This is a genomic window from Chitinophaga cymbidii, assembly GCF_007992715.1.
In the GTDB taxonomy this organism is placed as follows: Bacteria; Bacteroidota; Bacteroidia; order Chitinophagales; family Chitinophagaceae; genus Chitinophaga; species Chitinophaga cymbidii.
In genome coordinates, this window is sequence record NZ_BKAU01000001.1 from 1,153,053 (window position 1) to 1,383,738 (window position 230,686).

Annotated in this window: 187 protein-coding genes, 2 tRNA genes and 1 riboswitch (2 of these 190 only partly in view); of the genes, 98 read left to right on the forward strand and 91 right to left on the reverse strand. The window is 51.9% G+C overall.

Translation table 11 applies throughout. The annotated features are described in order from the left end of the window. Positions 1-451, forward strand: the 3' portion of a protein-coding gene (locus tag CCY01nite_RS04495) for an SAM-dependent methyltransferase (RefSeq protein WP_146858201.1). The gene continues 263 nt to the left of window position 1, outside the view; the window shows 451 of its 714 coding nt (coding positions 264-714); the start codon falls outside the window, past its left edge; its stop codon occupies positions 449-451. 5 nt (positions 452-456) lie between these two features. Here the strand turns inward: CCY01nite_RS04495 and CCY01nite_RS04500 are convergent, their stop codons facing one another. After that, entirely contained in the window at positions 457-852 is a 396-nt protein-coding gene (locus CCY01nite_RS04500) for a hypothetical protein (protein WP_146858203.1), read from the reverse strand. Positions 853-860: 8 nt separating this feature from the next. Beyond that, entirely contained in the window at positions 861-2,234 is a 1,374-nt protein-coding gene (locus CCY01nite_RS04505) for a M20/M25/M40 family metallo-hydrolase (protein WP_146858205.1), read from the reverse strand. Between the two features lie 132 nt (positions 2,235-2,366). Between CCY01nite_RS04505 and bshA the strand changes: the two genes are divergently transcribed. Further along, on the forward strand, positions 2,367-3,512 hold the full coding sequence (gene bshA / locus CCY01nite_RS04510) for an N-acetyl-alpha-D-glucosaminyl L-malate synthase BshA (protein WP_146858207.1): 1,146 nt from the start codon (positions 2,367-2,369) through the stop codon (positions 3,510-3,512). A gap of 52 nt (positions 3,513-3,564) precedes the next feature. Here the strand turns inward: bshA and CCY01nite_RS04515 are convergent, their stop codons facing one another. The 7 genes from CCY01nite_RS04515 to porU all read right to left on the reverse strand — a co-directional run bounded on the left by CCY01nite_RS04515 (position 3,565) and on the right by porU (position 13,298). After that, positions 3,565-4,959 (reverse strand): murein hydrolase activator EnvC family protein, encoded by a 1,395-nt coding sequence (locus tag CCY01nite_RS04515; RefSeq protein ID WP_186830898.1) that lies wholly within the window; start codon positions 4,957-4,959, stop codon positions 3,565-3,567. 58 nt (positions 4,960-5,017) lie between these two features. After that, a complete protein-coding gene (lolB1, locus tag CCY01nite_RS04520) occupies positions 5,018-5,848 on the reverse strand; it encodes a lipoprotein insertase outer membrane protein LolB1 (RefSeq protein WP_146858212.1) in 831 nt (276 codons plus the stop codon). Positions 5,849-5,872: 24 nt separating this feature from the next. After that, a complete protein-coding gene (locus CCY01nite_RS04525; protein WP_146858214.1) occupies positions 5,873-7,612 on the reverse strand; it encodes a tetratricopeptide repeat protein in 1,740 nt (579 codons plus the stop codon). A gap of 2 nt (positions 7,613-7,614) precedes the next feature. Further along, positions 7,615-8,058 (reverse strand): dUTP diphosphatase, encoded by a 444-nt coding sequence (dut, locus tag CCY01nite_RS04530; RefSeq protein ID WP_186830899.1) that lies wholly within the window; start codon positions 8,056-8,058, stop codon positions 7,615-7,617. Positions 8,059-8,089: 31 nt separating this feature from the next. After that, positions 8,090-8,572, reverse strand: coding sequence for a 2-C-methyl-D-erythritol 2,4-cyclodiphosphate synthase (gene ispF, locus CCY01nite_RS04535; protein WP_146858216.1), 483 nt, complete (start codon positions 8,570-8,572; stop codon positions 8,090-8,092). 103 nt (positions 8,573-8,675) lie between these two features. Next, positions 8,676-9,827, reverse strand: a complete 1,152-nt coding sequence (porV, locus tag CCY01nite_RS04540) for a type IX secretion system outer membrane channel protein PorV (protein WP_146858218.1) — start codon at positions 9,825-9,827, stop codon at positions 8,676-8,678. A 120-nt stretch (positions 9,828-9,947) separates the two neighbouring features. Then, on the reverse strand, positions 9,948-13,298 hold the full coding sequence (gene porU / locus CCY01nite_RS04545) for a type IX secretion system sortase PorU (RefSeq protein ID WP_146858219.1): 3,351 nt from the start codon (positions 13,296-13,298) through the stop codon (positions 9,948-9,950). 185 nt (positions 13,299-13,483) lie between these two features. Between porU and CCY01nite_RS04550 the strand changes: the two genes are divergently transcribed. Continuing rightward, positions 13,484-15,031, forward strand: coding sequence for an SUMF1/EgtB/PvdO family nonheme iron enzyme (locus CCY01nite_RS04550; RefSeq protein WP_146858221.1), 1,548 nt, complete (start codon positions 13,484-13,486; stop codon positions 15,029-15,031). Positions 15,032-15,102: 71 nt separating this feature from the next. Here CCY01nite_RS04550 and bcp read toward each other — a convergent pair whose 3' ends face one another. Both bcp and CCY01nite_RS04565 read right to left on the reverse strand, forming a co-directional pair. Continuing rightward, positions 15,103-16,572 (reverse strand): thioredoxin-dependent thiol peroxidase, encoded by a 1,470-nt coding sequence (gene bcp / locus CCY01nite_RS26555; protein ID WP_186830900.1) that lies wholly within the window; start codon positions 16,570-16,572, stop codon positions 15,103-15,105. Between the two features lie 5 nt (positions 16,573-16,577). Next, on the reverse strand, positions 16,578-18,236 hold the full coding sequence (locus CCY01nite_RS04565) for a M23 family metallopeptidase (protein WP_186830901.1): 1,659 nt from the start codon (positions 18,234-18,236) through the stop codon (positions 16,578-16,580). Between the two features lie 297 nt (positions 18,237-18,533). On the opposite strand from CCY01nite_RS04565, the gene gldA reads away from it, so the two are divergent. From gldA to CCY01nite_RS04595, 7 genes are all read left to right on the forward strand, one after another. After that, positions 18,534-19,433: a gliding motility-associated ABC transporter ATP-binding subunit GldA gene (gene gldA, locus CCY01nite_RS04570; RefSeq protein ID WP_146858225.1), complete on the forward strand. Its 900-nt coding sequence runs from the start codon at positions 18,534-18,536 to the stop codon at positions 19,431-19,433. Positions 19,434-19,455: 22 nt separating this feature from the next. Beyond that, positions 19,456-20,748, forward strand: a complete 1,293-nt coding sequence (eno, locus tag CCY01nite_RS04575) for a phosphopyruvate hydratase (RefSeq protein ID WP_146858227.1) — start codon at positions 19,456-19,458, stop codon at positions 20,746-20,748. Between the two features lie 87 nt (positions 20,749-20,835). Next, complete coding sequence (locus tag CCY01nite_RS04580) at positions 20,836-21,144, forward strand: FtsB family cell division protein (protein ID WP_146858229.1); 309 nt, start codon at positions 20,836-20,838, stop codon at positions 21,142-21,144. Between the two features lie 229 nt (positions 21,145-21,373). Beyond that, positions 21,374-21,520: a hypothetical protein gene (locus tag CCY01nite_RS26560; protein ID WP_186830902.1), complete on the forward strand. Its 147-nt coding sequence runs from the start codon at positions 21,374-21,376 to the stop codon at positions 21,518-21,520. A gap of 18 nt (positions 21,521-21,538) precedes the next feature. Further along, positions 21,539-22,183, forward strand: coding sequence for an endonuclease III (nth, locus tag CCY01nite_RS04585; protein WP_146858231.1), 645 nt, complete (start codon positions 21,539-21,541; stop codon positions 22,181-22,183). 40 nt (positions 22,184-22,223) lie between these two features. Then, the gene (locus CCY01nite_RS04590; protein ID WP_146858233.1) at positions 22,224-23,399 is read left to right on the forward strand and encodes a nucleoside permease; all 1,176 of its coding nucleotides are present in this window, start codon (positions 22,224-22,226) and stop codon (positions 23,397-23,399) included. An 18-nt stretch (positions 23,400-23,417) separates the two neighbouring features. Next, the gene (locus CCY01nite_RS04595; protein WP_146858235.1) at positions 23,418-24,608 is read left to right on the forward strand and encodes a Gfo/Idh/MocA family protein; all 1,191 of its coding nucleotides are present in this window, start codon (positions 23,418-23,420) and stop codon (positions 24,606-24,608) included. 118 nt (positions 24,609-24,726) lie between these two features. Here the strand turns inward: CCY01nite_RS04595 and CCY01nite_RS04600 are convergent, their stop codons facing one another. Both CCY01nite_RS04600 and CCY01nite_RS04605 read right to left on the reverse strand, forming a co-directional pair. Continuing rightward, entirely contained in the window at positions 24,727-25,356 is a 630-nt protein-coding gene (locus CCY01nite_RS04600) for a DUF6134 family protein (RefSeq protein ID WP_146858237.1), read from the reverse strand. 83 nt (positions 25,357-25,439) lie between these two features. After that, positions 25,440-27,290, reverse strand: a complete 1,851-nt coding sequence (locus CCY01nite_RS04605) for a 2-oxoacid:acceptor oxidoreductase subunit alpha (protein WP_146858239.1) — start codon at positions 27,288-27,290, stop codon at positions 25,440-25,442. A 499-nt stretch (positions 27,291-27,789) separates the two neighbouring features. On the opposite strand from CCY01nite_RS04605, the gene CCY01nite_RS04610 reads away from it, so the two are divergent. From CCY01nite_RS04610 to CCY01nite_RS04645, 8 genes are all read left to right on the forward strand, one after another. Beyond that, complete coding sequence (locus CCY01nite_RS04610; RefSeq protein ID WP_146858241.1) at positions 27,790-28,107, forward strand: carboxypeptidase-like regulatory domain-containing protein; 318 nt, start codon at positions 27,790-27,792, stop codon at positions 28,105-28,107. A gap of 344 nt (positions 28,108-28,451) precedes the next feature. Beyond that, positions 28,452-29,213, forward strand: a complete 762-nt coding sequence (locus tag CCY01nite_RS04615) for a head GIN domain-containing protein (RefSeq protein WP_146858243.1) — start codon at positions 28,452-28,454, stop codon at positions 29,211-29,213. An 83-nt stretch (positions 29,214-29,296) separates the two neighbouring features. Beyond that, positions 29,297-29,833 carry an RNA polymerase sigma factor gene (locus CCY01nite_RS04620; RefSeq protein WP_186830903.1) on the forward strand — a complete coding sequence of 179 codons (537 nt, stop codon included), beginning with the start codon at positions 29,297-29,299 and terminating at the stop codon, positions 29,831-29,833. Positions 29,834-29,858: 25 nt separating this feature from the next. Then, entirely contained in the window at positions 29,859-30,833 is a 975-nt protein-coding gene (locus tag CCY01nite_RS04625) for a FecR domain-containing protein (RefSeq protein WP_146858247.1), read from the forward strand. A gap of 305 nt (positions 30,834-31,138) precedes the next feature. Next, positions 31,139-32,284, forward strand: a complete 1,146-nt coding sequence (locus CCY01nite_RS04630) for a FecR family protein (RefSeq protein WP_146858249.1) — start codon at positions 31,139-31,141, stop codon at positions 32,282-32,284. Between the two features lie 288 nt (positions 32,285-32,572). Beyond that, positions 32,573-35,959: a TonB-dependent receptor gene (locus CCY01nite_RS04635; RefSeq protein ID WP_186830904.1), complete on the forward strand. Its 3,387-nt coding sequence runs from the start codon at positions 32,573-32,575 to the stop codon at positions 35,957-35,959. A gap of 9 nt (positions 35,960-35,968) precedes the next feature. Next, positions 35,969-37,666 carry a RagB/SusD family nutrient uptake outer membrane protein gene (locus CCY01nite_RS04640; RefSeq protein ID WP_146858253.1) on the forward strand — a complete coding sequence of 566 codons (1,698 nt, stop codon included), beginning with the start codon at positions 35,969-35,971 and terminating at the stop codon, positions 37,664-37,666. Between the two features lie 32 nt (positions 37,667-37,698). Then, positions 37,699-39,405, forward strand: coding sequence for a DUF3863 domain-containing protein (locus CCY01nite_RS04645; RefSeq protein WP_146858255.1), 1,707 nt, complete (start codon positions 37,699-37,701; stop codon positions 39,403-39,405). Positions 39,406-39,504: 99 nt separating this feature from the next. On the opposite strand, the gene CCY01nite_RS04650 is transcribed toward CCY01nite_RS04645, so the two are convergent. The 8 genes from CCY01nite_RS04650 to CCY01nite_RS04685 form a co-directional block, all read right to left on the reverse strand. Beyond that, positions 39,505-40,092 carry an RNA polymerase sigma factor gene (locus tag CCY01nite_RS04650; protein WP_146858257.1) on the reverse strand — a complete coding sequence of 196 codons (588 nt, stop codon included), beginning with the start codon at positions 40,090-40,092 and terminating at the stop codon, positions 39,505-39,507. Between the two features lie 127 nt (positions 40,093-40,219). Next, positions 40,220-41,569 carry a 2'-5' RNA ligase family protein gene (locus CCY01nite_RS26835; RefSeq protein WP_246129845.1) on the reverse strand — a complete coding sequence of 450 codons (1,350 nt, stop codon included), beginning with the start codon at positions 41,567-41,569 and terminating at the stop codon, positions 40,220-40,222. 740 nt (positions 41,570-42,309) lie between these two features. Continuing rightward, complete coding sequence (locus tag CCY01nite_RS04660; RefSeq protein ID WP_146858261.1) at positions 42,310-43,101, reverse strand: TIGR00266 family protein; 792 nt, start codon at positions 43,099-43,101, stop codon at positions 42,310-42,312. 35 nt (positions 43,102-43,136) lie between these two features. Next, positions 43,137-44,216, reverse strand: a complete 1,080-nt coding sequence (locus CCY01nite_RS04665) for an SGNH/GDSL hydrolase family protein (protein WP_186830905.1) — start codon at positions 44,214-44,216, stop codon at positions 43,137-43,139. A 113-nt stretch (positions 44,217-44,329) separates the two neighbouring features. After that, positions 44,330-47,884, reverse strand: coding sequence for an efflux RND transporter permease subunit (locus tag CCY01nite_RS04670; protein ID WP_146858265.1), 3,555 nt, complete (start codon positions 47,882-47,884; stop codon positions 44,330-44,332). Positions 47,885-47,917: 33 nt separating this feature from the next. Then, positions 47,918-49,030, reverse strand: coding sequence for an efflux RND transporter periplasmic adaptor subunit (locus CCY01nite_RS04675; protein WP_146858267.1), 1,113 nt, complete (start codon positions 49,028-49,030; stop codon positions 47,918-47,920). 37 nt (positions 49,031-49,067) lie between these two features. Next, a complete protein-coding gene (locus CCY01nite_RS04680; protein WP_146858269.1) occupies positions 49,068-50,429 on the reverse strand; it encodes a TolC family protein in 1,362 nt (453 codons plus the stop codon). 12 nt (positions 50,430-50,441) lie between these two features. Beyond that, positions 50,442-51,056: a TetR/AcrR family transcriptional regulator gene (locus tag CCY01nite_RS04685; RefSeq protein WP_186830906.1), complete on the reverse strand. Its 615-nt coding sequence runs from the start codon at positions 51,054-51,056 to the stop codon at positions 50,442-50,444. A 170-nt stretch (positions 51,057-51,226) separates the two neighbouring features. On the opposite strand from CCY01nite_RS04685, the gene CCY01nite_RS04690 reads away from it, so the two are divergent. The 11 genes from CCY01nite_RS04690 to CCY01nite_RS04745 all read left to right on the forward strand — a co-directional run bounded on the left by CCY01nite_RS04690 (position 51,227) and on the right by CCY01nite_RS04745 (position 62,568). After that, positions 51,227-51,871 carry a DUF502 domain-containing protein gene (locus CCY01nite_RS04690; RefSeq protein WP_146858273.1) on the forward strand — a complete coding sequence of 215 codons (645 nt, stop codon included), beginning with the start codon at positions 51,227-51,229 and terminating at the stop codon, positions 51,869-51,871. Positions 51,872-51,944: 73 nt separating this feature from the next. Beyond that, positions 51,945-52,913: a zinc dependent phospholipase C family protein gene (locus CCY01nite_RS04695; RefSeq protein WP_186830907.1), complete on the forward strand. Its 969-nt coding sequence runs from the start codon at positions 51,945-51,947 to the stop codon at positions 52,911-52,913. 130 nt (positions 52,914-53,043) lie between these two features. Further along, positions 53,044-54,150 carry a 3-phosphoserine/phosphohydroxythreonine transaminase gene (gene serC, locus CCY01nite_RS04700; RefSeq protein WP_246129846.1) on the forward strand — a complete coding sequence of 369 codons (1,107 nt, stop codon included), beginning with the start codon at positions 53,044-53,046 and terminating at the stop codon, positions 54,148-54,150. A 110-nt stretch (positions 54,151-54,260) separates the two neighbouring features. Further along, positions 54,261-55,496 carry a DUF1015 domain-containing protein gene (locus tag CCY01nite_RS04705; protein WP_146858274.1) on the forward strand — a complete coding sequence of 412 codons (1,236 nt, stop codon included), beginning with the start codon at positions 54,261-54,263 and terminating at the stop codon, positions 55,494-55,496. 74 nt (positions 55,497-55,570) lie between these two features. Further along, a complete protein-coding gene (locus CCY01nite_RS04710) occupies positions 55,571-56,650 on the forward strand; it encodes a tetratricopeptide repeat protein (protein ID WP_146858276.1) in 1,080 nt (359 codons plus the stop codon). A 27-nt stretch (positions 56,651-56,677) separates the two neighbouring features. After that, entirely contained in the window at positions 56,678-58,339 is a 1,662-nt protein-coding gene (paaN, locus tag CCY01nite_RS04715; protein ID WP_146858278.1) for a phenylacetic acid degradation protein PaaN, read from the forward strand. 11 nt (positions 58,340-58,350) lie between these two features. Then, entirely contained in the window at positions 58,351-59,016 is a 666-nt protein-coding gene (locus tag CCY01nite_RS04720; RefSeq protein ID WP_146858280.1) for a YceI family protein, read from the forward strand. Positions 59,017-59,059: 43 nt separating this feature from the next. Then, entirely contained in the window at positions 59,060-59,344 is a 285-nt protein-coding gene (locus CCY01nite_RS04725; protein WP_146858282.1) for a 2TM domain-containing protein, read from the forward strand. A 25-nt stretch (positions 59,345-59,369) separates the two neighbouring features. Then, a complete protein-coding gene (locus CCY01nite_RS04730; protein WP_146858284.1) occupies positions 59,370-61,121 on the forward strand; it encodes an AMP-dependent synthetase/ligase in 1,752 nt (583 codons plus the stop codon). Between the two features lie 55 nt (positions 61,122-61,176). Further along, positions 61,177-61,248 (forward strand) — tRNA-Arg (locus CCY01nite_RS04735). A gap of 408 nt (positions 61,249-61,656) precedes the next feature. Next, entirely contained in the window at positions 61,657-62,568 is a 912-nt protein-coding gene (locus CCY01nite_RS04745; protein WP_146858288.1) for a DUF5677 domain-containing protein, read from the forward strand. On the opposite strand, the gene CCY01nite_RS04750 is transcribed toward CCY01nite_RS04745, so the two are convergent. Continuing rightward, positions 62,565-63,146 carry a hypothetical protein gene (locus CCY01nite_RS04750; RefSeq protein ID WP_146858290.1) on the reverse strand — a complete coding sequence of 194 codons (582 nt, stop codon included), beginning with the start codon at positions 63,144-63,146 and terminating at the stop codon, positions 62,565-62,567. The two genes, CCY01nite_RS04745 and CCY01nite_RS04750, sit on opposite strands and share 4 nt — an antisense overlap. A gap of 268 nt (positions 63,147-63,414) precedes the next feature. Next, entirely contained in the window at positions 63,415-64,851 is a 1,437-nt protein-coding gene (locus tag CCY01nite_RS04755; protein ID WP_146858292.1) for an AAA family ATPase, read from the reverse strand. Between the two features lie 154 nt (positions 64,852-65,005). Between CCY01nite_RS04755 and CCY01nite_RS04760 the strand changes: the two genes are divergently transcribed. Further along, complete coding sequence (locus CCY01nite_RS04760; RefSeq protein ID WP_146858295.1) at positions 65,006-65,812, forward strand: hypothetical protein; 807 nt, start codon at positions 65,006-65,008, stop codon at positions 65,810-65,812. Between the two features lie 302 nt (positions 65,813-66,114). Here CCY01nite_RS04760 and CCY01nite_RS04765 read toward each other — a convergent pair whose 3' ends face one another. From CCY01nite_RS04765 to CCY01nite_RS04780, 4 genes are all read right to left on the reverse strand, one after another. Further along, entirely contained in the window at positions 66,115-67,725 is a 1,611-nt protein-coding gene (locus CCY01nite_RS04765; RefSeq protein WP_146858297.1) for a RagB/SusD family nutrient uptake outer membrane protein, read from the reverse strand. Positions 67,726-67,749: 24 nt separating this feature from the next. Further along, positions 67,750-71,091 carry a TonB-dependent receptor gene (locus CCY01nite_RS04770; RefSeq protein WP_186830908.1) on the reverse strand — a complete coding sequence of 1,114 codons (3,342 nt, stop codon included), beginning with the start codon at positions 71,089-71,091 and terminating at the stop codon, positions 67,750-67,752. Positions 71,092-71,296: 205 nt separating this feature from the next. After that, positions 71,297-72,427, reverse strand: coding sequence for a FecR family protein (locus tag CCY01nite_RS04775; protein WP_146858299.1), 1,131 nt, complete (start codon positions 72,425-72,427; stop codon positions 71,297-71,299). A 65-nt stretch (positions 72,428-72,492) separates the two neighbouring features. Further along, complete coding sequence (locus CCY01nite_RS04780) at positions 72,493-73,077, reverse strand: RNA polymerase sigma-70 factor (protein ID WP_146858301.1); 585 nt, start codon at positions 73,075-73,077, stop codon at positions 72,493-72,495. Between the two features lie 229 nt (positions 73,078-73,306). On the opposite strand from CCY01nite_RS04780, the gene CCY01nite_RS04785 reads away from it, so the two are divergent. The 7 genes from CCY01nite_RS04785 (at position 73,307) to CCY01nite_RS04815 (ending at position 83,740) form a co-directional block, all read left to right on the forward strand. Further along, complete coding sequence (locus tag CCY01nite_RS04785) at positions 73,307-73,924, forward strand: RNA polymerase sigma factor (RefSeq protein ID WP_146858303.1); 618 nt, start codon at positions 73,307-73,309, stop codon at positions 73,922-73,924. Positions 73,925-74,030: 106 nt separating this feature from the next. Further along, the gene (locus CCY01nite_RS04790; protein WP_146858305.1) at positions 74,031-75,254 is read left to right on the forward strand and encodes a FecR family protein; all 1,224 of its coding nucleotides are present in this window, start codon (positions 74,031-74,033) and stop codon (positions 75,252-75,254) included. A 306-nt stretch (positions 75,255-75,560) separates the two neighbouring features. Further along, complete coding sequence (locus tag CCY01nite_RS04795) at positions 75,561-79,007, forward strand: SusC/RagA family TonB-linked outer membrane protein (RefSeq protein WP_186830909.1); 3,447 nt, start codon at positions 75,561-75,563, stop codon at positions 79,005-79,007. 15 nt (positions 79,008-79,022) lie between these two features. Further along, entirely contained in the window at positions 79,023-80,522 is a 1,500-nt protein-coding gene (locus CCY01nite_RS04800; protein ID WP_146858309.1) for a RagB/SusD family nutrient uptake outer membrane protein, read from the forward strand. An 11-nt stretch (positions 80,523-80,533) separates the two neighbouring features. Next, positions 80,534-81,679 carry a TlpA disulfide reductase family protein gene (locus CCY01nite_RS04805; RefSeq protein WP_146858311.1) on the forward strand — a complete coding sequence of 382 codons (1,146 nt, stop codon included), beginning with the start codon at positions 80,534-80,536 and terminating at the stop codon, positions 81,677-81,679. A gap of 26 nt (positions 81,680-81,705) precedes the next feature. Then, complete coding sequence (locus tag CCY01nite_RS04810) at positions 81,706-82,890, forward strand: TlpA disulfide reductase family protein (RefSeq protein WP_146858313.1); 1,185 nt, start codon at positions 81,706-81,708, stop codon at positions 82,888-82,890. Positions 82,891-82,978: 88 nt separating this feature from the next. Beyond that, positions 82,979-83,740: a hypothetical protein gene (locus CCY01nite_RS04815; protein ID WP_146858315.1), complete on the forward strand. Its 762-nt coding sequence runs from the start codon at positions 82,979-82,981 to the stop codon at positions 83,738-83,740. Positions 83,741-83,753: 13 nt separating this feature from the next. Here CCY01nite_RS04815 and CCY01nite_RS04820 read toward each other — a convergent pair whose 3' ends face one another. The 5 genes from CCY01nite_RS04820 to CCY01nite_RS04840 form a co-directional block, all read right to left on the reverse strand. After that, positions 83,754-84,122: a VOC family protein gene (locus tag CCY01nite_RS04820; RefSeq protein ID WP_146858317.1), complete on the reverse strand. Its 369-nt coding sequence runs from the start codon at positions 84,120-84,122 to the stop codon at positions 83,754-83,756. Positions 84,123-84,191: 69 nt separating this feature from the next. Further along, complete coding sequence (locus tag CCY01nite_RS04825; protein ID WP_146858319.1) at positions 84,192-85,013, reverse strand: AraC family transcriptional regulator; 822 nt, start codon at positions 85,011-85,013, stop codon at positions 84,192-84,194. Positions 85,014-85,021: 8 nt separating this feature from the next. Then, positions 85,022-85,501: a putative immunity protein gene (locus CCY01nite_RS04830; protein WP_146858321.1), complete on the reverse strand. Its 480-nt coding sequence runs from the start codon at positions 85,499-85,501 to the stop codon at positions 85,022-85,024. Beyond that, the gene (locus CCY01nite_RS04835; protein WP_146858323.1) at positions 85,491-85,808 is read right to left on the reverse strand and encodes a DUF1129 domain-containing protein; all 318 of its coding nucleotides are present in this window, start codon (positions 85,806-85,808) and stop codon (positions 85,491-85,493) included. Before CCY01nite_RS04835 ends, CCY01nite_RS04830 begins: the two co-directional genes overlap by 11 nt. Next, positions 85,805-86,368, reverse strand: coding sequence for an RNA polymerase sigma factor (locus CCY01nite_RS04840; RefSeq protein ID WP_146858325.1), 564 nt, complete (start codon positions 86,366-86,368; stop codon positions 85,805-85,807). The genes CCY01nite_RS04835 and CCY01nite_RS04840 overlap by 4 nt, the downstream gene beginning before the upstream one ends. A 111-nt stretch (positions 86,369-86,479) precedes the next feature. Between CCY01nite_RS04840 and CCY01nite_RS04845 the strand changes: the two genes are divergently transcribed. After that, positions 86,480-86,818 carry a DUF6249 domain-containing protein gene (locus CCY01nite_RS04845; RefSeq protein ID WP_146858327.1) on the forward strand — a complete coding sequence of 113 codons (339 nt, stop codon included), beginning with the start codon at positions 86,480-86,482 and terminating at the stop codon, positions 86,816-86,818. 27 nt (positions 86,819-86,845) lie between these two features. Then, positions 86,846-88,477, forward strand: coding sequence for a serine hydrolase (locus CCY01nite_RS04850; RefSeq protein WP_146858330.1), 1,632 nt, complete (start codon positions 86,846-86,848; stop codon positions 88,475-88,477). Positions 88,478-88,610: 133 nt separating this feature from the next. Here the strand turns inward: CCY01nite_RS04850 and CCY01nite_RS04855 are convergent, their stop codons facing one another. From CCY01nite_RS04855 to CCY01nite_RS04895, 9 genes are all read right to left on the reverse strand, one after another. Continuing rightward, complete coding sequence (locus CCY01nite_RS04855) at positions 88,611-89,162, reverse strand: YdeI/OmpD-associated family protein (protein WP_146858332.1); 552 nt, start codon at positions 89,160-89,162, stop codon at positions 88,611-88,613. Positions 89,163-89,275: 113 nt separating this feature from the next. Continuing rightward, positions 89,276-90,559: an SGNH/GDSL hydrolase family protein gene (locus CCY01nite_RS04860; protein WP_186830910.1), complete on the reverse strand. Its 1,284-nt coding sequence runs from the start codon at positions 90,557-90,559 to the stop codon at positions 89,276-89,278. A gap of 10 nt (positions 90,560-90,569) precedes the next feature. Continuing rightward, positions 90,570-92,330 carry a carbohydrate-binding protein gene (locus CCY01nite_RS04865; protein WP_186830911.1) on the reverse strand — a complete coding sequence of 587 codons (1,761 nt, stop codon included), beginning with the start codon at positions 92,328-92,330 and terminating at the stop codon, positions 90,570-90,572. A 34-nt stretch (positions 92,331-92,364) separates the two neighbouring features. Further along, the gene (locus CCY01nite_RS04870; protein WP_186830912.1) at positions 92,365-94,194 is read right to left on the reverse strand and encodes a carbohydrate-binding protein; all 1,830 of its coding nucleotides are present in this window, start codon (positions 94,192-94,194) and stop codon (positions 92,365-92,367) included. A gap of 18 nt (positions 94,195-94,212) precedes the next feature. Then, entirely contained in the window at positions 94,213-97,293 is a 3,081-nt protein-coding gene (locus CCY01nite_RS04875) for a glycoside hydrolase family 2 protein (RefSeq protein WP_146858340.1), read from the reverse strand. A 36-nt stretch (positions 97,294-97,329) separates the two neighbouring features. After that, positions 97,330-98,895: a RagB/SusD family nutrient uptake outer membrane protein gene (locus CCY01nite_RS04880; RefSeq protein WP_146858342.1), complete on the reverse strand. Its 1,566-nt coding sequence runs from the start codon at positions 98,893-98,895 to the stop codon at positions 97,330-97,332. 18 nt (positions 98,896-98,913) lie between these two features. After that, positions 98,914-102,303, reverse strand: coding sequence for a TonB-dependent receptor (locus CCY01nite_RS04885; RefSeq protein ID WP_186830913.1), 3,390 nt, complete (start codon positions 102,301-102,303; stop codon positions 98,914-98,916). 75 nt (positions 102,304-102,378) lie between these two features. Then, positions 102,379-103,554 carry a FecR family protein gene (locus tag CCY01nite_RS04890; RefSeq protein ID WP_146858344.1) on the reverse strand — a complete coding sequence of 392 codons (1,176 nt, stop codon included), beginning with the start codon at positions 103,552-103,554 and terminating at the stop codon, positions 102,379-102,381. Positions 103,555-103,627: 73 nt separating this feature from the next. Next, entirely contained in the window at positions 103,628-104,233 is a 606-nt protein-coding gene (locus CCY01nite_RS04895) for an RNA polymerase sigma factor (protein ID WP_146858346.1), read from the reverse strand. Between the two features lie 99 nt (positions 104,234-104,332). Here CCY01nite_RS04895 and CCY01nite_RS04900 point away from each other — a divergent pair, with 99 nt between their 5' ends. From CCY01nite_RS04900 to CCY01nite_RS04935, 8 genes are all read left to right on the forward strand, one after another. Continuing rightward, positions 104,333-108,406 carry a two-component regulator propeller domain-containing protein gene (locus tag CCY01nite_RS04900; protein ID WP_246129848.1) on the forward strand — a complete coding sequence of 1,358 codons (4,074 nt, stop codon included), beginning with the start codon at positions 104,333-104,335 and terminating at the stop codon, positions 108,404-108,406. Between the two features lie 220 nt (positions 108,407-108,626). Next, a complete protein-coding gene (locus tag CCY01nite_RS04905; protein ID WP_146858348.1) occupies positions 108,627-111,824 on the forward strand; it encodes a SusC/RagA family TonB-linked outer membrane protein in 3,198 nt (1,065 codons plus the stop codon). Positions 111,825-111,842: 18 nt separating this feature from the next. Continuing rightward, positions 111,843-113,483, forward strand: a complete 1,641-nt coding sequence (locus CCY01nite_RS04910) for a RagB/SusD family nutrient uptake outer membrane protein (protein ID WP_146858350.1) — start codon at positions 111,843-111,845, stop codon at positions 113,481-113,483. Positions 113,484-113,519: 36 nt separating this feature from the next. Beyond that, a complete protein-coding gene (locus tag CCY01nite_RS04915; protein ID WP_146858352.1) occupies positions 113,520-114,776 on the forward strand; it encodes a glycan-binding surface protein in 1,257 nt (418 codons plus the stop codon). A gap of 5 nt (positions 114,777-114,781) precedes the next feature. Further along, complete coding sequence (locus tag CCY01nite_RS04920) at positions 114,782-116,536, forward strand: alpha-L-arabinofuranosidase family protein (RefSeq protein WP_186830914.1); 1,755 nt, start codon at positions 114,782-114,784, stop codon at positions 116,534-116,536. 363 nt (positions 116,537-116,899) lie between these two features. Beyond that, positions 116,900-117,244 carry a hypothetical protein gene (locus CCY01nite_RS04925; RefSeq protein ID WP_186830915.1) on the forward strand — a complete coding sequence of 115 codons (345 nt, stop codon included), beginning with the start codon at positions 116,900-116,902 and terminating at the stop codon, positions 117,242-117,244. 100 nt (positions 117,245-117,344) lie between these two features. Further along, on the forward strand, positions 117,345-118,112 hold the full coding sequence (locus tag CCY01nite_RS04930; protein ID WP_186830916.1) for a helix-turn-helix domain-containing protein: 768 nt from the start codon (positions 117,345-117,347) through the stop codon (positions 118,110-118,112). Positions 118,113-118,199: 87 nt separating this feature from the next. Beyond that, positions 118,200-118,982 carry an ester cyclase gene (locus CCY01nite_RS04935; protein ID WP_146858358.1) on the forward strand — a complete coding sequence of 261 codons (783 nt, stop codon included), beginning with the start codon at positions 118,200-118,202 and terminating at the stop codon, positions 118,980-118,982. On the opposite strand, the gene CCY01nite_RS04940 is transcribed toward CCY01nite_RS04935, so the two are convergent. Then, positions 118,961-119,383: a VOC family protein gene (locus tag CCY01nite_RS04940; protein WP_146858360.1), complete on the reverse strand. Its 423-nt coding sequence runs from the start codon at positions 119,381-119,383 to the stop codon at positions 118,961-118,963. The genes CCY01nite_RS04935 and CCY01nite_RS04940 overlap by 22 nt on opposite strands. Positions 119,384-119,631: 248 nt before the next feature. Here CCY01nite_RS04940 and CCY01nite_RS04945 point away from each other — a divergent pair, with 248 nt between their 5' ends. Next, a complete protein-coding gene (locus tag CCY01nite_RS04945) occupies positions 119,632-120,603 on the forward strand; it encodes a GlxA family transcriptional regulator (RefSeq protein ID WP_146858362.1) in 972 nt (323 codons plus the stop codon). Positions 120,604-120,608: 5 nt separating this feature from the next. Here the strand turns inward: CCY01nite_RS04945 and CCY01nite_RS04950 are convergent, their stop codons facing one another. After that, positions 120,609-121,286: an NAD-dependent epimerase/dehydratase family protein gene (locus CCY01nite_RS04950; RefSeq protein WP_146858364.1), complete on the reverse strand. Its 678-nt coding sequence runs from the start codon at positions 121,284-121,286 to the stop codon at positions 120,609-120,611. Positions 121,287-121,337: 51 nt separating this feature from the next. Continuing rightward, a complete protein-coding gene (locus CCY01nite_RS04955) occupies positions 121,338-121,562 on the reverse strand; it encodes a helix-hairpin-helix domain-containing protein (RefSeq protein ID WP_146858366.1) in 225 nt (74 codons plus the stop codon). Positions 121,563-121,674: 112 nt separating this feature from the next. Here CCY01nite_RS04955 and CCY01nite_RS04960 point away from each other — a divergent pair, with 112 nt between their 5' ends. After that, a complete protein-coding gene (locus CCY01nite_RS04960) occupies positions 121,675-122,253 on the forward strand; it encodes a 2'-5' RNA ligase family protein (RefSeq protein WP_146858368.1) in 579 nt (192 codons plus the stop codon). Here CCY01nite_RS04960 and CCY01nite_RS04965 read toward each other — a convergent pair. From CCY01nite_RS04965 to CCY01nite_RS05000, 8 genes are all read right to left on the reverse strand, one after another. Further along, on the reverse strand, positions 122,244-123,605 hold the full coding sequence (locus tag CCY01nite_RS04965; RefSeq protein ID WP_146858369.1) for a Gfo/Idh/MocA family protein: 1,362 nt from the start codon (positions 123,603-123,605) through the stop codon (positions 122,244-122,246). The genes CCY01nite_RS04960 and CCY01nite_RS04965 overlap by 10 nt on opposite strands. 9 nt (positions 123,606-123,614) lie before the next feature. Next, positions 123,615-124,721, reverse strand: a complete 1,107-nt coding sequence (locus CCY01nite_RS04970) for an acyltransferase family protein (protein ID WP_146858371.1) — start codon at positions 124,719-124,721, stop codon at positions 123,615-123,617. Positions 124,722-124,751: 30 nt separating this feature from the next. Further along, complete coding sequence (locus CCY01nite_RS04975; RefSeq protein ID WP_146858373.1) at positions 124,752-125,609, reverse strand: PKD domain-containing protein; 858 nt, start codon at positions 125,607-125,609, stop codon at positions 124,752-124,754. 19 nt (positions 125,610-125,628) lie between these two features. After that, the gene (locus CCY01nite_RS04980; RefSeq protein ID WP_146858375.1) at positions 125,629-127,143 is read right to left on the reverse strand and encodes a RagB/SusD family nutrient uptake outer membrane protein; all 1,515 of its coding nucleotides are present in this window, start codon (positions 127,141-127,143) and stop codon (positions 125,629-125,631) included. Positions 127,144-127,161: 18 nt separating this feature from the next. After that, positions 127,162-130,512, reverse strand: coding sequence for a TonB-dependent receptor (locus CCY01nite_RS04985; RefSeq protein ID WP_246129849.1), 3,351 nt, complete (start codon positions 130,510-130,512; stop codon positions 127,162-127,164). Between the two features lie 122 nt (positions 130,513-130,634). Beyond that, on the reverse strand, positions 130,635-131,843 hold the full coding sequence (locus CCY01nite_RS04990) for a FecR family protein (protein ID WP_146858377.1): 1,209 nt from the start codon (positions 131,841-131,843) through the stop codon (positions 130,635-130,637). 57 nt (positions 131,844-131,900) lie between these two features. Continuing rightward, positions 131,901-132,491 carry an RNA polymerase sigma factor gene (locus tag CCY01nite_RS04995; protein WP_146858378.1) on the reverse strand — a complete coding sequence of 197 codons (591 nt, stop codon included), beginning with the start codon at positions 132,489-132,491 and terminating at the stop codon, positions 131,901-131,903. An 86-nt stretch (positions 132,492-132,577) separates the two neighbouring features. Then, the gene (locus CCY01nite_RS05000; RefSeq protein WP_146858380.1) at positions 132,578-133,858 is read right to left on the reverse strand and encodes an MFS transporter; all 1,281 of its coding nucleotides are present in this window, start codon (positions 133,856-133,858) and stop codon (positions 132,578-132,580) included. A 201-nt stretch (positions 133,859-134,059) separates the two neighbouring features. Between CCY01nite_RS05000 and CCY01nite_RS05005 the strand changes: the two genes are divergently transcribed. Both CCY01nite_RS05005 and CCY01nite_RS05010 read left to right on the forward strand, forming a co-directional pair. After that, entirely contained in the window at positions 134,060-135,025 is a 966-nt protein-coding gene (locus tag CCY01nite_RS05005) for an EamA family transporter (protein WP_222614309.1), read from the forward strand. A 124-nt stretch (positions 135,026-135,149) separates the two neighbouring features. Beyond that, positions 135,150-135,608 (forward strand): PA2169 family four-helix-bundle protein, encoded by a 459-nt coding sequence (locus CCY01nite_RS05010; RefSeq protein ID WP_146858384.1) that lies wholly within the window; start codon positions 135,150-135,152, stop codon positions 135,606-135,608. On the opposite strand, the gene CCY01nite_RS05015 is transcribed toward CCY01nite_RS05010, so the two are convergent. Further along, the gene (locus CCY01nite_RS05015) at positions 135,609-136,442 is read right to left on the reverse strand and encodes an ion transporter (protein WP_146858386.1); all 834 of its coding nucleotides are present in this window, start codon (positions 136,440-136,442) and stop codon (positions 135,609-135,611) included. Positions 136,443-136,583: 141 nt separating this feature from the next. Between CCY01nite_RS05015 and CCY01nite_RS05020 the strand changes: the two genes are divergently transcribed. The 4 genes from CCY01nite_RS05020 (at position 136,584) to CCY01nite_RS05035 (ending at position 141,004) form a co-directional block, all read left to right on the forward strand. Continuing rightward, complete coding sequence (locus CCY01nite_RS05020) at positions 136,584-137,915, forward strand: cytochrome ubiquinol oxidase subunit I (RefSeq protein WP_146858388.1); 1,332 nt, start codon at positions 136,584-136,586, stop codon at positions 137,913-137,915. Positions 137,916-137,917: 2 nt separating this feature from the next. Continuing rightward, complete coding sequence (locus tag CCY01nite_RS05025; protein WP_146858390.1) at positions 137,918-138,931, forward strand: cytochrome d ubiquinol oxidase subunit II; 1,014 nt, start codon at positions 137,918-137,920, stop codon at positions 138,929-138,931. A 108-nt stretch (positions 138,932-139,039) separates the two neighbouring features. Next, positions 139,040-139,297 carry a hypothetical protein gene (locus CCY01nite_RS05030; protein WP_146858392.1) on the forward strand — a complete coding sequence of 86 codons (258 nt, stop codon included), beginning with the start codon at positions 139,040-139,042 and terminating at the stop codon, positions 139,295-139,297. Positions 139,298-139,570: 273 nt separating this feature from the next. Beyond that, positions 139,571-141,004 carry a BNR-4 repeat-containing protein gene (locus tag CCY01nite_RS05035; RefSeq protein ID WP_146858394.1) on the forward strand — a complete coding sequence of 478 codons (1,434 nt, stop codon included), beginning with the start codon at positions 139,571-139,573 and terminating at the stop codon, positions 141,002-141,004. 8 nt (positions 141,005-141,012) lie between these two features. On the opposite strand, the gene CCY01nite_RS05040 is transcribed toward CCY01nite_RS05035, so the two are convergent. After that, positions 141,013-141,285 carry a hypothetical protein gene (locus tag CCY01nite_RS05040; protein WP_146858396.1) on the reverse strand — a complete coding sequence of 91 codons (273 nt, stop codon included), beginning with the start codon at positions 141,283-141,285 and terminating at the stop codon, positions 141,013-141,015. Positions 141,286-141,411: 126 nt separating this feature from the next. Between CCY01nite_RS05040 and CCY01nite_RS05045 the strand changes: the two genes are divergently transcribed. Continuing rightward, a complete protein-coding gene (locus CCY01nite_RS05045) occupies positions 141,412-142,086 on the forward strand; it encodes a FadR/GntR family transcriptional regulator (RefSeq protein ID WP_246129850.1) in 675 nt (224 codons plus the stop codon). Between the two features lie 36 nt (positions 142,087-142,122). Next, positions 142,123-143,361, forward strand: coding sequence for an MFS transporter (locus tag CCY01nite_RS05050; protein WP_146858398.1), 1,239 nt, complete (start codon positions 142,123-142,125; stop codon positions 143,359-143,361). A gap of 67 nt (positions 143,362-143,428) precedes the next feature. On the opposite strand, the gene CCY01nite_RS05055 is transcribed toward CCY01nite_RS05050, so the two are convergent. After that, on the reverse strand, positions 143,429-144,154 hold the full coding sequence (locus tag CCY01nite_RS05055) for a DUF2490 domain-containing protein (protein WP_146858400.1): 726 nt from the start codon (positions 144,152-144,154) through the stop codon (positions 143,429-143,431). 120 nt (positions 144,155-144,274) lie between these two features. Between CCY01nite_RS05055 and CCY01nite_RS05060 the strand changes: the two genes are divergently transcribed. Further along, positions 144,275-145,240 carry a YheT family hydrolase gene (locus CCY01nite_RS05060; RefSeq protein ID WP_146858402.1) on the forward strand — a complete coding sequence of 322 codons (966 nt, stop codon included), beginning with the start codon at positions 144,275-144,277 and terminating at the stop codon, positions 145,238-145,240. Positions 145,241-145,445: 205 nt separating this feature from the next. Then, entirely contained in the window at positions 145,446-146,687 is a 1,242-nt protein-coding gene (locus tag CCY01nite_RS05065; RefSeq protein ID WP_246129851.1) for a DEAD/DEAH box helicase, read from the forward strand. Positions 146,688-146,734: 47 nt separating this feature from the next. Here CCY01nite_RS05065 and CCY01nite_RS05070 read toward each other — a convergent pair whose 3' ends face one another. Genes CCY01nite_RS05070 through CCY01nite_RS05085 form a run of 4 tightly spaced genes read right to left on the reverse strand, consistent with a single transcriptional unit; the run spans position 146,735 to position 153,286 of the window. Beyond that, positions 146,735-148,147 carry a c-type cytochrome domain-containing protein gene (locus CCY01nite_RS05070; RefSeq protein WP_146858406.1) on the reverse strand — a complete coding sequence of 471 codons (1,413 nt, stop codon included), beginning with the start codon at positions 148,145-148,147 and terminating at the stop codon, positions 146,735-146,737. Next, complete coding sequence (locus tag CCY01nite_RS05075; protein ID WP_146858408.1) at positions 148,144-149,043, reverse strand: sugar phosphate isomerase/epimerase family protein; 900 nt, start codon at positions 149,041-149,043, stop codon at positions 148,144-148,146. The genes CCY01nite_RS05070 and CCY01nite_RS05075 overlap by 4 nt, the downstream gene beginning before the upstream one ends. A 2-nt stretch (positions 149,044-149,045) precedes the next feature. After that, complete coding sequence (locus CCY01nite_RS05080) at positions 149,046-150,539, reverse strand: DUF1501 domain-containing protein (protein WP_146858410.1); 1,494 nt, start codon at positions 150,537-150,539, stop codon at positions 149,046-149,048. Between the two features lie 5 nt (positions 150,540-150,544). After that, complete coding sequence (locus CCY01nite_RS05085) at positions 150,545-153,286, reverse strand: DUF1553 domain-containing protein (protein WP_246129852.1); 2,742 nt, start codon at positions 153,284-153,286, stop codon at positions 150,545-150,547. Between the two features lie 551 nt (positions 153,287-153,837). On the opposite strand from CCY01nite_RS05085, the gene CCY01nite_RS05090 reads away from it, so the two are divergent. Further along, positions 153,838-154,188, forward strand: coding sequence for a hypothetical protein (locus CCY01nite_RS05090; protein ID WP_146858412.1), 351 nt, complete (start codon positions 153,838-153,840; stop codon positions 154,186-154,188). A gap of 95 nt (positions 154,189-154,283) precedes the next feature. Here the strand turns inward: CCY01nite_RS05090 and CCY01nite_RS05095 are convergent, their stop codons facing one another. The 4 genes from CCY01nite_RS05095 to CCY01nite_RS05110 all read right to left on the reverse strand — a co-directional run bounded on the left by CCY01nite_RS05095 (position 154,284) and on the right by CCY01nite_RS05110 (position 161,086). Further along, positions 154,284-155,810, reverse strand: coding sequence for a RagB/SusD family nutrient uptake outer membrane protein (locus CCY01nite_RS05095; protein WP_146858414.1), 1,527 nt, complete (start codon positions 155,808-155,810; stop codon positions 154,284-154,286). Between the two features lie 17 nt (positions 155,811-155,827). Further along, entirely contained in the window at positions 155,828-159,349 is a 3,522-nt protein-coding gene (locus tag CCY01nite_RS05100) for a SusC/RagA family TonB-linked outer membrane protein (RefSeq protein ID WP_222614310.1), read from the reverse strand. 125 nt (positions 159,350-159,474) lie between these two features. After that, entirely contained in the window at positions 159,475-160,368 is an 894-nt protein-coding gene (locus tag CCY01nite_RS05105; RefSeq protein ID WP_146858416.1) for a FecR family protein, read from the reverse strand. A gap of 127 nt (positions 160,369-160,495) precedes the next feature. Then, positions 160,496-161,086, reverse strand: coding sequence for an RNA polymerase sigma factor (locus CCY01nite_RS05110; protein ID WP_146858418.1), 591 nt, complete (start codon positions 161,084-161,086; stop codon positions 160,496-160,498). Between the two features lie 131 nt (positions 161,087-161,217). Between CCY01nite_RS05110 and CCY01nite_RS05115 the strand changes: the two genes are divergently transcribed. Both CCY01nite_RS05115 and CCY01nite_RS05120 read left to right on the forward strand, forming a co-directional pair. Further along, on the forward strand, positions 161,218-161,718 hold the full coding sequence (locus CCY01nite_RS05115) for a hypothetical protein (protein WP_146858420.1): 501 nt from the start codon (positions 161,218-161,220) through the stop codon (positions 161,716-161,718). Between the two features lie 80 nt (positions 161,719-161,798). Further along, positions 161,799-162,449 carry a tetratricopeptide repeat protein gene (locus tag CCY01nite_RS05120; protein ID WP_146858422.1) on the forward strand — a complete coding sequence of 217 codons (651 nt, stop codon included), beginning with the start codon at positions 161,799-161,801 and terminating at the stop codon, positions 162,447-162,449. Positions 162,450-162,507: 58 nt separating this feature from the next. On the opposite strand, the gene CCY01nite_RS05125 is transcribed toward CCY01nite_RS05120, so the two are convergent. Next, a complete protein-coding gene (locus tag CCY01nite_RS05125) occupies positions 162,508-163,671 on the reverse strand; it encodes a trans-sulfuration enzyme family protein (RefSeq protein WP_146858424.1) in 1,164 nt (387 codons plus the stop codon). A 9-nt stretch (positions 163,672-163,680) separates the two neighbouring features. Then, positions 163,681-164,994: an APC family permease gene (locus CCY01nite_RS05130; RefSeq protein WP_146858426.1), complete on the reverse strand. Its 1,314-nt coding sequence runs from the start codon at positions 164,992-164,994 to the stop codon at positions 163,681-163,683. Positions 164,995-165,040: 46 nt separating this feature from the next. Beyond that, positions 165,041-165,243, forward strand: a riboswitch (cobalamin riboswitch). Between the two features lie 107 nt (positions 165,244-165,350). Between CCY01nite_RS05130 and CCY01nite_RS05135 the strand changes: the two genes are divergently transcribed. Together CCY01nite_RS05135 and cobC are read left to right on the forward strand one after the other, a co-directional pair. Beyond that, positions 165,351-167,255: a TonB-dependent receptor plug domain-containing protein gene (locus CCY01nite_RS05135; RefSeq protein WP_146858428.1), complete on the forward strand. Its 1,905-nt coding sequence runs from the start codon at positions 165,351-165,353 to the stop codon at positions 167,253-167,255. A gap of 116 nt (positions 167,256-167,371) precedes the next feature. Then, positions 167,372-167,932: an alpha-ribazole phosphatase gene (gene cobC, locus CCY01nite_RS05140; RefSeq protein ID WP_146858429.1), complete on the forward strand. Its 561-nt coding sequence runs from the start codon at positions 167,372-167,374 to the stop codon at positions 167,930-167,932. Here the strand turns inward: cobC and CCY01nite_RS05145 are convergent. Continuing rightward, positions 167,929-168,507, reverse strand: coding sequence for a helix-turn-helix domain-containing protein (locus CCY01nite_RS05145; RefSeq protein WP_146858431.1), 579 nt, complete (start codon positions 168,505-168,507; stop codon positions 167,929-167,931). The two genes, cobC and CCY01nite_RS05145, sit on opposite strands and share 4 nt — an antisense overlap. Positions 168,508-168,589: 82 nt before the next feature. Here CCY01nite_RS05145 and CCY01nite_RS05150 point away from each other — a divergent pair, with 82 nt between their 5' ends. Both CCY01nite_RS05150 and CCY01nite_RS05155 read left to right on the forward strand, forming a co-directional pair. Continuing rightward, positions 168,590-169,159, forward strand: coding sequence for a MarC family protein (locus tag CCY01nite_RS05150; RefSeq protein ID WP_146858433.1), 570 nt, complete (start codon positions 168,590-168,592; stop codon positions 169,157-169,159). A 56-nt stretch (positions 169,160-169,215) separates the two neighbouring features. Then, positions 169,216-169,287, forward strand: a tRNA-Arg gene (locus tag CCY01nite_RS05155). A gap of 56 nt (positions 169,288-169,343) precedes the next feature. On the opposite strand, the gene CCY01nite_RS05160 is transcribed toward CCY01nite_RS05155, so the two are convergent. Continuing rightward, a complete protein-coding gene (locus tag CCY01nite_RS05160; protein WP_146858435.1) occupies positions 169,344-169,760 on the reverse strand; it encodes a hypothetical protein in 417 nt (138 codons plus the stop codon). A 175-nt stretch (positions 169,761-169,935) separates the two neighbouring features. Further along, positions 169,936-170,439, reverse strand: coding sequence for an ATP-binding protein (locus CCY01nite_RS05165; protein WP_146858437.1), 504 nt, complete (start codon positions 170,437-170,439; stop codon positions 169,936-169,938). 131 nt (positions 170,440-170,570) lie between these two features. Between CCY01nite_RS05165 and CCY01nite_RS05170 the strand changes: the two genes are divergently transcribed. Then, a complete protein-coding gene (locus CCY01nite_RS05170) occupies positions 170,571-171,368 on the forward strand; it encodes a hypothetical protein (RefSeq protein ID WP_186830917.1) in 798 nt (265 codons plus the stop codon). A gap of 222 nt (positions 171,369-171,590) precedes the next feature. Here CCY01nite_RS05170 and CCY01nite_RS05175 read toward each other — a convergent pair whose 3' ends face one another. The 3 genes from CCY01nite_RS05175 to CCY01nite_RS05185 form a co-directional block, all read right to left on the reverse strand. Beyond that, entirely contained in the window at positions 171,591-173,198 is a 1,608-nt protein-coding gene (locus tag CCY01nite_RS05175; protein ID WP_146858440.1) for a trypsin-like peptidase domain-containing protein, read from the reverse strand. Positions 173,199-173,277: 79 nt separating this feature from the next. After that, complete coding sequence (locus CCY01nite_RS05180) at positions 173,278-174,420, reverse strand: TlpA disulfide reductase family protein (RefSeq protein ID WP_146858442.1); 1,143 nt, start codon at positions 174,418-174,420, stop codon at positions 173,278-173,280. 105 nt (positions 174,421-174,525) lie between these two features. Then, positions 174,526-176,316, reverse strand: a complete 1,791-nt coding sequence (locus CCY01nite_RS05185) for a glycoside hydrolase family 71/99 protein (RefSeq protein WP_146858444.1) — start codon at positions 176,314-176,316, stop codon at positions 174,526-174,528. Between the two features lie 160 nt (positions 176,317-176,476). On the opposite strand from CCY01nite_RS05185, the gene CCY01nite_RS05190 reads away from it, so the two are divergent. Together CCY01nite_RS05190 and CCY01nite_RS05195 are read left to right on the forward strand one after the other, a co-directional pair. Beyond that, positions 176,477-176,827, forward strand: a complete 351-nt coding sequence (locus CCY01nite_RS05190; RefSeq protein ID WP_146858446.1) for a YciI family protein — start codon at positions 176,477-176,479, stop codon at positions 176,825-176,827. A 20-nt stretch (positions 176,828-176,847) separates the two neighbouring features. Continuing rightward, the gene (locus CCY01nite_RS05195; protein WP_146858448.1) at positions 176,848-178,080 is read left to right on the forward strand and encodes an RNA polymerase sigma factor; all 1,233 of its coding nucleotides are present in this window, start codon (positions 176,848-176,850) and stop codon (positions 178,078-178,080) included. Here the strand turns inward: CCY01nite_RS05195 and CCY01nite_RS05200 are convergent. The 3 genes from CCY01nite_RS05200 to CCY01nite_RS26565 all read right to left on the reverse strand — a co-directional run bounded on the left by CCY01nite_RS05200 (position 178,077) and on the right by CCY01nite_RS26565 (position 180,798). Then, positions 178,077-180,101 carry a family 10 glycosylhydrolase gene (locus tag CCY01nite_RS05200; protein ID WP_146858450.1) on the reverse strand — a complete coding sequence of 675 codons (2,025 nt, stop codon included), beginning with the start codon at positions 180,099-180,101 and terminating at the stop codon, positions 178,077-178,079. The genes CCY01nite_RS05195 and CCY01nite_RS05200 overlap by 4 nt on opposite strands. Positions 180,102-180,213: 112 nt before the next feature. Continuing rightward, positions 180,214-180,630 (reverse strand): DUF2141 domain-containing protein, encoded by a 417-nt coding sequence (locus tag CCY01nite_RS05205; RefSeq protein WP_146858452.1) that lies wholly within the window; start codon positions 180,628-180,630, stop codon positions 180,214-180,216. A gap of 15 nt (positions 180,631-180,645) precedes the next feature. Beyond that, complete coding sequence (locus CCY01nite_RS26565) at positions 180,646-180,798, reverse strand: hypothetical protein (RefSeq protein ID WP_186830918.1); 153 nt, start codon at positions 180,796-180,798, stop codon at positions 180,646-180,648. A gap of 108 nt (positions 180,799-180,906) precedes the next feature. On the opposite strand from CCY01nite_RS26565, the gene CCY01nite_RS26840 reads away from it, so the two are divergent. The 5 genes from CCY01nite_RS26840 (at position 180,907) to CCY01nite_RS05230 (ending at position 183,532) form a co-directional block, all read left to right on the forward strand. Next, the gene (locus tag CCY01nite_RS26840) at positions 180,907-181,425 is read left to right on the forward strand and encodes a DUF6496 domain-containing protein (RefSeq protein WP_246129853.1); all 519 of its coding nucleotides are present in this window, start codon (positions 180,907-180,909) and stop codon (positions 181,423-181,425) included. Positions 181,426-181,546: 121 nt separating this feature from the next. Continuing rightward, entirely contained in the window at positions 181,547-182,068 is a 522-nt protein-coding gene (locus CCY01nite_RS05215) for a YdeI/OmpD-associated family protein (protein WP_146858454.1), read from the forward strand. 41 nt (positions 182,069-182,109) lie between these two features. Then, positions 182,110-182,424, forward strand: coding sequence for a type II toxin-antitoxin system RelE/ParE family toxin (locus tag CCY01nite_RS05220; protein WP_222614311.1), 315 nt, complete (start codon positions 182,110-182,112; stop codon positions 182,422-182,424). Positions 182,425-182,435: 11 nt separating this feature from the next. Then, positions 182,436-182,762 carry a helix-turn-helix domain-containing protein gene (locus CCY01nite_RS05225; protein WP_146858456.1) on the forward strand — a complete coding sequence of 109 codons (327 nt, stop codon included), beginning with the start codon at positions 182,436-182,438 and terminating at the stop codon, positions 182,760-182,762. A gap of 53 nt (positions 182,763-182,815) precedes the next feature. Next, positions 182,816-183,532 carry a peptidase associated/transthyretin-like domain-containing protein gene (locus CCY01nite_RS05230; protein ID WP_146858458.1) on the forward strand — a complete coding sequence of 239 codons (717 nt, stop codon included), beginning with the start codon at positions 182,816-182,818 and terminating at the stop codon, positions 183,530-183,532. Here the strand turns inward: CCY01nite_RS05230 and idi are convergent. Together idi and CCY01nite_RS05240 are read right to left on the reverse strand one after the other, a co-directional pair. Then, positions 183,519-184,037: an isopentenyl-diphosphate Delta-isomerase gene (idi, locus tag CCY01nite_RS05235; protein WP_146858460.1), complete on the reverse strand. Its 519-nt coding sequence runs from the start codon at positions 184,035-184,037 to the stop codon at positions 183,519-183,521. The two genes, CCY01nite_RS05230 and idi, sit on opposite strands and share 14 nt — an antisense overlap. A gap of 159 nt (positions 184,038-184,196) precedes the next feature. Continuing rightward, positions 184,197-184,697: an RNA polymerase sigma factor gene (locus CCY01nite_RS05240; protein WP_146858462.1), complete on the reverse strand. Its 501-nt coding sequence runs from the start codon at positions 184,695-184,697 to the stop codon at positions 184,197-184,199. A 442-nt stretch (positions 184,698-185,139) separates the two neighbouring features. On the opposite strand from CCY01nite_RS05240, the gene CCY01nite_RS05245 reads away from it, so the two are divergent. The 20 genes from CCY01nite_RS05245 to CCY01nite_RS05340 all read left to right on the forward strand — a co-directional run bounded on the left by CCY01nite_RS05245 (position 185,140) and on the right by CCY01nite_RS05340 (position 209,578). Beyond that, positions 185,140-186,405 (forward strand): nucleotide sugar dehydrogenase, encoded by a 1,266-nt coding sequence (locus tag CCY01nite_RS05245; protein WP_146858464.1) that lies wholly within the window; start codon positions 185,140-185,142, stop codon positions 186,403-186,405. Between the two features lie 149 nt (positions 186,406-186,554). After that, positions 186,555-189,005, forward strand: a complete 2,451-nt coding sequence (locus tag CCY01nite_RS05250; RefSeq protein WP_146858466.1) for an SLBB domain-containing protein — start codon at positions 186,555-186,557, stop codon at positions 189,003-189,005. 30 nt (positions 189,006-189,035) lie between these two features. Next, on the forward strand, positions 189,036-190,112 hold the full coding sequence (locus CCY01nite_RS05255) for a lipopolysaccharide biosynthesis protein (RefSeq protein WP_146858468.1): 1,077 nt from the start codon (positions 189,036-189,038) through the stop codon (positions 190,110-190,112). Between the two features lie 65 nt (positions 190,113-190,177). Next, complete coding sequence (locus CCY01nite_RS05260; RefSeq protein WP_146858470.1) at positions 190,178-191,443, forward strand: lipopolysaccharide biosynthesis protein; 1,266 nt, start codon at positions 190,178-190,180, stop codon at positions 191,441-191,443. Then, positions 191,440-192,168: a methyltransferase domain-containing protein gene (locus CCY01nite_RS05265; RefSeq protein ID WP_146858472.1), complete on the forward strand. Its 729-nt coding sequence runs from the start codon at positions 191,440-191,442 to the stop codon at positions 192,166-192,168. The genes CCY01nite_RS05260 and CCY01nite_RS05265 overlap by 4 nt, the downstream gene beginning before the upstream one ends. After that, a complete protein-coding gene (locus CCY01nite_RS05270) occupies positions 192,161-193,408 on the forward strand; it encodes a glycosyltransferase (protein WP_146858474.1) in 1,248 nt (415 codons plus the stop codon). The genes CCY01nite_RS05265 and CCY01nite_RS05270 overlap by 8 nt, the downstream gene beginning before the upstream one ends. A gap of 11 nt (positions 193,409-193,419) precedes the next feature. Then, complete coding sequence (locus tag CCY01nite_RS05275; RefSeq protein WP_146858476.1) at positions 193,420-194,649, forward strand: glycosyltransferase; 1,230 nt, start codon at positions 193,420-193,422, stop codon at positions 194,647-194,649. Next, the gene (locus tag CCY01nite_RS05280; protein WP_146858478.1) at positions 194,646-195,902 is read left to right on the forward strand and encodes a hypothetical protein; all 1,257 of its coding nucleotides are present in this window, start codon (positions 194,646-194,648) and stop codon (positions 195,900-195,902) included. The genes CCY01nite_RS05275 and CCY01nite_RS05280 overlap by 4 nt, the downstream gene beginning before the upstream one ends. A 77-nt stretch (positions 195,903-195,979) precedes the next feature. After that, on the forward strand, positions 195,980-196,993 hold the full coding sequence (locus CCY01nite_RS05285) for a Gfo/Idh/MocA family protein (RefSeq protein WP_146858481.1): 1,014 nt from the start codon (positions 195,980-195,982) through the stop codon (positions 196,991-196,993). Then, entirely contained in the window at positions 196,993-197,454 is a 462-nt protein-coding gene (locus CCY01nite_RS05290; RefSeq protein ID WP_146858483.1) for an acyltransferase, read from the forward strand. Before CCY01nite_RS05285 ends, CCY01nite_RS05290 begins: the two co-directional genes overlap by 1 nt. 2 nt (positions 197,455-197,456) lie before the next feature. Continuing rightward, a complete protein-coding gene (locus CCY01nite_RS05295) occupies positions 197,457-198,560 on the forward strand; it encodes a DegT/DnrJ/EryC1/StrS family aminotransferase (RefSeq protein ID WP_146858486.1) in 1,104 nt (367 codons plus the stop codon). Between the two features lie 66 nt (positions 198,561-198,626). After that, the gene (locus CCY01nite_RS05300; protein ID WP_146858488.1) at positions 198,627-199,577 is read left to right on the forward strand and encodes a glycosyltransferase family 2 protein; all 951 of its coding nucleotides are present in this window, start codon (positions 198,627-198,629) and stop codon (positions 199,575-199,577) included. Between the two features lie 69 nt (positions 199,578-199,646). Further along, the gene (locus CCY01nite_RS05305; protein WP_222614312.1) at positions 199,647-200,432 is read left to right on the forward strand and encodes a glycosyltransferase family 2 protein; all 786 of its coding nucleotides are present in this window, start codon (positions 199,647-199,649) and stop codon (positions 200,430-200,432) included. A gap of 5 nt (positions 200,433-200,437) precedes the next feature. Continuing rightward, positions 200,438-201,373: an NAD-dependent epimerase/dehydratase family protein gene (locus CCY01nite_RS05310; RefSeq protein ID WP_146858490.1), complete on the forward strand. Its 936-nt coding sequence runs from the start codon at positions 200,438-200,440 to the stop codon at positions 201,371-201,373. A 2-nt stretch (positions 201,374-201,375) separates the two neighbouring features. Next, positions 201,376-202,593 carry a polysaccharide biosynthesis protein gene (locus tag CCY01nite_RS05315; protein WP_146858492.1) on the forward strand — a complete coding sequence of 406 codons (1,218 nt, stop codon included), beginning with the start codon at positions 201,376-201,378 and terminating at the stop codon, positions 202,591-202,593. A gap of 3 nt (positions 202,594-202,596) precedes the next feature. Continuing rightward, positions 202,597-203,259: a sugar transferase gene (locus tag CCY01nite_RS05320; RefSeq protein ID WP_146858494.1), complete on the forward strand. Its 663-nt coding sequence runs from the start codon at positions 202,597-202,599 to the stop codon at positions 203,257-203,259. A 144-nt stretch (positions 203,260-203,403) separates the two neighbouring features. Beyond that, positions 203,404-204,513, forward strand: a complete 1,110-nt coding sequence (gene gmd / locus CCY01nite_RS05325) for a GDP-mannose 4,6-dehydratase (RefSeq protein WP_146858496.1) — start codon at positions 203,404-203,406, stop codon at positions 204,511-204,513. A 5-nt stretch (positions 204,514-204,518) separates the two neighbouring features. Beyond that, complete coding sequence (gene fcl, locus CCY01nite_RS05330) at positions 204,519-205,439, forward strand: GDP-L-fucose synthase (RefSeq protein WP_146858498.1); 921 nt, start codon at positions 204,519-204,521, stop codon at positions 205,437-205,439. A 247-nt stretch (positions 205,440-205,686) separates the two neighbouring features. Continuing rightward, entirely contained in the window at positions 205,687-207,120 is a 1,434-nt protein-coding gene (locus CCY01nite_RS05335) for a capsule assembly Wzi family protein (RefSeq protein ID WP_146858500.1), read from the forward strand. Between the two features lie 577 nt (positions 207,121-207,697). Further along, positions 207,698-209,578: an ABC-F family ATP-binding cassette domain-containing protein gene (locus tag CCY01nite_RS05340; protein WP_146858502.1), complete on the forward strand. Its 1,881-nt coding sequence runs from the start codon at positions 207,698-207,700 to the stop codon at positions 209,576-209,578. Here the strand turns inward: CCY01nite_RS05340 and CCY01nite_RS05345 are convergent. Beyond that, positions 209,575-209,994, reverse strand: a complete 420-nt coding sequence (locus CCY01nite_RS05345) for a hypothetical protein (RefSeq protein WP_146858504.1) — start codon at positions 209,992-209,994, stop codon at positions 209,575-209,577. The genes CCY01nite_RS05340 and CCY01nite_RS05345 overlap by 4 nt on opposite strands. Positions 209,995-210,160: 166 nt before the next feature. Between CCY01nite_RS05345 and CCY01nite_RS05350 the strand changes: the two genes are divergently transcribed. After that, the gene (locus CCY01nite_RS05350; protein WP_146858506.1) at positions 210,161-211,282 is read left to right on the forward strand and encodes an acyltransferase family protein; all 1,122 of its coding nucleotides are present in this window, start codon (positions 210,161-210,163) and stop codon (positions 211,280-211,282) included. A 7-nt stretch (positions 211,283-211,289) separates the two neighbouring features. Here CCY01nite_RS05350 and CCY01nite_RS05355 read toward each other — a convergent pair whose 3' ends face one another. From CCY01nite_RS05355 to CCY01nite_RS05395, 9 genes are all read right to left on the reverse strand, one after another. Next, complete coding sequence (locus CCY01nite_RS05355; RefSeq protein ID WP_146858508.1) at positions 211,290-212,699, reverse strand: RtcB family protein; 1,410 nt, start codon at positions 212,697-212,699, stop codon at positions 211,290-211,292. Positions 212,700-212,726: 27 nt separating this feature from the next. Continuing rightward, positions 212,727-212,930, reverse strand: coding sequence for a hypothetical protein (locus CCY01nite_RS05360; protein ID WP_146858510.1), 204 nt, complete (start codon positions 212,928-212,930; stop codon positions 212,727-212,729). A gap of 109 nt (positions 212,931-213,039) precedes the next feature. Beyond that, positions 213,040-213,606 (reverse strand): DinB family protein, encoded by a 567-nt coding sequence (locus tag CCY01nite_RS05365; RefSeq protein ID WP_186830919.1) that lies wholly within the window; start codon positions 213,604-213,606, stop codon positions 213,040-213,042. Positions 213,607-214,204: 598 nt separating this feature from the next. Then, the gene (locus CCY01nite_RS05370) at positions 214,205-215,287 is read right to left on the reverse strand and encodes a PA0069 family radical SAM protein (protein WP_146858514.1); all 1,083 of its coding nucleotides are present in this window, start codon (positions 215,285-215,287) and stop codon (positions 214,205-214,207) included. Positions 215,288-215,337: 50 nt separating this feature from the next. Continuing rightward, on the reverse strand, positions 215,338-217,116 hold the full coding sequence (locus tag CCY01nite_RS05375) for a MutS-related protein (protein WP_146858516.1): 1,779 nt from the start codon (positions 217,114-217,116) through the stop codon (positions 215,338-215,340). A 12-nt stretch (positions 217,117-217,128) separates the two neighbouring features. Next, positions 217,129-220,470: a methylmalonyl-CoA mutase family protein gene (locus tag CCY01nite_RS05380; RefSeq protein WP_146858518.1), complete on the reverse strand. Its 3,342-nt coding sequence runs from the start codon at positions 220,468-220,470 to the stop codon at positions 217,129-217,131. 357 nt (positions 220,471-220,827) lie between these two features. Continuing rightward, positions 220,828-221,070, reverse strand: coding sequence for a hypothetical protein (locus CCY01nite_RS05385; RefSeq protein WP_146858520.1), 243 nt, complete (start codon positions 221,068-221,070; stop codon positions 220,828-220,830). A gap of 18 nt (positions 221,071-221,088) precedes the next feature. Beyond that, complete coding sequence (locus tag CCY01nite_RS05390; RefSeq protein ID WP_146858522.1) at positions 221,089-221,793, reverse strand: NUDIX hydrolase; 705 nt, start codon at positions 221,791-221,793, stop codon at positions 221,089-221,091. Between the two features lie 52 nt (positions 221,794-221,845). After that, positions 221,846-223,483 (reverse strand): amidohydrolase, encoded by a 1,638-nt coding sequence (locus CCY01nite_RS05395; protein ID WP_146858524.1) that lies wholly within the window; start codon positions 223,481-223,483, stop codon positions 221,846-221,848. Between the two features lie 55 nt (positions 223,484-223,538). Between CCY01nite_RS05395 and ligA the strand changes: the two genes are divergently transcribed. Both ligA and CCY01nite_RS05405 read left to right on the forward strand, forming a co-directional pair. Beyond that, positions 223,539-225,635, forward strand: coding sequence for an NAD-dependent DNA ligase LigA (gene ligA, locus CCY01nite_RS05400; protein ID WP_246129854.1), 2,097 nt, complete (start codon positions 223,539-223,541; stop codon positions 225,633-225,635). Further along, positions 225,632-226,084 (forward strand): nucleoside deaminase, encoded by a 453-nt coding sequence (locus tag CCY01nite_RS05405; RefSeq protein WP_146858526.1) that lies wholly within the window; start codon positions 225,632-225,634, stop codon positions 226,082-226,084. Before ligA ends, CCY01nite_RS05405 begins: the two co-directional genes overlap by 4 nt. A 125-nt stretch (positions 226,085-226,209) precedes the next feature. Here CCY01nite_RS05405 and CCY01nite_RS05410 read toward each other — a convergent pair whose 3' ends face one another. Together CCY01nite_RS05410 and CCY01nite_RS05415 are read right to left on the reverse strand one after the other, a co-directional pair. After that, complete coding sequence (locus CCY01nite_RS05410; RefSeq protein ID WP_146858528.1) at positions 226,210-226,419, reverse strand: hypothetical protein; 210 nt, start codon at positions 226,417-226,419, stop codon at positions 226,210-226,212. Between the two features lie 238 nt (positions 226,420-226,657). Continuing rightward, on the reverse strand, positions 226,658-227,350 hold the full coding sequence (locus CCY01nite_RS05415; protein WP_186830920.1) for a LuxR C-terminal-related transcriptional regulator: 693 nt from the start codon (positions 227,348-227,350) through the stop codon (positions 226,658-226,660). A 256-nt stretch (positions 227,351-227,606) separates the two neighbouring features. On the opposite strand from CCY01nite_RS05415, the gene CCY01nite_RS05420 reads away from it, so the two are divergent. Further along, positions 227,607-228,200 (forward strand): superoxide dismutase, encoded by a 594-nt coding sequence (locus CCY01nite_RS05420; protein ID WP_146858532.1) that lies wholly within the window; start codon positions 227,607-227,609, stop codon positions 228,198-228,200. A gap of 68 nt (positions 228,201-228,268) precedes the next feature. Here the strand turns inward: CCY01nite_RS05420 and CCY01nite_RS05425 are convergent, their stop codons facing one another. The 3 genes from CCY01nite_RS05425 to CCY01nite_RS05435 all read right to left on the reverse strand — a co-directional run. Further along, a complete protein-coding gene (locus CCY01nite_RS05425) occupies positions 228,269-229,042 on the reverse strand; it encodes a 3-keto-disaccharide hydrolase (RefSeq protein WP_146858534.1) in 774 nt (257 codons plus the stop codon). A 12-nt stretch (positions 229,043-229,054) separates the two neighbouring features. Further along, positions 229,055-230,443 (reverse strand): Gfo/Idh/MocA family protein, encoded by a 1,389-nt coding sequence (locus CCY01nite_RS05430; protein WP_146858536.1) that lies wholly within the window; start codon positions 230,441-230,443, stop codon positions 229,055-229,057. A 119-nt stretch (positions 230,444-230,562) separates the two neighbouring features. Then, a protein-coding gene (locus CCY01nite_RS05435) for a S41 family peptidase (protein WP_146858538.1) crosses the window boundary here: on the reverse strand, positions 230,563-230,686 show its 3' portion. 1,535 nt of this gene lie beyond the right edge of the window; 124 of the gene's 1,659 nt are visible here — the last part of the coding sequence; the start codon falls outside the window, past its right edge; it ends in the stop codon at positions 230,563-230,565.

Sequence of the window (230,686 nt, forward strand, 5' to 3'; positions counted from 1 at the left end):
GATCAGCGAAGCGGGATGCCCCGCCATTGCGGACCCCGGGCAGCTGGTGGTGCAAACCGCCCATAGCGTGGGCGCCACCGTTATCCCGCTTGTAGGTCCCAACTCCATGCTCCTGGCGCTGATGGCATCGGGTATGAACGGACAGCACTTTCAGTTTTCGGGGTATCTGCCGGTGAAGCCGCATGAAAGGGCGCAGGCGATAAGGGAGCTGGAGAGCACCTCCGCCCGCAAATCGCAAACACAACTATTCATTGAAGCGCCTTACCGCAACAACCAGTTGCTGAAAGATATTCTTGCGAATTGTAAAGACCGCACCCTGCTGTGCGTAGCGGCAGACCTGACGGCGCCCACGGAATATATCCGCACGCAAAGCGTAGGGCAATGGAAAAAGCAGGCGGGGCCGGACTTCCACAAGCGTCCGGCGATATTTTTGTTGTATGCAGGTGCGTGATCTTTTTAGAACGTTACCTTTCTTCCGGTAGCGGGATCTGTCACAGAAATAACGCTGTCCACAATATATTTACTCATTCCGCGCCACGGTAATGTGCCCAGGTATTCCTTGTAATGCAGCTCCAGCAGTTTTCCGCTGCTGCCCATCAGCTGCTGCGCCACCTTTTCATCGGTAACGGAAAACTCGAATTCATTGGATTGCACGCCACCGAGGTTCTGTGGCTTGAAACCGCTCTGGATCAGCCTTCCTTCGTAGGTCTTCCAGACATATCCTTTCTGCACAAAGAAGTTCAGCTCGCCGGCCTTTGCGCCGCGGCCAAAAACAAAGTAGTAGCGGTACAGGAAAAATATAGCCAGCACGGCTACGATAACGGCTACAATAATGAATACAAATCTTCTCATAAAAGTTGTTATAAACCGTATTTGTCAACGAGGTAGATCAGCGCGCTCATGGCCACGGCCCCCATTTCCAGCTCCCGTTTGTTCACGGCCTCGAATACGTCGGACGCGGCATGATGGATATCAAAATAACGTTGCGAGTCGGGAGAAAGTTCAGACACCGGTATGCCCAGCTCGCGGTGCAGGGGCATCACGTCCACGCCGCCGCCTACTTCATCAAAATCATAGATGCCGTATGGCAGGAGCAGTGAGGCCCAGCTTTTTACTTTATCCCGCCGCGCGGTTTCCATCTCGAACATGAAGCCCCGTGGCGTGAAGCCGCCGGCGTCGCTTTCCAGCGCAAAGAGATGCTTTTCGTTGTTTGCTTTGGCCAGCTCCGCATATTTTCTGCCGCCGCGGGTGCCGTTCTCCTCATTGGCGAACAATACCACGCGGACCGTGCGTTTGGGGCGGATGCCGAGCTTTTTGTAGGCCCGCAGCAGCTCGATGGACTGCACGCAGCCGGCGCCATCGTCATGCGCGCCTTCACAATTATCCCAGGAATCGAGGTGGCCGCCAACGGTGATGTATTCATCCGGGAACTCGCTGCCACGCAGCTCGCCGATGATGTTATGCCCGATGGTGTCCGGCCGCATTTCGCAGGTGGTGCGGAGGAAAACCTTTGCGCTCCGGTCGCCCGCGATGCGCTTGCTGAGGCGTTCGGCGTCCTGCAGGCCGATGGCTACCGCGGCGATCTTCGGGAAGGAGTCGTTATAATGCGTGCCGCCGGTATGCGGATGATTGTCTGTACTATGGCTCATGGAACGTACGATCACGGCCACGGCGCCGTATTTCGACGCGCGGCTGGGGCCCTGCCCGCGGTACTTCACCGCGTCGCCGTAAGCGTTGAAGGTTTTCACGAACCGCGGGTTGAAGGGATAATTGTAAAACACGATCTTCCCTTTTATCTCGTCTTTCCGGCTTTCCAGCTCGTCAAAAGACTTTACTTCGATAACAGAAGCCGTGACGCCTTTGGGGCCGGTACCCACGGAATTGCCGAGAGCGGTGACGTTCAGCGGCGGCACAAAGTCCCGGCGGTTGCTGATGATGCGGGCCTGTTCCTTATCGCCGCGCACCCAGTGCGGCACCATGCATTCCTGCGTATATACCTTGTCCGCCCCCGCATCGCGCAAAGCCGCCTCTCCCCACTTTTCCGCTTTCACCATTTGCGGCGATCCCGCCAGGCGTCCGCCGATGGTTTTGGTCAGCACCCGGAGGTTGTCATAAGCTTTACTATTTGTTAATATTTCGTCTGCGATACGGCGGATGGCAAGGGAATCGTCCTGCTGCGCATAGCTGGTCAGGGCCATGCAGCAGGCGGTCCATAATAGAAGCGGTTTTCTCATGTAGCGAAATAGATTTGAGGCTAAAACTAATCAATCTGCCACTCAACCCCAAATGAAGATGGGATGACAGAGGGCGATTCCGACATGCGCGTAAATTACTTACCTTAGCGTCTCACAAAATCCACTTTACGGATGCGCATAGGAATCGTTTGCTACCCTACATACGGGGGTAGTGGTGTGCTGGCTACGGAACTGGGAAAAGCACTGGCAGATAAGGGACATATGGTACATTTCATCACCTATCAGCAACCCGTTCGGCTGAATGCGTTTCACGCCAATATTTATTATCACGAAGTACAGGTGCCTACCTACCCGCTGTTCGATTTTCCGCCTTACGAAAGCGCGTTGAGCAGCACGATGGTAGACGTTATCCTGAACCAGAAGCTGGACCTGCTGCATGTGCATTACGCCATCCCGCATGCGTCCACCGCTTACCTGGCGCAGCAGATCGTTGCCAAGCAGGGCAGGCACATACCGTTCATCACAACATTGCACGGCACAGATATTACGCTGGTGGGGAAAGACAAAACGTACGCCCCTGTGGTGGCCTTTTCGATCAACGAGTCGGACGCCATCACCGCTGTGTCCAACAACCTGCGGGAAGAAACCTACAAGTCGTTCGACATTGAGAAGGAGATTTCAGTGATCTACAACTTCGTGGATACCAGCCGTTTCCGGCGACGCGAGCTGCCGCACTTCCGGCAGGCCATCGCGCCGAATAACGAAAAAATATTGCTGCACGTGTCGAACTTCCGAAAGGTAAAACGTGTGCCGGATGTTGTAAAAGTGTTCGCGAAGGTACGGGAGGCGCTGCCCGCCAAACTGCTGCTGGTGGGCGACGGGCCGGACCGGCCGGCCATCGAATGCATGTGCCGGGAACTGGGGCTGTGCGATGATATCCGCTTTGTGGGCAAACAGGAGCAGCTGGAAGACGTGATGTCTATCAGCGATCTTTTCCTGCTGCCTTCGGAGTATGAAAGCTTCGGCCTTGCCGCCCTGGAAGCCATGGCTTCGCAGGTGCCGGTGCTGTCTTCCAACGCGGGCGGTTTGCCGGAGATCAATATCGATGGGCAGACCGGCTATAGCAGCGCGGTGGGGGACGTGGAGAACATGGCGGCCAACGCCATCCGCGTGCTGAAGGATGAAAAGCTGCTGGCGCACCTGCGGCAGGGCGCGCTGGACCAGGCGTTGCGCTTTCACATCGACAATATTATTCCACAGTATGAGGCGTTGTATGACAGTGTGCTGTTCGGGGAGAAACTTAGCCAGCCGAAATGAAAAAAGGATGCACTTCATGGTGCATCCTTTTTTTTATCTTTTAACGGAATGATTACCGCTTGATCCAACCGTTCGTATTCTGCAACGCCGTGCCTTTATAGATCTGCAGCTCCACTACGCCTGCGCTCTCATCTTCGTTAGATCTTGCAGTACCGATCACCTGCCCTGTTCTCACTTTGTCGCCGGACTTCACATTGATATTCTGCAGACCGATGTAGTTGGTAAAAAACTGGCCATGCCGGATCATCACTACATATCCCGCGCCGGGCACAGTAAACACCCTGCGGATCTCGCCTTCGAACACGGCCTTTACATTTCCGCCACGCCGGGTGCCGAAGCGGATGCCGTCGTTCTCTTCGGTGATCCTTTCCATGTCCGCATTCTTCTGCTTGCCGAAGAAGCTGAGGATAATGCCGGATTCGATGGGCCAGGGGAGCTTTCCTTTGTTGGCTTCGAAGTTATCTGACAAGGCCACTGCTTCCGGTGTGGCTTCGAGCACGTTGAGCACACGTGAAGGTTTTTCAGCGGGGGATTCAGCCGGAGCCGGTGTTTCGACAACGGGCGGCGGCACATTTGCCGCGGTGTTATTGTTCGCTCTGGCGGCTTCGTTCGCTGCGAGGGCGCGTTTCCGTTCTTCTTCCCTGCGCTTGCGCTCCGCTTCCGCGGCTTTCTTGCGGGCCAGCTCTTCGGCGGCCGCTTTCCTGCGCGCATCTTCAATTTCCTTGCGGATCACCGCGCGGATAGCGTCCTGCACTTTCTTCTGATCTTTCTTTTTCTGATTGATGTCCGCCAGCAGCTCCTTCTCCCTTCCCTTCAGCTTGGTCACCACTTCATCCTTCTCCTTCCTGTCCTTTTCTATGATCTCGCGCTGCTCCTGCTCGGTTTTCAGCGTGGCGGAACGCTTCTGGCGCTGCTCTTCCAGGTTCTTCACTTTCAGCCGCAGCTGCTCCTGCGTTTCCAGGATGTTGGAAGCCTGGCGGCTGCGGAACTCGCGGTATTGTTTGAGGTACTGGTACCGCTTGATCGCCTCATTGAAGCTGTCCGCCGAAAAGATGAAGTTGAGCATGGTATACGAGCTGCGGTTCTTGTAGGCGGATACGATCAGCTGCGCATATTGCTGCTTCAGCGTATCCAGGTCCCGCTCCAGCGTTTTTACATCGCGGTGCGCGGCGTTGATGTCGCTGTTGATGAACTTGATCTCGTCATTGATATTGCGGATCATGCGGCTGCGCAGATCTATCTTGGCGCGGATCGCGCGCAGCTGTGCGAGGCTTTCCTTACTTGATTTCTTGGTCTCATTCAGCATGGCCTGAGCAGCATCCATCTCCTTCTGCAGTTCCCGCTTCCGCTGCTCCAGTTCTTCCCGCGAAGGTTGGTTGTTCTGTGCTTTCAGAACAGCAGGCATCAGCGCCAGCGCCAACAGTAAGACAGGGATAAACTTTTTCAATTGCACCATTTTGATGATTAGTGATGTTTAATAACGTTAAATATACTACGAAATTGCGTTACTGACGTGTATAGCGGCTAGGAACGGGGAACGGAAAGGTCAGCGTATGATCGAACTCCACCTTCTTGAAATCCAGCGCTACCTTCACCACACTTTTATCTTCCGCGTAGATCCTGCGCTGGAAGGAGAATTTACGCCCGTCCACCGTTTTGTGATCGCCATAGGTCAGCTCCCCCGTCCGCGGCGTGGCGCTGTTGTTGTCTTTTTCCGTGATCTTGCATTGCTGCAATACATAATCATCGGCAAAAACATTAAAAAGACTGGTCAGCCCCTCCTGCACGGAGGCAAATGATATCACGGACTGGGTGGTAACGATGTTGGTAATGGAATCCGACAGGAAAACAGGATTGCCGATGATCAGGTCCTGCAGGGTGGCGAAGTCCATGCTGAGCTTCAGCAGTTCCTGCGCTTCGTCCGCATCCCGCAGCGTTACGGTGCCTTCCATGCGGTTCACGATCTTGATGCTGTCTTTCGTGATGAGCACGCGGGCGCCTTCCACGTTCAGCGGGCCGGAGATCCTTACCCAGATCACGCTGTCGTGCTGCATGCGGATGTTCACGCCGAGGTTGTTCATTTTCTTTCCCTTGTCGTCCTCATAATCCATTTTCAGCTCGGCCGTGAATGTTTTGAAGGTGATGCGGTTGGCATTGACTTTTTCAACGATGGATTTTGCCAGCGCGCTTTCCTTTTCCCGGCTGAGGGAATCGGTGCTTCTGGCGGTTGTATCCGAGGGGAAAGTTGCGCGCGTGATGGTGCGGGTAGATCGGCAGGAGAACAATGCCAGGCTGACCAAACATGCAACAATCGGTAGTACTCTTTTCTGCTTCATTGTAGGAATCGTGATTTAGGCCGCTCAGCGGTCCACACTTTTGATATAACGTTTCTCCGCTATTTTCCGGGCGAGCCCTTTGGAATTAGCGCCTTTTGCTTTTGCCAGCTGCCAGTACTCAACGGCCCTATCTTTTTCATTCAGGTTGAAAAGGATATCACCGTAATGTTCCAGCACATCCGGGTCCTGCTGTGCTTCCGGATGTTGCAGGGCTTTTTCTATCCATTCCTTCGCCTCTTTGTATTTTCCGAGCCGGAAAAGTATCCAGGCGTAGGTATCCATGTAAGTAGGGCTTTCCGGCTGCAGTTCCAGGGAACGGCGGCTGAGCTGTTCCGCTTTGTCGAGCTTTTCCCCGCGCATGGAGAGGTAATAGCTGTAGTTATTCATGACGATGTGGTCCTTCGGACGAAGGGTCAGCACCATGTCGTAACTGCTGTCGCTGCGGCTGTGCAGGCCGGTGGCGTGGTAAGTATCGCCCAGCAGCGCATACACGTCCGCCATAAAACGTTTTTCCCCGCCGATGGACAGCGCGGTATTCAGCGCGTTGATCGCCGCGTCCGGCCGTTGTTTGAAATAATTGGCGAGGCCATTGAAATAATATCCCATGAACTCCTTCGGAAAGCGGTCTATAACGTGTTCGCTTACACGCAGCAGGGAGTCCTGCTGATCCGTGCGGGAGTAGAGCCACATCATCTGGTACCATACGCTGAAACGGGAGGAGTCCAGGCTGAGCGCCTTCCGGTAATTCACCAGCGCGCTGTCCGGCATATCGCCTTGCGAGAACATGTCTGCCCGGAGGGCATATGCTTTTGCGTCGTTGGGATGCGCTTCCACGATAAGGTCCGTGAGCAGCAGCCCTTCGGTGCGTTTGGTGGTGTCTGTTTCGAGCATTTGCAGGTACGGATATACGAAAGATATCTTTTCATCGATACTGTAATCCGGGTTACTGAATGCTTTTACAAGGTATGCGCGGTACTTGGGTTCGTTGCCGTTCTTTTTTTCCATGTTGGCGACGGCGATGAGCGCGCGGGGATGATAGGGGTCCATCTGGAGGATGGTATCATATATCGCTTTCGCTTCCGCCGTGCGGTCCGCCGCTTCATATATCTCCGCGAGCATGCCGCGGTAGCGGACTTCCGCGGGGTCCTGGTCAATAAGCTTCCTCACTTCCGCCGCCGCATTGTCGATCATCCCCAGCCGCATGAAGATGCGCTGCCGGTGATAGGAAAGGTCTTCCACCACGCCTACTCTTTTTTCGAGCGTGTCGAACACGGTCAGCGCTTCCGCATAGTGCTTGCCTTTGGAAAGGGCCATGCCTTTGTTGAAAAGCAGGTCGTCGTCCAGCGGGCTGAGGCGGATGAGTTTGTCGTACACCCCCGCGGCGCTGTCGAACATTTCGTTCATGGTGAAAGCGTCCGCGAGCGCCAGCTGGAACCATTTGTTGGAGGTGTCCATCGAAGCGGCCCTGCGGGCGAAGCCCAGCGCGTAGTTCGGGTTGCGTACTTCTGTAAAAAGACGGCTCAGCTCGTAGAAAACGGTGGCATTCTTTTTATTGAGGCGGATATAATCGGAGTATTGGGTGATGGCCGTTTTGTAATCGCCGAGCATTTTGGAGCGCTGTGCTGCAAAGAAGAGGCTGTCCGCCCGCTGCTCCAGGATTTCCTGTTGCAGGGGGGCCGGTACGGATGCAATTTTTTTACTGCTTCCGCATGCCGCCGCCAGGAGCGCGGTACCTGCTGCTATGGCGATAATGATCGGGCGCATGGTCAGGATTTTCCGGTATGGCCAAAGCCTCCGATTCCTCTTTCTGTTTCGCTCAGTTCTTTTACTTCATCCAGCACTACCTGTACAAAAGGCGCTACCACCATCTGCGCGATGCGGTCGCCATGCTGAATGGTCTGTGGCTCACCGGAGAGATTGATCATAATGATCTTGATCTCCCCCCTGTAGTCTGCATCAATCGTGCCGGGCGTATTCAGCAATGTGAGCCCCTGTTTGATGGCGAGCCCGCTGCGTGGCCTGATCTGCGCTTCAAAACCGGAAGGCAGTTCCATAAAAAGGCCGGTGGGCACCAGCGTACGTTCCAGCGATTGCAGCGTCAGCGGCGCGTCCAGGTTGGCGCGGAGGTCCATCCCGGCGGCATCAGCCGTAGCATATGCGGGCATCGGATTATCTGAACGATTGATGATCTTAACTTGAATATCAGCCATTGGGCAAAGGTAAAGAGTTATAAATTAACGGTTATTGCTTTTCGAGCAATACGGTGGCGTAGGCTACGACCCCTTCTTCCCGGCCTACGAAGCCGAGTTTTTCGGTGGTGGTGGCCTTGATGGATACTTCTTCCGTGGTCACGCCGATGTGCTGCGCAATAACTTCCTGCATTTGGGGCACATAGGGCTTGATCTTGGGCGCCTGCAGGCAGAGGGAGGCATCCACATTCACCACACTGTAGCCTTTTTCCGCTATCAGCTCGCGGCAGCGGGCCAGCAATATCTTGCTGTCGATATTCTTGTACGCCTGGTCCGTATCCGGGAAATGCAGGCCGATATCGCCGAGGCTGGCGGCCCCCAGCATGGCGTCGCAAATGGCGTGCAGCAATACGTCCGCATCGCTGTGCCCCAGGGCGCCCTTGTGATGCGGCACCAGCACGCCGCCGAGCCAGAAATCCCTGTCCGGCACCAGTTGGTGGAAATCCACCCCTAATCCTATCCTTAGTTTACTCATAATCTATCAATTGCGCCTTCCGGCAGCTGGCTAAAATAATAAATCCTCCTTAGGTACGGAGGATTTATTGACTGTATATTTCATTATGGCAAAAGAAACAGTGCTATTCATCCCCGCGCGACAGATCGAAAGAGAGGGTAAAGCGCAGGGTGTTGGACAGCGGGTTCCTCTGTATACCGGCCCCGGAGGGCACCAGGTAAGAGAAGTTCAGACCAAAAATATCATATTTGATGCCCACGCCGGCCGTGAAGAACTTGCGGTTGCCCTTGGTAGCATGCTCGTTGTAATAGCCCGCGCGCACGGCAAACTGGTTGTTGTACCAGTATTCGGCGCCGAGGGAGTACATCAGCTCGTGCAGCTCTTCCTTAAAGCCGCCCGGCGCATCGCCGAAAGAGGAAAAGATGCCTTCCAGCACGCTTTTATCGGGATAAGTACTATCGCTTTGCGGAGTGGGCACCAGCAGCTTGTTGATGTCCAGCGCGAACGTCACCTTGTTATAATCGTCTATGCCGATGGTGTAAGCCGTACCCAGACCGAGGTTGGTGGGCAGGAAGTCTTTCTGGGCGGACTGGGTATAGGATATTTTGGTGCCGATATTGGTCACCGCAAAACCCACGCTCAGGGTGTTGACGCCGTTGTCCGTTTCAAAATCCTTGGTGTAAAAAGAGGTCAGGTCCGCTGCCATGGCGCGGCCGGGACGAATGGTCTGCTGATCAACGGTGAGGCCGGAAGCAAGGCTGGAGTGGATGTACCGCAGCGCCAGGCCAATAGACCAGTTCTGGCTCAGCCGGCGGGCATATCCCGCGTCGATGGCGAACTCACGTGGACGGAACGTGCCGTTGTCCGCCTGGTTCATATCTGTAAACTGGATGTCGCCCAAAGAAAAATAACGCATGGAAGCGCCGATGGACTGATCTTCATCGATCTGCGTATACCCCGCTACCTGCGCCAGGAATACGTCGTTCACCAGCTCTTTCAGCCAGGGCGTATAGGTCACCGCTATTGCGGCTTTTTTTTCTGCGAAAGGAAGCTTGGAAAGGTTCCAGTAAACCGAGTTGGCGTCAGGGGAAAGCGCGAGGCCAACGTCTCCCATGGCTCCGCTCCTGGCGTCAGGGGAAATGCGGAGAAAGGGAACAGCGGTGTTAATGGCATTCACTTTTCCATCCGTTTGGTCGGAGCTGATCTGTGCAAAAGTATTTTGACATAGGGACAGGGAAAATGTGCATACCAAAGCTATTGTTATCCTGGAAAACATGCAGTACTTGTTTATTTAGTTAGCTTAAATGTAAAATTAATGTGTAATTTATAAATTTCAAGTTAAGGTCAAAAGGCATACATTATTTGTATCAGATTTATATAAAAAATAATATGTAATCTACAATAATATGACCTTTCCGCCAAACACTTTTTCTTTGCTCATGCTGTTACTCTTCACCACTATCTGATAAAAATAGATGCCAGGGGTCAATCTTACTCCCGAGTCGGCAGTTCCGTTCCACGGAATGCCATCATAACGGCCGTTCTGGTTATTTATTGTGCTCCTGATCGTACGTACCTGCAGGCCCGAGGCAGCAAAGATACGTATAACAATATCAAGATCAGCCCCTTGTTGGTTATGGGTAAATACGAAACGGGTAGCGGAGCGGAACGGGTTGGGATAATTGAACACGTTTTCCACTGCCAGCGCGCCTTTGGGCACTACTTTGAACCGGAGGCGGATGGTGGAAGAATTATTATGGGTATCCCAGGCGCGGATGGTGAGGGTGTGCTCGCCGGGTGTGAGACCGGCCAGCGGGAACCGGACCTGCCCCTGCCGGTAATCGTCCCACGCTGCTTCAAACCAGGCGTTCATGTTATAATAGCGGGCACTGTCGTCGAGGATGGCGATGATATCGTGACCGATGCCGTTCCCTGTGGCATTGATCCCGTTCTCATCCGCGAGGTGCACCAGCAGCAGAGGTTCTTCATTCGTCAGCCCGCCGTCCCGGAAAGCCTGATCGTTCATCCAGGCTTTGATCTCCGGCCCTTCATTGTCCACCGGCGCCACAGCGGTGCCGTTCACTGCCAGTTGATCGTAAAAACCGCCACCATCGCTGGTTTCATTTTGCGTATAATAACTGATCTTCCCGTTCCCCGCTTCCTGCAGAATGTCTTTCGGCACCACGAACGTGCAGCTGAACCGGCCGTTCCGCACCTGCTGCGTGCCTTTGAAAAGGATGCGGTCCTGCTGCGTGTATACGACGGCGGTGCTGCCGGGGTCGTTGCCCCGGGTGCTTTTGCCGCCGGGCTTGTCGAACACCGTGGTGGTCATAATGCCGTTGTAATCCTCCTGTATGGTGCCGTTGGCATCCCGCACGCTGCCCTGCAGAGTATAGCGGCCGAGGGCTTTCAGTGTATCGGTGCCCGTTAGGGGCTGACCATTGATGGAATCCGTATACACGCGCCATTGCGGGTAAGCCAGTGGCAGCGCGGGGTCCCCCAGCAGCTGGAACTTCCGGTTATTGATCACATCTCCCAGCCCGGCGTAAGTTTCGTTCTTCGCCCGCCGCGCGCCCTCGCCCAGCGTGGTGCCCGGCTGAAAGGCAAGCCGGAAATAGTTGGCGTTCATCACAAGGTTGGAATAGGCGAACACCGCGCGGGTAGTGGTCATCAGCGCAATGGCGCCACCGTTTTCCATCAGCACCAGCTTTTCGCCGAGCGACTGGAAAGCGGGGTTGTCGAACGGCGCGAAATCGCACGTGGCGGTAACCATCAGTGGCAGGCGGTGGCCGTTCTTCCAGCCCGCCAGCGATGCTTCTTCCAGAACCGCTTCTTCCGCCAGCCTTGAAAAACCGCCATGGCCAGTGTAATTCCAGACGAGCGTGCCGCTGTTGATACGGTTCGTGATCGCTTCATTGACGGCAGGATAGCGGCTTCCGCCGGATGCGGAGACTTGCGGGAAAGCATCGAGATAGATCTTGCCGACGTTGTACTGCGGCTGTTCCGTTTCGATGATCCGGCTTACCTTTTCGGCATCTTCCAGGTGAAGGTTGCCGTCTTCATCGTCCGCCACAAAGGTCATTTCGTTTTTCCAGGGGCCGAAGCTCTGCGGGGTGTGGTATTGCATGATCTTGTCCACCACCGCCTTTGCTTCCGCCGCGTTCTTCACGGGCAGGCGGCCGATGGCTGCGTCCAGGAGGTTGACCTGGCCGTTGTTGCCGATGTTATCGCCATCGTCGAGAAATCCAAAATAGTCGTCCGACATATAAGAGGTGATGCCGTGCCAGGAGGATTCGCTTTGCCAGGTGGGAACGATGTTGTGATCGCTTTTATAGTTATAGGACGGGCGGCCGAAGAGCAGCAGGTAGCGGGCGCCGCCGCGGTCGTAATGCATTTTTACGAAATCGCGGAGGGCGGTGGGGTCCGGGCTCCCGGAGGCGAACTCGTTATAGATGTCGTTCACTTTCACCGCAATAACGTTCAGCTCGTTGCTGTGGAAAGCAGCGAGGCGGGCGGCTTCCGCTTCCAGTCCGTCTGCGGTGATGATGATCATGTCCGCGGGACTGCCGCCGTGGAGGTTTTGGCTCGCCACCGGCCCGACATATAACGGCTGCGGTAAATCTGCGGGGGTGAAGGCCGCATATTCCTTCAGGGTGGCGCAGCTGGCGGAAAATTGCAGGCTGTTGCCGGTGAGGTTCACCGGAATGCTGCGTGGCCGGGCGGGCTCGGTAACGTCCCATACCTGCGTTTGTGCGTTGGCGTTCGTGATGGTGAACCTTCCGGTGCGGCCCGGCCCCACGCCGGAAGCATCGCGGAAAAGAAGCACACCCTCTGCGGGCATGGTCAGCGGGGCGCGGCCCTGTACTTCCAGGAAATCCAGCCAGCCGGTAGCGGACGCGTTGCCCTGGTACCGCACGGTGATGGGGGAAGCCGCCGGCGCGGGGAACCATCCGTTCACCACACTGGCATATTCCTCAAAAATATTGCCGTTGACCGGCGCCGGATAAAGACTTTGCGCTACGGTGCCGTTCACCAGCACGTCAAAACGGGAGCTTCCGGTGCTGCGCGCCGCCGCCCTGAACCGGATGAACACGTCCGTCAACCCCGCCGGCAACGCGAACGGGTAACTGCGCTCGGCAGCACTGCCGGGCTCATTCCCGAACGCATCCCCGAGCCAGTTTTTTCCGCTGGACAAAATATTATGGACATCCTTTTCATAAAAAGCGCGAAAATCGTAGGCCGTAACGGAGAAATTGGGGGTAAGCACATCATTATCAGCCTGTATGCGCAAACCACCGGGAGCAATATGCAGGAAATAACACGCGGAATCCGCATACAGATGATAAGCATGCCGGTAGCCTTCGGCATCTTTTTGCCAGGTATGGGGGCCGGGCGCGTAAAATAAAATATAATCGCTCCCGTTAAATATGCCGTCGCCCCCGTCTACTACGGCAATGGCGTTTTCGCGAAGGTCATCCGGACGGGGAACGGCATTGTCTTCCGGCAGCATGCCGCCGCCATTGCCGAAGAGGCGGATGTTGGAAGAAGGGAGGCTGGTGGTGGAAATACCCATCGCGGCGAGCTGCGCAACGTCTATCTTATAGATGCCGGCCTCTTTGACGGCCAGTTTGTACCAGTTGCCCTCCGCCAGCACGGATTTATCGGCATAACTGCGTTGCGCCCGGACGTTTTCCGTCCGGCAAAGCAGGAAAATGATGCCGGCAATGACAAAACTGGAGCGGAACATAAGGGCGGCAGGAGGTTTTATATTTCTTACAAACCTAATGTATATCCGGCAGTTATCAAACCGGAACGGTACAGCATTAAACGCATTTCGTTATAGATTAATTATTTTTGCTATAAAATAAAAAATATTACATTTGCGTTTACTTATTTGAAAGTCTAAATTGTATCGATAAAAGCTGTTTTAGCATGCGCAGATTAACCTCCTTATCCTTGATCCTGGGCGCCGGCGTCTTAATGTCGTCGATGTCCGCCTGTAAGAACGGTGGTCTTTTTGGAAAGAAGAAAGAGACTTCTTCCGCCACCGGTTGGGCGTATAACGACCCTAAAATGGGTGGTTTTTCCGTTGCCAAGAGTAAGGACCAGTTCACTGGTCCGGGCCTGGTATTTGTTCAGGGCGGTACTTTCGCCATGGGCGCTACCGAGCAGGACGTGATGGGCGACTGGAATAACATTCCCCGCCGTATCACGGTATCGTCTTTTTATATTGACGAAAGCGAAGTTTCCAACATCAACTACCGCGAATACCTTTACTGGCTGAGCCGTATGTACGGCGAATCCTTCCCGGAAGTTTACCGCGGCGCGCTGCCGGACACCCTGGTTTGGCGTAGCGAGCTGGCTTACAATGAGCCTTTGGTGGAATATTACTTCCGTCACCCCGCTTATAACAACTACCCGGTGGTGGGCGTAACCTGGAAGCAGGCTACGGACTATGCCAAATGGCGTTCCAACCGTGTAAACGAAAAGCTGTTGATGGACGCGGGCCTGCTGTCCCAGGCGGACATCATGAACCAGGCGGACGACAACACCTTTGATTCCAAATCATACATGGCCGGCCTGTACGAAGGTACCCCCGGCAAAATGAATAAAAGCGCCCGCAAGCAGTTCAGCAATGCGGACGGCTCTCCCCGCGGCGCGCAGTTTGAAGATGGTATCATGCTGCCCAACTACCGCCTGCCCACAGAAGCAGAATGGGAATATGCAGCGCTGGGATATATCGGCCAGAACCCGAATCCTTCCAAAAAAGAAGGCAAACGCGGCGAAGAGCTGATCATGAACAAGCAGATCTACTCCTGGGGCACCAATAACAGCGGCCTCCGCGATATCCGCCGCGGCAACTGGCAGGGCCAGTTCCTGGCGAACTTCAAGCGTGGCTCCGGTGACAACATGGGTATGGCCGGCGGCCTGAATGACCGTGCGTCTATCCCCGCTCCTGTTCAGTCTTATTTCCCGAACACTTTCGGTGTCTACAATATGTCCGGCAACGTGAGCGAATGGGTGCAGGACGTGTACAGGCCGTTGACCACTATTGATGGTGACGACTTCAACTACTTCCGTGGTAACAAATTCCAGACAGTTTATCAGAACGCCGAGAAAGAGTTCGAGAAAGACAGCCTGGGCGCGCTGAAAATGCGCGATGTAACGGACGAAGAGTCCGCCAGCCGCCTGAACTATCAGAAAGGTGATGTGATCAACTACCTCGATGGTGACTCTCTCTCCCTCGTGGAATATGGCTACGGCATCACTTCCCTGGTGAACGACAAATCCCGCGTGATCAAAGGCGGTAGCTGGAACGACCGTGCTTACTGGCTTTCACCGGGTACGCGCCGCTTCATGCAGGAAGATATGGCCACCAACACAGTAGGGTTCCGTTGCGCAATGGACCGTGTGGGCAGCCCTGAAGGTAACAAGTTCAAAACTGGTCAGATCTTCAAGAAACAGCGTCAAAAGAGATAATTCAATTGATGATAATAGAAAACGGGAAAGAGGCTTGACTTCTTTCCCGTTTTTGTTTGGTGGTGGTGTGATTATTTTCTTCCGGAGGATCTTTTCTTCGGAGTTGCTTTTTTAGCGGCGGGTTTCTTGGCTGCTGCTTTCTTGGGAGCGACTGCTTTTTTAGTAGCAGATTTCTTTGCTGCGGATTTCTTCGGAGCTACTGCTTTTTTAGCTGCGGATTTCTTCGCCGCTGCCTTCTTAGGAGTTGCTGCTTTTTTAGTAGTCGATTTCTTCGCCGCCGCCTTCTTCGGGGCTACTGCCTTTTTAGCTGCAGATTTCTTTGCTGCCGCCTTCTTCGGAGTTGCTGCTTTCTTAGTAGCCGATTTCTTCGCTGCCGCCTTCTTCGGAGTTGCTGCTTTCTTAGCTGCAGATTTTTTTGCCGCTGCTTTCTTCGGAGTTACTGCCTTTTTAGCTGCCGATTTCTTCGCTGCTGCTTTCTTCGGAGTTGCTGCTTTCTTAGTAGCGGATTTCTTTGCCGCTGCTTTCTTCGGAGCTACTGCCTTTTTAGCTGCGGATTTCTTCGCCGCTGCTTTCTTCGGAGCTACTGCCTTTTTAGCTGCGGATTTCTTCGCCGCTGCTTTCTTCGGAGTTGCTGCTTTCTTAGCTGCAGATTTTTTTGCTGCAGATTTTTTTGGAGTCGCGGACTTCTTAGACGCAGCCGCTTCCCCGGACGCGGCTTTTCCCGAAGCAGCCGGTTTCGGTTTCCTGGTTGCCTGGCCTGAAGATATAGATTCCTTCAGCGCAACCGCTTTCGCATCATCCGCCGCCTTCGCCACAGCCGGCGCTTTCCGCTTGCGGGCCTTAACAGACGAATGCGTCGCTACTTCCTTCAACTCCTGCACAACAGCTTTGGCCTTTTCAACCGGATCAGATGAAATTTCTTCCCTGGTAGCCTTTTCATCATCTTCATCATCGCCGTCTTCTACCTCATCTTCATCATCTTCCATATCATCATCGTCGCCAAAATTCCCCCTGCTGCTCACCACATCCGCATCATCCGCAGCTTCCACTTCTTCCTCCTCCTCATCTTCCGGTTGTGCATCGTCCCACAGCTCCAGGATCTCCTGCGCGTGGTAATCCGAATCCGGCCTCGTGATAATGTGCGCGATGTTCCCTTCTTCATCGATCAGGAAAGTAGTGCGAATGGTGCCGTCATACGTGCGGCCCATAAAGGTTTTCTCGCCCCAAACCCCGTATGCGTTCAGTATCGTATGGTCAACGTCCACCAGCAGCGGGAAGGGCAGGTCGTATTTTTCAGTGAATTTCTGGTGGCTTTTTTCATCATCCTCGCTTACGCCCACTACCGCATACCCTTTTTCAAGCAGCCGGCTGTAGTTGTCTCGCAGATTGCAGGCCTGAATGGTGCAGGTCTCTGTCATGTCGTGGGGATAGAAATAGAGGATGGTTTTCTGCCCCCTGAAATCAGCCAGGGATAAGGTATTCCCGTGCTGATCCTTTGCGGTAAAATCAGGCGCTGCGTCGCCCTGTTTTAGATGCGTCATGGTTACTATCGTTTAAAGGTCAATGTATAAGTGGTTTCGTTATTTGCGATGTCGGTCACTTTGAGGACCAGCTTGTGATTGCCCGGGGGACAATGCTCGTCGAAGGAGTACGACAGCACGTTGCCCCGCCGCGAGAACATCAGCCATTTGCCGTCCAGTTCCGCGCGGTAAGACTGGATGCCGCTGGCATCGCTCATGGAAAACGCGATGCGCCGGGCTTTGGAAAGGTTTGCGCCAGGCTTGAGGCCGCCCAGCACCGTCACCCTCGGCCGGATCGTATCCGCCGTGAGGTAGAAGTCCCCCAGGTCCCGGAAAGTACCTTCATACCAGCCATCCACAAATGTGGCGGCGGAAATGCTCTCGCCCGCGCCTTTTCGCACGATCACCATTTTATCCTGCAGATGCGGCGGCACGGTACGTTTGGGCCGGATGCGGAGGCCGAAGCTGTAATGTACCGGCACCAGCGCCGTATGCAGCCGGAAGGTACTGGAATAAGCCTTGCTGTTGGGGATTTCCAGGTACCGGAAGCAAACCTCGTCATACAACGAGCCTTCCTGCAGGAAAAACTCCACGTCGTCGTTCTCGAATATGTTGCGGGAATCCGGGTACATGGCATTGTTGCAGGCCGGCGCCGGCTTAACGTCCCCGTTCATCTGCAGGGTGAGCTTCACATTGGATGCATTGCCGTAGGCGTCTATGACCCGCAGCGTTACGGGGTGCGGCTGTTTGTCAGACAGGTCAACGGTGCCGTCGCCGATCACTTCGTGATATACGCCAAGGTGGTTGCCCGGCAGCGAGAAAAGCAGCTGTACGTAGGGGCCGCCGCCTTTTTTCATTTTATAATCGATATGCGCGTTCAGGTAGCGCGTTTCGTCGTACCCGATATTATCCAGCTGAAATCCGCAGTTGATCTCCCCGTTTTCGATCAGCATGGCTTCGTAGATGCCGTTGGGATTGGGGGAATTGCTTTGCCGGTCGATGGCGCTCAGGCCCAGGCTCACTTTGTCCGTCGCCATTTTCACCACCGGCGTGGTGGCCACATATTCTCCTTTCACGAGTTTCACCGGCACCACCTTCGGGGTCTGCTCATACAGGCTTTTATTCCGGTCATACACCACCACGCGGGAGATTTCCGGGCGGCGGGTATCGGGGATGTTAAAGCCGAACAGCATAGGATTTACGGGCTTTTCGGTTTTCGTATCCCGTATTTCCAGGTGTACGTGCGGGCCGCCGGAACCGCCGGTATTGCCGCTCCAGGCAATGAACTCCCCTTTTTTTACCGGGAACTGGCCCGGAGGCAGGGTGATGTTCGTGGCCCAGCTTTCCTGCTCGTATTGTTTGCTTTTGATAAATGCTTCCAGCTCCGGGTAAAACCGGTTCAGGTGAGCATATACGGTCGTGTATCCGTTAGGGTGATCGATGTACAGCACATTACCGAAACCGAGGTGCGAAATGCCCACTCTGCTTACAAAGCCCTCCGCCGCGGCATGCACCGGCAGGTTCTCGCGCTGCTGCGTTTTGATATCTATTCCCGAGTGAAAATGATTCGGCCGCAGCTCGCCGAAATTACCGGCCAGCTCTATCGGTATATTCAAGGGGTTCCTGAAATATCCTTTCGGGTAGTGCTTTTCCGGCAATTGCTGTGCCTTTATGAGGTGAGGCATCAAAAGCAAAAAAACGATCGATCTTTTCATCTTACAAATGTAACGGTAAAAATTATCGGCGCACAAGAAAGCGTGTTAGCGGATCAAAAAACATGCCTTTCAGGTTAACATATATTTTAAATTGAAAGCTCCGCTGTTTTCTGTAATTTCCGGGCTGTAAATTTTATGTTCTTACTAATCATAACAACCTACAACTGTTCTTTTAATTTCAACCTACCCTGAAACTGGCGGGACCGGCCAAAACCCCGGTCCCGTTTTCACAATTTTCGCTTACTTTAGCCTCCGCAAAACCGATCCATGTCTATTCACGTTTCACATCTCACAAAGCACTATGGTCAGCAGAAAGCAGTGGACGACATCTCCTTTGAACTGGAGAAAGGCGGGATTGTGGGCTTTTTAGGTCCCAATGGCGCCGGCAAATCCACTACCATGAAGATCATCACCGGTTACCTGCCGCCAAGCGGGGGACAGGCCAGCGTTTGCGGATTTGATGTGGTGAAAGAGCCGATGGAAGTCAGGAAGCGCGTAGGATACCTCCCGGAGGCCAATCCGCTGTACCCGGACATGTACGTGCGGGAGTTCCTGGAATTCATGGCCGGCATGCATAAAATTAAGGCTCCGCAAAAGCGGATCAGTGAAATGATCGGGTTAACGGGACTCACCCCCGAGCAGCACAAGAAGATCGGGGCGCTCTCCAAAGGCTACAAACAGCGGGTGGGCCTGGCCCAGGCGCTGCTGCACGACCCCGAGGTGCTGATACTGGACGAGCCCACTTCCGGGCTTGACCCCAACCAGCTGGCCGAGATCAGGGCGCTGATCAAAAGCCTGGGGGAAAACAAGACCGTGATGCTGTCCACCCACATCATGCAGGAAGTAGAGGCGGTTTGCAGCCGGGTGATCATCATCAATAAAGGGACGATCATCGCGGACGATGCCATCAGCGCCCTGCAGAAGGGCTCCGGCGGCTACATCCAGGTGAGCTTCGGGGAAGCGGTCAGCCCCGCCGAGCTGGAAGCGCTGCCCGGCGTAACCCGTGCGGTGGCGGCGGAAGGCCATCAATGGCGGCTATATACGGCTGATGCGGAAACCGTAAGGAAAAACCTCCTGCAATTCGCTTTGATAAATAACCGGAACATCCTTTCTTTGCAGAGCAATTCCCATTCGCTCGAAGACGTGTTCAGGGAGCTGACAAACTAAAAAAACAAAAAAAATTTTACCCATGAGTATCATTTCAGAGATCCATGCCAGACAGATTTTAGACAGCCGTGGCAATCCGACGGTGGAAGTAGACGTAACCACGGAAGATGGCCACGTAGGCCGGGCCGCAGTGCCCTCAGGCGCTTCCACAGGCAAGCACGAAGCCGTTGAGCTGCGTGATGGCGACAAAGGCGCATACCTCGGAAAAGGCGTGATCAAAGCAGTAACCAATGTAAACGAAGTTATTGCTGATGAGCTGATCGGCTGGGATATCAGCGACCAGGCGGGCGTAGACAAGCTCCTGATCGATCTGGATGGTACTGAAAATAAAGGCAAACTGGGCGCCAACGCCACCCTCGCCGTGAGCATGGCAGTAGCCAAAGCAGCAGCAGAAGCCTTCGGCCTGCCCCTGTTCCGCTACCTCGGCGGCGTAAACGCCACCACGCTCCCCATTCCCCTGATGAACATCGTGAACGGCGGTGCGCATGCGGATAATAAAATCGACTTCCAGGAGTTCATGATCGTTCCGAACGGCGCTACCTCCTTCTCCGAAGGGCTCCGCTGGGGTGTGGAAGTGTTCCACCACCTGAAATCCGTTCTCAAAAAGAAAGGATACAGCACCAACGTAGGTGACGAAGGCGGTTTCGCTCCGGAGATCCAGAGCAATGAAGAAGCCATCGAAACCGTGCTGCAGGCCATCGAAGCAGCGGGATACAAAGCCGGCTCCCAGATCAATATCGCCCTGGATGCCGCCAGCAGCGAGATGTACGACGAAAAGACCAACTCCTACAAATTCTATAAAAGCTCCCAGAAGATCATCACTAGCGATGAAATGGTAGCTTACTGGACGGAGTGGGTGAACAAATATCCCATCGTTTCCATCGAGGACGGCATGGCTGAAGACGACTGGAACGGCTGGAAAAAACTGACAGACGCCATCGGCGCCAAAGTACAGCTCGTGGGTGACGACCTGTTCGTGACGAACGTAAAACGCCTGAAACAGGGCATCGACCAGAACATTGCCAACAGCATCCTGGTGAAAGTAAACCAGATCGGTACGGTGACCGAAACCATCAATGCCGTAAGCATGGCCCACAAAGCCGGTTATACTTCCATCATGAGCCACCGCTCTGGTGAAACAGAAGATACCACCATCGCGGACCTCGCGGTAGCGTTGAACTGCGGCCAGATCAAAACCGGCTCCGCCAGCCGTACAGACCGCATGGCGAAATACAACCAGCTGATCCGTATCGAAGAACTGCTGGACAGCAGCGCATATTATCCGGGAAATTCCGTTAAATTTGGTAAGAAGTAACAAGGTTATTTTTTACAGTGGTCAATATTCAAATCATTCCGGGTGCTGAACCTCCGTTCAGTACCCGGATCTTTAAAAAGCCATCGCATGAAGAAATTCAGAATACCCGCCATCCTGCGCAACAAATATGTAGTGAGCGGCGCTGCCTTCGTGATATGGCTGCTGTTCCTGGACCGCAATAATGTTTTCACCCAATACCAGCTGTACTCCGAAGTAAAGGAACAGGAAGCACAGAAAACCTTCTACAAAAAAGAAATAGCACGCACCCGCCAGGACCAGTACGAACTGCTGTCCAGCCCCGAAAAGCTGGAAAAATTCGCCCGGGAAAAATACCGCATGAAGAAAGACGATGAAGACCTGTTCATCATCCCCGACCCTACTCCCAATAAAGACTAATCAACTGATTATCAACAATATAACCCCGTCAACATTTTGTTAAAAAATTGCGCTTTCTAAAAAAAAGCTTTAAATTAACAATACCGTTCCGTCATTCTCCGTTATGTATGTGTTGATCTTGATAAACAAATTCCATTAAAAAACTAACAATCGCATGAGCAATTCTACACTCCCTTTTTCTACTGTTAACTGTACTGTGACGAACCCGGAAGGCAAAAAGACGACGACTATGCAAGAGAACACTGAATTGGCCAGGGAAGAACGCCAGCAAAACCTTTTTACCCTGCAGGCACTGGATACCGTGCAGTACGCCCCCCGCACCAGCACACTCATCGCTATTTTTGATTATGCCCAAAGCGTAAAAGAAGAGCACTAGTTTTACTATTTTGCAGGCATGACCAGGAAAGAGCGATTCCAGTACGTGATCGATTATTTCGAGCAGCACGCCCCCAATGCAGAAACCGAACTTCTTTACGACAATCCTTACCAGCTGCTGGTAGCCGTGATCCTGTCCGCCCAATGCACGGACAAACGGGTGAACATGACCACGCCCGCCATCTTTGCGCAGTACCCGGACGTGGAGGCGCTCAGCAAAGCCACGTTTGACGACCTTTTCCCGCTGATCCGCAGCATCAGCTATCCCAACAACAAAACAAAGCACCTCATTGGCATGGCCAACATGGTGATGGACGACTTCAACGGCGAAATACCCTCCAGCGTACCGGAGCTGATCAAGCTGCCCGGCGTCGGCCGCAAGACCGCCAATGTGATCACCAGCGTTATCTACCAGCAACCCAATATGGCGGTAGACACGCATGTGTTCCGTGTATCCGCGCGGCTGGGGCTCACCGTCAACGCCAAAACGCCGCTGCAAACAGAGCAGCAGCTCCTCAAATACATTCCCGAAGAAAAGGTGCATATCGCCCACCACTGGCTGATCCTGCACGGACGCTATATCTGCCTGGCGCGGAACCCCAAATGCGGGGAATGCGGCCTCCGGCCCATCTGCAAATACTATAAACAACTGGTGAAAGCCTGATCGTTTTTCATTATCTTGGAAAGCAGTAAACCCTTTCCACGTGAATAGCAACACCCGTCTTCATCTGTCTTTCATGATGTTCCTCGAGTATTTTATCTGGGGAGCATGGTATGTGACCATGAACACCTATATGGTCACCAATCTGAACGCATCCGGCAAGGAAGTGGGCTACGCCTACATGGCGCTGGCCATTGCCACGATGATATCGCCCTTTTTTGTAGGCATGATCGCGGACCGCTATTTTTCCGCGCAGAAGGTCATGGGCGTGCTGCACCTCGTGGGCGCCGCCACGCTGTACCTCGCCACGCAAACGTCGGACATCTACGTTTTCATTGCGCTGGTGCTGTTCTATTCCCTGCTTTATATGCCCACCATCGCGCTGAGCAACAGCGTGGCCTTCGGGCAGATGAGCGACCCCGGCAAGCAGTTCCCCCTGGTGCGGATGTTCGGAACGGTGGGCTGGATCGTGTCCGGCCTGCTGATCGGCTACCTGCTCATCGAAAAAACCGCCAACACCTTTTACATCGCCGCCGCGGCATCCGTGGCGCTTGGCATATACAGCTTCATGTTGCCGGACACGCCGCCGAAAGGAAAGAGCGAAACGTCCGCCATGGGCACCGAAGCATTCGTGCTGTTCCGGAACCGCTCTTATCTCGTTTTCTTTATTTCAGCAATACTGATCTGCATCCCCCTCAGCTTCTACTACGGGCTCGCCAACCTCTTCCTGAACGAGGCCGGCATGGAGAACGCGGCGGGAAAAATGATATACGGACAAGCCTCCGAAGCCATCTTCATCCTCGCCATTCCCCTGCTGCTGCGCCGCATTGGCGTGAAGAACATGCTGCTGCTGGGGATGACGGCCTGGGTGCTGCGGTATATCCTTTTTGCGTATGGGGACAGCGGCGCCAACATCTGGATGCTCTATGCCGGCATCATCCTGCATGGCGTCTGCTACGATTTCTTTTTTGTAACGGGATACATGTATACGGAAAACAGGGCGGGCGAAAAGATCAAAAGCGCCGCGCAGGGCCTGTTCACCTTCGCCACCTACGGCGTGGGCATGGTGATCGGCACACTGTTTTCGGGTTATGTGGCCGATTTTTATACCGAGAACGGCATCCGGCAATGGCAGCCCATCTGGATGGTGCCGGTATACATCGCCGCCGCCGTGATGCTGTACTTCGTGCTGGCCTTCCGCGATAAAAAACCTGTCTGAAAAAAAACATCAATCTATATGGCAAAAATTGCAATGCTTGGCTCCGGGTTCATCGGGCGATTTTATGCAGATTCCCTTCAGGGGCAAAGAAGCCGGGACAAGATCGTGAGCATCTACTCCCGCCGGGAGGAAAGCGCGAAAAAATTTGCGCAGGATTATAAATGCGATCACTGGACCACCAATATGGAAGAAGCGGTCAATCATCCGGATGTGGACATGGTTTGCATCTCCCTGCCCAACAATCTCCATGAAGCCGCTGTGCTGGCCTGCTGCAAGGCGGGTAAAGCCGTGATGTGCACCAAGCCGCTCGGCAGGAACGCGGAGGAAGCCAAACGTATGATGGAAGCCGTGGAGCAGGCCGGTATCTTCAACGGGTACCTGGAAGACCTGGTGTATACGCCCAAATTCCTCAAAGCCCTGCAGAGCGTGAAAAGCGGCGCGCTCGGCCGCATCCTCTGGGCCAAATCCCGGGAAACGCATCCTGGTCCGCATAGCGAATGGTTCTGGGACAAGGAACAGGCCGGCGGCGGTTGCATCCTGGACCTCGGCTGTCATTGCGTGGAGATCGCGCGGAACTTCATCGGGAAAGATATCCGGCCGGTGGAAGTGATGTGCTGGGCCGACACACAGGTAAAACCGATCGATGCGGAAGATCATGCCATTGGTCTTGTTAAATATGAGAATGGCGCCATCGGGCAGTTTGAAGTGAGCTGGACCTTCCGCGGCGGTCTCGATCTGCGGGACGAGGTGATGGGCTCCGAAGGCACCATCTGGCTCAACAGCTTCCTGCGCACGGGTTTCGACATGTTCACCACCGGCAAGGGCGCGGATTATGTGGCCGAGAAAGCGGAAACCACCACCGGCTGGCTGTTCCCTGTAGGCGACGAGCTGAACGAACTGGGCTACAATCACATGTTCGCGGATATGTTCAACGCCATGGAAGAAGGCCGCGAGGCCGCCGAAACCTTTTATGACGGCTACGTGGTGAACGCCGTGCTGGACGCTGCGTACAGGTCCGCCAAATCCAAACTCTGGGAGCCGGTGGAATTGCCCATCTGGCGCGGACAGGAAGGCGTCAGCAATGAAAAGGCATTGACCAGTTATGATGATCAACATTATCTCATCAAGGAGGAAACGACGCATTACGGCGCTACCAAGCTGATCCTGAAGGATAAAAAGACGGGGCAGATCATTGAGAAGGAATTATAATACAAATGGCGCTGTGATCCGGCGCCATTTTTTTTTTGCGCCCGCGGCAAACCGCGTAAGGAAGCTGGCATTACCATTATTTTTGCGGGCGCGGGCGAGCCGCCGCTGCAGAAAAATATTACGCCCCCTCGCGGGCCGTGAAGAACGCTTTGCCGAGGGCATGGGATATCTCCACCTCCTTCAGCTTCCCCTTTTCATACCGGTAATAGCTCCTTTTCCCGTCGGGCATCGTCAGCTCGTAACGTTTGTCCGCCGCCAGCTTCAGGGGAAGGAGAACGCCCAGCGTTTCTGAATACACCTGTCTGATCTCCCGCGGTTCGGTAAAGTAAAGGTCGCTGACGCAATAGGTGATCCGGGCATGGTGCAGGATGCTGCGTTCGCCCTTGCGGATAACGGTGTAGCCGTTCGCTGATTTTTCGGTGGAGGTTTCTTTACTGTCAGCGGAAGATTTTCCCTGGAGGCGCGTGGCTTTGGCGGCGTGCAGCACGTTGTGGCGGTATTCCGCAAAGATGTCCACTTCCATGCGGGACAGCAGCTTCATCTGCACGCGGCTTTTCAGGGTGATCCGGCGGGTGCTGCCGGTGGTTTCCTGCTTCGTTTCCAGCGTGCCGATGGCATTGTTCCCATAGCGGATGTCGTAAATACGGGTTTGTCCCGCCGCCCCGAGGGCTGTCAAGAGAGGGACCCATCCGCATAAAAGCAGCAGGAAGGTCCGTATGGCCGCGTATGGTTTGCAGATGCGGGACATGGCTTACGTATATCAATATACGAAAAACAAATGACGGAAATGCGGACAGCCACATTCCGTCATTGATATATTTCAAAACGATATTAAAGCATTTCCCTGATCCGGGCTACCAGCTCTCCTTTCGTGATAGGCACGCCCATGATCTTGTTATAGCCCTCCGCGGGAATGAGGAACTGGTCGCGGATGATCCTGATCAGCTGGCCGTTGTTGATCTCGGGGATCAGCACTTTATCATAGCTGTGAAGGATCCCGGCGAGGTTCTTCGGGAAGGGGCGCAGGTGGCGCAGGTGCGCATGCGCTACGGCATGGCCTTCCGCTACCAGTTCCAGCACCGCGCTTTTAATGGCGCCGTAGGTGGAACCCCATCCCAGCACCAGCACTTTCCCGGTTTCGGGACCTACCTCTATTTTCTGCGCGGGTATATGATCTGCGATCTTGTCTACTTTCTCCTGGCGGATCTTCACCATCAGCTGGTGGTTCTCGGGATCGTAGCTGACGTTGCCGGTGATATTCTGCTTTTCCAGCCCGCCGATGCGGTGCTCCAGTCCCGGTGTGCCCGGCACGGCCCAGGGGCGTACCAGGTTTTCGTCCCGCTCATACGGCAGGAAGTGTTCCTCGCCTTCTTCCAGCCCTTTCTTGAATTTTACGGGGATGGCCGGCAGGTCTTCGCTTTTCGGGAAGCGCCACGGCTCCGCGCCGTTGGCAATATACCCGTCGCTCAGGAAGATAACGGGCGTCATATGGTTGACCGCCATGCGGAAGGCTTCAAAGATGCCGTCAAAGCAATCGGAGGGCGTGGATGCGGAAACGATCGGCATCGGGCACTCCCCGTTGCGGCCGTAGTACGCCTGCAAAAGGTCTGATTGCTCCGTTTTGGTGGGCAGGCCGGTAGAGGGGCCGCCGCGCTGGATGTCTATTATTAATAATGGTATCTCGAGCATGACCGCCAGGCCCATGGCTTCGCTTTTCAGCGCCATACCGGGACCGGAGGTAGTGGTCGCTCCCATGTGGCCGCCGTAGGAGGCGCCGATGGCGGAGGCGATGCCCGCGATCTCGTCTTCCGCCTGGAAGGTGCGGATGCCGAAATTCTTGTGGCGGCTCAGCTCATGCAGGATGTCTGACGCCGGCGTAATGGGATAGGTACCGAGGAAGATCGGCAGGTCCGCCTTCTGGGAAGCGGCGATCAGGCCGTATGCCAGGGCGGTATTGCCGGTGATGCTGCGGTAGGTGCCGGGCTCCATGCGGGCCTTCTCAACCTTGAAGCGGGTGGAGAACGCCTCTACCGTGTCCGCGAAATTATAGCCGGCATGCAGGGCTTTCAGGTTACTGTCCAGTATCTCCTGCTTCTTGCCGAATTTCTCCCGGAGGAAGTTCTCGGTGCTGGCCATGTCCCGGTCGTACAGCCAGTACAGGAAGCCGAGCACGAACATGTTCTTGGCACGGTCCTTTTCCTTCATGCCCATGTTGATCTCTTTCAGCGCCTCACGGGTCATCTTGGTCACGTCCATGGTATGCAGCTGGTAATCGGTCAGGGAGCCGTCTTCCAGCGGGTTGATCCCTTCCGGATAGTTGGCCAGGCGGAGGTTCTTGGAATCGAAACCGTCCGTATTGGCAATGATGATACCGCCTTTCTTCAGCCCTTTCAGGTTGGCCTTGAGAGCGGCGGCGTTCATCGCTACCAGCACGTCGCAGGCGTCGCCGGGGGTGAAGATGCGGTTGGATGAGAAGTGAAGCTGGAAGCCGCTCACGCCGGGCAAAGTACCTTGCGGGGCGCGGATCTCGGCCGGGAAATCAGGGAAAGTACTCAGGTCATTGCCTATCAGGGCGGTATTGTTGGAAAACTGCGTACCCGTTAACTGCATCCCGTCTCCACTATCTCCTGCGAATTTTATTACGACATCCTCTATCTGTTGGATTGATGTATTATTGGACATTTACGTATTCTTTATAGTCTGTAAAATTATGAAATCACCGGATAACTTCCTGCTCGAAACGGGAAACAAAAGTACACAAACCTTGTAGACTTTTCCAAAATATCCTGAAACCCTCTCCTGTGGCCCATTCCACCACCCGCCAAAGGATTACAGCTGTTAGTTTGGCATAGTATTGGTTCCTACAGCCCGCTGCGGGAAAAAGTCCTGTTTCATCATCCAACGCCCTTTTACAACATCTACGGATATACGAAAAATGGATTTCAGGGGCCAATTTGAGGGTTGAATGTTAAAGATTCTTTAAAGAATTGTTAAAACGTAACACAAACGTGTTATAGGCACGGTAATTGCAAATTTCTATCTGAAGCCGGATAAAGGATCAAAAGGGTTCAGATGCGGTTCCGAAAATCCAGACAGATAAAACCTTAAAAATTATAAACTATTCTGAAAACCTTTACTTGAACCATTCTTTTTTTATTTAAACCTTTTAAAATTGTATGCTATGAAAAGAGCAAAATTAAGCCTGTTTGCATTGGCGGCCGTAGCTTTCGGCGCATTTGCCTTCAAAGGATTCGAAGGCGGTTCTATCTCCGGTAAAGTAGTTCCTGCTGATGGAGCAACTGAAGCATGGGCTGTTTCCGGAACAGACACATTGAAAACTGCGATCGCTGAAGGTGCATTTTCCTTCACTGATGCAAAAGCCGGTACTTACACCGTGATCGTTGATGCTAAAGAACCGTTCCAGGACGCAACTATCACCGACGTGAAAGTTGAGGACGGTAAAGCCACCGATCTCGGCGAAATCAAGTTAGCGCAATAGTTGGTTTTCATAGGGGTTAATCAAGCCGGGTCCCGCTTCTGCGGGATCCGGCTTTTTGTTTTGGGGCGGTTTGAGCGGAGCGGGGCCACCGCTTGCCGGGTCCGGCTTTTGTTTGGGCGTTTTTTGAGCAGTGCCGCTTGCAGCTACCAATTTTGTGTGTCCCGTATTCGTTCCGGCGTGGGAAGCATATTCATAAGCCGGTAGTTTACCTGGTGAAGGCATGACCGGCTTAGGCGGAAAAAGTTGCCGAAAAAATTGATGGGTTCCCCTTGGGGGTGCCCTTTTCTTTTTCCGTCATATTGGAAAGTCACCCATTGTGGCTTGCCCTAAAAAAGATTTACCCAATGAAACTGACAACTAAACAAACATTCATGGTTACCAACAGCGGGCTCGGACTGGGCCTGCTGCTTTGCCTGCTCGCTATTTTCGGCCTGATACTCAGCAGCTGCAGCCGCGAGAACGTTCACGGCTCTGGCCGTATTATCACAGAAGACCGGCCGGTAGTGCGGTTTGAGGACCTCGTACTGGAAGGCCCGCTGGAAGTTCATCTGAAACAGGACCAGCGCATCCCCGTAGTGCTGGAAGCGGAAGACAATGTGATGCGCCTGGTGGAAACCTTCGTGAACGGCACCACCCTTCACGTAAAGATCCGCAACGGCGTGAACCTGAAGAGCTTCCGCCCGATCCATGTATATGTGCAGAACGAACAATACCGCCGGATCATCTTCTCCGGCTCCGGCTCCCTGACCGTCAACGACACCATAGCCTCCACGCTTTTCAGCTATGAGATCAATGGCAGCGCGGATGCGCGCCTGAAGCTGGACGCCAATGAAATACGCATGATCGTGAACGGCTCCGGCAACATACAGCTGGAAGGAAAGGCGGGTGACTACAGCGCGGAAGTGAACGGCAGCGGCGATATTGATGCGCTCGGTCTGCAGGCGGACGAAGCCCGCATCCGGATCAGCGGCTCCGGCGAGCAGCGCATCTGGGTGCTCAGCCTCCTCGATGCCACGATCAACGGCAGCGGAAATATCAGATACAAAGGAACGCCCGGCACCGTGAACGCACAGGTCAACGGATCGGGAAAGCTCATCAAGCTATAGGAATCAACACCGTAATGAAAGCTACCGGAATACTGTCACCCCCCACAGCAACCATAACCGCCAGTAAAGGTTATTTTTGCACCATGCCCGAAAATGCACGGTTACAAAATTTGCTGCAGGAAGATGAGCGCCAGTTTATGGAGACGCTCTTTAAAACCTATTTCCCGCTGGTATGCAAGGCCATTTACCGTCTCGTGCAGGATATGGCCACGGCGGAAGACCTGGCCCAGGAGGTGTTCATCAAGATATGGAACCGCCGGGACCAGCTCAATGAGGTCTACTTTAAAGCCTACCTGCACCGTGCCGCCGTGAATATGGCCCTGGACCATATCGACAAGAACAAACGGCGCGGCGGGGCGCCAAAGGAGATCGGCCCGGACCAGGAAGCGCTGTCCGTTTCCGGCCCCGCGGTGCACCTGAAGGAAACGAAGGCCCGCATCCAGTCCGCCATCGATCAGCTGCCTGACAAATGCCGGGCCGTATTCATCATGAGCAGGTACGAAGAGATGAGCTATAAGGAAATTGCGCAGGCGCTCCGGATATCAGTAAAAACAGTCGAGAACCAGATGACTACCGCGTTAAAGAAATTGCGCGTATCACTAAAAGAATACCTGGAGTAGCAGGTAGCTATAAATTACTCAGAGCATGTTCAACAACGATCACATAGACGCCCTGATAGCCCGTGAAATAGAAGGGGAGATCACCGCCGCGGAGCGCGCGGAGCTGGAAGCCTGGCTGCAGGCGGATGAAGCCAACCGGGAATATTACGACGCGCTGCGCGAAACCTGGGACCTGGCCGGGGAAGCCCCCGATGCGCCCGAACCGGATGTAATGCTCAACTGGCAACGGTTCCGGCAAAAAATGGACGCACAGGTCATTCCCATGCGCACGGCCACGGCCCGCAAAAGCTGGTGGCGCCTCGCGGCTGCCGCCGTGGCGATCATCGCCGTAGCGGGACTTGCCTTTACCCTGTTTTCCGGTGGCGGCGCGACCGTTATCACCGCGGAAGCGGACAAAAAGGAGATCACCCTGCCTGACGGAAGCCGCGTATTCCTGAACCGCAACAGCCAGATCAGCTACCAGAAGGGTTTTGCAGCCAGTCACCGGAAAGTGGAGCTGGAAGGCGAAGCATTCTTTGATGTAGTGCCGGATGCCGCCAACCCCTTCATCGTTTCCGCCGGCGCTTCCCGGACGCAGGTGCTCGGCACCTCATTCGTGATCAAGGCATATGAGCACAAGACCATTCAGCTGAACGTAGTCACCGGTAAGGTAGCCTTCTCCGGACAGCAGGGCCATAAAGATCCCCTGGTGCTCACCGCCGGCAACGCCGCCATCCTGCAGAACAGAGAGCCCCGGCGGATACAGGACGGCGATCCCAATTTTATGGCATGGAAAGAAAACCGGCTGCATTTTTCCAACATCCCCCTGAACAACACCCTCAGCACCGTGGAAGAATACTTCTCCGTCCGTTTCATCGTGGACGATCCTTCCATACTAACGCTTACCTACACCGGCACCTTCGACCACCCGACCCTGCGGGAAGTGCTGGACGTGATCGGCACAGCAGCGCATGTGACATTTACGGAAGAAGAAAAAGGCGTATACAGGATCAGCCGGTAACCATTCTTATAACCGGCAGCGGCAATGCCTATCATAACGTCATTTACAAGCCGTTCTTTTTGTTTACGCAGACAAAAAGAGCGGCTTTTTTGACGTCCGGCATCCTGCTCCATCCTGCTCCGGCCTCCCAACCTGAACAACAAAAATCCCCCTCAAACCCTTTACAGACAAGCATTTCAAAACATCAACGCCACTCCCGCCGAAAAACATCTTCCCGCTTCACCCGCATTTCCGGGTAACGGCTGCACTGCTGCCGAACGTCTTTTTTATAGGATGTCCAATATCATCATCAAGATATAAATGCCATGAATGCAGATCGACTGAAATACCTGTTGGAACGCTACCGCAATGGTGAATGCGATGACGCTGAAATGGCGGAGATCAACGAATGGTATCACTCCCTGAACTACGACCCCGCCGGTTTTTCCAGATGGCTGGAAGAAGAAAGCGGCGACAAAGAGCTGGCCGGTAAGCTATATACCAATTTCCGCGGCAAGGCAACTCCCGCAAGAGAAAGGCGCCGCATCTGGCAGGCCGCGGCGATCGTCCTCATCCTGGCAGGCAGCACCCTGCTTTTCAGGAAATACTTCCTCCCCTCCAATCATCAAAACGATACCACGCAAACCGCCGTCATCACGCCCGGCAAGAACAAAGCAGTACTTACTTTGGCAGACGGCTCACAGATCACGCTGGATGATGCGTCCTCCGGCAAGCTCGCCAGCCAGCAGGGCCTGAACGTAATAAAGGCCGCCAACGGCCAGCTGATATACGATTTCTCTATGAACGGAGCGGGCGATCAGCAACCGGCAGCATTCAACACGCTTTACACGCCCAAGGGCGGACAATACCAGGTAACCTTGCCGGACGGTACGAAGGTCTGGCTCAACTCCGATTCAAAACTGAACTTCCCCGTGGCCTTCCGCGGAAAAGAACGCAAGGTGACACTCACGGGAGAAGCTTACTTTGAAGTGAGCCATATGAAAAACAATCCATTCATCGTCACCACCGCCAACCAGTCCATAGAAGTGCTCGGCACGCACTTCAATGTGAACAGCTATGCGGATGAACAGACGATCAGCACTACGCTGCTGGAAGGAAGCGTAAGGGTCAGCAACCTGTTCACAAAAAACGCGCAGACGCTAAAGCCCGGCCAGCAATCGAACCTTTCCCGGCATACCGGTGACATAGCAGTGAAAAATGTGCATGCGGAAGAAGTGATAGCATGGAAGAACGGCTACTTCCTGTTCGATAACCAGGACCTGCCGGCCATTCTGAGAACAGTCAGCAGATGGTATGATGTGGAGATAGAGTTTCAATACACCGGCAAATATGAAAGGTTCGGCGGCACGTTCTCCCGTTCATCCGGACTGCGTGACATCCTGAACAACCTGGAAGAACTTGGAAATGTACACTTTTCAATAGATCAGCGAAAGATCATCGTAACGAAATAACCACGTATGCGTTGAATCTCCGGTCAGCCAGCACAGGCATGGGGTTCAACATTGCCAGATAACCTAAAAAAAGGAGGTGCCTATTCGGAAAATTTTATCGTAACAACCAAAATTACCAAAACCAAGGACGTTGGAACCGTCCCTGGTCTTTTGCGATTGCTGACGCAGGTAATAAATAATTTAAGGACTAAATTATCTATTAACATTAATCTCATTCAAATGTACAAAAAATTCACTGAATTGTTTTTCAGGTGGGATACGTATGCGCTTGCCAGATTATTCCTAAAAATGAAACTGATATTCTTCTTATTAACTGTCACGTTTTTACAGGTAAGGGCTGAAAGTTACGCGCAGAAAGTAACGATATCTGTAGATAACGCCCCTTTGTCCGAAGTGATCGCCAAGCTCCGGAAGCAAACCAGCTTTGACTTTCTCTATAACAACGCCACCCTGAAAAACGCCAGGCCGATCACCATCCACGCGAAAGACATGCACATCATGCGGCTGCTGGACAGTTGCTTCAAAGACCAGCCATTTGAATACAAGGTCAGGAACAATACCATCCTGATCGTGGAGAAGTTTGTGACAAGAGAATTTCCGCTTGCGGTGGCCGCAACACAACGGCAATCATTGAAAGGTGTGGTGAAAGATACCGCCACCGGGGAACCGCTGATCGGTGTTTCCGTAGGCGTGGAAGGCACTTCCACGGGCGCCAGCACGGATGCGGACGGCGCTTTCTCGCTGAACCTGCCGGGACCATCGGCCATACTGGTGGTATCCTACATCGGGTACGAAACGAAAAGGATCGCAGTATCCGGCCAGACATCCATTGAAATACTCCTGAAGAAAGCCAATACAAAACTCGATGAAGTGATCGTAGTGGGCTATGGCACGCGCGCCAAAGGCGCGGTGACCGGCGCGATCTCTTCCGTGAAATCGGAAGTCTTCGAGAACCGCCCGCTGAACAACAGCTACGATGCGCTGCAGGGCGCCATGCCCGGCGTTACCATCACCCGCGCCAGCGGGCAGCCCGGCAACCAGGGATATACCCTGCAAACACGCGGCTACTCATCCATCAACGGCAACGCCCCGCTGGTCATGATCGATGGCGTTCCCGGCGACCTGAACGTGATCAATCCCGGCGACGTTGCGGAGATCACCGTGCTGAAAGACGCCGCCGCTTCCATTTACGGCGCGAGAGCGGCGGACGGCGTGATCCTCGTCACCACCAAAAAAGGCCGGAAAGGCCCGCCTACCGTAACATACACGCTCAACTACGGCATCAAAAAACCAACTTATCTGCGGAAGGTCACCAACACGCTTCAGTTTGCGGAAATGATGGATGAAGGATTGCGCACAGTCGGACAAGCCGGCTTCCACGATTCCGTTTTTCAGAAGATCAAGGCCAACGCGCCGGTAGACCTGAACGGCGGATGGAACTACGGCGTTACCAACTATCCCGGCTTCTACGGGTATACGGACTGGAACAAAGAGATCTACAAAAGCGCCAGCCAGCAGATTCATAATATTTCCGTATCCGGCGGCGGCGATTATAACAGCTATCTTTTCTCGCTCGGCTACAACCGCGATAACGGCATCCTGCGTTTCGGGGAAAATAATATGGACCGCTATAACATGCGGCTGAATTACGATTTCAGGCTGCTGGAAGGATTGACAGTGGAAACCCGCACCAGCTTTGAGAACCAGGTCACGCGCGAGCCCAGCAACCTCAGCAACGCGCTGACCAATGTTCCGCGGCAGTTCCCTTATCAGCCGGTATTCAATCCCCAAGGCCAGTTCTACGGATACCAGGGATATGAAAACCCCGCACAGACGCTCGCGGAAACAGGTAACCGGAACATCAATTATTCAAGGTTCACCACCAACCTGAAGATCGACTATACCGTGCTGGAAGGATTGAAGCTGACGGGGCAGGCCGCTGTAAAACTGGATTACTACAACGATCACGCGAACTACCGCACCTTCACACGGTGGAACTATGCCGGCGGCGTGCAGGACGTAAGACAGAATCCCAACTCCGCGTACTACCGGAATACAAAGAGCCTGAACAAATTATACCAGGTATATTTCGATTACACCAAACGGTTCGGGCCGGACCACGGCATCAACCTCATGGGCGGCACCTCCCTGGAACAAAACAATTCCTCCGGCCAGACAACGTGGGGATACAACTTCCTGAGCAACGACATCTTCACGCTTAACCTGGCGGACCGTACCAAAACAGCGTATGCGAACTTCACCGGCAGCCTCGCCAATTCCGCGCTGGCCTCCTACTTCGGCCGGTTCAGCTATGACTATAAAGAAAAGATCATCCTCGATGTTTCCGCGCGGATAGACGGCAGCTCCAAATTTGCACCGCATAAACGCTGGAGCGCCGCATTCCCTTCCGCAGCGCTGGCCTACAACCTCTCGCGCGAACCGTTCATCGAATCCACACAACTATTTGATCTGCTGAAGCTGCGGGCTTCATGGGGAAAAATGGGCAACCAGGAAATTCCTTCCCTCGGCCTGTTCGACTACATCCCGCTGGTATCCATCGGCGGCAACTACCCCATCGGATCACCCAATGCCGGCCTCACCGGTGCGAACTCAAACCCTGCTTCGGCGGACAGAACATGGGAAACGGTGGAAAACCGCAACATCGGTATCGACGTGGCCGTGCTGCAATCGCGCCTCTCGTTCTCCTTTGATTATTTTAACAAGATCAATGACGACATGCTGGTGGCAGTGGCCGTACCAGCCACCTACGGCGGCACAGCACCTACTTCCAACCAGGGCAAGCTCAACACCCGCGGCTTCGAAGCGTCGCTTACCTGGAAAGACCAGGTCAATGACTTCCGCTATTCCGTCAACCTCCAGCTGAGCGACAGCAAGACGAAGCTCGTGGAGCTGAAGAACAGCGACAACTACTCCGAAGGGCTCAACTTCGTGCGGCAGGGATATTCCATCTATTCCTACTTTGGATATGAATACGCCGGCATCATCAGAACACAAAAAGAACTGGACGAATACAAAAAGCTGGAAAACATCCCCGCCAGGATCGGCATCGGCGATGTGATGTATAAAGACCTGGACGGTGACGGCAAGCTGACCGCCTTCGGTGACAAGACCAAAGGTCTTGCCGGTGACATGAAATACCTCGGCAACCTCCTTCCGCGTTATACCTTTTCTTCGAACATCAACATCGGCTGGAAAAACCTGGACCTGACCATATTCCTGCAAGGCGTAGGCAAACGCAACATTCAGTATGGCGGCAACATCAGCACGCCCAACACTTTCTTCTGGCCTTCACTCGAATATTATTACAACAACACCTGGAGCCCCGAAAGGCCGGACGCGAAATATCCGCGCTACATTCCCGGCAACCTCGGATATGATGATATCAGGAACTACAATTACCGCACCTCCGCGCTCACCATGCAGAACATGGCTTATCTGCGCTTCAAGGTGATCACGCTGGGATACGACCTCCCGCGGGAAGTAGCGCGGAAGATCAGGATGAAGAGCGCAAGGGTATACCTCAGCGGGCAGGACCTGTTCACCATCTCCCGGGGTACGCTCGGGAACAACTTTGACCCGGAAGACGGTTTCCGGAACGAAGGGACCTATCCTTTCACCAAGATCTACGCTGTGGGCCTGAATGTTAAATTTTAATTCAAACACATGAAACTGACAAATCTTATCCATCATAAAAACGTGCGCAGATCGCTGGCGCTATGCCTTGCACTGCTTGCATATACCGGCTGCCAGCGGGAGCTGGACCTTGTTTCCGAAGACAACATCACTGATGCGATCTTCTGGAAAACACCGAATGATTTCAAGCTGGGCGCGAATAATCTTTATAACGGGCTGGACCGGTTCGGGTTTGAGGATACGGAGTCCGATATTGCTTTCAACGCCCCGAACTCCGTGAGCAACGGCACTTACCAGCCAACGGAAACTTCCGGCCAGTGGACGGACAGCTACAACAACATCCGCTCCGCCAACAACGTGATCGAAAAAGGCGCCGGCAATACGGATGCGCTGATCAAACGGTATGTGGCGGAAGCCCGCTTCTTCCGGGCATGGTATTACTACAAACTGATGCGTGTGTTCGGCGGCGTACCGCTGATCACCAAAGTGCTCAACACCGGCGATCCCGAGCTTTTCACGCCCCGCTCCACCCGCACCGAAACCGTGGATTTCATCCTGCAGGACCTCGCGGATGCCAGTGTGGATTTGCCGCAGCAGGGAGAGCTGGAAGCCGGCGACATTGGCCGCATTACCCGTGGCGCGGCGCTGGCGCTCACGGCCAGGATAGCTTTGTTTGAAGGCACCTGGCAGAAATTCCACGGAGAAGCCAACGCCAACAAATACCTGGACGCCGCGATCACCGCCGCCAACACCGTGATGAACAGCGGGCAATACGGCCTGTATACCGGCAGCGGCGCGCAAAGCTACCGCTACCTCTTCCTGGAGCCCGGCGACGATTCCCGCGAATCCATCCTGGACCGGCGCTACGCCCGCAACATTCTCGGGCACGACATGCCTTATGCATATGATCAGTCCGGCTACAACCCCACGCGCAAGCTGGCGGACATGTACCTGGACAATACCGGGCTGCCCATCACGCACGCCGGCAGCGTGTTCCAGGGATATGCCACCTTTTCGTCGGAGTTCGTGGACAGGGACCCGCGCATGACCATGACCATGATCATCCCCGGCACGCTCACAAATCGTGTATTCAACCCCGTTACCAAGGTGGCGAACTGGCCGGACAAGCCGCAGCGCAACTTCAACACCGGCTACATCCTGTACAAGTACATGTCCGAAGACCCGGTAGCCAACAACTCCGGCCGCATGGGCGATGCCAGCCTTTTTGATTTCGACCGGCACCTGATCCGCTACGCGGAGATACTGCTGATATTTGCCGAAGCCACTTACGAAAGAACAGGCGCCATCGCGGACGCAGACCTGAACAGGTCCATCAACATCATACGCGACCGCGTGAACATGCCCCACCTGACCAACACGTTTGTGAATACCAATGGTCTGAACATGCGCGAGGAGATCCGGCGGGAAAGGACCATAGAACTGGCGCTGGAAGGGTTCCGGTATGATGACCTGCGCCGCTGGAAAACAGCGGAAACAGTATTACCGCAGGATGTGAAAGGCATCAAGATAAAAGGAACAGACTGGGAAACAAGAGCGCCGTACAACGATCCCGTATATCAGAACAGGGTAGATGCCAACGGCTTCCTCATCGCGGAATCCAACCGGATGTTCGATCCCGCCAAACATTACTGGCAGCCGCTGCCCACAAAAGAAGTGGCGTTTTACCTGGCGAGCGGATATTCGCTGCCGCAAAACCCGGAATGGTAATTCCATCGACCAGAAACAACAAGCAAAAACATATGAATAGACGAGTAAGAAGCACTGTACAGGCAGGAAGAATGGTTACGGGGATCATGTGCATGATGATGCTTTTCCCCTTCACCGGGAAAACCGCGCTCCGCATTGCTGCCGGGAAAGCCGGCGACGGCCCGAAGATCGTGAACATCGTGAACTTCATCCGCCTGCTGGAACCGCGTGATGAAAAGATCACGCAGGATGTGCTGTACCAGACCGTTGTGAAGCAAACGGAGATCATGCAGCAATATGATCTCGGCGGTACGTTCCTCCTGCAATATGACGCGCTGATGGACACCCGGTATCAGCAGTTGCTGAAAAGCCTGCCGCGTGAAAAATATGAAATAGGCGCCTGGTGGGAACTGCCGCAGCCGCTGGTGGAAAAAGCGGGATTCAGATGGAGAGGGCGCTATCCCTGGGACTGGCATGCGGACGTGGGGTTTTCCACCGGCTATACACCGGAGGAACGCGAAAAGCTGGTGGACGTTTACATGGCGGATTTCAAGGCGGTATTCGGCTATTACCCGCGCTCCGTGGCTTCCTGGTTCATAGACGCGCACACGCTGAACTATATGTACGATAAATACGGCATTGTGGCGTCCGCCAACTGTAAAGATCAATATGGCACAGATGGCTACACCTTGTGGGGCGGCTACTGGAACCAGGCGTACTATCCCAGCAGGATCAATTCCTACATGCCGGCGCAGCATGCAAAAAACCAACTGCCCGTGCCCATCTTCAGGATGCTGGGCAGCGATCCCATCCGGCAGTACGACCTGCATCTTGGCGCCAGAAGGCAAGGCGTGATCACGCTGGAACCGGTGTATCCGAGAGCAGGCGGCGACTCTACGTGGGTGCACTGGTTCATGCGGGAATTTGTGGAAGGCGCTTCACTGGCGTTCAACTACACGCAAGCGGGGCAGGAGAACTCCTTCACCTGGAAAGAAATGGAGAAAGGCTTCCTCATCCAGATGCCGCTGATCGCGCAGCTGCGCAATGAAGGGAAGATCAGGGTGGAAACGCTGGAAGCCTCCGGCAAATGGTTCAAAGAAAAATTCCCCGTAACGCCCGCCACCGCGTTCACGGTGAACAACGACCTGCCCGGCAGCGATCTCAAAACGGTATGGTTCAACAGCCGCTTCTACCGGCTCAACCTCCTCTGGGAAAACGGGCAGCTGCGCATCCGCGACGTGCACCTGTTCGATGAAAAACTTCCATCTATTTACACTACGCAAAAAGCCACTTCCAACGAATGCGTTTTTCTCACGCTGCCGTTTGTAGACGGTTACCTGTGGAGTAAGAAAGACCACTATGCCGGCATGCGCTTCAAAGCACTGGTGAATGGAAAGGAAGAGATCATCCAGGGCGGCGATCCGGTGATCACCGAACCGGCCGCCGGAAAGCTGCATGTATCCTGGCCGTTGAAAAACATCGGTGGAAGTTTTGAAATGGACATCACGGAAAAAACGATGAAAGTGCAGCTGAAAGGGAACCGGCAGAAAGTGAACTGGTTCCTGGATATGACAACGGCCGGCAATGCCGCGCTGCCGTTCCGGAATATCCGGACAGACCGCATCGAATGCGAATCCGAAGGTCTGCCGTATGCCGTGAAAGCGGTGAAAGGAAAATTTTCCGCGCCGGGAGAAGGCATTGTATTCAGAGCCTCCCCGCGGTCGAATGTGATATCGCTGGATTTTTCCAATGGTAATTAAACGACCGGAGGAAGACCCGGATTATAAATTAATAATACCCCCGGGAACGTCCATCCCCGGAATAAAAAAGCCCGGTCAGATCGCTGGCCGGGATTTTTTTTATTGCAGATGCTCGTATAACATGATGATCAGCAGCATGATGCTCTTTTCATAATACAGCAGGTTGCCCCGCAGTATCCGGAGTGCTTTGCGCATATGCTGCTCCACAGTATTCTCCGAAATCCCCAGCTGCAGGGCGATCTCCTTATTGGAAAGATGCTTTTGCCGGCTCAGCCTGAATACTTTCCCGCATTGCGGCGGCAGCTTTTCAATTTCCGATTCCAGCTTTTTTTCCAGGTCTCTTGTTTCTATCTGGAAGTAGGGAGAATTGTCTTCTTCTTCAAAACGCAGGTTGACCTGCTGCACATATTTTTTCTGCACTACATCGCGGCGGTAAGCATCCAGTATTTTGTTCTTGAGCGTAACGTAAAGGTAGGCGAATAGTGAAGTGATGGTATTGGCGGAATTTTTATTCCGGAGCAGCGTGATGAAAACTTCCTGTACGATGTCTTCTGCAATATCCCGCTCCCCGACTTTGCGATAAGCAATGGACAGTAACTGGACAGCGTATCTTTTATAGATCACTTCAAATGCCAGTTCTTCTCCCTTTTGCCATAAAAGGATCAGTTCTAAATCGCTAAGTTCCATTTATGAATATATAAAAGTACATCGGGAAACACCTCAACAAATATAAAGAACATGCCGGAACGTATATGCAAAAAAAATTCCGGACCCATCTGCAGGGTCCGGAATTATTATTTTCCATCGTTCATTCTCAGGCGCCGCCCAGTTTGCATTTCTGCAGTACTTCCCATGATTTGCCGTTGTGGCGGAGGAAGTAAAGGTTGTTCACTTTGAATGAAGCGGTGTATTCCTTGTTCTCGTATTCCGGCCATGCCTTTTCGAACTGTGCGTCGTCGAGGTCTTTAAAGGCTACGGTTACGTGTGGCGTGAAGCCTGTGCGGGCAAGCATGGTGCTGAAGCCGAATTCCTTCCGGAGGAAGTTGATCAGCTGGCGGTGCATGGCGCTCATGGTTTCACTTTTCTCCACGTTGATGAACAGCACGCGGTTCTGCTTGTTCGGGAAAGTGCCGAATCCGTTCAGGGACACTTCAAAAGGCGCCTGTGTTTTGGCAAATTCCGTCAGCTCTTCGCAGAAAGCTCTTTCGAGGCTCGGGTCTGCGGTGAAAGGCACCTGCAGCGTAATGTGCGGGAGTACTTTCAAAGCGTAGGTAGGACCGTACTGCTCTGCGAAGTCCTGTTTTATTTTGATGATCTCTTTACCTACTTCAGCTGTGGGCAGAAGGGCGATAAAGTAGATCTTGTTATCCACTTTAGGAGGACGGTTGAAGTTCCGGGGACCGCCCTGGCCACGGCCTTGTCCGCCGCCGCGGTTGAATCCGCCGCCACCGCCGCCACGGTTGTAGCCACCGCCACCACCGCCGCGATTGTAGCCGCCACCACCGCCACCGCGGTTGTAGCCTCCGCCGCCGCGGTCGTAACCACCGCCACCGCGATCATAGCCGCCTCCGCCGCCACGGTCGTATCCACCGCCGCGATCATAGCCGCCACCGCCACGGTTGTAACCACCGCCGCCGCGATCATAACCGCCGCCACCGCCACGGTCGTATCCGCCGCCGCGGTCATAGCCGCCACCGCCACGGTTGTAACCACCGCCACCATCACGGTCGCGGTAACCGCCGCCGCCGTATCCACCGCCGTCGCCACGGTCGCGGTTGTAACCGCCACCATCGCGATCACGATAGCCGCCGCCATCACGGTCACGGTAACCACCTTCATTGCGGGGAGGATATCCGCCGCCTTCGCGGTTGTAAGTGCCTTCACGGTTGAAGTTGCCATCACCGCCTCTCGGGGTGTAGCCTTCGCCACGGGGAGTGTAACCACCTTCCCTGCGGGGCGTGTAGCCTCCTTCTCGCGGTGTGTAACCACCTTCGCCGCGGGGAGTATAGCCGCCTTCGCTACGGGGAGTGAAAGGTCTTTCGCCGTCTTTGCCAAATTCGGGTTTCTTGAATTCACCTCCTTCCTGGTCTTGGTTGGGTTCTTGTTGATCTCTGTTGTAGCCAGGAGAATACTTTCGGGGGCGTTCGTTTCTCTCAAAATTCATCTTACTTAATTAAGCGTTTGAAGCAATTTTTCAATGATTTCATGAAAATGAAATTCACCTACTTGTTTAGGTTTTATATTACTAGGGTGCCGGTCACCCGCATAACGTCGGGACAAATTCTATTATTTCCATACAGGAATACCGGCTTCCGTTTCAATAAAAATTTAATTTTCTCTATCTGTTTTTTTTCTCGGAACAGCAAAGATAATTGAGTGCCGCTTGCATTACAATTTTTTCGCGGAAATTTTACAAATTATTCCTTTCAGCCGCTTCGACAGGAATTTCAAGGTAGTTTGGTTAACCGGATATGATCCTGAAAACTTGGCATGCCTACACAATTGCGTTGCTGGAATGCTGTCAGGGCTACCATTAGAAGACCTGGTTATATTTTTGCCTTGGATTCACCTGAATTGAACATGAGTAAGTTTTTCAATCTTATTCATAGCACCAGGGTCTTGTTTCAATCTGCGCCAGTTTTTATTTTTTTACTGTAGTGGCACCCATACAGTGCCAGCCGCTCTTTCTGATTGTAATATACAAAATAATCTGGTGTATCTGGTCAAGCCTCCGGGCAATATTAAGACAATACTACCATTCTGTTCGTTAATAATTTGCAAAAAAAGGATAAACGGGCATCTTTTTTTACAAAAATACGGGCTGTCATTGTTATCAGGCTGCGGGCAACAACCATTCATATTGCCCGCAGCCTGTTTCTAATTTACTGTATTTCAATGTTTTCATTAACGGCCGTCGCCGTCCAGCAGGTTGCCCAGTCCACCCAGGATACTGCCTTCTTCCTTGCGCGCACCGGTGCCGTAGGCCAGCACCCGGCTCGCCAGGCGGCTGATCGGCAGGCTTTGCAGCCATACCTTGCCCGGCCCCCGCAGCACAGCGAAGAACAACCCCTCGCCACCGAACACCATGTTCCGGATACCGCGCACAAACTCCACATCAAAATCCACCTGCTGCGTGTAAGCTACCACACAACCGGTATCTACTTTCAATATTTCCCCCGGCTGCAATTCCTTTTCCACCACCAGGCCACCGGCATGCACAAAGGCCAGCCCGTCGCCTTCCAGCTTCTGCATGATGAAACCTTCACCGCCGAAAATACCGGTGCCAAGGCGGCGCTGGAATTCAATGCCCACATTCACGCCGCGCGCCGCGCAGAGGAACGCATCTTTCTGACAGATCACCTTGCCGCCAAGCAGGCTCAGGTCCATCGGGATGATCTTGCCGGGATAAGGTGCCGCGAAGCTCACGCGCTTCTTGCCGTGCCCCACGTTCGTAAATGCGGTGATGAAAAGGCTTTCGCCGGTGATCAGGCGCTTGCCGGCGGACATGAGCTTGCCGAAAATACCCTGCTGCCGCCCGGAGCCATCGCCAAAAAGGGTTTCCATCCTGATGTCCGCATCCATCATCATAAAGCTTCCGCTTTCCGCTACCGCGCTCTCCTGCGGGTCCAGTTCTATTTCTACGATCTGCATCTCCTCACCGTGTATACGGTAGTCGATCTCATGGTTTCTAAGCATAGTTGTTTCTTATAAAAAAGCAATTTACAAAATAGTTACTTCATCAGCTTCTTCAGTTCCGGCAGCATCACTTCCGCCTGCCGCAGGAAGCCGATGTCGTTGCTGTGCGTGCCATCGATCGTGCCCTCATGGTCATGCCCCAGCAGATCTTCGCCGGACAGGTAGTGCAGCTGCTTATATCCTTCCTTCTTCAATTTCGTATATACGTCACGTATAAGTTTGTTCTTTTCGGTGATCACCGCGCCGATGCGCTGGTCGAAATACCCGGTTTCCCGGATGGAAGTTTCCACGAGCAGGATAGGCACCTCCGGCCTTTTGTCCAGCAAATATTTGATGAACGGATAGGCGCGTTCGGTGATCTCTTTGGGCGTGGGGTTCGGTATGCAGTCCAGCACAAAAACAGACGCCTTCATGGTGGCGAGCAGTTCCGCTACCTCAAATTCCATCCTGCCATTGCCGCTGAAGCCGAGGTTGATCATTTCCCAACCGGTGCGCCTGCTGATAATGGACGGGTAGGTCATGCCCGCGCGGCTGGCGGAAGCGCCCTGCAGAATGCTGGAACCGTAGATCACCACCCGTTTGGTAGTGTCTATGCCGGGCTTCGAAGGCGTTGTGAGCGTAGCCTGTGGCGACACGCCGATCTCCAGCGAAACAAGCTCGTTGTAAATGGGCAGGTACAGCATGTACTGGCGGTTAGCGCCGTCCATGTTGCTCACAACCGGGTAGGTGGCGGTAACTTCTTTATCACCCGGGCGGCAGGTATTGACGAATTGCCACTGCCCGTTGCGCATCGCATACAGGTCAAGACCGCTGTGCGCGATCGGCGTCATGTTGTTATAGAATTTCCGTTGCGCGAGCGACCACCGTACACGGATATACGTGGAGTTGGTTTCGAAGAGCACGGCAATGCCGGCGCTGTGGCGGGCGAGGGCTTTCACCGGCGGTCTCAGGTGCCGGTACTGCGTACTGTCCAGCCGCACCCAGAAGGGGTTTGTCGGCAATCCTTTTCCGATGACCATCAGCCCGCGGGCATCGGTGAAGCGGGTAGTGTCCTGCGCAAAAACGCTGGTTGCGCACAGCAATAAAGAGAGTAAAAACGTAAGGGAATGTTTCATACCGAAAAATAGCAGTTTTTTCATAAAAAAACCGTCCCGAAGATTCGGGACGGCATTTGTTAACCTACAACTGTTACACTGTTTGCTCTGATTATAACTATAGAAAACAGTACTTAGTGAACGGCTACGCCCTTGGCTGATTTCGCATGCTCCTTATCGGCTTCACCGGCATGGCCGTTGAAGAAGTTGTAAGGACGCGGCGATTCGTAGTTCGGATCATGCAGCTTCCTCACGGTCTCTTTCTTCATAAAGAGTTTGAGGATGAGCACGAAGAACGGAATGTATTTCAGCCCGCGGGGCAGCTTGTAATGATCCAGTACATCAATCACACGCTTGTTCATGCCATACATCACCGGTACCAGGATCAAAGTAAGGAAGGTAGCGAAGATCAGACCGAACACCATGGTCCATGCCAATGGTCCCCAGAATGCAACGTTATCACCTCCAAAGAATATATGCGGATTAAACTCTGCGAACAGGGCCGCAAAATCGATATTCAGGCCAACTGCCAGCGGTATCAGGCCGAGGATGGCCGCAATAGCGGTAAGCAGTACCGGCGTCATACGTGTTCTGCCGGCTTCCACTACGGCTTCGTTGATATGCACGCCCTGCTGTACCAGCAGGTCCGTGAATTCCACCAGTACGATGCCGTTACGGGCAACGATACCGGCCAGCGCCATGATACCCACACCGGTCATTACGATGGAGATATCCATGCCGAAGATCGCGAAGCCGAGGAATACACCGATGATGCTGAAGAGGATCTCCAGGAAGATCACCAGTGCGCGGCCTACGGAGTTGAACTGCGTTACCATGATCATGAAGATCAGGCCAACTGCTGCGAGCATGGCTACCAGGAGGAAGTTCATGGTTTCCGCCTGATCTTCCTGCTCACCGGTCATTTTCACGGTAATGCCCGGCGGGGGGCTGAATTCCTGCACGGCCTGCGTGATGGCGGCCACTACTTCGTTGGCGTTGTAACCTGTAAGCACGTTGGAGTACAGGGTCACCACACGCTTCTCGTCTATGCGGCGGATGCCGGAGTAAGTGTTGGAATATTGAATGTCTGCCAAAGCGCTCAGCGGCACCTGGCGGATCTGCCCGCCCATGTTCATATCGCGGTAAGTGAGCTGAAGGTTCATCAGCGTGTTGATGTTGTTACGCTGGTCTTCCTGCAGCCTTACACGGATGGAATAGTCGTCTTCCGCGTCGCGGAATTTGGATGCTTCCACCCCGAACTGCGCCATCCTGATCGCATTCTGTATCTGAACGGTAGAGATGCCTTCGCGGTTGGCCCTTTCACGGTCGATCGTGATGGTGATCTCTGGTTTGTTGCTCTGGAAGTCGCTTTTCAGCTCTTCCACCCCGCCCACCTGCAGGCTGTCCAGGTAACGTTTAAGACGCTCTGAAGTATTGGCGAGCAGCTCGAACTCATCACCGGAAATTTCAATGTTGATCGGTTTACCGGTGGGAGGGCCGCCCTGTTCCTGCTCAACGGTGATATCTGCGCCGGGCACGCCTTTCACGGCCTCACGGACTTTATCGAGATATTCTACGGTAGACTGCCCGTTACGTTTTGCAAATTCCACGAAGGCCACCGTCACCTTGCCCTTGTTGGGCTGTACGCTGAGGTCCATCTGGCTGGGGTCTCCCGCGCCTACGGCCACGTTGGAGATAATGGATTTCACCAGCGGGTTCTGCGTGCCGCCTACCACTTTGGTAATGCGCTGCTCGATGATGTTGGTGACGGAATCCGTGTATTTCTGATCGGTGCCTATCGGCAGCTCGATATAAGCGTAGATGAAGTTGGGATCAGCCTGCGGGAAGAACACCACTTTCGGGTTACGGATGCCGGTGAGCACAAGGCTGAACACCAGCAGGCCGAAGGTAGCCACCAGTATCATCACAGGCCGCCAGCCCACGATGCACCAGCTGAGCACGCGGCGGTAGGCGTTCTGCACACGGGGCCAGAAACCGAGCTGGAACCTGCGCGCCACGCCGCCCAGCCAGAAACGCTCCAGCGCAATGAGCAGGTACAGGAACACAACAAAGTTGCCCACGCCAAAAGCGATCCCGTAGCCGATCAGTGCGATGACTGCAAATACGACGGTGACTATTTTGAATTTCCTGTCGAATTTCGGTTTGGGATGATCTTCTCCTTCATGACGTTCCATGAAGTCCACCGCGAACACGGGGTTGATGATATAGGCCACCACCAGTGATGCAAGCAACGTTACAATGAGCGTTACCGGCAGGAAGTACATGAAATTACCGATGATACCCGGCCAGAAAAGCAGCGGCACGAACGGCGCGAGTACTGTAAGCGTACCGGACAGTACCGGCAGGAACACTTCGCCCGCCGCTATCTTGGTGGCTTTTACAATGCCCAGGTCCCGTCGTTCATGAACGATACGGTGTACGTTCTCTATCACCACAATGGCGTCGTCCACCACAATCCCCAATGCCAGCAGGAAGGAGAAGAGCACCATCATGTTCAGGGTAAAGTCCAGGAACGGCATATCGATCACCACAAAGGCAATGAACATGGAGATGGGAACGGACAGCGCCACGAAGATGGCATTCACCGCGCCCATGAAGAACATCAGCACCACGGTCACCAGGATGAAGCCGATAATGATGGTGTTGATAAGGTCGTGCAGGGTAACGCGGGTGGATTCCGACTGGTCTGCCGTGATGGTCACGTCCAGCCCTTTCGGCAGGTAGTCCGCCTTCATGTCGTCCACGATCTTGAATATTTTGTCGGACGCATCGATCAGGTTCTCGCCGCTCCGCTTGATAACGTTCAGCGTAATTACGCTTTTACCGTTCAGGCGGGCGTAGCTTTCCTGCTCTTCAAATCCGTCTACCACTTCGGCAATGTCGCGGAGGTATACGGTGGAACCGGAGGCGCTGCGGATAACGATATCGCGGATCTTCACCGGGTCTTTGTATTCACCCTTGATGCTGAGCGTACGTTTCTGCCCGTCCATCGCAACAAGGCCACCGGTTACGGTCCTGTTCTCATTGGCTACCGCGCCGATCACATCTTCAAAGCTCACTTTCGCGGCTTCCATTTTGTATTTGTCGAGGTTGATCTGGATCTCCCTTTCCAGGGCGCCTACGATGTCCACACGGGTGATCTCGTTCAGCGATTCGATCCGGTCCTGCATCTCGTCCGCATACTTCTTCAACGTCTGCAGATCAAAGTCACCGCTCATGTTCACGTTCATGATCGGTATCTGCGACACATCTATTTTAATGATCTGCGGATCATCTTCCAGGTCGGAAGGCAGTTCGCTCATGGCTTCATCCACTTTCTCCCGCACTTCCTGCCGCGCCGCTTCAATATCTTCATCGGCATCAAATTCAATGGTGATGGCCGAGTAGTCCTGTACAGAGCTGCTGGATATTTTCTTCACGCCCGAGATAGAGCCGAGCTTTTTCTCGATGGGCTTCGTGATGAGCGTTTCCATATCTTCCGGTGAGGTACCGTCGTACTGCGTACTGATATAGAACTGCGGGAAGACCACTTCGGGGAACTGTTCCTTGGGTAGCGCCCGATAGGAGAAGATACCCGCCAGCGATATGATAATGGTGGCCACATAGATGCTCACCTTGTTATCGATCGACCAACTGGTAGGTTTAAATTCTTTTTCTAAGTCCTTCATTGGTAATTTTTTTTGTGGGTTGCACTACGCCATTTACAGTTTCACGAAGTCGTCGTTATTCAATCCCTGGAATCCAGTGGTGATGATCCTTTCTCCCGCTTCAAGGCCGGATTTCACTTCCGCTTTGTCGTTATACGTGCGGCCGATCTCGATATTCTTACGTACGGCCTGCAGCTTGTCGCCCTGGCCTTTTACGGTGAGCACATAAGGTTTACCCATAGAGTACTGCACTACGCTTACCGGCACTACGATGGCGTCATTGGCCTTGTAGTCCACAATGCGCAGCAGCGCGATCATGTTCGGGCGGATGCTCCTGTCCGCTTTCAGCGGAATTTCCACGTTGATGGTGCGGCTCAGCGGGTCGATCACTTTGGAGGCGAAGCCGATGCGGGTGCGGATCTCCTTGTTGATGTCCGGGAAAGAAACGATCACTTCATCTCCTGTTTTCACGCGGCCACCGAATGATTCCGCGATATTGGCCACCACGCGCAGGTTGGTGCTGTTCACCACGCGGAACGCGGGTGAGCCGGGCGCGGCGTTGTCGCCCAGCTTGGCGATCACGGCATCGACGGTACCGGAGATCGGGGAAACGATGCGGGACAGCTCGGCCTGTTCTTCCATTGTTTTCTTGTTGCGCAGCAGGCTTTCGTATTGATTTTTGGCATTCAGGAACTGCACTTCCGAGCCGATCTGCTGTTTCCAGAGATTTTCCTGTTTCTGGTACAGTGTTTTGGCGAGGTCGATGCGGGTCTGCAGCTCTGCGATGCTGGCCTGCAGCACGTTATTGTCGAGCTGCGCCAGCGTTTGCCCTTTAGACACCTGCTGTCCTTCACGCACGAGGATGGCTTTGATGATGCCGGGTTGCTGTGCGGACACGTTTACGTTCTCCCGTGCGTCCACATGGCCCTGGATATCTATATAATGTTCAAATGTTGTTTTTTCGATGGGGGCGATGGTAACGGTTTTCATCTTCACGGAAGAATCACCGGATTTCAGTTCTTTTTCCAGCGCCGAGATCTTCTGGTCCAGCGTGGCTTTCTCCTGCTTCAGCTTTTGCAGTTGCTCAGCCTTGTTGTTGCCGCCACCGCCGCCGCAGGCAGCCAGGATTAAAGTGATCAGCGGAAGAGTGAAATATTTTCTGGTCATGTTATGATAGATTTTAAGGCAGATGTAAAGTTGATGGTTAGAGCTTGCCGAACGCTTTCAGGTAGTCGATGCGGGACACCATGGCGTCGAACAGGGCGGTGAAATAATTATTTTGCGCGGTGAGCAGCGAGGTTTCCGCGGTGATCACTTCCAGGCTGGAACCTATGCCTTCCGTGTACTTGATGTTCGTCATCCGGAGCACTTCCTGCGCCAGTTCCATGTTTTCCTGCTGGCTTTCCAGCGTTTTGATATTGTTGCGGAGGGTGATGGAGGCGTTCTGCTGATCGAGGTCGATCGTGTTCCGCATGTTCTCGAGGTCCAGTTCTGATTTTTTCACATCGATCCAGGCCTGGTCTACTTTTCTTTTACGCTGCATGCCATTGAAGATGGGAATGGAGAGGTTCAGCCCCCAGGACACGTAGCCGTACCACAGCTCCGACTGCAGGTAATCGAACTCATTACTCTGCCTTGAAACGCCGCCGGTGCCGAAGGCTGACAGCGATGGCAGCGCCTGCAACTTGTAGCGTTTCAGGTTATATTCATTGGCTTTTTTCTGTGATTCGAGCAGCTGGTATTCGATGCGGTGCTGGTAGGCGAAGCCCTGGTTTTGATCCAGCACTGCTTTGATCTCTTCGGTGCCGAGCGTGTCCGTCAGCTCGATGGATTGCCGGATCGGCATGCCCATCTGGTATTTCAGCGCGGCGAGTCCCACGTCGCGAAGGTTTCTCAGGCTTACTTCCTGCGTAACAAGGTTATTCATCTGCACGGCCAGCCTGTCTACATCCAGCTTTTCCACCAGCCCGTTCCTGTATATCTCCTTTGTTTCGTCCAGCGACTTGCGCATGCGGGTGATGTTCTCCTGGAGAATGGCGAGCGCCTTGTCTGCCGCCACTACATTATAATAGGCTTTATACACTTCGGCTTTCACGTCTACTTCTGATTTCTGCACTCCCCTGCGGGCCAGCTCTTCGAGTGTTTTACGGGCCTGCAGCGCTACCAGTACGCTCGGGTCAAAGAGCGTCTGGTTCAGGTTGACGGTACCTACCGCGTTATACTTCAGGCCGAATGCGAAGGGGATCAGTGTTCCTTTCGGCACGTTCGGATCAAAGTTGGAGGCGTCCAGCAACTGCTTCTGGATGATCGGGTTGTCCTGAAACTGGCCGGAGGCGGACAATTGCGGAAGGGCAAGGCCGCTCACTTCCTTATTGATGGCCAGCTGTTTCAACTCGTCCAGTTTTGCGCTGCGTACAGCATACTGATTCGCCAGCGCATAACTCACTGCCTCCTTTGCCGAAAAACGCATGGTAGTCCCGGTATCCGACGGCTGCTGAGCATAAGCGTAGGTTAATAATTGCATCATCATGCCCGTGAGAGCGATGAGCTTCCATTTAAAGTGCATAATTCTCAGTGTTTATTTAGGGTAATTTTCGCTTTTGTATTTTTCTATCTGTTGATATCCTTTCAGCGTGGCCACTCCGTACAGGAAGTGTTCGAGCAGCACGCGCTGTATTCTCGTCATATCATAGCCGCTCATCGGGAAAAGCTCCGGCTGGAAGCAGAACATGGAAGAAGCCGCGCGGAAATGGCTGAGGATGTCGATGTCCAGGTCCGCCCGGTACAACCCTTCGCGGATGCCTCGCACGAGGTTTTCCCGGATGGTGTCCAGCATGAACACGTTCTTGTGTTTGTCGAACAGCTGGTAAGCCTTGGCATGGAACTTCTGCAGGTCCATCATCACCACCGGGTTCATGTTCCGCAGCTTTTCCTCCAGCATCTTCATCACCAGGAAAAGTTCTTCCACAGCGTCCTCCGCACGTGTCCGGTCTTCGATGCACTGATCTTCCATCAGCTTCAGGTGCCGGCTCATCACGTTCACCACCAGGTCGCTCTTGTCCGCAAAATGCGCGTACAGGGTCTTTTTGGATATTCCCATTCTTACGGCAATGTCGTCCATCGTGATGGAGCGGGTGCCGTATTGCCTGAAAAGGTGAAACGCCGTGTCGAGGATTCGCTCTTGTACTTCCATTATATGCTTTAATACGGCGACAAAACTATGGAAACTATTTAAACTGCCAAAGTTTCCAGTATTTATTTTTTGAATTTTATGACAAATGCGGTTCGTCATCCATATGAGGTCCTGAAAGGCTTAAAACGCCCTGTATTCCTTACCTTTGCCCTTTCAACACCATATCAACTATGTCTCCAAAATTGAGATTTAAAGTGCTGTTGTCCCGGATACTGCGCTACTTTTTCCAGGGCCTGCTGGTGCTGGCGCCGATGGGTATCACTGCGTTCACGCTGTACTGGGGCTTTATCACGATCGACAACCTGCTGCCGCGGGACCTGATCCCGGCGGACCATCCCATGAACTTCCTGCGTTACAAGGGGGTGGGATTTGCTATCGTGCTGATACTCATTGTCTTCGTTGGATACCTGAGCTCCTCGTTCATCATCGGGCGGCTGATAGATATGTTTGATCACATCCTGGAGCGCACACCTTTTATTAAATATATCTACTCTTCGGTGAAGGATGTGTTTGATGCGTTTGTGGGTGAGAAGAAGAAGTTCGACCACCCGGTGCTGGTGAATGTGTATGGTGTGGACGTGTGGGAAATGGGGTTTATTACGCAGAACGATGTGAGGAGCCTGGGGCTGGAGGGTTACCTGGCGGTGTACGTGCCGCATGCGTATGCGATTACGGGGAAGGTGTTCATTGTGCCGGCGGGGAAGGTGCGGCCGCTGACGAACATTTCCGCCGGGGAGGCGATGAAGTTCGCCGTGTCCGGCGGGGTGACGAATATTACGGAATCGGTAAAGACAGCTGACACTCATCCGATATGAACGCGATACATCAAACAGCACGTGTTCTTTTTTAAAAATAGTCCGACCTTGCAGCCGTAATTCAATTTTACGTATGCATCCATTGTTTAGAAACACGGCAACGCTGCTGGCGGCGTTTCTCCTGATCAGTTCTTCTTCCATGGCCTGGGGCTTCTTCGGGCACGAGCGGATCAACCGCCTGACGGTATTTTCCCTGCCACCTGAAATGATGGCGCTGTACAAGCCGCACATCGAATACATCGTGCAGCTGTCCACAGCGCCGGATAAAAGAAGGTACATGGTACCGGAAGAGGGGGCCAGGCACTACCTGGATGTGGACCATTACGGTTTCCTCAACATCCCGCGCACCTGGCCGCAGGCCGTGGAAAAGTTCACGGCAGACACCCTGCAGCGATACGGCATCCTCCCCTGGCACATGGAGCGCATGATGGCGCGGCTCACAAAAGCATTCATGACAGGGGACCAGGCCCGCATCCTCCGCCTGTCTTCCGAGCTGGGGCATTACATGGCGGACGCGCACGTGCCGCTGCACGCCTGCTCCAATCACAACGGGCAGCTGACGGGGCAGCACGGGATACACGGGTTGTGGGAATCGCGCATCCCCGAGCTGCTGGCGGACAAACATTTTGATTACTGGACCGGGAAAGCCGGTTACATACGGGACTTCCGGGCATTCGCCTGGCAGGTGATCGGTGAAAGCGCCGGGGCCTCGGATACGGTGCTCTGGCTGGAAAAGCAGCTGAGCCTGCGTTTCCCGGCAGACAGGCGTTATGCCTACGAGATCCGCAAAGGGAAGCTGGTCCGCAATTATTCGGCGGACTACGTGCGGGCTTACCAGGCGCTGCTGGGCGATATGGTGGAGCGCCGCATGCGGGGGGCCGTTGCAGCAGTGGCAGCCTGCTGGTATACCGCCTGGGTAGATGCCGGGCAGCCAACGCTTGCCGCCTTGGGGACCGGAAACCCCGCAGGCCAGGCACAGGAAGCATTACGGGAGCTGGACAGCCTCTGGCAACAGCGGAAAATATTTGGCAGGGAGCATTAAGATTACCAAAGAAAGAACTATCTTTGGCACTCTATCTGTCTTTTTAACCTGTCCTCACTGACCAATCCTTCCGGTTTATATTTTATTGCAACCGCGATTTTTTACCAATTCCTTCGAAAAACCATAGAAAGTGGAACAAGAAAACGTATTCAATTTAGATCGCAACATGAAGGTGCACAACTTTAATGCAGGTCCTTCTGTATTACCGAACGAAGTGCTGTACAAAGCCAGCAAAGCGCTGATTGACTTTGACGGTACGGGAATGTCCATCCTTGAAATAGGACACCGCACGGAGCAATTCACCGCCGTGATGGAAGAAGCGCGCAGTCTTGCCCGGGAGCTTATGCAGCTGGAAGACGACTACGAAGTGCTGTTCCTCCACGGAGGCGCCACCACCCAGTTCATGCAGGTTCCCATGAACCTCCTGGAAAGCGGTGAAACGGCCGCCTATGTGGATACCGGCGTGTGGTCCAACAAAGCCATCAAGGAAGCAAAACAGTTCGGTTATGTAGATGTTATCGCCAGCTCCAAAGAAACGAATTACAATCACATCCCAAAGCAGTTCACGGTACCCCAGCAAGCCAAATACCTGCACATCACTACCAATAATACCATCTATGGTACGCAGTGGCAAACGATACCGGAAACGGATGTGCCGCTCATCGCGGACATGAGCTCCGATATTCTCAGCCGCCAGATGGACTTTAACCGCTTCGCCCTGATCTATGCCGGCGTACAAAAGAACATGGGCGCTGCAGGCGCTACCATGGTAGCCGTAAGAAAGAGCATGCTGGGTAAAGTAACGCGCAAGATCCCGTCCATACTGGATTACAGGCTGCATATCGAAAATGGTTCCATGCTGAACACCCCGCCGGTGTTCGCCGTATATATCTCCATGCTCACCCTCCGCTGGCTCAAAGGCCAGGGCGGCGTAGCAGCCATCGAGAAGATCAACGCCAAAAAAGCCGCGCTGCTGTACGACGAGATCGACCACAACCCGCTGTTCCGCGGAAACGTTGCCAAAGAAGACCGCAGCAGGATGAACGTCACCTTTACCATCGACAAACCGGAACTGGAAGAAGAATTCCTGAAGTTCTGCAAGAAAGAAGATATCGTTGGCATCAAAGGCCACCGCTTGTCCGGCGGCTTCCGTGCATCCCTGTACAATGCCCTGCCCCTCGAAAGCGTGGAAGCCATGGTGGAAGCCATGAAGCTCTTCTCGCTGAAGAAAGCATAGAGGCATAACAAAATATTATATATAAAGACTGCCGCAGTAAATGTGGCAGTCTTTTTTTATACCCCGCTCCTTTTACTATTTTTACGCCTCTTAACTGAAACTACACGATCATGGCAATCATCAAACCGTTCCGCGCATTACGTCCACAGCCTGCGCTCGCTAAACAGGTAGCCGCAAGGCCCTACGATGTACTGAATTCCGGAGAAGCCGCCGCAGAAGCTGCCGGTAACCCGAACTCCTTCTACCACGTTTCGAAATCCGAGATAGACTTGCCGGAAGGTACGGACATCCACAGCGAAGCCGTGTACGCCAAAGCCGCGGAAAACCTGCAAAAGCTGCGGGAAAGCGGCACACTGTTCCATGAAGAAACACCCTGTTATTATATCTATAAACTGGTGATGGACGGGCGCTCCCAGACAGGACTGGTATGTGTTTCATCGATCGGTGACTATAACAACGGCATCATCAAGAAACATGAATTCACCCGTCCCGAAAAAGAGCAGGACCGCATCAACCACATCACCGCCACCCGCGCGCAGACCGGCAACGTATTCCTGGCTTATGAGGACGTGCCCGAGCTGAACGCCATCATCGACCACTGGCAACAGCAGCATGCGCCGGCATACGATTTTACGGCGGAAGACGGCATTTCCCACACCATCTGGGTGATAGATACGGCGGAGACCGGTGACCAGATCACACAGCTCTTCGCGGAAAAAGTGCCCGCCACCTATATCGCCGACGGCCACCACCGCGCCGCATCCGCCGCACTGGTGCAAAAAGCCTCCGGCGAACCCATCGACAGCGAAGCGAACCTGAACTACTTCCTCACCACCATATTCCCCGCCAGCCAGCTGGCCATCCTGGATTACAACCGCCTTGTAAAAGACCTGAACGGCCACAGCAAGGAAGCGTTCCTTTCCAGCCTCGAATATGATTTCACTGTGGAAGCCGTTGGCCACCACGAGCAGAAACCCTCCATGCTGCATGAATTCAGCATGTACCTGGACGGTACCTGGTACCGCCTCGTAGCACGGGAAGGCACCTACACCACCGATCCCATCGGTATCCTGGATGTGACCATCCTGCAAAATAATGTGCTGGACAAGCTGCTCGGTATCAAAGACCCGCGCACGGACAAGCGCATCGACTTCGTAGGCGGCATCCGCGGACTGGGAGAGCTGGTGAAAAGAGTGAACAGCGGAGAGATGAAAGTGGCCTTCGCCCTTTACCCAGTTACGATCCAGCAACTGTTCGATATTGCGGACAGCGGCAATGTAATGCCCCCCAAATCCACCTGGTTTGAACCCAAGCTGCGCGACGGCCTGCTGACGCATCTGATCTAAAATTCATCTGAAACGTTGGCCCCGCCTTGCTCCGGGGTCAACGCTTTTTTCTTACATTTACAAAAACGCATGGAATGATGGAATGGCAAAAGGTAACTAAAAGATGGTCCCTTGTGCTGGCCGGCATCCTTACCCTGCAATGGGCGGCCGCGCAGGATAACAACGATCTGCAGAACACTGCGCGCAGCTTCCTGCGCAGCGGCGACTATGCCAATGCGATTTTGGTACTGAACCAGGCGATCCAGACATCACCCGACGACCTCGAACTGAAAAGGGACCTGGCTTTCGCCTATTACCTCAAAGGAGATATCAACCGCGCTTATACCGTGGTGTCTCCCCTCGTCGATAAAAAAGACGCGGACATCCATACCTTCCAGATCGCCGGCAACATCTACCAGGGCAAGCAGGACTGGAAAGGCGCGGAAAAGCTCTACGTGCGCGGACTGAAAAAATTCCCCAACAGCGGCGAGCTGCATAACGACTACGGCGACCTGCTCCAGAACATGAAGAACTTCGACGGCGCCCTGCGCCAGTGGGTGAAAGGCATTGAGGTAGATCCCAATTTCCCCGGCAACTATTACAACGCCGCCCGCAGCTACCTGTGGACCAACGAGCCCATCTGGGCCATCCTCTACGGCGAAACCTTCATCAACCTCGAAAGTTATACCACCCGCACCGCGGAAGTACGGGACATCGTGATCGAATGTTATAAAAAACTTTTCGATGATCCCGCCATCTTTAATTCCATCCCCGGTGAATCCTCCGATAAAAAAGGTAAAAAGAATTCCGACAACGGCTTCATGGATGCCTATAAAGGCATTATGGCCAAACAGGTGAGCGTGATCACCACCGGCATAGAACCGGAATCGCTGATCATGCTGCGCACAAGGTTTCTGCTGGACTGGTACAACTTCTACGGCCTGCGGTATCCGTACGCCCTGTTCGATTTTCAGCGCAGGCTGCTGAAAGACGGCATGTTCGAAGCCTACAACCAGTGGATATTCGGCCCGGTGGCCAACCAGGCGGAATACAAGGCATGGACCACCCTGCACAAGACCGATTACGATGCGTTCTCCGTATGGCAGCGGAACCATCCCCTGAAGCTCCGGGAAGACGAGTTTTACAATACGGGCAAGATCGCCACGATCAAGTAGGTGGAACAACATCCTAAACCATAGATTATGCTGATCACAAAACACCAAAACATTATTGACAACGCGGTAAAAGCCAACCACGAAAGGACTTTTTATGCCCAGTACCCCGAACATCCGAAAGCTTACGGTGAAGAAGCGCCCGCAAAAGGCGGGCAGGCATTCAAAGAACAGCTGAACCAGCCTTTCACCCGCCTGAAACAAAAGGTGATGGAAGGAATGGCCGGCGAGGAAGTTTCACCCTACACGCAGGAGCCGCTGGGCATCACCTATCCCGTTATTGCGGTAGACGAGCTGGTCAGCGCCGGCAAACGCGCCGGCGAACGGTGGGCGGCGCTGTCCGTAGCAGACAGGGCCAACATACTCACCGAAACGCTGGAAAAGATCAAAGACCATTTCTTCGAGATAGCGCATGCCACCATGCATACCACCGGCCAGAGCTTTATGATGAGCTTCCAGGCCAGCGGCCCCCACGCGAATGACCGCGCGCTGGAAGCCATTGCCATGGGATACCAGCAGCTGCAGCATTTCCCGGAAAAACTGAACTGGGAAAAGCCGATGGGCAAGTTCAGCATCAAACTGGAAAAATCGTTCAAAGCCGTTCCGAAGGGATTGGGCGTGGTGATCGGCTGCTCCACTTTCCCGGTGTGGAATTCCCTGCCGGGAATGTATGCGGACCTGGTCACCGGCAACCCCGTGATCGTGAAACCGCATCCCAAAGCCGTACTCCCGATTGCCATAGCCGTTGCCGTTATACAGCAGGTGCTGGAAGAGAACGGGCAGGACCCCTACACCTGCCAGCTGGCTGTGGACAGCAGCGACCACCTCATCACCAAAGAACTTTGCGAACATCCGCAGATAGCGCTGATCGATTATACCGGCGGCAGCAGCTTCGGGAATTACGTGGAATCGCTCGGTGGCCGCGGTAAAACCGTCTTCACCGAAAAAGCCGGCGTAAACTCCGTCATCCTCGATTCCGTAAAAGACATCGACGCCGTACTGCAGAATCTCGCCTTCTCCGTGAGCCTGTATTCCGGGCAGATGTGCACCGCGCCGCAGAACTTTTTCATCCCCGAATCCGGTGTAGGCACGCCGGACGGCAAGCTCGGCTTCAATGAAGTAGCCGCAAAATTCCGGGACGCGATCACCGCGCTGGTGAACAATCCAAAAATGGGCGCGGGCACCCTGGGCGCCATCCAGAACGAAGCCACCCTGCAGCGGGTAAAAGACGCCGCGCAGCTTGGCGGCAAAATATTACTGAATGGCACAGCAGTTGTAAATGAAGAATATCAAGCCGCCCGCACCTGCTCGCCCGCGGTGATTGAGGTCAGCTCCGCGGATCACGGCATTTTTGAAAGAGAGCTGTTCGGCCCGGTCGTCCTCCTCGTCAAAACAAAAGACACCGCCCATTCCATCCAGCTGGCCCGCAAGATGGCGGAGCAGCACGGAGCGATCACCTGCGGCGCGTATACAACAGATGAAACGGTAAAGGACAACATCGCCACGGCCATGAACAGCGTGTTCACACCAGTATCGTTCAACTTTACCGGCTTTATCTGGATGAACCAGCACGCCGCCTTCTCCGACTTTCATGTGACCGGCGGCAATCCGGCCGGCAACGCCAGCTTCACGAACCAGGAATTTATCGTGAAGCGGTTTGTGTGGGTGGGGAACAGAACATATGTGGACTAAAATCAGATCATATGCAGTATAAAGTATTGGTTCTCTTTTCATTTCTTTTGGCAGTGGCCTGCCAGCAAGTCCCCAAAGCAGATAAAGCAGCGATAACGGACCCGCAGGCCGTGAAACAGCCGGAAGAAGGGCATGCCCACCAGCTGGACACTTCCGCCAGTACCCTCTACTGGATCGGTACCAAGCCCACCGGCGAGCACAAAGGCTCCTTCCGCTTCCTGGAAGGACAGCTGTATGAAAAGGACAGTACTTTAACGGGCGGACAATTCGTCATTAACATCAACAGCCTGCGGAACATCGATCTGCAGCCGCAACCGGATATGAAATCGAAACTGGAAGAGGAATTGCGCGGCGAGAATTTCTTCGACGCCGCGCGGTTCCCCACCGCCAGGTTCGAGATCACCGAAGTGAGCAGCTACCAGCCCAGCGAAAAAGATAAAGGCGTACTGCTGAAAGACGCCACGCACATGATCAAGGGGAACCTCACTATGAAAAGTGTCACCAAAAATATCACCTTCCCCGCCAAGATCGTGCTGCAGGATGGAAAAGTGAAAGCGGAAGCGAATTTTAATATCGACAGGACCCAATGGGGCATGACCTACCGGGCGGACAAATCCGTACAGGACAAGCTGATCAACTCCATCGTGAACATTCATTTCGAGATCATCACCCGATAAAAAATCCGGATTTTTTTCTTAAATTGTAGGAAACGCCTTCATTATGGAAACAAACCAGGAAAAAGACGAACGGCTGTGGCGCATTGCAAAAGCCCGCGCCGGCTTCCGGAATCACCTGATGACCTACCTGATCATCAATGGCGCATTATGGATCATCTGGCTGCTGACCGGCGCCCACGGTGATGTTCCCTGGCCGCTATGGCCGATGTTCGGATGGGGGCTCGGCCTCGCTTTCCAGTACTACGGCGCATTCCATAAAGACCCCTACGGCGATACGATCCGTGAATACGAAAAACTGCAGCAGGAAAAAGAACGCCAGGGCCTTTAGCAGCATCCGCGCTTAACCTCCTATCATGCACCAACCCACGCGCCTGTTTGATGTGGTAACACATCAGCAACAACACTATTTTAAAGATGACATGCTGGCCGCCAAAGAAAACGGCGCCTGGCGCACCTACAGCACCGCCGAAACCGCAGAGATCGCTACCCGTTTCGCCGCGGGATTGCTGCGCCTCGGCGTCAGCGGCAGGAACATGAGCGTGGAGCAGCAGGACAAAATAGCCCTCATCAGCTTCAACCGCCCCGAATGGATCTTCACCGACCTCGCCTGCCAGCAGGCAGGCGCCGTACTGGTACCCATCTATCCCACCATCAGCAAACCTGAACTGGAATATGTGCTGAAAGACTCGGAAGCGCGCATCCTTTTCGTGCAAGGCCACGAGCTGTACGAAAAGGTAAAGGACATCCCCGGCCTGGACATCTATTCTTTCAACAAAATACCCGGCGTGAAACACTGGAGCGGGATCACCGCGCTGGCGCAACCCGGAGACGAAGCCCGGGTGCAATCCGTCAAAGACGGCATCCTGCCCACCCATCTCGCCACCATCATTTATACCTCCGGCACCACCGGCATCCCCAAGGGCGTGATGCTCAGCCATCAGAACATCATGAGCAACATGACCGCCTGCAAGGAATACCTGCCGGTGGACGAACATGCGCGGGCATTGAGCTTCCTCCCGCTCAACCATATCTTTGAAAGAATGGTCACCTACCTGTACATGTATGCCGGCGTGTCCGTTTACTATGCCGAAGGCATGGAAACGATCGCCGACAATCTCCGCGAGATAAAACCCGGCATCTTCACCACCGTGCCCCGCCTGCTGGAAAAGGTCTACGAAAAGATCATGGCGAAAGGCATTGCGCTGAAAGGTATTAAACGGGCGATCTTCTTCTGGGCACTGAATATCGCCCGTGAGTTCGAGATCAATAAAAACCAGGGCTTGTGGTACAATGCGCAGCTCGCGCTGGCGAACAAACTCGTGTTCAGCAAATGGCGCGAAGCCCTGGGCGGCAACCTTCAGTGCATCGTTACCGGCGCGGCCGCCTGCCAGATACGGCTGCTGAAAGTCTTCACCGCGGCGGGATTCAGCGTGCTGGAAGGCTACGGCCTCACGGAAACGTCGCCCGTGATCAGCGTGAACCGCAAGGAAGAAAAAGATCGTATGTTCGGCACCGTTGGCCCGGTGATCAGCAACGTGGAAGTGAAGATCGCGGACGATGGAGAGATCCTTTGCAAAGGCCCCAACGTAACCATGGGCTATTACAAGCGCCCGGACCTCACCGCGGACGCCATTACCGACGGATGGTTCCATACCGGCGACATTGGTATGCTGGTGAACAACAGGTTCCTGAAGATCACCGACCGCAAAAAAGAGCTGTTCAAAACCTCCGGCGGCAAGTTCGTAGCGCCCCAGCCAATAGAGAACAAATTCCGGGAATCCCCTTACATTGAGCAGATCATGGTCGTCGGCGCCGACCGCAAGTTCACCGGCGCCCTCATTGTGCCGAACTTCCGCAACCTGGAGGACTGGGCCCGCAAGAACAATACGGAGCCGGTGCTCACCAGCCCGAAGGTCAAAGCGCTGTACAAACAGGCCGTGGAGAAGTACAACCAGTCGTTCAACCACATCGAGCAGGTAAAAAAATTCGAGCTGATGCCTCACGAATGGACGGTGGAAGGCGGGGAAATGACCCCCACCATGAAGCTGAAGCGGAAAGTGATCATGGAAAAGTACCGGGACGCGATCGAGCGGATCTACGCATAAATTTTAAGGAAATTTGGTAAAAACGCTTATTTTTGCCGTCCGCAAACGGCGGAATGGCCCGGTAGTTCAATGGATAGAATAGAAGTTTCCTAAACTTTAGATACAAGTTCGATTCTTGTCCGGGCTACGAGCATGTTGTAGAGATTTTTTTTCAATTTTTCAAGACCCTCTACCAACAAGGATTTTGGACTTTCGGACTACTCTGGAAGTCCTTTTTTATTCGCCCACCATCACCATTTTTAAGTCCCCTTTTCGGTAACCTGAATTTCAAATTTAGCAACCTAATAACTACTTAAAAATGAAACACTTAATATCATCAAACTGCACTTTCTGGCTATACGAATCAAAGAAAAATGCTGAAGTAAAATCGCCCCTTATATCTTGGGCAATTGCTAAGAAGATATTTAAAGATGGCTTTAAACCTCGTAATATCTACAGCAAAGAGATACCCAAATTGATGGAAGATTTGAAAGGGAAATGATTAAGGTGGTAATTAAGCAGATGTTCTAAATGGCTATATTTGAAAAAAAGTGGAATGTCGACACTCCCTGACCGTAAAATACTACCCGAAATTCCTGGCGGGGTATTAAACGCAGGATTCAAATTTAGATTCGAGCAGGTTTCGGAAATTGTAAATTTTGGAACAAATATACTGGCACATGACTTTCAAACAAGGATGAAAGGAGACGAATGTCTTGCTCCGGTTGCCTTGTTCAGGCACTCGTTAGATTTAATGGACTCAATTGCGAACTTACTAATGTTAGGTTCATCCGATACTGCTAAAATATTACTACGAACTCTATTTGAAACAGTCCTGTACCTTGACTATATCTTTGTAAAGGATACTGATAGACGTTCGCTAAACTATCTAATACATGAACGATACACAACAGTTAGTCTAAATAGCAAGTATGACTTAACAACTAAAACAGGTATAGCAAATTGGGATATACTTAAAAAGGAAGGGTGGGTTAATTCAATTGACATATCTCAATACAGACATTCAGAAATTTACGACGAAGTTGAGTTGTGGCTAAAAACTGGCAAGCACAAAAATATAATAGACGAAATCGAAAGAATTAAAGGAAAAAACAGAAACTCGCCTCCTCCGCAATGGTACACCCTATTCAATGGCCCTAAAACAATCAAAGAACTGGCAAGGACGCTTAAAATGCTTACCTTCTATGAAATTTATTATCGTACATGGTCTAATAATGTTCATTCTGGTGGCAGGCATAGCGGGGTATTCAAATTTAATTATGAGGGAAAAGTGGAAATGATGCACCTTAGAAATCATTCCGACATTGACATTGTCTCACAAAATACATGCAACTTCGGCCTGCATATATTAAACAAATTTATAAGGTCTAGGCTTCCTGACAAACTTACCGAATTTCAAACTTGGTACGATGGATACAAAAAGGAACATTTAAGCTTTGAAAATTAGCTTGAATGAGAGCCAATCAAAGGACTTTTCTGTTTCGCAATTTCGTATTCGATAGCTGGCAATAGTCTCAAACAGCCCCCGTCAAATTCCAAAATATTAAACCTAATCACCAATCCCAAGTCTTTTGCCCAGTGGTAAAGCTGAAGGCCTTGCAGGTTTCCATTTAAATGATAGCCAAAATGAGTTAAAACTCTCGCCCATATCCCGCCATTGACTTTGCCAACATAGAGCGTCCTTGAATCCCTAATCCTCTTGTAAATGACAGGCAACTGCCTCCTTTTTCCCGTCTCGTTATTGCTAATATCGTATTTTCTCATTGCTTCAACTATTTGCACATTCGTCAACTTTTCGCCCACAATATCAGCCCAATAGATACAGGGGCCGCTCATAGACTTCAACTTATCAAATAAATCTTTAAACTGCTCGGATGTATCAACGGGTTCAATAAGATAGTTTCTCAATATTTCACAATTTATGTCGAAACTATGCTCACTCTTTACCCCAAATTCAATGAAATTATCTAAGGCTCTTTTCAACCTAACTGCTTCTTCTCTAACGAAGGATTTTGTTTGTTCCATATTTGTAGTATAGGGTATTAAAAAGATAAATATACCTCAAAAAATGATAACGAATTTGCGTATCAACTTCCCCCGAAAACCGGGGCAAAAACGACTTTAACAGTAATAGAGTGACATAAGGAACCTAGCACTGTTCTATACAGAATATAGCATTTCCAGTCAAAGCGCAGCAATCAGCCCCTTATACCTGTCAACAAAGGCTTCCACCGCTAATACATCATCCATGTTTAGGTTCGATAACTCCCCTACGGGTGGAAGTTTAACGGGGTCATTTGAACAGGTCCTCCATTTTTACTTCGGACACTATCCGCCCCGTATAATAAATATTCTGCTTCGTACCATAGGTCGTGATCATGGTAGGGAAGATCGTCTTCTTCGTTTTGGTTTGTGCCTGGAAAACCTTCACCTTGCTGTCCAGTTCATTCGCGTATTTTTTGTCAATGGTAAATTCTCCATTTGCAAATTTCATTTCGCATACATTGATGCTGTGATCAGCCCGGTCCAGCAGCAGATCGATCTGTGCTCCCGCTTCCCCTTTTTTGGGTGTATATCGCCAGCCCGAGGCTTCGGTGTACACTGCTGCGATACCGAGTGCCTTCTTGATCTGCTGTACATGTTTTTGACAAATAGCTTCAAAGGCATAGCCGCTCCAGCTATTATAGGATTGGCCTTGCGAAATTTTATGCCAGGTGCCGGCTCCCGTAGCGCGGGCGCGATCGATGAACTTCAGATAGAACAGTGAGTATTCATCTGAAAGTTTATAGATACCGTCCCGGGAAGTTTTTTCAAAGGGAATGTATTGCGTGATGAAACCGGACTGTTCCAGTTCTTCAAATAAGCGGGTAGTTGTACCGCCGGTGGTGAGCCCGCAGGCTTTGATAACCTCCGTGCGGCTCAGGCCACTCGCTTTTTTAGCAAGTTCCCGGACGATGGCCTCGTGGTGACTGGCATTGTCAAAGAGGGAGCGGTAGAGAACATTGAATTCCGTTTTTAGCATCCCGTCCTTTTCAAAGAAAAGCCTGTCGATGACCTGGTGGGCACTCTGTCCTTTATCTACCTGTTTTAAATATTGGGGAATACCACCCATAGCCATATAGAGTTGTAGAATTTGGTAATGGTCCAATTTTACCCCCCGGCTGATCAGGTAATCTTCAGACTCTTTCAGGCTAAAAGGTAAGAGCCGGATAGTCCTGCTTATCCGGTTATGCAGACCACCTTTATTGTGGAGGATATTTTCTATCATCCATGACGCTGCCGAGCCACAGATCACTACTTTCAGCTGAGGCTGGCGGGACGCCCAGGTGTTCCACCAGTGGCCAAAGGCAGTTAGAAATCCTGATTTGGCAGTATGTATCCAGGGAAATTCGTCAAACAGCACAACAGCAGGTTGATCTTTCAGTTTGGTGGCAAGAAAGTCGCTGAGAAAGATGAATGCCTGTACCCAGTTGACCGGAGTAGCAGGCGGGATCGGCGATTGCATGGCCAGCTGCAGTGACCTGCTGAAATTGAATAGTTGTTCCGGTAGCCCGGCTTCATGAATGCCGGTGCATTCAAAAACAAGATATTTTTGGCAATAATTTCGGATCAGGAAAGTCTTTCCCACACGGCGGCGTCCCAATATAGCAATCAGCTCCGCCTCTTTGGAACTGAGCATCTCTTTCAGGATTTTCTTTTCGGCATACCGTCCGATGATCGTTTCTGCCATAAGTTATGGACAAGTTTATTTTTTTATAATTGTCCACAAATATACTGTTTTAAATACTTATGGACGAATATAAATTCACATAATCGTCCGTAACTATTCGGCTGGGCCCTAAAAAAGAAAACGTTATATTCATGTATCAACAAAATCGCACCCCATGGCAAAACAAACTTCTTTGTTCACCTTCACGGGTAAAGCCGGCAATATGATCGGCTATTACCGGGACGGTAAACACTACTTCCGCAGCATGCCGGAATCCGTCCGGCAGACCACGGCCACCCGCCGCGCGGCACAGCGCTTCGGCGCGGCCAGCAGCAAAGCCCGCCTCATCCGCGGCGCATTCGCCAATGACCTCGATGTGCGTTGCGACGGTGGGCATATCAACCGCCTCAACAAAACCATCATCAAAGGCGGCCTCCGTAACACTGAAGCTATCGCAGGCTTCCGCTTCAACCAGCATACGGGAACAGACCGCTTTTTTACCGTAGCGCCCACGCTTTCGGAGGACGGGATACTGCATATCCCGCCGCAGGCGCTGCCGCAGTTCAGGGGCATCTCCACGCTGGAAGTAAAAGTGATCGCTACGCGCATCCACTTCGGGGAACGCCGGGTGACGGGCACTGAAACCGCCATGATCGTGCTGGGTACCCGCGAGGCATTTGCAGGCGCAGCGCTCAACGTAGATGTACCCGGCAAGGGAACGCTGATCGTGGCCTTGCAGGTAAGAGGCATGTGCGGCAACCGGGCGTCCTTCAACAGGAAGTACCTGGCCGCTGATATTATTGCCGTGCAGGAGCCGCAGACAAAGCAGGTCTTCCACAAACCTGAACACCAGCAACAGGCGATGCTGCACCAGCGGCTGCAATCGCTGGCAGGCTCCGCACACGCTTCAACGCAACAGGCAACAGCGGCGCAACGGCAGAAAATGGCCACAGCTTCCCCACCCGTCATCCAGCGGGAATAAGCCATTCCCCGCCAGCGGATGCATTTTGTTGAGTAACTATCCATTGAACATCATACCCTCCCACATCATATTTCCAGTCAGATTCCCCTCAAGCGCCAGTTCTTGTGGACGGCTTGCTATTGCCAGGATATCCCGCTCAGCAGATTTTTCAAAGCCACACGAAAAACATACCATCTCCGCATCAAGTCCACATACCCCGGTGTGATCCTTCAGCGATCACATAGCGATCCGATACCGATCATAGTATGAACAGCTACATCAGTGTCGATTATTACGAAACGCAGGTGGTCCGTGCAGTTATACTACTCCCAATACGGATTCTGCTTCAACTGCGGATTCAGCGCCAGCTCATTCACCGGCAAAGGCCATAAATAATCTTTCTCCGGATCAAACATCCTGTTGGCAGCAGCTTGCAATAAAATATAATTATCAGGCGTGAGCTTCGGGCTTGCAGTTGAAAAACCCGGTTCGTCCGCAAAGAAATAACTACCCAAAATAGCTTTGGGAAGTTCTGTTTCAGCGGTCTTCCAGCGAATCAGGTCCCAATACCGGAACCCCTCCATCGCCAGCTCTACCCTTCGTTCCCGGCGAAGTTCGTTGCGCATGTTCAGGCCATTGTCCTGCACAAAAGCATTGGTGAGGTCGGGTAAATTCGCCCGATCACGTAAAAGATTGATACTGGCGTTAAGGTCCGCATCGGAAATGGCACCGTTCAGTTCATAAAGCGCCTCGGCGTACGTTAGCAGTACTTCTGCATACCGGATAATCGGGTAATCAATAAATGTAACGCCGGTGCCGACCGTATGGGCATCCACAAATTTACGCGGACAATATGCCGTAGTGTGATACACCAGGGTAGGCGCCACGAAAGGGACGCTGTAGAAATATGGATCGCCTGGTTTCATGATCGTCGCGTTCAAACGCTCATCCCGGTCAATAAATGTTTCCGCAAAAGTAGCGGGCGGGGTATACAGGGGCGATATTTCGATGGGAAGGCCGTCTTTCATCAGGTAAGCGTCTACCAGCGCCTTGGTGGCGTTCGTGGCGCCGTTTATCAGCGTTCCGCAATTATAGCCGGAAATATTATCGGCAATATTTCTGCCGTATTGCCGCACCAGTATGTTCTCTCTGTTCTGCCGGCCCTCACCGTCATATTGAAAAAGCCCGAAATAGTTATCAAACAGCTGATGCTCTCCGCTCTCCATCACTTCCTTTGCGGCGGCCACTGCTAATGAGAGATGTTTGTTCGGATCACCATACTGATGAAATTTTGAACGGGTGCCCTCAAATAAAGCCACCCTTGCTTTAAACGCCAGCGCCGCCGTATTGGTGATGCGTCCATATCCTGCGACTCCTCTTACGGTAGGCGTGGGAAGCTTTGCAATGGCATCATCCAGGTCCGCATAAATCGCTTCGTACACCTGTTCTTTCGGCGTCCGGGGCGCTGTCAGCTCTGGTGAATCTTCTTTCAACAATCCTAAAATAAGCGGAACGTCCCCAAATTTCTGTACCAGCTGAAAATAAGCCCATGCACGAAAGAAGCGGGCTTCCGCTACGTATATATCCGCAATCTGCGCAGGCACGCCCGCACTTTCCGCCAATGATGCCTTCTCCACAATATTGGATGCCGCCCGTATGATCCTGTAAGGCGTGCTGTAATCACCGGATGTTGCAGGCGCAAGCCTGGTGCCATCACTGATGGTATGTGGCGCCGTACCAAACCCGTCGTCTGACCAGTTATCAGACGTTATCAGCAGGCTGGGCAGAAAAGTGTACAGGTAATTGGTGGCGGCCTTCAGATCACGCTCACTCTTCCAGAACGATCCGTCGCTAAGATTGGTTTCCGAGATTCTGTCAACATCGCAGGCGCTTAACAGGCATAGCGAGATAACAAGATATAATAGATTTCTCATGTTCGGTTTGTTTTAAAGTGCGTATCAAAATGAAATGTTCAGTCCAACGGAAGCAGTGGCCGCAAATGGATATTCAAACTCTACGTTATTGTTATATTCCGGATTGAAGATCTGGTCAAAAATACCCAGGCCTGAAAACGTTAAAAGGTCCTGGCCGCTAAAATAGATCCGGGCCCGTGCTATATGGACCTTTTGCAGCAGACTGGCCGGCAGGGAATATCCCAGTTGAATATTTTTCAAACGGATATATTTTCCGTCCAGCATCCATTTATCTGAAAACACGTAATTATGCTGACCACCACTATACGGGCGGGGAAAAGCAGCATCCCGGTTATCTTCCGTCCAGTAGTCCCTATGAATGGCCAATGGCTGACGCGGCGCCGTCACCTGTGGATTCACCGTATTTACGGTTGCATAAAAAGTCCGTGATCCTACGCCCTGGAAAAAGACGAAAAAATCAAATCCCTTCCATTCAAATCCGGCATTGATCCCGAAATTATAACGTGGCTGATCCGTTCCGAGATAGATAAGATCGCCATGATCTTCAAACAGCCCGCCACCAATATTAATGCGGTTATCTCCGTTCTGATCAACATACCTGACATCTCCCACGCCTGTCCTGGCATTGTAGAATGGTGCTTTATCCACTTCATCCTGCGATTGATAGTATCCATCCGTCTGAAATCCCCAGATAGAACCCAATGGGTAACCTTCCAGTATATTCACGATGCCGGCATTCACCACTTTTCTTCCGGCATAGCTCATGACTTTGTTCTGGTTGTCTGACAGGTTGAACCCGATCGAATAACTAAAATCCTTTCCGATCCTGTCCCGGAAATTCGCCTCCACCTCCCAGCCCCAGGATTTCAGTTCCCCGTTGTTGGTACGCGGCGTAGCCACCCCAAAGGTGACCGGCAATTGCAAGGGCGTGAGCATGTTCCTGTTGAACTTCACGTAATAGTCCGCGCTAACAGATAATTTGCCGTCAAACATGCCGAAATCAAATCCCCCGTTGGTGGTTTCTACCGTTTCCCATGTCAGGCTCGAGGAAGGAACTACGCTTTGATAGAAGTACATGGTACGGTCTTCCCCCGCACCCAATACCAGGTTATTGTTCCGGGAAAGCATATTCATGAAATCATAGTTGCCGATGATGTTTCCGAGGGCGCTTCCCAATTGTCCCCATGAAGCCCGGAGCCTCAATGAAGAAACAAAGGAGCCCGCGGGGAACCAGCTTTCCTTATGAATATTCCATCCGGCGGATACGGAAGGAAATGTTTTTACCCGTAAACCCGGCGCCAGCCTGGAACTTTCATCGGTGCGGATGGTTGCTTCGAAGAGATATTTGTTTTGATAATTATAGTTAAGCCGGCCGAAATACGACTTATATGCATAGGTATTGATCGTCTGGCTGTTCGTTTTGGTGGCATCTTCACCAAGACCAAGCGTCGGCAGGTCATTACTGGCCAGGTTCTGCGCTGAAGTGTAAACAGATGAGCTTCTGCTGTCTTCAAACTGGTAACCGGCCAGCACGTGGAAGTTATGTTTTCCTCCCAGGCTTAACGAATAGTCCGCCAGCAATTGTAGGTTATTGGTATTGTACACGCCGCGGGTGACTTCAAACATATTCGTCTGGTTGATGTAAGCCACCGGGAAATAACGTTGCCACAACTCAACCGTGCGGGAGAAATGATCGCGGTCTGACCGGTTATATGTTCCGCCATAGATGCCGCGCAGCTGCAAGCCTTTTACAACATCCGCTATTTTAAGTGTAAAAACACCATCAAAATTATTATCGTTACGGTTATTATACCCGCCTTCTTTAAGGTAAGCATAAGACTGGTTGGCGGAAAACGAGCCCTCGCCGCTCAGCCTGCCTTCCGGGGTGAATATGGGCCATTTTTGCCGGAGGCGAAGCGCCTGGTAAAGCAATGCGGAAACATCCAGCGACGGCATTTCAGTTCTCTTGCGCGTATAGGAGATCCTTGATTCGATGGATACATGCTTGCTGAGCTTTGCACCCAGGTTCACCCTCCCGTTGTAGCGGTTATGCATGTCCGGCCCAACTTTAAAGGCGCCATCTTTGGAGTAGGTTCCCAGGGAAACCAGGAAGTTCAACTTGTCCGTTCCACCGCTGACGGCTATGTTATGCGTCTGCATCGTGGTAACATCGCGTATGGTCTGGCTGACAAAGTCCTTTTGATTCAGGTAAACATATTTGTTCGTATCAACAGGGTCTACGTAATATTCCACGCCATCAATGATCCGCTGAATATCCGCCGCGGGGTACGGGGGCGCCAGGCCGGCATTTTCTGCTGACAGGTTGCTGAAATAAGCTTCCTCCAGCAAGGTCATCCGCTTGGGAACGTTCAACATCTTGTCGGCGCCGAACAGGTTGGAATATTCAATTTTCGTTTTCCCCGCAACGCCCTTTTTGGTAGTGACCAGGATCACGCCTCCCGCGGCCTGCGCGCCATAAATGGCCGCTGCCGCCGCATCCTTCAAAAAGGTCACATTCTCCACATCATTCGGGTTTAAGGATTGCAAGGTGCCGATGGGCGCGGAAACACCATCTACAATTAAAAGAGGGTTCACATTGCCATTGGCAGATGTAGCCCCTCTCAGTTGTATCCCGATGTTTTCGTTGCCCGGCTGCCCGGAGGTACGGGTAACGATAAGTCCGGGAGATGTTCCCTGCAGTGCGGTGGCAAGATTGCTGACCGGTCTGTTTTCGATACTTTTCGAATCAACTGTGGATACGGCGCCCGTCAGGTTAATTTTCTGCTGTGTTCCATATCCCACTACTATGACCTCATTCAACGCCTCGGTATTTTCAACCAATACAATATGTATGGCGCTGCGGTCGTCAACGGGAACTTCCTGCGTAACAAAACCCACAAATGAAACTGCAAGCACTGCTCCCGGTTCAATATTCTTCAGGGTAAATTCGCCATTGGCATCTGTGTTGGTGGCCTGGTTGGTTCCCTTCACCTTAATGGAAGCGCCGGGCAGCGGCGCTCCTTTTTCATCGGTCACCTTCCCCTTTATATCTGCGGGAATGACTGTTTTAGTGCGGCTTCGCTTAATGACAATAAAATTGTCTGAAATAGTGTACGTTACCGGTTGATCGCCAAAACAAATAGCCAGCACCGTTTCGATACTTGCGTTCCGGACATCGATGGTAACAGGATGGGCGGTTTTTAACACCTTGTTATTGTACAGAAAGTCGTAGCCGCTTTGGGCCCTGATCTCATCAATTATTTCACTCAGCGGGGCATTCACCTTGTTCATGGTAATTCGCTGTGCGGAGGAACTTGCGCTTACCTGCATAAATGCGGTAGTTAGCAGAATTACAAGCAGTTTCATGACGAGTACGAATTGATTCAGAGCATGGCGGCGGCCACGGCTCCTGAAATGTAATTTTAAATACATAATTTTGGTTTGTTGGGTTTAGACCTTAAATGTTTGATTCCAGTCAAAAATTTTAATCCTTATAGGAGAGGTACGCTCAACGTTCGCCAAGTCCCGATGCCAGTCGGGATTTGGTTTTTGAAGCGCCCTGGCTGCATATTTATTTAGTAACGATCACCTTTCTTCCCTCCAGTTGAAAGTGAACATCCCCTGTATATTCCAGCATCTTTAAAATTCCGGATATATCTCTCGACCTTGAGATCTTTCCCGAGAAGGTAAGGTCTGAAGCGGGCTTATCCCGGTATTCCACCTCTACATCGTACCATCTTGCGATCTTTGCCATGATGCTTTCGAGGCTTTCATTGAATTTAAAGTACCCGTTTTTCCAGGCCATCACTTCCTCCATGTCCACATCACGGGCAACTTTCAGCTTATTCTCCGCTAATTGCGCCTGCTCGCCCGGTTCCAGCATTTTTGATTCCGCATCCGTAACGATCCTCACAGATCCTTCCAGGAGCGTAGTCCTGATCATCTTTTCATCGGCATAGGCCATTATATTAAAATGTGTGCCCAACACTTCAACTGTCTGCCCGCGGCTTTCCACCCGGAACGGCATCTTCCTGTCAGGCGCAATTTCAAAATATGCTTCGCCCGTCATTTGTACTTTTCTTTCGTTGCCAACGAAGCGTGTGGGATAGGTAATACCCGATGAAGCGTTGAGGAATATCACCGAACCGTCCGGCAGCTTTACCTGCCACTGTCCACCTGCGGGGGCTTCTATGGAATTGTATTCCAGCGGCGAATTTTCGTCGGTGGCATTAGCGGCATCATATACCAGTTGCCCATCGGCGGTTTTTGTAATCTTCACGCCGGAGCGGCTCGCCACCTCTCCGTTGGCCGCATCGGTAAGAACAATTTTTTCCCCGTTGCCCAACGTCAGGATCGCCTGGTTTCTTCCGGGTTTGATTGCTTTATCCGTTACAGCCACCTGCCGGGGGGAATCTGATCTTGAAACATATAAGTAAGCGCCTATGCCCAGTGCGATCAGTAAAATGGCGGCAGCGGGGATTTGCCACCTTCTTCCGGAAGAATAAGAGGGATTTTTCTGCGTGTTGATATTGCTCAGCAAGCGCGCAGCCAGCTGCTCTTCGGACTCGTCATCCCAGGCAAGGGGCTCCCCTGCGTCCAGGTCATACCATTTGTCCAGCAACTCCCTTTCCGATGGCGTAATAGTGCCCTTCATCCACTTATCGGCCAGTTCGTTCAGTTGCGCCCGTGTCGGTCGTGTCATAGGTAAATCGTTTCTTATATAGTGTATAAGAAACGGGGACTACCCTACATTGAAACAGAAAAATTTTACGCTTTTATTATAAGCGCAGTGGCAAATGCAAGAATGGAAAGGGATTTATTGATATAAACACGCAGGAATTTAAGTGCCCTGGAGATATGGGCCTCCACCGTTTTCGGGGAAATATTCAGGTCCCGCGCTATTTCTTTATCGCTCATACCTCTTTCCCGGCTCATCCGGAATACCAGCTGGCACTTCTCCGGCAGGGCTTTCACGGATCTTTCAATTTCATTCCGCAGCGCATTAAAGCTGAGCCATTGCTCGGTGGCGTTGTCTTCCACATGCAACGCATGCACAGCTTCAGCCATTCCCCGTTTATTGGAAGCCATCTTTGCCATCACCTTGTAACGTATGACAGCGGCCATATAGGTATGAAAACTGTTTTGTATCTGTATGCTGCGCCTGCTTTTCCAGATGTCTGTAAAGGCGTCCTGGACAACCTCTTCCGCATCAGCATTGGATGGTAACTTCAAAGCTGCCTTATATAGCATACGCTTCCAATACCGATGGTATAAAATGGTAAATGCCGCTTCGTCGTCCTGAACTAACAGACGATACAGTTCATTATCGGTGAAAGTGCTATACGCCCTCATGTACTGAACTAAAGTAATAAAAAAAGATTGATGTTTCGCAAGGGTCGTTTTCGGCGGCCGGCGGTTATAAGGAAAAGGTGTTTGTCATATATTTATATTGATTATCAATTAATTATAATAAATATACAGAACACACTTTCCCTGCAACAGCAGAATTATATGTAAAATGGTGGAGAGAAAGTGAAAATTATATAGTATTGTGAAGGAGGTATCAAATTTTTATTAATTATTGTCAGCCAACCACCCATACGAAGAATATGACCTTGTTCAGCGGTTTCAGGCGGGTGATATCGGGGCTTTTACCGAAATATATGACCGGTATTATTTCCTCATTTACCAATACGCGAAACGATGGCTTCCTAACAGGCAGGAAGCGGAGGACGTTGTTTCCGAAACGTTCATAAAGCTGATGCAACGGCGCGGGCAGATGGAAAGCCCGGCGAAAATCACAGCTTTCCTTAAAGTCACTGCCCGCAATGCCTGCCTGGACATATTGAAGCATAACAAGGTGAAATCCGCCAGGCATGCTGACCTGTTACAGCATCTGCTGCTAACGTCAGCGCCCGATTTTTCCTGGCTGGAAGTCCGGGAAGAATTCTTGCGGCTCGTTTATGCGGAAGTAGAAAAGATGCCGCGGAAAATGAAAGAAATTTTTCTGCTCTCCTATAAAGAAGGGCTCAAACCCGCGGAAATTGCGCAACGGCTGAACCTGAACGTTCAGACCGTGAGTAATCAGAAATCGAACGCCATAAAGCTCATAAAAATAGCCCTGGGCCAATCCTTTATCCTGTTCCCCCTCTTTTTCCCTGTTGCCTTTAATGATATTTTCGAAATACTTTATAAGTAAGTATTTCAACGTAAGTGAATAAAAAAAAGATCGTTCTTTTTCTGGTAGGTTTTATTTGTTCAGTCGTAATAGATGAAGGAGCGCATCGTTCATAAAAATCTCATAAATGGAAGATAAGGACATACCTGGTTTGTTATATAAATATCTGCAGGGAACCTTACAGGAAGACGAGCAGCGCCGGTTGGAAGACTGGAAAGCGCGCTCACCCGATAATGCCAGCCTGATGGAGGAAATTGCCTCCCCGGAGTCACTCAGTGAAAGCCTTTCCGAATACCATCCTGACAATAAAAAGGCGTTGCGGGAGCGGATACTTCATAAAATCCTGGATAGCGACCACCAGTTTTCCCATGCCCCTGAACGCCCTGTAATGACCGGCCGCCGCTGGTGGATGGCCGCGGCTGTTCTGGCAGCTGTTGTTTCCTCCGTTTACTTTATCGCATCTTATTATCAGCGGCCGGAGCCAGGCAACGTTGCCGTATCGGCCACACCCGCGGAGGTGCTTCCGGGAAAAACCGGCGCGATATTGACCTTGTCGGATGGCAGCCAGGTGGTGCTGGACAGCTTGCGCGAAGGCGTCGTTTCCAATCAGAACGGCACGCAGGTAGTGCTTGAGGATGGCGGGCTGGCCTATAATCCGGCTGGACCGGCTTCCGGCGGGATCACCTACAATACCATCACAACGCCCAAAGGCCGTCAGTTCGATGTGCGGCTGCCGGACGGTACAAGGGCCTGGCTGAATGCCGCCAGCACTATCACCTATCCTACCGCTTTCCATGGAAATGAAAGAATGGTAAAGATAACGGGAGAAGTGTACCTGGAAGTGGTTAAAAGCAACGTTCCATTTATGGTAAATGTGAACAACAAAACAAGCATCCGCGTGCTGGGTACGCACTTTAACGTCAATGCTTATGATAACGAGGAAAGTATCAGTACCACCCTGCTCGAAGGAAGCGTGCGGATAGCATCCATCCCGGCCGGTTCCCGGCCTTCGGACAGGGAAACCGTGATACTCAGACCGGGACAGCAGGCAAAAGTGCAGGTGGGTTCCGGAGGACATCCGGAGATCACTGTAAGCAGCGATGTTTCCGTGGAAAAAGTCGTGGCCTGGAAAAACGGGCTGTTCGATTTTGAAGGAGCGACCCTTGGAGAAGTAATGCGTCAGCTGGAACGCTGGTATGATATTGAGGTAGTATATGAAGGTGATATCCAGCAACTGAAACTAACGGGAAAAATGACGCGGGGCGTAACGCTGAATGGCTTATTGAAGGGGCTGGACAGATTGGGCATTCACTGCCAGCTGGAAGGCAGAACGCTGAAATTGTTCCCCTGACACGCATGCAACGTAATAAACATAAACCAACCAATACACCTGGCTGATATCAGAAAACCGTCATGGTTAGGCCCCATGACGGTCGGATGATTCGGTCAGATTTCAAACGGTCAGACAACCATTATTCATTTACAACCAAATCAGTTGCAAATTATGCAAAAAAAATGCTATTGGCTCCCTATGCGCTTCCGGGTCGTTTTTTCCGGCCTGGTATCAAAGAGCAGGGGCATCAACCAAATCCGCTTTGACGGATGCTGCGAGCCCTTAAAAAACATCAAAGGATTCCGAACCAAAATCTGGAGGGTTATGAGACTAACCGCGCTGTTACTGACTTGCGCTTTTATTTCCGCTCAGGCTACGGGCTTTGCCCAAAACGTCACGATCACCGGTAAAGACCTGACGTTCAGGAAAGTTTTTTCAATGATTGAAAAACAAACAGGTTACGTTGTATTTACAAAGGAAGCCTCGTTTTCCCGGAACAAAACGGTTTCTTTATCCGTAACGGACATGCCGTTGACGCAATTTCTGGACATGCTGTTAAAAGACCGGTCCATCGAATATGTTATAGAAGACAAAACGATTTTCCTGTCTGAAAGAAAAATGCCGGTACCCCCGGGGACCTCCCCGGAACGCCGTGCTGAAAGGTCAACCATCAGCGCATTCATTCCGGTGACCGGCCGTGTAGTGGATACTGCCGGTAAGCCGCTGGCGGGTGCAACGCTGACCATCCGCGGCAAGAAAGTGTCCGCCGTTACCGACGAAAGCGGGCGGTTTATCCTGCAAGCCGATGCGGGTGATGTTATCCAGGTATCTTTCATAGGTTATGAGAGAATTGAATACCGGGTGTCTGCCACCACTTCCCAAAGACCGCTGGTGCTCACGCTGCATGCTGCCGTTCAGAACATCGGGGAAATAGTGATCTCCACCGGTTACACGCAAAGGAAGGTAAGCGAACTGACCGGCTCCGTGCAGCGCTTCAGTGGCGATGATCTCCGCAGTGGTGTTTCGGGCGCCAATCCGCTCGCGATGCTCAAAGGTAAAGCCACCGGGATGTATATCGTGGAGAATGGAGGGAGTGTTGCCACGAGGGGGCAGATCGTATTAAGGGGACAGGCGTCCATGCCTGATCAGTCCAACAGCAATTTCGGCCCGCTGATCGTGGTGGACGGCGTGATCACCACGGCGGCCAACCTGCAGGACATTGTAAACCCCAACGACATCGAGAGCCTCACCGTACTGAAGGACGCGGCCTCCGCGGCGATCTACGGTTCAAGAGCGGCGCAGGGCGTGATCGTGGTCACCACCCGCCAGGGCTCCAATGCACCGGTAAAGGTCAACCTGAACCTAAGTCACGGCGGCGTATACAGCAACAGGCTGGTGAACTTTATGAATACCGGACAATTGTCCGAACACATCACGCGCAGCATGCAGTCACTCTACGCCGGCACGCCCTCTTTGCAGACCCGCTTCGGCAGCTTTGAAAATTATTTCAATGCAACGCGCCTGTTTACGGATGCCGACCTGCAAAAGAATTTCAGCTGGACGGACCGTGCCTTCTATCCCAATGGCAGCCAGAGCGATATCAACCTGTCGCTTTCCGGGGGCACCGACCGTACGAAGGTGTATGCGGCCGTGAACTGGGTGAACCAGGACGGCACCGAGCTGAGCGATAACCTCAGCAGGAAAGCGTTACGCCTGAACATCGACCAGCGCATTTCCCGGAAGCTGACTTTCTCGCTCAACACCAATGTGCTGTGGGACAAGTATACCGCTACCACCTCTGAAAACCAGATCTACCTGTTCCAGCCCTGGGTAACGCCCTATACCGCCAATGGCGCACTGGCGGACTCTGTTCCCAACTACATTTACAATCCTTCCGGGGAAAGGGTCACGCAATGGTATGATAACCCTTTGTATTCACATGAGTACAACACCTCCATCAACCAGCGGCAAAGCTATCTGCTCACCGGCAGGCTGAAATACGAGATCCTTCCCTGGTTAACCGCGCAAAGCACCAATACGTTGCAGTACACCAATATCAACGTGAACAGCTACCGCGATCCCCGCACCTACAGGGGCCGCTATGATGGCCCGGCCAATGCGAGGGTGCGGATAGACGGATCGATCAATATTTCCGATACGAGAAGCACCTACTTCCTGACCTCCAACATGCTGACGGCCAGCAAGCGTTTCGGCGATCATGCACTCAGCGCGCTGGTGGGCCAGGAATATGGCGAAACCCAGACGACGTTCATGTCCGTTGACGCCTATGGAACAGCATATCCCGGAGAGCGGAACCTCGGCGCGTTCCAGAACTACGGGAACTGGCTGAACAAGCAGCGCGGCATTCTTCCCATTCCCGGCTCATCAGCGCCGCTGGAAAAATCATCTTTCTCCCTGTTCGGAGAGATCAACGAGAATTACAAAGGCAAATACCTGGCATCCGCCTCTGTGCGCCGGGATGCATCCACGAACTTCGGTAAAGAGAACCGGTACGGCACGTTCTACTCTGTAAGCGGCGCCTGGCTGATGAGCAATGAACCGTTTATGCAGCAGATCAAACCGGTATCGAACATGAAGATCAGGGCTACGTACGGCACCTCCGGAAGAGAAGCCGGCGCGGATTTCCTGAACTTTACGACCTATGCGGATGCGGTTCGTTATAACGACCAGTCCACTTTCGGCGCAACGATCCAGCGCCTGGCCAACGACCAGATCACCTGGGAAACCACCTATACCACCAACCTCGGCCTTGATCTTGGATTATGGGACCGGGTGAACATTACAGCCGATTACTACTACAGAAGAAGCGCGGGGCTGTTGCAAAGTGTGCCGCTGCCCACCTATACCGGTTTCCCTACTCAGATACGCAATGTAGGCGAGCTGACCAACAGGGGCATCGAACTGACGGCCTCCGCTGTAGCCGTTCAGGCCGGCAAATTCAAGTGGGTCCTGGATGCCAACATCAGCTTCAACCAGAACCGCCTTACCAAAATATTCGGGGATTCCCTGATAGATGGCTTCTCCAGGGCCTACTACCGTCACCTCGGAGAGGATATCAATACCCTGCGCGCGATCCGCTACGTAGGGGTTAACCCGGATAACGGCCGGCCGCTTTTCGAACGTATCAACGGCGACAAAAGCGTGGATATCGTAGACAGTATTCCGCTGGCAAAAGCGGGCAGCCTGCTCAGCTACCAGGTGATAGGCTCCGCAACGCCCAAATTCTTCGGAGGCTTTACGAGCACCTTCATATACGGCGGCTTTACTTTAAGCATGCTGTTCAACTATTCCTACGGCAACATCATCATGAACAATGCGCTGCGCAACTTCATGAGCCCCAGCACCTGGCAGAACGGCTTCAACGCAGCGGCGCCAACGGAAAACCAGCGCTTCTGGGAAGGCCCCGGCGATACCAACGCCAACTTTCCCAACTGGTATGATATTGCATTCAGCCAGCGTGGCGGCACCAACATCAACTCTTCATTGATCTACCAGGATGCGAGCTACCTGCGTTTGCGGAACATCCGTCTTTCTTACGACTTCAACCGTGATCTGTTGCAAAAACTGAAACTCTCGGGTCTGAGCGCATATGTCAGCGCAGACAATGTGTTCGTACTGAAAAGCAAAGAGCTGTATGCCTCCGACCCGGAAGGCGCCACCGTCGGCGCCGTTTCCAATGCTTATGCAGGAACCGGCATCTACAGCGCCATGCCCAGGAGGCTCATTTTTGGTCTTAACGTAAGCTTCTAATTAAAACATTGAATCATGACCTTTTTCGATATAAAATATTCCGTTCGCACCGGCATTTATGCTGCCGGGCTGTTGCTGCTGGCAACAGGTTGCGGTAAGAAACTGGACGGCCTCGCGCCGCATAATGTGAACTTCGAGAGCCAGCAGTTTGCTTCGCCCGAAGGCTTTACCAAGGCTACGATCGGCAACTATGCCGGGCTGTATGCCGTAGAAACACACTGGTTCAACATCAGTGAATTCCGCGGCAACAATGTGAAGTTCATCGACCAGACCTCCACCAGCAACCTCGTAGACGCCCAGAATATTGACGCCTTCAACTTCACCAATACCGAATCAAAGGATTTCGGGTTGACGCATCAGTTCTGGCAAACCTCTTACCAGGCATTGCTGGGTGTTAACATGGTGCTCAGAAATGTAAAGGAAGAAGAAACAGACCCCGTGATCCTTCAGGCGAAAGCCGAGAACCTGTTCCTGCGGGCCTTTATCAACTTCAACCTCGTCCGGGTATATGGCAGGCCCTATTACCAATCCCCGGAAACCAACCTGGGCATCCCGCTGATCCTCGAGCCGATCACCAGCACCGCCAATCCTCCCGCCAGGGCCACCGTCAAAGAAACGTACGACCAGATCATCACGGACCTGAACGCCTCTATTCCGCTTTTCTCTCAAAAGAAAGTGAACAGCTTCGCCGGCAAATATGCTTCCTTCGCTTTGCTGTCCCGTGTGTACCTGTACATGAGCGGCACCTTTAATACGCCCGCTACGGACTACGCCCGGCTTTCAGAGCAATACGCGGATTCGGTGATACTAAACGGCGGGTATACCCTGTTGCAGGATGCCGCCTATACGGACTATTACCAGAACAGCAATCAAGCCAATACCGAAACCATCTGGGCGCTCAACCACGACGCCAACATCATGACCCTCCCGATGCTGCTCAATCAGCCGGCCGGCGTGTATGCAGGGCATCCCAGCTATTCTACCGGCCAGGCCAAACCCTCGCCCGCGCTGCTGGACCTGCTGACCGTAAACGATCTGCGCCGGAACTTCTACATGGTTGACAAATACAAGAACAACACAACCGATACATTGAGCACCACAAAGTATTATTATAAATACCTGAACACCGGCGTTTATTACAGCAATGCGCCGTTCAACCATCTCCGCCTCGCGGAAATGTATCTGAACAGGGCGGAAGCAAGGGTGAAACAAGGAAGGAACGATGATGCGCTTACAGACCTGAACGCCATTCATACCCGCGCCGGCCTCACGGGATTAAGCGGTCTGTCCGGACAGCCCCTGTTCACCGCCATCCTCAACGAACGCAGGCTGGAACTGGCGTTTGAAGGCCACATCGGTTATGACTACTTCCGGAACGGATTGCCGATGGTGAGAAATTACGATTCCTTCAACTCGCCCGCACTGACCATCAACCCGGATGATCCCAAGGTGGTAATGCGGATATCGCTGGATGTGATGGTGGAGAATCCCAAAATGACACAGAATAAACAATAAAAAATACGACAATGAAAAAAGCCCTGCTTTTATTTTTTATACTTGGCAATGTGGTTGTCTGTCATGCACAATTTGTGCTGGATGGAAAGATGACCGCCCGGAATATCAACAAAATTTACCTGAGCTACACAGATAGCAAAGGTGCGCGTAAGTCAGACAGCAGCCTTGTCCGCAATGGCTCCTTCAGGTTTTCCGGAGATATCAAAGAGCCCACCATTTCCATGCTGAGCACCGCGCTGAATGCCAGGATGGACCAGGCCAACATGGCTACCATCGTCCTGGAACCTGCCGCCATGAAAGTTACGATCGGCCAGGATGATTTTAAAAACGTCATGGTGACCGGCTCGCGTTCGCATGCAGAATATGCTTCGGTCAATGATCAAATGCAAAAGATCCGGGCGCGCTGGCAAGTGGTGATGGACACATTGAGCGCCGTCAACAAGAGAAGCAATTTTGCGTTCCAGGAGCTGAAGAACTGGGTACTAAAACCCTACAACGCCGAGATCGATGAAGTGCAGAACTCATTTTTGAAAGCGCATCCCACATCGTACATGGCGGCATACTTCCTCCGCGTAAAAGCCGGTGAGCTGTCCGCCGATTCCCTGAACAAAATATTTGCGCGTTTTCCTTTAAAGGTGCAGCAAAGCTCCTTCGGCAAAGCGATTGCAGAAGAGCTGGAAAGGAAAAAGAAAGGCGTGCCCGGTGTAGTTGCTCCTGCTATTGCCAAAACTGATATCGACGGGAAGCTGCTGCGGTTGTCCGACTACAAAGGCAAGTATGTATTGCTGGATTTCTGGGCCAGCTGGTGCCTGCCATGCCGCAAAGGCAATCCCCATCTGAAAGAACTGTATGCGCATTACAAATCAAAAGGATTTGAGATCATCGGCGTATCGGATGACGACCGCAAGCATGATGCCTGGCGTAAAGCGGTGGCGGATGATGGAATTGGTATGTGGAAGCACGTGCTGCGCGGCCTGGATATGGAAAAGAGAATGCGGAACGAATCTAACCCGGATGACCTGAGCGAAGCTTATGGCATCAGAACGCTGCCCACGAAAATTCTCATTGACCGTAATGGAGTGATCGTAGGAAGATATAACGGAGGAAGTGAAGATGATGCGGCGCTGGACGCCAAACTAGCGGAAGTCATGCCATAAACACATTTAAAACAAACTGAAAACCAATGATAAGAAACAGCGTATACTTCGCCGCATGCCTGCTGCTGCTTTGCAGCTGCGCATCCCGTAAGGACAATCATGCATTTGTATTGAACGGCAAGCTGGAAGGCATTCCCAAAGGAAGCGCAAAGCTCGTGCGGATGGATATGTCCGACCGCACCAGCCATACAGTAGACAGTGTGGCCGTCGAAGCCGGTCAATTTACCATGCAGGGCGAGATCAGGCGGGCGGAGCAGTTGATCCTCCGCATTGAGCCCGGCAACTGGTCGCTCCGCCTGTTCGTGGAGCCGGGAGAGATCACGGTGGAAGCAGACACCACCGGCGCAACGCACTACGATTACTCCGCTTATGGCGGAGATATTGGTGCCATCATCGAAAAGTTCACCGTGTCGGGATCTGCCAACCAGGATATCATGCATGCCCATGAAAATCATCCCGACAAAAAAAGGTTCATGCAACAGCTGAAGGCGGTCAACATCGCCTACCAGTCCGCCACCGGGGAAGATCAAAAGGATTCCGTACGGGCCGAAGCGGAAGTGATCCAGAAGGGCTTGAACGATTGGACGCTCGCGTGGATCGACAGCCTGGTAAACGTACAGCCAGCGATGTCTGCCGGGGCCTTGCTCCTGGAAAATTACTACCAGTTCAATCAATCGATGCCCCTGGCGGAACTGGAAAAACGTGTGAGTGCGTTCAAAGCGCCTGCTGATTCTTCGGGCTATATCCTCCGGTTAAAAGAATCCATTGGCAAACTGGAAGCGCTGATGCCCGGTAAAGTGGCTCCTGATTTTACGCTGCTGACGCCTGACAGCTCGAAATTCACACTTTCCTCCACAAGGGGAAAATACGTGCTGATCGATTTCTGGGCCAGCTGGTGCGCACCATGCAGGCAAGCGATCCCGCATTGGAAAGAGGTGTATGCGAAGTATCACGACAAAGGTTTTGAGATCGTAGCGCTGACCAATGACTCGAGATGGGCCGACTGGTTCAAAGCCCTGAAAGCAGAGCAAATGCCCTGGCCGCAGGTAGCAGACGAATTCCCGGTAAAGAATATGCCTGCCCGCGTGGCGGAGCTGTACATGGTGCCGAGCCTTCCCACCTACGTTTTGCTGGACAAAGAAGGCAAGATCATCCTGCATACCACGTCCAAAGCAAAGGTGGATGAGGAATTGAACAAGTTGTTTTTATAGCAGGAAAATATTAAATGATAAATTTGCATCGCAACCGGCGTTTTATGCCAGTTGCGATGCTTTTTACAGACCGTTTAAAATCCGGAAAATGAGCAGGATATTGATTTTTCTACTGGTAATGATGGCAGGCCACGCAGCGCAGGCTATCGAAACAAAAGTGATCGTCAGGGCAAAAGCAAAGGACGCCAAATTCATCGGGTCCTCGCTTGGAGGCGCCTACGTGATTATCAGGGATAAAACCAATCAGCGCGTATTGGCGGAAGGATTAACGGCCGGCACGCCCGGTAATACAAAAACCATCATGCATACGCCCCGTGACCGCTATACGCAGCTGGCGGACGATCAGACCGCCGGGTTCGAGGCGGTGATCGATATTGAAGAACCGGTGTTTGTGCGGATAGAGGTTATCGCGCCATACAATCACCGCCAGTCGCAGGTACAGGCCGTTACCGAATTATGGCTGATACCCGGCAAGCACATGCTGGGTGATGGCATCATCCTGGAAATTCCCGGTTTTATCGTTGATGTTCTCAGCCCGCGGACCCATCAGTTCATCACCCTGGCATCCGTAAAAGACAAACCCTTAAAGATTCAGGCCAACATCGTGATGATGTGCGGCTGCCTGATCAACAAAGGCGGCACCTGGAACGGGGATGAGATCGAAGTAAAAGCTATCGTGAAAAAAGACGGCAAATTCCTGAAGGAGGTTACCATGTCGCTGATAGATGCCAATCTTTTCGAGGCCGTCACCGCGATCGATGCCAAAGGGGAGTATCAGTTCACGGTGTATGCGTATCACGAAAAGAGTGGTAATACGGGAGTGGGCAAGGTGAACTTTGTAGTGTATTAACCCGCCATCTGCATCAACCCGGAGAATGCACCCCCAGTTTATTCCCTTCGGTGTCAAGGAACATGGCGTAAAAGCCCATATCCGGCCCAATCGCCGTTTTCGGAATAACTACCTTACCGTCGTTGGCGGCGACTTTGTCCAGCACTACCTGCAAATCGCTGCCGCCGTTCAGGTAAACGATAACGCCATCGGCCGAGGGTTTGTATGCGGCTCCTTTGATCACAGCGCCGGAAACCGATTGACCATCGCCTGCAAATAATCCCATCTGCACACCGTCCATGTCCACGTCCTCAATGTGAATGTCCAATATGGCCTGGTAGAACGCTTTGGCCCTGGAGAAGTCAATGGCCGGAATTTCAAAAATCGAGATCAGTTGTTGCATAAATTTCTATTTTCCTTTGACGCAAAATTATGCCTCCATCAAAAGGACAAATTGTAAAAATGCGACACCTCAATCTTTTCCATAAATAAGGGAGGACAGCGCCAATTCATCATCTTTATAAAATTCCTTAGGGCTAACACCGGTGAACTCCTTAAAATCCTTTATAAAATGTGCCTGATCGTAATACTCGCTTTCATAAGCAATGGATGTCAGGTTTTCGGATTTTCTGTTCAGCAGCATCTTTAAAGCGGCCTGCAGCCGGATGACCTTACCCAATTGCTTCGGGCTCATTCCTACCTGTTTGAAAAACTTTCTTTCCAGCTGCCGCCTTTTCGACAATGCTCCCTGTAACAGCAGGCTGGTGGTGATGTTTCCTTTGGCGGAGAGCATCATGTCAACCGTTGATTTCAGGATATTGTCAACTATCATGGTTTCCTTCAGCTTGTGTAAAAAGAAATTGTCCATGATGGCTATTCTTTCCGCCGTGTTCTCTGCATGCACGATCCCGTGTTCCAGGTCGTCCGCAATTTTTTCTCCCAATAGCAGCCCGAGCGGCGTTTCTTTATTTGCCAGCGCTTTAATGGGGGTTGATGTGAAATTTGCAAAGCCGTATGGATAAAAGCGAATGGCAAATGAATGAACAACGCCGGTGGGCTCAACGAAGAACGGTTCGCTGATCTGTCCGAGCACCATGGCGCGGGGCTGAAGAATGTATGCTTCTTTGGATGTATATCTTTTTACGTCATCGCCGAGGATGAAAATCATTTCGATGCAGCCGTCGGGAAGTATCCGCTGCCTGCTGGCGGCAGGCTGTACGGGAACTTCGAGCGTCCAGTAGCATTTTATCAATGCTTCCAGGTCAGGATGCGGTGGAAATGTTTGATAGTTCATGGATCCGGTTAGATTTTGAAGCTTTTCTCCTTCTGTTTCATCGTACCGCTGACCAGTTCCGCAATATCCGCCGGTAACTGCTGCAATTGCTCATATTGCCACGCTCTTTCCTCGTCCAGCGGCCTTCCGGCCATCTTCAACGCCTTTAATGCATATAGCGGCGCTCCCATTGAATGGTCCGCCATATGAGCGGTAGCCACGGCATGACCAATGGAACGCGCTGCAGCGGTTACAACCGGATCTGCGGCTTCCCTCGCAGCGGCATGGGCGCCGAGCGAAGCCTTCATTGCCGCACCTACGGTGGCATTCCCCTGTTCCCATTCCTTCGCTACCTGCAATGCATGCAGCAAGCGGTCATCCATCGGCCCGATATCGAGAACCGACAACAGATGTTCCGAGCACGCCCGTGCCCACCGGATCAGCAGCCGGTGCTGATCTTTCGTAAGCGGCCCGCCCCGGTGTACCGCAACAAATCGTTTATCCCGCATATCTCCATTTATTCAACCGTATCATAACCCCCAGCCCAACGGCCAACGCGGCCACGCCAGCGGGCAGCGCCGGGTGAATGGCCCCCGGCAGCAAAATGTAAAGCATCCACAGGTTAAGCAATACCAGCACGAACAGGATGCCTTTCCCGATCCGCTCTTCCTTTTTGTACCGCATGCTGTAGTTGCTTTTGTAGCTGCGGACAGCGATGTTCACCAGCCGGTCAGACAAGCCTTCCGGCGCGGCGTCCAGCCCTCTTTCTTTCATCATGGCGGACAGGCGGTCGGATGTTCTTTTATCTATCTTCATAACAGATCATGGGTTTCGTCAGTTAGCAATCGTTCCAGTTCTTCTTTCAGATTCTTTCTTCCTCTCAGTAATCTCATTTTAACGGCGGATTTTTTCAGGTCCAGTATTTCGGAAATTTCGGCAACGCTCTTCTCTCCCAGGTAAAACAGCGTGATCACCACGCGCTCATCTTCCGTCAGCCGGTAAAGCGCCAGATCGATGTACCGCTTGCGGTCAGCCTGTTCCAGCGCACCGGACTGCTGCCAGTGCTGCACTTCCTCCGGCGCCGGAAGGCCGGGCTTCCGCGCGTTCATCCTGGTGATGGCCGTATTATATACAATGCGGTAAAGCCAGGTAGAGAACTTCGACGCCTGCCGGAACTCCCCCAGCGCGCAGAATGCTTTCATGAACGCATCCTGCACTACCTCCTCGGCGTCTTCCCGGTTCATGACAATTTTCAGCGCAACCGTATAGGCAAGGTCCCGGTAGGCATGAACGAGGTATTCAAAGCCCTCTTCATCCCCCTGAACGGCCCGTTGCAGAAAATGGTCTTCCTGGCTATGATCGCGCTTGAATAACATGTTCCTTACTAAACTAACATTTTTACGTTAGACTGCTTTTTATAAAAACCGGTCACCATGTGACCACCTGCCATTTATTACAGTCATATGGGTAATTAAATAGAAAACACCATGCAACCAACATCGGCGGCTTTATTCGTTTCCCTGTCCCTGGTGGTATTCGGCATCAGCTATTACTATTTTACCACCCGGCACAAGGAAAGAATGGCGATCATAGAAAAGGGACTGCCTCCTGATTTTTTTAAAGGATCAGCGAACTATTTACCGGTTATATTGACGTTGGGGATCGTGAGCATTGCAATTGCAGCCGGCGTAGCGGCAGGCGCGCTGCTTGGCCCCTGGCTGCCTGTGGAAAAGGCCGTTACCATCACATCCTCCGCATTCCTGTTCATGGGCCTGGGGCTGCTGCTGTCCTGGCTGATATTAAGACAGCCCCGAAACAAACAATAAAGTATCCAAATATCAATATTTATTAAGATGAAATATTCATTAATGGCATTCCTGTGCCTTGTCTGTTCGCTGTTCAATCCGGTTACCGGTATTTGCCAGGATGCGAGGTCTTTCGATTCACTGTTAACGGCCAGTTTCAAAACAGGCGGCCCCGGCGCTGTGGTGCTCATAGCAAAAGACACCCAGGTGCTTTACCGGAAAGCATTCGGCAAAGCCAACCTGGAACTGGATGTTGACATGCAACCGGATCACGTATTCAGGCTGGGGTCCGTCACCAAGCAGTTCACGGCCTGCGCCATCCTGCGGCTGGCCGAAGAAGGCAAGCTGTCATTACAGGACGATATCAGGCGGTTCATTCCGGATTTCCCGCACCCGGACAAAAAGATCACCATCGAAAGCCTCCTGACGCATACTTCAGGCGTAAAAAACTACACCGGCCTCCCCCGGTTTTCCGAAGTAAAACGCCGGGACCTTTCTCCCAAAGAGCTGGTGGACATTTTCAGGAACGAGCCGCTGGATTTTGAACCCGGCGCCCGCTTCAGCTACAGCAATTCGGGATATGTGCTGCTGGGGTATATCATTGAACAGGTCACCGGTAAATCCTATGCGGCCTATATCAACGAAACCTTTTTTCAGCCGCTGGGCATGAATAGTGCCTACTACGATAATGCTTCCATGTTGATCCCGCGCAGAGCCTCCGGGTACAAGCCGGTGAACGGCGGATATGCGAATGCGGATTTCCTGAGCATGACGCTGCCGTATGCGGCGGGCTCCCTCGCATCCGGGGTGGACGATCTGTTCAAATGGTACCGGGCGTTATCGGATGGACAAGTGATCAGCAAGGCCAATCTTGAAAAAGCGCAGAGTTCCTACCGGTTGAAAAACGGACGGCTGACCGGTTATGGCTATGGATGGGCCACCGGCAATGTGCAGGGCAGTCCGGTTATCAAACATGTGGGCATCATCAACGGCTTTGTCACCGCCGTGGCGTACCAGCCAGCGGAAAAGCTGTTCGTAGCGGTCCTCGCCAACTATGAGAACGCGCCTGACGCTGATATGCTCACATCCAGGGTACTGGCCATCCTGATGCACAAGCCCTATAACTACCATGAGATGCCCATGCCGCCAGCTGAACTCAAATCTTTTCAGGGCGTTTACACGCTGGATGACGGTGCAAAAAAGATCATCTGCTATCAGGATGGCCGGCTGATGTATTATAGCGCGGGCGCGCTGAAGGAACGGCTCATACCTTTTGGAAAGAACAGCTTCTACATCGAAAACAGCCTGAACAGCCTGATCTTTGAAGAGAACAGGAAAGGCTTTGTGTTGAACAGTACCGGATTTCCGGTAAAAGGTGCCTCCACCGGCGAAAAGGTCACTGCTTTGGAAAATGTTCCTGTACCGGAAAGGCTGCTGTTACGCTATGCCGGGAAATACCAGTTCAATCCCGGGCCTGTTTTTGAAGTAAAGCTGGAAAACGGGAAGTTGTACGGACAGGTGGGCAACGATAAAAAAGAACTTGTTCCGTATGAAAAGAATAAATTCTTTGCCCGTGACCTGGATGCTGCGATCATCTTCAATATGGACAAGCAAAACAACGTCACTGGCCTAACCAAGCTGCAAAACGGGGAAATGCAGGCCGGCAGGATAAAGCAGTAATGAAAGCGTTCAACGATTGGCCCTGATGGCGGAAGAAAGCATCACACCCTCGGAATCGATTCATTCTTTAGCCGGGCCCATTCCGCTGATCCGGTTTATTCTTCCGCCGGACGACCGATCCCATTGAACCGATTCATTCTTCTGCCGGGCCGATCCCGCTGATCCGCTTTAGCCTTGTTTCCGGCCGCTTCGCCAGTACCAATGATTGCAGGATGAGCTTCTTTTCAGAACGGCTCAGGCCGGAGAACCAGGCTTTTGCAGCGGGCCGGCGGCGGAACTCCTTTTGCAGGTCTTCGGGAATAACGAGCGCGTCCACTTCGTCCATAATAGACCAGTAGCCGTTGTTCTTCGCTATCTCAATGCTTTCAAGCCCCGCGGGGGTCATCTGCCCTTCGCTGATGAGCTTTGCCACCCGCTCTTTGTTGCTCTTACTCCAGATGCTTTGGGGTTTCCGCTTCGTAAAAGATTGCAGGAACCGGTCTTCGTCCAGCGACAGCGTTTGCGCATCAATCCAGCCAAAACAAAGCGCTTCCTCCACTGCATCCGTATAAGCCAGCGCGGGCTTGGCCGCATTCTTTTTCGAGCAGGCCACCCATATGGTCAGTTTACGATGGTGGTTTTTCTCCAGCCATTCTCTCCATTTTTTCCTGCTCTTCGGAGCGATCGTTTTGGGTGTGGTTGTCATCTTGTTTCTTTTCCCCAAAGCTAAAACGATCATTTGACAGCCTTATGTCAGCAGTCATTTTCCGGATAAAAAAGGCAGCCTTTTTACCATCAGCTGCCTTTTTACCTTAGCTATTATTCCTGTACCTGCCCCCGCAGCAGCAAGTACCCGATGTAACAGGAATACGTTCCATACCTGCTGGTATCGCCCACCTCATTATTCCCCTGCGCCAGGATCGCCATCTTGTCAAACGGTTCGGACGACACCCGGAATTCAATTGTATGGCTTCCCTGCGCGATGTCTTTATAATAAAAGTACTGCGGGCGGTAGTAGGTGCTGTATTTGTCAAACCTTTTTTTCTTGGCGAGCAGCGTACCGTCCACATAAATTTCCAGCTGCCCGCATCCGGGCCCCACAACATCATAAAGCCCCGCCAGCGAGCCCTGGTATTGAATGGTAGCTGCCGGCGCCTGCGTACTGTCGCCCCGCATCAGGTTCGGAAATTTGTTCAGCAGATGCCCGGGAATGATGGTGTCGCCGGTGGTAATGGCCGTCCAGGTACCGTTGTAAGTCAGTTCATTGGCCGGTATCATTTTGGCGTCCTCCCAGTTATCGGCATCCAGCGCCGCCACCAGCCGGCTGGTGGGCAGCGTGGTGATCTGCGCGAATGAATCCAGCGCCTGCGCCAGCGTTGCGGCGTACAGCCGGTGACCGGTTTCCGGGTAAGGATGCGTACCGTCCTTCGAGAAAACGATCTTGTCCGGATGATCGGCGGGCACTCCTTTAAAGATCAATGATCCCGCTTTGTACAGCTGGATGACGCTATCGCACATCTGCACGGAAGGGATGCCGTAATGCGCGGCAACATCTTCCATCGCCTGCATCGCGCCGGTGAGCTGGCCGTTTACGAGGGTGGGTGCTGTACCTTCCGTTACCGTGTATACAAAGCAGATGTCCGTCTGCTCGTCCGCCGTCCATATCTGGCGGACGATGCCCTCCATTGTTTTGTGAATGACCTGCGCGGGAAGCGCGTTATCGTTGACGGCGAACTCCACGAACACGAGGTCCGGGTTTTTCGACAGCACATCTTTCTGCAAACGGAAAACACCCAGGTCCGATCCCGTACCGCCGATGCCGGCGTTGACCTGTGAAAGGGTCACGGCGGGATATTTCGACTGCAGCCAGTTGAATGACTGGTCGCGCCATCCGTTTCCCGCTTCGGTGATGCTGCCGCCGAAGTAAGCGATCTTCACATTGCCGCCGGCATTCATCTTTGTAAAGAAATTGGCAAGGCCCGATCTGCCGGGATGCTCCATGGCCATTATTTCCTGCGTTACCTTCAGTTTTTCTTCCGGCGCCGGTGTAACAGCAGCCCGGCAGCTGGTGAAGAGCAGCAGGCACAATAAGATATTTTTCATGTTTACGCTTTTAGTGGATCTTGAAATAATCGACGTTCGCAATGCCCGAGCCGCCGCTGAATACGAAATAAACATCGTGCACGCCGGTGCCGCCTGTAACGGCGGTGGTTTGTTCTTCCAGCTTGTCGTACCCGCCGGTTGAAGCAGTGGTCAGCTCGGCGATGAGCGTACCGGTGGGACTGCCCAGGCGCACCTGTATCTTCTTCCCGGCATTGGCCGCGGTAACGCCGAACCGCGCGGTGAACTGCGTGTAACCGGTCTTCAGGTCTACCTGGTTGAATTTCACCCAATCGTTATGATCGCAGGAACCGATGTACATGCCCTTATGCTGAATGCCCAGCATGTCATCAAAGCTTTCGGCATGCCGGTAAATAGCGTCAGAGCCCGGCAGCAGGCAGGAGGGCGAAGTGCCGGTGTTCGGGATGGTATAACCCGGAGGGCCCCAGTTGCGGAGCAGGTCCGGGAAACTCACAGGCGATTGAAAAGCGAAGCTGGTGGGGGAGAATGTGTATGTCCAGCCGGAGAGACCAGGATCGCCCTGCACGGGGAAGCTGTCTTTCATTTCGTAGTGATACCCGCCGGTGTTCACGATGCCGGTGGAATAATTGTAGTAGAGGTTGTGCTGGATCACCGGCTTCACCACGGCACCGGTCTTCAGGTAAGCGCCGCCGGCACTGTCGATCGCATAGCTGGATATGATGATGTTCTTTTCAAAGCGGTTGCCGGTCATGGTGGCGGTGCCGCGGATGGCGTAATTCAGCACGGCCAGTTTGCCGGTATTGCCGATATCCAGGATATTGCCGGTGATGATGTTGTTGTACCCGCCATGCACGAGGATGGGCTGACGGCCCGTACCGGCCATAACGTTGCCGCGCACCGTGGTGTTGGACGTATGATCGTCCAGGTACACCGCGCGCACATAGTTATCAAACTGTCCGTAGTCGCGTATGAAATTATTCTCGATGAAGATGCTGTCTGACAGCAACGTTCTTTCATTGGTATAAATGGCGGCGCCGTCCCTCGCGGTGATGCAGGTGTTCAGCAGTACGTTGTTCCTGACTTCCGTTCCGGAAATATCATCGCCTGTTTGCAGCGACCATACGCCGATGCCATAGCCGGTGGTGTTCCTGATCACGTTGTTCAATATACGTGTATGCGGCACCGTGCCTTCGGTGTTGATGCCTGCTCTGTCCCATCCCGGCGAGGGAACATTGCCGTCTTCCACGATGTTGTTGCGGATGGTATTGTGCGTAGCGGGACCGTAGGTCACGTTAAAGTAGGGAGCCGCATTGCTCCATCCGCGGCCGCCGTGCACACCGATGCCGCGGCTGGTGAAATCTCGCACCAGCAAGCCTTCGATCAGGATGTGCGAGCCACCGAGAATGTCAATCACATCCTGGATGCCGTTGCCGTCGATGATGGCGGAATTCACGGGATCGCCGGGAAAGGTTTTCCAGGTCTGCCCGTTATCGCTGGAATCCAGGATGAAGGTTGCGCTGCGGGCATATTCGCCGGCGCGCAGGTAGGTGGTCTTTACGGAAGACGCCCGCATGGCGGTCCGGGCGCGTTCCAGCGTGAGGAAAGGCGCTTCAATGGTGCCGTCGTTCGCGTCGTTTCCTTCCGGGGATACGTAAAAGGCGGCGGAATCTATTTCCGACCAGCAGGCGGTGCTGCTTGCATGCGAGAGTTTATCTTTCAGGCCGATAAAGATGGTGCGGTCTGAACAGGACATGCAGCAGTAGCATACGAACATCAGGTTAAGCAATTTCATGTTGTAGCAGTTTATGGATAAACAAATGGAATTGTCAGTAGAATGAAAAATAGTCGAAGTAGCCAATGCTGGCGGCTCCTTTGAACACGATGTACAGCCGGTGCTTTCCTGTTTCCAGGTCCAGCGCGGCCGTTTGTTCGCGGAAACGGGCATACCCCCCGGTATTTTCAAGATGCAGCAGCGCCACACGCCTCCCCGTCGGAGATCCGACCCGCACTTCCACCTGCCCCGAGGCGGCAGTCACCGCGGCCCTGGCGGCGAATGTTTTAAAGCCGCTTTTAATATTCACGTTGTTAAAGCACAACCAATCACCGTCATCGCAGGAGCTGACGGCCATGGCGGGGATATGGTCGAAGCCGTTTCCGAGGTGGATATTGTCCAGCAGGCCGCTGGTAGCGGAGTCGCCGCCGCCGAGCGCCGCGATGCCGTTCTTACTGATGCCGCGCAGGCTGTCGCAGCTCTCGGCATGTACATATACGGCGTTGGTACCGGGGGATAAACAGGACGGCGGTGTTCCTTCCCGCGGGATGCGGTAGCCCGGAGGGCCCCAGTTGCGCTGAAGCGGGCGGAAGGAAACAGGAGGATCATAAATGATGCTGTTGCCTTCTACTTTATATTCCCATCCGGATATGCGCGGATTGCCGGTGAGCGGGAACCTGTCTTTCAGCATGTAAAAAAGCCCGCCGGTGTTCACGATGCCGGTGGAATAGTTATAGTAAAGATTGTGGATGATCTCCGGTTCGGAAACATCGCCGAATTTGCGGAAAGCGCCGCCGGCAATATCTTCGGGGTAGCCGGATAAAATGATGTTACCGGAAAAGCTGTTTTGCAGCATGGGTTTTCCCCGGTGGGCGGCGTAATTGAGCACGCAGGGTTTTCCCGAGCTGCCGAGATCGATGATATTGCCGGTCACGGCATTGTTGCTGCCCCCATGTATTAGCAGCGACTGCGTGCCTTTGCCGGTGATGATGTTGGCGCGTACAGTGATGTTCGATGCCCAGTCATCCAGGTAAATGCCGCGCAGTTCGTTCTCATATTCGCCATAATCCCTGATGAAATTTTCTTCCACGAGAATGCCTCGGGAAGCCGCCGTTCTGTCGCATATATAAACCGCCGCGCCGTCTTTGGCGCCTGTGCAGGTATTCAATACCACGTTATTCTTCACCAGTGTGCCGGATATGTTATCGGTTTCCTGCAAGGCCCATACGCCGATGCCGTAGCCGGTGGTGTTCCTGATAACATTGTGCAGGATGTGCGTATTGGGCGTGGCGCCCTGGGTGTTGATGCCCGCGCGGTCCCAACCCGGCGCCGTGATCTCTCCGTTCTCTACAATGTTGTTGCGGATCGTATTACCCCTTGCAATACCTGTCCGTTCATTAAAATGAGGCGCCGCATTTTTCCATCCCAGCCCGCCATGCACGCCAATGCCGCGGCTGGTGTAATTTCTAACGGTGAGGCCGTCTATCGTGATGTTGCTGCCACCCATGATCAGCAGCACATCGTTCACGCCGGCGCCGTCTATGACTGCGCTGTTGGGCGCATCGCCGGGATAGCCGCACCAGCTGCTGCCGCTGTCTTCATCCGTGAGTATAAAACTGCTGATTTGTTTGTATGTTCCGGTGCGGATGTAGACCTTCTTCACCGGCGACTGCCGGATGGCCGAACGCGCCCTCTCCAATGTGAGGAACGGTTTTTTAAACGATCCCTCGGATTGATCGTTTCCTTTGACTGAAACAAAAAAAGCGGTGTCTGTGCCATTTGCCGTCACTTCCAGGCGAACGGCAAGGAATGCCAGGATGAGCAGGCAGCTACGACCTATCCGGCGCAATGTCAGTACACGGTGAACAGCATAATAATTTTTCATCTTCCTGTTGATCATTGATTAAATAACGAGTTTGGAAGCCAGGCGCCAGGCTTCCGGATTATACAACACCCTGTTCTGCAACAGCAGCTGGCAGATCCTGATCCTGCCTTTTCCGTATTGCGCTTCGGCCACTGCCATGCTTTTGCCGCTGGTGGCCGATTTGCCCCAGGAAATATTATCCGTGCTGATGATCTCCGTGAGGTCGGCGGATTTGATCATATTTTCCATCAGGGGGCGGATGAGCTGTTTACCGCCATCATACCAGAACCGGAAGCCCAGCGGGGCGCATCCTTTCATCATCGGATGCCCGGTGAGCGGTGACACGAAGTAGTAACTCCCCATGCTGCATTTGTTGACGGCAAATGATTTACCGGCGATGTTGTATTCGCCCGGCGATGCCTGCAAGAGCAGCATCGTTTTGCCGGCTGCTACCAATGCATCATATTTTGAATTATAATCGCTGATATCATCTACCAGCAACGCATCCGCACGGGCCGCATCTTCCACCACTTCCCATTTCATCTCTTCTGCCAACACCGCTGCGGGGCCTGTTTTGCGGGCCAGCCATACTTTGCGGCGCTCCGCCGCGGGACGGGGATATACTTTGATCACTACCGATGATTCGTGCAGCGGTTTTCCTACGGGATCGCAGAGCGCTATCCGGAGCGTAACATCTTGCGGCGATGTCACCCGCGGCAGGCGCAGGGGAATAAAGCCCTGGAAGGTGCTGCGATTCGCTTCGATGCGGGCATCCGCCATATTGGAGAACAGTGTGCGGCCATTCATTTCCAGCTGGTACCTGATCACATGGCCGGCGGGGCTTTGATTCAGATCGTTCACGATCCATGCTTCAACGGGAACGGTATCCCGGCTGAACGCCTGGAAACGGTCCGTGCGCAGCTGCACGGCCAAAGGCGACAAAGCATCCCGGTAGGCGTACCATGCCTTTTTCGGTTTGCGGTCCACGTCCATGATCGCTTTCATCCAGCCGGCGGGGAACGCATCAATGAACAGGTGAATGGCAAAGCTCACCATGCGGTCATTGCGGCGGAAGGCTTCGGTGGTCAGCTGCGTGATCGTGGCCTGGTGCTGCTGGCTGGCCTGCGCCCAGTCTTCCAGGCTGTGCTGTGTATTATACCACATGTAGTGAAACCGGCCGGTCTGCGCGGCGGGGATCTTTGAAGGGCTCCAGTTCCGTTCTTCTTCCCTGTTCCGCGGCAGCCAGGCGGCGGGATAATATTTGCGCATAATCTCAACAGATTCAAGCCCTTCCGAGCCGAACTCCCCGCAAGCATAATTCCAGCCGGGCTTCACCGGTATCCAGTATCCTTTGAACATCTCGCCGAGGCCCAGGCCGTGACCGTTATACCAGCCGTTGTAGCAATGGTTGTCCGGCAGCCCCGGAGAAGGCGGGTCGTAATCGCCATCGCCCGCTTTGATGACACGGTCGGGATTGGACATCAGCACCGCCTGGTCCGCGGCGGTGAAGAACCGTTCAAACTCTTCGTAGGTATTGAGATGCCGTTGCGGATTGCCTTCGGCGTTGGGGAATCTTTCGTTGATATAGGTAACGATCACATTGCAGGGATGGCTGCGCACCAGCCGTTCCATTTCTTCCGCCTGCCGCACGGCTTCAATCCATCTGTTTCTCCGCAATACGCCGAACAGCGGCAGGTCTGTCTGCGTCATCAGCCCCAACCGGTCGCAATGATCATAGATCTCCTCCTGCACCGGCATCTGCGTCATCCGGATAAAATTCATGTTCGTCAGCTTCGCCAGTAAAATATCATCGATGAGCTGATCCTCTTTTCCGTTCATTACGCTTTGCTGAAAAGCGCCCATCGTGTTCGCGCCCCGCAGGCGGATGGGAGCTTCGTTCAGGTAGATGCTTCCTTTCGGCGCATGCAAAGTATCCATGCGAAAGGAGCGCATGCCGAAGCTTTGCTTCCGGGCATCGAGCGCATTGCCTTTTTCATCCAGCAGGGTCAGCTGCAGCTGGTACAACCAGGGCGTTTCGTTGTTCCAGCGCCGCGCGCCGGGAATGTGTATCCTGAACCGCAGGAAGTTCACGCCGCTGCCCATCTGCAATTCCTTGTGCACATTGTCCGTGGTTTTTGCCAGGTCGCCCACGCCCGGCACCTGCACGGTAGATGGTTTGTACAGGCTGTGCTCATACACAACGGCGTTGAAATTCTGTCCGTACAGCGCGTGTTGTACGGCTATTGTTTTCCGGGAGGTGGAGGTGTTGTTCACTTCCAGCCAGACTTCCGCGGTGTCGCTGTTCCGTATGGGCCGCACAAATACGTCGTGGATATGCAAGCTGCTGCGGGCTTCCACATATACCTGCTGGTAGATGCCCATACCCGGCGGACAATGATGCCACCCGCGCTGCGGCTCGTCGTAACCCGGACCTGTGGCGGCATACAGTTTGTCGCCGTTGCGCTGCATCGGCTCATCGTTCTCCACTCTTACGAGTATTTCATTTTTCCCGGCAGCTACCACGCGGGTAATATCAAATTCAAAAGGCGCGAAAACGCCTTCGTGCGAACCTACGTACTGCTGGTTGACGAATACCCGGGCTTTGTAATCCACGCCCTTGAAATGAATGAACACCGCGCCTTTGGCGAGCATCTCCGGCGTTACGTCAAAGCCCGTCCTGTAAAACGTGATGGCTTTGCCGAGGGGTTCTCCGTAATGCGGGATGCGCACCTGTTGCCAGTCGGCCTTTCCTTTCTCCTGTTTCCAGGCGAAGGAATCCAGGTTTACTTTGATGCGTGTTTGCGGGATGGCCGGCGCAAGATCGCGCATGAAGGGCATGAATTTTTTTCTCATGCTGTCCAGCGCGGCGCGCAGCTCTTCTTCCGTATCGAGTTTTTCCATCGGCCGGAACGCGGCGGAGGGTCTGTTCTCCGTGGGCAGCTCAATGAACGGCAGCGGCGCCGGCACCGGCTGTTCAAGCAAATGCGTTCTTACCGCGGGCACTTTGTTGCCGATGGCGGCAAACTTGTCTGTTTCCTGCGCTTTCAATGGTTTCGCGCACAGGATTCCCGCTACCGTTATGCACACGGGTAGCCTGTGACGCCATAAAACTGGTATCATACTAAAGTTGCTCTTGTGATTTACGATCCGGTGCGGTTACCAGCCCGGGTTCTGATGGCCTTTCAGCGCGCTGTTAACGGACATTTCTCTTAAAGGTATGGGGAACAACAGGTGTTTCTCTTCCAGGTTCTGCGCGGCGATCGCTGATTTTAGCAGCTTCTCGGGCGCATTGCTCATGATATATTCCGCAAATTCTTTCATGGTGCTGAGGTAAATGCCCCAGCGTATCAGGTCGTAGCGGCGCACTGCTTCCACACATAGTTCGCGGGAGCGCTCGTCCTGTATGAACTTCAGAAAACCGGCCTGGCCCATGCCTGCCGGTGCATCGCAGGCATCCGGAACGTCCAGCGGTTTGCCATACGCTCTCCTGCGCACCTGGTTGAGGGCGTCATAAGCCACGGCCGTAGGGCCTCCATGCACATGATTTTCCGCTTCGGCCAGCATCAGGAGCACATCGGAATAGCGGATGATGGCGAAGTTCTGGGGCGTGTTGTTGCCATGCTTCGGCGTCAGCGTTTCATATTCCCTTCTCCATTTGCCGATGTTCTTCGTCCAGTTATCCGTTACCGGCGTTTTCACGGCGTTCGTGCGGCCGGTGAACACAAAAGGCGCACAGTTCCAGTCGCGGCGGTGATCGCCTTCTTCATACAGGTTGTACAGCTTGATGGTAGCGTTCACGGAAGCAAAGCATTGCCCAAGCTCAACATCCTGGCACAACACGCCGATGTTATTCCCGATACGGCCGGTTTCGCGGTAGGTATCCAGCGAATTGCCGAAAAACTCTATCTCCCACAGGCTTTCCTTCACATCGTACTTGTCCTGCGCATAGTTGATGAACACCTGTTCATAGCTCGGGTTAAGCATGTGTTCACCGGATTCCACCACCTTCTTCGCCCAGTTCAGCGCATCTTCGTATTTCGACTCATCCTTCAGCGGGTACCCTGCCATGTAGAGGTTCACTCTCGCCAGGACCGCCTGTATGGCGGTTTTGCTGATCCTTCCCGAAAACCCGAGCTTCGTGATCGTTTGTTCCTGCAGCAATGATTCCGCAGTGGTCATGTCTTCAATGATCTTTGCATATACTTCGGCGGAAGGAGTGCGCGGAAATTGCATGGGTGCGGAAGCCTCGGTAGGCTCGAGCTTCATGGGCACATCCCCGAAATTGGACACGAGGATAAAATAATAGTAAGCCCGCAGGAAAAGCGCTTCACCACGGATAACGTCCCTGTTCTTTTCCGGCATCACCGGCCGGTCGATATTCGCCAGCAGCACATTTGCCCGTTCGATGCCTTCATAACATACGCGCCAGAAATTATTGATATCGGAACTGGATGCTTCGTAGCTGTTGACGGTGACGCCAACGGAAGGCATGGAGCGCTGATACGATTCATCCGTGCTGGAATTGTACGTCCAGGATATTTTATCGCCGTACAGCTCGGAAGCGCCCAGGCGGTCGTACACGCCATGCAGCGCGTAGTTCAGCTGTTCTTCTGTTTTATAGTAATTCTCTGTTGTTAAAAAATCAGTAGGCGTTGTTTCCAGCAGCTTGCCGCAGGAAGCCATCAGTAAAGAACACGGTATCAGCAAATAAATGATCTTCATAACTAGGTTTTTACTGTTTTAAAAGGATGCGTTGATACCAACGGTTACGGTCAACGCGCGTGGATAGGCCGAGTAATCGAAGCCGGGAGTCAGGTTGGAATTCCGCGTGGAAACTTCCGGGTCGGGACCGGAGTAGTTGGTCCAGGTAAGAAGGTTTTGCGCGGCGGCATATACCTTCAGCCCTTTCATTTTTATCTGCCGGAGCAGGGCGTTGGAAAAGCTGTAGCCGAGGTATACGGTCTTCAGCCGCAGGTAGGAACCGTCTTCCAGCACGCGGGTGGAATAGTACATCGGCCCCTGGCCACCGGCGCGGAACAGCGTATTGCTCGGATTCTCCGGCGTCCAGCGGTCCTTGTAGTGATCGTACTGATTGAGTTGCTTCGTAGAGGTGCCGTTGCCTTCAAAGATCAGGCGGTTGGCGTTAAACAGCTTGTTGCCGTACGACCATTGAAAGAACAGGTTCAGATCAAAGTTCCTGTAAGTAAAATTGTTGCTGAAACCGCCCACGTGTTTGGGGATGGCCCGGCCGATGGTCGTGAAATCGTCCGAGTTCACCACCAGGTCGCCATTGAGATCCTTGTATTTGATATCGCCGGGCTGGATGCTGTTCCTGGCGACACCATTGGTGGTCACTTCGTCTTTCAGCACATATTTCCCGGAGGAATTTTTATTGAAATCTTCGTACTGATACACGCCGTCCCATACAAGACCGTAGAACTGGGCGAGCGGCTGGCCTACGCGCGCAACATAGAGCGCCACATTGGAATAGCTGCCGGCGAAGGATACGCGGGATTGCAGCTCGGTCTGATCATGCGCCAGCGCCAGTATCTTATTCTGATTGAAGGCGATGTTGAAATTACTGCTCCATGTAAATGCTTTGCCCTGTATGTTGATCGTATTCAGCGTAAGCTCCAGCCCTTTGTTTTCGGTTTTACCCACATTCTTGAAAGCATTCATATAGCCGGTAACGTAAGGAACTTCCGCCCGGAGCAGCAGGTTGTCGGTAATTTTCCGGTATACGTCCGCTGTTAGGGAGATCCTGTCTTTGAACAGGGACAGGTCGTAGCCGATATTCGTCTGCACCGATGTTTCCCATTGCAGCGCGCTGGAGCCCAGCGCTCCGAGTGCCGTGCCCAGGGACGGCGTGGCATTGTTAAAGCTGTAGCCGCTTACCACCGGCATGGAGAGGGTGGACAAGTAGGAGAAATCACCAACGCGGTTGTTGCCGGACTGGCCGATGGTCACACGTAGCTTGGCGTCTGAGATGAATGCCATGTTTTTCATGAACTTCTCACGGCTCATGCGCCAGGCGAACGCCCCGGAGGGGAAATATCCCCATTTGCTGCCGGGCGCGAATTTGGAGGAGCCGTCCACCCGAAAATTAGCGGTGAACAGATAGCGGGAGTCAAATTCATAGTTCATCCTTCCCAGGTAGGAAATGAGGCCCCAGCGCGAACTGCTTTTGCTGATCGTTACAACGGGCGCTTCATCCAGCCCGTCAATACCCAGCGACTCGTTGGGCACCTGCTGCGCGGATATGCCCATGCTCTGTGTGGACCGGCCCTGCATGGTAAATCCGCCCATCACATTGAACTTATGCTTTTTATTAAAAGTTCTGTCGTACGTGAGCGTGTTGGAGTTCACCCAGTCGTTGTAGCTGCCCTCTGACGCTCTGCCGTTCACGCCAATGGAGCGGTATTTATTTCCCTGGCTGGTGTTCGAATTATAGAAATTCTCTCCTACTGAATTTGATCGCTGGATGCCGCCGGAGATATTCAGGCTAAGGTGCGGGATGATATCGTATTTGATAAATCCGTTGGCAACAAGGTTGTTGTTCTGGCTGAGCCGGTGTTCGTTGCGCATGGAGATGATCGGGTTGATCAGTATCTGGTTGGCGGCCTGGTCTTCATCCACCACATCAAAAAGCTCGTCCAGCACGTCGCGCTTCCGGACGCCGGAGGTGGGGCGGTACCCAAGTACATTGTAGATGTAGCTGTACGTGTGGCCGGCGGGATTTTCCGCAAACACTGAGCCGGTGGCTTTGGTGGTGCTGTAATTGACATTGATGCCCACCTTCAGGTTATCCCTGACCTGCTGGTTGATGTTCACCCGGCCCTGGTAGCGCTGAAAGCCGGAGTTGATCACGATGCCGTCCTGGTTCAGCGCATTGGCGGAAATAGCGTAGGTGCTTTTATCCGAGCCGCCGCGTACGGATACTTCATGGTTCTGCATCACGCCTGTGCGGTATAGCTGCCGTTGCAGGTCGTCCGACTGCACATGCTGGTAATAATCCGCGGCCCGTGTGCTGTCGAAATAAATTTCCTTCCTCGCCGGATCAATTTGCAGCTGATACTCCACAAAATCCGCGGCGTTCATCATCTTCGTGTACTGGATATTTTTCATAATGCCGAGCGAAGGATTGTAGGAAATCACCGGCTGGCCTTTCTTTCCTGATTTTGTGGTGATGATGACCACGCCGTTGGCCCCGCGTGCGCCGTAAATGGCGGTAGCGGATGCATCTTTCAGTACGTCGATGGATTCGATGTCTGACGGGTTGATGGTATTGTTATCGGGATTCTCGATGGGGAAACCGTCCACCACGAAAAGCGGTGAATTGTCCTGCGTAACAGACCCCGCGCCCCTGATCACGATGTTGCTCAGAGAGCCGGGCTGGCCGTCTGTTGTAGATACCGTAACACCGGCTACACGGCCGGCCAGGGCGCCTTCCAGCGTGGGCACCGGCGCTTTGGAAAAATCGTCCATGTTCACTTTGCCCACGGCGCCGGTAAGATCACCGCGTTTTACGGCGCCATAACCAATGACCACCACTTCATCCAGGCCGCTGTTCGCCGGTTCGAGATGTAGGTTCAGCGATTGCCTGCCGGAAAGCGGTACTTCCGTTGTTTTATATCCAATGAAAGAAAACACAAGCACGCCCTGCGGCGGCAATGTCAGCCTGAACCGGCCATCAGCATCCGTTACCATACCCCCGGAGCCGCCTTTTACTTTTACAGATACACCGGGCAGCGCGATGTTGTTTTCCCCTTTCACTACGCCGGTGACAACGATGGCAGTATCCGCCCGGTCTTTGCCTGGCAGCGTGTTTCCGGCCTTTTCCTTTCGCCGGATCATGATCATTTTCTCTTCAATGTCATAGGTCAGTTCCTGGTTTTTCAGGCATTCGTCCAGCACCTGACGGAGAGAAGCATTCTTTACATGGATGCTTACCGGCGTGGAGCCATCAAACAGCTGCTTGCTGCAAATAATGGAAAAACCGGTCTGCTTCGATATCTCGCTGAAAACATCTCTCAGTGGCATATCTTTCACAGACAGGTCAATGCCCTGCGCCATACCTTTGGCGCCCGTGTAAAAAAAAACAATGCATAGCAAGCCGGCAACAATCTTCATAACGTGGTAATTTGTGTGAAAAAGAAGTCCTCCCGGGATTTTTCCCCGGTAAAATTCAAGTCTATCCGTGTTGGTTTATTTTTCTCCCTGGAAGAGGGTCACTTTTCTGCCTTCGATCCTGAACTGAACGCCGTTGGATGCGAGCAGCTTCAGCACGCTGGACAGTGGCAGGTTTTTACTGATACGCCCCCAGAACAATCCTGTTTTCCCGTTTGTTTCATCAACGATCTCTACATCGTACCACCTGGAAAGCTGCCGCACAATAGCCGGCAGGCCGGCATCATCAAATTCAAAGAATCCGCTTTTCCATGCTGTTGCCTTTTCTATATCTGCCTTCCGCACCGACAATTTCCCGGTAGCATTATCCCTCACCGCCTGCTGGCCGGGCCGCAGCAGCTGCGTTGCCTGTCCCTGTTTTACCTGCAGCGCACCTTCCACCAATGTTGTGTTGATGGTATGCTCGTCATCATAGGCCATGATATCGAAATGCGTACCCAGTACCAGCGCCTCCATATCTCCCACCTTCACCCTGAAAGGCTGGCCGGGGTGTTGTGCAATTTCAAAGTATGCCTGCCCCTGCAGTTCCACGACCCTTTCCTTTCCGCTGAACGCCACGGGATACCGCAGGCTGCTGACGGAATTGAGCCAGACCTTTGTGCCGTCCGGCAAAGTAAGCTGGAACTGTCCGCCGCGGGGGATGGTCAATGTGTTATACTGTAATACGCTCCCTTGCGCGCTTATGCCCTGGTAGGCCAGCTGCCCGCTGTCCAGCTTCATTACATGGATACCGCTCTGCTGCGCCAGCGCGCCGGTCCGGGCGCTGTCCAGCGTGATCTGCGTGCCATCCGCCAGTGTCAGGACAGCTTTATCACCGCCCGGCGCTACATTCATTTCATATGGGCTATCCGCAATCAGCGTCGTGGCCTGCTGTTTAAAGTACCAGTACGCACCGCCGGCGAACATCAATAATAATATGGCGGCAGCCGCGGCGTAAGACCTCCACGGGATACGTACGGGCCGTACATCTTCCTCTATAACAGCAATGCGGTCCCTGATCCTTTCATATAACAAGGCGTCCGGCTCGCCGGGTACGCCGTGCTGCAAAACGATTCCCTCATATTGCTCCGTCAACGACCTGAAAGACGGCTCGTCCGCATCCCGCAATCCATCTGCCAGCACACGTTGCTCTGCATCGGTGATACTGCCGGTAGCGGCCCTGTTCAGTAACGATATTATCTCTTGCTGATCCATCCCTGGTTGTTAATAAGACTGATGAGAAATTCAAAAGAACACCTTTGCCGGAATATTTTTTTTACGGATGCGGTTAGAAACGGTTCAAACAACTGTAAATCAATATAATAATGGGGATGTCAACACCCGCGTGCTGCTTCAGGTAATCCTTCACGGACTTGACGGCTTCATACAGCTGCTTCTTTACAGCGAACTTGGTAATGTTCAATTGTGCGGCGATCTCGTCCAGGGAAAGGCCCTGCTCGTTCCGGAGCAGGAAGATCCTGCGCTTCTGCTGCGGCAGGCGGGAGATGGCGAGACGGGCTATTTCGTGGTATTCATCCAGTTGTATTTTCTCCTGTACTTCCATGTGCCCTTCGGCTTGCTGCAGTTGCAGCACATGGCCGGCCTTCGTCAGCTGCGCCTGCTGTGTTCTCATGTCGTACAGGCGGTTTTTGGCCATGGTAAAGAGGTAGGACTGTGCAGATCTGATCCCCGCCAGTGTTTCCCGGCGCAACCATACTTTGATAAATATGTCCTGCATCACCTCATCGGCATCCTGCCGGGAGAAGCCTGTTAATGGCAGGATAAAAAGATGCAACCTGGGTTGGTAATATTTATACAGGCGGGAAAAAGCATCTTCGTCACCGGCTGCAATACGCTGCAGTAGTTCATTCTCGTTATGTAAAGCCTCGCTCATTGCCGGAGTTGGTTGATATCGAATGAATAAAAATAGTAAAAAGCGTTAAATTGTAGAGGCATAAGTACCTTGTTAACAGACATCAACCAGGATTTTTTTGTGATCAGAAAATGTTTCCAGATTCCACTGTTATTATGCATACTGCTGAATGCATATGCACAGCGCCCTTCTTACCGGTTTACGTCGCTGAATATCAACAACGGGCTCTCCAATAACCAGGTGAACTGCATCTACAAGGATGCTGCCGGCTTCATGTGGTTCGGAACGATGAGCGGTCTGAACCGTTATGACGGCTATACATTCCGGGTTTTCCGGCATAATATGGCGGATACTTTTTCCATCAACGAAGATTATATCTCCGGCATATTTCCTGTGCCCGGCAACAAGATGTACGTTAAAACAAGGAACGGCGATAATATATATGATCCTTCCACCGAAAAATTCTCCGAAGCGCCGGACTGGCTCAAAAGCAAAGGATTGCCGGACATCGCCGTGATCTGCATTCACCGCGCCGGCAACAGCTTCTGGCTGGCCGCGGAAAGCGGGCTGTACAAGATCGACAGCAGCGGCAAGGCATTCAAATTGCTTGCGCGGACTGCCGGCCAGCCCGTCATTGCGGATATCAAAACGGATTCGAAAGGCAACGCCGTCATATTATATAACAACGGGCATATCGAAATGCGCGATGCGCGTTCCCACCAGGTTATCTACCGCGATACCGCTGTGGCGGCCATGCTGGGAAAGCAACGCATGGCGCTGATGCTCTTCATCGATGCGCAGGATGACATCTGGACCTATGCGCCCGGCAATGACTTCGGCGTGGTGTACCTCAATCCCCGTGAAAAAAATATCCGGCAGCTGTCCAGCAAAAACGGCATCCTGAACAATGACATCGTTTACAGCATCATCCAGGATGAGCAAGGGTTGATATGGGTAGGCACGGACCACGGCGGGATCAATGTGATCGACAAACAGGGGTTTCGCAGCAGTTTTATGCTGAATAAGGAAGATGATGAAAAAAGCATTGCGGAGAACGCCATCTATTCCCTGTATAAAGACGATCTCGGCATCATCTGGTGCGGCACCTACAAAAGAGGGATCAGCTATTTTGCTGAAAGCATGGGCAAGTTCAGCCTGTATACGGATAAATCTTCCGGCGGTTCCGGCCTCGGTTATAAAGATGTAAACTGTTTTGCGGAAGATAAAAACGGTAATATCTGGATCGGCACCAACGGCGGCGGCCTGATCTATTTTGACCGCGCGGCCGGCCGCTTTTCACGCTACCGGCACAATCCTTCCGATGACAACAGCATCAGCAACGATGTAATAGTGAGCCTGTACATGGACCGGCGGGACAACCTGTGGATCGGGTATTATTTCGGCGGCATGGACCATTACGCCAACGGAAAGTTCACGCACTTCCGGCATAAGCACACAGACCCTAACAGCCTGGCGGGCAAAAGCGTGTGGCGGATGTACGAAGATCAGCGGAATAATTTCTGGGTGGGCACATTGGGCGGGGGGCTGGACAGGTTTGACCGCAGCAACGGGATATTTTATCACAATAATGCTGACCTGCCCAATTCCGTTCATTCGAATTTTATCACCTCTTTCGCGGAGGATAAAAATGGCGATCTGTGGATCGGGACTTCATACGGCATTGATGTGCTGGACAAAGCCAAAGGGATTTTTTTGCATTACCTGAGCGCCACCCATCAGCTGAGCAACGACAACGTAAACATCCTGCTCTGCGACCGGAACAACAACATGTGGGCCGGCACCCGGGCGGGGCTGAACGTATTCGATCCAACCACCCGCACGTTCAAATCCTTCCGGGTGGAAGACGGCCTGCCGGACAATAATATCATCAGCATGCTGGAAGATAACGAAGGGCATATCTGGGTAAGCACCTCCAACGGTCTTGGCAAGATCACCGTGTTGCAGGATGCGGACGGGATCGGCATCCGCTGCCGGAGTTATGATGACGCGGATGGCTTGCAGGGGCGGGCGTTCAATGTAAATGCCGCGTTGAAGCTGCGCTCCGGGGAACTGGTGTTCGGCGGCACAGAGGGCTTCAATATCTTCGATCCTTCCACTATCCCCCAAAATCATCACAAACCTTCCATCGTTTTTACAGACCTGCAGATATTCAACAGGAAGGTAGCCGTGCATGAAGAGTTGCATCATCGGGTGATACTACCCCAATCGCTTTCAACGATCAAAGAAATTGTACTGCGGCATAATGAAAATGATTTCTCGATAGATTTCGCGGCGCTGAACTACGTCAATACCGACAAGAACCGGTATGCCTACATGCTCGAAGGTTTTAACAAGGAATGGTCCACCATAGACGGCAAAACACGGCGGCTCACCTATACCAATATTAACCCCGGCGACTATACGCTGCACGTCAAAGCCGCGAATGAGGACGGCATCTGGAACGATGAAGGCATTTCCCTCAACATCCGGATACTGCCCCCTTTCTGGAAAACACCTTTGGCCTACGCGACATATGTACTGCTGGCGGCGCTCATCCTGTTCCTCGCGAGAAAGGCGGTCATCCGCCGTGCACGCCGGCGTTTTGCACTGGAGCATGAACGCGCGGAAGCGCATCGCCTGCATGAGCTGGACATGATGAAGATCCGGCTCTTCACCAATGTGAGCCATGAGCTGAGAACGCCGGTGTCGCTGATACTCACCTCGGCGAACGAGCTGATCAGGAACGGGAAACCGGCGGACGAGAAGCACAAGTTCCAGCTGATCCACCGCAATGCAAGAAGACTGCTGAACCTTGTGAACCAGCTGATGGATTTCAGGAAGATGGAAATGCGGGAGCTGAAAAGCACGCCCACACCGGGAGATGTAGCCGGCTTTGTAAAGGAAGTGGTGCAATCATTCACAGACCTGGCGGAAAGAAAAAGCATTTCCTTTTCTTATCATACCACCCGCGAACATCTGTACACGATGTTCGATCATGGCAAAATGGAACGTATCTTATTCAACCTGCTGTCCAATGCCTTTAAGTTCACGCCGGAAGGCGGTTCGGTGGATGTGAGCGTGGACATTTCGGAACAGGAAGACCAGACCTGGCTGGAGATCAGGGTAAAAGACAGTGGCATTGGCATACCGGAGGAACGGCAGGCGAAGATCTTTGAGCGGTTCTTCCAGAACGAGGTGCCGGGGGCGCTGGTGAGCCAGGGCAGCGGCATCGGGCTGGCCATTACACGGGAATTCGTGAAGCTGGCCAATGGCACTATTTCGGTAACGAGCGAAGTGGATAAAGGCAGCTGCTTTACCCTGCGGTTGCCCTGTGAATTGCTGGAAGGCATCGTACCCCGGAAGGATAACCCTCCCGGCCAAAAGGCAGACCCGCCATCCCGGCCCGCGGACACCAAAGGAAAAAAGAAACAAACCGTGCTGCTGGTGGAAGACAATGAAGACTTCCTGTTTTACCTGAAAGACAACCTCAAGGCTTTTTATAATATTATAGAAGCAACGGACGGCGGGGCCGGATGGCAGAAAACCCTGTCCGCCCACCCAGACCTGGTGGTCAGCGATGTGAACATGCCGGTCATGGACGGCATGGAGCTTTGCCGGAAGATCAAAGGCGATCCCCGCACCCGCCAGATACCGGTCATCCTGCTGACGGCCATGGTGGAGGAAGAGGAGCAGCTGAAAGGGCTGGAGATGGGCGCGGTGGATTATATGATCAAACCGGTGAACTTCGAGATCATGCTGTCCAGGCTCCGTAATATCCTCGCGCAGCAGACCGCGGTAAAGCACGTGATCGTCAGTTCCCTGAAAACAGACAACGAAGCCCCCGCGCCTTCCCCGGACGAGACCTTCATGCGGAAAGTGCTGCAGATAGTGGAAGAGAACATGTCCAACGCCGAGTTCTCCGTAACGGAGCTAAGCCGTGCGCTGTGCATGAACCGGGTGTCTGTATACAAACGTATTTTTTCCCTGACCGGCCAGCCGCCCACTGAGCTGATCCGTTCACTGCGGCTCCGCCGTGCGGCCGAGCTGCTGTCCACTACCGAAATGAACATCACGGAGGTGGCTTATGAAGTAGGCTTCAATAATCCCAAATACTTCGCGCGGTACTTCAAGATAGCGTTCGACATGCTGCCGTCCGCCTACGTGGCGGAGCAGCGCCGGAAATTAAGTTCCTGACCGCAGGCAACCGGAGATACCCCCCAAATTAACATCCGGTACCCCTCCCGCAACATATCGTCCCGGATAATAAACATCCTGCTCACCTCCTTCCCGTCCGATACCGGTAATTTTATCCGGACGTTATGAACATGCCTTGTACCCATTCATCTATGTATTGAAAAGGTCAACCAGGATCGGTGAACAATGAACATTCCGAGTAAATTTTAATCTTCTACGTATGAAAAAAAACACTATTGCAGGGCACTCATCCCTTGTGGTATGGGTCATGATCGCTGCCCTGTCATGGACGATGCCTGTTCTTGCACAAAGCCCCGGCAGCAGCGGGCGCAAAGTTTCCGGCACCATTACCGCCCAGGCCACGGGCGGCCCCATTCCCGGCGCCTCCATCCTGATCAAAGGGACTACTACGGCTACCGCCAGTGACGCGCAGGGCCGGTTTTCCATCGCCGCCGAACCGGGACAGGTGATCAGGATCTCTTCCCTTGGATTTGCCCCCAAAGAGCTGAAAGTTGGCACATCCGTCGTGATCAATGTTAGTCTTGATGACGACTACCGCACCCTCAACGACCTCGTAGTGGTCGGTTACGGTAAAATGAAAAAGACAGACCAGAGCAGCGCCCAGGTTTCCATCAGCTCCGCGGACATCAACAGAACTATCAACACCACCATAGACCAGGCCATACAGGGCCGCGCGGCCGGTGTGTACGTTACGCAGAACTCCGGCCAGCCGGGCGGAGGCATCTCCGTGAACATCCGGGGCATTAATTCTTTAAGCGGAACGAACGAGCCGCTGTATGTTATTGACGGTGTGCAAATGCAACCGGCAACGGTTTCCTACGGCAACACCAGCTCCGTGAACCCGCTGGCGGGCATCAACCCCTCAGACATCGAATCCATCGACATCCTGCAAGGCCCCTCCGCCACAGCGGTCTACGGATCACGCGCTACCAACGGCGTAGTGCTCGTTACCACCAAACGCGGCAAAGCCGGGAAAATGAAGATCAGCTACAGCTTCCTGCAATCCCTGCAGGACAAGCCCGATGTGCTGCCCACCATGACCCTGCCGCAGTTCGCGCAGATGAAAAACGAGATAGACGCATTATTGGGCCGCACGCCCACACCGGAATTCCAGGACCCCTCCCTGCTCAGTGACGGCACCAACTGGCAGGACGCCCTGTTCAAAACAGCGCCCCTGCAAAAACACCAGCTTACGGTAAGCGGCGGCGCGGGCAATACCTCGTATTATATGTCCGGCGAATACCTCAGCCAGGAAGGCGTAGCCATCGGATCTGACTTCAACCGCTATTCCTTCCGCCTGAACCTGGACAACCAGGCATTCAACTGGCTGAAGCTGAGCGCTTCCCTGAACTTCTACCAGACAAAAGAAAAGCTGGCATCCACCAGTGAAGACGTGATCAGAAACGCCGTCAACCTCGCGCCCAACGTCGCCGTAAAAAACCCTGACGGCACCTGGGGCGGCGCCACGGAAAACGAATTCGGCAGCAACGCGAAGTTCTCCCCGCTGAACCCCGTTGCCATCGCCCATCTTGTCAGCAACGACTATAAAAAGACCGGCGGGCTGGGCGGGCTCTCCGCGGACATCAACATCCTCAAAGGACTAACATTCCGCACCAGCTTCAACGGCAACTTTGAATATGCGGACGGCAGCAAGTTCACCCCCACCTACCGGCTCGGCTACAACTCCAATGAAAAAGCCAGCCTGAGCGTGAACAACAGCCGCAACTTCTACTGGAACCTGAATGAGCTGCTGCAATACAATACGAACATCGGCAAACACAGCATCGGCGTGATGCTGAGCCATGAAGCGCAGGCGTGGAACTACCAGAGCTTCTCCGCCCAGAGAACAGGCTTCGCCAGCAACGACATTCCCTCCCTGAACCTCGGCGACGCGCTGGGACAAACACTGGGCAGCGGTAAGGGATCGGGCGCGCTGGAATCTTACCTCGGCCGCGTGAACTATACTTACGACAACAAATACATCCTGCAACTGGCCGGCAGGGCGGACGGCTCCTCCAACTTCGGGCCGGAAAACAAATGGGGTTACTTCCCTTCCGTATCCGTGGCGTGGCGGGTATCTGAAGAACCGTTCATGAAAGGGGTCAGCTTCATCAGCGACCTGAAGGTCCGCGGGGAATTCGGCACCACGGGCAACAACGGCAGCGGCGGCGCGCAATATTCCGCGCTGAACTCCGTGACCACGCCCTGGGGCGCCGGCTTCCGCACCGGGCAATACGGGAACGCGGGGCTCAAATGGGAATCCACCGAAACAAAGAACATCGGCATGAACATCAGCCTGTTCCGCGACCGCATACAGATAGAAGCCGATTACTACATAAAGAAAACGGATAACCTCCTGATGCCGAACCCACTGCCTGCTTACATGGGCACACAGGGAGAAGGGGGCATCAATCCACCCATCGTGAATATCGGCGCGCTGCAGAACAAAGGGTTCGGCATCACCGTCAACACCGTGAACATCGATAACGAAAGCGGCTTCACCTGGCGGACCAATTTCAACATCTCCTCCTTCAAAACAAAGATCACCCGCTTTTACTCCGATGCCGCTTTCCTCGCAAGGACAGCCTGGTACATGAACAACTTCGCCGCCCGCTCCGTGGTGGGGCAGGCGCCCTGGCTGTTTTACGGGTATGTGGCGGAAGGGGTCTTTGCTTCCGTTGAAGAGATCAACAACAGCGCCATCCCCACGCAGTCAGACGGCAGCCGGTTGCCGGTACAGGAGAACGGTGGCGTATGGGTGGGCGATATAAAGTATAAAGACCTGAATGGTGACTCCCTCATCGATTCGCGGGACCAGACCTTTATCGGCAATCCCTGGCCCAAGCTGACGTTCGGCCTTACCAATACTTTTTCGTTCCGGGGGTTTGACCTGAGCATACTGGTAACCGCCGCGCAGGGGAATGATATCTATAACTATCTCCGTTACGATAATACGAACCCCAACAACATCACGCTCGGCAGGAACCTGTTCAGGGAAACATTCGACTACGCCCGCGTGTCAACGGATGCCGGCAAGGCCACCCTGCTCAATCCCGGCACTACCGTTCCCCGGATCGTTGCTACGGACGTGAACGGCAATGGCAACCGCTTTACCAATTTCTTTGTGGAAGATGGTTCCTATATCCGGATCAAGAACGTGCAGCTGGGTTACAACATCCCGGCTTCGTGGATCAGGCAGCAGAACGTGATCAAAAGCATCCGGCTTTCCGCCAGCGTGCAGAACCTCGCCACTTTTACAAAGTATAAAGGATACGATCCGGAAGTGGGCGCTTACCTCGGAAAGGAAGTGCAGCTGAACAGCCAGTTCATCGGCGTGGACGCCGGCCGCTACCCGCTTACAAGGCTTTACTCCGCCGGCATCACGGTTGATTTCTAACAACAAAATCCCATCAAAATGAAAAAAAATATCCATATAGCTGCCTTGATGTTTGTGCTTACGGCAACAGGCTGCAGCAAAGATTTCCTGAACAGGCCGCCGGAAGACGCCATCGTGGATGTGAACTTTTACAGCACCTCCGAACAGGTGCTGGCCGCTACCGCGCCTTTGTATAACATCGTCTGGTTTGCGTATAACGACAAAGCATCGCACGGCATCGGCGACGCGAGAGGAGGCAATCTGATGTCCAACTCCTACCAGCTGGAAAACATCAAAATGCAAACCACAGACGTTACCGGTGAAGTGTACAGTTCATGGACATCGTTCTTCAATGTGGTGGCGCAATCGAACATGGCCATTGGCAATCTCACGAAGTACACCTCGCCGGAAGTGCCGGATAACGTGAAGATGGCGGGCATCGCCGAAGGGCGGTTCATGCGCGGGCTGGCATATGCTTACCTCGTGCAGAACTGGGGACCTGTGCCGGTGATCGTGGATAATAATGTACTGCTGACAGATACCTCCATTACCCGGAACACCGTGGAATCTGTATGGGAATTCATCATCCGCGATTTCCGTTTTGCCGCGCAAAACCTGCCTGCTACCCCCATGCAAAAGGGACGGTTGACGAAATGGGCGGCGGAAGGCATGCTCGCTAAAATGTTCCTCACCCGCGCGGGCGTTGGCGTCACCGGCACCCGTAAGCAGCAGGACCTGGACAGCGCCGCATGGTACGCGAAAGACGCGATAGCAAAAAGCGGGGCGGTGTTGATGAGCAATTATGAAGACCTCTTCCTGACAAAGAATAACAATAATTCCGAAAGCCTCTTTGCCCTGCAATGGAAGTATGACGGCGACTGGGGAACACAAAACAGCGTGCAGGCGTTCCTGGCGTATGGCAGCGAGATTACAGGCTTTGATGACGGATGGGGCGGCGACCTCGGCGCTTCGCTCGATATACTGAAGCTGTACGCAGCGGCCGATAAACGGCGGAAAGCCACTTTCATGTTCCCGGGAGAACATTATTCATACATACATCAGTCCGTGGACGATCCCGACAATCCCGGCAGAAAGATCATACAGGAACTGCAGGTGCCCTGGAACTGGGTGGGACAGGAACGATATAACACCCGCGCATGGGTAAAAAAATATGTAGTAGGCCGTCCGGAAGACAATGATGGCAAAGTCACGAAACAGCATACAGAAATAAATACCTATATGTTGCGCCTGGCGGAATTATACCTCATCTATGCGGAGGCCGTGCTCGGCAATGCCGCTACCACTTCCGACGCACTGGCGCTGCAATGCTATAACGCGGTGCGGACAAGAGCCGGCCTGCCCGCAAAGAACGCCATCACCTGGGATGATATTTTTGTTGAACGGCGGCTGGAACTGGCGATGGAAGGACAGGCATGGTATGATATCGTACGCCTGCATTATTATAATCCGGCGAAAGCGCTTGACATGCTGAACGACCAGGACCGCGGCACTTACAGGATCGTTCCCAATGCAGCTACGAACGCTACGTCATGGACGGTTACTTCTGAAGAGGAGATCTACTACCCGGTAACGGAAAGTAATTTCCATCTGCCTTATCCGGCCGCGGAAATGTCCGCCGCGCCCAATCTCCGCAAACCACCGGTACCATACGAATTCTAAAGAAGCAGTATTACTCAACATATAATCATCAACGTTATGACACGATATCATTTCACTGCTGCCAAAAGATCAAGGCTACTGCTCCTATGCCTTATAGCCTGCGGCCTGTTCCTCATCAACGCCTGCAAAAAAGATAACGGCGTGGGCGGTCCTCCCATGATCACGGCCGTGAGCCTGCTGGATGCCGAAAGCCGCGACAGCACCTTCGTAAAAGCCTTGCCGGGCACGCTGGTACTGATACGCGGAGAGAATCTGGGAGGGATCGTAAAAGTATATTTCAACGATATGGAATCATACTTCAACCAGACCTACAATACAACCACCAGCCTCATCATGACCATACCGGACAATGCTCCGACGGAAGCCACTAATCCGGATGTGCCCAACAAGATTCGCATCGTGACCAGCCATGGCGAGGCTACGTACGATTTTGTAGTGGACATACCGCCGCCTTCCATCTTGGCCATTTCCAATGAAAATGCTTTGCCGGGCGATACGCTTTTTATTTTCGGTTCCAGCTTGTGGTTGATAGAAAAAGTAATCTTCCCCGGCGGAAGGGAAATAACGGAGCTGATGGGAGATGCCGATGGCAGCTGGCTTGGCATGGTGATGCCCGACCTCGGAACTGATACGGGAAGGATCGTGATCATCGCGGGATATGGCACCACCATGTCTGACGGCCCGCTGAACGATCACCAGAGCGGAGACGTTATCAGCAATCTCACGGACAACGGCGAGCCCGGCGAAAACCCTGTATTCAACTGGGCGTGGTGGGGCGCGAACCGCACCAGCGATCCGGCCCTGTTCCCGGGTACCAGGGGTGCTTACCTGCAGAACGTCTTCGGTGGTGTGGGCGCGAACGACGGTGGCTGGTGGATCGGCAACCGCTCCGGCAACTTCAATGATGTGCCCATGTTCACCGCCGCGATCATGACGCAGCAGGCTTCCAACTATGCGCTGAAGTTCGAGATCAACACCAAGGAACCCTGGACCGCCGGCGTAAACGTATTGCGGTTTGGCGAAAGCTACGCCTACCGCTTCAAGCCCTGGGAAACCGCCCCCAACCAGGAATTCCACACGGAAAACAGATGGCGGACGGTTACCATCCCGTTGTCGGAATTCAAAACCATGGCGGACAACGTGGAAGGTACAGGCGCGGGCGCGATGGTGATGGGCGACCTGCTGAAACCGGGCGGCGTAGTGGCCTTTGGCTACCGCTTTGTGACGGAAGACGCACCAGTGGAGGTGTTCAACGCCGCCTTCGATAATTTCCGGATCATTAAAATACGATAGCAATAATGAGGAGCGCACTGATTGGAAAGTTGCCGGGGATGTGGCTGTTCGGCCTCGCAATAGTTGTCCTGGCCTGTAAGAAAAATGGTTCCGGTAATGGGACGGGAAATAACAACGGTGAGGATACCACAAAAACGGTCTTAACGCCGGAAGACCCACCCCTGGCAGCTTCCATCGGTTTTTTCATGGATGCCTGGGAGCCGAAAAGTTTCACGGCTCCCGCATTCGTGGAAGCTGCGGTGCCCTCAGCCGTGACAGATACCATCATCGTGGATGCGTCAACGGTGATCTCGAAAATATCTCCCTGCCTCTTTGGTGATAACAGCAACCTGTACCAGACGCAAATGGTCACGGAACCGGTACTGCTCTCGCATATCAGCGCACTGCATCCCCGGATCATCCGTTATCCCGGCGGCAACCTCAGCAGCGTTTTTTTCTGGAACGCGCTGCCGGACCAGCCTCCAGCGGATGCGCCGCCCATGCTCACCGATGCCGCGGGTAATACAACATCCGCCGGTTACTGGTATGGCGGCAATACCGCTGCCTGGACGCTCTCGCTGGACAACTATTACAAGATGCTGCAGCAAACCGGCAACGAAGGCATGATCACTGTGAACTACGGCTATGCGCGCTATGGCACCGGAAAAGATCCTGTAGCGGCGGCGGCTCACCTGGCGGCCGACTGGGTGCGGTATGACAAAGGACGCACTCGCTACTGGGAAATAGGCAATGAAAGCAACGGCACCTGGCAGGCAGGCTACCGGATAGACATGGCCAATAATAAGGACGGCCAGCCGCAGATCATCACCGGCGACCTCTACGGCAGGCATTTTTCGGTATTTGCGGATTCCATGCGCAAGGCCGCCGCTGAAAACGGAAAAACGATCTACATCGGAGCACAGCTGCTGGAGCACGAACCCGTTTACTGGGCCACCGCAACAGACAAAGGATGGAATAGCGGTGTGCTGAAACAAACAGGGGAAACCGCCGATTTTTTTATTGTGCACAGCTATTACACACCGTTCAACACCAATTCCAATCCACCGGAAATACTCGCGTCGGCAAAAACGGTGACCAAAGCCATGCGGGATCACCTCGTGGCGTCCATGACAGCCGCGGGAACGGATATGAAACCCCTGGCGCTGACCGAATGGAATATCTTCGCAACCGGCGCCCAGCAAATGGTTTCGCAGGTGGCCGGCATGCATGCGGTAATGGTATCCGGCGAACTGATAAAGAACGGCTTTGGCATGGCCAGCCGCTGGGACCTTGCCAATGCATGGGACAACGGCAACGATCACGGCCTCTTCAGCCAGGGCGAAACTGCTTCCGGTGAAACGAAATGGTCGCCAAGACCCGCCTTCTACTATCGCTACTTCTTCGGGAAATTCCTGGGCGACAGGGCAATTCCCGCATCCGCTACGGGCAGCAATGCCAACATTCATGCCTATGCGTCTACATTCAGTTCCGGTGAGGTGTCGCTTACATTGGTGAACGGCACCGTTACCGCAAAACATATCCGTGTCGATTTTAAAAATTTCCTCCCCGGCTCCCGCTTTTACTGGTATACCATAACAGGCGGAGAAGGCAATACGGGATTCTCAAGAAAGGCGTACGTGAACGGAGCGGGCCCTTCCGGCATTGCCGGCGGGCCTGATAACTACGCGACCCTGAAGGCATATGGCGCTGGCACCAAAAACGGTGTGAAGGTTACGTTGCCTGCGATGTCTGTTGTATATCTGGTGGTGGAGAAAAAATGATCATTTGAAGGGCATTGATCTATTCTTCCACCTGCAAAATTGATTTCTTCTCATCGATCACATAAGTATTGGACCACTTCGCGGCCATTTCGAGATTCACTTCATTGGATAGAAGATGTTCATTTGATTCCATAGGTAAAGATTTAGGTAAACTAATGTACTATTTTATTTCGATGGATTTATTGACGTGCGCATTTCGTCATTTTGTTTTGGTGGCGTTTAGCGGAAAAAATACCTTCGTGAAATTTTAAACTTTTTTTTATGGTAGAAGCACAAATTTTACAGGAGATACTTGGTTATACAAGATCTCTGGACTCGCGGATGACTTCTTTAGAATCGAGAATGACATCTTTGGAATCAAATATGACGTCCTTAAATGCGACGGTGATTGCTTTAGATGTAAAGGTGACGGCTTTGGATGCGAAGGTGAACGATCTGGATGCAAAGGTGATGGCTTTGGATACAAAGGTGATCGCGCTGGATGCAAAAGTGACAGCATTGGATGCGAAGGTGAACGATCTGGATGCAAGAGTGAGTTCCCTGGAAACAAAGGTCTTTTCTCTCGACCAGCGGCTTTCAATACTCGAAACAACGGTCGACAACAGATTCAACATTGTTGACAGCAAACTCGACGTAATTGAAAAAAAGATGGACCAGGTAAACAAGTGGATTCCCCTGGAAAACACTGAACTACTCGCCGCCAGATAGACCCATGAATACAACCCCACAAAATATTAACCTTACCAGCAACGGTAAGGTTTTTTGTTACCCCGGCGCCTCAATAATTTCGTTAATTTTAACAGCCATCATGAAAATTGAAAAATTCACGCCGTCCGCTGCATTGACGCCCTTCGTCAGGGAGTACATGATCATTGAAAGTGACCATGAAACCTCCAGCAAAACAATCCCTGACACTTCCCTCGTCATGTCTTTCCGCTACAAGGGCGGCATACAGCCGGGGGAAAGCAGCGGCATGCTGCCGGCCGGCGTTGTATCCGGTTTAAGAAGGTCCGGCCGTGCGTTCCACTACGACGGAGACACGGCCAACCTGCTGGTGATCCTGCGCGAAGGAGGGATCAGCGCTTTTACCAGGATGCCGGCGCATGAATTATTCGAACAAAGCATCACTTCCGAAAACCTGTTCCCGGCATCTGACGTGGCTGAAATACTGGAGCGCCTGGCGGAAGCCCCCGGCCATCCGCAAAGAATCCGGATCATCGAATCGTTCCTGTTTAAAAAAAGCATCGCCCGCAGGGAAGATCTGCTGATCGACACCGCCGTTCAGCGCATCCGCCAGCACAGCGGGCTCCTGCGGATCAGGGACCTGAGCGCTTCCCTGTACATCAGCCAGGACGCTTTTGAAAAACGCTTCCGGGCGCGTGTAGGTGCCACGCCCAAGCAATACGCCTCCATCGTTCGTTTGAGAAACCTCATCCGCAAACATACTTCGTATCCCTCCCTGACGGAAGCATCCTATGAAGCAGGATATTTCGATCAGTCCCATTTTATCCGTGACTTCCGGCTGTTCACCGGGCAAACGCCGGGGGATTTCTTCCGGGAACAGCGGTTCTGGTAAATTGATCCGTTCAGGCATGATCCCCGGGATCAATGATTTTTTACAATTCTCCGCCCCCCAACGCCGGTAATTTTGTAAAAAAAACACATGAAACCACTGATCATGGCAATGCTCCTCATGCCCGGCGTAACAGCGGCACAGACCGGCGATAACAGGGAAACCGTACGCAGGCTCTACGAAGAAGCCCTCAACAAAAGGAACTTCATCTTACTCTCCCAATTCATATCGGAAGATTACACCGGCCCCAAGGGACTAAAAGGCCCCGCCGGCTTTGAAGCGCCCGTTGCCGAGCTGATAAAAGCCCTCCCGGACGCGCAATGGAAAATTGAAGAACTGATCGGCGAAGGCGACAAAGTAGTTGTTAAATGGACGATACAGGGCACGCAAACCGGGCAGTTCCGGGATATCCGCCCCACCGGGAAAACCGTCTCCAACACCGGCATCGGCATTTACGCATTCAGGAACGGCAGGATCACCGCCACGGAGGTGCACACCGACCGCCTGGGGTTCCTGCAGCAACTGGGCGTGCTCCCCCAGCCCGGCAACCCGCCGGCCAACAAGGTGAGCTTCATCGACAAGTTCATTGTACCCGCCGGCGCCCGGAAAGAATTTTATGAAAGAATGCGCATCAACCGCGGTTTCATCCGCACCCTGCCGGGTTTTATGGAAGATGCCGCCTATGAGCAGGCGGACGGCCAGGGAAACACGGTCATCGTTACCGTAGCGCACTGGATCAGCGCCGAAGCGGTAGACAGCGCGAAAAAAGCGGTGCAGGACTTTTACCGGGAGCAGGGATTCGACATGCCCGCCATGCTGAAAAGGCTCAACATCACGCTGGAACGCGGGCTTTACAAAGATTTGAAGGACTGATAGTTCAGCACCCAGTGATTCCCGAACCTGTCCGTCAGGTAGCCGAACAGCGCCCCCCAGAAATTGAGCTGCAGCGGCTGCACCTGCCGCCCGCCCCGCGACAGCTTCACATAGCGGTCGCGGGCTTCCCTTTCGCTGGCGCAATGCAGCATCAGCGACACCGCATTTCCCTTGACCAGCCCCTCTTCGCCCACGATGTCGGTCGCCATGATCGTGAAATTATCCTTCTTCAACGTTGCATGCAGCACGATATTCTTCATCGTCACCGGCATATCATCTTCAAATAAAAACGATTCCCCGATCGTCTGAAAGCTCAGCTCACCGCCCAGGCAGTCCCGGTAAAAATGCATCGCTTCGCGGCAATTTCCATTAAAGGTCAGGTATACACAGATTTGCTTCATGTTCAGGTACTTAAAAAGAACGATGCCGGCAAAAGCGTTCGCAGCGACATTTGATACTGCAAACTTACCCCTGATACGGCTTCCCGCTGCTGTGCAGATACGACATTTACAGGGTGTTTTACGACAGCCCTTTTTATTATATTTACAGTATGAAGCCGGCATCAACGGCTCCATCAGACCCGTAGAAAATAAACATGGGCCTGATGAAATAACATTCCATCAGGCCCATAGAAAATAAATATGAACTAATGAAGAACGTATCCATTCTTGTTCCGGAAAGCGCGGCAATGTCCGTTATATCCTGCTCGCGCCACATGCTTACGGTTGTTAACAAATTCCTGGAAGATGAGGGCAAGGACCCGCTGTTCGATGTGCAGCTGGTAGGAGAAAAAGAAAAAATGCAGCTGAAGGACGGCATGTTCTTCGTGCAGACGGACAAACTCCTGAAGGATGTCGAAAAAACAGACCTTATCATTATCCCGCCACTATATGGCGATCTTGCGGAAGGTATCGCCGAAAATAAAAATATCTTCCCCTGGATCGTGGATCAGTATAACAAAGGAGCGGAAATCGCTTCCTGCTGCCTGGGCGCGTTTTTGCTGGCGCCAACGGGACTGGTGAACGATAAAAAGTGCTCCACGCACTGGGGGTTCATCAATGAATTCAGGGAAATGTTCCCGGAAGTGAATGTGGTGGACGGCAGCATCGTGACCGAAGAGAACGGCATCTATTCCAGCGGGGGCGCCAACTCCTTCTGGAACCTGCTGCTGCACCTGATCGAGAAGTATTCGGACAGAGGCACGGCCATCCTGGCCGCCAAATATTTTGCGGTGGACATCGACCGCAGCACGCAGGCGCCTTTCGCGATCTTCAAAGGCCAGAAATCCCATAAGGACGATGTGGTCATCAAAGCGCAGCACCTGATCGAGAATAACATCGATGAAAGATTTACCATCGACATGCTGGCGGATAAATTCAACGTAGGCCGCAGAAGCTTTGAGCGGCGGTTCAAAACAGCCACCAACAACTCCGTCATGGAGTACATCCACCGCGTAAAAGTGGAAGTAGCGAAGCGCAGCTTTGAAAGCAGCCGGAAAAATATCAATGAAGTGATGTACGACGTGGGTTATACGGATACAAAATCATTCCGCATCGCATTCAAAAAAGTAACCGGCCTCACGCCGATCGAATACCGGAACAAGTATAACAAGCTGGCATAGCCGCATCAGGCATCGATCCTTGCCAGCTCAATGATCCCCTTTCCATCCACCACCTTTTTATCGTATGGATTGAACACCACCGAGATCATGGCCTGGCCCAGTTCTTCCAGCGTACAGAAGCCGTTGGGATATAAAGCCCTTCCCGCGGGAAACAGCCAGGTAATGTAGTTGTAAAATTTGTGGGTGTTGGACAAACCTTTGATAGGCTTGATGAATCCGGGCCTGAAGGCGTATACGTCCCGGAACGGCAGCTTCATCAGGTCATTTTCTGTTTTCCCTTTCACCCTGGCCCACATGCTTCTTCCTTTCTCGCTGCTGTCCGTTCCCGCCCCGGAAATATAACAGAAGGTCATATCCGGGTTCAGCCGGCTTAAAGTACTGGCTACGTGCATCGTCAGCGTATAAGTCACCTTGAAATAATCCGCTTCTTTCATACCTACAGAAGAAACCCCCAAACAGAAAAAGCACGCATTATAACCGGCGAGCTGCGGTGCTATGGCGGAGATATCGTAAAAATCGGGGTGAATGATCTCTTTTAATTTGGGATGGGTGATGCCGAGCGGTTTCCGGTTGATGATCAGCACGGCTTCCACCTGTGGATGCCGCAGGCATTCATGCAGTACGCCTTCGCCCACCATGCCTGTAGTACCGGTGATAATGGCTCTTATTGCTGGGTTGCTCATCTGGATATTTTCCTGAAATTTACGCTGGTTTTTCTGAAAAATAACCTGGTGCTAATGGCTGACCCCGGACGCAAACCGCAATCCCCGCTCCGCCAGCGCTTCCCGCAGCTGTATGATCGTACCGGGACCAATGCCGTGCAGTACGGCTATTTCCGCCTCGGTCACTTTCGTCAGCTGGTCAAGCCGTTTGTATCCGGCATGATGCAATGCCCGCACAGCCGGATTGGGCAAGCGCGGCGGGAGGATCGTTGTAGCTGGATAAACACTGTTTTTCATGATCCAAACTTACCCCCATCTGTTAAAACAAAAGCGGCGTAAAAATGACAATCTCAGGGTACTTTGCGCCATCAGTGCGCATCTCCCGGGAAAATGAACGATATTTAAGGAGATGAGTACGGCACAATTATCCTTGTTCGGAACGGATGCCATACCGGCTGCGCGCAGCCGGTGCGACTACTTCATACTCATATCCCCGCCGCAAAAGATCATTGCAAAAGTCGCCGCAAAGAAAAGATCGCTGAACAAAACGGTGCCGGCCGGCGATGAGAACCTCCGTTCCATTGCGCACATCTCGCTGTACAGAATGCTCGTACCGGAAAACGACGACCTGGTCCTTCTCAAACTCCGCCGCGCGCTGGCGCATTTATACCGGTTCACCGTGCGGCTGAACGGCGCGGAGCTGTTTATGCACGGGCGCAGCAAGGTATCCCTCGTGCTGAAAATAGAAAATCCCGAACCCGTACGTATGATACATGCGTTCATAGCGCGTGAGTTCAGGACTTCCAAAAGTATAACGCCCCATCTGACCATTGCCCGGAATATTCCTTCACGGTATGCTGAAAAGATCCGTTTGCAGGATTTTCAGCTGTATGATGAATTTCTGTGCGAAAAGATCACGGTACTAAAAAAGACCGACGGGCAGGAATATTTTTCCGTGCTCCTTGACATTCCCCTCCGTCAATACTGATCATCCAGACCGAACACCGGTTTCCTGTTCAGCCAGCGCCCCCGTGTGAAGTCGGGGATATACTGCACCGCGCCGCCTTCGGCAACCGACTGTTCGCTCAGCGGTGTGATGGCGTACCAGGTAGCCAGGTCGTATACGTCCAGCGCGTAGGGCGCGCCGCGTTTTACGCTTTCTACGAAAGAGTTGATCACGTACCAGTCCATTCCGCCATGCCCTGCTCCGGCAGCGTCTTTGGAATAGCGCTTCCAGAGGGGATGATCGTATTTGTCCAGGTAGCTGTCCGCTTTCTCCCAGGTATGCGGCTTGCTTTTGCCTTCCACGTAAATGGATTGCTGATCGTCCATCCACAGGCCGTTCGTGCCCTGCACCCGGAAGTTCAGGGAATAGGGGCGCGGGGAATTGGTATCGTGGGAGAGGATGATCGTTTCGCCGTTGCTGGTCTGGATAAGGGTGCTGACGATATCGCCGAGCTTGAAGCCGACCTTCGCATTCGGATGATCTTCGCCGCCGTGGTCCACAATGTATTTGTGCAGGCCGCGGGATTTGGTGGCCATCGATGTAAGCGTCATCAGGCGGTTGCCGCGGTTCAGGTTGATGAGGTTCCCCACCGGCCCGAGGCCGTGCGTGGGATAAAGATCGCCGTTGCGGTGCACCGAGTGATTGGTACGCCAGCGGGCTTCTGACAGCGCTTTCTCGCCAAATTCCACGCCACCGCCGTAATACTGTTTGCCATTGTTGAATTTCACTTCGCGGAGGTCATGCTGGTAGCCGCCCTGCAGGTGGATCAGCTCACCGAACAGCCCCTGCCGCGCCATATGCAGCACCGCCATCACATCACGGCGGTAACAAACGTTTTCCATACCGAACAGCGGAACGCCGGTGGCTTCGCTGGTGTTCACCAGCTCCCAGCATTCCTGCACGTCCGCCGCGCCACATACTTCCACCGCGGGCGTTTTGCCGGCTTTCATGGCGGCTACGGCCTGGATGGTATGCCATTCCCAGGGCGTGGCGATGATCACGGCATCCACATCATCGCGCTTCAGGAGATTGTGAAAATCTTCGGGGCCGTTGGTGTATTCCGCTACTTTCTTTGTTGCGCCGTATGCCTTGGCAATGTATTCCCGTGCAATAGGAAGCGTGTACGCCGTATCCGGGTCCGCGATGGCTACTACCTCAACATCGTCGCGGCGCAGGCAGAGATCGAGGTGCCCGAGGCCCCGCGCACCCACGCCGATCAGTCCGATCCTTACTTTCGCCTTCTTTTCAGCGGCAAACATTTTCGCCGGCGTTTGCAGCAACGAAAGCCCGAGGCCCGCCGCTGCCGTGTCCCTGATAAATTTCCTTCGTTTCATCATCAACGATTATAATTTAAAAAAGATGTTTTTCCGGTACAACCAGTAACAAATATACCATTCCAGCACGAGTACCGCGAATGCGGATACAATAGCCTGCAGGGAACCCGGCGCATGCAGCAGGCCCAGCAATCCGTTCACAAATATGCCCACAACGCCGTTCAGCCATTGTATGCCAACTGTTTCGAAGAACATATAAATGAAGATAGAGTTCATGCCTACCACCACCGCGATCCAGGTGTACCGCTGATGGTCCTTCACATCGATCCACCAGTACAGCGCGGCGAGGATAAGGCTCACCCATCCCAGGGAAGCGAGCACAAAACCGCCGGTACTGATCCTTTTGATGATGGGCGACAGGCCCGTAAGATCTACACCGTATCCCAGCAACAACGCGACCAATCCCGCAATTATCAATGCTTTTATTTTGAAAGCATTTGTGCGGGCGCTCATCAGCAGCTTGCCGGCGGTAACGCCGAGGATCGTGTGCGCCGCAGTGGGAACGCAATTGAACGCCACCCATCCGTCTGAATTGATCTTGCCCATCAGCAGCGTATCCACATAAGCGCCGAAATTCGCGCCCTGCGTAAACGGCTGGTCAAATCCCGGAACGTTCACCGTGCGGTACAGCACATCATTCAGTACGATCATCCCGATGGCTACACCGATCTGCGCCCGGTAGGATCTGTTGATCAGGAAATAAGCTACGAGCGTGGTGAAAGACAATTGCGTAAGTACATTCCAAAGCTCCCATACCAGCCGGCCCGCATACACGCAGTGCAGTCCGGTGCCGAGCAGGAACAGCTTCAAGCTGCGCACAGCGATGTGCCGGAAGTTGTCGCGCTCCGGTACGCCTTTGCTCCGCTTGCGTTGCACCGCGATGCACATGGCAGTGCCGGCCATGAACATGAACGCGGGCTGCACGAGGTCCCAGAACCGGAGGCCGTGCCAGGGATGATGGAAAAACTGTGTAACGAAGCCGTTGAATAATCCGCCCCATTGCAGGCCGTGCAATGCTTCATACACGCGGCAGCTTTCACCGGCGAGCAAGAGCATAATAATTCCCCGCATTACATCGAGCGATAGTAATCTTCCGTTGGGTTTTAATTCGGTCATTATAGTAGTGAAACAGGTGCGCCCTATATTTTATTCAAAATTGATCTGTATCGGGGTCTGCCCCGCATCCGGCATGCGGCCGAGGGTAGCGGACCAGTCGCTCTTCGTGGCGATGATGCCCAGCTTGAGCGCCAGCGTGCTCGCCATGTTCTTCAACTTGCTGCGTGACAGGCGCATCTCGAATTTGAGCACACCGCCGCTTTGTTCCTGGTGGCCGACGGTGTAAAATTCCGTAGCACCGGTGGGCGTGAAGGCAAATGCATTCTGCGCGCCGCTGTGGTTGAATGCGTCCAGCCAGCTGTCCATCACCGTGCCTTCGAGCAGTACGTCAAAACCGCCGCCGGGAAAATCTCCCGTCATGTAGCCGGTGGCATCGCTGTTATCCGTGTCGAGGTAAAAATCATAGATCGCTCCGGCGGATTGCGCGGCATTTACTTCAAAGTAAACGTACACATACTGTGCGTCATAATCAAATTTGGCTTTTTTGAAGAAGGTTTCGCCCGCGCCGGAAGTCACTTCATACTGGGTCACACCGTCCCAGTCCGCCAGCGTATTGTCATTCAGCTTCACCGGCGATGTCTTGGCGATATAGATCACCGTGGAGCCTTCGGACACGCGGCCGTCTTTCGTGGTGGCGTAAAGGGTAGGAACGTATTTTCCTTTATCGGGATAGGTGTGTACGGGGCTTTCTTCCGTGGAGGTTTCCCCATCCCCGAAATCCCATTTGTAAGACACGGCGCCGCTGGTTTCATTGCTGAAGGTGACGGTTTTGTCTTCGATGCTGACCGTGTAAAAGATATCGGCCCCGGGCGTTTCTTCATCCTTTTTGCAGCCTGCCATAGCAGCAGTCAGCAGAAGGAACGGCAATATATTTTTAATGATCTTCATGATAATACAGCGTTAATGATTAAGGATTTTGTTCACAGAGCCTGTTCGTCTGCACTTCATCGATCGGTATGTAATAGATGATCCTGGGCGCATCCCATTTCACGGTCATGTTGGGATAGCCCGTGGGCCGGGCGGCCAGGTTGATATCCGATTCCTTGAGGCCGGGCAGGTGATATCCCCAGTAAGCCCGGTTCATGTCGCGCTTGTTGCGGTATACATCGTAGTTACGATGGCCTTCAAATGCCAGCTCTATCCTTCTTTCCTTCAGCACAACGTCCAGCGCGGTTTTCCCGGCGGGCACCTGGCGGTTGTACAGGGAGCTTTGCAGCCCGCGGTTCTGCCGGATCATGTCCACATTATCCAGCGCGGTGGCTGCGTCGCCGGACTTCGCAGCCGCTTCGGCCTTGTTCAGGTACATTTCCGCGAGGCGGAACATAATGGGCGAGCTGAGCGTGGGACTGCCGCCCTGGAAAGAAAATTTGCTGATGTAATATATTTCGATGCCGTTCTTTTTCTGAAGATTGCCGCCACCGTCTTTTAATGGTACGATGTAAGACCAGCGTACGTCTTCCGGGTGTTCGGACATGGTGTCGCGGAGGGATTGGGAAGCATATTCCTCGCCCCATCCAGAGTTGCCGTCGGAATACAACATGGAAGCGATAGAGCCGGCTTTGCCGTAATCATCCGCCGCGGTAAACGCAATGCAGAAGATGGTTTCTTTGCCCGCCATCGCGTTGGCGAAAAGCTGCGGGAAGGTTGCTGCTGTTTCCAGCGTGAAACGGTTGGAGCCGATCACTTTATCGGCATAAAAAATGGCGCTGTCGTTCTTCTCTTCATACAAATAAGCCCTGGACAACAATGCCCAGGCGGCTTCCTTCGATCCGAACTGCACGCCACGCGGCTGGTTCATCAGCTCTGCTCCTTTCAGCGCATCCGATACAACAGAAGTGTAGACTTCCTGCACGCTGGAACGTGATTTCTGCGCGGGGTCGCTGCTGGAAGTGCGCAGCACAACGCCCTCCGCCGCAGGGTCCTGCGAATAGGGCCGGGCGAACAGCCGCACCAGGTTGAAGTGGCAGAAAGCCCGTAGAAAGTAACATTCACCGATCAGCTGACGGATGCTTTCATCGGGATTGGCGATCTGTTCCGCGGATTCTATCACGGTGTTCACGTCGTTGATGATCTTGTAAGAGATGTACCAGAAGTAGCGGCTATTGGTCTGTGTGGCCGTATGGTCCAGCGAGAAGCTGTAGTACAAAGGATCAGTGGTGGTCTGCGCGCATACGATATCGTCCGCCGCGAAATCACTCAGCTGGAAATACTGGCGCAGGTACATGTTGTTGCCGTCCACCGTTCCGTTGAACGACACATGGTCTTTGAACAGGGCATACGCGCCGTTCAGCGCCTGCTGCAGGCCCTGTTCCGAACCCGTCAGCGTGCCGGTGCTCAGCGAGTCGCTGGGATTGATGTCCTTCAGGCAGCCCGCCATCAGCAGTGGTAAAACAAGTATGATGAATATGGATCTTGTACGCATGATTGAAAAATTTTTCTCCTAAAACCGGATGTTAACATTGAACAGGTACTGGCGATTGTTGGGATACTTGAAGTCGGACACGCCGGGCATCACATAACTGCCTGTGGCAATCGTGGTGGCGGGGTCCTGGCCCAGGAAGCGCGTAAAGGTGTAAACGTTGTCCGCCGTCAGCGACAGGGTCACGTCATCCAGCTTCAATACACTGATCCATGTTTTGGGCAGGCTGTATGACAATGCGATGTTGCGGATCGCAAAGAAGCTGCCGTCTTTCAGGTAGCGTGTAGACGTTTCCGTAGCATTGGCGGCGTTCTGCGGACTGGGCTCTGTGGCATTGTCACCCGGCTTCGTCCATGTGCTGTACCCCTTCGGCAGTACGATCTGGTTATAATACGGTTCCATGCCGTCGTTCATCACGAACCGCAGGGAGTTGCTGAATACCTTGTTGCCGGAGAGGAAATAGGCGTTCACGCTAAGCCCGAAGTTCCGGTATCTCCACTGCGAAGTAAGGCCGCCCTGTAATTTGGGCAGGGCCGATCCTACTTCCTGGTACGTGGCGCTGGCGTAATCGGAGGTCGCTTCGCGGCCGGTGATCTTGCCGTCCGCATCCCGCGTGATCACCTCCCATTGCGGCGCGCCGGTTTCTTTGTCCACCCCCAGCCATTTGGGCATGTAAAACTCATACAGGTTGCCGCCGTTGCGGTAGATCTGCGAAATGCTCCAGGTAGGCTGCGTGCGCGTGATATCACTGGGCAGCTTTTGCAGCTTGTTGGTGTTGAAGTTGATGTTGAAATCCGTGCTCCACTCAAAATCCCTTGTTTTGATATTCACAGAGCTGAGGCTGATCTCCACGCCGTTGTTGATGATCTCGCCGGCATTTTCCCAACGCTGCTCAAAACCGATGGAAAGCGGCTGGGATACCTGCAGCAGCAGGTTTTTCGTCACGTTATTATATACGTCCACGGTGAGGTTGATCCTTTCAAACAGGCCGATATCTATACCCGCATTCAGCTGGTGTTTGCTTTCCCAGGTAAGGTCAGGGCTTGGCAGCTGCGAAGGCGTTGCGGCGGTGGCGCCGTTGTAGTGGCTGCTCAGCGCGTAGAGGCCCAGGTAGCGGGAAGAGCCGATGTCCTGCGTGCCGGTCACGCCATAGCTGGCGCGGAGCTTCAGGTTATCGATGAACGTATGTTCCTGCAGGAAGGGTTCGTTGCTCATCAGCCATGCCGCCGAAATAGCCGGGAATGATCCGTAGCGGTTGCTTGCCGGGAAATTGGTGGAGCCGTCCACACGATAAGAACCTGTCAGAAAATATTTATCGTGGTAACCGTAGCTGACCTGTGAGATGAAAGACTGCAGGATAGCCTGATCGTTATAACCATTCACCAGCTGGCTGTTGGATACGACATTCAGCACCGTCAGGCCGATGGGCAGCCCTTTGCCGGAAGCGCCGACCACTTCCGTTTTGCTGTTCTCGATGGCGATGCCGGCGAGGCCGTTGATGGAGTGATCGCCTTTCCTGAAGTTGAATTTCAGCATGTCGTTGGAGATCACGCCGTATGACAGCGTGCCCAGCTCGTTCAGGAAGCCGGTGTTATGGTACAGTCCGGCTACCAGCGGAGAATAGTAGTCGGTGCCTTTGTTATAGTTCACCGCTCCGCGGTTGGCGCTGGAGAAGGAAAGCCAGTCTGTGATTTTGACATCGAGGTTCAGGTCGTAGTTGGCGGAGAAGCTTTTGTACGGATGGTTGGAATTGCGGATGGTGTGGATGGGATTGGTCTTGTCCCTCGACCACCATTTGGCGGTGGAGTTACCGTCCACATACACGGGTTGCCCGCTGGCGTCATATGGATTATCCCAGGGCATGTTCAGGTACGCATAAAATACATCTTCATAGTTGAAGCTCTTGCCGGTGGCGGCGCTGAGGTTGATGTTGTTGGTGACGCTGACATTTTTGGAGAAGTGATGTGTGGAATTTCCGCGTATGTTGATGCGCTGGAAATTGGTGTTGAGGAAAGTCCCTTTCTCGTTGTAATAGGTTATGCTGGTGTAGTATTCATTCTTTTCATTGCTGCCGCTGGCGGAGAGGTGCACGTTCTGCATGGGCGCGGTGCGGAACATGCTGGTGAGCCAGTTGTAATCCTGGTTGCGCAGTTCCCTAGGGCGCTCGCTGTAGAATTTGAGGAGGTCTATTTTGTAGGAGTTGTCCGCTACGCCGGGAATATAATCGCGGTACAGCTCTTTATGCCGCTCATACAGCTGGGCGCCGTTCATCATGTCTATCTTTCCGAAATCCGGCGTGCGGAAACCGGTGGTGACCCTGGCTTCAAAGCGCGTTTTACCGCCGCGGCCCCTTTTTGTGGTAACGATGATAACGCCGGCATTGGCCTGTGAGCCGTACATGGCGGTGGCGCCGGCATCTTTCAGCACGCTGATGCTTTCCACATCATTCGGATCGAAGCTGCCGCCGATAATGCCATCTACCACATACAACGGCGTCTGGGAGGCGTTCACGGAGGAAACGCCTCTCAATCTTATTTCCGCCGCGCTGCCCGGCACACCGGAGCTGTTGATCACCTGCAGACCGGCCACCTTGCCCTGCAGCATGGAGCCTACGTCGTTGGTGGTCACGTCTTTCAACTTCTCGGCGGACACTACGCTGACCGCGCTGGTCAATTCGCTTTTCTTTTTGTTGCTGTAACCCACGACGACTATTTCGTTCACGCTTTTGGTGTCTTCCTGCAACGTGATGTTGATGGCGCCGCCGCTGCGGGAAACGCTCACTTCCTGGCTGGCAAAGCCGATGTTGCTGATCACGAGCACGGCGCCGGGGGGCACGTCTTTCAGCTGGAACATGCCCTGCTCATTGGTCTGCGTGCCGCGGGAAGTGCCTTTGATTACGACCGTGGCGCCGGGCAGCGGGGAATTGTCCGCCGTCACGATTTTCCCCGATACGGTGACGAGGCTGTCTTCCTGCGCAATGGGTACAGGCGTTTCATTCACCGAAGCTTTTTTGATCACAACGCGGTTGCCTTCCAGCCTGTAGATCAGCGGCTGATTTTTCAGGCAGAGCTCCAGCACCTGCTGAATGGATACATCCCTCACGTTAATGGAAACGGGGCGGGTATCGGAAAGCGTCTTTTCAGAATACACGATGGACACGCCTGTTTGCGTGATGACCTCTGTAAAGACCTTTTGCAGGGGCATGTTCTTCACAGACAGGGTCACCTTCTGGGAATATCCCGCCGCGCTTACATGCAGGCACGTGATCATAAGGAGGAATGCGGTCACTTTGATCTGCATAATGATACGTCTTGGAATTTTGGTTGACAGCCCGCGCCGGATGCGGGCTGGTGCATTACAACTGAATTGCATACTTTTGTGGTGTTTGGTAATACTTTGATTGATCTTACAGTGATTATTCAGGATACCAGATGTTTTACCGGGTTCCGATGGCCGTCGGGATCCGGTTTTCTGTTTTTGGTTGTTGACGATCTTTAAGGCGTTACAATTATCTTTCTTCCTTCTATTATAAAATGATTATGCCCGGCGCCTTCCAGCAGCTCCATGACGGCGGAGAGGTTCAGGTTCCGGGAAATGCCGCCGCCGTACAGCTCCGTGCCGGGCGTTGTGTTATACACGATCTCCACATCATACCAGCGGGCTACTTCGCGCAAAATGGCGGTCAGCGTCATGTTATTGAATACGAACAGGCCGTTCTTCCAGGCGATGATCTTGTTCACATCCGCTTCCTGCACGGTGATGGCATGGTTTTGATGATGCATCAGGGCTTGCTGGCCGGGTTTCAGCAACTGCAGCGCCTGTCCTTCCTTCACCTGCACCGATCCTTTCACGAGGGTGGTGTTCACGGTGGCTTCATCTTTATAAGCCATTATATCAAAATGCGTCCCCAGCACCCGCACTTCCATGGTGTTTACCATCACTTTAAACGGCTGGCTGGCATTCTCCGCTACTTCAAAATAGCCCTGCCCTTCCAGTTCCACCACCCTTTGTTTGCCGGTAAAGGCAGTGGGGTACCGGAGGGAGGATGCCGAATTCAGCCACACCCGGGTGCCGTCCGGCAAAGTGAGTTTGAATTGTCCGCCGCGGGGAGTGGACAGCTTATGATATTGCATGGCGGCATCCGTTCCCTGGTCGCCGTATACGAGTTGCCCGTGCTGCTGCGTAATGCTTGTATTGCCGCGGGTGATCACCTGGTTGCCCAGGCTGTCCAGCGTAACGGTGGAGCCGTCCGCCAGCGTCAGCACGGCTTTGTTGCCGCCGGGGGCTACGTCGTTAGCGGCCAGCTGCGGTGGCTGGATGACGGTTGGATGTTGATTTTTGGGCCAGAAGAAAAGGAGGCCGGCCAGTATGAGGAGCACTGCGGCGGCAGCGGCGTAGCGGAAAGGGAACAGGCGGCGCGGGCTCCTGTCAGGAGCGGGGTCGTAGCCGGCGGCGTTATCGCCGGTGCCGCTGGTTGAAGGAGTTTGCCCTACGATGCCGCTGTATACGGCCTCATAATCGATCTCCGGCAATTCCTCTCCCGGCCGGATCTCGTGGTAAGCATCTTCCATGAAGCGGTGGAGCGTTTCGTCTGAACCGGCTTCTGCGATGCAGGTGAATAGCTCTTCCAGCTCCTCACGGGTACAGGTTTTACTGGTGTAGCGCTGCAACAGGTACGTTATTCTGGAAGGATCATACGGCATAATGGAAAGGCTTGTAATAATAAAGACGTACGGGGGGAAGGGAAGGACCGGGATTTTTCAGGAAAATTTTACGCAGGCCAGTTGAAACAGCACGGCGAGCAGCAGGGAATGCTGTGCGAGGTACAGCCGGATGTGTTTCAGGGTTTCCACCAGCAGGTTTTTCACCCGGCTTTTGGACAAGCTCAGCTGCTGCCCGATCTCTTCGTGGCTGAGGCCCTGTTGCCGGCTGAGGTGGAAGATGGTTTGTTTCTGGGGGGATAGCCGGGCGAGGGCTTCGCTGATGAGGGCTTTGCTTTCGCGGGCGTCCAGCTGCAGCTCCAGGTCATCGGAAATATCCGAGATGTTCGCCCACACCTGGTCTATCAGTTTTCGCTGCAGGGAAACTTTGCGCAGATGGTCCAGCGTTTTGTTCCGCGCGATGGTAAAGATGTAATTGCCGAAATGATTGATCTCCGGCAGGTGGTCCCGGTTCGTCCATAACCTTAGAAAAGTTTCCTGCAGGATGTCTTCCGCGTCGATGGCGGAATGTGTGAGATGGTAGGCGAATACCAGTACCTGCTTGCTGTGCCGGGCATACAGTTCCCGGAAGGCCGGTTCATCGCCTTCTTTCAGCTTTTTTAGCAAGTCATGGTCAGTCATCAAAGGCATGCCCGTAAACCGGGATTTAGTCCACCGTCAATTTTAATTAATTTATTGTGCTAAAAAAAGCGGAAACTGAAAAATCAACAAAATACCTAGATTTCCACCAGCCGCCGGTACGCATAAGAGCGCATGGCCAGGAGGGTCACCATCAACCCGATCAATCCCGTAGCAATGAACACCAGTGCAATACCCCGGTCGATACCTGTACCGAACCAGCTGCCCAAAAGCTCCACGCCTTTGCCGGTGGTCATGAAAGGAATAAAGAAGAACTGCGCGATGGGGCCGATCATGAAAGCTGTCAGCGGCGAGGCGGCCTGCTCAATGCTTTGCGCAAAACCGAATACGCGGCCCTGCCGCTCGGGAGGGATCACTTTCTGGATGATGGTCTGCTCCGCGGCTTCCACCACAGGTATCAGGCACAAATAAATGAACAGGCCGACGCCCAGCAATACAACGGAGGATTTCATGGTGAAGAAGATGCAGATCGTCCACATGACAATATTACACAGGAACAGGGTACGCACGGGCTTTTTGCCGAGTCCTTTCCGGGAAACGACCAGTCCGCCTACGATGAACCCCAGGCTCAATATCCCCCATAATATTCCCCATGCCTGCACCGACACGAGGGACAAGCCATACGGGTCCATCAGCGCCATAAAAACGCCGCCCAGAAAGTTATTGAACGTATTGAAAAAGATCAGCGCAAAGAGGCCGGGAATGAGGTTGATCACCTTGATCGTGCCGCGGATATCGATGCTTTTGGGCTGCTGCTCTGTATGCACGATCTCGTCTTCGGGCACAGACACCATCGCCAGGTGAATGATGGTGAGCAAGGTCATGCCGATGGACAGCAGGAACATCCATGAAATACCCAGGAAGCCCACGGCCATGCCGCTCAATATGGATGCGATCAGGAATGCCGTGCCGTTGGTGCTGCCGATCAGTCCGTTCGCTTTATCCCGGTCCGGTTCCGGTATCAGGAAAGTCACCAGCGTGGGCAATGCGATCATGCGGATGTTGCCGGCAAGCGCGCCGAACAGGGAAAGTATGATGAACGCCCAGAGCGTAAAGCTGGAAGGGTCTTTAAACCGCTGCTCCGGCGAGGTGCTGTAAATGAACAATGCAATGCTGTACAGCACGAGGGAGCAGATGCTGGAGATGAGCATGGCCTTTTTCTTCCGGTGATGATCTACCAGCGATCCGAAGAAAACGCCTGACAGGGCTACGGTACCAATGTAAATACCGGCCATGAAAGAGGTGGCCAGCACGGACTTGGTTTCGAGGTAAACCCAGAAAGTGACCGCGAACCAAACGAAGGTGTTGGTAACCGAAGCTGCCAGTGAATTTGCGAGAACGGAATAAAATACTTTCATACCGGATAGATGATTTGACATTGCAATCTTACGCCCAATCCGTCATTTGCCCGATGGCTAAACACGACAATGTAAGGGGTTGATTGCGACACCATCGAATATCCAGATTTTTTTCGAGGCCGGCGAAAAAAGATTCCGGGCGGAGAACAATTTTTCCCTGTAACTTTATTGATAAACTTACAGGATGTACGAAAGAAAAATATGCCATGCACACCGGCCACTCCCTGCCGGAAACAAACCGCCATTGCTGACCCCGGGATACATTCCATGAAACCAGCGAAGTACTACCTGGCTGCCATCACCGCCTTTGCCATCTGGGGCTTTTTCAGCTTTGTGCTGAAACCCCTGCAGCACTATCCGTCGCTCGACATCCTGTTCTTCCGCGTTTTTTCCTGCAGCGCGCTGATGCTCGTGATCAGCTTCCTGTTCCGCAGAAAGACCCTCCGGCACAACAACTCCACCTTCCGCGCCATGCCCCCGGCACAACGGAAAAAGATCATCCTCTCCATTGTAGCCGGCGGCATTTTCCTCACCGGCAACTGGTTCTTCTTCATATTTGTGCTGAACCACATCAGCATCCAGGCGTCCTCACTGGCTTACCTCGTTTGCCCGGTGCTCACAACCGTGCTGGCCTTTTTCTTCCTGCACGAAAAGCTCAGCCGGTGGCAATGGCTCGCCGTAGGCATCAGCGCGTTCAGCTGCCTGCTGCTGTCGTTCGGCCACTTGATGGACCTAGTGTACAGCCTGCTCATCGCTTTAAGCTATGCGCTGTACCTCGTGATACAGCCGAAGAACAGCGGGCTGGACAAATTCCTGCTGCTCACCCTGCAGATCACCTGCTCCGCGCTATTGCTATTGCCTTTCTATCCCTTTTATCACGGCCCCGTTCCCACAGAGATCATCTTCTACCTGCTGATCGCCGTGATCAGCATTTTGTTCACCATCGTTCCGCTTTTCCTGAACCTCTTTGCCCTGCAGGGCCTCAATTCGTCCACGGTCGGCATCCTGCTTTACATCAATCCGCTTATCAGCTTTGCCGTTGCGCTGGCCTGGTTCCATGAAAAGGTGACGGCGGTGCAATGGATCGCCTACTCGCTGATACTCCTGTCCGTCATCATTTTTAACGAACGCTCCATTTTCAGCCGTAAAACAGCCGCAGGAAAGTGAGCCCACAGATACCCATCCTGAACAAATGCCGCTACAGATTGTGTAAACAACCGTGGCTTTCTCCCTGTATTCCGGCTGGCATGTTTTATGGCGTTTCAATCGTAAACACCAAAAACATTCAATCATGGAAAAGACAACAACTGAAACCATTGAGGTCCTGAACGACCTGGTAGCGATCAATAACGACCGTATTGCCGGATATGAAAGAGCGCTGAAAGAATTATCCGGTGAAGATGCCGATCTCCGTTCTTTGTTTACGGACATGATCCGCGAAAGCCAGGAGATCAGGAATGCGCTGGCAACAGAAGTGCAGGTTTCCGGTGGCGATGTGGAAACCGGTACTACCAACAGCGGCAAGATCTACCGCGCGTGGATGGACATAAAAGCGGCATTTACGGGGCACGACCGCCATGCCGTGCTGGCAAATTGTGAAATGGGTGAAGACGCCGCTCAACGCGCTTATGATTCCGCGATGACGGTGGAGGAACTGCCTGATTACATCCGTCAGATTTTGATGGAACAGCAGCAGACTTTAAGAGCATCGCATAACAAGATCAAAATGTTGCGCGATGCGGCTGAATAGTTACAGCTTACCTCCGCAATATTTACAAAAATCAGCATCATGGTCATGCCCTTCCCGGCCACAGGAAGGGCATGCATTGTTGCCCTGCCGCCGGTGCCGCACAGCCAGCGCCATTTCTGTGGTCACGATGCCCGTAGGCACGGCGATAATGCCGTACCCCAACAGCATGATAAAACTGGCGATCAGCTTGCCTGCCGTGGTCACGGGCGCCACATCGCCGTACCCCACCGTGGTGATGGTCACAATGGCCCAGTACACCGATTGCGGAATACTGGTGAACCCGCTGCTGTCATCTTCCACCAGGTAGATGACCGAACCAAGTATCACCACGCAGCTCAATACAAATAATATAAAGATGCTGATCTTGCGCAGGCTGTTGAGAATGGCCACGGAGAGAAAACGCATCTCCGAAAGGAAATGCACCAGCCGGAAGATCCTGAAAATACGGAGCAGCCGCAGCGCGCGCAGCACGAGTAACGATTGCGCCCCTACGAAAATAACGCTCAGGTAACTCGGGATGATGGCAAGCAGGTCGATAATACCGAAAGCGCTGAATACGTATTTGTGCGGGTGGCGGATGCAGATGAGCCGGAGGGTATATTCGATGGTGAAGAGGATGGTGAAGGTCCATTCGAGCACCAGGAACACGTTGCCGTACTTTGCATGCAGGGGCTTTACGCTGTCCAGCATCACCACCACAATGCTGATGAGGATGCAGGCGAGCAATGCAATGTCGAAGGCTTTGCCGGCGAGGGTTTCCGATTCATAGATCAGCGCATGCAGCTTGTGCTGCCAGGAGCGCAGTCCGCTGGTTTCAGCATTATCCTTTTTCATCTGCATAAGTTAAGCATAATAATTGACGCCGCTCATTTTCGGTTGACATCAAAACTGATGTTACTCATATCTTCTTCCCACTTTTCTTCCTACTTTTACGGCGTTCCGGGGTTACCGGATTTCCTCAAAAACTGTTCCGGCATGGATGATTTTTTTGCTGCACGATCACAGATGGCTTTGTCCCTCGGATTCCACATCATCTTTGCCTGCATTGGCATGGTGATGCCTTTCTTCATGGCGGTAGCGCATTACAAATGGCTCAGAACGGGCAACGAAGTATACCGGAATCTTACAAAAGCATGGAGCAAGGGCGTGGCGATCTTCTTTGCCACGGGCGCTGTTTCCGGCACTGTTTTATCTTTCGAGCTGGGTTTGCTCTGGCCGGTTTTCATGGAACATGCGGGGCCTATTTTCGGGATGCCTTTTTCGCTGGAGGGCACGGCGTTTTTCATTGAGGCCATTGCGCTGGGGTTCTTTTTATATGGATGGAACCGCTTCAATGCCTGGTTCCACTGGTTCACCGGCGTAGTGGTGGGCATCAGCGGCCTGGTGTCAGGCATCCTGGTGGTGGCCGCCAATGCCTGGATGAACAGTCCCGCCGGCTTTGATTACGTGAACGGCGAATACCTGAACATAGATCCCATCAAAGCGATGTTCAACGACGCCTGGTTCTCGCAGGCGCTGCATATGTCAATCGCCGCGTTTGTGGCTACCGGTTTTGCGGTGGCGGGCATTCATGCACTGATGATGCTGAAAGGAAAGAACGTGGCATTCCATGCCAAAGCCTTCCGCATTGCGGCCGCGTTCGGCGCCGTGGCGGCCATTCTGCAACCCATCAGCGGAGATATTTCCGCGAAAGACGTTGCCAGACGCCAGCCTGCAAAGCTCGCCGCCATGGAAGCGCATTTCCATACGGAAGAAAAAGCGCCGCTTATCATCGGCGGCATACCGGACATGCAGGAGAAAAAAGTAAACTACGCGATCAAAATTCCCGGCGGCCTTAGCTTCCTCGCGCATGGCGATTTCAATGCCGAAGTAACCGGCCTCGATAAAATACCGGAAGAAAACCAGCCGCCGGTGGCCGTCACGCACTACGCCTTCCAGATCATGGTGGGCCTGGGAGTGGTGATGATGATCATTGCGCTGCTTTACTTCCTGGCGTTGTGGAAGAAAAAGCAATGGCTGCAAAAGCGATGGCTGCTCAGATTATTCGTGATCGCCACGCCGATGGGGTTCATTGCGATAGAAGCGGGATGGACGGTCACGGAAGTGGGGCGGCAGCCGTGGATCATCAACGGCATTATGCGTACAGCCGACGCCGTTACCCCCATGCCGGGGATCGTTTATTCCTTCTACATCTTCACCGCCGTGTATTTATCGCTTTCCTTCATCGTGGCATTCCTGCTGTACCGGCAGATACGCATGGTAGGCAAGCTCTACGATCATTCTTCTGAACCATCCAAAGCCATCTGATCATGCTGTATGTTGTCATCGTATTTCTGTGGACGGCCATCCTGCTATACCTGCTCCTTGGCGGGGCGGACTTCGGGGCGGGCATCATCGAGTTTTTCACTTCCCGGAAAAACCGCGGCAGAACGCGCCGGACGATGTACCAGGCGATCGGGCCGGTATGGGAGGCCAACCATATGTGGCTGATCATCACCATCGTGATCCTGTTCGTGGGGTTCCCTTCGATATACGCCACCATGTCCGTGTACCTCCACATCCCGCTGACGGCCATGCTGCTGGGGATCATCGCGCGGGGCACCGCTTTTGTGTTCCGGCATTATGACGCCGTGAAAGACGACATGCAGAAGCTCTACAACCGCATATTCATCTACTCCAGCGTGATCACGCCCCTGTTCCTGGGCATCATCGCGGCCAGCACCGTGTCCCGGCAGATAGACCTGCAGGCGCAGGATTTTTTATCGGCGTACGTTTTCAGCTGGCTGAACGGGTTTTCCGTGGCGGTGGGCCTGTTCACCGTTTGCATCTGCGGGTTCCTCGCCGCGGTGTTCATCATCGGGGAAACGGATAGTGAGGCGGACCGGCAATTCTTTACCCGGAAGGCAAAATGGATGATCATTTCCGCCGTGCTGTGCGGCGTGCTGGTATTCACCGCTTCCTATATCGAAAACATCCCGCTGGTAGACTGGGTGTTCGGCAAACCCGCCGGTATCCTCGCCATCACCGCTGCCAGCCTGTCGCTGCCCTTCCTCTGGTACGGATTAACGCATGGAAAAGCCATCATTATCCGCCTGCTGGCAGGCTTCCAGGTATGTATGATCCTTTTCGCCGCCACCTACCGTCACTTTCCGAACATCGTGCTGCTGAAGCACGGCGGCTACCTTTCCCTCATAGAGCACCAGGGCCAGGAAAAAACCATCGAAGCCCTCGCGTGGGCGCTGCTGATCGGGAGCATCTTCATCCTTCCGGCTTTATTCTACCTCCTCTACAGTTTTGAAAAGAAGAAACCCGGCGAAGCATAAAATGCTCATTTTGAATGATATTTTAAGCTTTTGTTAAAAAGTATCAACTATAACACAAAAGTGTTACCTTGGTTGTCCCGTTTCTTTTCACCCGAAAACCTTGTGACCATGGAATCAAGACTGCTTTTTTTCACGCCCAAAGGTCCGTTATGCTTCGTTGATTACAACTCGATCATGGAAGGCAGGACCATATTGAACCGGATCAGGCAAATAGCCGGGTCAGGCAGGCAAGGCCATGAATACCAGTTCACATTGTTCAGGAAGATCAAAGACAGGCTTGTTAGCATAGATGAATATTTCATGCCCCGGTTCGATCTGCCGAGCCTGGAATTTTTTGTGGAGACGGCATTCTCCAAACGGTCCTGATACCGCCTTCCCTGCGGCATGCAAATTGCATGCGTTTGTACCTAAAAATCTGCATACATGAATAAATTCCTCAGAGCACTGATCGCCGGTTACGGCGCAAAAAAACTAGGTGGCGGATGTTTGGGTACGATATTGGTCTTTATCCTGATCTATCTCGCCCTGGGGTATTGTAATTAAAGCCTGCACAGTAACCGGGAAGCCAACTGCGGATCATGCATAACAGATATAATGATCGGAAATTGTTATTTTTAAACGTTTCCATCATTCCATGTTATGAAAAGATCCATCTACTTATTACTCATCGTATTATCTTCTTTGCAATCGTTTGCCCAACAAAAGCGCGATGACGGCTACCGCGGTATCTGGTACAGCAACGGAAGCAACCGGGAATATTCCTATAAATACGGCGGCGGGCTGGGCACCTATCCATCCAATCATTATCCTTTCGCGGTGTATGCGCCGAAAGTGCGCAAAACGTTCTTCTGCTATGGCGGCACGGACACTGCAGGCAAAACGCTGTATCATGAGGTCGGTTATTTCGATCACGCCACCGGCATGGTATCCCGCCCCACGCTGGTGCTGGATAAACAGACGGACGATGCGCATGATAACCCGGTGATGCAGGTGGATAAAGACGGCTATATCTGGCTGTTCTCCACTTCCCATGGCACCGCCCGGCCTTCGTTCATCCATAAAAGCACTAAACCTTACGATATCAGCGCTTTCACCCGCATTGCAGCTACCAAAATGGAAAACGGGAAGCGCGTGCCGCTGGATAACTTTTCGTACCTCCAGGTGTACTACGACGCGGAGGAAGGGTTCCTCGCGCTGTTCACGCATTATGAAATAAAGGAATTGCGCTACGGTAAAAAGAGCTGCCGGGTGATCGCCTATATGAAAAGTGCGGACGGCGTGCACTGGTCCGAATGGAAAGACATCGCCAACATGGAAGAAGGCCATTACCAGACCAGCGGCCAGTCCGGCAAACGCATCGGCACCGCATTCAATCATCATCCGAATATGAAGTCCGGCCCGGGGCTGGACCACAGAACGAATCTTTACTATCTCTATACGGACGATTTCGGGGAAAGCTGGAAAACGGCGGACGGGCAAGCGGTGCAGCTGCCGTTGCTCGAAGCCGGGAAAACGGCGCTGGTGAAAGACTATGCCACCGCAAAGCTGAACGTCTACATCAACGACCTGAATTTCGACGCCGGCGGCGGCCCGGTGATCCTGTATCAAACCAGCAAAGGCGCCGCACCCGGACCGTACAACGGCCCATATGAATGGCACACGGCGCGGTGGACGGGCAAAAGCTGGGACATGCTGCCGTTCACAACCTCTGATCACAACTATGATATGGGATCTTTGATGATCGAAGCCAATGGCGTATGGCGGGTAGTGGCGCCTACTGAAACAGGACCGCAGGCTTTTAATACGGGTGGTGAAGTGGTGATGTGGGCCAGCAGGGACCAGGGCAGGCACTGGAGCAGGGAAAAACAGCTGACGCAGCACAGCCGGAAGAACCATTCTTATCCACGGCGGCCGGTGAACGGGCATCCCGGGTTCTACGCCTTCTGGGCGGACGGGAACGGACGGCAGCCTTCCTCATCAGCATTATACTTTTCGGACCTGGCGGGCAACGTGTTCAGGCTGCCCCTGAAAATGAACCGCCCGATGATGAAACCGGAAAAGATCGGGGAATAGCGCTGCTGCTATTCCTCGTCGTCATCATCATCCTCTTCCAGCCACTCCATGTACGCATAGTACCATTCTTCCAGCTCGTCCAGCAGCTCCTGTTTCTTTTCAGGCTCTCCGTGAAAGTATTCCTCCACATTATCAATTTCCTCCACAATATCAATGTAAGCTACTTCTTCATCTTCTTCTACACGTTTGGCAAAGAAGCGCGGCCGCTCGGTATGAAAGATATATTCATTATCCGGATCGGTAACAGGATCATCTGCAATCATGAATTTTGGTAACGCCATTGGATAATATTTTTAAAATTGACAACTAAGGACTACAAAAGTATAAATAATGTCCTAAAGATGCCTGCCCGGATATTGTATTGATGTTACAGATATTTTGTACTAGTTTTGCAAACATCAGATGATATGATGAATACACAGATACATCCTTTAAAGCGCAGGAACCTGGCGGATGAAGTGGCCGGACGGCTACAGCAGGTCATTTGCTCCAGCCAGTATAGCGTGGGCCAGCAACTGCCCACAGAGCCGGAGCTGATGCAGCAATTCGGCGTTGGGCGGTCTACCATCCGCGAAGCGGTACGGTTGCTGGTGAATGCGGGACTGGTGCGCGTGCAGCAGGGACTCGGGACTTTCATCATGTCGCAGCACGCCATGGCGGAGCCGCTGGCGCAACGGCTGCACCGCGCGCATTACCAGGACCTGAACGAGGTACGGCTGTTGCTCGAGGTGAAGATCGCGGAAAAGGCCGCGCAGAACAGAACGAAAGAAGACCTCGCAAAAATGAGGGCCTTCCTGAAACAGCGCTACGAACATGCCAAAGCGAATAACATCGACGCCTGCATGCAGGCGGACATCAATTTCCACAGCAGCGTGGCGGAAGCATCGGGGAACGAGATCATGGTGGACCTTTACAAGACCATCGCCACACATTTGAAGCAATCGTTCTCCGAACGTTTTGCGGACACTTCGAGTTTCCTGGAAACACAGCACCTGCACAAGTCGCTGCTGCAAAGCATTGCAGACAAAGATCCCGCCCAGGCGCTGCTATGGTCTACCCGCATCAGCACACATACGAAATAATTTTTTTGCATACAATCATCAGATGATCTGACAACAATGGAAACTATTGCTTTAGAAGAAGAACAAAAAACAGCGGCCCAGCAGCTCGCTGAAAAAACCGTTTTCTCTGTGTTGCTGGCGCTCAGCTTCACGCATCTGCTCAATGACACGATACAGTCCCTCATCCCCGCGATCTACCCGCTGGTAAAGGACTCCCTGCAGCTGAGCTTCTCCCAGGTGGGACTGATCACCCTTACCTTCCAGCTTTCCGCCTCCATTCTGCAGCCGCTGGTAGGGCTGTATACGGATAAACGGCCGCAGCCCTACTCGCTCGCTATCGGCATGGGATTCACGCTGGCCGGGCTGATCTGTCTTTCCCTCGCGCATCACTTTGCCATTGTGCTGGTATCTGTGGCGCTGGTGGGCGTGGGTTCCGCCGTATTCCATCCCGAAGCGTCCCGGCTGGCCTATATGGCTTCCGGCGGCAGGCATGGCATGGCGCAATCGCTCTTCCAGGTAGGCGGTAACACCGGCAGCTCGCTGGGGCCCCTGCTCGCAGCCGCCATCATCGTGCCGCTCGGGCAGTTTCACATCATCTGGTTTTCGGTGATCGCGCTCATCGCCATCGTGGTGATGCTGCGGATCTGCAAGTGGTACCTGCGGAACACCCACCGCATCAAACCGAAAAAGAAAGCGGTCGCCCAGGTGGAGCGCGTGCAGCTCTCCCGCGGCAAGGTGATCTTTGCGCTGGTGATACTGATGCTGCTGATCTTCTCGAAATACTTTTACATGGCCAGCCTCACCAGCTATTATACTTTCTACCTGATGGACAAATTTCATGTATCCGTGCAGAGCGCGCAGGTATACCTGTTCGTGTTCCTCTTTGCGATCGCGGCGGGCACCTTCATCGGCGGGCCGGTAGGCGACCGCATCGGCAGGAAATATGTGATCTGGATCTCCATCCTGGGCGTGGCCCCGTTCGCCCTGCTGATGCCGCATGTGAATTTATTCTGGACGGCCATATTGAGCGTGTTCATCGGCGTGATATTGTCATCGGCCTTCTCCGCCATTCTCGTATATGCGCAGGAGTTAGTGCCGGGGAAAGTGGGGATGATCGCGGGATTGTTCTTTGGATTTGCTTTCGGGATGGCGGGCATCGGATCTGCGCTGCTCGGAGAGCTGGCGGACAGAACGAGCATTTATTATGTCTACGAGGTTTGTGCTTACCTGCCGCTGATCGGGTTACTGACGGGTTTTCTGCCGAATATTGAAGGGAAGCGGAAAGCGGCGCGATAGAACAAAACACTTATACTGAAAAGGCGGCGGTTCGCATCTTACGGACCGCCGCCTTTTTGCGTATGCATCATAACCTTACATATCCGGCCAGCTGCAACACGTGAATTTTCGTATAGGCATTATTGATGCCGGAAATATAGTTATAGAGATACCCCATTTCCAGGTCGAACTGCCGGCTGAAACGATAGCCCACGGCCAGGTAAGCCCGGTTCTGATCAAATGCTTTCCCGTTCACCACATCCGTATTCGCGAAATTCAGGAACACTTCATTCTGCAAGGCGCCAAAAGGCCCTTTTGTAAAGGATTTCTCGCCGCTGAAGGGAATAACGCCGCGGAGGAAATACCGGAAACGGTGCGTCAGCTCATGGCCGTCCTTTTCCAGCTCATTGTTGTTCACCACCGGGTTGCCGATAAAGCGCTGCTCCACGCGGAAGCGGTGCTGGATGGGGATGAAGTCGAGATGATGATTAACGATGAACTGCTCCCAGATGCGGTGTTCGGAAAGATACGCGGTCAGGTCCTGCAAGGTGCGCCGGCTGCCCACCCAGCCATAACCCACGGTAGCGACCATGTTCTTGCGGAAATGATAGTTCAGGCCGGGGCGCACCAGGAACGTCTGGAATTCCCGCCATTCGTCCGTGCTGCGTGCCTGCACGTCCAGGTGAACGGAGAGCTTTGTATTTTTGATGGAAAACGTATTGAAAGATGCGATCCAGCTGGAAAACTGCGTGGATTGCGCCTTTGCTGCCGTTGTGCCGATGATGAAAATGCTGATGAATAGCATGCGCCTCATAACGAAATCATTTTGCTTGCGGCCAAAAATAAGGCCCGATGCCCACTAATTCAAACAATATATACCCTCAACAGGCCGCTCATCATTTAAAATTGCCGCACTTCTTCCTACCTTTGCAGTATGCCCGTCCTGCCAACATCGGACTACAAAGCGCCGGTACTGCTCCGGAACCGCCATCTGCTTACCATTTTCCCGACACTGTTCCGGAGGATAAAAGCGGCAAAATATACGCGCACCCGCATTACCACGAAAGACAATGATTTTCTCGACCTCGATTTCAGCCGCGTTAACAGCGACAGGCTGGTGGTGATCCTGCACGGGCTGGAAGGCAATACGGACCGGCAGTACATGCGCGGCATGGTAGATATTTTCAACAAAGGAGGATACGATACCGTATGCATGAACTTCCGGGGTTGCAGCGGCGAGATGAACAACGCACTGCGGTTTTACCACAGCGGCGAAACGGGCGATCTGCAAACGGTGATCGGTTATATAGAAGGATCGGGGCAATACCGGAGCGTGCATCTGCTGGGGTTTTCGCTTGGCGGGAATGTGACGCTGAAATATATCGGCGAGCAGGGCGCGGCCATTCCGGGCATCATCCGTTCCGCTGTGGCCATCTCCGTGCCCTGCGATCTGAAAGACAGCTCCGTGGAGCTGGAAAAGCGGCACAACTTCATCTACATGCGGCGCTTTATTCAGTCGCTCGGTGCAAAGCTGGAGATCAAGGCGCAAAAGTTCCCCGACCTCATATCGCTTGAAAACTATGCGGAGATCCGCAACTTCCGGCAGTTCGACGACCGCTATACCGCGCCCATGCATGGTTTCAAAAACGCGGAAGAATACTGGGCGGCCTGCAGCTCCAAAAAATTCCTGCCGGGCATCCGCATTCCCACCCTGCTCATCAATGCGCTGGACGATCCTTTCCTGGGCAAGGGCAGCTTTCCCTATGAAGAAGCGGAGCAAAACCCGTTCTTTCACCTGGAAACACCGCGGACAGGCGGGCATGTAGGCTTCGTATCATTCCCCGGAAAACATTACTGGTCCGAGCGGCGCGCCTTCCGGTTCATTCACGGACATCCCTGATCAAGCTTTTATTTAAAAATCCGTATCTTTGCGGAGTTATTTTATATCCCCTTTTGCCTTTTTGGTACTCAGGTTCACTTAAAATGATGTGTGGATATACAATCTAGCCATCCTTCTCTTAACAAGCTTTGGATTGTTAGCATCATTTTAAAACTAAACTATAAACATCTTGTCATTCGAGAAATTAAGTCTCATTGCACCCATTTTGCGTGCACTTGAAACACAGGGCTATACTACGCCCACACCGATCCAGTCGCAGGCTATTCCTATCGTACTGGCAAAAAGAGATCTGCTGGCCTGTTCACAAACCGGCACGGGCAAAACCGCCGCATTTGCGATCCCCATCCTGCAATTGCTTTACAAGGAAAAGCAGGCGGAGCAATCCGGCGCAAGGCATATCAAAACGCTGATCCTCACGCCCACCCGTGAGCTGGCGATACAGATCGCCGAGAACTTCCGGGATTACGGCGCGCATACCGGCCTCCGGCACCTGGTGATCTTTGGCGGCGTGTCCGCGCACACGCAGATACAGACATTGAAGCAGGGAACGGACATCCTGATCGCCACGCCCGGCAGGCTGCTGGACCTCTGGCAGCAGGGGCACATCAACCTCCGCTACATTCACCAGTTCGTGCTGGATGAAGCGGACCGCATGCTGGACATGGGTTTCATTCATGATGTAAAAAGAGTGATCACCAAGCTGCCTGAAAAAAGGCAGACCCTGTTCTTCTCCGCTACCATGCCTCCCGAGATCGCGCAGCTGGCTAACTCCATCCTCACCAATCCGGAGAAAGTAGCCGTTACACCGGTTTCTTCCACGGCGGAGAAAGTGGAGCAGCGCCTGTATTATACCGATAAAACCACGAAGCGCGCATTGCTGATCCATGTGCTGAAAGATGCCTCCATCACCAGTGCGCTTGTGTTTACCCGCACCAAGCACGGTGCGGACCGCGTGGCGAAGGAGCTGAACAAAGCGCAGATCTCCGCCAGCGCCATTCACGGCGACAAATCGCAGAACTCCCGCCAGCGCGCGCTCACCGATTTCAAGGGCGGGCGCATCCGTGTGCTGGTAGCGACGGATATTGCGGCCAGGGGTATTGACGTGGATAACCTTTCCCATGTGATCAACTACGAGATCCCGAACGTGCCGGAAACTTACGTGCACCGCATTGGCCGTACCGGCCGCGGTGGCGCGAGCGGCATTGCCCTGTCATTCTGTGATGAAGAAGAAAGGGCATATGTGAAGGATATCACTAAGCTGATCGCGCAGCAAATTCCTGTGGTGGATGGCCATCCCTTCCCCGCCAGCCTGACCGCCCCGGTGAAACCGGCGCCGGCCGTGCAAATGCGGCAGTCCTCTTCGCAGCAGATGGCTGGAAAGAAGAAGAACCCGCATCACGGAAAACGGAAGTGGCATGGAAGGCCGCAGGGAAAGCAGGCGCAATAAACAGGTTGGAAAAGCTTTCAAAATATCGCAAGGCTGACATTCATTTGTCAGCCTTCTTTTTTATACACCGTGGTATCCGTTGCCAGCACCGGCATCGTGTAGCCCCCGGTATCGATCCTCGTTTCCGGCAACGCTTGCTGCAGCTGGCTGATCGCTGTGGCAGGCACAGCGGTTTTATAGATGAACAACTCTCTCAGTGCTTTGTTCCGCTGCAACGCGAGCACGCCTTTGTCACTGACCTTTGTACCCACGAGGCTCAAATACCGCAGCTGTTTACAATCCGCCAATACCGGCAAACCCGCATCCGTAACGGCGGTATACTCAAGGTGCAAACGGGTGAGCTGCGGAAGCTTCGCCAGTACCTGCAAAGCGGAATCACCCACCTGCGTGCCGGTGAGCTTCAACCACACGATCTGCGATTTCAGCGGCAGCAGCAAATCCGCATCCTTATTGGAAAACCCGGAAGCGTTCACGCAATTGATCATCACATAATTGCTGCCGGCAGCCACCGGCATCACTTTCACACCGATCGCTTCCAGCGCTTCGCGGGCCTGATCATCCACGGGGCCGGGCGTGGTTTCCGGTATGAACGGGTGATCGCCTGTGCCGGAGGGCTGCATGGCTTCCAGCACCAGCTGTATGCGCGGGGATTTCTGCAGTTCTTTTACTTTGGCCGTAGTGGAAGCGCCCTGCTCGATCCACCAGTAAAGTATTTCCACCTGCTGCGGCGTCAGTTGCGGTTTGCCTTTGGGCGGCATCCGGTTGTCGTCGTTCTCCGGGAGGATCAGGCGCTTGTACAGTTCGCTGGCTTCAGGCAGGCTGTCTTTCAGCACGGGGCCATTCTCGCCGCCTTTCCTGATATGTTCCATTCCATCCAGCCGCAAACCGCCTTTCAGCTTTTGTGCATTGTGGCAGCCGTAACATTTCTGCTCCAGGATGGGCTGCACCATATCATCATATACTTTTGCATCGGGGATGCTGGTGATGGATGCGGTCTTTGGGAGTTGACGGCCGGGCAGGGCGGCGGTGAGGTAATCATCGCCATGCGTGAGCGAACCGCCATAGTGGCCGGCGGCGGACAATAATACGATCATCACTCCCGACAAGGGAAACCATAACTTTTTCAGAACGGCCATGCGGTGCAGCACACACAGCAGCACGGCAATAACGGCAACGCCTATACCGAGCCACTGATGCAGGGCCAGCGCATCGTCCTCATATCCGCCGGAGAGCGAAAGCAAATATCCCGCAATGCAGGAGAGCACGGCGGACAGGGCGCCGAATATCATTACGGGCAGTACGGCGGCGGACAGGAAAGCAAGGCGCTTTACTTTACTCAGCCCTTCGAGGATGAAGGCGATCATCAGCATGCCGATGGGCAGATGCACCAGTAACGGATGAAATCTTCCAAAAAACAAGCCCCAGCTTCCCTGGCCGGCTATCTGCAATAAATTCATCATCCTTTACCGTATCGCGATTTAAAAAGTTTCATCATGTGCACATTGATATCCCATTGATTGGCGAGCGGCTGCCGGGTATAAGGCACGGTGGGCATGTAATCCGGCGGGCCGAATTCCGTGAGCACCGTCAACGTTTCGCCTTTGGTCTGTTTCTGTTTCACGATCTCATCCCACCAGGCGAAATGCGCTTTCAGGGCGGGCTCCCATTCCGGCGCACGCGGATCGCTGACCTGCGGGCCTTCCGGATGGCCTACACGCGCGTGTATGTGCCCCGCGCGGGCAAGCGCCATCGCCACGGTTTCCGGCTGGTCCTGCAGCAGGGATTCGTGCACGTTGCACCAGTGTGAAATGTCCAGCGTCAGGCGGAGGTCCGGTTTTGCTTCGATGAACTGGCGTGTGATGTGCGCGGCGAACAGCATGCGCGAGCGGTGGGTTTCGTGGTAGATGGGGATGTTGGTTTGTTTGGAAATGCGGGTGGTGATATCGATCAATTTGCAATTCTGTTCGAACGAAAAATAATCTTTCCCCGAATGGCAGTTGATGTACACCGGGCGCTTGCGTTTTTGGGAAGTGGCGGCTGTGAGCGCCGCTTCGAAGGATTCCGCATGCTTCGTGTATTCATTGCTGTTACCACTGCACAGGAATCCCACTTCCAGCCCATATTTGTCCAGCGCCGCAAAAAGCGCATCGTCATTCTTCCACCACACTTCAATACCGTCGTATCCCGCTTCTTTGGCGCGTTTACAATATTCGTCCATCGAATAGGGGAAGCCCCAGTTGGTGGCCATCACGAGCAGCCGGAAGCCGGGCGCCGCGCTGTGCGCGAAAGATGGTAATAAGGAGGTGGCGCCCAGCAGGGCGGATTGTCTGAGGAAATTCCTTCTGTCTATTTGCATGTTCAGCCTAATATTTCATTGATGACACGTCCTTCCACGTCCGTTAACCGGAATGGACGGCCCTGGAACTGGTAGGTAAATTTTTCGTGGTCGAAGCCCAATTGCTGCAGGATGGTGGCGTGGATATCGTGCACGGAGGTTTTTCCTTTTACAGCGCTGAAGCCGATCTCGTCGGTTTCGCCCCAGCTGCCGCCCCTGCGTACGCCGGCGCCGGCCATCCACATGGTGAACGCTTCCGCGTGATGATCGCGGCCCATGTAGGGCATCTCCTTGCCGTCGCGGTTCTCCTGCATCGGGGTGCGGCCAAATTCGCCGCCCCATACCACCAGCGTTTCATCCAGCAGGCCCCGTTGCTTGAGATCCATCAGCAGCGCGGTCATCGCTTTATCGATCTCGCGGCATTTGTTGCGCAGGCCGTATTCGATAGAGGTATCTTCATTGGTCCCGTGCGCATCCCACCCCCAGTCGAACAGCTGCACGAACCGGACGCCTTTCTCCACCAGCTTGCGCGCCAGCAGGCAATTGTTGGCAAAGGATTCCTGGCCGGGCTGTGTGCCGTACAGCTCATGGATGTAAGCGGGCTCGTTGCTGATGTCCATTACGCCGGGCACGGAGATCTGCATTTTGTAAGCCAGCTCGTATTGTGAGATGCGGGATAATATTTCGGGATCTTTAAAAGTTTCGTATTCCTGTTTGTTGACTTCATTGATCGCCTGGATGGACTGGTAGCGCATATCGCGGTCCATTCCCTCCGGGTCGGTGATATACAGCACGGGATCGCCTTTGGAGCGGCATTGCACGCCCTGGTATACGGAGGGCAGGAAACCGCTGCCCCACACGCTTTTACCGGCATCGGGCGTTTTGCCGCCGGAGGTGAGCACTACGAATCCCGGGAGGTTGCTGTTCTCGGAGCCTAACCCGTAGGTGACCCATGATCCGATACTGGGCCTGCCGAGCCGGGCGCTGCCGGTGTGCATGAACAATTGTGCGGGGCCGTGGTTGAACTGGTCCGTATGCACGGCTTTCAGAAAGCTCACATCATCCGCCACCTTCGCAAAATGCGGCAGGTGATCGCTCACCCATGCGCGGGATTCTCCATGTTGTGCAAACACCGCCTGCGGGCCGAGCATCTTCGGTACGCCGCGGATGAATGCAAAACGTTTGCCTTCGAGGATGGAGGGCGGGCAGAGCTGGTTGTGCAGCTTTTGCAGGTCCGGCTTGTAGTCGAACAGTTCCAGCTGCGAGGGGGCGCCGGCCATGTGCAGGTAGATCACGCTGCGGGCGCGTGCCGGGAAATGCGGGGCGCGCGGCTCCAGGGGGTTCAGGCTCTGCGGCATGCCTTCTTCCCCGGATTCTCCGGAGAACAGGTTGCAGCCGCCCAGCAGGGAGCCCAGCGCGGTAGCGCCGAGGCCGGTCATGCAGTTGTGCAGGAAATGGCGGCGGGAAAAATATTTCGCGGCCCGCTCATTAGCCTCTTGTATGATTTTTTCAGACATGTTCGTTACGATTTGGATAAGAACTCGTCCAGGTTCATGATCGCATTGGCCACTACCGTGAGTGCCGCCAGATGCGCCAGGTCCGGCCGTTTTTCCTCCTGCAGGAAAGCTGTGGCGGCCTCCGGATCTTCCCGGAACTTCGCCAGCGCCTGCGTATACAATTTTTCCAGCACGGCCAGCTTTGCCAGCGTGATGTCTTTATACATCGCCGCCTTATAACCTGAACGAATACACGCTTTTTGATCGGCGGCGCCTGCTTTGTTCATATTAACAGCGAGGTGCCGCGCTGCTTCCACGTACACGGGATCATTCAGGGTGACCAGCGCCTGCAAAGGCGTGTTGGTGCGTATCCTGCGCTGCAGGCATACCTCGCGGCTGGAGCCGTCGAAGGTGACGGCGGAGGGATACGGACTGGTCCTTTTCAGGAAAGTATATACGGCGCGGCGGTACTGATCGCCGTTTTCAGACATCTTCCAGTATTCTCCGCTGTACACGCCCTGCCAGATGCCTTCCGGCTGATAGGGCATCACGGAAGGCCCATGCATCTTCTCACTGAGCAGGCCGCTGACGAGCAGTGCCTGATCTCTCACCTGTTCCGCCGTGAGCCGGAAGCGCGGGCCGCGGGCGAGATAGCGGTTGGCGGGATCTTTTTCCTGCAATGCGGGCGTGCTCTTCGAATCGCGGCGGTAAGCGGCGGACATCACCATTTCTTTCAGCAAGGATTTTATGCTCCACTGATGATCATGCATGAAGCGGTAAGCGAGGTAATCCAGCAGTTCCGGATGCGAAGGCAGGAACCCCTGCGTGCCGAAATCTTCCAGCGTTTCCACCAGCCCTGTTCCGAAAAGCTGTTCCCATAAACGGTTCACCATCACGCGCGCCGTGAGCGGGTTCTTGTCGTCCATGATCCATTGCGCAAGGCCCAGGCGGTTGCGGGGCGCATTGGCGGGGAAAGGATTGAGGGACGCGGGCACGTCCGGCTGTACGGCTTTACCCTTCACCAGCCAGTTGCCACGTTCAAATACATTGGTTTCGCGGAACATCTCCCGCGGGTTCTCGATCATGACCGGCACGCTTTCCGGGTTGTCATTCACGAGGTGCATGAATGTGTTTTCGGCGGACTGATAACCGGGCTCGCCCTTACCCGGCAGGTCGTTGCGGAGCGCGAACCATTCTACAGTGCACACGGACTGCAGGGGTTTCAGGCTGCTGTTACGGAAAATAAAATAGAGGTGATGCGATCCTTCAATGGCGGGAATGGGCACGGACAGCGCCTGGCGGCCTTTCGGCACCGCCTGCCGCGCGATGGTGCGGCCATGCAGACTGTCGAGTTTTATCTCGAGGGAACCGCCTTCACTGTTCGTCCAGTAATACATCAGCAGCTTCGTTCTGCCGTTCAGCGGCATATTTTTCAGCCGGCAGCTGCCGCCGTGGCGGATGGAGGTGAACTTCGTATCCGCCAGTTCGCCGTTGATATATTCATCGCAATCGTGGGCATGTATCTTGGGTTCCAGTGTGCGCAGGAAATCGCGGGTTTCCTTTTCCGCGGCGGCGTTGCCGTGGTTGCGTATCCAGGCGGCCACATCATCCACCTGCCGGCGGCCAACGCTGTCGTATAAACGCAGTTTGGGATGTTCGCCGTAGGTATCTTCATCACGGGTGTTGTTGAGGAACGCCATCAGCTTGTAATAATCCTCGAAGCGGAAGGGATCGTAGGGGTGGCTGTGGCATTGCACACAGGCGATGGTGGTGCCCTGCCATACTTCCATGGTGGTGTTCACCCGGTCGATGATCGCGGCGGTACGGAATTCTTCGTCCTGCGTGCCGCCTTCATCGTTATTCATGGTATTGCGGTGAAATGCGGTGGCGATCAGTTGTGCGTCGGTAGGATGCGGCAGCAGGTCGCCGGCGAGCTGTTCGATGGTGAACCGGTCGTACGGCATATCGCTGTTAAATGCATCGATCACCCAATCGCGGTAGCGCCAGAATTCTTTTCTTGTATTGTCCCGCTCATAACCTTTGGTATCCGCATACCGGGCGAGGTCCAGCCACATGGCGGCCCACCGTTCTCCATAATGCGGCGATGCCAGCAGGTTGTCTACGACGTTCTCATATGCTTTACCGCTTTTATCCGCGAGGAAGGACTGCATCATTTCCGCAGTGGGCGGGAGGCCGGTGAGATCGAGGCTGACGCGGCGGAGCAGTGTGATCCTGTCTGCTTCGGGCGCCGCTTCAAGGTCTTCTTCTTCCAGCTTACGGTTGATATAATGATCGATACCGGTGGCGCCGGTGCTGCTGCTGTATCCGGCGGTCTGCATCGGGACCGTTTGCGCGGGGGGACCGGGAGGAACGTAGGCCCAGTGCTCGCCCCATTGCGCGCCCTGTTCCACCCAACGGGTGAGGATGCTGATCTCTTCTTTGCTGAGCGGAGGGGATTTGTAGGGCATTCTTTCCTTCGGGTCCTTGCTGTGGAGCCGGCGGATAAATTCGCTGTGGTCCGGATCACCGGGGATAATGGCGGGATGACCGCTTTTTGTTTTGCCCAGGGCTTCTTCCCGGAACAGAACGCTGAAACCGCCGTTTTGCTTCACGCCGCCATGGCAGGAAATGCAATGTTTGTTCAGGATCGGTTTCACTTCCGAGCTATAGTCCACCTGCTTCCCGCCACCGCAACCGGTAAGGAAAAGAGCTGCCGCCAGCATGGCGGGGATGGAGCGCATGGCCCGGTACGTGGAAAAATAATGCATGCTTATCGGATAAAAAAATTGGTAGCTCCACTACGGATCTGATGAAATTTACAAAAAAGCTGACGGGTTTGCAACCGTTTGTCATAAAAATGGGGCGGCAGGAACAAAGAGAAGGGTGAAAGACTTCACCCTCCGGTATATGCATACATTAGACATGAGACTTATGTAAAACCGGTACATTCACACCTGACCGTGTTGCGCGTACCGTAATTTTCTGATGCCGGAAGAAATAGCAGAAATGCTGCCTTTTATTCATTCCGCCTGGCATTGGGGTATGAACGATGAAAGGCCGGCTACAGGGTTGCCATCGCACATAAATTCAATAAAAAAATTTGAGATAACATCCACTCGCATCCGCACACGGCGGGAACTGTTTCATAAGCCGGCATAGCGCCAGGAATTCATCTGCGTCGTTGATATCTTCCAGAGTAAGACAACATTTGGGTGTAATGGGGGTGAACGGGTTTTGATAATTTTTTTCTGATAGCAGCATATGCTTCACCCTGATATATCTCTTTGCAACTCTATGAAGTAAAATATCTTATTTTGATATGGAATCAATCTCCTTGCGACTAAAATTCTTTCTCCAGTACAAAGAACTGAACACAACGGCCTTCTGCCGCAGGATGCGGTACAAAAGCTGTGAAAAGATCGCCCGCCTGTTCCGGTCCCGGAATGCAAAGCCGAGTGCGGACATCCTGGCGGATATCGCGCGGCATTTTACGGAGCTGAACATCCGATGGCTGATAACGGGAGAAGGAGAAATGCTGAGCAATGGCGGTGAAATGGTAGCGGTTTTCCGTATTACGCGCACGCACAGCGAATGGGAAATGGAAAGGATATGCAAACCGGTGCCGGGCATGCTGATCAATTTCATTGAGAACATGCCGGACGAAAATTAGGACACTTCCCCGAACACCCTGATATAAGAAGGGCCGCCTGGATAAGCGGCCCTTTTCTGCTGTCTACTTTTTATTTATCGCTTTTATCATTAAGATCAGTTGTAACCCTGATTCTGAGAAAGATTTCCTACGCGCACGTCTTCATTGGGGATGGGGAACAGTTCATATTTTTTCGTTTTAAAGCCTAAAGGACCTAATTCCGTTTCCGCCCTGCCCCAGCGCACGAGGTCCAGGTAACGATGCCCTTCAAATGCCAGTTCGAGGAAACGTTCGTTCACGATCGCATCGAACAATGCGGTGCCGGATGCCGTGATCTCCGGAAGCTTCGCGCGCAGGCGCACTTTCTTCAGCTCTGCCCGCGCTTCTGTTTCCTTATTATCCCGGTAATAGGCTTCCGCGGCCATGAGCAGCACGTCCGCATAACGGATGAGCCGGTAATTGTTGCCAAAGTTCAGGTCGTTCACGGGGCCATTGGTGGAAGTGCTGAATGCGCCGTATTTGCGCTGGAAATATCCTTCATAGTCCCAGGCCGTGGGGGCCGTCCAGTTTCCGCCCGCGGCTTTCAGCTCGGCTTCTGACATCACCGTAGCTTTTCTCCGCTCCACATCGCCGGCTGCCACGTATGCATTGTAGAGCTTTGGCTTCGGAAGGTTAAAGCCCCATCCCGCCAGCAATGAATCTCCGGGCGCCTTTGTGTAGAAGTCGCTGCGCGGGCCCATCAGCTGAATGTGAATATTACTTTCGATCTGGCGGAACGGCCCCCAGGGGAAGTTGCCCCAGTCGTAATTTCTTTTCGATGAAAATGGCACTTCAAAAACGCTTTCTATACCGAACTCTCCGGCATTGGAAAAAACGGCGGCGAAATTGTTTTCAAGATCATATTCGTGCGACATGATCACATCGTTGAAAGCGGCGTGCGCCTGCGGCCATTTTTCCTGGAACAGGTACACTTTGCCGAGCAGCGCCTGCGCGGCGCCTTTGCTCACGCGGAACTTGTCCGCCGGCGCCATTTGGCTTTTCAGCGGCAGCAGGGGAATGGCTTCCAGCAGGTCCTTTTCCAGCTGCGCATATACTTCCGCGCGGGGCGTACGCGGCGTGGTGGTGTAATCTTCGGGCTGCAGCAGTTCCGTGATCAGCGGCACATCTCCCCACAGGGAGGCCAGCTCGAAATGATAATAGGCGCGCAGCACTTTACATTCCGCCACCAGCCGCTGCTGCAGCGGCGTTCCGCCGGTCACGCGATGGATCACCTGGTTAGCGCGGTAGATGCCGTAGTAGTTCACACGCCATACCCAGAGCACCGCCTGGTTCTGCGATTCAAATGTAAAATTGTCCAGCGCCTGGTAGTTGGGCTGGTCGGCGGGACCGTTGCCGCCGGCATTGCTTTCATCGGACGGGAGGGTCTTCACCATCAGCGGGCTTCCCCATCCCCAGTTGTACTCCGCCTGCAGCAGATCGTACACCGCAAAGGTGGCGGTCATCGCATCCGCATCGGTTTTGTAATACCCTTCCAGCGGAGCCCTTCCCGGAATATCCTGTTCCAGGAAATTTTTGCCGCAGCCGCTACTTACCAGCACGGCAGTGAGGGCAAGGATCGTATATCGTAAGGTGGAATGTTGCATGTTTTTCAAATTGCAGGTTAAAAACTGAATGTCAGGCCGACCACCGCCGCGCGGGGAATGGGATACACGCCCCTGTCAATACCCAGGCTGTTGTTATTGTTGCTGCCGGCTTCGGGGTCCATGCCTTTGTATTTTGTGAACGTAAAGAAATTGTCCAGCGAACCATATATCCTGGCATTGTGGATCTTCGCGCGTTGCAGCAGGCCTTCCGGAAGGGTGTATCCAATTTGCAGCTGGCGGATGCGGGTGTAGGAACCGTCGAACAGCATCATGTCCGAATTGTACACGAACTCACTGCCGGTGTTGGCGGCAAACCAGGAATTGGTGCTGCCTTCGCCCGTCCATCTGTCTTTATAAAAAAACTCGGGACGGTTGCCAGTGGGACGGTCTACCCGGTTGAAACCCATCAACACATCATTCCCTACCTGCCCCTGTACAAACACCAGCAGGTCAAAACCTTTGAAGGCAAGGTTCAGCCGGCCGCCGAAGATGAAATCGGGATGCGGACTACCGATATAAGTATGATCGCTGTTGGAGATCACACCATCGCCATCTACATCCACGATAACCGGATCACCGGGCTTTGGATCTACGGTCATGCTGATGTTCGCCAGATAATCCTGCACCTGCTTGGCGTTCTGAAAGATGCCGGCGGTTTGATATCCGCGGAAATACCAGATAGGATATCCTTTTTCAAACCAGGAAGCGCCCCATCCGGTGCCTACGTTGGAACCGGGGATGCGGTCCACGAATTCGTTCAGCCGCGTCACTTCATTATTGATCGTGGTGAGGTTGCCGCCGATCTCCCAGGTGAATGCGTGCTTGCTGTCGTTGCGATAGGACAGCTCGAATTCCCATCCCTTGTTTCTCACATCGCCGCCGTTGACGATGCGCAGCACGTTGCCCACGAAGCTGGGCACAGAACCCGGCGTGAGCAGGCCGCGGGTGGTCTTGTTATAATAATCCACAGTGAAGCTGAGGCGGTTGTCGAAGAAGCCCATGTCCGCCCCGAAGTCCAGCTGCTCGCTGGCCTCCCATTTCAGGAAAGGATTTTCCAGCCCGAAAGGCTCCGCTCCCACCTGGAAGTTGCCTTCCGCATCCGGGAAAGCAATGCCCTGCGTGGTGATGAGCGATTTCCAGTCGCCGATGCCGATGTTGGCGATGCTGCCGTTCCTGCCCCAGCTGGCGCGCACTTTCAGGTAGTTCAGCGGGATTATGGGGAAGAACGCTTCATTGGAAGCCACCCATCCGGCGGACACGGAGGGGAAAGTGCCCCAGGTATTTTCCGGCGGCAGCAGGGATGATCCGTCTCTGCGGATGGTGGCGTTCAGCAGGTACTTCCCTTTGTAGTCGTACTGGATACGGCCATAATAAGATACCATAGACGTGGAGGTCTGAAGGCCGGCAATGCGGTCCTGGTCATCGGGCAGAAAATCCGGGTAGCTGAAGAAGTCGTCTTCGCGGAACATGCCGCTGGCGGTGCCTTCCAGGCGGTCGTATCCCCTGCGCAGGGAGCTCATGCCCGCCATTACGGTGATATCGTGCTGGTTGATCTTGCGGTTGTAGGTCGCGAAGTTCTCCCATTGCCAATTGTACCAGTTCTCGTTTTTATCGAAAGTGCTGGGCACGGTGTTCATTCTTTCCGCGGAGAACCAGAAAGTGGGGTTCCAGCCGTGATTGCGCTGGAATGCGGCATCCAGGCCAAAGCGGGAGGTTACTTTCAGTCCTTTCAACGGTTCAATTTCTGCGAATACGTTGCCGACTACTTTGTGCTGCGCGGTGAAATTGTTGGTGATGGCCATTTGCGCCAGCGGGTTGCCGGCTTCGCCGAACACGTAGTCGGACACGCCATAATAGCGGCCGTTGGGGTCTTGCACGAGGGTATGTCCGCTGTTCAGCGCGTTCTGCGCGCGGGTGCTCAGCGCGCCGGTGTAAACGGTGGGCATCAGCGGGTCCATCAGGATGGCGTTGTTGATCACGGAACCGAATTCGGAATCTTCCGTTACGCCTTTTCTTTTGAAGTAGGCGTATGACAGGCGGTTGCCGACATTGAGCCAGGGCTTCACCTTGTGGTCCGTATTGATGCGCACGGTATAACGGTCGAAGCGGGCCCTGTCGCCACCGATCACACCGTCCTGCCGGAACATGGTGCCGCCAATGAGGTAGGAAGATTTTTCCGTGCCGCCGCTCACGGTGAGGGCGTGGCGCTGCAGCGGGGCGTTCTGCGTGATCTCGTCCAGCCACATGGTGCCCTGCTTGCCCGTCCACTCCGCGGGATCAGGGATCGCGCCGGGCGTATTGGCTTCCGTGAGGTATTGCGTGTATTGCTCCGCGTTCATCATTTTCATGGGGTTATGAATGGATTGCCGGCCGTACTGCATGCTGTATTCCACGCGGGTGGCGCCGTCCTTGAAGCCGGACTTGGTAGTGATGATCACCACGCCGTTGGCGCCTTCCGCACCGTAGATGGCCGCCGAGGCAGCGTCTTTCAACACTTCCACGGACGCGATCTCCGAGGGGTCCAGATATTCCATGCCGCCGGCGCGCATACCATCAATGATATACAACGGATCGGAAGCGCCGTTGGAGCCCGTACCGCGGATGCGCACACGCATGCCGCTGCCGGGGGAGCCGGACACCGGCAGTACGGTAACGCCGGCCGTGCGGCCCTGCAGCGCCTGTTCAACCCGACTGGAAGACACGGTAGCAATGTCCGCCGCCTTCACGGAAGAGATGGCGCCGGTCACCAGGCTTTTGCGCTGGCTGCCGTAGCCTACCACCACTACTTCGTTGAGGGCGCGGTTGCTCACGTCCAGCATGATGTCCACTTTCGTGCTGGAAGTCACCAGTATTTCTTTCGATTCATACCCGAGCAGGTTGAACACCAGCGTTTTTCCCGCGCTCGTTTCCAGCGTGTAGTAGCCATCTCCGTCCGTCTGGGTGCCCCGCATTTCCCCTTTCACCTGTACCGCCACACCGGGCAGGGGCACGCCATTTTCGCCGTCTGTCAGCCGCCCGGTGACCTTGATGCGGCGCACGGTATCCTGCGCCACGCCGGTGATCATCATGGCGGAGGCGCCATTCAGTTTCAGGAGGGTGGATGCATTCGTTTGTACGTCTACGTTACCTTCCTGCCTTGCGGGGCCGGAGGGCTTTGGGCGCTGGCCGCTGCCCTCTGTCAGTGGCACGATGGCCCAGGTATTGGGTTGTACGGATTGCGCCTGCAGGCCGTGGGGCGTCAGCAATGCTTTCAGCATTTCTTCCACATCGTCGCCATAAGACGCAGGAGAGAAAGCGACTTTTACATTGGGGAGCTTTTTTGCTTCATAAAGCAGGTCGATCTTATACTCTTTATGAATTTCTTTGAGTAATTGCAGCAGGGTCTTTTGCCTTTCCTTCCCGGAAGAAGGCTGCTGCCATTGGAGACCTGGCTTACGGGCAGCTGCGAGGTCCTGGCGGGCGCCCGCATAGGCGCCGGAGGACGTTGCTACGGATACCGCAACCAGCAATGCGCTTCGCAACACAAGTTTAGCATTCATAATATGGAATTGTTTAAATGGGTAAAACAAATTTGATTCTGGTTCAGATATGACAAGGGCCTTCAGCCTTCCATGGAAGCTGTTTCGTGGAAACCCCGATCGTAATTTTGGTACTTGATATACTGCTATTCTTTCAGCGAGAACAGTAGCTGCTGATCTTTCTTTTCAATATGTATGTTCATGGTGACGGACAAAGCCCATGAAAGCTGTGATATATCTTCCGCATAGAGGTCCCCGCTGATCCGCCGCTGCAATATCTCCGGATCTTTGATCACTACTTCGTAACCGAATTTCGACAGGATCAGGGAAGATATTTCCTCCATCGACGTATTATCGAAATGATAGCGGTGATTCCGCCAGTCCGCGATAAGGTCCGTATTCACGGCTTCCCTGATCTGCGCGCGGTCTTTCTCCACCAGCACTTCATCTCCCGGTTTCATCATGTATACTTTCCTGCCATCGGCGATCTCCTCCCGGGCGGTCAGCTGCACCTTTCCTTCTTTCAGCGATACGGTGGTGCGGCTGCCGAGCATGTTCACATTGAACTTCGTGCCCAGCACGGCCACATCGATCTTGTCCGTATGCACAATAAACTGTGCATTGCCTGCTCCGGGTTTCTTCGTGATCTCGAAATATGCTTCCCCTTCCAGCCACACAGTGCGGCTTTCTTCGGTTTTCCATTCCGCGGGAATGCGTAACGTGGAGTTGGCGTTCAGGTAAACGATGGAGCTGTCCGGAAGCATCACCTGCCGTATCTCGCCATAGGCGGTGTGATATTCTTTCATGCCGCTGTCTACCAGGTGGCAATATATATTATAGGAAGCCCAGGCCAGGAGAGGCAATGCCACCGCGGCCGCCGCTATGCGCAGGATACGGCGTGTCACCGCGCCGGTCCTTTTCCCGGCGATCCGTGATTCAATACGCTGCCAGCTTGCTGCCGTCTGCTCTTCCGGTACATGCTTACGCCGGAAGCGGATGGGCGAGCTGCCTGATTCCTGCGGTGCGGACTGATCTTCCATAACAACGATTTCTTAAAAGACACCGGGATATGGGGCGGGATACTCTTTTTTGAGCGGATTTTTTTTGAGAACGGGGAAGCATGGGCGAAAACAGGCGGATGAAAAATGAAAAAGAACGGGTGCGCGGCTACCGCAGATGTGCGAGGATGAGCCACCATAAAGGGATATGCCCCATTAAAGACCGTAGCTGGCTGATGGCTTTATGGGCCAGGTTGATGACGGACTGGTAATTGACCTGCATGATGTCCGCTATTTCGGCATAGGACAATTCTTCATAAAACCGCAGGTAGATCACTTCCCGCTGGCGGCGGGGCAGCTGGTTCAGGTACTGGCTGATGCGGGTCTTTTTTTCCTGCTGGTCTTCCTGTTCAATGAGGATGTCTTCCGGGGAAAACTCGATATCCGGTTCTTTTGCCGGCAGGATGTGGAGATTGCGGAGGCCGCGGAGCTGGTTGAGCGCCTGCCGGCGGATGGCGGTAAAGAAATAAGCCCGGATGCTGTTCAGCGCTCCGATCTGTTCCTTTTTGTACCAGATGCGGATGAATACTTCCTGTACGGCATCTTCCGCCAGCTCACCGTCCCCGAGCATGGCAAGCGCATACCGGTACAGCACCGGATGCAAATGGCCGTGGATACGCGCATATGCTCTTGTATCTCCCTGGAGCACATCGTTCCAGAAGCCTGTCAGATCATTCTCCTGGTCATAGGTATCCGCCATGGGCTGTTAGTGAGGCAAATGGATTACTCATTATTATTTTCTGTAAAATAAGGAATAATACCCGTTCATATGCCGGTTTACCCAACACTTTTGGCCGGAAATTTGTTTATAAGCTATCAAAACAACTGGAAATGATAAAGCAAATGACCCGCCTTTTCACAATTTTCGGAGCAGCAACCCTGCTGCTGAGCGCTTGCGCATCGCAACAGGGCGCCGTTTCCGCCAGCAGCATGCGCAAAAGCGCTACCGGCAAATGGACGCTCAACAGCGTAACCTTTGAAGGCTTGCCGGCGACTGCGAGGGTAACCACCGTTTTTTCCAACATCCCCTACAAATGCCTGGAAGGCAGTGAATGGAACCTTCCGTCCAACAGCTACGGATCTTTCACCACCACTTCCTCCGCGGAAGGCTGTTCCCCTTACACCCAGAACATCGTATGGTCCACCCTCAACCAGGGCGGCGTGATCATGCTGCAGTTCAAGGAATTGCTGGACGGCGTGAAAGCAAAAAACATCTCGGACGGTTACAGGGTAGAGCTGACGGCGGCGGACAACTCCGGCATGATATGGCGCGCACCGATCGCGGCGGAAGGACAGACGGCCTACGTCGTGTATTCGTTCACGCGGAAATAAATACCCCTGTTCATCCATTTAAAGGCCGGTTGTGATTCCAACCGGCCTTTTTGTATCTTTGCCCCTCGTTTAACTCAATTATGAAAGCATTTAACTTATTTATCAGATACCGTCTTCCGCTGGGCATCGTGCTTCTGCTGGGCGGTATCGCGCTGGGCCTCTCCGTTGGCTGGTGGGAAGCGGCCATCGTACTGGTGCTGGCCGTTATTTGTATTGTGACGCACTTCCTCTTCGGGCCGATGCGCCTGGTGCAGGAAGCGGTGGAAGCGGGCGATGTGGAGACCGCCATGGCGATCATGAACAAGATCTCCTTCCCGAAACTGCTTTACAAACCCATCCGCTCCGTATATTATTTCATGCAAAGCAACCTGGCGATGTACAACCAGGACCTCGACAAAGCAGAGCTGGCCGTAAAGCAAAGCATCAAATCCGGCAGCCCGATGAAAGAATATGAAGGGATGCAGTACTTCCAGCTGGGCACTATCGCCTACCAGAAGAACGACACTAAAACGGCCGATCAGAACCTGAAAAAGGCCGTGCGCCTGGGTTTGCCGGACAAGGAAAATACCGCTGCGGCGCTGCTCACGCTTTGCTCCATTGCCATGAGCAGAAGGGATTTTAAAATAGCGAAAGATTATTTCCGCCGCGCCAAGGCCCAGAAGCCTACTTCTGAACAGATCGTAGGGCAGATCAAGGAAATGGACAAGTATATCAGCCGGATGCCCGGGTGATGAGGAATAATATTTTTATGAACGTCCCGGTGGCCGATGGTTGCCGGGATTTTTGTTGTCAGCCCATCTTCTCCAGCGCCTGCGCCAGGTCTTTCACCAGGTAATCCGGATCTTCCAGCCCGATGTACAACCGCACCATCCGGTGCTTTTCTTCCCGCGGATCAAAATCCGAAGCGGACAACGCAGCACAGGCGGGGAAAGCCAGTGATTCGTGCCCGCCCCAGGATACGGCCATCAGAAAATGTTGCAGCGAATCGCAGAACGTTTCCACTTGCTGGCGGCTTTCTGCTTTCAGGAGGATGGTCACCAGGCCGGCGGCGCCTTTCATCTGCCGGCTGGCCAGTTCGTATTGCGGGAAATCCGGGTCGAGGGGAAAGTAGACCTGTTGTATGCGCGGCTGCTGTTTCAGCCAGGACACTACCTGCCGGGTACTCTCCGCGCTGCGCTGCAGGCGGATTTCCAGCGTCCGCAATCCCCGCAGCAGCAGCCATGCGGAAAAAGGCGCAATGCCGCTGCCGATGTTGAGGAACTCGGAAATAAATATCTTCCTGATCTTTTCCCGCGTGCCGGTCAGCACCCCGGCAATAGTATCGCTGTGGCCGCTGATGAACTTCGTGGCGGATTGCAGCACCAGGTCAATGCCCTGGAGGTGCGGCTGCTGGTACAGCGGCGTGCAGTAACTGTTATCGATCACCGTGGTGATGTTCCTGCTGCGCGCCAGCGCGGCCACGGCGGGAATATCCTGCAAGGCGAAGGTCATGGAGTTGGGGGATTCCAGGTAGATGAGGCGGGTATTGGATTGTATGGCTTTTTCAAAATTGGTGGTATCTGTTCCGTCTACAAAGGTGGTGGTCACGCCAAAACGGGGCAACAGCTTTTCGAACAGCTGCCGCGCCCAGCTGTAGGGTTCTTTTACGCTGATGATGTGATCGCCCTGCTGCACTTGCGAGAGCACGGCGGCAAAGATCGCGGCGGCGCCGCTGCTGAACACCAGCGCATCTTCCGCGCCGTCCAGCGCCGCCAGCTTCTGGCGCAGGATGTCGATCGTGGGGTTGTTGCCGCGTGAATAAAGGAATCCCTGGTATTCATCCAGCATCCGCTCCCGCATCCCCGCTACGGTATCAAACGCAAAATTGCTGCTCTGCACGATGGGCGGCGCAATGGCGTTGAAATATTGCTCTCTGTCTTCTCCCAGTTCATTGATAATATAAGAAAGGTCCATATCGTAAATTCACTTATTTACTTTTTTCATGATCAGGTAGATCGGTAATCCCGCCACAAACCACCCCATCCCGCTGATCGCCTGCCGCCAGTCTGTAATGAATATATTCACCGTCACAAAAAGATACACGGCGATAAAGAACAGCGGCACTGCCGGGTAGAGTTTCATTTTGTAGATGCCGGTGCCGTCCAGGTGACAGGTTTTCCTGCGCAGCACAAAAATAGTGGCAGCTGCGGAAGCCAGGCCGATCGTATCGAAAAGCATCACGTACTGTATGATGCTCCTGAAATTGCTGAGGAAATACAGCAGTCCCACCGTGAGCAGCGTGAACACTGTCAGCGCCACTTCCTGCACCTGCGTTTTGCTGTTCACCCGTTTGAAGATGGCGGGCAGCACGCCGTCTTCCGCCATGGCGTAATACATGCGGGGATTGGACAGCAGGTTCACGTTCGCGTACCCCAGCACAGAGAGGAACAGGAGCACGGAGGTGACCTTGAAGCCGTACTCCCCGAAGAACACGGCAGCCATGCGGGCCGCGAGGGCGTTAGTGGTTTTCAGCTGCTCGAAGCCGATCACTTTTACGTATGCGTAATTGACGGTGATGTATAACAACAGGATGATGAAAATGCCTGTAAAGATCGCACGTGGCGTGCTGCGCGAGGGGTCCCGCACATCGCTCCCGAAGTTGATCGTTTGCTGGTAACCGCCGTAGGTGAAGAACACGGGCACGAGCGCCGCCCCGAAAATATAGAACCAGCTGTGTTTTTCCACCGCCTGCACTTCCATGGCCGGCGCCACCTGGTTGCTGAATGCCGTAAAGCACAGCAGCAATACCAGCGTGATCTTGAAAACCGTGAGCACATTCTGCGAGCTGGCGCTTAGCCGGATGCCGAGCATGTTAATGATGTATAGTACGATGACGGCCGTGATAGCGATCATTTTACGTCCGCTCTCTCCCTGCATTGTTTCCGGCAGCAGCACGGGGCCGATGTATTCGGCGCCGACCAGCGTCACCGCCGCGATGGAAGCGGCGTTGGAGATCACGAGCGTCCAGTTGATCATAAAAGAATAGGCCGGATGAAAACCGTAAGAAAGCACCTTGTAAAAGCCGCCGGCCACGGGGTAGCGGGAACCGATCTCGGCGTAGGTCAGCGCCCCGCAGAGCGTGACGAGCCCGCCCAGCACCCAGCTCATATAGAACAGCGCGGGGGAGCCGGTTTCCTTCGCAACGTCCACCGGCGTTTTGAATATTCCCATGCCGATCACCAGCCCCACCACGATCATGGTGAGGTCGAACGTGCCCAGTTTAGGTTTGATGCTCATGATCTACAATATACTCATTAACGCTTATTTACGTAAAATATCCGTAGGTTTGCCGCCGGTAAACGGTTGCCTCCCCTGAGGCATTAATAGGGAATCCGGTTCAAGTCCGGAGCTATCCCCGTAGCTGTAATCCCGCTCCCGAAGCGCTTCGGGACGTTTTCTGGATACTCCAGCCACTGCCTTTACAAGGCGGGAAGGTCGTCCGGAAAGCGGGAAAGCCAGAAGACCTGCCGTGTTGCCATCAAACAATCCGCGCTTTCGGGTGAAAAGCGGAGGTGTATTTGCTGCGACGGCAGCCATCTATACTTTTCAGTATTCTCCCCTGCGTGAAATCATTTTTTCAACCTGTAACTTACATGAAGAAGAAAAGCTTTTCATTGCTCTCTCTCAGCCTGCTGGCGCTTGGCCAGGCCGGCTATGCACAGGACAGCGCACGCGTGTCCCAACTGAACACCGTAGTGGTCACCGCCACCAAATTCGCTAAAAAGCAAAGCGAAACCGGCAAGGTGATGACGGTCATTTCCCGTGAACAGATCGAACGTAACGTTGGCCGCAGCATTTCCGACGTGCTGAACGAACAGACCGGCATCGTGATCAACGGCGCCGGCTCCAATCCCGGTAAAAACAAGGAGCTGTATTTCCGGGGAGCCACCGCGCAATACACCACCATCCTGATCGACGGCATCCCCGTGGCGGACGCCACCGGACTGACCGGCAGCGCGATCGACCTGCGCCTTATGCCGATCGATGAAGTAGAACGCATCGAGGTGCTCCGCGGCACGCAGTCCACCCTCTACGGTGCGGACGCCATCGCCGGCGTGATCAACATCATCCTTAGAAAAGGCAGCGGCAAGCCTGTAAATGCCTCCGGGAACCTGACCTGGGGCAGCAACCGCAGCGTTAAGGGTACGCTGGGCTTACGCGGACAAAAAGACAATGTGGATTACAACGTCAGCTTCACGCATTTCGATACCGACGGCATCTCCGAAGCCGCGCCACCGGAAGACGCCGTGAATCCGGAATTTGACCGGGACGGGCTGAAGCAGAATTCCTTCCTCGCCAACGTCGGCATACAGGCAACGGAGCAGCTGAAGCTGCAACCGTTCATGATGTTCACCGATTACAAAAGCAAATACGACGCGGGCCCGCACCAGGACGCGCTAGTGAACAACAACAAATCCTCCCTCCTCCACACCGGCGTACGCGCCACGTACGACCTCGGAAAAGGCCGCATTCACGGTAACTTCGGCTACCAGAAAGTGCAGCGCGACGATGAATCCGAATGGGGCGCCATGACGCTGGACGGCCGTTCCTATTTCAGCGAGCTGTACGGCCACTACGACGTTACCAAATGGCTGCAGGCGCTGGTGGGCGTGGAATACCGCAAAGCCGAACTGCTGGACTCGGCCTTTGACACCCCCTACGGCGTCCGCTCCCAGTACAACACCAGCCCCTATGCAGCGCTCTTTATCAAAGACCTGCACGGCTTCAGCTTCGAAGCCGGTGGCCGCTATACCATGCATTCCACCTTCGGCAACAATTTCACCTATACGCTGAACCCTTCTTATCTCATCAGCGACAAGCTGAAGCTGTTCGTGAATGTATCGTCCGGTTTCAAAGCCCCGACGCTGACCTCGCTCTTCAGCCCTTTCTACGGCAATCCTGATCTGAAACCGGAAGAAACCAACAGCTACGAAGCCGGTTTCCAGGCTTTCCTGCTGAAAGAAAAGATCGACCTGCGGGTAGTGGGCTTCAAGCGCGACATGAAGAACGTGATCGCCTACATCAACAATAAATACCACAACTTCAACCAGCAAAACGACCAGGGCGCCGAAGTGGAACTGGCGCTGCAACCGGCCAAAGGGCTGTCCGTAAAAGTGTTCTATGCTTATGTGGACGGAGAAGTGACGACGCAGACGGCGGGCAAGGACACGTCGTACAACAACCTCATACGCCGCCCCAATCACTCCGGCGGCCTGAACATCGGCTACCGGCTGGTGCGTAACGTATACGTCAGTACGAACATCCGCCACACCGGCTCCCGCTATGACATTTACTACGCCCCCGGCGCCATGACCGCCGTGAACGCGCCGCTGTCCGCCTACACGATCTGGGACATGTACGCGGAATTCCGCTTCTCCGGCAAAGGGCGTCTGTTCATCAACGCCAACAACATTACCAATAACAGGAAATACGAGGAGATCAAGGGGTATTCGGTGCTGGGCTTCAATATGCAGACGGGCATATCTTTTCAACTGTAAATAACCGTATAACATTGCGCTCCTGCTGTTCATCCGCGGCAGGAGCGCAACTTTTATAGCGGGAGTCCACGCCCCGCCCCCTGCTTGCGAAAAGTGTGGTATATTTGCATCCGAATATGGATATTTACCTGATACGGCATACCACGCCGGACGTTGAATATGGAACCTGCTATGGATTTGCGGACCTGGACCTTGCTCACACTTTCCCCGCGGAAGCGGCCCGCGTAAAGGAATTACTGCCCAACAAAGCATTTTCGGTATATGCCAGCCCCCTGCAACGATGCAGCAAACTGGCCACTTATCTTTTCGGAGAAGATTTCCGTAAAGACGACCGCCTGCGGGAAGTGAATTTTGGCGACTGGGAAATGCGCACATGGGAAGACATCGCCATTACCACCCCCAAAACCTGGATGACGGACTACCGTTATGATCCCATGCCCAACGGCGAAAGCTATGCACAGTTGTACGAACGGAGCGTAAAGGCTTTTGAAGAGATCGTGCAGCACATGCGGCAGGACACGGCCATTGTAACCCACGGCGGCGTGATCCGCTCCATCCTCGCCTATGCCATGAAAACACCGCTCAGCGAGTCGCACGACCTTCGCGTGGAATACGGGCGGGTAGCGCATCTTCACCTGAACGGCAACGGCCTGGAAGTAAAGGCCGTGAATATCTAGGAAGCTTCTTCAAAGAAAGAGATCAGCAGCATGCGGGCGTCGTCATCACCTATGTTGGAAGGTTTGTGCCCCAGCCGCCCGTCAAAAAAGATGGAGTCGCCCGCTTCGAGCACATGCACTTCGTTGTGCACCTGGTACTCCACGGTGCCTTTGATCACGTACTGATATTCCCAGGCATCGGCCTTGACCATCTGGCTGCGCCGGGCGCCCTTCTTCAGGTCTGCCAGCATCACATCCATGGGACAGCCCTTTACCGTACGGGAAATCACCCGCTGGTACCGGTATCCTTTTGCATTTTCCTTTATGGGCTGATAACGGTCCTGGCGGACCACAATGATGCGGGAAGCCTGCTGATGCTGGTCGATATCATTGAAGAATTCGTTCATATCCTGGTTCAGCGCGCGGATGATGTTCACGAGCACCAGCAGGGAAGGCACGGTACGGCAATTCTCGATCTGTGAGATCAGCCCTTTGCTGACCTCCGCCTTGTTGGCAAGCTCCTGTACAGTGATGCCTTTAGCCTTCCGCTGCTCTTTTATCTTCTGACTGATCCGGATAATGATATCTTCCTGCATGCCGGACAAAATAAATATTTTAGCTTAGCTAACCATCAATCCGGGCAAAAGAATACCTTTACTTTTGCTAAAAAAACGTTATATGTTCAGTATCGACCAGATCATTACCGTAGGCTTCACCCTTTTTGCAGTCATCGATATACTTGGTTCCATCCCCATTCTGCTCTCTTTACGGGAGAAGATCGGCGAGATCAATGCGCTGAAAGCGACGTTGGCCTCGGGCGTGCTGATGGTGCTGTTCCTGCTGGTAGGGGAATCTTTTCTGAAGCTGATGAGCGTAGACGTACAATCCTTTGCCGTGGCGGGTTCCATCGTGATCTTCGTGATCGGCCTGGAAATGATCCTGGGCATAGAGTTTTTCAAAAGCGATAATGATACGAAAACGGGGAGCCTGGTGCCTATTGCGTTCCCGCTGATCGCCGGGTCCGGTACGCTGACGACCATTATGTCGTTAAAGGCCGATTTCGGGGATTATAACATCCTGGCCGGGATCGTGGTGAACCTGGTCATTATTTACACCGTGTTGCGGTCATTAAGCTGGATAGAGCGGATACTGGGAAAGGCCGGCCTGATGGTGGTACGGAAGTTCTTCGGGGTGATCCTGCTGGCCATTGCGGTGAAAATCTTTAAAAGTAATATCGGTACTTTATAAAAATCTTTCAGGATTTGCCAAATTAAGTTAGCTTTGCAGTCCTTCGGAGCAATGCTGGCCTCGTAGTACAATGGATAGTATAAGAGTTTCCGAAGCTCCAGATCCTGGTTCGATTCCAGGCGAGGCTACAAGGGCTATATTTAATTGATGATCAATTAAATATAGCCCTTTAAATTTCAAGTAATTAACGCAGCAAAGAATCCCACTGATCTTTATATTGCTCGATTTTTCCTTTCATTAATCTTTTTTCCTTTTTAAAGATTCGCTGCAATACTTCTATATCGCTGGACGGAATAATATAAAAATCGGGCAACGATGATATTTCGTGGAACTTCCCTTTATAAATGACTACTACGATGTAATGGTTGGGTTCAACTCTGACATTATTAACAGGAATGGAACTATAATCCCTGACAGATTTGACATCGATTGTAATAGCAAGTCCATTCTTTGACTTAATAATAATATCAATCTGCTTCGTATTCCCAAAACTCAAAAACGCATTAATATTCATCCTATAGAGATGACTTAACACTAAAAACTCACTACCTGTCCCCGATTCCTGAGTGGACTTTCTTTCTGGTTTAACTACTGTCTTCATATAGATATACGGTTATAAGGATTGAAATAGGCTCGAATACGGCATTCTATTGCCAGAGAATATGAAAAGGAACGGCCCATAGATTTTTACCGAACGGAACGAAAGATTGCCTTTAGAATTTCAAAAGGTTGACTTTAGTTTTACATACATTAAATAAAATATAAAGCGTAAAATACTACCCCTTTAAGCACAATCCTAATATGCCGGCTACAACTTCATTTATATGAACACTGGTATCCACCTCATGCGTTGCTATCTTACGTAGCAAAGGCTCGATCGTATCAATCAGGATGAGCACACGCGCCATCTCCTGTGGGTCTTTTCCGTACGGATTGTTAGTCCTGGTAGCCAGCCGTTCTGTAATGATGGCCGGTGGAGCGCTCAACAGGATCACATGGTCAAACAGCGGAAGAAACTTTCCCATATTCTGCGCGGTACCGCTTACGAATAATATATCCGTGTCTTCGGCGGATAACAGTTCCTGCACGCGGTCTTCCCGCCATACCCAATCCCGGTCAGGCTCTACGGGAAAATCGTCCGGATCAGGATCGGTAATGGCCATCCATTCGGAGAATTCATCACTATCCAGATCTACCGCTTTATAGCCGCGGGCCGCCAGTTCCCCGATGACGGTCGATTTACCGGTGCCGGACATGCCTGTGATCAGTATGCGCTTCATTCAATAGAAAATTATGGGATTGCAAAGTACGATTTGCCGGTATACTATACCTGCCTGAATATCCGTCATCCTGCGAGGGAACCTTCCTGCCGTATTTGTGTTATATTTACAATAACCAAAACAATCGCTTTATGGCAATGCAAACATCTTTGTTCACCTTCACCGGGAAAGCCGCCAATATGATCGGCTATTACCGTGATGGTAAACATTACTTCCGCAGCATGCCGGCCTCCGTCCGGCAGACCGCTGCCACCAAACGCGCGGCCCTGCGCTTCGGTGCAGCCAGCAAAAAAGGCCGGCTCGTCCGTAGTGCTTTCGCTGATGCGCTGGATATTCCTTACGACGGTAGTCATATCAACCGGCTGAACAGGCTGCTGATCAAAGCCGGCAGGGAGGACAACGCTGCGCTGGCGGGCTTCCGGTTTAACCAGCGTACGGGAACAGACCGGTTCTTCTACAGCGAGCCCACGCTCTCTGAAGACGGCATATTGCATATTCCCGCGCAGGAACTGCCGCAGTTCAAAGGTATCACCGCGTTTGAAGTGAAAGTGATCGCCGCCCGCATCAGCTTCGGGGAGCGCCGCGTAGTGCGTACAGATACTGCCATGATCACGCTCGACACACGCGAAGCTTTCGCCGGTGCGGCGCTGGATGTGGATGTACCGGGTAAAGGAACGCTGGTAGTGACCTTGCAGGTAAGAGGCATGAACGGAAACGCTCCTTCCAACAACAGGAAGTACCTCGCGGCGGATATCATCGCCGTAAAGGAGCCGGAAACAGCACAGGTCTTTCACAGGCCCTCACACGGGCAGCAGGCTGCTTTGCAAGAACGGCTGCATGCAATACTGGATGCATCAACCCAAAAGCAGGCACAGCAAGGGCAGCGGTCGCAAGCCAATCATCCCCGGCATGTTATCCAAAGAGAATAGAACTTCCTCTGCCTGAGCGCATTATTTTGGTGAACATCCATTGAACGTTACAACCCACACCTTCAAAAAACATAGAAAACTCCATCCTTTCTGCAATAATGATCTTGCGGGAAGGATTCTCCATGCCCTGCAAACATCATCCTCCGCATTCCTCAACTGCAAATCAAAACCGCATCATCACCACATCAAGTCCACCTTGCCTTCAGTGATCTCATAGCGATCCTATAGTGATCGCCGCATAAACTCCCACACCACATCCGCCGGAATCACAATCGTGCTCGTCCGGCTGTATCGCGCGATATTGATCCCCTGAAAGCCACCCGTGGCATCGAACACCGGCCCGCCACATTGATCCGGCGTCAATACCGCATCATGCGCAAAGACGCGCGCAAAACCATCCCTCCGCGCACTTTTGCCGCCGGTGAACATATCGGCGGGATGTGTGGCTTTTATGAGCGGTTTTTCACTTAGCACGATCCTGCGGGTATAGCTGCTGTCTTGCCGTTTCAGCTGAATGGCCACCGTATCGCCGGGCCAGTACTTTTGCAGCTCGGCGCCGTAGTCTTCCGGTTTAAGGAGCGCAACGCCGTTGATGCTGATCACCTCGTCGCCTTCCCGCAGGCCGCTGGCGACGGCCGGAGAGTTCTTACGCACGAAGGTGAGCAGCAGCGGGCCGCTCCTGTAGGCTACAGAGGCGCCCAGAAAGCCGGTGCTGCTGATCTTCGGGAGGCTGAAGGGCAATGATCCCGCCACGCTGATCGCGCTGGCGGTATCGGGGCGCGGGCTTACCAGGAATTTCCCAAGCTGTTGAAACGACAGGCTGTCCGGCTTCGCTTCCGGCAGCCTGATGCCTCCCCTGACGCCTTTCTTCACCTGTAAAAGCACCAGGTCGTTTTCCCGGTCGCGGCGCAGGATGGTGGCTTTGATCATTTTATTGCCGGCATGCACGAGCGGCTCACTGCCTGTCATCGAGCTTTTGCTGACGATGTAACCACCGGCGAACGAGGCTCCGTAAATCTTTTCTTCTTTACCATTCAGCTGGCTGGTGATGAGCAGGCAGGCATCTTTGGTAGTGCTGGAGGCGGCGGGCTGTTCATATATTTTCAGCTGTGCGGACAGCGGATCATTGCCCACAGTATCTGTAACGGGCGGCAGGGCGTTGTATTTTTTGGGGGTGGCCAGCGCCGTTCTGAATTTGCGGTAAAGGTCCACCGGTATTTCGTAGTTCAATGATTCCGGAACATTGATCGCGCTGTGTATGCCGATCACCCGGCCCAGGAGATCGAACAGCGGGCCACCGGAATCGCCGGGCTCCATGATGCAGGTGGATTGCAGGAAACCGCGGTCGTTGCCGGTGCTGGTAATGCGGCCAAAGCGAATGACGGGCAGCGGCTGGTTCAGCGATTCAGGGTAGGCGATGCTGATACAGGGCTGATCCGGCTTCAATGAAGCGGAATATCCCATTTCCGCATACGGCCAGGCGCCGGGTGTGATGATCTTCATCATGGACACATCGGGCACCATGGGATCGTCCGCCATTTCTATTTTTCCAAGCGCCAGCGCAATGGCTTCCCTGCCGTCCGGGAACATTACCTTGTACGTTTTGCCCGGGGTGGACGTGTGCGCCGCGGTGAGCAGATCGCCCCGGGGGCTTACTACCACGGCGCTGAACTGGGCGCTCATCTGTTTGTCAGTGGCAGTGTCATAGCCCCACATGCGCACGCTGGCGGCGTATGCTTTTGCAATGGCTTCCTGCACATTGCCTTCCAATTGATGCTGGGCCTGCGCGCTGAGGGATATAACAGTGAAACAAATAATAAGCAGCCGCATATAAAAGAAGGATGTAAAAAGCCCGGCTGACAACAGATCGGCCGGGACTTTCCTAGTGTTAGAAATAGAGGAGAAAAAATCAGTTCCCGAAGATCTCGGCCAGCTTCGTGTTCAGCTTTTCGCCGCGCACATTGTCCGCAATGATCTTACCATCCCTGTCGATCAGGTAACAGGCTGGTACGCCTCTCACGCCGTACAGGCGGCCGGCGGCATTGTTCCAGCCTTTCAGGTCGGATACGTGCAGCCAGGGCAGGCCGTCTTCTTCGATCGCTTTGACCCAGTCATTTTTCTTTGAGTCCAGCGACACGGATAATATCTCGAAACCTTTGTCCTTATAAAGCTTGTATTGTTTCAGCATGTTGGGGTTCTCGGCGCGGCAGGGGCTGCACCAGCTGGCCCAGAAATCGAGGAGCACTACTTTGCCTTTGAGGTCGGCCAGCGCAAGCGGCTTGCCGCTTACGTCGTTCTGCGTGAAGGCGGGCGCGGGCTTGCCGATGGCGGTCAGGCGCTCGGCGGCGATGCGCTGTTCCAGCTCCTTTGCCATGTCAGTTTGACGAAGGTCCTTGCTCAGGCCGTCCAGCAGCGTTTTGGCCGTGGTCATGTCGGCATATGTGCCGGCCACTTCAGACAGCGCTGCCAATGCAAAAAAGGAGTTGGGATTTGCTTTTGCAAATTCGATCTGTTTCAGGCCCCGTTGCTTTCTCAATTCCGTTTGCCTGGCATTGAGGGCTGCCATGAACTCCGGGTCTTTCTTGTCTTCCGGCGATGCTTCCGCATATTCTTTCTGATATTGGGCGGTCAGCGCCATGATAGAGCCGCCGATCGCTTTGTTGTAAGCGGTGTGCTCGTCATATATTTTGGAGCCTCTGAAAGTAGCGGTGCTTAAAGAATCTTTGGAGGTTATTTCGATCTGCTCCGGGCCGAAATAAAAATAGATCACATCCGCGCCGGGCGAATAAATGGAAAACGGCTTGCCCTTTCCTTCGTGATCGAGCGACATGCGGGCGGTGGTATAACCGGCAACGGTACCGGTGAGCCTGAACACACCGTTTATTACGTCTACAGAGTCTTCCTTTCCCTGTCCCGCTGCATCTGAATAATCGATATAAACTTTAGCGGGCTTATCCAGTGTGCCGAGCTTCCCGGTAATGCTGAAGCTGGATTTCTGGGCAAAAGCCGCCACAGGAGCCAATGCTGCAAATAACAAACATCTCAGTTTCATGTAGTTGTTGGTTTTTTTAGATAAAAGATGGCGGAACCATCCGTTATATAAAGCAGCATACCGCGTTTTTCTTAGCGTTTTGGAGGAAGATATTTCTTAACGGGGTTATTCTTTGATGAACCGGTAGCGGAACCGGGCGTTGGGCGCCGCGTCGCCTTTGTCCAGCCAGTGCAGCGGGTCCCCGTCCGCCGGCGCATTGTCCACCCATTTAAAATCCAGCGTAAAAGCGCTGCCGGTGATGTCCAGCATCTTTTTGGGGATACGCAGCTCCAATTCGTTCGCCTGCGTGCGGTAAGGTATGTACGCCACCTGCTCCCAGCTCCAGCCTCCTTTGCAGCGTTCCAGCGAAACCTTTCCCTTCCGCCGGCTGCGGCCGAGCAGGAAACGGAAGCCTTCCCAATGCGGCTGCCAGCTGTCTTTTATGCCGATATAAAGCTGCATCCAGCTGGAATCCGGCTGCGTCAGGGGTTCCGCGGTACGGACGTAAAACGAGATATATTCTTTTTCAGCAGCGACCTTCGCCGTGACGATATCGTTGCGGCCGGTGTTGTTCACGTACGCTTTGATCCGGCCCCAGCCGGGATGGTTGCGGTGAAAGGTATCGCCCGCATCATCTTTAAAAACCGGCATTACCGGCTGCCAGTCCGCAAAACGCCCATCCATCCTGACCACATACTCCTGTTTCGCCACCGGCAGCGAACGGGCGCCTTTGAATTTCCGGATATTGTTCACCAGCTGGTAGTAGTAATTGTCGCGGAAAGCGCCTTTCACCGGTTCCGCATCCCGACTGTATTCCGCATTGTAAAGATCCACAAAGAAGGTTTCGCCGGCTTTTCTCGGTTTGCCGATAAATTCCTTTGGACCGCTGCCGTTAAAGCGCATGGCGATCCATTCATTCCATCCCGTTACAAATACAAATTCAGGGTCTACTTCCAGCGCGCGTTTCCACTGTTCGGCAAAGTACAGCCCTTCCGCGGAGCGCTGTTCGTCCGGCTGCTTTCCGTCATGAAAGCTGCGGCCGATGTTAAACACGGGATGTTCCGCCATTGCCACGCTGATCTGCTCCGGTTTATCTTTCGATTCATGCCAGCCGTAAGCCTGCGGGGTATGGTCCACCCAGGTCCATTTATCTTTTCCATCGCCGAACCACTCCTGGTCTTTGCTCCAGGCCCAGGACCGGCGGATGGTGAAGAAAGCGCGGGTTTCGGCCGTAGCGGCTTCATTTGGACAAAGCAGCAGGGGTTTTCCTTTCCAGTAGAACCAGAGGTCCTGGAAGCGCCGGGGTTTGTAGAGGCTGTCGTACAACCGCTGCACCGTTTTCTCCGGCGAAGTGTTCACAATGAAAGCCAGCGACGGCGTGCTTTTTCCTTCCCGGCGCATCTCCTGGTAAATGATAGCGAGTTTGCTTACCTGGGGCAGGTAGATATATGCGTTGGTCACATCCAGTATGATCACGTCCACGCCCGCGTCGGAGAGCATCTGCGCGTGTTTCCGGATGATCCATTCATCGTCCGGCAGATAGTAGCCGAAGTAAGGCTCGGCCCAGTAATGCCAGGCCAGGTGGGGGCCGTATTGCGGATGCTGTGGATGAGCGGCCAGTATTTTGCTGTTATCGTATGGACTGGCGGTATCTGTTGGCAGTTTCGGCATCACGCCTTCGTCCGGCGGTGCCACGGTGGTGTGCTGATCGTAGCCATGCGCGCCGTGCCAGATGAAGTAAAAGATCCCCACATACCTGTTGCGGCGGATGTTGCCGTGCTGCGTTTCCGTTACCAGGGAGCGGCCTGCGCCGTCGGTAGCCACCCAGGTATCGGCGCCGGAAGAGGACAGCAGCTGCGCGATGCCGTGTGACGGGAATAGCAGCGGGGATAGGAGGAGAACAAGGACGCTTTTCATAGATGGAATATAAGGGCCATGCAGGGGAAATGCATCCTGCACCTTCCTGTGCAGGACGCGAAAAGAAAAAAAATTCCTAATTTTTATCCGGTACCTGTCCTGTTTTTCATTTCCCGCTTGATATGATTGTAAACAATTCAATCACACACAATCTGACATTATGAAAGAGTTCATTTTAATTTTCAGGCATGAGGATGGCAGCAAAATAGCATCCCCGGAGCAGATACAGGTATGGATGAAGCAGACGATGGACTGGCTGGGCGGCATTGCCGCGCAGAACAAGCTGGTCAGCCATGGAAACGGCCTGTCGTTTGAGGACAGCAAGGTGGTCCGGCATAATAACATCGTGACGAACGGGCCTTTCGGCGAGATCAGGGAAACCATCGGCGGATATGTTATTGTGCGGGCGGAATCTGTGGAGGAAGCAGTGGAGTTCGCAAAAGGATCGCCTGTATTGCAGGGCGAAGGCAACAGCGTGGAGGTCAGGAAGATCGCCACACATGAATTTTAAACACCGGGGCTGGCTGAAAAATGACGGGACCGCAGGAATTGATACCACACCTTTTCAGAACGGAGGCCGGCAGGATAACGGCCGTGCTTTGCAAGAGCTTTGGCCTGGACCACCTGGAAGCGGCGGAAGATATCACAAGCGAAACGTTCATGGCCGCGCTGGATGCGTGGCCGCGAAAAGGCATTCCCGAAAACCCCGTGGCATGGCTGTATGCCGTTGCAAAGAACAAGGCCAAAAATCATCTCACCCGTCAGCATCTTTTTTTAAAAAAGATCGCTCCGGAAATAACCGGACAGGCATCCACCGAAACCACAGACATTGATATCGATCTGTCCGACAACGGTATTACCGACAGCCAGCTGCAAATGCTATTCGCGATCTGCCATCCGTCCATACCGGCGGAAGCGCAGATCGCCCTGTCGCTCCGCATTCTCTGTGGATTCGGGATCGAAGAGATCGCGAACGCCTTTTTAAGCAATAAGGAAACGATCAGCAAACGGCTGGTCCGCGCCAAAGAGAAACTGCGGGCGGAAAAAGTAATACTGGCATTTCCTTCGGGCGAAGAAACCGGCAGACGGCTGGAAACCGTGCTCACAACACTCTACCTGCTTTACAGCGAGGGATACTATTCAGCAACGCAGGACGCCGTACTGCGGGAAGACCTTTGCCTGGAGGCCATGCGGCTGACCTATCTGCTGATCCGGCATGACAGCACCGACCAACCGATGGTCAATGCCCTGCTGGCACTGATGTGTTTTCATTCTTCGCGTTTCCCGGCAAGAAAAGACAGCCATGGTGAAATGGTGCTTTACCAGGAACAGGATGAATCGCTGTGGGACCAGGAACTGATCGCCAAAGGCGCCTACTACCTGCACCGGGCGTCAACAGGAAAAAACGCTTCCCGATATCATCTCGAAGCCGCTATCGCTTACTGGCATACTATCAAGATCGATTCTCCGGAAAAGTGGGAAAATATCCTTCAGCTGTACAATCAGCTGCTGCAAATAGAATATTCTCCCATTGCGGCGCTCAACAGAACTTTCGCTCTCTCCAAAACAAAAGGAAAAAAAGCGGCGATCGCCGCCGCGGAAAAGCTGCAACTGACCGGCAATCATTATTACCACACGCTGCTTGGCGAGTTGTACACGGATATCGACAACCAGCAAGCGAAAGCCAGCTTTCAAACGGCTTATGACATGGCTAAAACGGCGGCGGACAAACAGGCTATCCGGAGGAAAATGGATGCGCTTTAACCGGCCTGGGGCATGGCCAGCAGCTCGGTCACCCTCTTTTTGATATACCCGTTCTGCAAATAATGATACAGGTTTTTCCCCGGGCAGGTGGTTTGCCGGGAATGATCACGGTGCGATGCGATCTTTTCAACCGGGATGTTGTATTTCCTGCTGGCATGGGCTATCAGTCTGACCAGCGCATCCAGCTGGCGGGGGTCTACCTCCTGCACTTCAAGGTTCCCGAGACAGGTAATGAGCAGGTGCCCGGAAGGGTCGTACTCCGTGGCGGTTTCGCCGGCGGTGTGCACATCCCGGCCTTCATAGATCGTTCCATCCGGCGCGATCAGGAAATGATACGGCACATCGCTCCAGTTCCGGTCCGGCCCCATGCCCCATCGCTGAATGGCGTTGATCTTCCTGGCAGCGTCGGCCGTTGGTGCAAGGCGGGTGCCTTCGTGATGAATGGTGATGTAAGAAAGCTGATGTGATTTATACGGCCGCGCGGGCGCTGCATTCCATCCGGAACGCGGCACGATGGCAACATCGGTGAGGTTCAGCTGCAAGGCTTTGAACGCGCTCTCATTGCCGGTGCGGTCAACGGCCGTTACGGCAACCTGGCGCAAGCGTTGTTTGCCATCCTGTACGGGTATCAATGCGGTGCGGTCGCCGCGGTTGTATATTTTGTACGTCCATGTGTTATCGTATTGCATATGCACTACCCATCGGAATACATCATTCGCATCGGTGTGCGACCAGTTGATGCGCACCTGATCGCCCTGCTGCGCGGCCTGCGCTACGGGCATGGAGGGCGCGGTATGGTCCAGCCAGGGGCTTGCCGGCACGAGGGCGTCATTCCTGTATGGCCCTTCGAGCAGGGCTTCGGCCAGTGCGGGGTTGCGCATGACGGCGGAGAGGTTCCAGTGCACGGCGCCGGCGCTTTGCGGCAGCATGCCGCGTGTGATCATGATCTGGCTGAGGGTTTCGCGTACGCTTGGCAGGGCCGTATCCCTACTAACGCTCATGCCGGGCCAGAGGTGACGGGACTGCGTGTTTTCGCCCGCCCACCAGCCTAAAAGCACGGGGAAACTCTGGGGGATGCGGTTGATCGGCCAGTACAGCTGCGGCGTGAAATAATCGATCCATCCCTTGTTCAGCCAAAGCTTTGCATCCGCATACAGCTGGTCGTACTGATCGAAACCCGCTGTGGAAGCCGGATGGCCGGGGCGCCATATGCCAAATGGGCTGAGTCCGAATTTCACATGCGGTTTTACGGCCTTGATTTCTTTATACACGCGCTCAATGAAAGTGTTCACCGCATCCCGCCGCCAGTCGCCACGGGAAAGCTTTCCGCCGGATGCCTGATAAGCTTTCCAGCTTGTGCTGTCGGGGAAGTCTTCGTTATTATTGTAGGAAGGATAAGGATAGAAATAATCATCGAAATGAACGCCGTCGATATCGTATCGTTTTACGATGTCCATCACCACGGCGGCGGAATGGTCCTGCGTGCCTTTCAGCGCGGGATCGAACCACCAGTAGCCTTCTTTGAGGAATAACACCAGCTCCGGTCTTTTCTTTACGATGGATGTTTCCGTCACTTCGCCGCCTGCTTTGTGATGCGCGCGATAAGGGTTCAGCCAGACGTGCAGTTCAAGGCCGCGCGCGTGTGCTTCTTTTGTCCAGAATTCCAGCGGATCGTAATACGGGTCCGGGGCTTTTCCCTGCGTGCCGGTGAGGTAATATGACCAGGGTTCCAGGTCACTTTTGTAGAGGGCATCGGCCTGTGGGCGTACCTGGAAGATGACGGCGTTAAAATGATGATCCTTCAGGAAGTCGAGTATCCGGATGGCTTCCGCCTGCTGCTCCGCGGTGCTGAGAGCGGGCGTATCCGGCCAGTCGATATTCGCGACCGTCGCCACCCAGGCCGCGCGGAACTCTGCCGCTGCTTTTGGGGTGGACGGGGGGATCTGTGCGGGTTGCTTTGTGGGTTTCGATGAGATACAGGCTTGCAACAATAACAGCGCAAATAACAGATGTCTGGTCATGTTACTAAAAATACGGAAAGTTTATGCCGGTTGCAAGTCCTGATGCCCCATGGTGCGGCATGTTTTCCACAATCCGGCCGCGTGCAGTTCAACCAGGCATCCTGATACCCCGCTATTTCAATTTAACCGGAAACACCTGTTTCTCCCCGTTCACTTCTATCTCCGACTCACTGTACGTCGCCGGGCGCATCGCGGGCGTTCCGTTTGAAAAGCCGTATTTCTCCTGCGGAATACCGAAAACGTTCAGGTCCAGATCCTGGTTATCATTTTCATCGAGAAATACCGATATGGCGTATTTGCCAGCGGGGATGTTGTCGAATAGCGCCTTCACTTCATCCTGATCTTCTACTTTTATCATCTTCACAAAAACGGTCTGTTTGGGCTTCATAAAGGATTTCTTGTTATCATACCAGCCAACGTAGAGCGTGCCTTTCTTCTTTTCGATATTGGTGATGTGTACTTCCTGCGCTGTTTGCGCCTTTGCAAAAATGGACAGCAGCAGGCATAAAGCGGTTAGATATAAATGCATACAATGGTTTTAAGGTTAAGGTATGCCGATAGTTTCATTGTTATCGCCTCTTTTCTCACCCGGTTTGTCTTTCGGCGCGTTTTTTTTCTTTTCCGGGGGACGGGGTTTATGTTCTTTTTTCACCGGCGTAGCGGGGCTCCGGCCTTTGTTCTCTGGATGTTTTTTCATGATAACGTTTATGGCTATGCAGGGAATACTATGCCAAATTGTGGTGGCACAGGATTTGGGGCGGTTTGTTCCTGAAAACTCTCTTTTAAACCCATTAAAATCCTGATCATGGCAAAGTATTCCAAGAAAGCTGGTGAAAAGGTGGAAGATGTGATGCATGAGATGCATGAAGGGAAACTGAAAAGCGGGCGTAGCGGAAAGAAGGTGACCAGCCGCAAGCAGGCGATCGCCATAGGATTGTCTGAAGCAAGGAAAGAAGGCGCGAAGGTGCCGAAGAAAGCCGCCGGTAAGAAGGCGGCGAAGAAGGGAACTAAAAAAGCGGCTGCGAAGAAATCAACCGGGAAAGCCGCTACCAAGCGGTCACCGGCGAAAAAGGCTACACGAAAGGGTGGAACGAAGAAAGCGGCCGCCAAGAAGTCAACCGGAAAATCCGCTACCAGGCGGTCGCCGGCGAAGAAGGCTACACGAAAAGGCGGAACGAAGAAAGCGGCTGCAAAGAAATCCACTCAAAAGAGCGGAACAAAAAGCGCAACCCGAAAAACCGCAGCAAAGCGATCTCCCGCTAAAAAGGCGGCGGCAAAGAAAGCTACACGAAAGAGCAGCGCCAGGAAATCCACCGCCAGCTGAAACAGCTACATCATCATGTATTTCCCGCCGCGGAGATTCATGTTATCAACAGGGCAGGTCAATAAATTGGCTTGCCCTGTTTTCATTTTCATTAATTTCATTCCGCCAAACCCGCACATGTATGATCAAGTTCACCGCCGTCCTGAAGAAGTTCGGCGTCCAGGGTGAAAAGACCGGCTGGACGTATATCGATATACCGGCAGATATTGCCGGCAAGCTCAAGCCTGGTAATAAAAAGTCATTCCGCGTAAAAGGCAAGCTGGACGTGCATCCCATAGAACAGGTCGCATTGATGCCCTCTGGCGATGGCAACTTCTTCATGCCCATCAACGCCGGTATGCGCAAAGGCATCGGCAAACGGCAGGGGGCGTCCGTGAAGGTGCAGCTGGAAGCGGATGATGCCGCTTTTAAATTGAACGATGAGTTCATGGCTTGTCTTGAAGATGAACCGCAGGCGCTCGCGTTTTTCCAAAGCCTGGCGCCAGGCCATCAACGCTATTTCAGCAACTGGATAGATAGCGCAAAGACCGATGGCACCCGTGCGAAACGGATCGCACAGACGATCAACGCGATGCTGCGGAGTATGAATTTCGGGGAGATGATCCGGGCGTTGAAGGCGGAGAAGGACAGGATGGGAGAATAAAATATAGTTTCTATTTTTGGAAACTTTTCTTATTTTTGCCTATGGGTGAAGATGTAATCAGGTATTTCAAAACAATATTCCTCGAACAGGTCAGGTCTTTTTTCAAGAGTATTGATAAAAAGGCAGTCAGAAAAATCCTTTACAATGTTGACCTTGCCGAACAAATCAATGATCCACGGCTATTTAAAAAGCTGAATGATAATATATGGGAGTTCAGAACAAAGTATGGCAATCTGCAATACCGGTTGCTGGCCTTCTGGGATAAAAGCGATAAACAAAATACCCTGGTCGCAGCCACACATGGGATCATCACAGCGGAAGACATCAGGCGATTATACTTTCAAGATCAAGATTAAAAGTAACGCTTATGGCAAAGGGAAAACTCAAATCATACACGCTCGCTGAAGTAAAAGACGAATTCATTGGCCGCAAAGGAACATCGGAAAGGGAGCAGTACGAATATGAATTACGAATGGACGTGCTCGGTCACATGATAAAGAAAGCCCGGCAGGAACGTAACATGACGCAGGAAGAGCTTGGCAAGCTGGTGGGCGTGCAGAAAGCGCAGATATCGAAACTGGAGAGCAGCACCAACAGCGCTACCATTGATACGATCGTAAAGGTATTCAAGGCGTTGAAAGCGGAGATCCGGTTCCAGGTTAAAATGGAAGGACAGTACCTCCATCTGGGTTAACGCATTTAACTTTTCCTTAGTAAAAAACAGGATATCTTGCCCGGCAGATCACCATGCGCAAGGCTTTATCCTTCATATGCTTCTTTTGCCTGGTATTCCTTTCCGCACAGGCGCAGTCCGTTTTGCAGGGCAGGATAATGGGCAGGGACTCCCTCCCGCTGGCCGGCGTATCCATTCAGAATATTCATTCGAAAGCCGTTGCGGTCACCAATAGCGAAGGCATTTATTCCATCGCCGTGAATGATCAGGACACGATTCTCTTCCGCGCTCTTGGCTATGTAACGCTTGCTTTACGCGCGGCGCTCGTGCCGCGTGTGTTATACCTGCGCTCGCAGGCGATGGACCTGCATGGGGTGGAGATCGTACAACGTAGTTATCTGAAAGATTCGCTGGCGCTGCGGGAAGAATATCAAAAGGGATTCACTTTCCGCAGGCCGAAGTTCGGTGAAGTGGTGAAGATCATTCCGCTGGGCATCGGCATCAATATCAACCAGCTGCAAAAAGCGCTTTCCTTCAAAAGTAATAAACGGTCAGATGCATTTAAGGAAAGGCTGATCAATTACGAGCAGGACAAGTTCATCGATCAGCGGTTCACGCCCGAGCTGGTGGCCAACCTCACCGGGCTTGACGGGGACAGCCTGCGGTATTTTATGGACCATCACCGGCCTTCCTTCGAGTTTGCGCGGGAAGCTTCGCAGTATGATCTGCTTTTGTTTATCAAACAATCCGCGGAAAAATACCGGCGGAATGCCGCTGTTATCTCTCAATGAACGCGGCCATCTTCGGGAAAGCGATATGGAACCAGTGAGTGAAGGTTTCGGGGGCTGTCAGCATCAGGTAGCGGATCTCATCAGGGGAAGCGAATTTGCAGCTCATCACCTCGGCGGGGTCCGGCCGTACTTCTCCATCAAATTGCCCGATCAGCACATGGTCGTACTCATATTCGGTGAGGCCGTTGGTAAATTCGGCGCGGTAGGTAAAGCTAAAGACTTCTTTCAGTTCACAATCGAACCCCATTTCTTCCATCAGCCGGCGGTGAGATGCGGTGAGCACATCTTCGTCCGGCAGCGGGTGACTGCAGCAGGTATTGGTCCATAATCCCCCGGAATGGTATTTGTCCAGCGCCCGTTGCTGCAGGAGCAGCTCGCCTTTGGCATTGGTGACAAATACGGAAAAGGCGCGATGGAGGAGCCCTTTCTGGTGGGCTTCCAGCTTTTCCATTATTCCGACAGGCTCGTCCTGTTCATTGACCAATATAACGGGCGGTAGTAACATGGCGATAAAAATAACAAATTACGGGATAATACTGCATTTTAACAGCAGTGGAGAATGTGTATGGGCATAGCTATGTCAGGTCCGGTTGGGTCATTTTCCGGAAAAGGAGCAGAATATTTTTTGTGGGAGGTATTGTTAGAAGAATCGGGTTATTATGGGTTAAAAGCGGGCAACCTGGGCTTTGAGCATTTTACGGGCAAAGTGGATACGGCTTTTGATGGTTCCGAGTGGTTCTTCCAGGATATCGGCTATTTCGAAATATTTAAATCCATCCAGGTACAATACGAAAGGTTTTTTAAAGATAACAGGCAGTTTGTGTACCGAGCTCTGGATGTCTTTGATCCGGAGTACGCTTTCCGCCTGGTTCCCTATGATGATCTGTTGGGAGTTGAGGAGGAAGTCGTTCGTGGAGTTGTCGAAATAGAGATGTTGTTTCGATTTTCGCCGGTAATTGTTAATGAAGATGTTTCGCATGATGGTGTAGAGCCATGCGCGGATATTGGTGCCGGCCAGGTATTTTTCCTGGTTAGAAAGGGCTCTGAACATGGTTTCCTGGTAAAGATCTTTGGCCGATTCGGCGTCTTTGGTCAACGTAATGGCGAAAGGTTTCAGAAAGTCAGCATTGCTGAGCAATAGGGTGTTAAATTCAGCGGATGACATATTGTTTAATTTTTGTTATACCAATTTAAACAAAATAAAACGTTACTCCAAACAATTTCCACGTTATTTTTTCGTTGTCAATAGTTTATTGTTGATGATTAATGATTTAATAATCAGCAACTAGTGTTTGAAAAGGAGTAGTTTTACTATAATTTGTCCGGTACGGTTAACGTGGGTTAGTAATGTTTAACTATTCACGCATATTTTTTAAAAAGAATGTAATTTTAAAGGAATATGATGTGTATAGGAAATGGTTGATGGTATGTACGATGAAAATCGGGGGATGGATTGGGTTTGTGCAGAAAGTTTTTAGGGCTTTAAAGGATGATTCTCAATCCGCTGGTTATTTTTGATAAATTTGTCCGTCCTTTTGCGATACCGGTATTATTTACCGGTTGGAAAAATGACCCTTATCCTATACATCCGTCTAACAAAAACCAGTATGACTCACAATATTGCCATTATAGGCCTTGGCTATGTCGGCCTGCCCCTGGCCATCGAATTTGCAAAAAAATACCCGACGCTCGGTTTTGATATCAATAAATCCCGCATTGCGGAGCTGTCCAACGGCGAAGATCATACGATGGAAGCCAATATGGAGGAGCTAAAGGATGTGATCAATAGCAAAGGGCTACGTTTTTCCCATGACCCAGAAGATCTGCGGGCATACAATATATTCATCGTCACCGTTCCCACCCCCATCGACCAGTTTAAGGCCCCGGACCTGAAGCCCCTGCTGAAGGCCTCCGGGATGTTGGGCGGGGTGCTCAAAAAGGGTGATATCGTTATTTATGAATCCACCGTGTATCCCGGTTGTACGGAGGAAGACTGTGTTCCCGTGCTGGAAAAGGCATCCGGACTGAAATTTAATGTGGACTTCTTCTGTGGTTATTCTCCCGAGAGGATCAATCCGGGCGACAAAGTGAATACCCTTACAAAGATCAAAAAAGTGACTTCCGGCTCTACGCCGGAGATCGCGGACAGGGTGGATGCGCTTTATGGCAGCATTATTACCGCGGGCACCCACAAGGCGCCTAGCATTAAGGTGGCGGAGGCATCCAAAGCCATTGAGAACGCGCAGCGGGACGTGAATATCAGCTTCGTGAACGAATTGGCGCTGATATTCGACCGGATCGGGATCGATACGTCTGACGTGATTGAGGCAGCTGGTACGAAATGGAATTTTTTGAAATATAAACCCGGACTGGTGGGTGGCCATTGCATTGGTGTGGACCCTTACTACCTGGCGCACAAGGCGGAATCTTTGGGGTATCACCCGCAGGTGATCCTTTCCGGGCGGCGGGTGAATGATAATATGGGTATGTTTGTGGCGAATAAGGTGGTTAAACTTATGATTAAAAAAGGTCATAAGATAGATGGTGCCCGTGCGCTGATCCTGGGGGTGACGTTCAAGGAAAATTGTCCGGATGTGCGGAATTCGCGGGTGGTGGACATTTACAGGGAGCTGTGCCAGTTCGGGGTGATGGTGGATGTATATGATCCCCATGCTTCTAGCGAGGTTGTGCGGGAGGAGTATGGAATTTCGCTGTGTGATGCGCCGGCCATCGGGTATGATGCGGTGGTGCTGGCGGTGTCGCATAAGGAGTTTTTGGAGCTGGATTTTTCGAAGATTACCAATGGGAAGAATGGGGTGGTGTTTGATACGAAGGCATTTTTGGACAGGGGGTTGGTGGATGGGAGGCTGTAAAGTGGCCGCTGATTTTCAATCTGCTAACATTTATATGTTATTTTTAATAAATTTGCCGATCCTTTTTCGTGGACCCCGAATATGGCAGGGGATTTGCGAGTAAGGCCAACATTCAATAATCCGCGAAAAGCTATATATCTGAACACTGCATGAAGAAGTTAATATTGGTTCAAATTTTCTTGCTGGTGGGAGTTTGTGCGTTTGCCCAGATACCTTCCCCTACCCAAATACAGCAAATGAGAGTGGAGAACCTGTCCGATGAAGAAATCCGCCAGTTAGTAGCAGAGATGAAGCGGAATAACGTTTCGTTTGATCAGATTGATAGCTATGCTCAACAGAAAAGTATTCCTGCGTCTGAGGTTGTGAAGCTAAAAGATCGGATTAGAATGTTGAATCTGGATAAGGAATTAACCGGAAATGATAAGCCCCCTGTTGTTAAGCAGGAACAAGCAGACCGCTCTGTTAATGATGGTACAATTATATCAGCCAAAGATATCCAACCGATGACTGAGGAAGAAAGAAAAAGAGCTAAAATCTTTGGGTCTGAGCTTTTCAGCAACAAAAACCTCACTTTTGAGCCCAATCTCCGTTTACCAACCCCACCTAATTACAGGCTGGCAGCTGGAGATGAGCTGGTAATTGATGTTTATGGATATTCGGAAGTACAGCATAATTTAAAAGTATCTCCGGAAGGACACGTCCGCATCCCGTACGTCGGCCCCGTTTACGTGAACGGTCTCACCATGGAGGAAGCGAGAATTCGTGTCACAAAGCAACTCTCCACGATTTATGGCGGCATTAAATCAGGTAATACCTTTGTGCAAGTATCTCTTGGGACTATAAGGAGCATACGTGTATTGCTGATCGGGGAAGTAATGCGTCCGGGGTCGTATACGCTCCCCTCTCTCGCTACAATAGCAAATGCGCTGTATGTTTCAGGCGGGCCTGGTGAAAATGGCTCTTTCCGTGATATTCAGGTAATTCGCAATGGACAACCAGTAACGACTTTCGACCTGTATGACTTCCTCAGGGATGGCGACCTGACTAATAATATTGTATTACAGGATCAAGACATTGTAAAGGTCAACCCTTACAAAACTAGAGTGGAGCTAACCGGAGAAGTGAAACGACCGGCCATATTCGAGGTTAAAGAGGGTGAAACTTTACAGGATGTCATCAATGTTGCAGGTGGATATACAGATATTTCCTTCAAGGACGTGATCAGAGCCTATCGCATTAACAATAGGGAGCGGGAAGTGGTGAATATCGCAGCTGAGGAAGTGGCAACTTTTCAGCCAAGTTCCGGCGATAAATATTTCATTGATGCTGTACTCAATAGGTTTACCAACCGGGTAATGATCTCGGGAGCGGTGTTCCATCCAGGAGAATATGCGCTTGAAAGCAATATGACCGTAGCAGATCTGATCAAAAAAGCAGATGGGGTAAAAGAAGAGGCCTCCCTTGGCAGGGCGATCATTTTCCGGCTGAAGGAAGACTACACCCCTGCAGGAATAAGCTTTAGTCTAGAGGACGTGTTATCCGGTAAACAATCAGTAGCCCTCAGTCGGGAAGATAGCGTAGTAATTTATTCCAAGCTTGAACTACGTGAGGATTACCAAGTGAAAATCAGCGGGCAGGTGAATACGCCAGGTTACTTTGCATATATAGATTCTCTACATGTTGAGGATCTGATCCTCATGGCCGGAGGTCTACGTGATGCGGCATCCCTAAAAAGAGTGGAGGTTGCAAGGCGAATCCGGGGTAAAGACTACAATCCATCTGATTCAGCCGTGGCGATTGTAGCGCAATTCGACATTACAGCAGACCTGAGTCCACTGGCAAGATTTGCCTTACAACCATTTGATGAGGTGATAATACGGAAGTCACCGACTTATGTCGAACAGGCTACGGTTTCCATCGACGGAGAAGTAGTATATCCAGGAGCTTACACGATCAATTCCAAGAGGGAGCGGATATCGGACCTAATGAGAAGAGCAGGAGGATTGAGACCGGAAGCGTACTCCGAAGGCGCAGTACTTTTACGAAAGACATTTGTGAACTCTTCGGATAGTGCGTTACTGGAAAGTAAGTTGCAAGTATATTATAATAAGTTGCAGGACAGTGCAGATATTTATAACGTGCAAAACGCTGTTTCCCGAAAAGAACAGTTACTTGGAATTAATTTGGACGAGATAATGAAACATCCGGGCTCAAAATTTGATCTATACCTAGAAGAAGGAGACGTAATCCGGATACCCAAAAAATTGCAGACAGTTCAGTTGTTTGGTGAAATTTACTTCCCAAAGAAGGTACGATATGACAAGGGAATTAGGTTTAGGGATTATATACGTGGCGCGGGTGGATTTACTAGCAATGCCTTAAAAAGGCGAGGTTATATAGTTTATGCAAATGGCGAAGTTAAAAGTACAAGAAAGCTATTGTTCTTTAATAGCTATCCCAAAGTGAAGCCTGGCGCCGAAATTTATATACCTAAAAAAGGAGAACAAAAGGGGCTTAGTGGTCAAGAGGCCGTAGCTGTGACCACAGGAATAGCCTCGTTGGCTTTAATTATTGTCACGATTTTGGATCGCATTAGGTAATTTTCTCTCAAGCTTATACTTTTAAATTTTATGGATTCCCAGCAAGCTATTCGTCAATACGAAGAGGACGATATCTCATTAAAAAGATTTATACTTAAAGCTCATGAATGGGCAAAGTTTCTATTGGGGAAGTTGCTAGTGATTAGTATCTCAGGAGGGTTATGCGCAGGATTAGGATTGATTTATGCAGTTTTTTCTAAGCCAGAATACACTGCTGAATTGACGTTTGTGCTTGAAGATAACAAAGCCAATCCATTGGGTGCATATGTTGGTTTGGCCAGCCAGTTTGGAATTGATATTGGTGGCAGCTCCACCAGTGGGTTATTTTCAGGGGACAATATAATGGAATTTTTAAAATCCAGATTAATGATAGAGAAAGCATTGCTATCTCCAACATCTGCTAACAATAAATCCACTAGCCTAGCCGACTTATACATAAGCATAAATAATTTGAATTTAAAATGGCAAAAAAAACCGGAACTTAAGCACATACATTTTCCCCCAAGTAAAGGCAGAGAAGATTTCTCGCGTCAAGAAGATAGTGTTTTACTCGTACTTTATAAACATATTATCGAGGAAAATCTCGTTGTCCACAAGCCTGACAAAAAACTAAATTTTATTTCCGTTGAATGTACAGCCTTGGACGAACTATTTGCAAAATACTTTACTCTGTGCCTTGTAAAAGAAGCCACTGACTTCTATGTGCAAACAAAAACTCAAAGAACGCGGACCACTGTTGATAAATTGCAAGCAACCGCCGACTCAATTAAAACACTACTAAATCAAAAAACCATTTCCGTTGCGACAACTCAAGATATGAACTTTAATGCATCTCGCAGTCAAGCAAACGTAAAAACTGAATTCGCGATGAGAGATAAAATTATTCTTCAGACTGTCTATACAGAAGTCGTGAAGAACTTGGAGCTAAGTAAAATGACCATGGCACAAGAAACGCCGATAATTCAAATTGTAGACCAACCGATTTTACCCCTTGAAGTAACCAAATTTGGAAAATTAAAAGGTGTGATATTGGGTGGTGTTATTGGAGCGCTAATTGCGATCATTACCCTAATTACAAGAAGGATATATAGAGCGAATTTGATTTGAATAATTAAAAATCCGTTTCTCATTAAGTAGCACAACAATAATTTCACATAAATGCAATTCCATATATGTTGAAGGGAATGGAAAATAGTTTTATTAAGAAAGTCGGCTATCTATTTTCCGGCAATATGGTTGTTGCTTTGTTACCTGCCATTTGCTCTCCAATTTTAACCCGATTATATACTCCTCATCAATTTGGATTATTGGGAATTTACTCAATTGCTGTGTTGGTTCTTAGCACAGTAGCAACGCTTTCTTATGAAAACTCAATAATTTTGCCAAGTGAAGAAAAAAAAGCGCTACATCTACTTTTTCTGTCCTGTTCAATTTCATTATTAACATCGGGATTAATAATTTTGCTTCTTTGGGCTTTCCGACGACAAGTTTACGACCTACTCGGGTTTGAACCTAGCAACTACATATATATAGTTCCAATTTCTGTATTTGCTACGGCCACCAATAACTCGTTTGCGATTTGGTTTATACGTTTAACTAAATTCAAACTACTTTCACTGCTCAAAGCTACTCAAGCCATCATTACAATAGTGCTAAGTATCATAGTTGGTAAATATTTTAAGGGCATTGAATATGGCCTTATCATTGGTGCATTAAGTGGGACGTTGCTACTTTTTTTGTTGAATCTAATTATCGTACAAAAAGCATTTTTAACCTCCTTTTCGCTTGATCTCAAATGCTTAAAAAACATAGCAATTCGACATATTGATTTCCCCAAATACACACTTCCTCAAACCATACTTGACAGCTTGCGGAACTCCGGGTTAATTCTTCTTGTTCCAAGTCTTTATAGCACTGCAATTTTGGGGCAATTTTCCCTGTCAAATAGAACATTTCAAGCACCTATATCAATGTTAGGCGGGGCATTTGGGCAAGCTCTTTTTCAAGAAGCAGCCACTCTACATAACAGTGCCAAACCAATTTTTCCACTACTCAGAAAAGTAGTTATTCTATTATTTACCATTTCTATTGTTCCCTTTATTTGTATGTTAATTTGGGCGCCCGACATTTTCAAGTACGTATTTGGCGATGAATGGAAAGTGGCTGGAGAGTATTCACAAATACTATGTCCATGGATGTTCCTTACACTAATATCTTCGACTATCTCCAGAATTCCACTGATTCTCAACAAACAAAAACAATTTCTATATTTTGGTATTTTATACACTTCAGTTATCCTAACCAGCTTTTTCATCGGCGGTCATATTCTGAAGCAATCATTCCAAACAACCCTAACGATGGTTTCCCTTAGTGCTTCCATAGTTCTAGGCCCGACAATTTATTGGATATTAAGAACATCAAAAAAGGATCATAAATGAAACTTACTAAAACTACAATTGACTATTTAAAAGGCAACAAATTTTCCAATGCGTATTCTTATCCAATATCGCATCCTGAGAAAGAAGTGTTATACCGAATGGATTATATTGAAAAACTTGTTGAGAATAAACATATATTGCACCTTGGCTGCACCGATCATATACCGCTCATTAAGGAGAAAATAAGTAAGAATTTATGGTTTCATAAAAGGTTAACACAAGCAAGTGCAACCTGCTTGGGAATAGACATTGATGCGGAAGCAATAAGATATGTAAATGAAGAATTTAATTTCTCTAATATTATTGAACATAATATTGTACTAGATAGCCCTCGCCAGGAAATTACTAGTAAAAATTGGGATTACATGATTCTCGGAGAAATTGTGGAGCATTTAAGCAATCCATGTGAATTCTTGAAATCTATCAAAGAAAAATATCCTACTATAAAAAGGCTCATAATTACTGTTCCCAATGCATTTTGCTTTGCAAATATTCTCTCTTCATTTCGTCACAACGAGTTCATAAATACAGATCATAAGTTTTGGTTTACGCCTTTTACTTTAGCGAAAATCAGTATAATTGCCGGATATAATGTTGAATCCTTTTGTTTTGCGCAAACTCTCCCCAGAACTAAGAAAACCTGGAAGGGTTCAATTAAAGAAATGCTATTAAGAAAAAAACCAGCTTACAGAGATACGTTAATTATGGTTCTTATAAATGAGTAAAAAGACGTTAATATTATTTACAATTGCCTTTCCTTATAACAAGGAAGTTGAGAATACATTTATAACGCCGGAACTAGATGCTTTAGCAGAGGAGTTTGAAAAGATATATTTTGTTCCAACTCAAATTGAGGGTAATTTAAAACAGAAACTACCTCTTAATAGTTTCATTGTGACGACCTATGCACGCAAAATTAAAAGATTCTCTTTTTTACTTTATGCATTTTTGCTGGCATTCACCCGAAAATATACTTGGGAGGAACTTTTCTTTTTACTACGGGAATTTCATTTTAGGAAGTTCCTACGATGGGCCAAAGCCTCAGCATGGGGCCAAGCAACAGCCTCTTGGATAGAAGAGTTTCTTTTAGAAGAAAAAATTGACATAAACAATACACTGCTATATACCTATTGGTTCAATAATATAACATCTGGCCTTATATTCTATAAACTTAATAAGTCTGTTGATATAAGCGTCGTAACCAGAGCACATGGAGGAGACTTATATGAAGAAAGATTCAACCCCAAATATTTCCCCTATAGACCTTTTGTGCTAAAACATATCAAACGTGTCTATCTAATCTCAGAGCAGGGAAAAAAATATTTAAGTGACAAATACCCCAAGTGGATATCAAAATTTGCCGTTGCTCGGCTAGGGGTTACCTTTCATGCGCACACAACTCCTATACCAAAGGCCCAAATGCCGATTCGAATTGTGTCATGTTCATCCTTAATCCCCATAAAACGAGTAGAAATGATCTTCGATGCGATAAACAGTCTAGATACAACAAATATTGAATGGATTCATTTTGGGAACGGTCCACTATACAAGGAATTGAATGCGATCATTCTAGAAAATAAGCATCAAAATATCAGTGTACAACTTAAGGGGTTTATCGATAATCAGGATATATTCCAATTTTATAAAAACAACTATATTGATCTTTTTGTGAATGCCAGTACCACTGAAGGTGTACCTGTATCAATAATGGAGGCGCAAAGTTTTGGTATTCCCGTAATAGCACCAAACATAGGAGGCATATCTGAAATCGTAAATCAGGAAACAGGCTTTCTTATAAACAATCTAGCAAGCTCGTCAGAAATAAGGAATCAAATAAATAATTACATCGCAAATAGGGATACCTGGACATCAAAGAGGGACGCCATAAAACAGTTTTGCTTTGACAACTATGATAGCTCCATAAATGCCCAAATATTTATTAAATTAATCAATTCAAATTATTAATACGGCCTTCAGTGGATACAAAATTGAAAATAGGTTACATTTTGTATAATGAAAGACCACAATCTGGATTAGTAAAAAGCCAGGTGATCTCTCTTTTGCGAGAACTTGCTAAGGAAGCGAACTACGAGATTACGATTATCTTTTTCTTTCAGCCTTGGATTCATTTTAAGTATAAGGATGATATTCGGGAAATGAAAATAATGCTTAGCGCTCTCCAACTAAGATATAAAATTTGCTATTTTTCTTTCCCTGAAAGACACCTATTTAACAGGATATGGGGTGTAAGGTTAGTCAAAATCTTAATGATCCCCCTATTTAAACTTCTAACTAGAGAATATAAAGTTCTCCATTGCAGAGGATATTTCGCAAGCTATTTAGCATCAAAGATCAAAACCGATAGATTCAAACTTGTGTTTGATGGCAGGAGCTTGTATCCTGAAGAAAATATTACAAGAGATATGTGGAAACTAAACTCAAAGATCTTTCTCGAGTGGAAAAGGATTGAAAACTTAATATTAAATAAGGCAGATGCTGTCATTGGCGTCAGTAAGCCTATGGTCGAAAAATATCGTGAAATAAATCCAACTAAGGCCATAAGCTATATTCCTTGCTGCGTTGACACTAATCTGCTAACATTTGATGTTCCACTACGAGAAGCTATTCGAAAGAAGTATGGATGGACTGATAAAATTGTATTCTCGTATGTTGGTAGTATTGGGATTAATCATTGGAATAATATTAATCAGTACGCAAAATTCTTTGAACAAGTAATATCAAGCGGAATCAACGCCCATCTTTTGATAATAACTAAAGATAATAGAATTTTAATAGAAGAAACTCTAAGAAGTCGAGGCATTAAACCTGAAAGTTTGTCAATAATCGAAGCCTCAAGCACCGAAATGAAAGGATGGCTTTCTGCCTCTGACTTTGGTTTACAACTTATGACCAAAACCGCAGATTATGAAACTAGGCTCGGTGTTAAATTTGTAGAATATCTGTCTGTAGGCCTGCCCGTAATAGTAAACGTATTTGCCGGCGCCGCAGCTAGGCTTGTTAGAGAAAACAATCTCGGCCTCCTTTGGGATGAAACTGAGAAAATCCTGCAAGAGAAAATTTCCAGCTTGCTAAGTGACAGTGAACATTTGCGCGAACAGTGCATGACCTATGCACAAGAAAATTTCGATGTCAAAAAATGTTCCTTTGCTTATCGCAAAATTTATCATGATCTTCTTGGACTATGAAAACGTTACTGGTCTTTCTTAGTATATTTCTATCTCTTTTTGCTCCTAAAATGGGGCTGGTTGACTTTTCTCTTTTAGGTACCTTTTCTGCATGCATACTATTAGCCTTAAGCAATGATATAAAAATTCCAATTTTATATGTTCAATTAGCGACCCTTACACTGCTAGTTCTTTCATACTCTATTATCGTTTATGCGTTCTATAACGGCTTAGACGCTCAGATTATCCAACGAAATGTGCGGGCATTTGTTTCATTAATATTTCTGGGACTTGCTTTTTACAACAGTAAGTGTAATTCGAAAATGATAATTAATTGCATAAAAGTTAGCATAATGCTACACTCGTTTGTAATATTAGCTCAAATACTATTTCCTGCCATTCAGAGTATAATGGCACCTTGGGTCGGTTATACCAAAACTATATTCATTCTCCGAGCATTTGGCCTAACAAACGGTTTTGATACTGCTGGGTATTTTTGCATTATCGGCATTATTATCTCATATTGGAGTCTTATAAGGAAAAAAGACTTTTGGCAGAACTATTTGCTTCTTCTAATATGCGCCTTGGCTAGTTTCTTTACTTCACGTAATGTCATGATTATTACAATTCTCTTTGTTTTGGCTATCACGACGTGGATGTTGTTTAACCGTAGCCGTATGGTTAAAGCAACCGGTCTTTTTAACATTATTGCAGGTGCATATATATTTTATTATTTCGTCGGGCCATTAATTATTTCTTCTATTCCCTCGCTAGAACAGTATAGCTCACTATTTGGAACAAGCGTAGAATTCAATATTGAAGAATCGTTTTCAAAAGGCTCGGCTGATACTTTAAGTAACATGTTTATACTACCAAGTTCACTTAAAAGCCTTTTTGGAGCTGGCTATAATAATCCAGACTCTGATGTGGGATATGTGAAAATAATATATATGATAGGAATACTCGGGCTTCTTATAATAATTTTTATCCATTTGTTGGTTTTCTTAAAGGTCTTCCAAATTAGAAGATTAACCCTACAAGCTGTGAAACGAAATCGTGGTTGCAATATCTATTCTCGGTTGAACGATAGCTTAGTGCTCTCAGATACGATAATTACTTTCTTTGTTTTATTACCCTGGTTAAATGTCAAGGGATTATATCTTTTCAGCAGAGGATTTCATGAGTTTGTAATAATAATAGTATTCACTATTCTAAGTTGCTTAAGAATAGACAGTTCCCCTTCGAAAAACGAGGAGGAAATCATATTTAGTTAATATATTTATACCATATTGAATCATTAGGGATTTTTCTTAAAGTTTTTGTTTTTATTTAGCATCATATTATTCACAACATGAAAAGTATCAATTTTGCTCTAATTGGCTGTGGGCGCATCGGTCAAAGGCACGCAGAACATATAACAAACAATGGAGTCTTAAAAGCTGTTTGCGATATTGAAAACGATAAAGCGGTAAAACTAGGACATCAATACAATGCAAATGTTTATCATTCTTTGGAGGATTTACTAACACAAGAGAAACAAGTTGACGTGGTTTCAATTTGCACCCCTAATGGTCTTCACGCGCAACACTCAATTCTCTCGCTTAATTCAGGCTACCATGTATTGTGTGAAAAACCTTTGGCTATTTCAGTACAAGATTGTGGAGAAATGATTAAAGCCGCCGAAAGAGCTAATAAAAGATTATTTGCTATTAAGCAAAACCGATTCAATCCTCCTGTAGCTGCTGTAAAGAAAGCAATTGATATGAATAAATTAGGTAAAGTATTAAGCATTCAACTGAGCTGCTTCTGGAATAGAAATACCGACTATTATTTAAATTCATGGAAAGGTACCAAATTACTTGATGGCGGGACTTTATATACTCAATTTAGTCATTTCATAGATTTACTTTATTGGATGATTGGAGACGTAAAACAAGTAAAGGCTTTTATTGGAAATTATACACATCAAAATACAATTGAATTTGAAGACACCGGGGTTGTTATTTTAGAATTTTATAATGGTGCAATTGGAACTATCAATTATACTGTAAATAGCTATGAAAAAAATATGGAGGGCTCTTTAACTATATTTGGTGAAAAGGGAACAGTAAAAATAGGAGGTCAATATTTAAATGAACTAGAATATCAGAACATCGAAGGTTTTCGAATAACGGATCTTCCTCAGGGAAATACCGCAAATAATTACGGAACTTATGTGGGATCAATGTCCAATCACGATAAAATTTATGAGAATCTAGTAGAAGTACTTCGGGGCAATGGTAGTATATCCACCAATGCATTTGAGGCGCTGAAAACAGTAGAAATAATTGACAAAATTTATTCTGAAGCAATTACAATTCGCTAATGGAACCACAACTTAAGCAAATAGGTATTAGAGATGTGATTTGGGGACAAAACATTACTGTAGTTGAACCTTGTAATTTATATGGTTGTACTATAGGAGCAAATTCATTTATAGGTCCATTTGTTGAAATCCAAAAGAGTGTGCACATTGGTGAAAACTGTAAGATTCAGTCCCACACTTTCATTTGTGAACTTGTTACAATAGGTAATAACTGCTTCATTGGGCATGGAGTTATGTTTATCAATGATTTGTTCTCTAATGGAGGACCGGCAAAAGGAAACAAAACTCTTTGGAAGAACACCCGTATTGGGCATAATGTATCCATTGGATCTAATGCAACAATACTACCTATCAACATTTGTGACAACGTTGTAATTGGCGCTGGTGCGGTTGTAACTAAAGATATAACCAATCCTGGCATATACGCTGGAAATCCAGCGAAACTGATAAAAGAACTATAATCATGAATATTCCATTTGTAGACCTTAAGGCGCAATACAAAAGCATAAAAGGAGAAATTGACAACGCCATCATGAATGTCATAAATGAAACGGCATTCATATCAGGTAAGTATGTAAATGAGTTTGAAGAAAGCTTCGCAAAATATTATGGCGTAAAACATTGCATATCCGTCGCAAACGGGACCGATTCCCTGTATATTATTATGAAGATGTTGGGGATAGGTCTTGGCGACGAAGTTATTACCGCAGCTAACAGTTGGATTTCTTCCTCGGAAACAATCTCACAAACAGGAGCAAAACCTGTCTTTGTCGATATCGATCCTGAATACTACTCCATGGACGAGAAACTGCTTGAAAAGCTAATAACGTCTAAAACAAAGGCTATAATACCCGTACATCTACATGGACAAATGTGTAATATGGGAGCTATTATGAATGTAGCTGAAAGATACAATCTATTTGTAATTGAAGACTGTGCGCAAGCTCACTTTTCCGAATTTAAGTCTGTCCGGGCAGGAACAATAGGAGTTGCTGGATCGTTTAGTTTTTACCCGGGAAAGAATCTCGGAGCATACGGAGATGCAGGATGCATTATTACCAATAACGATGAACTGGCTCTGAAATGTAGAATGTATTCAAGACATGGGGCATTAAAAAAACATCAACACCAAATAGAAGGAATTAATAGCCGGCTGGATGGCATACAAGCGGCAATTTTAACTGCAAAGCTTCCACATATATTAAAATGGACCGAAAAACGGATCGAAAATGCTCTGTACTATAGTAAAAAACTTGTTGCTATCCCGCAGGTAACTATTCCTAAAATTCGTCCTAATTCCCTTCACTCCTTTCATCTTTATGTAATAAGGGCAAAAAAGAGGAATCAGCTAATAGATTTTCTGAAATCAAAAGGAATAGAAACCGCCATCCACTATCCAACTATCCTCCCGGCTCTTCCCTGCTATACCTACCTCAATGCAAAAGTAAGTGACTATGCTGTTGCCTATAGCTTCCAAGAAGAAATCCTTTCCCTCCCTTTATTTCCGGAGTTATGCAAAGAGCAAATGGATTATGTCATAGACGCAATTGACAAATTTTATAATTAATTATAATTCAGCGATTTAGATACCAACTAATCTAAAAGTACTAATAAACACCATAAAGCAATAGCTATGGGTCTAAGTGTAATAGTAGTAAATTACAATGGTGAGTTATACCTAGAGTCTTTTTTTGAAAGTCTGTTCGGAGCTCTATCTGACTTCAAATCGCCCTATGAGATTCTTGTCTATGATAATAATTCAACTGATGCTTCAACCACAATGCTGGATATGTATTATGCGACTCATGATAATATTCGACTTTTCAAAAACGCCGATAACATAGGTTTTGCAAGAAGTAATAACTTCTTGGTTAAAAAAGCTAAATTTAAAAATCTGCTATTAATAAACAATGATACAAGAATCATTGATATCCGCTCGATTATAAATAAATTAAATGACGTAAAGGAACTTGATAAAGAAATCATCTCCTGCCAGATTCTCAATGAAGACCTTACTGTTCAGCAAAATATATTCTCGTTTCCTAATATCTCTCGACTACTAATTCAATTATTTCTCCTCAAGAATTTATTTAAAAAAATAGTCAAGCAGAGGAGTAAATCAAAAGTCCTTTCCAATTGCTATTTCAGTGGTTGTTTCATTATTCTAAGCAAGACACTTTTTGAAAAAGTCGGCGGGTTCGACGAAGATTATTTTTTTTATCATGAAGAGGCCGATCTATTTTTAAAGATGGAGAAACATAATATTCAAAAAATCATTTTCGATGATAGCAAAATTGTACACTATGGAGGGGGAGGAGGCCCAATATCTGAATTCGCTTTTCGAAATTATTTCATAAGTTTATATATACTGTACGCCAAGCATTATTTCAAAAGTAATCGCTACGTCCTTCAGCTACTTTTTTTAATTTCATTTTACTATAGATATTTGTTAATATTTATGGGAATTCCTTTTAATCCATCTCCGCTCGCGACTATTTATAAAGGTCAATTACAGACAATCAATAGCCGTTCATTTTTAAAAAAGATACATAAAACCACTTTAAAAGAAATACTTAAAAGATAATGATTGGGGAAATCAGCATGTAAAATTTATTAGTGAATCTGACAACGCACGCACTACAAAAAAAGTGTAATGAGAAGCTTCATAACGACAATTTGCAAAATGAAGGTGTCAATTATTACCGTCTGCTATAATAGCAAGGCAACTATAGAGGAAACTATATGTTCAGTAATTGAACAGACAGTATTCAGCCAAGTAGAATACATTGTCATTGATGGCGCCTCTAGTGATGGTACACAAGATATTATTAACAAGTATCGAGGTTTTGTTTCTGTATTTGTTTCGGAAAGAGACAAGGGCTTGTATGATGCGATGAATAAAGGGATACAAAGAGCTACCGGAGAGATAATCGGGATTCTAAATTCCGACGATCTATTTAACAACAACCAAGTTTTGGAAAATATAACTCAAATTTTTCAATCTGATAACGAAATTGCTGGTGTGTATGGTAATATTACTTATTTCCGCTCTGAAAATCCCAATAAAGTTGTACGTTTCTGGCGTTCAAAGCCCTATTATGCAACCTTTTTTGAGGATGGTAACGTTCCTCCTCACCCCTCTCTATTTGTTCGAAAACGAGTTTATGATGAAATTGGTCTATATTACCCATCTTTCAAGATATCTTCTGATTATGAACTTATGCTCAGAATGATAAAAGTATATAGATTCAAAGTTCATTTCATTGATATGGTAATCGTAAGAATGAGATGGGGAGGGGAAAGCACTAAAAGTCTGCGGAATGTAGTGATTGGCAATAAAGAGATCATTCAGTCCTGGAAAAGAAATGGATTGAACTTACCTTTAATTTTTTTTCTGAAGAAATTAGGAATTAAACTACTGCAACTTGTCAAACTTTAATTTCAATGAACTATTTACTTACTGGGGCGAGTGGCTTTCTTGGAAACTGTATTTACAAAACGCTGTTAGAGCATGGACATTATGTTATGCAGATTACCAGGCGATCTTCTTTACAAGCGAATGAGCAAAATATCTTTTGTGATCTTTCTAAGTCTTCCCCAAACCTACGAGGTAGGACGATTGAAAAAGTGGTGCATGCAGCTGGTAAAGCCCATTCCATACCACAAACTCAAGAGGAAGCACAAGCCTTCTATGAAGTAAATAAAACAGGTGTACAACATTTACTCGATGCTTTGGAGAAACTAGAGCGTTATCCTCGTGTATTTGTAAATATAAGTACCGTTTCAGTATACGGAAGCGATACAGGTATCCTTATCGATGAACAACACCCCACCAATGCCAATACACCATATGGCATCAGCAAAATGATGGGAGAGAAATTAGTGACAGAATGGTGTGCAGAAAAAGGGATTAATTTTTATAACTTACGGTTACCGCTGGTAGTTGGGAATTATCCCCCAGGAAATCTTGGAAAAATGATACAGGCTATTCTCAAGGGCTACTATCTTAAATTAAAAGATAATACTGCCCGTAAAAGTGCTGTCCTAGCCACGGATGTTGCCAAACTTATTGTTTCTTTGCAAGAACAGCCCTCTGGCGCATATAACTTGACAGATGGATACCATCCGAGTGTAATGGAGATAGAGCATGCCTTAGAGCTAGCCGTGAGAAAGAAGATATGCTTCCAGCTGAGCAAAAAAGCTGCAGCAAATTTTATTAGAGTGGGAAATCTAATTAAGATTCTTGGGAAGCGCAACCCTGCCGATCATATCTACAAAAAAATAACCGCTTCACTAACCTTTAGCGATGAAAAGGCAAGAAAAGAACTAGAATGGACCTCTGAAAATGTACTAAATTATCTTCCAAATATAATGTTTTAAGGATGTCAAACAATATAACCTTTCATGTTGAAAATTTCATCAGGAATAAAGTAGTAAAACGAACCGAAAGTCTACTGAAGGATGATTTGGAATTTTACCACGATAAACTTCAAAAAGAGGTAGAAGGTAAAAAGGTTTTAGTTATTGGTGGAGCAGGCACTATTGGCTCCTCGTATGTAAAAGCCATATTAAAATATTCACCTTCTAAAGTAATAGTTGTTGATACAAATGAAAATGGGCTTACCGAACTTGTAAGAGATTGTAGAAGTACAACAGTACTAAAGATGCCTGTAGAGTTTAGAACTTATCCGATTAATTTTGGAGATACGGTATTCCGAAAGCTCTTCGTTTCGGAGGCCCCATTTAATATAGTAGCTAATTTTGCCGCTCACAAACACGTACGCAGTGAAAAAGATATATTCTCAATTGAGGCGATGATTGAGAATAATGTTATAAAAGCCAAGAAGCTTCTTGACCTACTTGTCATTTATCCCCCAGCCCACTTTTTTTGTGTATCTACAGATAAAGCCGCTAACCCAGTTAATATAATGGGTGCAAGTAAAAAACTAATGGAAGAAGTAATTCTAGCTTATTCGGACTTAATTCCTATTACTACCGCCAGATTTGCAAATGTTGCCTTTTCTAATGGCAGTTTGTTGGCTGGATTTATGGAACGGTTAGCCAAACAACAGCCGCTTTCTTGTCCTAGTGATGTGAAACGTTATTTCGTATCGCCTCAAGAATCGGGAGAAATATGTCTGATCGCCAGCCTACTAGGCAGCTCTGGAGATATTTTGTTCCCTAAGCTGAATGATTTAATGAAGTTTTCTGACATAGCAAGACTGTTGTTGAATGAGTTGAATATGGATATGCAAGTTTGTGAAACGGAAGAAGTTGCCCGACAACAAGCATTCCTATTCTCAAATGGGAAACAACCTGCATATCCCATTTATCTTTTTCCTAGTGATACTTCAGGAGAAAAGCTGTATGAAGAGTTCTACACCTTAGATGAGCATTTGGATATGAAAACTTTTAAAAATTTAGGTGTTATTAAAAACGCTCATAGAAGAAAAAGATCCGAATTGGATAATATTATTCAGCGCTTAGAAGAGAACTTTATCGGAAATACGCCTAAGGAAAGTCTTGTGAAGCTATTGCAATCTTTTATGCCAACTTTCCAACATATTGAAACGGGGTATAATCTAGATCAAAAAATGTAGTATATGTATTTTTTTGTTAAGCGACTATTAGATATAGTCATTTCTCTTACTGCATTACTTATATTACTACCTCTTCTATTGATAATATCTATATTACTATTGTGTACAGGAGAAGGATATGTGTTTTATTTTCAGAAGAGGATTGGTTACAAACGCAGATATTTTAACATTTGGAAGTTTGCCACAATGTTAAAGAATAGTCCCAATATGGGCACCGGCTCAATTACTTTGCGAAATGACCCACGTGTAACCAAAGTAGGACGGTTGTTAAGAATTACCAAGATTAACGAGCTCCCCCAAATCATCAATGTACTGAAGGGGGATATGAGTATCGTAGGCCCTAGACCACTAGTTGATAAGACCTTTAATGCTTACTCGGTTAGTGTGCAGGAGGTAATTTATAATTCAAGACCAGGTATTACTGGTATCGGTTCTATTGTCTTTCGCGATGAAGAACAACTTATCTCCAATGCTAACATGCTTCCTGAGGACTACTATGCCCAATTTATAGCCCCTTACAAAGGAGCGCTTGAACTTTGGTATCAGGATAATAAATCTATATCTACAGACCTAAAACTTATTTTCTTGACTGTTTGGGTGATTATATCACCACAAAGCGTTTTGCCATATAAGATGCTAAAAAACATGCCTCAAAGATCATTTTGATTATTCTTCCGATCACCATGTTTACTATCCTTCTATTATTATTCGAGGAAAACTCTTTAGCCCAAATAATAATATTATTATCTTTAACCACTTGAAATATCTTGCCTGCAGGCACGTAACAGGAATTATTACAATTATAGTTTCATGAAAACAGCACTCATTACCGGCATTACAGGTCAGGACGGAGCCTATCTCTCCGACCTCCTTCTCAGCAAAAACTACCAAGTACACGGCATCAAACGCCGTAGCTCTCTTTTTAATACAAATAGGATAGATCACCTTTACCAAGACCCCCACGAGAAAAATATACATTTTAAACTTCATTATGGTGATCTTACTGATTCCACCAACCTCATCCGCATCATTCAGGAAGTGCAACCCGATGAAATTTACAATCTCGGAGCTATGAGCCATGTTCAGGTCAGCTTTGAAGCCCCCGAATATACTGCAGATGCTGACGGCATCGGTACGCTCCGAATACTAGAAGCCGTACGGCTTCTGGGCTTAACAAAAAAAACAAAGATATACCAAGCTTCCACGTCAGAACTGTATGGCCTAGTTCAGGATGTACCACAATCCGAAAAAACCCCCTTCTACCCTCGGTCCCCATACGCCGTTGCAAAGATGTATGCTTACTGGATCACTGTAAACTACCGTGAAGCATATAATATGTTTGCTTGTAATGGCATCCTCTTCAACCACGAAAGCCCTCTTCGTGGTGAAACCTTTGTGACACGCAAGATTACTCGCGGCGTAGCCAAAATGTCCCTCGGCATGCAGGATAAGCTGTATATGGGCAACCTGGATGCCAAACGCGACTGGGGTCATGCAAAAGACTATGTAGAAGCCATGTGGCTCATCCTTCAGCAGGATACGCCAGAAGACTACGTAATTGCAACCGGCATCACCACCGCGGTAAGGGATTTTATCCGGATGGCCTTCCAGGAAGTTGGCGTAGAACTGGAATTTAATGGAGAGGGGGTAAATGAAAAAGGCATCGTAAAAAGCGCTGTTTCCAGCAGTCCCTTAAAACCGGGACAGGAAGTTGTGGCCGTTGATCCAAGATATTTCCGCCCTACGGAAGTGGATCTGCTAATCGGCAATCCAACGAAAGCCCAAACTAAACTGAACTGGAAGCCTAAATATGACCTTCCAGCACTTGTGAAAGAGATGGTAGCTGCCGATGTAGAACTCTTCCAGCGTGAGAAACTGTTAAAGGAGGCAGGCTTTAAAGTATTAAACCAGTTTGAATAGTTGACATGCAACAACAGGATAAAATATATATCGCGGGCCATCGGGGAATGGTTGGTTCCGCTATCAAAAGAAGACTTGATGCCGCGGGTTTCTCAAACTTCGTGACACGCACATCCGCCGAAATGGATCTTCGTGATCAACTGGTAGTAGAAAACTTCTTCGCCACAGAGAAGCCGGACTACGTTTTCCTCGCAGCAGCCAAAGTAGGCGGTATTATGGCCAATAACACCTACCGGGCAGAATTTTTGTATGACAACCTAATGATACAGAACAATGTGATTCACCAAGCATATAAAACGGGTGTAAAGAAACTGATGTTCCTCGGCTCTTCCTGTATCTATCCCAAAATGGCCCCCCAGCCCCTGAAAGAAGAATACTTGCTGACCGGTTTGCTTGAGTCTACCAATGAGCCTTACGCTATCGCCAAAATTGCTGGCATCAAGATGTGTGATGCATACCGCTCACAATATGGATGTAACTTTATCTCCGTTATGCCCACTAATTTGTATGGGCCGAATGACAATTATGACTTGAATAACTCCCATGTTCTTCCTGCACTGCTGCGGAAATTCCACGAAGCCAAAGTTAATAACCACCCAGAGGTAGTGATATGGGGAACGGGAACTCCCAAACGAGAATTCCTTCATGCTGATGACATGGCGGATGCCTGCTTCTATCTCATGCAAAATTACAACGACGAAGGCCTAGTAAATATCGGAACAGGAGAAGACATTAGTATCAGGGATCTTGCGCAGCTTATACAGGAGATTACCGGGTACGCTGGTAAACTTGTGTTTGATCATACAAAGCCGGATGGTACTCCCCGCAAGCTGATGGATGTATCCAAACTGAATAATCAGGGCTGGAAAGCAAAAATCCAGCTAAAAGAAGGAATAAAGGCTGTCTTCGCCTCCCAATTCCCTTAATTTCCCGGATGAAGCACCGCCCAAAAGGGTATTCATATACTTGCGCATCCTTAAAGGCATAGTTTTTGCCATTCGTAAATCAAATTACCCTTGAATGAAGCAATTTCAATGGATAGCCGGGTTTCTTCTGTTTACTGTATCCGCCCTGGCCCAAGAAAAACAACCCGTTATAGCCTCTTACCATTCTCAAAATATTCGGGAATTATATCTTGATTCCGTCAATTACCATACCGCGCTCAAAACCATTTTGCATGAAGATACAAGCACCATGTACATGCAGATGGATAGCATCAAGCGAAGCTGGTTTCATCGCAAACTCTTCAAAGAGCATCTCTTCGAATTCCGCGAACCCGAATTCAACGTCTTCATAGACTTCCTCCCCGACTTCCAAGTTGGCCGCAGCAACCGAGACAAAACCCTCTGGCTGAACACCCGCGGCGCCCGCATTCAAGCCAACATCGGCAAGAAATTCTATTTCGAAAGCTCCTTCTACGAGAACCAGGGTGTATTCCCTGCATACATAGATAGCTTCGTTGCAAAAAGAAGAGTGATCCCCGGACAGGGAGAAATCAAATACAACGACAAAATCGGCAAAGCATACGACTTCGCCTACGTTAACGCTTTGCTTTCCTACACCCCCAGCAAATACCTGAACTTCACACTGGGATACGGAACCAACTCCTTCGGCGACGGCTACCGCTCGCTCATTTTATCAGACATCGGCTTCAGTTATCCCTATCTGCGAATAACAGGCACTCTGGGACAATTCCAATACACCTCCATGTGGGCCCAGTTCATTGACCAGCAAGGCCTCTCCTTCGGTCAAGCCTACGAAGGTATCGGTTATCCCAAAAAATGGGGTGTCTTCCACTTCCTCGACTGGAATGTATCAAAAAAGCTCACCATCGGTGTATACGATGCCGTCATCTGGCCGGACACCGACACCGCCGGCCGCAAACGAGGATTCGACTGGAGCTACATGAACCCCATCATTTTCCTCCGCCCCGCAGAGTATTCCGCCGGCTCATCCGATAACTCCATGCTGGGCCTGAACGTTAAATATAAACTGGTTCCGAAAACAACGCTCTACGGCCAGTTCATGATCGATGAGTTCAAGATCAAAGAAATGCTCAGCAGCGAAGGATGGTGGGGCAATAAGTGGTCTACGCAGTTGGGGTTCCGCTCATTTGATCTGTTCAAAGTTCCGAAACTGGACCTGCAGGGAGAGTTCAATATCTCACGCCCTTATACCTATTCCTATAGCAATACACGAACCAACTACGCTCATTATAATCAATCGCTCGCACATCCAATGGGCGCCAATTTCAAAGAGTTATTGGGCATCGCTTCCTATACGTATAAAAGGTGGTATGTAAGAGGTCAGCTCACCTTCGCCAATTACGGTCTGGATTACGATCAGACCACCAGCTACGGGCAAGACATCTTTAAACCCTACACGGATCGCAAAGGAGAATACGATAACAGAATTGGTCAGGGTCTGAAAACTGATTTCTTCTACGGCCAGGGAACTCTGGCTTTTGTACTGAATCCCAAATACAATCTCCGCCTGGAACTCTCCGCCGCAGCGCGCCAGGAAAAGAATGAACTTGAAACAAGGAGAGAATTTATCTTCTCCTTCGGATTAAGAAGCACCTTCCGACAATTCTATTACGATTTTTAATAAATTAAAATCCTCCACCAACCGGGGGATTTTTTCTTTCAAGCTCCTCCCACAAAACCTCCAAACAACAATAAAATCCCCCGCCAAAAATCACACGAAAATTCCCACGTGTATTTCCTACAATTATCCGAAATTTAATCTGTACTTTTTAACTGCATTTACTATGGCTGGGCTTCTCTTAAACTTAGGGACTATCGCCCTCGTTTTCACCGCCTGCTTCTCCTTCGCATGGCTGATGAAAAAGATCGAGAAAGCGAAATAAACAATCGATCCCTATGCTATCTACTCGCAAAAAAATTAAAGCCTCCCAAAACCGGGAGGCTTTTTATCTTTCCAATAAGGGGATACAAACACAAGATCGCTTCTAATGGATAAAGGCCGACATGGGGAGGCAGATTACTCGGGGAAAAGTGCATCCCTTTTCTTACCCGGCCTTTCAATTCTCACAGGAAGCACAGCTTGATTCGTATATCCTTACTATCGGTAGAACCTACTGCTGTTGTGGCTTTCACTGTATGAATGTACGAATTCTTATCCAGAAATCCTATATCCCAACAAGGATGTTTAACTTCGCACCATGCACTACGTAACGGTCGAGGGGCTCACCAAATCATACGGCGTCACCCCGCTTTTTGAAAATATCTCTTTCCATATCGAAGAAGGCGACAAGATCGCCCTCGTTGCCCTCAACGGCACCGGCAAATCTACCCTCCTTAAGATCCTCTGCGGCAAGGAATCCGCGGACGAAGGCAAAGTCTGGATACACAAGGATGTCACTGTCGTAATGCTCGAACAGGCGGCGGACTTCAAACCGCATAAATCCGTGCTGGAGAACATCTTCGACCACGACCACCCCATCCTCAACGCCATCAAGGAATACGAACATCTGACCGATAACGGCGCCGAGCCGGACGCTACCGCCCTCACCAACGCCATCGCGAAAATGGACGAGCTTAACGCCTGGCACTTCGACGCCAAAGTGAAGCAGATCCTCGGAAAACTGAACATTCATCACCTGGACCAGCCCGTGGGCACGCTTTCAGGTGGGCAGCAGAAGCGCGTGGCGCTGGCAAAAGTGCTGATAGACATCGGCTTCGAGCACAAACATACCCTTCTGATCATGGACGAACCGACCAACCACCTGGACGTGAGCATGATCGAATGGCTGGAAAACTACCTCGACCAGGAAAATGTGACCCTCCTGCTCGTGACGCATGACCGGTATTTCCTGGACAGCGTCTGCAACGAGATCATGGAGCTGGACGATAACACCCTCTACATCTATAAAGGCGATTACGAGAACTACCTCGAAAGAAAAGCCGCCCGCGAGGAGTCGGACAAGGCCAGCACCGAAAAGGCGCGCAACCAGTACCGCAAGGAGCTGGAATGGATGCGCAAGCAGCCCAAGGCCCGTACCACCAAGTCCAAATCCCGGCAGGACGCGTTTTATGAAGTAAAAGAGCGCGCCGCCAAACGCATCGAGCAGCAGCAGCTGGAACTGAACGTAAAAATGACCCGCCTCGGCGGCAAGATCCTCGAGCTGAAAAAAGTTTACAAGGCATACGGCAACCTCACCATCCTCAAAGGCTTCGATTATACTTTCAAAAAAGGCGAGCGCATCGGGGTGGTGGGCAGGAACGGGGTGGGCAAATCCACCTTCCTCAACCTGCTCCTGGGCACCGAAAAAGCGGATTCCGGCAAGATCAACGTGGGCGACACAGTGGTGTTCGGCAACTATTCCCAGCAGGGCCTGGTCGTAAAGGAAGACATGCGGGTGATCGAATTTGTGAAGAACATCGCGGAGAACTTCCCGCTGGCGGACGGCACCAAGGTCAGCGCCGCGCAGTTCCTCCAGCTCTTCCTCTTCACCCCTGAAAAGCAATACACATACATCTCGAAGCTCAGCGGCGGGGAAAAACGCCGGCTCCACCTGCTGTCCATCCTCTTCCGCAATCCCAACTTCCTGGTGCTGGACGAGCCCACGAACGACCTCGACCTCCCCACGCTGAACATCCTCGAAGAATTCCTTCAGAACTACCAGGGCTGCATCATCATCGTGAGCCACGACCGGTATTTCATGGACAAACTGGTGGATCACCTTTTTGTTTTCGAGGGCGATGGCGAAGTGCGCGACTTCCCCGGTAACTACAGCCAGTACCGCGAATGGGAAAAAGACCAGGAAAAGATCAAAGCGCCGGAAGTGGTGGTCGAAGAAAAGACGAAAGAGCCCGAAAATAAAGCCCGAAAAATGTCCTTCAAGGAAAAACGCGAGCTGGAACTCCTGGAAAAGGAGATCGAATCGCTGGAAAACGAAAAGAAACAGCTGGATGCCCAGCTGGCGGACGGCTCCCTCCCTTACGATCAGCTGGAAAGCGCTTCCCGCCGGATCGGCGAGGTGATGCAGCTGCTGGACGATAAAGGGATGCGGTGGCTGGAACTGAGCGAAATGGCTTCTTAATCCTCATTCGGCGGCCAATCTACCTTGATAGGCTGCAGTACGCCTTCTTCATTTACGCAAAGGGTGCCGGTCTCGATGGGGTCAACGGCTGAGAGGAACTGTACTTCCAGCGCCGCCAGCACTTTCATGGGGTTTATTTTCTGTTGCAGCATCCGCATGGCGATGCCGGTCATCCTGCGGTAAAGCGCCTGGCTCTTTTCACTGGCGGCGACGGACCGGTATACCGCGGCAGCGATGCGGGACGCTTCACCGAGTATGTGCGCATTCTCCATCGTGCGGTGGAAGGCCGGGTCTTTTTTCACACGCCGGCCGGTCAGCGAGCTTTTCAGGCGCGCATAATATTTCCCCTGCATCTTGTAAAAACAGACCATGCCGATTGTGCCCGTGTAATACACAGGTCCCGCTTGCTTTGCCATAAAACAGGATGTTTTTGATTGTTTTTCAATTTAATGCATACCCGGCATCCGGCGGTGAACTTTAACAAAAGTCCGGCGGGTTTGAAGTCCCATTAACAAGTCCCGCCACCGCTATTATTCCCGCTGAATTATCATTAGCTTTATCTATAAACCCGAACCTTACTATATGAACCAAAATCAACGTTTCCTTTCGCTCGATGTTTTCCGGGGGCTGACGGTGGCTTGCATGATCCTGGTGAACACGCCCGGCAGCTGGCGCTACGTATGGGAGCCGCTCCAACATGCTAAATGGGACGGCTGTACGCCCACCGATCTTGTCTTTCCCTTCTTCCTTTTCGCCGTTGGCAATGCCATGAGCTTTGCCATGAAGAAGTTCAGCACGATGAGCAACGCGGAGGTTTTAGGAAAGATCTTCAAACGCACGGCCCTCATTTTTCTCATCGGCATCCTCCTGGGCTGGTTTCCCTTCGTGAAGTATGATGAAGCGGGTGAGCTGGTATTCAAAAGTCCCGCTAACCTGCGCATTATGGGCGTATTGCAGCGCATCGCGCTCTGTTATGGTATCGGCGCCCTACTGATCCATTATTTGAAGCCGAAGGGCGCGCTGATCGCCACGGGCGTGCTGCTGCTGGGGTACTGGGCGGTATTGTGGGCTTTCGGCGGCAGCGATCCCTACAGTCTGGAAGGGCACATCGGCTTGCAGATCGATAAGATGATACTGGGAGAAAATCATATGTACCACGGCGAAGGGCTTGCCTTTGAGCCAGAGGGACTGCTGAGCACGCTGCCGGCAGTGGGTAATGTGGTGCTCGGATATTGGGTAGGATGGTTCGTGCAGCGGAACCGGCAAAGTCCTACGATGCTCATGCGTCTGGTGGCGGCAGGTAGCATTCTCGTGGCGCTGGGCCTGATCTGGGGCGTCGCCTTCCCGATCAATAAAAAGATATGGACCAGCTCCTATACGCTGTATACGGTCGGCATCGCTACGCTGCTGCTGTCTGTCATGATCTACTTCATAGAGATCAGGAAGGCGCGCGCCGGTACCTATTTCTTTGAAGTTTTCGGGAAGAACCCGCTGTTCATTTATGTGATGTCTGGCGTGGTAGTGAGGTTATACGGACTGATCATCATCAACGATCAGAATTTTTATGGATGGTTGTACACGCACGTGTTTCAGCCGGTGTTCGGGAATTATACGGGGTCGTTCCTGTTTGGCATCTTCCACGTGCTGTTGTTGTGGTTATTGGGTTGGTGGATGGATAGAAAGAAGATATACATCCGGGTGTGATTGACCATCAATCTTCTCTCGGCCCGCCTTCCGCCATCCGCACGATCTTCGGGTGGAACTTGCCCACCACGTCCACCAGTGCGGTCTGTGCTTTCATCACGGTTTCGATGTCCTTGTAAGCGCCGGGGGCTTCGTCCAGCCCACCGCCGATGAGCTTCACTTTGTGCTCCTGCAGGAGCTTGTTCAGCTCGTGCCCGGTAAAGGACTGTGTGGCTTTGGAACGGCTCATCTGCCTCCCGGCGCCATGTGACGCGGAATCCAGCGATGCCGCTTCACCACGGCCGCGCACAATGAAACCCGGTGCGGTCATAGACCCTGGTATCACACCGAGTACACCTTTGCCTGCCGGCGTAGCGCCCTTCCGGTGTACCACCAGCTCTTCTCCGCCATGCGTTTCCTTCCAGGCGAAATTGTGGTGGTTCTCTACCCTCGCCAGCAGTTGTCCGCCTACGGCCCGGACCAGTCTTTTATGGATCTGGTGGTGACAGGCAGAGGCGTAATCTCCGGCGAGGTTCATAGCCAGCCAGTATTCCTGTCCTGCTTCGCTGTCCAGTTCTAACCAGGCGAGGTGCTGCACTTCCCGTGGCAGCGGCGTGATCTCGCGCGCCACTTTGGTATAATGCCCCGCGATCTGGGCGCCCAGGCCACGGGAACCGGAATGCGACAACAAACCGATATACCGGCCGGGCGGCAGCGCCCATTCGTTGTCAGCATCGGTAATGTCCACCAGTCCCCATTCCACAAAGTGGTTACCGGAACCGGAGGTGCTCAGCTGCGCGGCCGCTTTCTGATGCAGGTGCTTCAGCAACCCGATCTCGCTGAAGGCAGGATGTTCCAGCACTTCGTCTTCCAGCCGGGGCTTCCATTCAGCGCCGGCGCCGAACACCGTGCCGGCGATCAGCTCGCGCTTGAATACGGAGGCGTTCTTTTCCAGCTGTTCCTGCGGGATGTCCAGGATGCTCAGGCACATCCGGCAGCCGATGTCAACACCTACGCCGTAGGGGATCACCGCATTCCTCACGGCGAGCACGCCGCCGATCGGCAGGCCATAACCCTGGTGGGCATCCGGCATCAATGCGCCGGCGGCGGTCACGGGCAGGCGCATGGCGTAATTCATCTGGCTGATAGCGCCTTCGTCTATAAATTCCTTTCCGTATACGGCATAGTCTGCCGGCGCTTCATTTAAGGCGATCTCCTTTGATTCTTCCACGATCAGCTTCTCCGCGATCTTTCCGAGGTGTTCGTCTTCACGGTAGGCTTCCGGTTCCTGCAGCACTTTCTGCAGCAGAGCCAGTGCATCGTTTTGTGAATGATGTTTATAGTGCTGCTCCATCACGGTGATGGCCACACTGATGACGGGGGATTCCGGGAACCCGATGTTCCGGAGGTCTTTACCCCGCAATTTTAACTTTGCCATGTTGTTGTTATCAAATGGCTGAACATGTCAGCCATTGTTCATCTTCAAATTCTGTTCCTTTCTGTGCTGCTTACCTTTTTGCCGGTCCGCCCCATGAGGCAGGAGGGCCAGCAGCAATCTGCCGCCGTTGTCATCGTATTGCCCGTCGTACCGCACGTGGTATATGTTGGATAATGCCGCGAGGCGGCCTTTGCGGGTATCGATATAGGCAGGTCTTTTTGTCCGTTTCATCTGTTCTGTTTTTTTTGTGGTCAGATGGAACCTTACGGTGCCATCTGTTCAAAATTTAAAAGCCCGGCTTACACAGCCGGGCTTTGCCTGTTTGTGTAATTGAATTGTTTTATATCAGCACTTCGCTGTCCTCAAACTGTTCGCGCAGCTCCAGCATCTGCGACTGGTGCCTGGCGATGTGGCGGGTAAGGAAGTAGATATATTGATAGATATCCAGCTTGCCAAGGTCGTTTACCGTCATCATCGTTTTCACCAGCCGGCCTTCGCCGTTCTTGAGCAGGCTCAGGTTATACATGCACTGCGCGAACTGCTGCTTGAGCAGGGCCCTCACTTCTTCCATATCCCTGATGCCGGTGGGTTCCAGGTGCTCGGGGTTCACCCATCCGAAAGACTTGCTGCTGACTGTTTCTATCTGCCTGAATTTTTCTTCATAGTCATGCGGCGCCATCAGGATGAGGCCATCCAGCTTACGCGCCAGCGCCCTGCGGGTGCCTTTATTGATAATGAGTAAGAGGAAGTAGTTGGTCAGGCTGATGTGTTCCAGTACCTCACGAATGTTCCATTGTTCCGGTGAAGGTTTGAAGTGCAGCAGATCCTCATCCAGCTGGAACCAGCGGTCCAGTTCCCGGAAGTTGTTTACCAGGGCCTCTCTTACGAATTGTACTACGTTTCTCATTGCTCTTGTTTTTGGGGCAATCACTTTTTTCACAAAAGCGGTTACCATGTTTATATATAGATGTTCATATTGTTCATTTTCCACAGACCCTTTTACAGGCCAGGTTAAATAAAAAGCCCGGCGCGCTTTGCTTGCGGACCGGGCCATATAACGTTAACGTTCTTATCGTTTACATCATAACATACCTTCTCCGCCGGGACTGTGCCACATACACTTTCCCCCTGGCGCTTTTGCCATGCATTGCTTCTCTACAGATACTATGTTTGTCAGTTCCTTCTTCATTACATCACCAAAACAAAAAAGGCCCCGCATTTCCTGCGGGACCTCTGTTATATCTTAGATAACTTCTGTTATTTCCAGTTATAACTGCCCGCAACCAGCCTCTTCGCGTGCTTCTGCATGCGTTTAGAGACCATTACCTTATATGTACAATTGCGTGACACTGCTTTCAGTTTTGTTTTACTAATGCAAAAGTAAAAAGTATTTTTCTCCTGTCACAATTTTTTTGGTTAAAAAATTGTTTCTTCTGCATTTTTTTTATAAACCGCATTCGTCATCCCGGATCATCGTATCCGGACCTTCAAACAGTGTTCGTCCTTTAAAACAATCTCAACTGGCTCTGCGGCCGCTGGAACAAGCTGGTATTGAACTCGAACCGCTCCTGGTTCAGCCCTGTCCGTTTCGCCTGTACCCTGAACTGCTGCCTGATTATTTCCGCGATATTGCCATCGCCGCGCATGCGCCGGCCGAAATCGCTGTCATTCACCTGCCCGCCATGCATGCTTTCTATCATATGCCATACTTTGTCCGCCCGGTCCGGGAAGTTCTTGTACAGCCAGTCGTTAAAGATGATCTTCACCGCATCATTGAGCCGCACCACCGTATAGCCGGCGAACTTCGCGCCCTGCTCCGCCGCCGCTTCCAGCAGCCGCGGTATTTCATGATCGTTCAGGCCGGGGATGATCGGCGCCGTCATCACCCCCACGGGCACACCCAGCTCGCTCAGTTCCCGCAATATGCGCAAACGCTGTGTGGCGGTAGTTGTCCGTGGCTCCATCTTCTGCCGGAGATCTTCCTGCATGGTGGTCAGCGATACGAACACACACACCAGGTTATGCTCCGCCATCTTCTGCAGGATATATTTATCGCGCAATACCAGCGCATTCTTCGTAATGATACCCACCGGCTGCTTATACTCCCAGGCCACTTCCAGCAATTGCCGCGTCAGCCACATCTTCCGCTCCAGCGGCTGATAACAGTCCGTGTTGCCGGAAAGCGAGATCGGCTTCGGCACCCATTTCTTGTTATCCAGGAACTTCCGCAGCAACTCCGGCGCATTGTGCTTTGCCACGATCTTCCGCTCGAAATCCAGCCCGGCGCTGAAGCCCCAGTACTGATGCGAATTGCGCGCATAACAATAAATGCATCCGTGCTCACAACCCTGGTAAGGGTTCATCGAATACCACATGCCTACATCGGGACTATCTACCTTATTAACCAGGGTCTTCGCACGTTCTTCAAAGATCTGCGTCGGCGTATCGGCCTGCCACCACTCGTCTATGCCTTCCACATGTTCCTGCGCGTATTCCTGCGCCAGGTACCTGTTCTTAGGATTAAGCTGCGCGCCTCTACCTTTATAGTAAGGGTTTTCCCGGGGTTCTTCGGAAAAAGGGATCGTCATCTGCACTAATAATTTTAGTAAAAATACTAAATAAATTAGCACAGCCCAAATTAAATAATTTCCATTTGCTTCATCAGGAAAGTGGCGTTCTTGTTCCGCGCAATGCCGGGGCGCATGCGGTAATCGAAGTGCAGCTGCCCGTTATCCAGGCTGCTTTCAAAGCAGTAATTGCGGATCTGCTGCGGGTATTCCTGCTCCAGCCCGCCCAGCTCGAGGTCGTGCGTGGCGATCATACCAAGACAGCTGTAATGGAGGAAATGCCGGATCAGCTCACGCGAACCGGCCAGCTTGTCTTCCGAATTGGTGCCTTTCAATATTTCGTCGAGGATAATGAATACGGTCTGCCCGCTTTTCAACACTTTGATGATATGCTGCAACCGCTGCAGCTCGGCCTGGAAGTACGAGGTATGCCGGGCGATGGAATCGCGGATGCGCATGGAAGTCATGATCCGCAGGGGATAACAGGAAAAACGGGAAGCACATACCGGCGCGCCGGTCATGGCCAGCAGCCAGTTCACGCCAACGCTTCGCAGGAAAGTGCTTTTGCCGGACATGTTGGAACCGGTAATAATATGGAACTGCTCTCCCTGCCCGATGCTGCAATCATTCGCCACCCGTTCCCCCGCGGGGATCAGCGGATGACCAACAGCTGCGCCGTTTACGCCGGGCTGCGCGCTGATCTCGGGGTACGTGTAGCCGGGATGGTTATACGCAAATGTCGCCAGGCTGTTCGCCGTTTCCATACGCGCGATCACATCAAACCATTCTTCCACGTGGCCGCGGTAGGTGGATTTCCAGCGTTCCAGCCGGTAGGCGCAATGCAGGTCGTACAGGATGATCGAGTTCAGGAAGAAGCCGACCAGCAGGTTCAGGCGCTGGTCCAGCAAATTACTGATCCGCGCCAGCTGATGCAGTGCCTTGTCCGCCTCCGAAGCCGTGCGCTGCCGGGCTTCCAGCCAGGGAACGCCCTTCCAGTCCGCCTGCTTGATCATCAGCAACAAGGTCGCGAACTTCCGCAGCAGCTTCTCTTTGTTGGACAACAACATGTGCTGCGCATTCACCTTTTTGACGTTCAATAATAATATAGACCAGTTGACGAGCAATAGCAGGATGATCGGAGCGTAATCGCCGCTGTAAGCATAGTACGCAATGGCCGCCAGCAGCAGCGCGGGAACCGTCCAGCACAGCACCAGCAACACGCGGCGGTGCAGGAATTCCATCGGCGCGTCCAGCCAGCGGCGGATGCCTTTCACATCGTCGCTGCCTTCGTTCGATAATTGGGCATGCGCCGTATAATGCTGGCGAAAATCGATCTGTTCTGATAGCTTTTTTACTGCGGCCTGCATCGCCCGGACCTCTTCCGCGTTCTGCAAAGGCTGCCGCAGCGCTCCCGCAAGATGCTGGCGGCCGGACCGCGTGCCGGTGCGGTTCAGGTGCTGGAAAAGCGAGGAGGGGCCGAAAACATCCAGGTCGCCGGAAAAATCGTGCGCATCATCTATAAACTCTTCTCCATTGTCAAAGTCCGCTTCATGTTGCGTGACCACTTTCAACTCTTTCGCATTCAGGTCCAGCAAAGCCTGCACAAGCGCCTGCCGGTCTTTCGCCCGCTGGTAAAACACCAGCGACGCCACAAATACGATGACCAGCGCCATGGCTATCAATAGCCAGGTGAGCATAAACGAAGATGAAACATACTGGTAGCCGAAAAAAAGTACGCCGATAAAGCATACCAGCCTCGCCACGCTAAGGTTCCGGAGGTGCGCTTCAGTCTGCGCCAGTTGCTTTTTGAATACGCTGATGCGTTGTTGATAAGTTGATGCGGGTTGCATGACCGAAAGATACTACATATTCCTCCTATACTGTCCCCCCACCTCATACAACGCATGCGTGATCTGCCCCAGCGTACAATACTTCACCGTTTCCATCAGCTCTTCAAAAAGGTTCCCGTTCCGCACCGCTACTTCCTGCAGGTGCTGCAGTTTTGCGGCGGACTGGTCCGCATGCCGCTGCTGGAAGGCTTGCAGGGTGTTGATCTGGAACTCTTTTTCTTCTTTCGTGGAGCGGATCACTTCCGCCGGGATGATGGTCGGGGAGCCGTTCTTGTTCAGGAAGGTGTTGACGCCGATGATCGGGAATTCCCCGGAGTGCTTGAGCGATTCATAGTAGAGGCTTTCCTCCTGGATCTTGTTGCGCTGGTACATGCGTTCCATGGCGCCAAGCACACCGCCGCGTTCCGTGATGCGGTTGAATTCGGCGAGTACGGCCTCTTCCACGAGGTCTGTCAGCTCTTCCACAAAGAAGCTGCCCTGGTTGGGATTTTCGTTCTTTGCTGTGCCCAGTTCACGGTTGATGATCAGCTGGATGGCCATGGCGCGGCGCACGCTTTCTTCGGTGGGCGTGGTGATGGCTTCATCATAGGCATTCGTGTGCAGGGAATTGCAGTTGTCGTAGATCGCGTAGAGCGCCTGCAGCGTGGTGCGGATGTCGTTGAAGTCGATCTCCTGCGCATGCAGGCTGCGGCCGGAGGTCTGAATGTGATATTTCAGCTTTTGCGAGCGGTCGTTCCCCTTGTACTTGTATTTGATCGCTTTGGCCCAGATCCTGCGCGCAACGCGGCCGATCACCGCATATTCGGGGTCCATGCCGTTGCTGAAGAAAAAGGACAGGTTCGGGGCAAAGTCATCGATATGCATGCCGCGGCTCAGGTAATATTCCACATAGGTGAAACCGTTGGCCAGCGTAAAAGCAAGCTGGGTGATGGGATTGGCGCCGGCTTCCGCGATGTGGTAGCCGGAAATGCTGACGGAGTAAAAGTTCCGCACTTTCCGCCCGATGAAATATTCCTGCACGTCACCCATCAGCTTGAGGGCAAATTCCGTAGAGAAGATGCAGGTATTCTGCGCCTGGTCTTCCTTCAGGATGTCCGCCTGCACGGTGCCGCGCACGGTGCTGAGCGCATGGGCCTTTATCCTTTCATATACTTCCGGCTCCAGCACTTCGCTGCCGGAAATCCCGAGCAGGCGCAAGCCCAGGCCGTTGTTGCCATTGGGCAGACCACCGTTATAATGCGGCAAAGGATGATCGGAAAATTTTTTACGGATGATGGCGTCCACTTTTTCCGTGAGGCCCTGCTCCGCAATATATTTTTCACATTCCTGGTCGATGGCCGCATTCATGAAAAAGGCGAGCAGGATGGGCGCGGGACCGTTGATGGTCATGGACACGGAGGTTTTCGGATCACAGAGGTCGAAGCCGCTGTAGAGCTTTTTCGCATCGTCTACCGTGGCGATGCTCACGCCGGAGTTGCCGATCTTGCCGTAAATATCCGGACGGTAAGCCGGGTCCTCGCCATAGAGCGTCACGCTGTCGAACGCCGTGGAGAGGCGCTTTGCGGGCTGGTCCAGCGACACATAGTGGAACCTTTTGTTGGTCCGCTCCGGCCCCCCTTCTCCCGCGAACATCCGCGTGGGGTCTTCGCCTTCGCGCTTCAGCGGGAACACGCCCGCAGCGTAAGGAAATTCTCCCGGCAGGTTTTCGGTCAGCTGCCAGCGGAGGATGTCGCCCCAGTCCTGGTACTGCGGCAGCGATATCTTGGGAATGCGGGAATGGGAGAGGCTTTCCGAGTACAGCGGCAGCTTGATCACTTTATCCCGCACCCTGAATTCATAATGGTCTGCGGTGTATTTTTCCTGTAACGCGGGCCATCCGGTGATGAGCGCCTGGCAGTCCGCATGCAGCTGGCTTTGCAGGTGCTGGCTGATCTCCTGCAGGTCTTCCGGGTGTTTTAAGCCGGGGATCTTCAAGGCCCCTTCCACCTGGTACCATTGTGTGGCGATGGCGCACTGTTCATTCACCCATGCGCCGTACTCCTCAATGGTCGTGGTGATCTCCGCGAGGTAGCGGACGCGGGCCGGCGGGATGATCATGGATTTTGTGGTGGTGGCGGACACGGGTTTGTCCGGGTGATCCTCCCCGAAATGTACGCCGGTTTTCTCCACGATGCGGTGCATCAGGCGGTCGAACAGCTGGTTCACACCGGGGTCGTTGAATTGCGAAGCGATGGTGCCTACTACGGGCAGTTCTTCTTCTTTCGCTTCCCAGAGGTTGTTGTTGCGTTTATATTGCTTGCGCACGTCGTGCAGTGCATCGAGCGCACCGGCTTTATCGAATTTATTAATGGCGATCACATCGGCGTAGTCCAGCATGTTGATCTTTTCCAGCTGCGATGCGGCGCCGTATTCGGGAGTCATTACGTACAGCGCGATGTCGCAATAATCCACAATGGCGGTATCGCTTTGCCCGATGCCGGAGGTTTCGAGGATGATGAAGTCGAATGCCGCGGCTTTGCAAATGTCGATCGCTTCCTGGATGTGGAGGCTGATGGCTTTGTCGCTTTCGCGGGTGGCGAGGGAGCGCATGTAGGCGCGGGGATGGTGGATGCTGTTCATCCGGATGCGGTCGCCAAGGAGGGCGCCGCCGGTTTTCTTTTTGGAGGGGTCTACCGATATCACGGCGATGGTCCGGTTATCGTATTCCCGGAGGAAGCGGCGCACCAGTTCGTCCGTCACGCTGCTTTTGCCTGCGCCGCCGGTGCCGGTGATGCCCAGTACGGGGGTTACTTTAGTGGTCTTTTTGATTCCCGCCAACTGGCCGTTCAGCGCGAAGTTTTCCGCGTAGGTAATGGCCTTTGCGATCTCCGGGGAAGCGTCTACCTGCAGGTTTTTCGCATCCAGCTTCCAGGCGCCTTCCTGCACGGTAGCGAAATCGCATTGCTTCACCACATCTTCTATCATCCCGCCAAGACCGAATTTGCGGCCGTCGTCCGGAGAATAAATACGGGTAATGCCGTATGCATGCAGCTCTTCGATCTCCGAAGGCAGAATGGTGCCGCCGCCGCCGCCGAAGATGCGGATATGGCCACAGCCTTTTTCTTTGAGGAGGTCGTACATATATTTAAAGAACTCGATGTGGCCTCCCTGGTAAGAGGTTACCGCGATACCCTGTGCGTCTTCCTGGATGGCGCAGTCCACGATCTCGGCGGCGGAACGGTTGTGGCCGAGGTGGATCACCTCCGCGCCGGTGCTTTGCATAATGCGGCGCATAATGTTGATGGCAGCATCGTGACCATCGAATAGAGCGGCCGCCGTAACAATGCGGACCTTATGTTGTGGTGTATAAGACATTCTCGCAAGTTACGAAAATAGCCGCTGTAGCATGATAAGAAGGGAATTTTTGATATTGTTCAACCGCAATCGGTTTATAGATAGATAAAAACAAAAGAGGCTGACTTAAAAGGAAAATCCTTCTGCGTCAGCCCCGGAGAACAGGATCGTGATGAAATGGAAGCGGTCCTGTTAATTCATAACGTGGAATCGATAAAATGCAAAACAAAAAATATGATGGTTGCCATCCGGTTCAAATAAATGGCGGTAAGTATGATCATTTAGAGTTTTCCCTGTCAAAAAAAGTTGAATTGTGCAATTTAGAATTGGTCTCTGGCTACAGTCAAAATATACCCCTGAAATGCTAGTGTGTATATCTTACACAATCTTAATTAAAATTTTGTTAAAAACCAATTTTTTTATGATCCTGATCAGAAATTCAGGTGGATGAAAAAAGTTAGGATTGAAAATCAACGGATTAACCGGCGGCCTGAAAAAAAGCCGCATCGTATAGCGCGGATTCGCCGCTATTACGAATCGGCGGCGCGGACAGGGCGTAGTAAATAAATTGCCGGGGATAAGATCGGGATAGCGCAGGTCGCAGGGGGTGATCTTCTCCATGTATTAAATGCAGGAAATTTAAAACCCTAAACTTTTCTTTTGCCGCTGACTGTACTTCTCCTGGTTGAACTTGTAAAGCCTCGCGGGCCGGTGGGGCACTTCCTGTTCTTCTTCGTTCAGGTCTATCAGGTAGTCCATCGCAAAGAACTTCTTGCGGAAGTTACGGCGGTCCAGCTTCACGTCCAGGATAGCTTCGTAAAGGTTCTGCAGTTCGCGCAGGGAGAACTTTTTGGGCAGGAGGTTGAAGCCGATGGGTTGCTCTATGACCTTATGCTGCAGACGCTGGTAGCAGGTGGCGAGTATTTCCTTGTGGTCGAACGCCATATGCCTGATATCTTTCACGGCATGCCAGTGCAGGTCGTTGTTATGCTTCTTCAGCTCTACATGGCCGATGTTCACGAGCGAATAAAAGGCGATGGAGATCACGCGGCCGGCAGGGTGGCGGTCGATGGCGCCGAAAGCCTGCACCTGCTCCATGTACACGTCCTCCAGGCCGGTACGTTCCTGCAATACGCGGTAGGCCGCTTCTTCCAGGTCTTCGTCCGGCCGGACGATATCTCCCAGCAACGACCATTTTCCTTTAAACTCATTCAGGTCCGATTCAATGAGCAATACCTTCAGTACATCTTCATCGAATCCGAAAATGACACAATCAATGGAAATAGCAGCCTTAAAATAATCCCTGATCTCTGTAAGATGGGTATTAATGTTCTTGGTGTTCATAACAGTGGAAAATCGTGGAACTGTAATAAATATAAAAATTATCTCGTGCTAATCATAACCTTGCGCCGGAAATAAATGTCCCCAGCACTTTTGTTTGCAATATCTGTTCTTCGGGAACCTGCATCAGGTCGCGGTCCGTCATAATGAAATCCGCGGCCTTCCCCGGCTCCAGGCTGCCTTTGATCTTTTCTTCAAAGGATGCGCGGGCGGGCCAGATGGTCATGCCGCGCAGGGTTTCTTCCCTGCCGAGCGCGTTTTCCGGCTGAAATCCCCCGGCCGGGTAACCACTGGTATCTTTCCTCGCCACCGCCGCATAAAAAGTACGAAGCGGATCGATGTGTTCCACCGGGAAGTCCGTTCCCAAAGGCATCCAGCCATTCTGCTTTAACAGCTGCCGGTAAGCGTAGGCATACCGGAGGCGCTGCCCGCCGAGCCGGTCTTTCGCCCAGTACATGTCTGACGTGGCATGCGTGGGCTGCACGGACGGCACGATGTTGTTCTCCCCGAAAAACCCGAAATCCGTGGAATCCACCACCTGCGCATGTTCTATCCGCCAGCGTTTGTCATTCTTCCCGTTCAGCACGGCAGCGTATATACGAAGTATGGCGCGGTTGGCAGAATCCCCGATAGCGTGGGTGCACATCTGTATTTCGGTTTTCGCGAGGATGGCCGCCTGCTCCGCGAAGTACTGCGCATCTTTCAGCATAAAGCCTTTCCATCCCGGCCTGTCCGCGTAATCGTGTAAAAGGCAGGCCCCGCGTGAACCGAGCGCGCCATCGCCATAAAACTTGATGCCCCGCACCTGGTAACGTTCTTTCACCACCGGCCCGCGCTTCACGAGGTAATCGATGTTCTCCCGGCTGTCGCTCAGCATGATGTTCAGCCGCAGGCGCAGCTTCCCTTCCTGGTACAGCCGGTCCAGGAACTGCACCTGCTGCAGGTCCAGCCCGCAATCCGTGATGCTGGTGATGCCCGCGGCCAGGCAGTTCTCCTGCGCTTCCATCAGCGCGGCTTCTGTTTCCGCGCCGGAGGGCTGCGGCACTTTTGCGGCGGCAAGGTCTACCGCATTATCGATCAGTATGCCTGTCAATCTGCCATTGCGCGTTTCGATGGTGCCGCCGGCAAGCGTTTGTCCTGCCTGCAGGCCAGCCGCCGCCAGCGCGGCGCCATTGGCGATAGCGGCATGACCGTCCACCCGTTCCAGCAATACCGGCGTATGCGGGAACAGGCTGTCCAGTTGCGCCCTGTCCGGGAATGATTTATCCGGCCAGTCGTTCTGATCCCATCCCCCGCCCACGATCCATCCGCTCTCGTGCTCCGCTGCGAATGCTTTCGTTCGCTCCAGTACTTCGTTCCAGCTGGCGGTTCCGGTGAGGTCCACTTTCAAAAAAGACATGGCATATCCCCAGAAATGGGCATGGGCGTCATTAAAGCCGGGGTATATGATCGCGCCTTTGGCATCGGTGACGGAATCGGCCCGGAACTTTTTCAATATAAATTCGCTGGTGCCTGTGGCAATGACAATACCGTCCCGCACGGCCATGGCCTCCACCACGGTAAAAGCGGAATCGGCCGTATAGATCTTCGCGTGATGAATGATCAGGTCCGCTTTCGGCGGCCGGACGCAGCTGATGAGCAGTATGAAAGCGAAGGACGGGAGCAGATATTTCAATTTACAGGAGCGTTTCATATACTTGCGTTGAAGGAAAGACTAAATTTACGGCAGCGATCTCACATAGCAATTTATGATGTACACGAAGGAAACAGAAATCAAGCTGGCCCGCCTGGGTAAAACATTACTATCTACCCCCCCGAAGCAGCCTGCGGCCGACACGATCGATTCACTGCGGCAGGTGATCCGGCACAGCGACTGGCGGTATTATATACAGGACGATCCCATCCTCAGCGATGCGGAATACGACAAGCTGTTTGCCTGGCTCAAGGAGCTGGAAAAGGAAAACCCTGAGCTGGTAACGCCGGATTCCCCCACGCAGCGCGTAGCGCAGGGGCTCACGAAAGTGTTCCCCACGGTGCAGCACCTCGTGCCCATGCTGAGCCTGGAAAACTCTTACAATGCGGACGATCTGCTGGACTGGGACCGGAAGGCCCGCGAGGTCAGCGGGCTCCCCGAGATCGAGTATTGCATCGAACCGAAATTCGACGGCGCCAGCATTTCGCTTATATATGAAGACGACCGCCTCGTGCGCGGCGCCACGCGCGGTGACGGCGTTCAGGGCGACGAGGTGACCGTGAACATCCGGCAGATCCGCTCCATTCCGCTGACCGCGGGCTTTTCCGCATACGGCGTACAACAGATAGAACTGCGCGGCGAAGTGCTCATCAACAAGAATACCTTTAAAAAGCTGAATGAACAACGCACGGCGGAAAACCTGCCGCCCCTGGCGAATCCGCGCAATGCGGCATCCGGCTCACTGCGCATCGTAGACCCGAATGAAGTGGCCAAACGCGGACTGGAAGCCTTTCTCTATAATATGAGCTATCACACGATGATAGACGATATACCGGAGCCGCCCGCCATCCAGTCGCACAGCGCTACCCTGGAAATGCTGTCCCAACTGGGCTTCCGCAGCCCGGCCAAAGAAATGAAAGTAGTGCGCGGTATACAGGCCGTGATCGATTACTGTCTTGAATTTGAAGCCCGTCGCGATGACCTGCCTTATGAAATAGATGGCATGGTGATCAAAGTGAACAGCTATGATCTGCAGGACAAAATGGGCATGACCACGCATCATCCGCGCTGGGCCATCGCCTACAAATTCAAGGCCCGCCAGGGCACCAGCAAGCTGCGCGCCGTGGAGTTCCAGGTGGGGCGCACCGGTTCCATCACGCCGGTGGCGAAAATAGACCCTGTGCCCATCGGTGGCGTAACCGTAGGCTCCATCAGTCTTTTCAACGAAGATGTGATAAAGGAAAAAGACCTGAAGATCGGGGATACCGTGTTGGTGGAAAGAGCGGGCGACGTGATCCCCTACATCGTAAAATCCATGGCGGACCTGCGGGACGGCAGCGAAAAGGATATCGTTTTCCCGAAGACCTGCCCCGTTTGCAGCGATCCCCTTTTCAAGCCGGAAGGCGAAAGCGTGTGGCGCTGCGTGAACATCAACTGCGAAGCGCAGGTGGTGGAAAGGATGATCCATTTCGTGAGCAAGGACGCGATGGACATCCGCAGCCTCGGCGAAAGCAATGTGCGCAAGTTCTACTCCCTCGGGCTGCTGCAGGATGTGCCCGGCATTTACACCCTCGATTTCGAGGCTATCGGGAAACTGGAAGGGTTCGGCCCGAAATCCATCAGCAACCTGCAATCCGCGATCGAGAAGTCCAGAACGCAACCGCTGCACCGCCTGATATTCGGGCTCGGCATAAGATACGTGGGCGAAACCACCGCCAAAACGCTCGCGCATGCGGTGCAGTATCTGCCGGACCTGGCGGGCTTTTCAGAAGAGCAGCTGCTGGCGCTGGAAGACATCGGGCCGAAGGTGGCCGGGTCTGTGAAACAGTTCTTCAGCAACGCGGATAACGTGGAGATGCTGCAAAGGCTGGAAACACTGGGACTAAACCTTCACAGCACCAAAGGAGCGCTGTCTGCCGAGGGCACGCTGAGCGGGCAAACGTTCCTGTTCACCGGCACGCTGCACAAGCTGAAGCGCAGCGATGCGGAAGCGCTGGTGGAAGAGCATGGCGGCAAGATCGTGAGCGGGGTGAGCAGCAAGCTCAATTACCTGGTGGTGGGAGAAGATGCGGGCAGCAAGCTGGAAAAAGCGAAGAAGATCAACACGGTGAAGATATTATCGGAAGATGAATTTATAAAGATGGTGGAATGATGAACATGATGAACGACGAACATTTCATGCGGCAGGCGCTGCAGGAGGCGCGCAAGGCGCTGGAAAAAGACGAGGTGCCCATTGGCGCGGTGGTGGTCATGGACGGGCAGATCATCGGGCGGGGCTTCAACCAGGTGGAAATGCTGACGGACTGCACCGCGCATGCGGAAATGATCGCGCTGACAGCGGCTTTCAACTACCTCGGCAGCAAATACCTGATGGACGCTACGCTGTACGTGACGCTGGAGCCCTGCGTGATGTGCGCCGGCGCGTTGTACTGGAGCAAGATCGGGCGTATCGTATATGCCGCGCCCGATGAAAAGAACGGCTACCGGCGGGTGACAGGCGACAAATCTCCCTTTCATCCGAAAACAAAGGTGGAAACCGGGCTTTGCGGGGAGGAGAGCCTTCAGCTGGTAAAAGGTTTTTTCTCCGGGAAGAGAAAATAGTGCAGTCCGGGTGAAGCGTGGCTTCACCGGGGGCCGGGCAGTAAAACGGGTTTCCAAATGATGGATGCAAGACCGGAAAAAAACGTGGCGTTTATAGGGCAACAAACAACGAATGAACGTTGTCGTTATATTTTCTGGCATCGCCGGAGATAGATGAACACATCATCCAGCTCAATCTGCTTTAACTGATAGGCAAGCTGGGTCTTCAGGTCCACCGTTTCTTCCTTGATTTTTTTATATTGATCTTTTAATGCCTGATACCTGGCCACTATTTCTTCGGACGTGGCGGATTGATCCAAAGCCAGTATATCATAAGCCTTTTCTTCGGTTATCATAGTGATAAGTATTACCTCAAAAACTATCCAAATGAACTCCGTGTCTAATTCAGGCTACTAAATTAGTGGAGTTTGACTCGCCGGAAAATACCCAAGCTTGGGTATTTTTCCCGCTCCCAAAATACCCCTGAGATGTGCGCCCCTAGCCGTTATAAATTAAAATTGGAAATATGTAAACTGATTATCAATAGTGAAAATTGTTAATCTGATCGAAGTTGCTAATTTGTTTGCTGAATTTTCACTGTACCCCGATCTGCCTGGCCAGGGCGACCAGTTCAGGTGTATTGCGCACCTTTAATTTGAGGCGGATATTCTTCCGGTGGGTTTCGATGGTATATCTGCTGAGGTTCAGTTTTTCGGCGATCTCCTTGTTATTGTGGCCGCGCGCGGCAAGCATGAAAATATCTTTTTCCCTCGCGGTGAGCTTGTTCAGCACATCCTCATTACGGCGGCGCAGCAGCTCCCGCAGCGCTTCGCTGATCTGGCTGCCGGTATCAATGGCGTAAGAAAAATCCAGGAATACGCAGATCACATCTTCCACATTTCCTTCGCGGTCGAACGTAAAAGGCATGCCCAGGCCCACCAGCCATACCCATTCGCTTTGCCCGCGCTTGCGAACGCGGAGCAGGCCGCCGAACATGCTTTTTTTGTCTTTGAAGGACTGCTGTGAAATATCAAGGATAGGCGCATCATCCGGATGGGTGATGGCTTTAAAGAAGTCTGTGCCGAGTGAAAGTATCTCTTCCAGTGAATAGCCAATTGTTTCCGATAACTGCCGGTTACACCAATTGACAGCTTTTTTGGAGTTGTTGGACGTATACAGCATGGCTGGCATTTGATGTACGATTGCCTCCAGATGTTCAAGCCGGCTCCGCAATTGCGCATTCTCCGATATCAGCGCATCCAGAGAATCGCGTGGTTCTGTGCCCATGTCCTGCATATATTTGTTTTAAACAAACAATAGTGAAAACTAACGATGAATACTATACGAATATAATTAAATGCTGACTATCCGTTATAACACCTTTATGTAAATATAAAAGAATTACCAATATATCCAAACGGCGTTAACATGCGAACCCCTTCCTGGAAAAGGTTTTCATAAAGGTTTGACAATTCCCTCATTAGGCAGTATTTTTGACATCCAAAGAAAAAGTCAATTCTTTAACCCATAAAAAAATTGGATTATGGCATTTACACTTCCTGCTTTGCCGTACGCGAGCGATGCGCTGGAGCCGCATTTCGACAAGCAAACGATGGAAATCCATCACGGCAAGCATCACCAGGCTTATGTAGACAACCTGAACAAGGCTATCGCTGGCACCGAGAACGAAAATAAATCACTGGAAGAGCTGGTGGCGAAAGCCGGCAGCATCAGCCCCGCAGTCAGGAACAACGGCGGCGGCCACTGGAATCACAGCTTCTTCTGGGAAAGCCTCGCTCCCAATGCAGGCGGCGCGCCCACCGGCAAACTGGCCGATGCGATCAACAGCGCTTTCGGCTCTTTTGATGCATTCAAGGAAAAATTCAACGCAGCAGGCGCAACCCGCTTTGGTTCGGGCTGGGCATGGCTGATCGAAAAAGACGGCAAGCTGGAAATCACTTCCACGCCTAACCAGGACAATCCCCTGATGGACGTTGCGGAAGTGAAAGGCAAACCCATCCTGGGCGTGGACGTGTGGGAACATGCGTACTACCTGAAATACCAGAACCGCAGGCCCGAGTACCTGGCGGCTTTCTGGAACGTAGTGAACTGGGACGCTGTCAGCAAACGTTTCTAGTCCGTAAAACATTCCAATAAAAAAGGTAAGCCGATGTGGCTTACCTTTTTTTATCGGTCAAACTGCTACTACAGTTCCCTGATCTTGAAATTCTTGAACCAGATCTCACTGCCATGGTCCTGCACGCAGATATGGCCTTTCTTTGCCACGCCATACCCTTTGTAATCTTTCCATTTACCGGTGGTTTTGTTCTTCTGCCATTCGTCCGTCCACATTTCGGTATCCACCACTTTTTCGCCGTTCAGCCAGTGTTCCACATGGCCTTTGTTCACCACGATCTTTGTATGGTTCCATTCGCCAACGGGCTTTGCCGCGAGTTTGGACGGCGGGTTCATAGCGTAGTTGGCGCCTGATTTCTGCCAGTCTTCCAGCTTCTCGGGGAAGTTCTCATCGTCTATCAGCTGGTATTCGGGGCCGCTCATGTAAGACGCTTCGAACTCTTCGGTAACCAGGTAAAGGATACCGCTGTTGCCCTGCGGCGCGATCTTCCAGTCCGCTTCCAGCTCGAAATTCTCATACTGGTCGTTGGTGATCAGGTCGCCGCGCATATCGCTTTTATCGGTGCTGCTGCCGGTGCAGTGCAGCGTACCGTCCACCACGCCCCAGGTGTTGGATTCCTTTCCTTTAAAGATGCGCCAGCCGTCGAGGTTGCTGCCGTTGAACAGGAGTTTCCATCCTGCTGTTTTTTCCGCTTCGGTGAGCGTGTTGGCTGCTGGTTCCATAGCTGCTTTATTTTCACTGCCGATGGCAGTATCCGCTTCAGAAGTTTGTTTGCCTGCGTTGTTGCAGGATGTTACCGCTATTGTGAGGGCGCATGCCGCGGGGAACAATATTCGTTTCATAAGATGGATCGTTTATTTGTTTACGGTTTTCAGATTTTTCGGGTCCCAGTACATGATCTTGTTCTGGAAATAGCTGTCGTTGCAAAGCAGGGCGGGCGCGGCGGCACGGAAACCGAACAGGGCGTCTTCATTCACTTTGCCTTTCGTGCGCATGGCGTTGAAAAGGTTGTAGAAGTGATCGAAATGCGCGCCTTTATATCCTTCTTCCGCCACATATTCCAGCTTGTCCGGCGGCAGCATGTCTTTCCGCTCGTACACGTATTGCTTGCCGTTATCTTTCTGCTGTTTGGTCTGCAACAGGGGATCGTCGGTAGCGGCGTAAGCCTTGTTGCGGTAGAGGGTTACTTTGTCCCACTCTACGGTCATGGAACCTTCGCTGCCTACCATGCGCAGGTAGTTGGTGCCGCCGGTGCCGTCCACGAAATTCACGCGGAGGGACAGGTTGAAGGCGGGATGGATGTTCGTTTCGGGATAATCGAACATGCCGAGCATCACGTCCGGCACTTCGCGGCCGTCTTTCCAGTAGCGCAGGCCGCCGGTGGCCATGATCTTGTCCGGACCGATAGAGCCTGTCACGAGGTGAAGGCTGGAGAACAGGTGTACGAACAGGTCGCCGGAAACGCCGGTACCGTAATCCCGGTAGTTCCTCCAGCGGAAGAAACGCAGCGGATCGAAGGGGCGTTTTTTATTGTTGGCAAGGAAGGCGTCCCATCCTACGGTAGCGGGAGAAGCGTCCGCCGGGATCGGGTATTGCCATGCGCCGAATGGCGACATACGCGCCCAGAAGCCTTCCGCATAGTTCAGCTGCCCGATGGCGCCGTCTTTCAGCAGTTCGCGGGCTTTCTCGTTGCCGAGGGAGCTAACGCCCTGGCTGCCTACTTCAAATACAACGCCTTTGTTCCGGTTCTGCGCGTCCACAACGGCAGCGCCTTCGGTGATATCGTGCACCATCGGTTTTTCGCAGTACACGCTTTTGCCTTTATTCATGGCGGCTACGGAGATATCCTTGTGCCAGCTGTCCGGCGTGGCGATGATCACCGCATCCACATCCTTTCTTTCCAGAATTTCCTTGTAATCACGTGTGGTATAAATGTCGCTGCCCCATTTCTTTTTGGCGTCTGCGAGACGGCCATCGTACAGGTCGCAGGCGGCCACCAGCTTTACGCCGGGCACCTGGATGGCGGTGGAAGCATCGGCGGTGCCCATGCCGCCGGCACCGATCAGTGCGATCTGGATCTGGTCGTTCGCGCTATAGTGGTCTTTCTGACGGCGAAGCTGCTCGAGGCTTCTTTTCCGGTCTGCTGCTGTAATAATGTTGGGAAGCAAGGACGCACCCACTACTCCTTTGGCCAGTTTGGTAATAAAGCCGCGGCGTGAGTTACCTTTTGAATTTTCTGTCATGTTGTTTGCTTTTATAGTACAAAACAATTAAAGATAGCAGGTATAAAAAAACGAAAAACAATTTAACCGTGCAAAGTAAAACACGGATAAATTGTTATTTCGATGATATCGGGCGTTGTTTAGTTCTTTTTCCCCAGCAGCTGCTGGTATCTTTCGGGCTGGTGCAGCAGCGCAACGGCCGAATCCACATCCCTGTCCCACGAAAGCCCTTTCTCGATCCTTCCCTGCTGCGGATAGTAGCGG

Coding starts and splice junctions, on each gene's coding strand:
- CCY01nite_RS05180 (WP_146858442.1), bottom strand. CDS start 174,420: ATGAAACTGAGATGTTTGTTATTTGCAGCATTGGCTCCTGTGGCGGCT.
- CCY01nite_RS04920 (WP_186830914.1), top strand. CDS start 114,782: ATGAGGAGCGCACTGATTGGAAAGTTGCCGGGGATGTGGCTGTTCGGC.
- CCY01nite_RS05035 (WP_146858394.1), top strand. CDS start 139,571: ATGAAAAGATCCATCTACTTATTACTCATCGTATTATCTTCTTTGCAA.
- CCY01nite_RS04620 (WP_186830903.1), top strand. CDS start 29,297: ATGCCCGAAAATGCACGGTTACAAAATTTGCTGCAGGAAGATGAGCGC.
- CCY01nite_RS04895 (WP_146858346.1), bottom strand. CDS start 104,233: ATGAGCGAGGCTTTACATAACGAGAATGAACTACTGCAGCGTATTGCA.
- CCY01nite_RS05120 (WP_146858422.1), top strand. CDS start 161,799: ATGAAAGCATTTAACTTATTTATCAGATACCGTCTTCCGCTGGGCATC.
- CCY01nite_RS04775 (WP_146858299.1), bottom strand. CDS start 72,427: ATGACACGACCGACACGGGCGCAACTGAACGAACTGGCCGATAAGTGG.
- CCY01nite_RS04750 (WP_146858290.1), bottom strand. CDS start 63,146: ATGGAACAAACAAAATCCTTCGTTAGAGAAGAAGCAGTTAGGTTGAAA.
- CCY01nite_RS04635 (WP_186830904.1), top strand. CDS start 32,573: ATGAAACTGATATTCTTCTTATTAACTGTCACGTTTTTACAGGTAAGG.
- CCY01nite_RS05110 (WP_146858418.1), bottom strand. CDS start 161,086: ATGGCGGATACCTATGACCAGGAGAATGATCTGACAGGCTTCTGGAAC.
- CCY01nite_RS05265 (WP_146858472.1), top strand. CDS start 191,440: ATGAAACTTACTAAAACTACAATTGACTATTTAAAAGGCAACAAATTT.
- CCY01nite_RS05060 (WP_146858402.1), top strand. CDS start 144,275: ATGCCCGTCCTGCCAACATCGGACTACAAAGCGCCGGTACTGCTCCGG.
- CCY01nite_RS26840 (WP_246129853.1), top strand. CDS start 180,907: ATGGCAAAGTATTCCAAGAAAGCTGGTGAAAAGGTGGAAGATGTGATG.
- gldA (WP_146858225.1), top strand. CDS start 18,534: ATGTCTATTCACGTTTCACATCTCACAAAGCACTATGGTCAGCAGAAA.
- CCY01nite_RS05185 (WP_146858444.1), bottom strand. CDS start 176,316: ATGAAAAGCGTCCTTGTTCTCCTCCTATCCCCGCTGCTATTCCCGTCA.
- CCY01nite_RS04745 (WP_146858288.1), top strand. CDS start 61,657: ATGTCGACACTCCCTGACCGTAAAATACTACCCGAAATTCCTGGCGGG.
- CCY01nite_RS05360 (WP_146858510.1), bottom strand. CDS start 212,930: ATGAAACGGACAAAAAGACCTGCCTATATCGATACCCGCAAAGGCCGC.
- CCY01nite_RS04615 (WP_146858243.1), top strand. CDS start 28,452: ATGAAACTGACAACTAAACAAACATTCATGGTTACCAACAGCGGGCTC.
- CCY01nite_RS04975 (WP_146858373.1), bottom strand. CDS start 125,609: ATGAAGATCATTAAAAATATATTGCCGTTCCTTCTGCTGACTGCTGCT.
- CCY01nite_RS05320 (WP_146858494.1), top strand. CDS start 202,597: ATGTATTTTTTTGTTAAGCGACTATTAGATATAGTCATTTCTCTTACT.
- CCY01nite_RS05150 (WP_146858433.1), top strand. CDS start 168,590: ATGTTCAGTATCGACCAGATCATTACCGTAGGCTTCACCCTTTTTGCA.
- CCY01nite_RS04825 (WP_146858319.1), bottom strand. CDS start 85,013: ATGAACTATCAAACATTTCCACCGCATCCTGACCTGGAAGCATTGATA.
- porV (WP_146858218.1), bottom strand. CDS start 9,827: ATGTTTTCCAGGATAACAATAGCTTTGGTATGCACATTTTCCCTGTCC.
- CCY01nite_RS04580 (WP_146858229.1), top strand. CDS start 20,836: ATGAAGAAATTCAGAATACCCGCCATCCTGCGCAACAAATATGTAGTG.
- CCY01nite_RS04990 (WP_146858377.1), bottom strand. CDS start 131,843: ATGCCGTATGATCCTTCCAGAATAACGTACCTGTTGCAGCGCTACACC.
- CCY01nite_RS04600 (WP_146858237.1), bottom strand. CDS start 25,356: ATGTCCCGCATCTGCAAACCATACGCGGCCATACGGACCTTCCTGCTG.
- CCY01nite_RS05230 (WP_146858458.1), top strand. CDS start 182,816: ATGCGCAAGGCTTTATCCTTCATATGCTTCTTTTGCCTGGTATTCCTT.
- CCY01nite_RS04720 (WP_146858280.1), top strand. CDS start 58,351: ATGCAGTATAAAGTATTGGTTCTCTTTTCATTTCTTTTGGCAGTGGCC.
- CCY01nite_RS04760 (WP_146858295.1), top strand. CDS start 65,006: ATGGCAAAACAAACTTCTTTGTTCACCTTCACGGGTAAAGCCGGCAAT.
- CCY01nite_RS04940 (WP_146858360.1), bottom strand. CDS start 119,383: ATGAAGCAAATCTGTGTATACCTGACCTTTAATGGAAATTGCCGCGAA.
- CCY01nite_RS04605 (WP_146858239.1), bottom strand. CDS start 27,290: ATGTCCAATAATACATCAATCCAACAGATAGAGGATGTCGTAATAAAA.
- CCY01nite_RS04645 (WP_146858255.1), top strand. CDS start 37,699: ATGAATAGACGAGTAAGAAGCACTGTACAGGCAGGAAGAATGGTTACG.
- bshA (WP_146858207.1), top strand. CDS start 2,367: ATGCGCATAGGAATCGTTTGCTACCCTACATACGGGGGTAGTGGTGTG.
- CCY01nite_RS05115 (WP_146858420.1), top strand. CDS start 161,218: ATGATAAAGCAAATGACCCGCCTTTTCACAATTTTCGGAGCAGCAACC.
- CCY01nite_RS26560 (WP_186830902.1), top strand. CDS start 21,374: ATGCAAGAGAACACTGAATTGGCCAGGGAAGAACGCCAGCAAAACCTT.
- CCY01nite_RS04525 (WP_146858214.1), bottom strand. CDS start 7,612: ATGCGCCCGATCATTATCGCCATAGCAGCAGGTACCGCGCTCCTGGCG.
- CCY01nite_RS04855 (WP_146858332.1), bottom strand. CDS start 89,162: ATGACAACCACACCCAAAACGATCGCTCCGAAGAGCAGGAAAAAATGG.
- CCY01nite_RS04705 (WP_146858274.1), top strand. CDS start 54,261: ATGGCAATCATCAAACCGTTCCGCGCATTACGTCCACAGCCTGCGCTC.
- CCY01nite_RS05260 (WP_146858470.1), top strand. CDS start 190,178: ATGTTGAAGGGAATGGAAAATAGTTTTATTAAGAAAGTCGGCTATCTA.
- CCY01nite_RS04770 (WP_186830908.1), bottom strand. CDS start 71,091: ATGAAACTGCTTGTAATTCTGCTAACTACCGCATTTATGCAGGTAAGC.
- CCY01nite_RS04780 (WP_146858301.1), bottom strand. CDS start 73,077: ATGAGGGCGTATAGCACTTTCACCGATAATGAACTGTATCGTCTGTTA.
- CCY01nite_RS04730 (WP_146858284.1), top strand. CDS start 59,370: ATGCACCAACCCACGCGCCTGTTTGATGTGGTAACACATCAGCAACAA.
- CCY01nite_RS04915 (WP_146858352.1), top strand. CDS start 113,520: ATGACACGATATCATTTCACTGCTGCCAAAAGATCAAGGCTACTGCTC.
- CCY01nite_RS04830 (WP_146858321.1), bottom strand. CDS start 85,501: ATGCGGGATAAACGATTTGTTGCGGTACACCGGGGCGGGCCGCTTACG.
- CCY01nite_RS04710 (WP_146858276.1), top strand. CDS start 55,571: ATGATGGAATGGCAAAAGGTAACTAAAAGATGGTCCCTTGTGCTGGCC.
- CCY01nite_RS05160 (WP_146858435.1), bottom strand. CDS start 169,760: ATGAAGACAGTAGTTAAACCAGAAAGAAAGTCCACTCAGGAATCGGGG.
- CCY01nite_RS05025 (WP_146858390.1), top strand. CDS start 137,918: ATGCTGTATGTTGTCATCGTATTTCTGTGGACGGCCATCCTGCTATAC.
- CCY01nite_RS04670 (WP_146858265.1), bottom strand. CDS start 47,884: ATGAAGGACTTAGAAAAAGAATTTAAACCTACCAGTTGGTCGATCGAT.
- CCY01nite_RS05145 (WP_146858431.1), bottom strand. CDS start 168,507: ATGCAGGAAGATATCATTATCCGGATCAGTCAGAAGATAAAAGAGCAG.
- CCY01nite_RS05285 (WP_146858481.1), top strand. CDS start 195,980: ATGAAAAGTATCAATTTTGCTCTAATTGGCTGTGGGCGCATCGGTCAA.
- CCY01nite_RS05070 (WP_146858406.1), bottom strand. CDS start 148,147: ATGATGAATTTATTGCAGATAGCCGGCCAGGGAAGCTGGGGCTTGTTT.
- CCY01nite_RS04980 (WP_146858375.1), bottom strand. CDS start 127,143: ATGCGTACAAGATCCATATTCATCATACTTGTTTTACCACTGCTGATG.
- CCY01nite_RS05020 (WP_146858388.1), top strand. CDS start 136,584: ATGGATGATTTTTTTGCTGCACGATCACAGATGGCTTTGTCCCTCGGA.
- CCY01nite_RS04665 (WP_186830905.1), bottom strand. CDS start 44,216: ATGAAACATTCCCTTACGTTTTTACTCTCTTTATTGCTGTGCGCAACC.
- CCY01nite_RS05095 (WP_146858414.1), bottom strand. CDS start 155,810: ATGCAACATTCCACCTTACGATATACGATCCTTGCCCTCACTGCCGTG.
- CCY01nite_RS04910 (WP_146858350.1), top strand. CDS start 111,843: ATGAAAAAAAATATCCATATAGCTGCCTTGATGTTTGTGCTTACGGCA.
- CCY01nite_RS26565 (WP_186830918.1), bottom strand. CDS start 180,798: ATGAAAAAACATCCAGAGAACAAAGGCCGGAGCCCCGCTACGCCGGTG.
- CCY01nite_RS04565 (WP_186830901.1), bottom strand. CDS start 18,236: ATGCCTCACCTCATAAAGGCACAGCAATTGCCGGAAAAGCACTACCCG.
- idi (WP_146858460.1), bottom strand. CDS start 184,037: ATGTTACTACCGCCCGTTATATTGGTCAATGAACAGGACGAGCCTGTC.
- CCY01nite_RS05345 (WP_146858504.1), bottom strand. CDS start 209,994: ATGGCAAAGCAAGCGGGACCTGTGTATTACACGGGCACAATCGGCATG.
- CCY01nite_RS05415 (WP_186830920.1), bottom strand. CDS start 227,350: ATGGGCACAGAACCACGCGATTCTCTGGATGCGCTGATATCGGAGAAT.
- CCY01nite_RS05105 (WP_146858416.1), bottom strand. CDS start 160,368: ATGGAAGATCAGTCCGCACCGCAGGAATCAGGCAGCTCGCCCATCCGC.
- CCY01nite_RS05200 (WP_146858450.1), bottom strand. CDS start 180,101: ATGACCAGACATCTGTTATTTGCGCTGTTATTGTTGCAAGCCTGTATC.
- gmd (WP_146858496.1), top strand. CDS start 203,404: ATGAAAACAGCACTCATTACCGGCATTACAGGTCAGGACGGAGCCTAT.
- CCY01nite_RS04810 (WP_146858313.1), top strand. CDS start 81,706: ATGATAAGAAACAGCGTATACTTCGCCGCATGCCTGCTGCTGCTTTGC.
- CCY01nite_RS05225 (WP_146858456.1), top strand. CDS start 182,436: ATGGCAAAGGGAAAACTCAAATCATACACGCTCGCTGAAGTAAAAGAC.
- CCY01nite_RS04755 (WP_146858292.1), bottom strand. CDS start 64,851: ATGGCAGAAACGATCATCGGACGGTATGCCGAAAAGAAAATCCTGAAA.
- dut (WP_186830899.1), bottom strand. CDS start 8,058: ATGGCTGATATTCAAGTTAAGATCATCAATCGTTCAGATAATCCGATG.
- CCY01nite_RS05005 (WP_222614309.1), top strand. CDS start 134,060: ATGCCATGCACACCGGCCACTCCCTGCCGGAAACAAACCGCCATTGCT.
- CCY01nite_RS05385 (WP_146858520.1), bottom strand. CDS start 221,070: ATGGAGAAGATCACCCCCTGCGACCTGCGCTATCCCGATCTTATCCCC.
- CCY01nite_RS04875 (WP_146858340.1), bottom strand. CDS start 97,293: ATGATACCAGTTTTATGGCGTCACAGGCTACCCGTGTGCATAACGGTA.
- CCY01nite_RS04675 (WP_146858267.1), bottom strand. CDS start 49,030: ATGACCAGAAAATATTTCACTCTTCCGCTGATCACTTTAATCCTGGCT.
- CCY01nite_RS04595 (WP_146858235.1), top strand. CDS start 23,418: ATGGCAAAAATTGCAATGCTTGGCTCCGGGTTCATCGGGCGATTTTAT.
- CCY01nite_RS05310 (WP_146858490.1), top strand. CDS start 200,438: ATGAACTATTTACTTACTGGGGCGAGTGGCTTTCTTGGAAACTGTATT.
- eno (WP_146858227.1), top strand. CDS start 19,456: ATGAGTATCATTTCAGAGATCCATGCCAGACAGATTTTAGACAGCCGT.
- CCY01nite_RS05255 (WP_146858468.1), top strand. CDS start 189,036: ATGGATTCCCAGCAAGCTATTCGTCAATACGAAGAGGACGATATCTCA.
- CCY01nite_RS05130 (WP_146858426.1), bottom strand. CDS start 164,994: ATGAGCATCAAACCTAAACTGGGCACGTTCGACCTCACCATGATCGTG.
- CCY01nite_RS04985 (WP_246129849.1), bottom strand. CDS start 130,512: ATGCAATTCAGTTGTAATGCACCAGCCCGCATCCGGCGCGGGCTGTCA.
- CCY01nite_RS04870 (WP_186830912.1), bottom strand. CDS start 94,194: ATGAAAAATTATTATGCTGTTCACCGTGTACTGACATTGCGCCGGATA.
- CCY01nite_RS04860 (WP_186830910.1), bottom strand. CDS start 90,559: ATGAAAAATATCTTATTGTGCCTGCTGCTCTTCACCAGCTGCCGGGCT.
- CCY01nite_RS04955 (WP_146858366.1), bottom strand. CDS start 121,562: ATGAAAAACAGTGTTTATCCAGCTACAACGATCCTCCCGCCGCGCTTG.
- CCY01nite_RS04945 (WP_146858362.1), top strand. CDS start 119,632: ATGAAGAACGTATCCATTCTTGTTCCGGAAAGCGCGGCAATGTCCGTT.
- CCY01nite_RS05215 (WP_146858454.1), top strand. CDS start 181,547: ATGATCAAGTTCACCGCCGTCCTGAAGAAGTTCGGCGTCCAGGGTGAA.
- CCY01nite_RS04865 (WP_186830911.1), bottom strand. CDS start 92,330: ATGAAATTGCTTAACCTGATGTTCGTATGCTACTGCTGCATGTCCTGT.
- CCY01nite_RS04925 (WP_186830915.1), top strand. CDS start 116,900: ATGACGTCCTTAAATGCGACGGTGATTGCTTTAGATGTAAAGGTGACG.
- CCY01nite_RS05045 (WP_246129850.1), top strand. CDS start 141,412: ATGATGAATACACAGATACATCCTTTAAAGCGCAGGAACCTGGCGGAT.
- CCY01nite_RS04725 (WP_146858282.1), top strand. CDS start 59,060: ATGGAAACAAACCAGGAAAAAGACGAACGGCTGTGGCGCATTGCAAAA.
- CCY01nite_RS05165 (WP_146858437.1), bottom strand. CDS start 170,439: ATGAAGCGCATACTGATCACAGGCATGTCCGGCACCGGTAAATCGACC.
- CCY01nite_RS05080 (WP_146858410.1), bottom strand. CDS start 150,539: ATGTCTGAAAAAATCATACAAGAGGCTAATGAGCGGGCCGCGAAATAT.
- CCY01nite_RS04650 (WP_146858257.1), bottom strand. CDS start 40,092: ATGGAACTTAGCGATTTAGAACTGATCCTTTTATGGCAAAAGGGAGAA.
- CCY01nite_RS04550 (WP_146858221.1), top strand. CDS start 13,484: ATGCGCAGATTAACCTCCTTATCCTTGATCCTGGGCGCCGGCGTCTTA.
- CCY01nite_RS04995 (WP_146858378.1), bottom strand. CDS start 132,491: ATGCCTTTGATGACTGACCATGACTTGCTAAAAAAGCTGAAAGAAGGC.
- CCY01nite_RS04840 (WP_146858325.1), bottom strand. CDS start 86,368: ATGTTATTCAAGCGCGATCATAGCCAGGAAGACCATTTTCTGCAACGG.
- CCY01nite_RS04835 (WP_146858323.1), bottom strand. CDS start 85,808: ATGAAGATAGATAAAAGAACATCCGACCGCCTGTCCGCCATGATGAAA.
- CCY01nite_RS05305 (WP_222614312.1), top strand. CDS start 199,647: ATGAGAAGCTTCATAACGACAATTTGCAAAATGAAGGTGTCAATTATT.
- CCY01nite_RS05365 (WP_186830919.1), bottom strand. CDS start 213,606: ATGAGAAACGTAGTACAATTCGTAAGAGAGGCCCTGGTAAACAACTTC.
- CCY01nite_RS04640 (WP_146858253.1), top strand. CDS start 35,969: ATGAAACTGACAAATCTTATCCATCATAAAAACGTGCGCAGATCGCTG.
- CCY01nite_RS05300 (WP_146858488.1), top strand. CDS start 198,627: ATGGGTCTAAGTGTAATAGTAGTAAATTACAATGGTGAGTTATACCTA.
- CCY01nite_RS04790 (WP_146858305.1), top strand. CDS start 74,031: ATGGAAGATAAGGACATACCTGGTTTGTTATATAAATATCTGCAGGGA.
- CCY01nite_RS04800 (WP_146858309.1), top strand. CDS start 79,023: ATGACCTTTTTCGATATAAAATATTCCGTTCGCACCGGCATTTATGCT.
- lolB1 (WP_146858212.1), bottom strand. CDS start 5,848: ATGAAGCAGAAAAGAGTACTACCGATTGTTGCATGTTTGGTCAGCCTG.
- CCY01nite_RS04930 (WP_186830916.1), top strand. CDS start 117,345: ATGAAAATTGAAAAATTCACGCCGTCCGCTGCATTGACGCCCTTCGTC.
- CCY01nite_RS05100 (WP_222614310.1), bottom strand. CDS start 159,349: ATGAATGCTAAACTTGTGTTGCGAAGCGCATTGCTGGTTGCGGTATCC.
- CCY01nite_RS05405 (WP_146858526.1), top strand. CDS start 225,632: ATGATGAACATGATGAACGACGAACATTTCATGCGGCAGGCGCTGCAG.
- CCY01nite_RS26835 (WP_246129845.1), bottom strand. CDS start 41,569: ATGAATTTTGAGAGAAACGAACGCCCCCGAAAGTATTCTCCTGGCTAC.
- CCY01nite_RS05355 (WP_146858508.1), bottom strand. CDS start 212,699: ATGGCAAAGTTAAAATTGCGGGGTAAAGACCTCCGGAACATCGGGTTC.
- CCY01nite_RS05135 (WP_146858428.1), top strand. CDS start 165,351: ATGAAGAAGAAAAGCTTTTCATTGCTCTCTCTCAGCCTGCTGGCGCTT.
- CCY01nite_RS05380 (WP_146858518.1), bottom strand. CDS start 220,470: ATGTCTTATACACCACAACATAAGGTCCGCATTGTTACGGCGGCCGCT.
- CCY01nite_RS04795 (WP_186830909.1), top strand. CDS start 75,561: ATGAGACTAACCGCGCTGTTACTGACTTGCGCTTTTATTTCCGCTCAG.
- paaN (WP_146858278.1), top strand. CDS start 56,678: ATGCTGATCACAAAACACCAAAACATTATTGACAACGCGGTAAAAGCC.
- CCY01nite_RS04815 (WP_146858315.1), top strand. CDS start 82,979: ATGAGCAGGATATTGATTTTTCTACTGGTAATGATGGCAGGCCACGCA.
- CCY01nite_RS04845 (WP_146858327.1), top strand. CDS start 86,480: ATGCAACCAACATCGGCGGCTTTATTCGTTTCCCTGTCCCTGGTGGTA.
- CCY01nite_RS05170 (WP_186830917.1), top strand. CDS start 170,571: ATGGCAATGCAAACATCTTTGTTCACCTTCACCGGGAAAGCCGCCAAT.
- CCY01nite_RS04820 (WP_146858317.1), bottom strand. CDS start 84,122: ATGCAACAACTGATCTCGATTTTTGAAATTCCGGCCATTGACTTCTCC.
- CCY01nite_RS05250 (WP_146858466.1), top strand. CDS start 186,555: ATGAAGAAGTTAATATTGGTTCAAATTTTCTTGCTGGTGGGAGTTTGT.
- CCY01nite_RS04890 (WP_146858344.1), bottom strand. CDS start 103,554: ATGGATCAGCAAGAGATAATATCGTTACTGAACAGGGCCGCTACCGGC.
- CCY01nite_RS04970 (WP_146858371.1), bottom strand. CDS start 124,721: ATGACCGAATTAAAACCCAACGGAAGATTACTATCGCTCGATGTAATG.
- CCY01nite_RS05015 (WP_146858386.1), bottom strand. CDS start 136,442: ATGAAAAAGGATAATGCTGAAACCAGCGGACTGCGCTCCTGGCAGCAC.
- CCY01nite_RS04690 (WP_146858273.1), top strand. CDS start 51,227: ATGTCTCCAAAATTGAGATTTAAAGTGCTGTTGTCCCGGATACTGCGC.
- CCY01nite_RS05420 (WP_146858532.1), top strand. CDS start 227,607: ATGGCATTTACACTTCCTGCTTTGCCGTACGCGAGCGATGCGCTGGAG.
- CCY01nite_RS05295 (WP_146858486.1), top strand. CDS start 197,457: ATGAATATTCCATTTGTAGACCTTAAGGCGCAATACAAAAGCATAAAA.
- CCY01nite_RS05175 (WP_146858440.1), bottom strand. CDS start 173,198: ATGCGGCTGCTTATTATTTGTTTCACTGTTATATCCCTCAGCGCGCAG.
- CCY01nite_RS05245 (WP_146858464.1), top strand. CDS start 185,140: ATGACTCACAATATTGCCATTATAGGCCTTGGCTATGTCGGCCTGCCC.
- CCY01nite_RS05040 (WP_146858396.1), bottom strand. CDS start 141,285: ATGGCGTTACCAAAATTCATGATTGCAGATGATCCTGTTACCGATCCG.
- cobC (WP_146858429.1), top strand. CDS start 167,372: ATGGATATTTACCTGATACGGCATACCACGCCGGACGTTGAATATGGA.
- CCY01nite_RS04630 (WP_146858249.1), top strand. CDS start 31,139: ATGAATGCAGATCGACTGAAATACCTGTTGGAACGCTACCGCAATGGT.
- CCY01nite_RS04880 (WP_146858342.1), bottom strand. CDS start 98,895: ATGAAGATCATTTATTTGCTGATACCGTGTTCTTTACTGATGGCTTCC.
- CCY01nite_RS04500 (WP_146858203.1), bottom strand. CDS start 852: ATGAGAAGATTTGTATTCATTATTGTAGCCGTTATCGTAGCCGTGCTG.
- CCY01nite_RS04680 (WP_146858269.1), bottom strand. CDS start 50,429: ATGCACTTTAAATGGAAGCTCATCGCTCTCACGGGCATGATGATGCAA.
- nth (WP_146858231.1), top strand. CDS start 21,539: ATGACCAGGAAAGAGCGATTCCAGTACGTGATCGATTATTTCGAGCAG.
- CCY01nite_RS05290 (WP_146858483.1), top strand. CDS start 196,993: ATGGAACCACAACTTAAGCAAATAGGTATTAGAGATGTGATTTGGGGA.
- CCY01nite_RS05425 (WP_146858534.1), bottom strand. CDS start 229,042: ATGAAACGAATATTGTTCCCCGCGGCATGCGCCCTCACAATAGCGGTA.
- CCY01nite_RS05195 (WP_146858448.1), top strand. CDS start 176,848: ATGACGGGACCGCAGGAATTGATACCACACCTTTTCAGAACGGAGGCC.
- CCY01nite_RS05205 (WP_146858452.1), bottom strand. CDS start 180,630: ATGCATTTATATCTAACCGCTTTATGCCTGCTGCTGTCCATTTTTGCA.
- CCY01nite_RS05190 (WP_146858446.1), top strand. CDS start 176,477: ATGAAAGAGTTCATTTTAATTTTCAGGCATGAGGATGGCAGCAAAATA.
- CCY01nite_RS04935 (WP_146858358.1), top strand. CDS start 118,200: ATGAAACCACTGATCATGGCAATGCTCCTCATGCCCGGCGTAACAGCG.
- CCY01nite_RS05340 (WP_146858502.1), top strand. CDS start 207,698: ATGCACTACGTAACGGTCGAGGGGCTCACCAAATCATACGGCGTCACC.
- ispF (WP_146858216.1), bottom strand. CDS start 8,572: ATGAGTAAACTAAGGATAGGATTAGGGGTGGATTTCCACCAACTGGTG.
- CCY01nite_RS04905 (WP_146858348.1), top strand. CDS start 108,627: ATGAAAAAAAACACTATTGCAGGGCACTCATCCCTTGTGGTATGGGTC.
- CCY01nite_RS05240 (WP_146858462.1), bottom strand. CDS start 184,697: ATGTCATCCGCTGAATTTAACACCCTATTGCTCAGCAATGCTGACTTT.
- CCY01nite_RS05125 (WP_146858424.1), bottom strand. CDS start 163,671: ATGGACCTTTCTTATATTATCAATGAACTGGGAGAAGACAGAGAGCAA.
- CCY01nite_RS05270 (WP_146858474.1), top strand. CDS start 192,161: ATGAGTAAAAAGACGTTAATATTATTTACAATTGCCTTTCCTTATAAC.
- CCY01nite_RS05370 (WP_146858514.1), bottom strand. CDS start 215,287: ATGACGATCCCTTTTTCCGAAGAACCCCGGGAAAACCCTTACTATAAA.
- CCY01nite_RS04850 (WP_146858330.1), top strand. CDS start 86,846: ATGAAATATTCATTAATGGCATTCCTGTGCCTTGTCTGTTCGCTGTTC.
- bcp (WP_186830900.1), bottom strand. CDS start 16,572: ATGACGCATCTAAAACAGGGCGACGCAGCGCCTGATTTTACCGCAAAG.
- CCY01nite_RS04610 (WP_146858241.1), top strand. CDS start 27,790: ATGAAAAGAGCAAAATTAAGCCTGTTTGCATTGGCGGCCGTAGCTTTC.
- CCY01nite_RS05050 (WP_146858398.1), top strand. CDS start 142,123: ATGGAAACTATTGCTTTAGAAGAAGAACAAAAAACAGCGGCCCAGCAG.
- CCY01nite_RS04765 (WP_146858297.1), bottom strand. CDS start 67,725: ATGAGAAATCTATTATATCTTGTTATCTCGCTATGCCTGTTAAGCGCC.
- CCY01nite_RS04950 (WP_146858364.1), bottom strand. CDS start 121,286: ATGAGCAACCCAGCAATAAGAGCCATTATCACCGGTACTACAGGCATG.
- CCY01nite_RS05000 (WP_146858380.1), bottom strand. CDS start 133,858: ATGAAAGTATTTTATTCCGTTCTCGCAAATTCACTGGCAGCTTCGGTT.
- CCY01nite_RS05085 (WP_246129852.1), bottom strand. CDS start 153,286: ATGCATTATTTTTCCACGTACCGGGCCATGCGCTCCATCCCCGCCATG.
- ligA (WP_246129854.1), top strand. CDS start 223,539: ATGATGTACACGAAGGAAACAGAAATCAAGCTGGCCCGCCTGGGTAAA.
- CCY01nite_RS05375 (WP_146858516.1), bottom strand. CDS start 217,116: ATGCAACCCGCATCAACTTATCAACAACGCATCAGCGTATTCAAAAAG.
- CCY01nite_RS05280 (WP_146858478.1), top strand. CDS start 194,646: ATGAAAACGTTACTGGTCTTTCTTAGTATATTTCTATCTCTTTTTGCT.
- CCY01nite_RS05395 (WP_146858524.1), bottom strand. CDS start 223,483: ATGAAACGCTCCTGTAAATTGAAATATCTGCTCCCGTCCTTCGCTTTC.
- fcl (WP_146858498.1), top strand. CDS start 204,519: ATGCAACAACAGGATAAAATATATATCGCGGGCCATCGGGGAATGGTT.
- CCY01nite_RS05220 (WP_222614311.1), top strand. CDS start 182,110: ATGGGTGAAGATGTAATCAGGTATTTCAAAACAATATTCCTCGAACAG.
- CCY01nite_RS05030 (WP_146858392.1), top strand. CDS start 139,040: ATGGAATCAAGACTGCTTTTTTTCACGCCCAAAGGTCCGTTATGCTTC.
- CCY01nite_RS04965 (WP_146858369.1), bottom strand. CDS start 123,605: ATGAAACGAAGGAAATTTATCAGGGACACGGCAGCGGCGGGCCTCGGG.
- CCY01nite_RS05315 (WP_146858492.1), top strand. CDS start 201,376: ATGTCAAACAATATAACCTTTCATGTTGAAAATTTCATCAGGAATAAA.
- CCY01nite_RS04885 (WP_186830913.1), bottom strand. CDS start 102,303: ATGAAGATTGTTGCCGGCTTGCTATGCATTGTTTTTTTTTACACGGGC.
- CCY01nite_RS04505 (WP_146858205.1), bottom strand. CDS start 2,234: ATGAGAAAACCGCTTCTATTATGGACCGCCTGCTGCATGGCCCTGACC.
- CCY01nite_RS05390 (WP_146858522.1), bottom strand. CDS start 221,793: ATGAACACCAAGAACATTAATACCCATCTTACAGAGATCAGGGATTAT.
- CCY01nite_RS04660 (WP_146858261.1), bottom strand. CDS start 43,101: ATGCTTAGAAACCATGAGATCGACTACCGTATACACGGTGAGGAGATG.
- CCY01nite_RS05430 (WP_146858536.1), bottom strand. CDS start 230,443: ATGACAGAAAATTCAAAAGGTAACTCACGCCGCGGCTTTATTACCAAA.
- CCY01nite_RS05090 (WP_146858412.1), top strand. CDS start 153,838: ATGGAATCAATCTCCTTGCGACTAAAATTCTTTCTCCAGTACAAAGAA.
- CCY01nite_RS05010 (WP_146858384.1), top strand. CDS start 135,150: ATGGAAAAGACAACAACTGAAACCATTGAGGTCCTGAACGACCTGGTA.
- CCY01nite_RS05410 (WP_146858528.1), bottom strand. CDS start 226,419: ATGATAACCGAAGAAAAGGCTTATGATATACTGGCTTTGGATCAATCC.
- porU (WP_146858219.1), bottom strand. CDS start 13,298: ATGTTCCGCTCCAGTTTTGTCATTGCCGGCATCATTTTCCTGCTTTGC.
- CCY01nite_RS05350 (WP_146858506.1), top strand. CDS start 210,161: ATGAACCAAAATCAACGTTTCCTTTCGCTCGATGTTTTCCGGGGGCTG.
- CCY01nite_RS04695 (WP_186830907.1), top strand. CDS start 51,945: ATGCATCCATTGTTTAGAAACACGGCAACGCTGCTGGCGGCGTTTCTC.
- CCY01nite_RS05055 (WP_146858400.1), bottom strand. CDS start 144,154: ATGAGGCGCATGCTATTCATCAGCATTTTCATCATCGGCACAACGGCA.
- CCY01nite_RS04805 (WP_146858311.1), top strand. CDS start 80,534: ATGAAAAAAGCCCTGCTTTTATTTTTTATACTTGGCAATGTGGTTGTC.
- CCY01nite_RS04960 (WP_146858368.1), top strand. CDS start 121,675: ATGAGTACGGCACAATTATCCTTGTTCGGAACGGATGCCATACCGGCT.
- CCY01nite_RS04625 (WP_146858247.1), top strand. CDS start 29,859: ATGTTCAACAACGATCACATAGACGCCCTGATAGCCCGTGAAATAGAA.
- CCY01nite_RS04685 (WP_186830906.1), bottom strand. CDS start 51,056: ATGGAAGTACAAGAGCGAATCCTCGACACGGCGTTTCACCTTTTCAGG.
- CCY01nite_RS05075 (WP_146858408.1), bottom strand. CDS start 149,043: ATGCAAATAGACAGAAGGAATTTCCTCAGACAATCCGCCCTGCTGGGC.